Consider the following 230686-nt stretch of genomic DNA (forward strand, 5'->3'; position numbering starts at 1 on the left):
GAGTTTCCCCTGCACATAGCGATTACCTATTTCAATTTGTACTATTTGATGCCTAAATATATTTACACGCAAAAGTATGTGCGCTACGGATTTTTTTTGGCCCTCTCTTTACTCGTGATTTTGCTTGTCAAATACGAGGTGACTTACTTGATCTTGAGCAATGGTTATTGGCCAAATGTGGTTATCGATGTCCTCGATGGTCTCACTTTTAAATATGCCCTGGAAACGGTTATTGGAGAGTTTTACGTGGTTTCTTTTGTGACAGCCTTGAAAATCACTTTGGACTGGATGCGTGAAAATGACAAAATACACATGCTCGAAAAAGAACAACTGACCACCGAGCTCAAGTTCTTACGATCTCAAGTCTCTCCACATTTCTTTTTCAATACCCTGAACAACATTTATTCACTGACCCTTGAAAAATCGGATAAAGCCCCCGCGGTCATCCTCAAACTTTCAGAATTCATGAGGTATTTACTTTATTCGACCAATAAGCCCCGGCAGGATTTAAAAAATGAATTGGATAGTATTCAAAATTATATCGACCTCGAGCGCATCCGTTTTGATGACTCCCTTCAAATAGATGTGGCCATATCGGGTGAATTGGAGCACAAGAAAATCGCCCCCATGCTACTCATTCCTTTAGTTGAAAATTGTTTTAAGCACGGGGCGAATAAAAGTATCGGAAAAGTAGATATTTGTATTGACGCCAAAGTAGTCGATGATTTTTTGTATTTTAAAGTATCGAACACCATTCCTACAAAGGGGGTGTCAAAGCCTGAATTTTTGGAGAATAGTGGCATTGGACTCTCGAATGTCAAAAAAAGATTGGAACTGGGTTACGACCCTAAAGATTACGCCCTTGAAATCTTTGAACAGGAAGATAAGTATCGTGTGAATCTTAAATTGAAAGTATAATGGTATTGAGAGCAATAATAATCGATGACGAACCCTTAGCCATCAATGTACTCAAAAATTACATTGAAAAGGTCGGGGAATTACAGTTGGAAAAAACGTTTTCAAACGCAATAGAAGCACAATCCTATATTCAGAACAATGCTGTTGATATCATATTTTTGGACATCAACATGCCTTTGCTCAGTGGTCTTGATTTTCTAAAGAGCATGACTATCGAACCTCAGGTCATCATCACGACGGCCCATGAAAAATATGCGCTTCAAAGCTACGAACTCGAAGCGATAGACTATTTGATAAAACCCATTCCGTTCCCTCGATTCTTGAAATCGGTGAATCGAATCATAAAACTAAGGAACGTGGGAAACGACGACCTCCAGTCGATGCCTACCAGGGGGCATATTTTTGTAAAAGTAGACAAGAAAAGACTCCAGAAAATATACCTAGATGAAATCATGGTCGTCGAAAGCTTGAAAGACTATATTCGAATTATCACGAGTGCTTCCAAATATATTGTGCATCGAACCCTATGTAGCTTTACCGAAGAACTGCCCTCGGATAAATTTATGCGAATTCATCGATCTTTCACGGTAGCCTTGGATAAGGTAGACGTGATTGAAGGAAATAGTTTAGAGATTGGCGGTATTCGGTATACGATTGGCCGAAGCTATCTGCCAGAAACAAAAGACAGGCTTCTGAACCGTATCATCAAGACCTCATAAACGTTGATTTACTTCAAAGCTCGTTCACAAAAGCCCAGACAATTTCTTACCTCAACTATTGCATCCGAACCTTCGGGCACCTTGTATTCCAATTCAATGGTTGCGGGAAACCCATAGTTGTTGTTTCGCATAACTTGCAGCGCTTGGGCTATGGGTGTATCACCCTGACCCCATGGAAGGTTTCCTTTATTGTGTTCCGGGGTTTGACGGTCCTTCAGGTGCATACTCTTGATACGATCGTGTTTGGTCATGATAATCTCCAATGGTTTTGAATTACCGGCAGCCACATAATGCCCCAAATCAAGGTTCAAGGCATTGTAATCGGATTGTTGCAATGCAGTATCCCACAAGGTGGGGGTTTGCTGCTCATGACCGTGATATCCGATATGGATTCCGTTCTTTTTAGCAAGTCCTCCCAGCCGCATGGTATGAACATCGTCACTGGGGTGCTCAACGGTTACATGACTTGCACCAAGCACCTTTCCTACCTTCATACCCCATTCGATGTCCGCATCGGAATTGTCTTTTCCGAACGTATTCCTCGGTTTGAATGCATAGATAGTGACCCCCGAATCATTGTACATTTTACGAAATTGTCGGAATTTATCCATATCCGCGGTCATACGCCATTGCGACACCTGCTTTTTATATGATTCGAGCTGGGCAGACAGGTCTGCCAACTCCTTCTGCTCCTCGTCCGTGATCGCACCATCTCTTTTCTTGCTGGTCAGGCCCCACATAGCACGCATATCGATCGGGTTATCGGGTCTCCCTGCAAAAACCTCCGCCGGATCCCCAATCAGTTCAATCGCATTAATTCCCGTATCCAAAATATACTTTAAGGTGGCCTCCGCACTTTGATCATCCATACTCCTGAAAGAATAAGTAATCACCCCGATCTGAACACCATTGATTACGGAATAGGGTTTTCGGTAATGCTTCAAAATTGCCGGGGCACTAAAAAGGGAAGAGCCTGACAAAGCCATACCCACAGTTGCTAATGAGGATTTCGAAATGAACTTTCGTCGTCCTGCTTGATCGATAGTATTCTTCATAGGGTATATTTTAAATTGAGGATTATCATCCAATTAATATACAATAGTTTTTCATAGGATTTCCGAGAGTACTGCGTTCCTATTATTTCAAGGGAGTTAACCGAGCATACTGTCCGCTGTGGAACGCTGTACCATTCTACCCGATACAGATTCGATTCCTTAGGCTCGTAAATGATAATCCCACCTTGGTAGCCTAGAATGGGGCATTCAGCTAAAAAAACGCATTAAAAACTTCATTTTTGCGTAAATTCAGGGCATTAATCGGCACTAAAAAAGTCTCTATGTCCTTACGCTTTTATCGCAGTCCATTATTACGGCCGCACATAAAACTAGCCTTGTTTATCGCATTGCTTACGGCAAGCTGTAACACGGACACCCAATCGGGCAGACTGGTCTCAGTAAATGAAAACACGAAAACCCTTCCCGAGGTGGTCGATTTTACCTTTGACGTGAAACCCATCCTCTCCGATCGGTGCTTTAAATGCCACGGCCCTGATAAGAACGCGATTGAAGGTGATTTGTCCCTTTTTACTGCCGAGGATGCATATAAAGCGTTGGGCGAGCAGAAAGACCACTTTGCCATCGTTCCGAAAGATACCGAACAAAGTACCTTGGTCGAGCGCATCTATTCCGAAGATACCAATCTACAAATGCCGCCCCCGGAATCAAACCTGGATCTATCCGACTACGAAAAAGCCCTTTTGACCAAATGGGTGGAACAAGGAGCCGAATTCAAACCGCACTGGGCATTCAGCCCCCCCGTTCTCCCTGAGGTCCCAGAAAAAAAAGACGATTGGGGAACGAATGAAATCGATCATTTCATCTATGCCAAATTACAACAAAATGGTCTTGCGCCTAGCGAAAAGGCCGCTCCTGAAAAGTTACTCAGACGCATTTCCTTTGACCTAACGGGCCTTCCACCAACAGCAGCACAGTTGGAGCATTTCTTAAACGACAATTCGGAGGATGCACTCGAAAAACATATCGATGCCTTATTGGCCAGTACGGACCATGCTGAACATATGGCCGCCGAATGGATGGATATCGCCCGTTACGCCGATACTCATGGGTACCAGGATGACTTTGAACGCATCATGTGGCCGTGGCGTGATTGGGTCATTCATGCCTTTAAGGAAAATTTGCCCTATGACGAGTTCGTTACCTATCAGCTGGCAGGAGATTTATTGCCCAATGCCACTATGGAGCAGATCCTGGCAACTGGTTTCAATCGCAATCATAAAATCACGGGTGAGGCAGGGGTCATTCCCGAAGAATACCGAACGGAATACGTAGCGGACCGTACGAATACCTTAGGCACTGCTTTTTTAGGGCTTACCCTGGAATGTGCACGATGTCACGACCACAAATACGATCCCGTAAGCCAAGAAGAACATTTTGAGCTTTTTAGTTTTTTCAACAACGTTCCGGAAGTTGGTTTGATGCCAAGCCTTGATGCGATACCCGAACCCTATATCACAGTCTCCGAAAAAGATGCGAACGGCATACTGGACTTTATCAACTTTCAAAAAAGTCCCTTAAAGGAAGTGCCGGTCATGGTGATGAAAGAAATGGAAAAGCCCAGACAATCATTTATTTTGGACCGTGGAGCTTATGACCGACCGACCACGGAAGTCTTTCCGAAAACCCCGGAAGCCGTTCTTCCCTATGCTGAGGAACATCCCAAAAATCGCTTGGGTCTTGCACAGTGGCTGTTTGAAAAAGAGCATCCATTGACCGCACGCGTTGCGGTCAATCGCTTGTGGCAGCGCATGTTCGGCACGGGTATCGTAAGCACCTCGAACGACTTTGGTAATCAAGGAGCCTTACCAACACATCCTGATTTATTGGATTATTTGGCGCTCAAATTCCAAAATGAAGGATGGAACATCAACGAAATGCTGAAATATATTGCCCTTTCGGACACTTATCAGCAAAGCACCACTGTAACCCCGGAATTGTTGGAAAAAGATCCCGAAAATAAATTGTTGGCCCGGGCACCCCGGTTGCGCCTTTCCGCTGAGATGATACGGGATCAAGCCTTAGCAGTAAGCGGGCTTTTAAACAAAGAGGTAGGCGGCCCTAGTGTCAAACCCTATCAACCGGAAGGTATTTGGGAAGAAACCACAGGCGGCGGGGGTGGCAGCACGGCTTCATACATTCAAAGTACAGGGGAGGATCTGTATCGAAAAAGTCTTTATACGTTCTGGAAACGCACTGTACCCCCACCCAATATGATGACCTTCGATGCCTCGTCTCGGGATATATGTTCGGTCAAAAGACAAGAGACCAACACCCCATTACAAGCCTTGGTATTATTGAACGATCCGCAGGTCATCGAAGCTTCTCGGGTATTGGCCTTAAACGCCCTTACAACCCAAGAACAATCTATTGAGGCACAGATTACCTATGTTTTTCAACGGGCCACAAGCCGGTTGCCAAGCCCGTCGGAACTGGAAAGTCTTTCGAAGTATTATGATGCAATGCTGGCACAAGTACAAGAAGAGGAAGTGCGCCCTGAAGACTATTTAAAAATCGGAACCTATGAGGTTCCCGAAGCTATAGACAAGAAGGTTCTGGCAGCCCTTTCCTTGACATCACATACCATTTTGAATCTCGACGAAACCATTACAAGAGGATAGCATATGAGCGAAAAGAAAATTATTGAAGATCGATCTCTAATACTGAACCGAAGGGCGTTTTTAGGAAAGTCCGCCTTAGGTATTGGCGGGGTCGCATTGGGATCGTTATTGGGAGTGAGCTGTTATCGGAAGGACAAGAACGGACTCTTAATGGCCGACTCCGGTGCTGGCGGAATACAGGGTATCTTGAACTCGTTACACCACAATGCCAAAGTGAAACGGGTGATATATCTGTTTCAGAGCGGCGGCCCGTCACAGTTAGAACTTTTTGATTATAAACCCACCTTAAACAAAAGAAGAGGCGAAGATTTACCCGAGTCGATTCGCAATGGCCAACGCCTGACCGGAATGACTTCAGGACAGGATAGCTTTCCCTTGGTGGGATCACAGTTCGGATTCAATCAATACGGAAAAAGCGGAGCTTGGATCAGTGATCTTTTGCCTTACACAGCTAAAATGGTCGATGACATTTGTATCATCAAATCCATGTATACCGAAGCGATCAATCATGATCCGGCCGTCACCTTCTTTCAGACAGGTTCGCAGCAGCCGGGCAGACCAAGTATCGGCTCATGGTTGAGTTACGGTCTGGGCAGTGAAAATGAGAACCTACCTGCATTTACGGTATTATTATCCAGGGGATCGGGCAGACCCAATGGCCAACCGCTTTACACCCGACTATGGGGCAACGGTTTTTTACACTCGTTGCACCAAGGGGTACAATTTAGGGCCGCAAAAGACCCGGTATTGTATCTCAATGATCCAGAAGGAACCACCAAACGCACCAAGCGTGCCATGTTGGATCAATTAGCAGAGCTGAACGACCAGCACTACCAAAAATCGGGGGACCCGGAAATTCAAAGTCGAATTGCCCAATATGAAATGGCCTATCGCATGCAAACATCGGTGCCGGAAGTCATGAACACCGAAAAGGAACCGGACTATATCTATAAGATGTATGGCGCCGATGCAAAAATTCCAGGTACGTTTGCGGCCAATTGCCTATTGGCTCGAAGACTGGCGGAGCAAAATGTTCGTTTTATCCAATTGTATCACATGGGATGGGACCAACATGACAACCTCCCGAATGCCATCGAGAAACAGGCGAAGGATGTTGACCAAGCCTCGGCAGCCCTGATTGCCGATCTAAAACAACGGGGCATGTTGGAAGACACCTTGGTCGTATGGGGCGGGGAATTTGGCCGGACCAATTATTCACAAGGGCTACTGACCGACACCGATTACGGACGTGATCACCATCCGAGATGTTTTACAATGTGGATGGCCGGAGGAGGTATCAAACCGGGTATGGTCTATGGTGAAACGGATGAATTCGGTTATAATATCGTTCAAAACCCGGTGCACGTGCATGACTTTCAAGCGACAATGCTACATCAGCTCGGAATAGACCACGAAAAACTCATCTATAAATATCAAGGCAGACGTTTTAGGCTGACTGATGTCGAAGGGCACCTTGTGAAAGACATTTTAGCCTAATTCGCCTCATGTTGATACTGACTATTCAAATAGGACATTTTCATCCGCTTTTGGTGCACTTGCCCATCGGCATCATCCTCTTGGCATTTGCTTTGGAGATCTATGGTCATTTTAAGCCGAAGCTGTCTATCAATGAAATTGTTTCCTTTACACTAGCCACCGCAGCAGTAACCGCATTATTTTCTTTAGGAACCGGATGGCTCTTGGGCGAAGAAGGCGGATTTGACGAAGACCTGCTCTTTTTGCACCGGTGGATGGCTGTGGCGTTTACGGTGACCACTATGGTACTGTTTTTTTTAAAACGGTCTGAGTCGATAGTTGCCCAAAAGCTGTACATACCCGTTTTCGTTATTGTTCTGATTTTAATAGCCGCAACGGGACATTATGGAGGAAATATGACCCATGGTGAGGACTATCTCTTTCGAGATACGGCCCCTGACGACATCATCATCAAAGATGTTGCCGAAGCACAGGTACACGCAGAAATCGTTCAGCCCATTTTGAATGCCAAATGTGTAAGTTGCCATAACAAGGGAAAAATCAAGGGAGGACTCCTTATGACCACTGCACAGGATTTGGAGAAGGGCGGTGATTCAGGAAGCGTGTTCGATTCCATCGACGGAAAACCACTCCTCGTCCATCGCATACACCTACCCGTTGAAGATGAGGAGCATATGCCCCCCAAAGGAAAAGTACAGTTGACCCCTGAAGAGATTACCTTACTCGAATGGTGGATTACCAATGACCATTGTCTGAACTGCAAGACCAAAGACCTGAACACTTCAGAAAAATTGGAGGTGGTTTTAGCAAGCCTAGAGGAAGATGACTCCCCGCGTGCCATGATTGCAAAAGAAGTAGATGCAGTTCCAGAATCATGGCTTGCAGAATTAAAGACCTTTGGCATTACTGCATATCCACTGGAAGAGGGCAATCCTTTGCTAATCGCCAGTCTCTTCGGTGAGAAGGAGGAGCTCGAGGAAAAACTTGAACTTCTTGACACCCATGCCGAAAACATTGTCGAACTGAATTTGGGAAATTCGGCAATGAACGATACCCTTTCTGAATGGATCGGCCGTTTCGAAAATCTGACCAAATTACAACTGCAAAATACAAGAATCACAGACGAGTCAGTAGCAATATTCAAGGAACTTCCATACTTAGAATCGCTAAATCTATATGGAACGGCGATCAGCGATCAAATTTTTGAAATCGCCGAAAAAATGCCCGGTTTGAAATCCCTTTATCTGTACCAAACACAGGTTACCCCTACGACAACGGAAAGATTTCAATCTGATTTTCCCGATATTGCCGTTCAACATATTCCCAAAGATGCATTCAAATCCGTGACCCTATCAGCCCCAACCATAGTAGCCGCTACCACGTTCTTTAAAGATTCACTGCAAATTGCATTGGAAAACACTTTTGAAGAGTCGAAAATATTTTACACCCTTGACGGAACCTTACCGGACAGTACCGCCTTATCGTACAAAGGACCTTTTACCATAAAAGAGTCCACCACCGTAAGTGCGATGGTCTTTAAAGAGGGCTGGAAATCAAGTGAAGTAAATACACAAAGCTTTAAGACTACTGCTGTAGATTATGCCGATGTTTCCTTGAATACCCCACCTAATGAAAAGTACAAAGGTCAATTTGGCAAGACCTTGGTCGATTTAAAAAGGGGGTCCACCAACTTTGTCGATGGAAATTGGCTAGGTTATGAGGGAAGTCATTTCAGTACTACCCTGACCTTAAAGGAACCTAAGGAGATTTCGACCGTCTCAGTAGGTGCACTCTCCGCGCCTACCAGTTGGATTTTCTATCCCGTAGGACTGCAGGTATACGTTTCGGATAACGGAAAACAATTCAAACGAATCAAGAGCCTGCAATTCCCTAAAGAAGAACCGAACAATTCGGTCGCCCTCAAATTCTTTGATATCGAAATCCCCCCTACTCAGGCAAAATATGTCAAAGTTGAAATACGAAGTCCATTAAAAAATCCGTCATGGCACCCGAATCCTGGTGGAAAAAGTTGGATCTTTATCGATGAAATCATTCTCAACTAAAAAATATACCTCATGTCTCATACCTTAGTTCGATCATTGCTCATTTTACTGGTTTTGGTCTTTGCCATGTGCAAACCTGAAGCGGTCGAAAAAGACGTAAAAGGGCCACCCAATGTGGTGTTGATTTTTACGGACGACCAGGGGTATCAAGATGTTGGTGTCTTCGGTGCGCAGGATATTGCCACGCCAAATCTTGACCAAATGGCAGCCGATGGTATCAAGCTGACCAGCTACTATTCTGCCCAAGCGGTGTGTTCCGCTTCAAGGGCAGGAATCTTGACAGGTTGCTACCCCAATCGTATCGGCATTCACAATGCCCTAGGCCCTGACAATACCCATGGGATCAACGCCTCGGAAACTACAATGGCCGAAATGCTGAAGGCCCAAGGATATAAGACCGGCATTTATGGAAAGTGGCATCTCGGCCATCATAAAAAATTCTTGCCCACAAGACATGGTTTTGATGAGTGGTTTGGCATACCCTATTCCAATGATATGTGGCCTTTTCATCCACAACAGGGGCCCATTTTCAACTTTCCCGATCTGCCCTTGTACGAAAATGAGACCATTATCGATACCCTCGTCGAGCAGTCACAACTCACCACTCAAATCACGGAACGAAGTGTCGATTTTATCAATCGGAACAAGAACAACCCGTTTTTTTTGTACGTGCCCCATCCGCAACCTCATGTACCGCTGTTCGTATCGGATAAGTTCAAAGGGAAATCGAACAGGGGGCTATATGGCGATGTCATTATGGAAATCGATTGGTCAGTAGGTCAGATCATCGATGCCTTGAAAAGCAATGGGCTGGAAGAAAACACCATCGTCATCTTTACTTCCGACAATGGTCCTTGGCTCTCTTACGGAAACCATGCCGGGAGTGCTTTCCCCCTAAGGGAAGGAAAAGGCACGGCCTGGGAAGGTGGACAAAGAGAACCTTTCATTATGAAGTACCCGGCACAACTAGAACCCGGTCGCGTTTTGGACACCCCGGTCATGGCAATAGACATGCTACCTACAATTGCCGAAATAACAGAGGCCAAATTACCTGAAAAAACCATTGACGGAAAAAGTGTTTGGCGTGTGCTGAACGGCGAATCGAGCAAAAGTCCACAAGAGGCTTATTTCTTTTACTACCGCGTCAATGAATTGTTCGGAGTGCGATATGGAAAATGGAAACTGTACTTCCCGCATCGTTATCGCACCATGAACGGTCAAGAATTGGGCAAAGATGGGTTGCCTGGTGACTATAGAATGATCGATATGGAAGAAATCGAACTCTATGATGTCGTGAACGATATCAGTGAAACCAAGAACGTCGCTGCGGAAAATCCTAAAATAGTGGACAAGATAAAACTGCTGGCCAATGACATGCGGTCACGCTTGGGGGATTCCCTTCTAGAACTGGAAGGCTCGGAAACACGAGAGCCGGGTCGACTAAATCAATAACCTAAAAAGTCACGCCGAACGGAGTCGAGACGAGGTTAACAAAAATCGTCCTCGCCTACGCTCGAACTAACAGCACAACGCAATTGAGTAAACCCTTCAAATTCAAACAGTTTTCGATTCACCAAGATCGGTGCGCCATGAAAATCGGGACCGATGGGGTATTGCTAGGTGCTTGGGCCAACATAGATCATAAACCGAACGCTATATTGGACATCGGTGCAGGTACCGGGATTCTCTCCTTGATGTTAGCACAACGAAGTACGGCAGAAAATCTGGAAGCAATTGAAATTGACGAAGGGGCTTATGAACAATGTGTCGAGAATTTCGAAGCTTCCCCCTGGGCGGATCGTCTATTCTGTTATCATGCCGGATTGGATGAGTTTTTGGAAGCGCCTGAAGAACCCTATGACCTGATCATTTCCAATCCGCCTTTCTATACAGAAGCCGTTTCCAGCGGAAATGAACCAAGAGATAGGGCGCGACAAAATCGATCTTTACCTTTTGAAGAATTGCTGGAGGGTGCATCAAAACTACTTTCTCCCGAGGGGCTTTTCTCCACGGTCATTCCCTTTAAAGAGGAAGCCGAATTCGTAACCTTAGCTGCTTCTTTCGGTCTTTTTCCCAGCAGCATCCTAAGAGTTAGGGGAAATCCTTCGACGGCACTGAAAAGAAGCCTGTTGGAATTCCGTTTTAAGGAAGGCAAGCTGATGGAAGATGAGCTGACCATTGAAATTAAGCGACATACCTACACCAAGGAATATATCGCACTGACCAAGGCATTTTACTTGAATATGTAGTCTTTTATCTCCGTCGTTTCAGGGGTCTGGTCAGACAGGTTGGGCCGCCACCCCCTTTGACACTGATTTCTTGTCCGCTATAGGTCAATACTTCGCAACCTGCCTTTTCAAGGGCCTTCCGTGTTTTCGGATTGCCTTCGACCATAATACACTTTCTTGGCCCAACGGCCAGTACGTTACAACCCATACTGTCAAATTCATCATCCGGTACTTCGATCAGCTCAAAACCCAGGTCCCACAGGTACGTTCTAAAACGAATCGGCATCAATGGTGAATACACTACTGCCAAATCTTTATCCACTGGACTTAATATCGACATCAAATGAAAAACATCAGTCTCTCCCCTGTAATGGGGCAAGTCGGCCACAATTACCTGAACACCATTTGGGGCAAGCAAGTGCTTCAATTGTCGAATTCCTTCGATGTTCGTGCGGTAAGTATGCCCTACGGCCAAAGTGGTTTCGTTTAACCAAGCTACATCGCCTCCTTCAATGGTTCCTGGGGATTCAATTACTCCTAAAACAGGAATATCATGGGCCATGAAGGTCTTGCGCTGCGCTGCGGGCTCCCCTCTTCTATCGGCCTTTCCCATCGAACAAATGATCATCCCAAAATCTGTAGCAATAGATGCATCCCTACAATACACACTATCCAAAGATAATTGTGCATCGCGTGGAAAATAGCTCACATCGATCCCTTCATTTTTTAATAAGGCCTCAAAAGCACCGTACTCTATCTTCGCCAAGGTCAATTCGGGTTTGCTTAAGTAGTTTAAGGTTTCCCATTCCTCTTGCAATTTATCCTCATCGATAAAGGCATTGGTGACGGTTTTGATATATAGCGAAACCATTTGAAGGTATTCTGAATGATGCGTATGGGGCATGGTCAAATCTCTTAGTTGTTTTTGTTATTTCGGTATTTCATCCAAATATAAAAGGGAATGCCTGCTAGCAATAGTAGAAAGCCCCAGTAAACGGCCTCTTCCCCTGCTCCATAGATGGCCCATAAGGAGAAAAAGAAGGAGAGAATCCCTATTCCTACGGTCGAAATCTTATTTTTCATCTGATACTTTCGTTCTATAAGAATCAGTCCATAGGAAGCTGAAGTAAAAAGATAGGGTACTAAAGTGCACAAGGTGGACAAAAGGATAATGAATTTAAATTGTTCAACAAGTCCGCCGGTATAGTTCATAAGCATCACTATCGAGGAGAGTATACTACCGATAACCAACCCTAGAATGGGTACGCCTTTCTTATTTTCCTTTCTAAAAACCCTTGGAAACAGGTCATCTTGGGCGGTCGCCATTGCGATTTGACTTTGAATCAATATCCACCCGTTCAAACCCCCGAAGGCAGCGATTGCGGCGCCTATTGCAATCATGTCGCGACCCCATTCCCCGGCCATGATCGCCATGGCATCGGCAAAGGGTGCCGGGGAATGGGAGAGCAAATCCGAAGGAATCATTCCCATCACCACTACGGTACTCAACATGTAAATCAAAGTGGTGACAACCGTACCCAGAAGAGTCGCCCTGGGAATTGTTTTTTCTGGGTTTTCAATATTTCCTGCAGGAACTGTTGCACTTTCAACCCCTAAGAAGGCGTACAGGGTCATCGCCGCGGTTATGGCGATAGCGGCCATAGGAGTCTCAGAACTCGGATTGAACGGGGTGAAATTGGCAATATCAAAGAAAAAAAGGCCTCCGATTATGATGACTATTAGGGGAATCAATTTTAAAAGGGTGGTCACCACTTGCAATTTACCCGATTCCCGAACGCCCCTGCTATTGACCCAGGTCAATACCCAAATGGCCCCCAAGCCAACTAAGACGGCATATATGGCATTGGTTTCCAGAATAGGAAACAGCACACTTAGCGCACTGACGAAGGCGATGGCTATTGCCGCATTGGACACCCAGACCGAAATCCAATAGCCCCATGCGACTATAAAGCCTGCGAAATCACCCAGACCTGCCCTAGTATACGCATAAGGCCCGCCATTCTTATGACGTACTAAGACACTGAGTTTTCCAAAAACCTTAGCGAGTAGAAGAGCTCCTATCGCAGAAAAAAGCCATCCAAAAATACTAATACCCCCATAGGGGGCGAGTGCCGCAGGCATCATAAAAACCCCGGCCCCGATCATATTTCCAATCACAAGTGATGTGCTGGTCCATAGCCCTATTTTTTTTACTTCCATGTGCAATACTTTGGTTGGGCTATTTGTTGGATAATTAGTTACATTTGAGTGGCACCTTTTCGAATGTACAAATTAAATGGCAATGGGATATAACTTTGATATTGATCCGGATATTACCAAAGCGGAAACCTTACCAGCGTCGTTTTATCGAGATCCGGAAATCTTTGAGGCGCTCAAAAAGACCGTTTTCTACCGATCATGGCAATGGATCGGCGATACCACCTTGATAAATACCGCTCAAAACGCGTATCCCTTTATCTTGCTAGACGGATTTTTGACCGAACCCATGCTGTTGACCAAAGATGGCGATGAAACCATCCACTGTCTGACCAATGTCTGCACTCATAGGGGCAATTTATTGTTGGATGGGCCTGCAAAAACAAGAAAACTGATCTGTGGATACCATGGAAGGCGTTTTGCATTGGATGGGAACTTTGAACATATGCCGGAGTTCAAAGAGACCAAGGATTTTCCTAGACCTTGTGACAACCTCCACCGATTTCCATTACGAAGATGGGGGCCATTGCTTTTTGCCGGGCTACATACGTCTTTTGACTTTGAATCGGTACTGAATGACATGAACGAACGTGTCGGGTTTTTACCGCTTGATCAATTCAAGTTACATGAAAGTAGAGGCAAAGACTATATCGTCAATGCCCATTGGGCCCTGTACTGTGACAATTACCTTGAGGGCTTTCACATCCCTTTTGTACATGAAGATCTCGATGCCGTTCTAGACTATGGAAGTTATGACACTGTTCTATACAACTACTGCAACCTTCAAATCGGTTATGCCGAGGGCGCTGAAGAAGTTTTCGATCTTCCTGATAATCATCCTGATTTCGGTAAAAAAGTGGCGGCCTATTACTACTGGGTATTTCCGAATATGATGTTCAATTTTTATCCCTGGGGACTCTCCGTCAACCTTGTGCAGCCCATCAGCATGAATCAAACCAAAGTAAGCTTTAGCAGTTATGTTTATGATGTTGCAAAATTGGACAAAGGAGCAGGTTCAGGCCTTGACAAAGTGGAACTGGAGGATGAAGCGGTGGTCGAAGGTGTGCAAAAAGGGGTTCGATCCGAATTCTATAAGGCAGGAAGGTTTTCACCCAATCGAGAAAAAGGGGTACATCATTTTCATCGGCTTCTGGCGGAGTTCTTGAACACGTAGAGTGCTTGCCAAGCACCAATGAAATATAACAATACATCGGCTTATTGTTATATTTTTAATATTTATCTTTGTCAAAAATTGGAATGTATGCGACCCGATCTATTTGAAGCTCCCGACTATTACAACTTGGATGACCTCTTCTCCGAAGAGCATCTTTTGGTGCGTGATGCGGCCCGTCAGTGGGTGAAACGTGATGTTTCCCCTATTATCGAAGAATATGCGCAAAAGGCGGAGTTTCCCAAGCAGATTATCAACGGGCTGGCTGAGATTGGGGCATTCGGACCTTATATTCCCGAGGAATACGGAGGGGCCGGATTGGACCAAATCAGTTATGGGCTTATTATGCAAGAAATTGAACGCGGCGATAGTGGAGTTCGATCTACGGCCTCTGTACAGTCGTCGTTGGTCATGTATCCCATTTTCACCTATGGAAACGAGGCGCAACGTAAAAAATACCTCCCAAAATTGGCTACTGGAGAATGGATGGGCTCGTTTGGATTAACAGAGCCGAACCACGGTTCGAACCCTGGGGGAATGGAAACAAAATTTAAGGATATGGGCGACCACTATCTGTTGAACGGGGCCAAGCTTTGGATTTCGAACTCACCTTTCTGTGATATTGCGGTCGTATGGGCTAAAAATGAAGCGGGCCGTATTCACGGACTTATTGTTGAACGCGACATGGAAGGTTTTTCTACGCCCGAAACGCATAACAAATGGTCATTACGCGCTTCTGCCACCGGAGAGTTGATTTTTGATAACGTCAAGGTACCCAAAGAGAATCTCTTACCGGGCAAAAACGGACTAGGCGCTCCTTTAGGCTGCTTAGACTCCGCCCGTTATGGCATCTCATGGGGCGCTATCGGTGCAGCTATGGATTGCTATGATACCGCTCTTCGCTATGCCAAAGAACGGGTGCAATTCGGAAAACCCATAGCAGCATTTCAATTGCAACAGAAAAAATTGGCCGAAATGATCACCGAGATTACCAAGGCACAGTTACTGGCCTTCCGCTTAGGCCAACTGAAAAACGAAGGCAAGGCCTCTACGGCACAAATTTCAATGGCAAAACGCAACAATGTCGACATGGCCATCAAAATTGCACGTGAAGCAAGGCAAATACTAGGGGGAATGGGAATCACCGGCGAATACAGTATCATGCGTCATATGATGAACCTGGAAAGTGTCATCACGTATGAGGGTACCCATGACATCCATTTGTTGATTACCGGAAGTGATATTACCGGTATTCCTGCTTTTCAGTAGATTTGTAGCATCACATTAAATCCGAACAAAATGGTGAGATCTATAGCGCTTCTAGCGCTTATGTTGGCGTTGGCATGCAAAACCGAAAAGAAAGAGATCCAATCTACAGTTGTTTCTGAAACAGCTACTAGCGAAAGTCCAGAGCTCCAGACCCCCGACCAACTTTTAGGAGAACTTTTTGCGGATGTTCAATTAGCACAAGTTTTTGAAGATGGTAAAACCTTTGTCGATTGCAGGGCGAAGTACCCCTATGAGACCATTCGAACCAATTATGCCGCTCAAAAAACCAATTCCGAGTTTGATTTAAGGGCCTTTGTATTGGCCCACTTTGAAATTCCCCCTTCCATAACGTCCGACTTTAAATCAGACCCGAATCGTTCCGCTGTCGAACATGTGGAGGCCCTCTGGCCCGAACTTCAACGGCAGTCCGATGTCGATCAAAATGGAAGTACTTTGATTACTTTACCCAAACCATATATCGTTCCGGGAGGTCGGTTTCGCGAGGTGTATTATTGGGATAGTTATTTTACGATGCTCGGACTTGCGGAAAGTGGCAAATTTGATCTCATCAGAAATATGTTGGATAATTTTGCCCATCTAATCCAAACGGTAGGGCATATCCCGAATGGAAACCGCAGCTATTACATCACTCGATCCCAACCTCCATTTTTTTCGCAAATGGTGGCCTTGCTGGCCAAATATGAAGGGAATTCGGTTTACAGCACCTATAAGGAAGCGTTACGAACGGAATACGAGTTTTGGATGGATGGTGCTGACTTGACTTCCCAACTCAACACAAAACCTATAAAACACTGTGTCAGTACGCCTTCAGGAGTGATGAACCGTTATTATGATTTAGGAGATACGCCCCGTCAAGAATCTTATAGAGAAGATTATGAATTGGTTCAAGAAATGAACGGGCGAGCAAAAATGTACCGCGATTTACGCTCAGGAGCCGAATCAGGTTGGGATTATACGACCCGATGGTTCGCCGATGGAAAGACCATGGGCACTATTGAAACAACCGATATCATTCCCGTTGACCTCAACGCTTTACTCTTTGGTCTTGAAGAGGTCTTGATTCGATGTTATTCCGATGATGTCGCCTATACCGCCGCTTTAAAGACCAGCATGAAAAGTAGAAAGGACTTCTTGGAGAAGTACTCCTGGAACACGAACGATAAGGTCTTTGAAGACTTTAATTGGGTAAAACAGCAGCAGACCGGCATCAAATCGTTGGCCATGGTATACCCCCTATTCTTCAAGATGGCCACACAAGAACAAGCCGACGGAATCGCGGCATACTTAAGAAAGTATTTTTTAAAACCCGGTGGCCTACCCGCTACCTTGAATTATTCAGGTCAACAATGGGATGCTCCAAACGGTTGGGCACCGCTACAATGGATGGCCATTAAGGGCTTGGATCGGTATGGTCATTCCGACCTGGCAAAAACCATTGCAGAGCGTTGGGTAGCGCTCAACGAAAAAGTCTATGCCAATACCGGTAAGTTCGTCGAGAAATACAATGTGGAGGACATGACCCTTGAAGCCGGTGGAGGGGAATATCCGGTACAAGACGGCTTCGGGTGGAGCAACGGAGTGTACCTCGCCCTCAAGGCGTATGTAAAGGAATAAGCTTACGAAGCGTCTTTGATCAAACGAACACGTATGGATTTACTGATCGGGGTTTTGCTTTTGTCCGCATAATGATTGTAAGGCACCAGCACATTGGTTTCCGGAAAATAGGCCGCTAAATCCCCCTTTGGAATAGCGTAAGGAATCACCTTGAAATTATTCGCCTTTCGCACGATTCCGTCATAGGTACTGGTCATGTGCACCACATCGAATTTTTGTAATTGGGCATCCTTCATGTCTGCAGGGTTCATAAAAAGAACCCTTCGTGCATTGTATATTCCACGGTAACGATCATCCAATCCGTAGATTGTGGTATTGAACTGATCATGGGACCGAATGGTCATCAATAGATATTCATCCGGCGCCAACTGGTGTTCCGGAATTGTATTGATGGTCAATTGCGCCTTACCATTGGGTAGTTTGCTGAAATCCAATTCGCGGACGTTGTTGGGCAAATAATACCCCGCCCCTTTCGAGCGATTTTCAGTATGGTCAAACCCCTTGACAACCAAATCGATTTTTTCGCGAATGTGTTCGTAATTTTCCGCCAGCGATTTCCAATCCATTGAATGCTTACCTTCAAAAAAAGTATCCGCCAATTCCGAGATGATATCGGGTTCGCTTTTGATAGTATCGGAGGCTGGTTGTAATAGTCCTCTAGACTGGCGCACCTGCCCCATACTGTTCTCGACCGTAATATGACGTAACTTCCCGTTCTTCATGTCCTTTTCCGAACGCCCATACGTCGGAAGGATGAGACCTATTTTTCCAGTGACCAAATGGGTACGGTTCAATTTGGTACTGACCTGAACCGTTAGATTACAATTCTGAATGCCTTCTGCCGTATATTCCGTATCGGAAGCTGCCATGAGAAAGTTACCGCCCAAACACATGAAGAATTTTGCCTTTTCTTCATACATCGCCTTCATTGCCCCAACGGTATCGTACCCTTCTTTTGAGGGCGGCACAAACCCCAAGTGCCTTTCTATTCTTTCGTTTAACTCTTCATTGACAAAATGCATGATGCCCACACTTCGGTCACCTTGTACATTACTATGACCTCGTACCGGACAAGTGCCCGCATTAGGCTTGCCAATGGCCCCTTTCAACAACAGGAGATTGACGAACTCACGAATATTCTCGACCCCATTTTTATGTTGTGTCAGACCCATGGCCCAACACACGACTATTTTTGATTTCTTGGCCAATAACTCGACTACCGCATTGATTTTGTCCAACTCGACGCCACACTGTTGGAGTAGTGCTTTTTCATCATAGGTTTTCAAATCGGCCAGTAAAGCTTCGTAACCGTCAACATATCGTTTTATGAAATCATGATCAAAAACCGCATCGCTAATAGCGTCCAAAGCGGCCAACTTGATCAGGATCAATTTCATCAGCGGAATGTCTTGATTGATTCTAACAGGAAGGTGGAAATCCGCAATATCCTCTCCCGAACCGATCCATCCCTTCAAGTGCTGTGGGTTCTTGAAGTTCACTAATCCCGACTCCTTCAACGGATTGATACTAATGACCTTTCCGCCGTTTTGCTTGCACTTTTCAAGAGCGGATAACATACGTGGATGATTGGTGCCGGGGTTTTGGCCTGCAACAATGACCACCTCAGCCCCATACAGATCTTCCAATTTCACAGAACCCTTTCCTATACCCAAAGTTTCACTCAAGGCCACTCCACTTGATTCATGACACATATTGGAGCAATCGGGCATGTTGTTGGTACCCAAAGCACGCGCGAACATTCCATATAAAAAAGCGGCCTCGTTACTCGAACGCCCTGAGGTATAAAAAATAGCTTCGTACGGGGAATTCAATTTTTTGAGCTCGGTGGAAATCAATTGATAGGCTTCTTGCCAACCGATGGGTTCATAGTGAATACTACCTTCGCGTAACACAAGTGGTTCAATGAGCCGTCCGAATTTATTCAACTCATAATCGGTCAACAACGAAAGTGCTTCAACAGAATGTTGTTTAAAAAAGTCCGCACCGATTTGGGAGGTCGTGGCTTCATCGGCCAAGGCCTTTGCCCCGTTCTCACAATACTCTGCTACCTTAGAGGGTTTTTCCGGATCTGGCCAAGCGCAACTTGGGCAACTGAATCCATCTTGTTGGTTCATATCCAACAAGGCCGTCATCGACCTGACCACGCCCATTTCCTTAAAACTATGACGCAAGGCCGCTTGAACCCCTAAAGGTCCTGCAGCCACTCGCATGGGGTCTTTCAATTTAATATCCAAAAACTCTTCATTGCCTCGTATGGAAACGTTTCTTGTAAACTTCTCAGCCATATAGCACTCTTGTGAGCTATAAAGTTAGGTTTTATTTGTTGACGTCCGTAATGAAATAAGTCCTCATGAGGACTTAAAAAACAAAATCATAGCTATTCACCACAACTTTCCCTTGCTACACATCATTTCTTTTCTCGAATCGAGCGCTCCACATATCTTTGGAGGGTAATTAAAGAGTAAATTTTTTCATTTTCATATAGTGTTCTCGTAAAAGAGCTCCGATCGAAAGACGGAGCTCTTTTTAGTTTTATTCCGATTGGGTTACTCTTAAGTTGTCTTTTCAAGCACTACCGATCCAGCTACCAAATCATGGATCGCTTTTTTCTTCTCGTTCCCGGTAACTGTTAAAAGGGAAATCCAACCTAATGAAGCTTTAAAGACAAATCGAAGCAAAGCCGCAAAAAAAGAAATGTTCTTATTTCGATTGCGGTCTTTCTTTACAGAGATACCCGCATAGGAATGCCCTATAGTACCTCCATAAACACTTGTGAAAATAGGGTCATAACATACAAATATCAGCACAAAGGCCGTAATCCTGATGTATTGTGGTACGGTTTCGAACTGTGCGAAAATTTCAGAAATCAGATACACAGCGGCAATTAAGAGTATACTATCGATAACTGCGGCTTTTACCCGGTCGGGGAGTTGAGCGTAATTCTTTTCCTTCATAAGTATTCGAATGTACTAATCCTAAACTATACGGCATAAAAAGCGGCTGATAATGCCATATTAAAACCAAGGTTGTTACATTAACTTTTTTAATTGTCTTCTAAGATAAATCCAAGATTTAGAATAGCGCCTGCTTACGATGGATTTTCCTTAATTGATCCTACCATCCCTTATCAATTTAAAGGCAACCTTGCGCACCCCATGGTCGGTATCCCATTCTTTTGTTTTTTGAAAACCAAACTGCTGGTACAGGTTTTTTGCGGGATGATTGTCCAGGCCTGTTTCCACAGTAAACGATTTAACGTCATGGGTATCAAGAACAAATTGAAGCAAAGCACTGGCCATTCCTTCTCGGAATGAATCAGGATGTACGACCAAACTTTGGATATGAATGGATCGCAACTCCATCTTTAATTCTATTACACCTTTTAAGTTCTGATTTTTGTGGTAGCCGTAAAAGGTGTTCTTACTGTTCAGAAAAGCAGCCAAAGGTCTTTGCAAGGGTGGAAAATCAACGACCTTCAACAACTTGGCCTCAACGGCATAAGCGGCCTGAAAGATTATTCGAATGCGCTTCGACGTTGCGTTCGTGGTATGATCAAGTTGTACTATCATCGTGAACTTCCGATTGCCCGATCTGTTGGTATAGGGCGGCACCTATTTTCCCAACCACACCAACGACTAGGGCGTTGCCCATAAAGAAGGCGCGTTTGGTATCGGTGATTCCCTCTAGTTTCGTGTGATTGTCGGGAAACATGTTCAGGCGTTCCAATTCCACGGGGGTCAATCTTCGAAGACCCTTTTTGGTATGGACTACATGCTTAAAACGCGACGCCGACTTCCCTCCTTCTCCTGTGATAATAGTTCTTGAGGCATTGTCCAACGCATCAGGAAACACCATACTACCCTCGCTATAGTTGTATTCAAACCCGGCCGCTGTTTTTCTGATTTCCTTTTTGGCACCTTTCAAATAACTCCACTTGGGCAGGTCTTCTTCGGCGATAAAAAAATCTTCGGTTACTTCCCCGTTCTGAAGAATATCGCCCAAAACCGTGCGCTTTCCCTCAAAACTAGCCATGGTCTTCAAAGTGTGCACTTTCCCTTGAGACATTAGCCCGGTATTTTGAAAAGGGGATAACTTTCCATCTTTATTGAACGTTTCGGTAATGGAAACCAAATCTCCGTTCAATTCAAAGTCCAGACAATTCGAGACATCGGTTCTTACGGGAAAGGCATTGGCAATGGTTCCCTGCTTTAACAACCAATCTGTCTTATTTGATTTAAGAAGTTTTTTGTAAGCTGAAGTGGACTTATGGTAAGCGATGAAAAAAATTCGTCGTCGCCGTTGCGGCATCCCATATTCGGCCGCATTGATGACGCGCCACTCTACCGCATAGCCCAAATCATCCAAACTTTTGAGCATTACGGCATAATCACGTCCGCGCTGATTCGATGGGGATTTTAACAGCCGATCTACATTCTCTAAAAAAAGGTATTTGGGCTTGTTCTTTTTTTCAGAAAGAATTCTGTGGATGGTCCACCAAAGCACTCCTTTTTTACCGATCAACCCTTTGGAGTTATGTAGTGTTGTCGCCACGGAATAATCTTGACACGGAAACCCACCTACGAGCAAATCATGATCAGGTATTTCAGCACTACCGATCGAAGCAATGTCTTGATTGGAATGATGCTCGCTTCCGAAACGAGCTTCATAAACCCTGGATGCGTGTTGCATCTTTGTCGAAGGTTCCCACTGGTTACTCCAAATCACTTCATAGTTCGGACTTTCAGGTTTCGGAAAACCTTCCAATCCCAGACGAAAGCCCCCTACACCTGCAAAAAGTTCAACAACTTTGATTTTCATTTGAACATTCAGAATTCATAAACGAAACTATTGGTTTTTTCAATACGATCCTAGCGACACAAAAGTTTTAAATACAGAGGTTTTGAACAACTACCCGGACTTGGGCATATTTCGTTCTTTTTCTTGAAAAACCTTTACACTGGTTTTCATATCGGCATATCTCGGATCTTGAATATAATCTTGCTTCTTCATTTTAAGGACCTCAATACTTAAAAACCCAAATTCACTGACCACCTTGCCATAAAAACGGTAAACACCCTTACCCCGAAAATGATACTGCGCGGCCACGGGGGGAAACAATACCGTATCGAAAACCTTACCTTCTTGATCGATCATTGTGGCAAAATGCATTCGCTTTCCACTATGGGTGCTCGTATTCTTGACCGTGACCAAATACCCGTAAATATCGATATGATGGTTCAGAAAATGCTTAAGGTTCCTGACACATCGATTATTCTTGGGGGGATCGGCCAATAGATCAAACGGACTGCACAAGCAGAAGCCCAAAAGCTCCAATTGTGTGAAGGCCATTTCAAGAGCTGTAGTATGTAATTGCGGAATACGAAAATCTTGATGCCGCGGCGGAAACAATTTTGGATGGTCGATTTTTGCGTTCTTGTTCAAAAAGAGATGGGCTTTCCATAACAATTGGTGCTTATTGACGCCCGTAAACCGAAACGCATCGATGCGAATCAAGATACTGATCTGATCAACGGTGATAAAAACCCGATCTAGAAATGCTTCCAGGGAGGTAAAATAACCATTTGCCATTCTTTCCTTTAAAATACGTTCGGCAACCCGGTTCTCCAATTCGCGCAAGTAACCAAATCCCAGAAAGATTTCCTTTCCATAGATTACATTTTTATTGAAGCTTCTATTGATACACGGCGGATGGATCGTGGCCCCCATCATGCGCGCCTCGTGCACATAAAACTCGGAGCGGTAAAATCCGCCACCGTTGTTCAATACAGCTACCATATACTCTAATGGATAGTAGGCACGCAGAAAAAGGGTCTGATAGCTTTCTACGGCATACGATGCCGAATGCCCCTTTGCAAAGGCATAGCCTGCAAAACTGGCAATTTGGTTCCAGATTTCCGAAATAAGACTTTCTTCATAACCCTTGTTTCTACAGTTCGCGAAAAACTTATCCTTTACTTTTTGAAACTCTTCGCGCGACCGGAATTTTCCGCTCATACCCCGACGCAATACATCGGCCTCGCCCAAATCAAGCCCTGCGAACAGGTTGGCTACCTTGATAACATCTTCTTGATATACCATTACCCCATAGGTTTCGGGCATGATATTTAACATAACCGGGTGTGCTTTTTCTTTCTCCCTGCCCGGATTGCGATGTCGCAGAATATATTCCCGCATCATTCCGCTTTTTGCGACACCTGGTCGAATAATCGAACTTGCAGCGACCAAACCCAGATAGTTATCGACCTCCAATTTTTTGAGCAACATGCGCATGGCAGGTGACTCTACATAGAAGCACCCCATGCACTGTGCCGTTTTGACCAGGGCGTTGATCTTAGGGTCTGTGATAAACCGCTTGACATTATGAATATCGAAACTACCTGATTCATCAGGTCGATTGTAGGCAATGATCTCCAAAGACTCCTTAATCTTTGCCAGTCCGCGCTGCCCCAAAATATCGAACTTGTAAAGCCCTACATCTTCCGCAATGACCATATCATATTGTGTGGTAGGAAAGCCTTTAGGAGGAAGATTGGTCGCCGAGAACCAATGCAAGGGCCTTTCACTGATCAATATCCCTCCCGCATGAATACTCAAATAATTGGGCATGCCTTTGATCAAGCGGCCATACTTTAACACCAATAGCGATACCTCATCAAGTTTTGAAGGGTCATACCTTCCCTCGGAAAGGAAATCGATCTCACTTTTCGGAAGCCCGAATACTTTGCCCAATTCACGAATGACCCCTCGATCCTTAAAAGTTACGTAGGTGCCCAGAAGAGCTACATGCTTAAAGCGATCAAAAATATACTGGGTCATCTCAGGCCTATCACGATGGGAAAAATCGATATCAAAATCCGGCGGATTGGCACGGTACAAATTGATGAACCGTTCAAAATACAGATCTAAATCAATGGGATCTACATCGGTAATCCGAAGTAGGTAAGCCACAATACTATTGGCTCCACTACCACGACCTACATAAAAAAAGTCTCTTTTTCGTGCCTCGGAAACAATGTCCCAATTGATCAAAAAATACGAAACAAACCCCTTCTCCTTGATCAGCTGTAATTCTTTCCGTAATCGGTCATAAATATCCTTTCCCGGGTTGTGATAGCGATAGGGCAACCCCTCTTGACAAAGTGCTTCGATCAGTTTTTCATCCTCGTCTCGATTACCTGTGTAAGTAGCAAGGTTTTGTGGCCTACGCTCCTTGGAAAAATCAAAATGAATGGTGCATGAATTTAACAAACGTTCCGTATTCTCTAGAATGAAAGGATATTCGGAAAAGACAGCCGCCAAATTTTCGATCGGAAACATTTTTTCATCTTCATTTCCTTCTTCGGTCTTCTCGAGCTTACTCAGCAGCATATTATTATCAATAGCCCGCAACAATCGGTGTGCATTGAAATCGCGTCTATTGCGAAAAGTAACAGGCTGCTGTACCACCAATTTGTCTTTCAACTTCAATAGTTTGGAAAATGGCAAACGACGTAAATCGGCAATGGAAATCCCAATAAATTCATCTACGGCAAAATCATACTGGTTGTTCAATACTGCCTTTTCAAAAGGATATACCACATAAGCATGTTCAAATTCGGGAGCGATCGAAGCGAACTTTTTTTCATGATGCAGGTGTGCCGAGAGAAAATCGTTCAGTTCTAAATAGCCTTCATTGTTTTTTGCAATACCGATGAAACATTGATCTACCCCATTCCGAAAATCGATCCCTAAAATAGGTTCAATATCATATTTTGGAGCCAAGCGCACGAAATTGAGTCCGGCCGAAGTATTGTTGATATCGGTCAGTACCAGCTTGGCCACATGATTTTTTTGAGCGAGACGCAAGAGTTCCTCTTCGGAAAAGGTTCCAAAGCGAAGGCTGTAGTATGTATGACAGTTTAAATACATTGCATAGTATTGGATTCCAAGCACCAAATTCCAAATCACAAATTCCAGACAACAAAATTGAAATTCGGAATGCTAGACCGTACCTAAGAAGCCTTCGAAATTTAGTTTTACGAACTTGACCTTTTATTGATTATTGATGATAAAATTTTTCTACGCCCAACGGCCTCAATGATTAACTCTCCAGCTTTTGAGCTATAGCCACTATTTAAATCCTTCAGAAGTTTTAGCCAATATTCTGCCTCTTTAGCTTCTTTTCTTGCAATCTTAGCTCTCATCAAAAAATCTTTCTCACCAAGCTTCTCGTTAGCTTCAATATAATTTGCTCCTACTGATCCTGACGCTCTGATAAGTTGCTTTCCATCCTCAATATTATTTAAAGTCTTCGGTAACATTTTTATAAAAAAGCGGCACTCCCTTGCACACAAATATGTTCTCTCCTCTAAATTGTAAATCTTATTTCCCATGTCCTTGATATTTGGAATTTATGATTTGGAATTTCTCTATTGTTTTCGATGCGCCAATACGATCGGGGGTTGCCCGTTAAACGGATTGTGCATTCGCCCTATGGTGTTCTTTCCCATCGCCGAGGCACGTACTACGCTTTTATCACCGTAGCGATTTCTGATAGTATCCATGGCCCGATATAAATTCAAGGCTTCCTCCGTGTCTTCGAACATATTGATCTGATAGTTTCCGCTGACCAAATGACTGAACCGAATACCGATCAACCGTACCAATAACCTTCTGTTATAGAGTACCTTGAACAGTTCTAAAATCTTCGAGATTAAAATATGATCGGCACTGGTGTACGGAATTCGCATTTGCTTTGAGTAGGTATTGAAATCGGAATACCGGATCTTGACCGCAATGCAAGCAGTGAGCTTCTCGCCCCGTCGTAGCTGATAGGCCAGATTTTCGGTCATGGCGATCAAAAGACCCCTTAATTTGACCACATCGATAGTATCTTTATCGAAAGTGCGTTCATTGGAAATCGACTTCCGTTCCCAAAAAGGAATCACGGGGGTATTGTCGATGCCGTTTGCCCGTTTCCAGATGACGGTTCCGTTTTTACCGAGTACGCGTTGCATCACATCCATAGGCATTTCTTGTACGGTACGGATCTGTCGTAATCCTAGGTTACGAAGGGTTTGATAGGTCTTATCACCTACCATGGGTATTTTTTTGATGGAAAGGGGGGCCAAAAAGGTTTTCTCTAGTCCAAAATCGATTTTCAATTGATTGTTAGGTTTGGCTTGCCCTGTAGCTACTTTTGATACTACTTTATTGGCCGATAGGCCAAAGGAAATAGGGAGTCCGGTTTCCTTTATGATCTTTTGTCGCAGTTCAGAGGCGTATTTATATGATCCGAAAAAACGGTCCATGCCAGAGAGATCGGCATAGAACTCATCGATGCTCGATTTCTCGAATAGCGGTACATACTCCTTTATAATTTCAGTCACCAGATCGGAGTGTTTGCTATAGGTACCCGCATTGCCTTTGATCCGTATCGCCTCCGGACATAATTCTTTTGCCATTTTCATAGGCATGCCCGAGTGAATACCATACCCCCTGGTCTCATAGCTACAAGCGGCCACTACGCCACGATCGCTAAGCCCTCCGACGAGTATCGGCTTATCTTTTAAACGACTATCGAGCAGACGTTCCACGGATACAAAAAATGTATCAAGATCAAGATGTAGAATGTTTTTGGTCATCACTATCCTAAAAAGGGATAGCTAATTTATGGAAATATTCCTATTTTATGGAATATTTCCTATTTTTTAAAGAAGAATATAAAAAATAACTTCCGTTCCCCGATTTTCAATACCACATAGCTAATGTTCTCACGTATATCAATAAAAAAGCCTCCAACATAAGTTGAAGGCTCTTCAGCAATGGGGTTCGATTTTCATCACATCAAATTTGGGTTACTAATCAAAAGCAAAGCCGGTAAACATTCTAAATAGCAATGCATATAGTCCGATAGAAATAAGGGCAAAGCAAAACCATGAAAATACTTTCAAATAGTTCTTTAGAATATAATTCCCTAGGTTTCTGAATCCCTCTAAATAAATTTCCTTAATAAGTAATGTCGTCTTCATAATCGTTTCATTTTAATCGTTATACACTACTTAAACAACAAAGGGCGTGCTAACTTGACTGAAAATTCGAAATACTGGTCGAAATGAATCGGAAAAAAGATGAACTACACAAAAACAACTTATTTATACCACGAATTTTTGACCTCATGATAGACTCAAAAAGCACATCTAACAAGTATTCATGATTAATTATTCACAATATTCAAACCTCTTTTCTGTGTTATTTATATATAAATCACATAAAAATCAAGAAATAGATTTTTTTTGATCAAATCTATTCCTATATTCGTTAACGTACACGCATTGTTACGTTAACGTTCACGAGACAACTATCGAAACGATTCACGGTACACTTTCAAAAAACTAACAAAAAAACGCACACCGATCATGATAAGTACCAGCAACAGCCCTTGACTTTTTTTGAAAGAGCGATTGCGTCATATAAGACCATACTGCCTTCTTTCCTTCGAACTTTTCACGTACTAGCTATTCTTCTATATTCTAGTACTACGGATAAACAACTACTTAACTAACTTAAATTAGAGCATGATATGAAAAAATTACACGTAAAGAAACTTAAGCCAAAGGCACGAAGTTTATTGTTATCGGTCCTTCTCTGCATATCGACCGTTTCGCCTCTTGCGGCAAATACAACTAATGCATCCGCCCTACCGGAAGCAATTCAATCTACGATTACCGGTACCATTACTGATGAAAGTGGTATTCCACTATCCGGAGCCAGTGTTGTGGTGAAAGGTACTACTACAGGGGCCGTTGCCGATTTTGATGGAAACTACACCATTAACGCAGCTTCCGATGCTACCTTGGTATTCAGCTATGTCGGGTATGCCGCCTTAGAGGTTGCCGTCAACGGTAGGTCAAGCGTTAATGCTTCCCTAGAACCTGATGCCGCAGCGCTCGACGAAGTGGTACTGGTCGGTTACGGTACTCAAAAAAGAGGTGAAGTAACAGGTTCGATCGAAACCGTTACCGCCGAGCAATTGAGCATTGTTCAGGTGGCGAGCAGTATAGATGCCATTAAAGGTCAAATTGCGGGGGTCGATGTTCAATCACAAGGGGGTCGACCAGGTCAAAACCCAACGGTACGAATTCGTGGGCGACGGTCTATCAGTGCTTCCAACGACCCTTTATATGTAGTCGACGGTATACCACTCATAGACGGACCGAATTCCATGGCGGATATCAATCCGGATGACATTGCATCGATGCAGGTCTTAAAAGATGCCGCAGCAACTGCCGTATATGGCTCCAGGGGCGCGAACGGTGTCATCTTGGTTTCTACAAATCGCGGCAGGGTCGGCAAAACAAAAGTGACCTACAGTAGCCGTTACGGAATCACCTCAGCGGTACGTACGGTAGATATGATGAATGGCGAGGAATTCGCCGCCCTTAAAAGAGAATCGAGAAGAGTAGGTGTCAATGACGGTGACCCGGCTTGGAATGGAGTCATCCCGACCGAAGCGGAGGTTTTCTTAGACCCGGTAGAATTGGAGTCCATTGCCCAAGGGCGATCGACCGACTGGCAAGACTTGGTGCTTGGTGATGGTTGGCAGACCAACCATCAATTGGGTATCAGTGGTGGATCGGAGAATACGACCTTCAGCACTTCTATTGGTTACTTCAAAGAACAGGGGATTATCAGTAATCAGGATTTCGAACGTTTTTCCGGTCGCTTGGCCGTAGACCATAAAATCAACGATATCTTTAAAATAGGTGCTTCATTTCTCTTGGCCAAGACCGAACAAAATTGGGGATCCAACGCTACGGTACAGGAAGCCTTGGCCAATAACCCATTGGGGGTACCTTATGATGAAAATGGCGAATTATTATTTCTACCTACCAATGATGGTATACGAACCAACCCCTTAAGCGAATTAGTGGAAGGTGCCTATATAGATGAACGCACCCAAACCCGGATATTTGCACCAATATACTTTGATGTGAATATTATGGAAGGGCTAAAGTGGACCACTACTTTCGGCCCCGATATTCGAATCGGTAGACGAGGTAGGTTTGCTGGGAGTTTGACCAATACCAACCGTGGAGGACCAGGTTTCGCCGAAATAGAGAACATCAATGATTTTGGATATACACTCGAAAATTTATTGACCTATAATACCGCATTGACCGATCGTCAAAATTTAAAGGTCACATTATTACAAAGTATTCAAAAATCACGAATAGAACGGTCCTTCGGCAATGCTGCCGGTATTCCGTATGAATCACAGTCCTTTTACAATTTGGCATCTGGCACACAAGGTGGTGTTGTCGAATCGAGTTTAACAGAGTGGGCCTTGGCTTCCTTTATGGGAAGGGTCAATTACGATTTCGACGGCAAGTATTTATTTCAAGCTTCCCTAAGAGCGGACGGTTCCTCAAGATTGGCGCCTGGTAATCAATGGAAGTACTTTCCCGGGGTTTCGGCCGGTTGGCGAATCGACCAAGAGGACTTTTTAGCGGATACATCGGTGTCCGAGTTAAAACTTAGAGCTTCTTATGGCGAGGTCGGTAATACTTCTGTCGACCCTTATCAAACAGCTGGAAGACTAGGCAGTACTGTCTATGCCTTTGGGGAGGCACCTGCACTTGGTTTTGGATTGGATGAAATACCTAACGAAGATTTAACGTGGGAGGTTTCAAAAACTTTGGACGTCGGTTTGGATTACGGCCTATTCAACAATCGACTAGTAGGTTCCATTGATTGGTTCCGTACCAATACCGTAGACCTCCTGTTACGAAGAACCTTGCCTACGACATCAGGGTATGAAGAGGTGCTTCAAAATGTCGGAGCCACCCGAACCACAGGTGTAGAATTCAGTGTAAGTGCCGGTATCATCGATAATGATGGTGACGGGTTTAATTGGGACGTGGACTTGAATATTTCCACCTATAAAGAGGAAATCGTAGAACTGGCATTAAAGGATGAAAATGGAAATCCTGTAGACGACACCGGTAATGAATGGTTCATTGGGCAACCCATCAGTGTATTTTTCGACTATGAAAAAATCGGTATTTGGCAAGCCAATGAGGTAGCGGAAGCACTTGCACAAGATAACAAAGTACCCGGTGAAATCAAGTTAAACGACCTCAACGGCGATGGAGTCATCACCCCTGAAGATCGTAAAATATTGGGTACGGATGTACCGGATGTTTATGGTGGTTTCAACAATAAGTTTTCTTATAAAGGTTTTGATTTGGGTGTTTTCTTTGTCTACAGACTCGGGCAAACGGTACAGTCAGGTTTCAACGCCCAGAACAACTCCTTATTTGGACGGTATAATAACTTGGATGTGGATTATTGGACTATCGACAATCCGACAAATGCGAACCCAAGACCGAATGAAAATCAGGAAAGTCCAAGAAATGGGTCAACACTTACCTATTTTGATGGCGGCTTCATCAAGCTTCGGAATATTTCCTTAGGTTATAACCTGCCTGAATCGATAACGACAAAACTAGGCATGGAAAAGTTGCGACTATCCGTTTCCGGACAGAATTTGTTCTTTATCACCGATTTTCCGACCTACGATCCAGAAGTTGGGGAAACCTTTAACGATGATGGTGAGCGTCAAAACGCCGTGAATAGTGGAATCGTACCAAGCAATAAGATGTGGTCATTAACTTTAAATGCCACCTTTTAGGGGATAAAAAATTGTTAGTTTAAATAGTATAATTTAAATATTATGAACAGAAAAATTTATATAATCTTAGTTTCAGCGCTGGTCTTTGGCATGAATTCCTGCGATGATTTTATAGAAGAAGAACTGATAACCGATGTTTCAGCAGCCTCCTATTACACTACTCCAGGTGGTTTACGAGATGCCGTCAAAGCGACCTACGCCAGCCTAAAGCCCTTTTACGGGCAAGAAATCGGTGCTGCCATGACCACCTTCGGTACGGATATTTGGACAAACGGTGCCGATGGGGGACATAAATTCTTTAATTTTTATGATGGTCAACTCAATGGAGAATCAAGTTACATCAACCAATCTTGGACTACGTGGTACCAGGGCATCAACCAAGCGAACGCCGTAGTCAACCGCTCGGCGGATGTGGAAATCGATGATACGGAAAAGACCATACTATTAGGGGAAGTACGCTTTTTAAGAGCATACTATTACTTCCATATCGTCACCACTTTTGGCGACGCCCATTTGAGTTTAGAGGAAACCGAAGGTGTTGAAGTAGAAGCCAATAAAACACCCCAGGCCGAGATTTATAGTCAGGCCATCATACCGGATTTGGAGTTTGCCATTGCAAATTTACAAGATGAACCATTTGATGGGGATTATGGTCGGGTTACCAAGGCCGCGGCTGAATTTCTATTGGCCAAGGTATTGCTAACTCGAAGCTATAAATCATTCGCTGAGAGTACGGATGCTTCAACAGCGGAGACCTTGTTCGGGAATGTTATCAACAATTACAGCTTCTCGCTACTCCCCAACTATGCCGATTTATGGGATATCGATAACCAAGAGAACAGTGAGATGGTGTTCGTGCTTCCCAATTCGAAATCTCAGGTCGATAGCGGCATTGACGAATTTGGACATCGTTGGCACCTTTATTTCTTGCACGAATACGATGTGCGAAGAGGTATGACCAGGGATATTGCCAATGGTCGCCCTTGGAAAAGACACCGGCCAACGGATTTTATGTTGACCCTTTGGGATCGGGATATCGATTCGCGTTATGACGACTCCTTCAAACATGTTTGGTTCGCCAATAAGGAAGAACCAGCCGTTGCAGCAAATCCTGATACGGGTGAACCGGCTCGCGCGGCGCTCGCAGTTGGTGATACGGCTATTTATATTCCCGGCCCCGGCAAGGATATCGACTGGCCCCAATCAAGACAAGATGCCGTACCCTATCTCGTATACACCAATGATGAATATGATGAAAGGCGATTTCCTTCTATGAACAAATGGATCGACCCTACACGGCCAGATCGTCAAAAAACACAAGGACAACGTGATTTCATATTGATGCGCTTGGGTGATGCCTATTTGTTGCGGGCGGAGGCGAAGTTGGCGCAAGGCGATGCCGCAGGCGCTGCCGACGACATCAATGTGATACGCATGCGAGCAGCTGTACCCGGTCAAGAAGCGGCAACACAAATTACCGCAGGTGATGTGGATCTCGACTTTCTCTTAGATGAAAGAGCTCGTGAATTGACAGGTGAAGGACACCGCTGGTGGGATTTGGCGCGAACAGGAAAACTAGTGGAACGTACAAGATTGTACAATCCTTTCGCTTCACCCAACATTCAAGATTACCACACCGTGCGGCCGATACCGCAGAACCAAATAGATCGTACCCAAGGTGGATATGCGCAAAACCCGGGATATCCGCAATAAATAATAGAGTTAGTTTAGTTTGAGTTAGTTTGGTCCTCCCGTTGTTCTATGAATAATGGGAGGATTTTTTTGATTTGTAAGAACGGCCAAGCCGAATCAAAGGGAAGAGAAATGTTCTTTGACCATGATTTCAACCGGAATGTCAAGTTGAAGCTCGGAATCGTCTTGTTTGGTCAAAAAGTTGAATAGGTTTTTGATGGCAACATACCCCTGGTATTTCGGTTGTTGATTGATCAAGAAATGAATCTGGTTGTCTTGTAGATATTCCAAGTTCTTTTTGTTCAAATCAAAACCCATTAGAAACGTGTTGCTGACCTCATATTTTGAAAGTATTTCAGGAATGAGATGCGCTCTTGAATTGGTCACGAAAATACCCTTCAAATCATCGCCCTTGAACCATGATTCCATTTCCGGGGTAACCCTAAACGTATCATTCAACGGGTGGTTTATCGTATTGATAGACACGTCTTCTCCTATCGAATCGAAAAATGCCCGAAAACCATCTTCTCGCTGCTTGTTGTTCACTTGTATCCCACGGTCATTCAAAATATTAACAATGAAGTACTTCCCGGAGCTCCCTACCAGACCGTGTAGTAGTCTACCGGCAACCATTCCGGCAACATGGGAGTTTTGCCGGATAAAATAGGCTTTGTCATTTAGCTCGATCTCGGTGTCAAGAAAGACAACCGGCATGTTCCTTGATTTTGCCTTCTTCAAAAGCGTATTGCACTCCTCTTGAAAGAAGGGCACGGTAATGATGGCATCATAATTTTTTAAAAAAATCACTTCGCTGGCTTTTTTGAACGAAGCCGAAGAACCCGCAAATTGATAATCATCTACTTTAACCCCAAGCTCTTTAAGTTCATCGAGCGCTTTGTAGACTCCTTCTTTGGGTAGCCTCCAATAGCTGTATTCATTATCTGTTTCCGGGGTTAAGACGGCAAATTTTATTTTTTTAACGGAAGCGAGCTTTAATCTACTGGCCGTCATGTTTTTTTGATAGCCCGTTTCCTTAATGATTTTCAGGATTTTCTTTTCCGTTTCTTTCGAGACACCACCTCTCTTATGCAGTACCCGATCAATGGTACCGATAGAGACGTTTGCCAGTTTTGCAATCTGTTTTATACCCATAGCGAGTAATGGTGATTATCTTTAACGGCCCGAAAGGTAACATCTTTACGTTGGAATCTAAAAATTTAATCGGTCAAGGCGATTCTTTATAGTTCAGCAACCGAAATATTCTTGAACTGAATCGACATATCCCTATTCGGGTGGAGCTGGATGCCAATAGGGCCTTCTAAATTAGCATCCTCCAAGGTATACGTCATTACTTCAACCCCATTCAACCATACTTTATAGGTATTGTCTACGGCGACGGCACGTATCGTGTTCCAATCCTGCATTTTTAATAATTCCGCTATTCCTTCGGCTTCTACAGGATATCCTTGTTTTGGCACATATGGCGATCCTGTCATATCCCTTTTGAGCGAACCTGACTCTCCTATTTGTACTTGCGGATTTTTTTCATCGTCACCACGCATAAAAATTCCTGAATCCACAGTGCCTTGACCGAATTTAAAATCCATTTGGACTACAAAATTCCTGTACTTTTTCTTTGTCCACAAAATTGATCCCTTTTTATCGGGATCACTTTTTGCCCACAACGCACCAGAGTCAATGGACCACCAAACATTACCCTCAGGAACTTCCCAATGGTCTAAATCCGTACCATCAAAGATGGTTGTCATTTGGGTTTCAGTCGTTTGCCCTGTGCAATGCATTACAAAACAGATCAAAAAAATGAAATATATAGGTTTCATACGGATTTGTTTAAGTTGTATTATCGATTGAAATCAACGGAATAGCGTTCAATTTCTTCCTTTGAAAGCGATGTGCCATTATGTATGAGCACACGGTATTTGAATGTGGTAGACTCCCCTTCGTTCAGCTTAAAGTTCAATGTTTCCTTTCCGTCGGAGAATATCGCCTGTCCCAAAGGGTTCGCCGCGAAAAGTCCATAACCTCTTGCATGCCAGTATGTAGGGTATCCGATATTTTTGTTATGGTCGATAATGGTTATCGACACCGACTCATCATCCATAGCCCCCTCTAGTTTGACCCATTCATTTCGAGTACCCCAAACATCGCCGCCCGTGAGACCTTCACTACCGAGGTAATCTCCTTTTACCCCATCGTTGTTCAACACCTGTACTTCGGTCACATTGCCTTCGGCGTCGGTATACTCGGCCGGTTTATCTGAAGGCAACTCCAATTCGCGGGTCACACGTATACCGATCATGCCTTCTTTGTTATCTTTGAAAGACACGTCTGCCAACGCCTTGAGGGTCGTACTTCTGTCAATACTCCTGGTATTTTCATTCTCTGTAAAGCTAAACTCGGTAGTTTCTTCCAAAAGATCAACTCCATCAGGAGTTCGCCAGTAAGCCTTGACGGATAGCGTTCCCGTTTCTTCGTCCATTTGTTGAATCTGATCATGATGAATGGTACCGTACTTGTGCTTTTCTTCCTCGGGAATGGCGTATGAATTGTTCCAAAAATCCAAACCATTGACGTCGCCATAATTCAACCAAAGTCCTGCATGATGAGGATGATCTACCCGTTCATTGGGCCTAGGTTCATAAGGAAATCCTCGAGTGACCGTTTTTCCACTTGTAGTCAGTATAGGATACAAGATGGGTTTCGGTGATTGGTCATCGTAAACATAGCTCGTAAATCGTTTGCCCGCTATAGCAACGTCCACCTTATTGTTGGCCTCATCGTGTATGAATTCTACTCCCTTCGAATCGACCACTTCGTTCTTACTTTCAGTCACTTCCTTTTTTTCCTTACAGGCCGCGGATAGCATGACCAGTAGTAAACAACAACATCCTATTTTCGATTTGGTCATCACCTTAATATTGAAAGACGTTACCGCCTGCAAGTACATCTTGGGTGGCTTCATCAAATGTGGCTTTGAGTCCCGTTCTCAGGGCAGCCGTTGTCATGATATTGGCGATCGAATGATTGTATCCCGCCTCGATCGGGCCATTGGTGGTTTCACGGCTACGAACACATTCCATCCAATTCAGCATATGCATGGTGGTCATATTATCGGCGCCTGTATTGGCTGAAGTAACCACTTTGGGAGCGTTTTCGGCCAAATCGAAACCTTCAAGTCTGTTTGGTTCCATGCTCATGGCCTTTGCAAATCGCTCGGTCAATCCACCGTTGTCACTTACCTTATTGGTATCTAGGTTCAATTCACCGGCATTTGAATAATAGATCTCTTTGGTACCTCCGGCCGAATTGGTAAAGCGGGAAGAATAAGTCACCTGAAATCCGGTATCCAGATCGTCTGTTGGACCATAATCGAAGACAGCCGACATGGTATCAAAGTTCTTTCTCCCGTCTTTCCACAAATAAATGCCTCCGTTGGCCGCAACACTTCTCGGATGGTTCAGGCCTGAAAACCAATGTACCGTATCAATCTGATGCGACATCCATTGCCCTGGTATGCCCGAAGAATACGGCCAAAACAGTCGGTACTCCAAATATTTTCGAGGATCCCAAGCCGCTTCAGGGCGATTCATTTGATACCGTTTCCAATCGGTATCCGACTCTCGTATTTCACTGGTCAGTTTAGGCAGACGCCATCGTCCTGGCTGGTTGACGTTCCAAGTCATTTCAACCATCACGATGTCTCCGAACTTTCCTGATTTAATATAATTGTTAGCGGCGTGGTAATTTGCGCCACTTCTTCGCTGAGAGCCTATTTGAAATACGATACCGGCATCCTTTACTGCCTTCATACCAACCCGCGCATCTGCCATGGTTTCGGCAAATGGTTTTTCACAATACACATCTTTTTTTGCGTTGGCCGCCTGTACGGTGTGTAGGGCATGTTGAAAATCCGCTGTGGAAATAATGACCGCATCGATATCATTTTTATCGTACATTTCTTCATTGTTGCGCCAAGAGGTGATTTTGCTACCGGTCACTTCCTTGACCTTGGCCATACCTTCCTCACGTCGCCGGTTCCAAATATCGGATACTCCAATAAGTTCAAAGTTCTGGGCTTTGCTCAGACTATTGAACGCTGGCAATAGCGCCCCTTTAAAGCGATTTGAGAATCCTGAAATCCCCACTCGAACACGGTCATTGGCTCCGATTATTTTCCGATAACTGCTTGCACTCATCGCATTTGCCCCTAAAACGATCCCACCGGAGGCCAATGCGGTCTTTTTGATAAAATTCCGTCTAGTTTTTTTCATAATGTGCCTTTTAATATTCCCTTATTTTGATATTTTTAAATGAAACCTCATCTCCATGATCTTGTAACAGGATCAATCCTTCTGGCAAGCGACCGAAATTATCCCATTTCTCATATTTGCTTTTCTCTACCAAGGCCGCAAAAAGTTGACTGAATCGATCGAACTCGACAACTTTTATTTGATTGAGCCAATGTTCTACATGTCCTCCTTTGACGAGGATACGGGCATTGTTCCACTTCCCTACTCCCTTGAAGTTCTTTCCTCTAGAACTTCCATTGTTCTCAGCTCGTATCAAATCATACAACGAGCCCACGGTTCGATTTCCGTTCTTGCCCTTTTTGGCATCCGGGTGCTTCTCATCGTCCAGTACCTGAAACTCCAACCCAATGGCCGACCCTTCTCCTTTATTTAATTCGGAGTCCACAAAATATTTGATTCCGCTATTGGCGCCTTCCGTAATCTTGAAATCGACACTAAGCTCAAAATCACCAAAGGAATTTACAGTGACGATATCCCCTCCGTTGCGTGATTCCTGTCCTCCAGAAGATAATACCGTAAGAATGCCATCTTTCATGGCCCAACCATTTTCAGGAAAACGGTCCAACTTCGCACCTCGCCAACCTGACGTGGTTTGACCATCCCAAAGTAAACGCCATCCCTTTCTCATTTCGTCTTCCGTCAAGTTATGATGTAGATAACTGATTTCCGGTACATCACTGTCGACCGCTTTACGCGATTTTTCCAAATCGGTAGTCTTTATCTTGATGTTTTTCCAGCGTACTGTTTTCCCCTCTAAACTCTCGTCGTGAATGCTGTGTACCTGAAACGCGATAAACCCTTTTGACGTAGTATTATCTACGAGATTAGCGCATTGTATATCATTCACCCAAGTTCTAATTTGCGAACCAATGGCCTCAATGCGATAATGATTCCATTGCCCTGACACGAATGCCTCCTGCCCTTTTGGATTACGTGAGAGTGGATATAACCAGCCGTTTCGTGCTTCATCATAAACACCACCGGCCCATTTTCGTGAGCTCGTCTCGATTTCACATTGGTACCCGTGCACCCTTCCGTCCATATATTCAGGCTTGCTCAAACTTCGAAATTGCACCCCGGAGTTCAAGCCGTTTTCAACCCAAACGTCAAATTCAAGAATGAAGTCGCCATATTCCTTTTTAGTGGCCATAAAACTATTGGGCGTACCCATTTTCGAAGTTCCGATCAATTCATTGTTCTTGATATCATATTTAGCATCCCCGTTGAGCTGTTGGAAATTCTTTACATCTTTTCCGTTAAATAAAACTTCCCAATTGTCTTGGGCCGAAAGTGTGGCTATCGTCAATAGGTAACTAAAGAAAAAGAGAGTCTTCGTTTTTTTCATATGGAAATCGGTTCTTTTGTTGTGCCTTGTTTCAAAACTATATTCAATAGAAATAAAAGGTTGGCAAAAATAATTTTCGTTAACGTTAACGAATATAAATAATATTTTTAACTTACCACTGAAAACGCTCCGTTTGTCGCCCGTTTAATGCCTAAATGGCATTTATTGTATATTACGGACAAATAAAGAACCTAAATGCACCAACCATCACGATTTATTCACGATAATTTTCTTCTTGAAAATGCATATGCCGAAGAACTTTATCATGAGTATGCTTCTAAAATGCCGATTATTGACTACCACAATCATCTGCCGCCACTACAAATTGCCGAGAACAAGATTTTCGAAAATATTTCACAGATATGGATCAGTGGCGACCACTATAAGTGGCGGGCTATGAGAACACTAGGGATAGATGAGCGCTATATTACCGGATCTGTATCCGATATCGAAAAATTTCGGAAATGGGCCTATACGGTGCCCTATACGATGCGGAATCCGTTGTATCATTGGACACATATGGAATTGGACCGTTACTTTGGAATTACAGATCTACTCAATGCCGAAAATGCCGATACTATTTACCATAAGACCTCCGAAAAATTGCAGACCGAGGCCTTCAGTTGCCAGCAACTGCTCAGCCGAATGAACGTGGAGTCTTTGTGTACGACAGACGACCCTATCGACCCGTTAGAACATCATCGTAAACTGGCGGACAGTGATTTTCAGATCAAGGTCAGTATGGCCTTCAGGCCCGATAAGGCCATTTTCATCGGAATGGATTCCTATATCGCCTATTTGGAGAACCTGGGCGAGGTTTGCGACATTTCAATCGATTCTTTTGATACGCTTTGCGATGCACTCCGAAACCGGGTCGCTTACTTTCATGAAAATGGTTGCCGCCTCTGTGATCATGGTTTCGAACATATGTATGCAGAAGATTTTTCAGAGACCGAAGTGAAAGCCATTTTTCGAAAAAAATACGATGGCCTTACGCTTTCCGAGGAAGAAGTACTTAAATTCCAAAGTGCTATTCTTCAATTCCTCTCCACACTCTATTACGAGTTTGGATGGGTTCAGCAGTTTCATCTCGGTGCTCTGCGCAACAACAACAGTAGAATGCTCGATAAAATAGGTCCTGATACCGGTTGGGATTCCATTGGCGATTTCCAACAAGCCAGCAGTCTCTCCCGATTTCTGAATACCATGGATCGTCAGAACAAACTAACAAAGACCATCATATACAACAATAACCCTACGGACAATAATATGATGGCGTCCATGATCGGGAATTTCAATGACGGCAGTATCAAGGGCAAGGTTCAATTCGGATCGGGCTGGTGGTTTATGGATCAAAAGGAGGGGATGACCGACCAGATGAACGCCCTATCCAACATTGGCCTCATCAGCTCATTTATTGGCATGTTGACCGATTCAAGAAGCTTTCTCTCCTTTCCAAGGCATGAGTATTTCAGGCGCATACTTTGCAACCTTTTCGGGAAGGATATTCAAAATGGTGAACTGCCGAACGACATGACTTGGATCGGTAAATTAATCGAAGACATTTGCTACCACAATGCCAAGGAGTATTTTGATTTTTAATTGAAAAGGTGCCCTCATCCATTACTTTAGGTTCCAACTATTGAAACCTTCTCGATGAAAAGAAAAACGTTGTCTTGGTTAAGGCCGAATGAGAACGGAGTTTTCTATGATTCCTTCTGTCGATACCCAGACCTCAGCGGATGGTGTGATTCTTGAATGGCGCTTAGCGTCTTCTTCGTTGTCCGGAATATTGCATCGCCTCACCTTTACCGAAACCGTAGCTAAACCCGAGCGCAACAAAGCGACCTCGAAGACGACGACTGTAGACCTCGAAATCGGCCTGTGCGATTTGGTTTTCCCTGATTCGTGAAGCGAATAGGTCTCTAACGCTCAGATTAAGTACCGCCTTACCTTTCATTATGTTCTTTCGTAGACCAAGGTCCATAAAAACCTGGTCGCTTACCACGCCTTGTACGGTTCGAAACCTAGACCTATAGTTTCCGGTCATTTCAAGGTCGAAATCAGCAGGGAATTTGATTTTGGTCATCAATTTTGAAGACCATTGGTCTCCACTGAAATCAAAGACCGCTGATTCAAAAACCCCATTACGGTTAAATTGACTATAATTGAAATCACTGTTAAGCGTCAGCCATTTTGCCGGGCTGTATTTTGCGTTGAATTCGATTCCCGTGGTACCATTGGTACCGATATTTTCAGGCCTGACCGTATTCACATTGTTTTCAAAAATGGAAACCCGTTCAATAACATCGTCGGTGTATCGGTAATAAACCCCAAAGTTCAAGGAGGCCTTACCTAGAATATAAATACTGGTAATTTCATACGAATCGGTGAATTCGGGCATCAATGCAGGATTGCCCTGGCGGATACTGAAATTGTTGCGAATGTTGAAGAAAGGGTTCAAGTCCCACATTCTTGGGCGATAGATGCGTTTTGAATACCCTGCCTGTATGGAAACTTTTTCAGTAAACTTGTAGGACGTATGAACACTAGGGAAGAGATTCGTATAGTTCTGGTCATTTGCCTCATTCGTAGTGGCCAATAATGTGCCGACATTTGTCTGTTCTAGTCGAATGCCCCCTTTCACGCCCCATTTTTTCCCTTCAAACGAACCCGTACTATAGAGACCCAGCACGTTTTGATTGAATTCGAAGATATTGGTCAGTCCCGGTACGTTCACAAACGAACCGTTGACCAAATCATTGACCTCAAAATCGTTCGCCACATCGTTTAACACATACTGCACCCCTGTTTCCAAGGTCCATTTATCCGTCAAGGGGTTAGTGTAGTCCAACTTAAAGGTAAAAACGGACTCCTTAAAATCGGTACGGGTCTGTTGTGTGGCGTCGCTATCCTCTCCTGAAACCGTCGTATTGATAAACTCCGACGATTGGTCTTTTCCAAAGAAATTACCCAGAGCACTAAATAATAAAGTGTGGTCATCATCGCTTTCAAAATCCTTTTTGTATTGCAGTTCATATTGGAATTTTGGATTTCGGGCCTCGGTCACCTCAGTTCTTTGCCATTGCGAGGTGACCAGATCATTGGCATCTAGGGAGGTAAAATTGGTGCTCGAAGGTTGGTCCTCGATTTCCATGGAGAAATTTCCCGAAAGCGTCAGGACATTGTTATCATTGATATGATAATCCGTCCCTAAGACAAAATTGTAGTAGTTCTCATTGCGGAATTCCGTTCCTGTGCTCAGCACCTTGGTATTGTTGACCAAATCGACATTTCTGGTCTCAATATCATTGGGAAGATCTCGCAGACCGACACCAAGTTGACTGAAAAGGTTGAATTTTTCAGTACGTCGATTTAGACTTACGCCAACACTATGACCTGCCGGGGTTCCAGTGTTCACCGATATCGATCCATTTAACCCTTTGCGCTCCTCTTTTTTTAAAATGATATTGATGATTCCCGATGTTCCCTCGGCGTCATATTTGGCCGAAGGGTTGGTAATTACTTCAACTTTTTCGATCATATCGGCGGTAATCGTACCGAGCGCGTTACCTTCTTCACTAGCAATGATCGATGGCTTGCCATTAATCAACATTTGTACGCCCTGACTTCCCCTTAAACTAACTTGGCCTTCGATATCTACATTGACGGAAGGCACGTTATTCAACACCTCCAAGGCACTTGCGCCGGTACTACTCAAGTCTTTACCAACATTGAAAACCCGTTTGTCCAATTTGAATTCGGTACGTGAAATTTCACCTTCAACCACCACTTCCTGCAGTTGTTCCGCATCCTCGACGAGTGAAACAATTCCCAAGTCTATGGTTGGGGTAGGATTTGGAGGTCGACCGTAGGTTTTGGTTTGAAATCCTAGAAAACTTATTTCGATATAGAAGTCGGTCGCATCAGTTTCAAAAGCAAAGGTTCCGTCATCTAAAGTGGTCGTACCGGTAATCGGCTCTTTGCTATCGTTATTGGCCACCATAACGGTGGCAAAAGCTATAGGCAGTCCTCCAGACTCCTCTACGACCGTTCCCTTAATGGTTATGGTACTATTTTGCGAAACCATTTCGTTGACACCAAAAATCAAAAAACAGATTCCTAAAAAATGACTCCAATGTTTTGATGGCTTTTTCATGTTTTCTTCAACTATTCATTTGCTATCCAAAAATGAGTAATATGAACCGGTAGTAGCCTTAATTTTCCGCAAACGACAGAAACTTTGTCACAAACGACAAGCAGGCACAAAAATGTCGTTGACCTGTTGAAATCGGTCGATAGGGGATTTTCAAAACGACAACGCTAGCAAATCCGTATTTTTGAAAGATGGGCAGAGCGCTTACATTGAATAAAGATTTCCGAGCGGAAGTATTCTTTCAAGTACTGTTGCACGTGGTACTATTCCTTTTTTTTTCGTTCGACAAGAACCAACCCAGAATACAGACCTACCAGGTCGTGTTTTTCCTAAATTATGCCATTGGGGCCTTGCTCATCAACTACGTGCTAATACCGCGCTTTTTTTATCGAAAAAAGTATCTCCTTTTTTTTCTATTCCTCATTTTGATTGTTTCCGGAATCATACTTGCTGAGGAGTTTGTATTGGAACGCATCTATTTTCCTGATACCCGAGGGAAACATTTTCCAGGAATCATTTTTAGCCTACTTGACGTGATGCCCATGATCATCATCCTTGCCGGATTCAAGTTCGCCTGGGACGCCTCAAAAAAACAGCAGGAACTGGAAACGCTCAACGCCATGATCAAGGAGAGCGAACTGCAATACCTTAAATCGCAGATCAATCCCCATTTTCTGTTCAACAATCTCAATAACCTGTATTCCTATGCTATAGAAAACTCTCCGAAGACCCCTTCCATCATTTTGGAACTCTCGGCTGTGCTGCGCTATATGCTGTATGACTGTAAGGAGAACTTTGTACCCCTCACAAAAGAAATCGAGCACCTAAGGAATTTTACACGATTGAGCGAACTACAGATAGAAAATCGTGGAAAGGTCGAATTCAGGGCAAACACTAGCGGTTCTGGTTATCAAATCGCACCTTTGATATTGAATGTGTTCGTTGAAAACGCATTTAAACACAGCACTGCCAGTCAATCGGAGAATATTTCCATCGCCATCGACATTAAGGTTACTTCAACTGGACTCTTGCAGTTTCAGTGTCTCAACTCTTTTCGCCCTCAAACCAACACTGATAATCTTTCCAAAGGCATCGGCCTTGAAAATGTCAAGAAACGCTTGCAATTGATCTACCCCAATGCACACACCTTATCCATACAAGAAACCGATTCGCTGTATTCGGTGAATCTGACGCTAGCGTTAAAAGAAGGAAGTATATGATTCGTTGTATCATTATAGAGGATCAACCCCCTGCGCAGCGTGTGCTACAAAAATATATTTCGGACTACGGAAATATGGAGTTGCTCGGCACTTTCACCGACGCTCTGCAGGCCATGGATTTCTTGAGAACAGTACCCCTAGATTTAATTTTTCTAGACATTCATTTGCCGAAAATCTCAGGTATTGACTTTTTAAGAACATTGCACCCCAGACCTAACGTTATTCTAACCACCGCCTTTTCGGAATACGCCTTGGAAAGTTATGAATATGATGTAGTCGATTATTTATTAAAACCCTTTTCGTTTGAACGTTTTGTGCAGGCCATGGCAAAATTACATGTCGCAAAAAGCGGCACCCCAGACACAGAAAAGGAAGGCCGGTCACTATCCTTTCCGGAATTCATCTTTATCAAATCGGGTTACGAACATATCAAAATCAATGTCTCGAATATACGGTTCATACAATCGGATGCAGACTATACCGAATTATTTACCACCGAAAAAAAGTACCTCTCACAAGAGCCGCTGCGGTATTGGGAGGAGACCCTAGACCCTCAAAAGTTCAAGCGCATACACAAATCGTACATTCTTAACCTTTCACACATCCAAAAGGTCATTGGCAATCAGATCAGGCTCGATGAGAAAACTACCCTGCCCATCGGCCGGGCCTTTAAGGAAGATTTCATGAAATATATACTACAATGAAATTTGAGTGTATATGGACTTGAGATGTGCTAAATAGTACTGGGAAACCCATAGACAATCCAAAAAAAAGCCTTCCTTAAATCAGGAAGGCTTTTAAAGTACTCGAGGTGGGAATCGAACCCACACTCCAAAGGAACTGGATTTTGAATCCAGCGCGTCTACCAGTTCCGCCACTCGAGCTTTTCTGCCGTTGTGTACGGCATACTAAAACAGGACTGCAAAGCTAAAAAAATATTTCATTTTTAAAATGAAAATAACAACAATTATCCTTTAGCAACACAAATTAATTTTTAAATTTGCACCTCCTTAGAAATCAAGGGTTAAACGAGCGAATCATAGACATGCCATACCAAGTTCCAGAACCAAAAATCTTTGCCTGTTCCAATAGTAGGGATTTAGCGGAAAAAATTGCAAAATCCTACGGTACGGCTTTAGGTAATGTCAATTTGTCCAGATATAGTGATGGGGAATTTCAACCCTCTTTTGAAGAGTCCGTTCGCGGGGCGCGAATTTTCTTGATCGGCTCTACACATCCTAGTTCAGAAAACTTGATGGAAATGTTGTTGATGCTCGATGCGGCCAAAAGAGCCTCCGCCCGACATATTACCGCTGTGATGCCCTACTTTGGTTGGGCAAGACAGGATCGCAAGGACAAACCTAGAGTACCCATTGCCGCTAAGTTAATTGCCAAGATGTTGGAAACAGCAGGGGCGACCCGAATAATCACCATGGATTTGCACGCCGACCAGATTCAAGGGTTTTTCGAAAAGCCGGTCGATCATTTGTTTGCTTCAACCCTGTTTTTGCCTTACTTAAGAGATTTAAACCTTGACAATCTAACGATCGCCTCTCCGGATATGGGAGGTTCGAAAAGAGCATATGCATATTCTAAAGCGCTCGCTTGTGACGTTGTTATCTGTTATAAACAGAGAGCTAAAGCAAATGTTATATCGCACATGGAACTTATTGGGGATGTAACAGGCAAAAATGTTGTCTTAGTCGATGACATGGTCGATACCGCCGGCACATTGACCAAAGCAGCCGATTTGATGATGGAAAGAGGCGCTTTAAGTGTTCGGGCGATTACATCACACGGTTTACTCTCGGGCAACGCTTATGAAAAAATAGAAAAGTCGCAATTGCTTGAATTGATCGTTACGGATTCTATTCCGGTCAAAAAACAAAGTGACAAAGTAAAAGTATTGAGTTGTGATGAGCTTTTTGCCGATGTCATGCATAGAGTTCATAATAATACTTCGATTGCATCGAAGTTTTTAATGTAGCTTCGGCTAACCAATTACGTACGGGTGCCGTTCAAAGAAAGAATACGAATGTGACGCCTGAGCGCAGCCGAAGGCGGAAGAGCAGAATTAATAACAAGTAATATATAATTATATAATGAAGTCAATTACAATTAAAGGATCAGAAAGAGAAAGCGTGGGCAAGAAGGCAACGAAGGCCCTACGTAATGCTGGAAAGGTTCCTTGCGTGGTATACGGAGGGGAAAAACCATTACACTTTTCAGCGGATGAACTAGCGTTCAGAAATTTAGTGTACACCCCTAACGCACACACGGTTGTCATTGAAATGGGCGGCACTAAGGTCGACGCGATTATGCAAGACATACAGTTTCACCCGGTAACGGATAAAATTCTTCATATCGATTTCTATCAACTTTTTGCTGATAAGGAAGTTACGATGAATATTCCTGTTCGACTACAAGGTAATTCACCAGGGGTTAGAAACGGTGGAAGGCTTTTGTTTAGAAAGAGAAAACTAGTAATCAAGGCCTTACCGGACAAATTACCTGACTTTTTCGACATAGACATTTCAAAGTTGAAAATCGGTCAGAATATTTCAGTAGCATCACTTTTGAATGATGACTTTGCCATTCTACACCCAGATAGCACCGTTGTTGTTCAAGTGAAAACCGCGCGAACCGCTATTGCTACTGATGATGATGAGGAAGAAGAAGGAGCGGAAGGTGAAGAAGGAGCTGCTGCTGAAGGAGCAGAAGCACCCGCCGCTGAAGGAGCCGAGAGCTAGGATATCAGTACACTGTAAAATTGAAAAAAGCATCCCACAATTGTGGGATGCTTTTGTATTTTTGGCAAGTAACTAGGCCATAGCATGTTTGAATTTCTTAAATCCCTATTTGGCTTTAAAAAAGCTTATTTTGAAGAAGACGATCCTATGAAAAAGTTCCTTATCGTTGGTTTGGGCAATATTGGCGCTGAATACCTCGAAACCCGACACAATATCGGTTTCAAAGTTCTAGATGCATTGGCAAGTCAAGAGAGTGCCTCATTCGAATCTGCGCGCTTGGGGGATATCGCTACCGTAAAGATCAAAGGAAAGAGCATATTATGCCTAAAACCTTCAACCTATATGAACCTCAGTGGTAAGGCCCTGAAGTATTGGATGGATAAGGAAAAGATACCCTTGCAAAATGTTTTGATCATTACCGATGACATCAATTTACCCTTCGGCACCCTGCGTCTTAAGACCAAGGGCAGTGATGGAGGTCACAATGGACTTAAGGATATCCAAAACGTACTGCAATCCTCAAAATACAATCGATTTCGTTTTGGAGTTGGAGCCGATTTTGGAAAAGGAAGACAAGTGGATTATGTATTGGGAAACTGGAATGAAACGGAACGGGAACAATTAGAAGAACGGCTTCAGAAATCAAGTGAACTTATCCGTTCTTTCGTTTTGGCCGGAGTGAACATTACGATGAACCAATTTAATGGCACCTAAACCCATCAGCGCACTTTGAATTCGAAAACCCCTGAATCAGAGGAATTCCCTTCACCGTCCGTTGTGATGACCTTCCAATAATAGACCCTATCGCTCTCAACGCTCACGTCTCTAGTAGTTGACCCGTTGGTAATGGTGGCATTCAAGGAAGTCGGAGGGTTCTCAGTAGAAAAATAGAGTTCATACGTTTCAATATCGCCATCGATATCGGAACCGGACCAACTCAAAGTAACCTCGTTATTGATGTTCTTAAAGACCGATTCGCCTTGACCGGGAGAAAGTATTTCCGCTGGAAACGGCGCATAGCTCGTTTCAAAACCGGCATTGTAAAAACGCCAAGTCTGACTTGTGGTCTCTTGAAGGACTGCCGCATTCTTCGTGCTCACCAGCCAAGTATACAGCGCGCCCTTCTGTAAGGGTAGCCTAGCCGATAGCGACGCTGTGCTAATGGTTTGGGTGGTATTGGTAGCGACATTTGTTGCCCTAAGCTCATAGGTATCGGTATTGGGTGCTTCTTGCCACCTGAATTCGACCATACTTGTATTCGGCCCCGTATCGGTACCGGTTGTACATTCCGAACTATTTTCAGGAAAGACCAAGGTTGCGCTTCCCGGTGGTTTTGGTGGGTCTTTTTTCTTGCACATACTGCACAACACAGCCAATACGAATAACGCGATATACCTCATCTTTTTAGCAACTTAATGGTTTTTCTCACCTCTTCCCCTTCTAATCTAAGATGGTATAATCCTCCGGGTAGCCTTGATAAATTCAGTTCCATCTCCGAACCATTGATTTCTTGGGTAGTACTTTGGAGCAATCTGCCCTCGGCACTAAAAACATCGGCTCGAACCAAAGTAACTTGGCTTCCAAACGAAATTTTAACAATATCCACAAAAGGATTTGGATGGGCAACGGGCCCTGCGGAAACGAAAAACAATTCTTCATAAATACCCTGACATGCCAGACCTGTGGATACCTTTAAGGTATTGGCACCTTCCCTTAGATCGAGGGAAATTTTGGAGGACTCCGTTTGTGTAAGTATTCCGTTGAGCTCGACGTTATACAATACCGCTCCGCTTAAATCAAGCTCAACCACCTTAGTATCAAGGGAGACCTTCGAACTCACCCCTAAGGCTTCGGGTTCAGATACAACAACGTCAAAACAACGCTCTTCATAAACAATGTCACCATCTGTGGCATTGATACAGACCGAATAGGTTCCTGCTGTTAAATCATTGACCGAATACGTCGTGGTAAAAGTATCACTGACATCCAATCCATTACCCGTCACTTGAACCAGGTAATCCAATGCTTCGTTTGCTTCTACGGTAATCGAACCATCATTGCTCGATCGACAGGCCTCACTTTGCAGTTGTATGGTAAAGGCATCAACAGGAAACAAATATACAGGGCAACCTGTTGAATCTACCGGAGTGCCCTCTGGAGTACCCAAACATAGATCCGGGCCATCGTCAAAAACCCCATCGTTATCATCATCAGGTCTAAACGTACCTTCTGCACATATTTCCAAAGAAAATGCTTCAAGCGCACCTCCATCATCAGCAGTATCATCGGAAATGGTCAATATCCAATCGCCTTGTATCGATTCGCCATTAAAAGACGAAAGTGACCCTATAGGTTCCACAACGCCCTGAACAGCAGGGTTGTTACCACAAACTATAGGAGAACCGTCATCAGAAAAAACCGCATTCAAATCATCTGAACTATCGCAGGATTTGGCAAAAAGCGTTACTACGGTGCCTTCCGGTGAGGTGAGCGTAACGGTCAAATCTTCCAAATACGAATGGTCTATTTCTAGGTTGACCTTCAAATCTACCAAACGTAGGTCTTCAAAAAACGAAATGGTCGAGGTGACTGTTGGCGTACCCACTGCGGAAATGGTCAGCGGCAACTCGTTACTTCCGTTTTCCTGACAATTGACCGCTATGGTCGTAAAACTGAAGGGTGTGGAAAAAGCGCCTTCACCACAACTATTTCTAGGCTTTACCCGCCAAAAATAGACCGCTTCGTTATCAATATCCTGCGGTACATAGGTGGTGGTCGATACATTGTCATTTTCCACGATGTTGGCGAAGGCGATATCCGTTGCTATTTCCACGTCGTAGGAAGTCGCTTGTTGTTGTGCTTCCCATTCCAATGGTGTGCTTTTTGAGGCATCTTGCAATCCGTCGGCGGGAGAGGTCAGTACCAGTTCTGGAAAAACCGTACTAAAAACATTGACCCCAATGGTTATTTCCTTAGACCCGCTCAAAGAAGTCGCTACAACAGTTATCGGATAGTTACCTTCGGTCAAATTTTGTGTGTCCGCAAGGGTAAGGTTGACATTAGTATCAGTGGCCGTAGCCGTGGCAGGGGAAAAAGAAACATTCAATCCTGCGGGTGGTGTATCCACACTAAAGGTAACTTCTTCGGCAAAGCCCAAATAGGCCTCATATACAAAGGGGACCACCAAAGCGTCCGGCTGACAGACCTCATAGGCCAACACGTCAAAATTGAGGACGATTTCCGACGCTTCAATCGTAAAATCGGCATCATTTACGGCAAAAAAGATATTATCACTGGCCTTGACCATAATTCTGCCCTCAGTCGTCGGGTTTCCTGGTATGAGTACCGGATGCTCCCCATCGTTGGTCACATTGTCGGCAAGGATTATCGGATAGGTCAATCCACCATCTATGGACAGTAAAATATCTACTTCCGTAGCGCTTATCGGGGCCGCAAAGGTATTGGCAACATCCCAGGTAATGGTTTCGGTCTCCCCTGCAATCAGGGTACTTGCACTAGCTTGGGAAGACACCACAAAAGGTCCGGCATTATTTACTACAAAAACATTGACCAAATCCGCCGCAACCTGCCCTCCTCCTACCGCATTGTCACGGACGGTCAGGGCGAAATTAAATTCCCGCTCCACCTCCGAAACGGTTTCCCATGGGGTACCAATAGCAGGATTGACCTGTGTCAATCTACCTTGAAGTACGCTGAACAAGCCTGGAAAATAACGAGAGGGGTCTGTCGATGGTTTTCGTGACCTGAAATTGGCCCCTACGATATTCGTGGGCCCAAAATTATCCTGGGTGATCAAACCATCATCGATTTGCTCCCAGGCATAGGTCAACACATCGCCCGAATCGGCATCCGCAGCATTTCCGGTCAATACGAATGCGGTTGATTTCGGAATGGTGAAGCCCCCTATTGGATTGATGACCGGGGGTTCATTGCTCAAATTGATGACTTGGGCACAACTGATCGTATTTAAATAATCCGAAATCTGCGAAATACTGACATAGTGAAAATAGTCTTCCCCGTTTGGGGCCACATTATCATCCCCAGCGATACCCGCATAGCCCATGATAGTGGTCCCGCTACCTGGTTCCACTTGTACTTCTGCGCTAACCGTCGGCTCTTCTTGATAAGACCATGTATGATTTGCCCCGAATTGATGCCCGATTTCATGGGCGACAAAATCCAAATCGAAGATATCCCCTGAAGGAGTTGATCCCGTAGCGTAGGCGCTTCCTTTGATATTATCACGACATACCGTACCAATATCTCCCGCATTCCCATCACTCAAATCGGCCTCGTTGAATAAAATGCCAACATCATAATTACTTGCCCCAATGACGCTGTTCAAGGTACTTTGCACTTTAGGTCCTAAAATACCGCTATAGGGATCGGTTGCTGGGTTTGTATAAATAATATCTTCTGTATTGGCAATCAATTCGAGAGAAACCCCTAAATCGGTTTCAAAAACCTCATTAACACGGGTAATGGTTGCATTGATCGCAGCCAAGGCATCGGCCTTCGTGCCCCCGTGAAACTCGGTATATTCCCCCGAAGCCGAGACCGCAAGTCGAAACTTTCGTAAGACTCTACCGGTAACCGGTCTTCTAGCTGCGATGGCATCCGCGCTGCCTGAATGCTTAGATTCCGTCGTACAGACCAACTCATGGGAAACACTACTATTGGCATCCCGCGTATACAACACATATGTACCCTCATCATCTTTTTGCATGAACACATTCGGCTTGCCACTCGCCGAAACCGTCATACTTTGAATGCCCTTATGCGATACGCTAAACCTGATCCTATCTTTTGAATCGCCGATAGCGTGCCCTACATATGACTTGATCTGTGGATATTTTTTCGATAATTCTGGGGATAATACGGGTGTCTCGGAGACCTTGAAGGCAATTAGTTTCCCATGTTCATTAGGAAAATGAACGATTTGGGAGTTTCCTTTCGCAGAAAGCGCCGTGTTCAACTGTGTTTTGAACCCGGCTTCTTCAAACTTAAAGACCCTACCCTTTTGCACATCAAATTGTTTTGAAAACGCAGGGCTTATTCTATTCTTAGAAGTTTCTTGTGTCCAATACACATCTTGAGCCGTTCCGTAAAAGGAAAAAAATACTATGGTAATTGTAAAAACAAGACGTAATTTTGATACCATCAAGGGGGTTTTATCCAAACTCAAATATAGCTCTTTTATCTTTTATCGTTCGTGACAACAGTCCAAAGCATCAATGAATACGACAAACTGCATGCCACAGTGCTCACTATCGGCACCTTTGACGGCGTACATATCGGTCATCGGAGCATTTTGGAGCGCTTGGTCAAAAGTGCGAACGAAAAAGGCCTCAAATCGGCGGTACTCACGTTTTTCCCACATCCGAGAATGGTCTTGCAAAAAGATGCGGATATCAAACTTTTGAATACCATCGAAGAAAAGGTCAACATACTCGAGCAGTCCGGTCTCGATTATTTGATCGTTCATCCGTTCACCCAAAAATTCTCTCGCCTGTCCGCGACTGAATTTGTGCGTGACCTTTTGGTCAACAACCTCTGTGCCAAAAAGATCATTATCGGATATGACCATCGTTTTGGTCGCAATCGCAATGCCAACATTACCGACCTGATCGCCTTCGGTGCTACCTTCGATTTTGAGGTCGAAGAAATTACCGCCCAAGAAATCGACGATGTTTCGGTGAGTTCCACCAAGATCAGAAAAGCCCTAAACGAGGGTGACGTAGCAACCGCAACCAGATATCTGGGGTATCCCTATATGCTTACCGGAACCATAAAAAGGGGCAAGGGCATCGGGCGTCAATTGAATTTTCCGACAGCAAATCTTCATATTGACGAAACGTATAAATTGATTCCGAAGAGAGGCGCTTATGTGGTACAAAGTGTTATCGACGGGCATACGGTATACGGAATGATGAATATCGGCTTCAATCCTACGGTCAACGATAATACGGATCGCAAACAAAAAGAAAGTCTTGAAATCCATTTCTTCGATTTTGACGAAGACCTCTATGACCATAGCTTGCAAGTTGCCATTATCGAACGTTTACGCGACGAACGAAAATTTGAATCCATAACGGAGTTAAAAGCCCAACTAGCGCGGGATAAAGAAAAGTCACGCTCCATAATAAGCAGGAAATGAGTCTCTTGAACCGTCTTCTATTTACCAAAATAGACAATGCGCCCCTCCTGATTTTTCGTGTGTTCTTTGGTATTCTCGTTGCTTGTGAGTGTTATGGGGCCATACTAACAGGTTGGGTACGTAGAACTTTGGTCGAGCCGCAATTCACTTTCAATTTTATCGGTTTTGATTGGTTACAGCTCTTTCAAGGGAGTGGCATGTACGCCTATTTTTTCGTAATGGGAACCTTGGGACTCGGCATAGCCTTTGGGTATAAATATCGGTTCGCTATCATCTCGTTCACCATACTGTGGACAGGAGCTTACCTCATGCAAAAAACATCATATAACAATCACTACTACTTGCTTATTCTTATTTCGGGCATCATGTGTCTTTTTCCGGCGCAAGCGGATTATTCCTTAGATGCCAAATACAACCCAAGCATACGAACAAATTGGATGTATAGCAATGTCAAATGGATTATTGTCTTGCAATTGTTCATCGTTTATACGTATGCCTCAGTAGCGAAAATCTATGGGGATTGGCTCGATTTCAGCATCATTCGGATCTTGATGTTGAACAAGGCGAACTATCCTATCATCGGTGAGTTGTTGCAAGAGCCTTGGATCCACAAAATCATTGGCGCCTTTGGCATCCTCTTCGATCTCTTGGTAGTACCTGCCCTCTTATGGAAACCTACCCGAAAGTTCGCCTTCATCGCTTCTATATTTTTCCACCTGTTCAATTCCATCGTTTTTCAAATCGGTATTTTCCCGTATTTGTCCCTTGCCTTTACCGTATTCTTCTTTGAACCCGAAACCCTCAGGCGCATCTTCTTTAAAAGCCGGAAGCCCTTTCAATTGAACGAAGTAAACTTACCGCCTTTTAAAAAACCGCTCTTGGTCTTGATGGGCATTTATTTTCTCATACAATTGGTGCTGCCCATCCGGCATCATTTTATTACAGACGATGTGCTATGGACGGAGGAAGGACACCGTATGAGTTGGCGTATGATGCTACGTAGTAGGGGTGGGCGGGGCCAATTCAAGGTCGTGAACCAGACAAGCAATGAGATCACGATTGTAAAACCGGAAGACTATCTGACCAAGAAACAGCGCACTAGAATCATGGGGTATCCTGATTTTATATGGCAGTTTGCCCAATATCTAAAACGTGAATATGCCCAAAAAGGCGAAACGGTCTCTGTATATATTGAGAATTCAAAAGTGAGCATCAATGGCAAACCCTACCGAGCGTTTATCGACCCCAAGGTAGATCTGGCCAACGAAAGTTGGCACCATTTTGCGCATCATGAATGGGTATTACCTTCTTCTAGCGAAGAAGAAATCAAATAGACCTGAGACCTTAAGAGATTTTATTATTCCGAACGATTTCCGTTGTAGGGGCACATATGTGGAAACGTTGAGACGGGAATAAAACATTGACTAGAACTTCACCCTTCGCTCACAAAGCTGTAACGGCAACCCCCAAGGATCTCGTAGCATCACTAAATGACTCCCATCTTGCTTGCGCACTTCTTCTACAAATGTTGCTCCCGCTTGCTGCAATCGATTACTGTCCTCTTGAGCGTTTTCGGATACAAAGGCCACGTGAAACGTCAGTTGATGTTGTTGGGTAAAATCCATCATCATGGCATCGGGTCTTTGGTAGAGTTCCATGATGACCCTACCCCCTGAATCGGCGAGAAAAGTCATAAACGGTAATTCTTTTTGCTGACTTGCTATTTTTAGCTCGAGATGCGATACATACCATTTTACCACAGCGTCCACATTATTCACATTAACGGCAAAGTGCTCAAAAATCATATCATTTTCTTTTTGATGGATATCCTTGTCTAAATATAGTTTTAAAATCATAGGATTAACGTAAATTTATCCCCTTAAAATCAAATGAAATGTTGCGGATACAGGCCATTAGAGACCAGAAAGATGCCATCATCGAAGCGTTGAAAAAGCGTAATATCGATGCAACCCCTCTAATTCAAGAGGTTTTGGAGTTAGACGAGAAACGCCGGGCCACCCAGACAAAATTGGACAATACCCTAGCCGAGGCCAACAAACTATCCAAGGAGATAGGAATGCTGTTCAAAAGCGGAAAAGCACAAGAAGCAACGGCACTCAAAGAGAAAACCGGAGCACTTAAGGAAGAATCGAAACAATTAGGTGATGAATTGAACGCTGCGGCCGATACGCTTCAGACGCTCTTATATCAAATTCCCAATGTTCCGCATGAAAGTGTTCCTGCAGGAAATAGCGAAGAAGATAACGAAGAGGTGTTTGCCGAAGGGGATATTCCCGAGCTGACCTCGAACGCCCTCCCCCATTGGGAACTGGCCAAGAAATACGACATTATCGATTTTGAACTCGGGGTTAAGATCACCGGAGCCGGGTTTCCCGTGTATAAGGGCAAAGGAGCCCGATTGCAACGTGCCTTGATTTCCTATTTTCTAGATAAAAACTCAGAAGCGGGCTATACCGAAATACAAGTGCCGCATTTGGTCAACGAAGCTTCGGGTTATGGAACAGGACAGCTGCCCGATAAGGAGGGACAAATGTATCATGTAACGGAAGATGACCTATATCTCATCCCAACGGCTGAAGTACCGTTGACGAACATGTTCCGGGGTGAAATCGTGAACGAAAAGGATTTCCCCTTTTGTTACACCGCCTATACGCCCTGTTTTCGAAGGGAGGCCGGAAGTTATGGGGCGCATGTACGGGGTTTAAATCGATTGCACCAATTTGACAAGGTCGAAATCGTTCGTGTTGAACGGCCCGATGATTCTTATGCGGCACTTGACGGAATGGTTGAACACGTAAAAACCATTCTCCGCGAATTGAAATTACCCTATCGTATTCTGCGCCTTTGTGGAGGCGATTTGGGCTTCACCTCTGCCTTGACCTATGACTTTGAAGTATTCTCCACCGCTCAAGACCGTTGGCTTGAAATCAGTTCGGTTTCCAATTTCGAGACCTATCAGGCCAATCGTTTGAAATTGCGTTATAAGGATGCCAACGGTAAAAGTCAACTGGCCCATACCTTAAATGGAAGTTCGTTGGCCCTGCCTCGGGTTTTGGCAGGTATTCTTGAAAACTATCAGACCGAAAACGGTATTCAAATACCGGAAGTACTGGTACCCTACTGTGGATTTAGCACGATCGATTAAGAAGCTCTTAACAACCACTTAGGGCATTCTGTGTATCTTTGGGAAAAAGTTTCAGCATTGCGACTTCATTTCATCCTACTTCTTTTCCTCATCGTACAAACTACTTTCGCACAAGAAGATTTCTTGGCGAAACAGTATTTTGCTGACGGTGATTACGATAAGGCCGTCGTCTTCTTTGAAAAACTGGTAGAGCAAAACCCGAGAAGAACGGATTATGCAGAGGGTTTGGTTGCCTGCTACCAGCAATTGGAGCGTTACGTCGAGGCCGAAACCTTTCTTGCCGAAAAGATAAGTTTGGGCAATGCCTATCCGACATTTTATATTGAGCAGGGCTATAACTATGCCCTACAGGATCTACCAGAAAAGGCCAAAGAGCAGTATGATCAAGCCATTTCGATTATCGATACAAATCCCAATTACGGCTATGGTATCGGTTTTCGGTTTCAAAAATACGCACTGCTTGAGTATGCCCTAAAAGCCTATTCCAAGGCTATGGAACTCAATCCCAAGCTCGATTACAATTTTCAGATGGCCAGAATTTATGGGGAACAGGGCGATATCGATAAAATGTACCGCTCGTATATCAAATTGATTATCGATGAAAAATCCTCGATGTCGAACGTGCTTCGAAACTTTGATGATTTTGTGACCCCTGACCCAGAAAATGAGAACAACATCAGGTTAAAGGCCATTCTTCTTGAAGGCGCCCAAAAAACCCCAAATTTGAAGTGGAATGAACTTTTAAGTTGGCTCTTCGTACAGCAAAAGCAATATGGCAGTGCTTTTCGACAAGAAAAGGCCATTTTCAGACGAATGGACGGTAGCTCTACCTACCGTTTGAAAACACTGGGCGAATTGGCCTTGGAAGATTCGGCTACAAGTGTGGCCCAAGAAGTATTCGAATTTATAGTGGAGAATACTAACGATGAGGTCACTAAATTAAATGCGCAGCTGAATCTTATCGATATTCTCTTACTGGAACCCGGAAAAAAAACCTTTACAGAGGTACAATCGCAATATGACGAACTGATGTCGATCCATGGCTATAAGAGCCAGACGCTTCAACTGCAAATCGCATATGCCAACTTTTTGACCTTCAAGAAAGACGATCCGGAGCCGGCCATTGCCATACTCAAAAAGAGTTTGAGCCTACCGCTCAATAAACGGGGTACCGCTTTTGTGAAATCGGCCTTGGGCGATATTCTGGTATTCGATAAAAAATTCAATGAAGCCCTTATTTATTTCTCCCAAATTCAAAAGAGCCTTAAGAACGATGTGCTAGGGCAAGATGCGCGCTTCAAGGTCGCACAGACCAGCTTTTATAAGGGCGATTTCGACTGGGCCTTGACACAATTAAAGGTGTTGCGAAGTTCTACTTCGCAATTGATTGCGAACGATGCCATGCAACTAAGTCTTTTGATTTCCGATAACTCTCTGGAAGATTCTACACAGACGGCCTTAAAGAAATATGCCCGAGCCGATTTACTGGCCTATCAGAATAAGACCAAAGAAGCCATTGCCGAGCTTGACGGAATACTTCAAAATCATAAAGGGGAAAAGATAGAGGATGAAGCGCTGCTCAAACAAGGAGAGCTTCTGGAAAGCACAGAAGATTACGAAGCCGCAAAATTCAATTACCAGAAAATCATCGAGTTCTACGCCAATGGTATTCTGGCCGATGATGCGCATTTTGCACTAGGCGAACTCTACAGAAAAGTGCTGAACGAACCTGAAAAGGCCAAGGCGCAATATGAAAAGATCATTTACAATTACCAAGACAGTTATTTCTTTCCACAAGCGCGTCAACAGTTCAGAAGGCTTAGGGGAGATGCCATTAATTAGTCTCAAATTCAAATCGAATTGGGGCAAAACCCATTGAATTCATGTACATCTATAACGTTACCACGAATATTGAAGAATCCGCTCATGTCGAGTGGCTCACATGGATGAAGGAAATTCATATTCCCGATGTATTGGCCACTGGAAAATTCCTTTCGGCGAAAATGGCCAAGGTCTTGGTTGAAGAGGAACTCGGCGGAACCACGTATTCCGTGCAGTTCATTACGGTAGACAAAGAAACCCTTGAAAAGTATTATCAAGAAGACGCCGATCGCCTGCGACAGGATGCTACCCAGCGCTTTGCGGGCAAATTCGTGTCGTTCAGAACCGAATTGGAAATCGTAAGTGAGCATTGATCATGGGCAAGAAGAAAAGGAAATCGTTCCATACCTGGAAGGATCAAAAACGAACCCATGATAGCCCGGTACAAGCCAAGAAACACTTAGGTCAGCACTTCTTGACCGATGAAACCATCGCCGAAAAAATCGCGGAAACATTGTCTTTTGAGGGCTATGATCATGTCTTGGAAATCGGTCCGGGCACCGGTATATTGACCAAGTACCTATTGCAAAATGATATTCACCTGATCGCCATGGATCTGGATTCGGAATCGATTATTTACCTCAACCAAAGTTTTCCGCTCGAACATCAAAAAGTAGTACAAGGCAAAGGTTCTTTTACGGTCTTGGAAGCCGATTTTCTAAAACAAGATCTTGGTACACTCTTCAAAGGGCAACAGTTTGCCATTACCGGTAATTTCCCTTATAATATTTCCACACAGATCGTTTTTAAAATGCTAGAAGTAAAAGCCCATGTACCCGAATTTTCGGGAATGTTCCAAAAAGAGGTGGCCCAACGTATCTGTGCCAAGGAGGGCAGTAAAATCTATGGCATACTTTCAGTGCTGTGCCAAGTATTCTATAATGCGGAGTATCTCTTTACGGTTCATCCGGAGGTATTCGACCCTCCTCCTAAGGTACAATCGGGGGTGCTTAGATTGACCCGAAAGGCGGATTTCTCATTGCAATGTGATGAAAAACTCCTTTTTAAGGTAGTCAAAACGGCTTTTAATCAGCGTAGAAAGACCTTGCGCAATAGCTTAAAAACATTCGGGCTATCCGATATTCTCAAAGAAGATACTATATTTGACCGTCGCCCAGAACAATTGGCCGTGGCCGAATTCGTAGCATTGACCGAGATGATAGCAAATGACACCCTTTAAACTCACAGAAGAGCTTGTAGCCGAAATCGAACAGTTGATCGAAATCCAAAAAGATTCCGCATTGGAATCACTTTTGGAAGGATTTCACTATGCCGATATCGCCGAGGTCATCAATGAGCTCAATGAAGATGAGGCGACCTATCTGATCAAGCTTTTGGAGAGCGACAAAACCTCCGATGTGCTCACCGAACTTGATGAAGATGTGCGTGAGGCCATTCTCAACAACCTTTCGACCAAAGAGATTGCCGAAGAATTGGAGGAACTCGATACCGATGATGCCGCCGATATCATTGCTGAACTGCCCCAAGAGATCGTTCAAGACGTTATTGCTGAAATAGAGGATAAGGAACATGCCAGGGATATCGTCGATCTATTACGATATGACGAAAACTCGGCGGGTGGATTGATGGCCAAAGAATTGGTCAAGGTCAACCATAACTGGAATGTGCTGACCTGCGTAAAGGAAATGAGAGCCCAAGCTGAAAATGTCACCAGGGTGCATTCGATATATGTGGTCGATGATGATGAGAAACTCATTGGGCGCTTATCGCTCAAAGACTTGTTGACCACCTCGACCACAGTACCGATTCGAGATGTTTACATCGCCAAAAAGGTCGATTCGGTCAATGTGAACGAAAAGCCGGAAGAGGTGGCTAAAATCATGTCGAAATATGATTTAGAAGCGATTCCCGTAATAGATGAAATTGGTCGACTGGTCGGTCGGATCACTATCGATGATATTGTAGATGTCATTCGTGAGGAGGCGGATAAAGACTATCAAATGGCGGCAGGTATCTCTCAGGATGTAGAGGCCGATGATAGTATTTGGGAACTTACCCGGGCCCGTTTACCTTGGCTTATCCTAGGATTGTTCGGTGGTCTTGGCGCTGCCGCGATTATGGGAGGATTCGAGGAAATGATCGCCAAGCATGCCATTCTTTTCTTTTTCACCCCGTTGATTGCCGCTATGGCGGGTAACGTCGGCGTACAGTCGAGTGCCATCATTGTGCAAGGTTTGGCAAATGATGACCTAAAGGGAAGTATTGGCAACCGACTCATCAAGGAAATTATGCTGGCCACACTCAATGGGCTCATTCTCGCAGCCATCCTACTCTTGTTCACCTGGTTTTGGAAAGGGCACTTTTTAACCGCTTTGGCGATATCGATTTCCCTTATTGCGGTAATTATCGTTGCCGGGTTTATCGGCACTTTTACTCCTTTGTTCTTAGATAAAAGAGGGATAGACCCTGCAATTGCAACAGGTCCGTTCATTACCACAAGCAATGACATTTTCGGTATCCTGATTTATTTTCTGATTGCCAAAATGGTCTTGGGAATTTAATGCCCCATACCTAAACTGCATAAATCAATTGATATGAAACCCATCAATCTTAAAGAAAAACATTCCCTTTTCACCAAACACTGGCACCCGCACCAAATTGCGATGGTCGATGACATGCAAGTGATCTTGGCAAAAATCAAAGGAGAGTTCGTCTGGCATTCGCATGCTGAGGAAGATGAACTTTTTCAAGTGCTAAAAGGAACACTGTACATGAAATTTCGAGACCGCACCGAAATTGTCAAAGAGGGGGAGTTAATTGTCGTACCCAAAGGAGTCGAACATTGTCCCTCGACCAAGGATGAGGAAGAAGTACATCTACTCCTCTTTGAAAAATTAGAGACGGCACATACCGGAGAAGTGGAGCATGAACTCACACAAACCCATTATCCCAAAATCTGAATTTTATCTTTATGCGCGTATTACATCTAGACCAAAACCACCCCTTGATCATTGAGCAATTTTCGGAATTGGGATTTCAGAATGAAGAAGATTACACCTCATCAAAAGAAGAAGTACTTCAAAAAATACATCTATATGATGGCCTGATTATTCGAAGTCGTTTTTCATTGGACCAAGATTTCTTGGAAAAGGCCACCCGATTAAAGTTTATTGGTCGTTTGGGCGCGGGCCTAGAGAATATCGATACCGAATACGCAAGATCAAACGATGTATTTCTTGCCGCGGCACCAGAAGGCAATAGAAATGCGGTTGGGGAACATACCTTGGGCATGCTGCTCTCGCTGTTCAATAAGCTTCAGAAAGCGGATAAAGAAGTTCGATCCGGAACCTGGGACCGAGAAGGAAACCGTGGTGTTGAATTGGACGGAAAAACCGTTGGCATCATTGGCTACGGAAATATGGGAAAAGCATTTGCCAAGAAACTGCGCGGTTTTGATGTAGAAGTAATTTGCTATGATATTATGGGTGGTGTAGGTAACGACGATTGCCGACAAGTCGGTATTTTAGAATTGCAACAGCGTAGTGACATTATCAGTTTGCATGTACCCCAAACACCCGATACCATAGGGATGATCCACTCGGGATTCATCCATAAGTTTCACAAACCGTTTTGGTTGTTGAATACGGCCCGCGGTAAGTGTGTCATTACAGAAGACCTGGTCGAGGCATTGAAGTCAGGTAAAATTTTAGGCGCAGGTTTGGATGTGTTAGAGTATGAAAAATCTTCCTTTGAAGATATGTTCACGAATCGCCAAATACCCGCTCCCTTCACCCATTTGATAGCAGCCCAAAATGTGGTATTGAGTCCCCATGTGGCCGGTTGGACGGTAGAAAGCAAAATAAAGCTTGCACAAACCGTGGTCGATAAGATAAAAGAGAAGTTTTGCTAATTTTATTGGGTGAAGAAGACCATACTCATCTTTGGCTCGCTCATTTTAGCGCTGCTTTTATTATTTCAAATTAGCACGTATTCCCTTATACTGGGGAGCACTTCAATCGAGGTGGTCATTGCCGTAATAGCCCTCGTATTTTTCTTCACGGGCATCTATCTCAATAAAAAGAGCCTTCACAAACCTCCGCAAACCGAAATACGAATAGATGAAAAAAAATTGGCCGAGCTTCAATTGAGCAAGCGTGAATACGAGGTGTTACAAGAAGTCGCCCTAGGGTTATCCAACAAAGAGATTGCCGATAAACTATTCCTGACCGAAAGTACCATCAAGACGCACGTCTCCAATGTGCTGATCAAACTCGACGCCAAAAGAAGAACACAGGCCATTCAAATCGCCAAAGAGCTCAACATTCTGTAAAAATCTGTTCATTTCTTACATATAAACTGAATTTGGTACTTTAGTATGAGTGCTTCTCTGCATGCAAATACTAGCTTGTACCTCATAATTCAAAACGATTTGACCTATGAAAAACACGGTTATTAAATTTGGGAGCTATGGTCTCCTGCTCGGTTTCGGACTCTTCTTGATCGGACTTTTGTTCATGAAAGACATTGACATGTCTACCGGAGAGATCATTGGATATGCTACCATGATCGCCTCTCTGTCGTTTATCTTTTTCGGTATCAAACATTATAGGGACAACATAAACAATGGTGCCGTCTCTTTGGGCAAGGCAATTGGCATAGGACTATTAATAGCGCTTTTTCCGGCTGTGGGTATTGCTATCGCCGATTATATATACACGGCCTTTATCAACCCTGATTTCTTTAAGGAATATGTTGCCATGATGGAAGCAAAAGGAAATACAGAGCCCATACCGGAATGGGGAAGCGGTATGATGGCGCTGATCATGTTCTTGACCGTTATGATCCTTGGTTTGATTATCTCCCTGATCAGTGCTTTCATACTCCAACGTAAAACCGATTAATATGAATTACAAAGCGAACTCCGCAGAAGAGTACATTACCAAGCTTCCTGAAGAAAGACAACCCGTTGTTTCTAAATTGCGGCAACTCATCTCAAAAAACCTTCCTGAAGGATTCAAAGAACAGATGAGCTATGGCATGCTCGGATGGGTGGTGCCCCACACGCTCTATCCCGATGGGTATCACTGTGACCCTAAACTGCCCTTACCATTTATCAATTTGGCCTCGCAGAAGAATTTTATCGCCTTGTACCATTCCGGTATTTATGCCAACCCTGAATTGCACGATTGGTTCGTTGGCGAATATCCGAAATATGTAAAGACCAAGCTCGATATGGGCAAGAGCTGTATTCGCTTCAAAAAGATGGAAACCATTCCGTACCCACTTATAGAGGAGCTCTGCGGTAAAATGACCATGCAACAGTGGATCGACCTCTACGAAAAGAATGTGAAATTAAAATAGAACGCAATTTTAAAATAATCTTGTTCTTGGAACAGGACCACTAAAAAATTCAATGTATGGAAAAAAGAGTAACGGGCCTTGGGGGATTTTTTTTCAAGACTCAAAATCCCGATGAAATCAAAAAATGGTACAAAGAACGGTTGGGTATTCCGACCGATAGGTATGGGTGGACCTTCTGGTGGAAAGACAAGGAGGGCAATGATTGTTCTACCCAGTGGAGCCCTATGAATGAGGATACGAAGTACTTCGAACCTAGCCAAAAACAGTTCATGATGAACTTCAGGGTAGCGAATCTTGTGGAACTCTTAAAGGTCCTAAAAGAGGAAGGGGTAACGATTGTTGGTGAGATCGAGGAATACGACTATGGTAAGTTCGGTTGGATATTAGATCCGGAGGGCAATAAACTGGAGCTTTGGGAGCCCATTGACAAGGCGTTTCTCTAGTAAGGGATTATTTGTTACATTTAGACCTATCTAATCACCAAAAACAAGCAACATGTCTGAAGAAAATAAAAACCTTGATGACATGGCGGATGAAGCCATGGACAACGCTAAAGAAGGAGCAGAAAACCTTGCCGACAAGGCCGAAGGAGCTTTGGAGGACGCCAAAGAAAAGGCGAGTGAGCTAGGAGAAAAAGCAAGCGAGAAATTCGACGAAGCCAAAGAAGCGACAAAAGAATTTGCCGAAGAGGCCAAAGAGGCCACGAAGGAATTCGCCGAAGACGCCAAAGAAGCTGCAAATGATTTTGCCGAAGACGTAAAAGAGACGTTTAGTTCAGATAATCCGGATAGTGGAAAAACTGTCGCTATTATTGCACACATTACCCTCATCGGATGGATTATCGCATTGGTCATGAATAATGGCAACAAGACTGAAATCGGATCTTTTTATATTCGACAAGTGCTGGGCATTATGCTCCTAGGGTTCGTTTTGGGTATTATTCCCGTTGTAAATCTAATCGCTTGGATCGTACCTTTTGTCTTATGGATCATCAGTTTAGTCGGTGCTTTTGGAGGAAAACAAAAGCCTGTACTTCTTGTAGGCGACTATTTTCAAGACTGGTTCAAAAGCCTTTAAATACTATCGAAAGCCAGGTTTTTTAAACTCTGGCTTTTTTAATTCGTTTTATTATCGTAATATTGCAATATATAAATACGTAATGGGCACCACCAAAACACAAATATTCAACAAAAGGCAAAACCAACTGGCCGTGATATTCAAGGTACTGGCCAATCCTGCGCGTATAGCCATATTGCAGTACATCAGTAGTCAAAAGGCATGTATTTGCAATGATATCGTTGACGAAATAGGTTTGGCCCAACCCACGATTTCACAGCATCTGAAGGAACTGAAGAGCATAGGCTTAATCGCCGGTGAAATAGAAGGAAAGAAGGTCTGTTACTGTATCGATCTAAAAAAATGGAAAGAAGTTCAATCCCTATTGAATTCCTTCTTCGATAAAACCAAGTTTAATTGTTGTTAAAACAAATACCATGAAAACAAATGAATTTTTAGCGCTTTTAAAAGAACACGCGAACAAAAGCCTCCTTTTTGAGTATACGTCCGGACAGTTTGTCGGCGCCAATTACCACATCACAGAAATCAAAAATATCACGGTTGATTCGGTAGACTGTGGCGCCGGAACCGATTTCTGGAAAGAAACGGTGATACAACTATGGGAAAGTCCTGATGAACAGGAAACATTGGAATATATGTCGGCCCACAAGGCGTTAGGCATTCTAAACAAGGTGGATCGAATTAAACCGATGGAAAAAGAGGTAGAAGTGAAGTTCGAGTACAGCAACGCCACATTTCATACGGCCCAATTATTCGTCAATGACTTCACGGTTAATGGAAACAAGCTCATTATGAAATTAGCCATTGAAAAAACCGATTGTAAGGCTAGGGAAACTTGTGGTATTCAGGCCCCTGCCGAGGCCAAGGAGGAAGCTTGCTGCACTCCCGGAGGAGGATGCTGTTAACCCCAATCTGCATATAACTGTATGGAAATTCTGTTCATATTAGCAACGATCAACCTTTTGCTGTTCATGGTGTTGGCCACCTATGATGGTTTTTACCTGCATCTATTCAAATACGCTCTTTTCAACCGTGAGGAGAGCCTCTTTGAACACAAGACGCACACCATTCGAGCGATTCTTTTCCCCTTGATTATTTGGGCCCTGTTCATCAATGAAACCAATTTTTTATTCTTTTTGATCGGGCTAATAGTGGTACTTATTGATGTGCTGGTTTTGGCTGTTGATGCTTATTCCGAAAAGGAAAGTCGAAGTTTTATGGGCGGGCTTCCCCAATGGGAATACATCATACACCTTTTCTCGAACGCATTTCACTTCTCGGCCATCGCGATCGTCTTGGCTTTACGATTGGAAATCGTGGAAAACACGGTAGTATTCGTGAACACCATAGCTCCTTCAAGTGCCCATGATCTCTTCCAGTTCGTTGCCATTAATGTGATACCCGGAGCCATTATTCTAGCCCTCTTACACTTCATTTTGATGCTAGAAAAACCCAAAACCCTATGGATAAACTATCGTTCAAAAATTACCTGTTGTTGATATGAGAGACCAACTTACCCTAAGACCAATGGAGGCTTCTGACTGGGAAGCCGTTGCCCGAATCTATAAAGAAGGAATAGCCACCGGCTTTGCTACCTTTGAAACTGACGTCCCGACCTATGATTCCTGGGATCAGGCCCATATGAACTCTTGTAGATTAGTTGTTACGGAAAACAATCGCGTTTTAGGTTGGGCAGCATTATCGCCTGTTTCCAGTCGTTGCGTCTATGGCGGAATCGGAGAAGTAAGTGTTTATGTGGCGCATGACAGTCGTGGCAAAGGTGTGGGCAGACTCTTGCTGCAAGCACTAGTACACGAAAGTGAGTCTGAAGGTCTATGGACCATTCAATCGGGAATTTTTCCGGAAAACAAAGGCAGTATCGAACTTCATAAGAAAATGGGATTCCGCTATATCGGGAAACGGGAAAAGGTCGGAAAACTACATGGGGTTTGGAAAGACAATCTCCTATTTGAACGAAGAAGTACAACAGTAGGCATTTAAAAATACTATGATGGAAAAGGCCATGTTTGAAAAAATAAAAGAAACTATCGATTCGCTCCCTATCGATTCGATTTCCGAGGAGCGAAAGCAGGTTTTAGACCCCTTGGTCAGCTATATTCAACGTAAAATCAGCGACGGTCGGTCCATAGCCCTTAATTTCATTTGCACCCATAATTCAAGACGAAGCCACCTGTCACAAATTTGGGCGCAAACCTTGGCCCACTACGTTGGTTTGAAAAATGTCAGTTGCTATTCTGGTGGAACCGAAGCTACAGCCCTTTTTCCTATGGTTGCCAAGACGTTGAAGACAAATGGGTTTCAGGTTGCAATGCTATCCGATTCCGACAACCCGGTGTATAGCATCAAGTATGCCCCCAACAACCATCCGATTATCGGTTTTTCCAAGACCTTCGACCATTCCTTTAACCCCAAGACAGATTTCGGTGCGATTATGACCTGTTCCTCAGCTGATAAGGGCTGCCCATTTGTGGGTGGTTCAGATGGTCGCTTTCCGATAACCTTTGAAGATCCGAAAGCCTTTGATGCGACCCCTCAACAAGAAGAAAAATATATGGAGCGAAGTCTGCAAATTGCTACCGAGCTTCTCTACGTCATGCAGGGGGTTGTGATGGCCTGAAATGTTTTGTTCAGGCATGCCCATTTTGATGGGCCTCCATAAACTTACGTTCCAATTCAGCTTGAAACTCTTCCATCACAGGCTTTACGGTGCTTTCAGGGAGATCGGCGATTTTGATATACATCAAACCGTCTACCGAATTATTGAATAAGGGATCGACATTAAAGGCGATCACCTTGGCGTTCTGTTTGATGTATTTTTTAATCAGCACAGGTAGTCGCAAGCTGCCTGGTTCGACCTCATCGATCAGTTTATCGAATTTATTGAGATCCGCCTGGGTCTCATCGAAGATGAACTCTTTGTCCGCATCCTTGAGTTTGACCTTAAATTCCTTTTTTGGGCGAATGTACTGCGCTACGTAGGGATCCCAATAATTACTCTTCATGAACTCAATCATCAGAGATTTCGAAAAGTTCGAAAACTGATTGCTAATGCTTACGCCACCAATTAAATATTTATGCTCGGGATGTCGCAGCGTGGTATGTACGATACCCTTCCATAGCAAAAATAAAGGCATGGGCTTTTGCTGATATTCTTTGATAATATAGGCCCGGCCCATCTCAATGGATGTGCTCATCATATCAAAAAGTTCAGGTTCAAATCGAAAGAGGTCTTGCAAGTAAAATCCATCGATTCCGTATTTGGCGAAAATCTCTGAACCGAGTCCCATGCGATAAGCCCCCGCGATAACCTTGGCTTCGCTATCCCATAAAAACATATGGTGATAATACTCATCAAAACGGTCGATATCGGTCGAGTTATTGGTGCCTTCACCAATAGCACGAAAGGTTACTTCACGCTGTCTTCCAATCTCCTTTAAGGTAAATGGCATTTCTTGCGCCGGAGCCAAAAAGACCTCGTAGTTCTTACTTTGTAGCAAACGTCTGTCTTTCTCGATCAATTTTTCGATTTCGCCCTCGATGACTTCCGTCCGTACCGCGGAAGCTATCTTTTTTGGTGATTTTGGCAGTTTTATCGAAGAAGGCAGTTGATCGATAAGCCGTTCTTTCTCGTAGGCATTGGCCAAAATATAGGTCTTCTTCCGCAGTAGGTCCGTATAATCTTCCAGTGTCTCCTGCTCCTGCTGCGCCTTGACCGTAATGGGTTGTCCTATCCTTATTTTAATGGGTCTATTGCGTTGGGTATAGACCTCGGAGGGGATTTTGGCCGTTCTAAAAATTCCACTGATTTTCGCCAGTCGATAGAAAAGCTTACTATTTCTTGCATGAAAATAAATGGGCACGACGGGCACCTCGGCTTTACGGATCAACTTGAGCGCCGCTTCCTCCCACGGTTTATCGACGATGAGTTTGCCGTCTTTATACGTAGACACCTCACCTGCCGGAAATATCCCTAAAGGGTGACCATCCCTGAGATGAGACAAAGCCATTTTAAATCCGCTGATACTACTTTTAACACCTTTATGCCCTTCAAATGGGTTTACCGGAACAATATAGGGATCCATGGGTACCATTCGTTGTAAAAGAAAATTAGTCATGATTTTGTAATCAGGACGTTTTTCTACCATTAATTTGAAAAGCAATATGCCGTCAATAGCACCAAGCGGGTGATTTGATATGGTAATATAAGGGCCTTGTTTCGGCAGCCTTTTGAAATCTTCCTCGGGAATCTCATAATCGATCTCATAATGCCGTAAAATGGCATCGGCATACGCCGCACCTTGCAGGTGCTTTATGGAATCGTAAAATTTGTTGATACTTGAAATTCTAGTGATTTTCAGAAGAAACCAACCTATAAAAGTGCCTAAAAAACCGTATTTATCGATATTGATTGCTTTGGCTATCTCTTTAGCGGTCACTAGGCCCATTCATTCGCATTTTTAGGTAATGGTAAATATAGGAAAATCCCAATTCGAGTATAACTAAAGACAACGAAAAATGCAGATTGTTGCACCTAACTAGAAAAGGCGGTTTTATTTCATGACCAGTTGAATGGTCTCTACGCCGCGTTGTTCCAACAGTACCTCATGCCCGTTCACCAAAGAATCAATGGCCTTCGCATCAAAATGACGCACCGTGTAAAGGGATACCCCTTCATGATAGCTCACTTTAAATCTGCTTTTCAACAGGTTCAAGAGTTCATCAAGGCGACCGAACTTATTGTCGACACAGACCGAAAAACTAATAGCGGAATTCTGTATGAGATCGACTTTCATCTTGTATTCATGAAATAGTTTAAAAAGTTCACTGATACTTTCCTCTACGATGAAAGAGAAGTCCAGAGAGGATAACTTCATGAGTACCTGATCTTTTTTTATGATGTAACAGGGCACTTCAGGCTCGATACCGATACCCTTACCAACGGTGGTTCCCGCATTTTTTGGCTCAAGAAACGATTTTACATGCAACGGAATTTCTTTACCTTGAAGGGGCTGAAGTGTTTTCGGGTGAATGACCGAAGCCCCATAAAAGGCCAATTCAATGGCCTCGCGGTATGAGACTCTATTAAGTAATTGAGTTTCCTTAAAATGTCTTGGGTCAGCATTCAAAACCCCAGGAACATCTTTCCAGATCGTAACTGAACTTGCATTTAAACAATAGGCCAAGATGGCAGCCGTATAATCGGACCCTTCCCTACCCAAGGTGGTCGTAAAATTATTATCATCACTTCCCAGAAAACCTTGGGTGATATTCAATATTTTTTGATCGATCTTTTCCGTCACGTTCTTTTGGGTACGCTTCCAATTGACGACAGGGTCTCTATAGCTATTATCGGTTTTTATGAAATCACGTACATCAAGCCAGTTATTTTGAACACCGATTTCGTTCAAATAGCAACTGATAATCGTTGTAGAAGCCAGCTCACCATAACCGACTACCTGATCATAAACGAAGTTATAATTTGGTGATTTATTCCAAACCAAAAAACCACGTACCTCATCGAAAAGCACTTTTACCTTCTGAAAAACCGGATGTTGTCTATTTTTAAAGAGGGCGTTCAAAATACCGTTATGATAATCGATAACTTCTTGAATGGCCAACGGCAAGGTCTCTTTATCTTCAAAATAGGCGTTGACAATCGCCTCCATGGCATTTGTGGTCTTGCCCATGGCAGAGACCACCACCAAGGTATTCTCGTGACCGACCTCTTTCAGCACTTTGACCACATTTTCAACGCCCTCGGCATCCTTCACCGACGCCCCACCGAACTTAAATACACGCATAAATCTCTTTATTTTCTAGTCTCCTCAAAGGTCAGACTTTACTTTAGCAATTCGTTAAGTAGTTCGCTATCCCTTGTTCATCGAGTTGTACGACATCCCAATCACGCATCACCCTTGCTCCCTTACTTTCATAAAATTCAATAGCTGGTTCATTCCAATCAATGACCTCCCAGTTGATACGCTTGGCCCCTCTGGCATGTCCGTATTTCACCACTTCGTTGAGCAATGCCGTTCCGAGTCCGCTACCTCTCATTTTTTCGGTAACGATTAAATCCTCCAGGTGAATGATCGCCCCTTTCCAAGTAGAATATCGGGGATAGATTAGGGCCATGCCCACAATGGCATCCTCCGATTCAGCGACAAAGCAATGAAACAGCTTCGTGCTTCCAAATCCATCTTCGACCAACTCCTGCACGGTAACTTCGACCGCATCTTCTTCTTTTTCAAAAGAAGCCAATTCCTGTATCAATTTCAGCACTTGTGGCATATCGTCCGCAGTGGCATCTCGAATGGTATAGTTCATATTGTTACAAATAAAACACAAAGTTAAATATTTAAACAATGAATGAAAGGTTTAGACGTTGTAGTTTCACAAAATAGCTGATCTTTGCATCAAAACAAACAAAGCCTCCAATGCTCAACAAAAAGAACAAAACGTTAGGGGAATTTATCATTGAAAATCAATCTTCTTTTCAATATTCTTCAGGGGAACTTTCAAAATTGATCAATGCCATTCGTCTTGCCGCCAAAGTAGTCAATCATGAGGTCAATAAGGCCGGATTGGTAGATGTATTAGGAGCTGCAGGCGATACGAACATACAAGGCGAGGACCAACAAAAATTGGATGTTCTGGCCAATGATAAGTTCATCCAGACCTTAAAGAACCGGGAAATCGTCTGTGGAATAGCATCCGAAGAGGAAGATGATTTCATTAGTATCAACAGTAACGACGAACAGCATCGGAATAAATATGTGGTCTTGATCGACCCTTTGGATGGATCGTCCAATATTGATGTAAACGTATCCGTAGGAACCATTTTTTCCATCTATCGAAGGATTACTCCGGTCGGAACACCCGTGACCTTAGAAGACTTTTTACAACCGGGCAAGAATCAAGTAGCAGCAGGTTATGTGGTATATGGTACCTCGACCATGCTTGTCTATACTACAGGTGATGGCGTAAACGGCTTCACCCTGAACCCGGCTATCGGTACGTTTTATTTATCGCACCCGAACATGGAATTTCCCGAATCAGGGAAGATCTATTCGGTGAACGAGGGTAATTACGTCCACTTTCACCAAGGCGTAAAGGACTATATCAAATACTGTCAGGAAGAGGAGGACGACCGACCTTATACATCGCGTTATATCGGTTCTTTGGTTTCCGATTTTCATCGCAATATGATAAAAGGGGGAATTTATATGTACCCCAAGAGCAGTGTAACCGAAAGTGGGAAATTACGCCTCTTATACGAATGTAATCCCATGGCGTTTATTGCCGAACAGGCCAATGGTATAGCAATTGGCGGCAAGAACCGTATCATGGATATTGAACCGGAAGAATTGCATCAAAGAGTACCTTTTTTCTGCGGAAGCCGTAAAATGGTAGAAAAACTTCAGGAATTTTTAAATAAATACCATTAAAAAAGAGAGGCGGCGCCTCTCTTTTGTTGAAAAATCGTTCGATTCTTATCGATTCATATTCTTGATCTCCTCGATGAAGTTTTCTTTATCCACTCCGGCATTGACTAGCTTTAAAGCCTTATCCACCACATAAGCTATATTTCCAGTCGAAAACCCTAGACCGACGCCTAGTCTTTCGAGCATCCCTTGCTGCTTTTCGCCCAAAACATGATCCGCATATACCATTCTGGCCAAATCGTATAATCGCTCAAGTCGCACATCATAACTTGTCGGGGGATTGATAGGATGGGTCTTGTAATCCTTCAAAATGGTTTTGTATTCCTCTTCGGTAATGTCGAGCCTAGCCGCCAGACGATGCAGAAAAGTTCGCTCATCATCGGTAATGATACCATCGCTCATCGCCACGCGAACTATAGCCGCAAAATGATCTTGGTTGCGCTTTTTAAAGCTGCTATCAAACATATCTAATATGGACATACGTATACTATTTAGGCGACAAATATAATTTTTTTAGAGGTCATTATTTCGCTATACCCTAAATTATTTTCTGACCGATATTCGTACCTTCACAATGCTATGGGGAAACCGCTTTTAGAGTTTACGGACAAAGGGATCTACTGTCATGAAGCAAAGGTGTATATCGACCCTTGGAAACCGGTAGACAAGGCCATTATTACCCATGGGCACGCCGACCATAGTCGATGGGGACATCAACAGTATATCACCCATCATAGAAATATTCCGATTATCTCACATCGTCTGGGAAAGATCAATGTTATAGGAAAGGAATGGGGTGAGGTTTTTACCATCAACAACGTTCAATTTAGCTTACACCCTGCCGGACATATCATCGGCTCATCTCAAGTCAGGGTAACGCATAAAGGCGAAATTTGGGTTTTTACCGGAGATTATAAGGACGAAGATGATGGGGTTTCCACACCTTTTGAACCCATCAAATGCCATACGTTTATCACGGAATGCACCTTTGGACTACCTGCCTTTAAATGGACTCCCCAAAAACAAGTCTTCGCGGACATCAACCAATGGTGGACCCAAAATAAAGCAGAAGGAAAGACTTCAGTGCTGTTTGGCTATTCCCTTGGAAAAGCGCAGCGCTTGCTAAAATATCTCGATACCGATATCGGAAACATATTTACGCACGGGGCCATTGAAAATATGACCGAAGTCTTGCGCCCAATAGTAGACTTTCCAGAAACCAAATTGATCACCAAAGAGACGAAGAAGAATGAATTATTGGGCCATATCGTACTGGCCCCACCAAGTGCCCATGGCAGTACTTGGATCCGAAAGATGGTTCCGTATGTTACCGCTTCCGCAAGTGGATGGATGACCTTTCGCGGAGCAAGACGGAGACGCGCCATAGACAAGGGCTTCGTACTTAGTGATCACTGCGATTGGCAAGGGCTATTGAACAGTATTAAGGCAACGGGTGCCGAAAAAATCATCTGTACCCATGGATATACCGAAATATTTTCGCGATACCTTAGGGAGTTGGGCTACGACGCACGCACCGAAGAGACCCAGTATGAGGGTGAATTGGGCGAGCTGAACCCCACCTCAAAAGAAGAAGTTATACCATGAAAAATTTCGCTTCACTCATAAAAACCTTGGACAGTACCAACAAGACCACTATTAAAGTACAGGCCTTGACCGATTACTTTTTGGTGGCCAATGACACCGACCGGGTTTGGACTATAGCGATTCTTTCCCATAGGCGTCCACCCCGCCCCGTCAACACGACCCTGTTGCGTCAATGGGCTTCTGAACTGGCGAAGATTCCCTTATGGCTCTTTGAGGAAAGTTATCATATCGTCGGCGATTTGGCCGAAACTATTGCCTTGGTAATTCCGTCATCAAAATCATCGACCGACAAGACACTTACGCAATTCCTAGATGAAATGATCGCCCTTAAAAAGAGGACGGAGGATGAAAAAAGAAACTACCTTTTTGAAAATTGGACGGTATTGGATTACTATGAGCGTTTCGTCTTCACTAAACTGATTACGGGCGGATTCAGAATCGGGGTCAGCCAAAAACTCATGACCCGAGCCCTAGCTAAGGCCACAGCAATCGACGAAGATATTCTAGCGTATAAGTTAATGGGGAATTGGAACCCCAGTGTAATCACTTTTCAAGAACTGATACTAGAAGAAAATGAAAGTGACTACCTCTCTAAACCCTATCCATTTTATCTTGCCTATGCCATAGAGGACGAGGTAGCAGATTTGGGCAATGTTACAGAATGGTCGGCAGAACACAAATGGGACGGAATTCGCTCGCAAACCATTATCAGGAACGATGAGTTATTTGTTTGGAGTCGGGGCGAAGAATTGGTCACCGACAAATATCCCGAGTTTCAAGACTTTATCGGAACCATTCCGAACGGAACGGTCATCGACGGAGAAATCTTGCCATTTCCGAATGGCCAGATAGGAAGTTTTAACGATTTGCAGACCCGAATCGGCCGAAAGACCGTTTCAAAATCATTACTATCGAAAGTCCCTGTTATTTTAAAGGCCTATGATTTATTGGAATGGAGAAGCGAAGACATTCGAACCAAACCCTTCATCCAGAGAAGAAAATTGCTAGAGCACTTGATTCAGGAGGTAGATCATAAGCGCAAGGAACAAACAGAAAAGATAGCGAAAGCTGCAATGCCCCTCTATCTTTCCGAAACCATGCACTTCAACTCTTGGAAAGCCGTTGCCGACGAACGGGAACGGTCTCGTGAAGTCCGTAGCGAAGGACTGATGTTGAAGCGCAAAGATTCTCCCTATTTGGTCGGACGAAAAAAAGGGGATTGGTGGAAATGGAAAGTAGATCCTTTGACCATCGATGCGGTCTTGACCTATGCCATGCGCGGTCATGGCAGGCGAAGTAACTTGTTTACCGATTATACCTTTGCGTTATGGCAAGAAAACGAAGAAGGTGAAAGAGAATTGGTCACCTTTGCGAAGGCTTATTCAGGCCTGACCGATGCCGAGTTTCGACAGGTCGATGCATGGATCAAAAAAAATACCCTAGAACGATTTGGGCCTGTGCGCTCGGTGAAACCTCATCATGTCTTTGAAATTGCTTTCGAAGGTATAGCCCTATCCAAGCGGCATAAAAGTGGGGTGGCTACGAGATTTCCAAGAATAGTACGATGGAGACAAGATAAGACCATTCATGAAGCCAACCATCTTGAGGACTTGAAAGCATTAATTCCGAATTAATATCCATGCAGTAAAGGAATCCGTCGATGTAGAACAGATTGGAAATATGAACAGAGAACAGCTTTACAACATAGCCGAATCATGGTTTCAGGAACAAAACTGGAAACCGTTCAAGTTCCAAAAAGATACGTGGCGGGCTTTTCTCCAAGGCAAACATGGGCTGCTGAATGCCCCAACTGGAAGTGGCAAGACCTATGCGCTTTGGTTTCCTATTGTACTACAGTATATCAAGACCAATCCACAGTACAGAACCAAACACAAAAAAGGACTAAAAGCTGTTTGGATTACCCCCTTACGTGCTCTTTCAGAGGAAATCAGGCAATCCGCAGAACGGGTTTCCTCCGATCTAGGAACACAGATGACGGTCGGCATCCGTACCGGGGACACCTCTACAAAGGCCCGGGCCTCCATGAAAAAACAGATGCCCGATCTGCTGATTACGACACCCGAAAGTCTACAGTTACTTTTAGCCTCGAAAGGATATGACAAGGTGTTCAAGAATTGTTCGGCCATAGTGGTCGACGAATGGCATGAGTTGCTTGGTACCAAACGAGGGGTACAGATGGAACTGGCCCTTTCGCGTTTAAGATCTGTTTCTAAACAATTGCGTATCTGGGGGATTTCAGCAACTATAGGCAATTTGGAACAGGCCAGGGACGTGCTCTTAGGCCCGACTTCAGACGCCTTGGAAAATTCCATCATGATCAGGGCAAATCTCAAAAAGAAAATTACGGTCAGGAGTATTATTCCTAAAGAAATGGAGACTTTTCCGTGGCGCGGACATCTGGGTATTCGCTTGTTGGAAGACGTGGTGCCTATCATCAACAATAGTAAGACGACTTTACTCTTTACCAATACGCGGAGCCAATGCGAAATATGGTTTCAAAAAATCCTTGAGAAACACCCCGAATTTGCCGGGGAAATCGCCATGCATCACGGCAGCATTAACAAAGAGACCCGTAACTGGGTCGAGCAGGCGATACGCAATGAAAGCCTGAAGGCCGTTGTCTGTACGTCAAGCCTCGATTTGGGGGTAGATTTTGCACCTGTTGAGACCGTAGTTCAAATCGGTGGACCCAAAGGCGTTGCGCGCTTTCTACAACGTGCAGGCCGTAGCGGACACCGACCGGGTAAGGAGAGTGTCATCTATTTTATGCCTACCCACGCTATCGAACTGATAGAAGCTTCCGCCCTGCAACAAGCCGTCAAACAGCATACTGTAGAAGATCGTATGCCCTATCTCAACAGCTACGACGTGCTGTTGCAGTACCTGACTACTTTGGCCATTTCCGATGGGTTCTATCCCGATGAAATCTTTAACGAAATACGTCAAACCTTCTGCTACCAAACCTTGACCGAAGACCAATGGCGGTGGCTTTTGAACTTTCTGGTTATGGGCAGCCAAAGTCTACAATCGTATGACGAATACAAAAAAGTGGAGGTTGCCGAAGATGGAAAATTCATAGTCACCGATCGAGGTGTCGCCATGCGCCATCGGTTTCAAATTGGCACTATTGTCGGGGATGTAAATTTGACCGTACGTTATCAAAAAGGAGGATATATCGGTTCGATTGAAGAGTACTTCATCTCAAAACTGAACAAGGGCGATGTCTTTACCTTTGCCGGTCGTAATCTAGAATTCATACGAATTAAGGGAATGCAGGTGCATGTGCGAAACTCAAAGAAAAAAACGAACAGGATTTCCAGCTGGATGGGCAGTCGGTTAACCCTTTCCGCACAAATGTCAAAACTGTTGCGCGAAGAATTGTATTCCTCATATGAAGCGCCGAAAAATCAGTCTCCCGAAATACGGTCATTGGCCCATATCTTTGAACAACAACGTAAAGAAAGCATCGTACCCAAACCCGATGAATTTCTTATTGAGACCTTTCAGACCCGCGATGGGCATCACCATATCTTCTATCCGTTCGAGGGCCGTTTTGTGGACGAGGCCATGGGAAGTCTTTTAGGATATCGGATCAGTCTACTCGCTCCTATCACTTTTTCCTTGGCCTTCAATGACTACGGATTTGAATTGCTCTCGGATAAGCCTATAGATATGCAGCAGGTACTCGATAATGATCTGTTCACTACCGATTACCTATTGGACGACCTCCAAAAAAGTTTGAACGCCACGGAAATGGCCCGAAGAAAATTTCGGGATATTGCCATTATTAGTGGGATGGTCTTTACAGGGTATCCCAATAAAGGCATTAAAATGAAGCATTTGCAAAGCAATTCACAGTTATTGTTCGAGGTCTTTCGCGATTATGAACCTGAAAACCTGTTGTTTCAACAGGCCTTTACGGAAACCTTTCAGCATCAGTTGGAAGAAGGCCGTTTACGACTTTCCATGGAACGTATTGCCACCCAGGAAATCATTTGGAAAAAGTGTGAAAAAGCGACTCCTTTTGCTTTTCCATTGATTACCGACAGATTGAGCCGAGAAAGACTGTCCAGTGAAAAATGGGAAGACAGGGTCAAGCGAATGGCGGCACTATTAATGAAGAAATAACCTGGAAGCTCATCTTTTCTTGATGCCAAATCCGATAATCAGCGCTTGGCTCAACGCGCTGCAATCACCAGTCCAAGCCCCACAATATATAATAACAACATACCGTTCAACATACCGCTCACTCCTTTGGGAGCTCCCTTGAATTCTTTCCAAACATAAATACCCCATAGAGCCGCGACAACGGTAGCCCCTTGTCCGAGTCCATAGGAAATTGCCGGACCGGCCTTGTCCGATGCCAATATGCTAAATGACATTCCGACACACCAAATGACACCACCTAAAATACCCATTAGATGACTCTTGCCCGTACCTGAAAAATAGTCTTTGAAGCTAACCGCCTCCCCTTCAAATGGCTTGCGCATCAAAACGGTATTAAAAACAAAATTGCTCGCCAGAATGCCCAAAGCGAATAAGAACACCGCCGTATACGGACTTAACTTCCCGTCAATTGGGTTCTGAAAATCAGGAAACATTGAATTGGCAACGTATTTATAGAACAAGCCCATCAACAAACCGGCGACAACGGCCAAGATCAATCCTTTTGTGGGTACTTTTTGCTGTTGTGCGGAAAGTTTTCGATAGGCGTTAGCATTTAATAGAATGGCGACCACAATAAGCGCCACCCCTCCAAAAAGCAAGCTAGAGTTGCCTACTGGGGCATCAATGTAATTAACGATGACCCCGATGACCAAAGCCAAACCGATACCTACTGGAAAAGCCACCGACATTCCCGCTAAGGTGATGGCAGCTACCAATAGAATATTCGCCGCATTGAACAAGATGCCCCCTAGGACGGCCGACCACATATTATCATTACTTGCCTGTGCCAAATCTCCCATAAAAGGCCTTCCCCCTTCACCCATGCTGCCTGCGGTCAGTGCAAAAAACAAGGCAAACAGTACGATACCGATGACATAGTCCCAATAGAATAATTCAAAACGCCAATTTTTAGAGGCCAATTTCTGTGTGTTAGCCCAAGAACCCCAAGCGAACATGGTTATCACACAAAAAATGACCGCTAGGGTATAAGTTTCAATAATGAACATATTAGTTGAATTTGTTGATTTCCTCTTTAAAAGGTGCCGACCCCTGTGCTCCCATCTTAGTGACGGATAGGGCTGCGGCCTTATTAGCGTAGGCGATGCTTTCTTGCCAACCCATCTCTTGAGACAGGCATACGGTCAACACCCCATTGAAAACGTCACCTGCCGCAGTTGTATCCATTGCCTTTACCTTATTGGATGCTACAAGAAACTTTTCCTTGTGATCCATAAAAAAAGCACCACGACTCCCCAACGTAATAATGACATGCTGAACACCCTTGTTCAGTAAGCTCTGGGCGGCGCGTTCCATTGACGCGTCATCTTCTATCGCTACTCCGGTGAGAATTTTTGCTTCCGTCTCGTTGGGGGTGACCAAGAAAAGCCCGTCTAAAATGGCATCCGATAATTCCTGGGCGGGCGCCGGATTGATAATCAAGGGCCGATTGGTGTTTCTACAATACTGGGCCAAATATGCTATGGTAGCTATGGGAGTCTCCAATTGGGTCAGAAACATGCTGGCATCCCCTCGGTTCTCAACCACCTTAGAAACGTAATCCGCTGAAAGCAACGCATTGGTACCGGAAGCTACAACAATCTCATTTTCGCCTTCTCCGTTCACTGTGATCAAAGCTACTCCAGAAGCCTTCCCATTGAGGACCAAGGCTGAATCAACAGCAATACCCTCGTCACGATATCCTTTCAAGGCATTCTGCCCGAAAACGTCATCACCGACCGCGCAAACAAAGCGGACCTCTCCCCCGGCCCTAGCGGCCGCCACTGCTTGATTGGCGCCCTTACCGCCGGGAAACATGAAAAAATCACCTCCAAGAATAGTTTCTCCTGGCTCAGGAAATCTACTGGTCTTCACGACCATGTCGGTATTGGAACTTCCGATAACGATAATTTTGGCCATATGCGCTGCGTATTCGATTGCTCCGTACAAAGTAGGCATTCACCATTATAAATGCAAACCTTCATTTACTACCTTTGACCCCAATGAACACCGAGACCATTCAGATTAAAGATCAGCAGTTTATCATGCATCCGCTGGGGGTGCTGTTTTGGCAAGAAAAGTCAATGCTCTTGATCAGTGATGTACATCTGGGCAAGGTCTCCCACTTTCGAAAATATGGAGCGGCCGTACCGCATAAGGCCATTCAAAAAAACTTTGAACTGCTTGATGAAGTACTTGAATTTTTTGCCCCCAACACCATCGTTTTTATGGGGGATCTCTTTCACTCTTCCTTGAATAAAGAGTGGGAGTTATTCAAGACATGGACATCTAAGGTCACTGCAACAATGATTTTGGTCGTGGGAAACCACGATATTATTTCACCTGAAAACTACGAAGATTTAGGGGTTCAGGTTGTACCTGAAATTCAAGAAACCGGGTTTTTGCTGACCCACCATCCTGACTTACGCGAAGGGTTTTTCAATTTTTGTGGTCATATTCACCCTGCCATTCGTTTGGCCGGAATGGGTAGGCAATCGGTTCGATTGCGTTGCTTTTTTAAATCCAAAGCGCAATTGCTATTGCCTGCCTTCGGGGAGTTCACTGGTTCACACACCATGGAGCCAGAAGAAAACTGCGAAGTTTTTGCCCTATTGGGCGACACGGTACTGCCCGTTCCGATAAAATCCGTTCGACGTCGCAAAAAACGTTTTTAAAATAGTAGGGGTCGTTAAAAGCAGATAGCAATTTTAAATCCGTATTTTTAGGGATTCATCAAATTCTGGAATCTTGATTTCTAGGCCTTACTTTTTGACGTACCGGAAGAACCCAAAAAGGATAGGAAAATGAGGCACACCATCAAAACGTTCCAATTGATTGACCGCTATGAAGAAAAGACTTTCTATACTCAATCTGGTATCGATACTACTGGTAATCGTCGTGAATTACGTCTCGCAAGCTATTCGAATAAACGAAACGACTATTGGCGAAGTTAGCAACAAGTATTTCAATCTGTTTACCCCGGCCTCTTACGCATTCGCCATTTGGGGACTGATTTTCCTCGCACTTATTGCCTATGGAAGCTATCAGGTTAAATTAGCCTTCTTTAGCCAAAAACCAAGTTCGTTCATTGAAGAAACCGGATATTGGTTTGCGTTGGCCAACCTATTGAATTGTATTTGGGTATTTGTGTTTGCTTATGAATACACCGGACTATCGGTTTTGGTCATGCTTGGTATTTTATACACGTTGCTACGGGTGATCTTGAATACCAATATGGCCAAGCAGTCGGTCTCTAGGTCTACCTACATTTTGGGATGGCTACCCATTGGTATCTATGCCGGATGGATTACCGTCGCTACAGTCGCCAATGTATCTGCCTATTTGGCCAAATTGAATTGGTCGGGCGGGTTTCTTTCCCCATCGGCCTGGACCATCACAATGATTATTGTCGCAACCTTGGTGTACCTCATTATGATTTTTAGACGTCGTACCATTGGGTTTACGGCTGTCGGCATCTGGGCCCTTGTTGCTATATACATCCGACATCAAAATGAATATGCTTCCATCGCCTACACTGCGCTCATTTGCGTTGGAATTATTCTGGTTGCGATTTTATGGGCCGTACTCAAAATTCGTACTTCGGGAATCATTTCTAGTTCCAAATAAAAATCAGCACCAGCACTACTTTTTGTTCCTTTTGAATTGGATTGAACTGCGCGAACTAGGTATCTTTGCATTTCAAACTATAGCGGTTGACCCAAACGAGCATCCAACAACTGTTTTTACAGTCTCCGAAAACCCGGAAACTGCGGGATGCTATTGCCAATTCTCAAGAACATACCTTTTTAGGAGGATTGACCGGATCGTCGCTTTCCTTTGTGGTATCCGAAGCCTTCAAGGATTCGGGAAAACCTTTTCTCCTCATTTTCGATGATAAGGAAGAGGCTGCCTATTACCTTAACGACTTAGAGCAATTACTGGGCGCAAAGGATGTGCTTTTCTATCCTGGAAGTTACCGTAGGCCGTATCAAATTGAAGAAACCGACAATGCCAATGTGCTGCTGCGGGCAGAGGTGCTGAACCGTATCAATTCTCGAAAAAAACCCGCGGTCATCGTATCCTATCCTGATGCTCTTTTTGAAAAGGTCGTGACACGCAGGCAATTAGAGAAGAATACCCTCAAAATAAAATTAGACGATACCCTTTCGCTTGATTTTCTAAATGAGGTCTTGTTCGAATATCGATTCAAACGTGTAGATTTCGTCACTGAACCAGGAGAGTTTTCGGTACGTGGTGGTATCGTCGACGTTTTTTCCTTCTCTCATGACGAACCCTATCGCATCGAGTTTTTTGGCGATGAAGTAGATAGCATTCGAACTTTTGACGTAGAAACACAGTTGTCCACTGAAAAAGTAAAGAAAATTAGTATCATCCCGAATGTCGCCAACAAGTTCATGGAGGAGACCAGGGAGAGTTTCTTGAAATATATTGCTTCAGAAACTGTGGTATACCTAAAAAATACGGGCCTTCTTTTGGGTAAACTGAATGCCTTCTTTGAAAAGGCGGAAGTAGCTTTTGCAGCGCTTTCCGAAGACATCAAACATGCGAGACCCGACGCGCTTTTCTTAAACGGTCCGGCCTTTAAAAAACACTTGAATGGTTTTTCGGTCATCGAATCAACAACTGCGGCGCCCCGAACCGATCAAGCGATTGTTTTTAGCACAAGACCACAACCTTCGTTCAACAAAAAGTTCGACCTGCTCATCGAAAACTTGAACGAATTCAAAGCCAAAGGCTATACCAATTATATTTTCTGTGCTAGCGAGCAACAAGCCAAGCGCTTTCACGCCATTTTTGACGATGTTGACCAAGACGTCCATTATGAAACATTGGTATTTCCTTTATATCAGGGCTTCATTAACGATGATTTGAAACTTGTTTGCTATACCGATCATCAAATTTTTGAGCGTTATCATAAATTCTACCTAAAAAACGGATATGCGAAAAAACAGGCCATCACCCTCAAAGAGCTTAACAAGCTTGAGATCGGCGATTATGTTACCCATATCGATCATGGTATCGGCAAGTTCGGTGGGCTCCAAAAAATAGATGTAGAGGGAAAAAAACAGGAGGCCATTAAATTGATGTACGGAGATCGTGACACGCTATACGTCAGCATTCACTCGTTGCACAAAATCTCTAAATTCAATGGCAAGGACGGGGCAGTACCTAAAATCTACAAATTAGGTTCCGCCGCTTGGAAAAAGCTCAAGCAAAAGACCAAATCGAGAGTTAAGAAAATCGCTTTCGATTTAATAAAAGTCTATGCCAAACGTCGTTTGGAAAAAGGGTTTCAATACGGTCCTGATAGCTATTTACAAAATGAATTGGAAGCCTCTTTTATTTATGAGGATACCCCGGATCAAAGTAAGTCCACCGAAGATGTCAAACGCGATATGGAAAGTGAGCGCCCGATGGATCGGTTGATTTGTGGGGATGTCGGTTTCGGGAAAACCGAAGTGGCCATTCGCGCCGCTTTTAAGGCCGTTGATAATGGTAAACAGGTTGCCGTTTTGGTACCCACGACCATTTTGGCCTTTCAGCATCATCGTACCTTTACCGAACGACTGAAAGAAATGCCGGTAACCGTTGATTATCTGAACCGCTTTCGTACAACTAAAGAACGGCGGGAGACGCTTGAAAAATTAGAAGCTGGAAAAGTCGACATCATCATCGGCACCCATCAATTGGTCAATAAAAATGTGAAGTTCAAAGACCTGGGACTGCTCATTGTTGATGAAGAGCAGAAATTCGGGGTTTCCGTGAAGGATAAATTGAAGTCTATTAAAGAAAACGTAGATGTATTGACCTTGACGGCAACACCAATTCCTCGCACACTACAGTTCAGTTTGATGGCGGCACGTGATCTGTCGGTAATCAATACCCCTCCTCCCAATCGCTACCCTATTGAAAGTAGGGTCATCCGATTTACGGAAGAGACTATCCGTGATGCCATCAGCTATGAGATCCAAAGGGGCGGACAGGCCTTTTTCATCCATAACCGCATTGAGAATATCAAGGAGGTCGCCGGAATGATCCAACGTTTGGTGCCCGATGCCAAAGTAGGTATTGGCCATGGACAAATGGACGGTAAGAAATTAGAACGTTTGATGCTGGCCTTTATGAACGGTGAATTCGATGTACTCGTTTCGACGACCATTGTCGAAAGCGGACTCGATGTGACCAATGCCAATACCATATTCATCAATAACGCCAACAACTTTGGTCTAAGCGATCTACATCAAATGCGCGGCCGCGTGGGAAGAAGCAATAAAAAGGCCTTTTGTTTCTTCATTACCCCGCCCTACGATGTGATGACCCCTGACGCCCGAAAACGAATCGAGGCCCTGGAACAATTTACCGAATTGGGCAGTGGTTTTAATATCGCTATGAAAGATCTTGAGATTCGCGGGGCAGGCGACCTGTTAGGGGGAGAGCAAAGTGGATTCATTAATGAGATCGGCTTTGAAACGTATCAAAAAATCCTATCCGAAGCCATTGAAGAGCTCAAAGAAACCGAATTCAAATCATTGTATGAAGAGGTCGAAGGCCACAAGGAAAAAGTGTTCGTAAAGGAGACTCAAATCGATTCGGATTTTCAGTTACAGTTTCCTGATGATTATATCAACAATATCACCGAGCGACTCAACCTATACACAGAGCTGAATACAGTAAAGGATGAAAATGCCCTCCGAAATTTTGAGTCACAATTGGTAGACCGATTTGGCGAACTTCCGTCGCAAGCGGAAGATTTATTGAATTCGGTTCGAATGAAATGGATCGCCAATAGCATGGGACTTGAAAAGGTGGTATTGAAAAAAGGGAAGTTGATCGGTTATTTTATTAGTGATCAACAATCGGCGTTTTATCAAACCGATGCCTTTACACGCGTGCTTCATTTTGTCCAGTCAAATCCTCAGCATTGCAAAATGAAAGAAAAACAGACTCGAAACGGGCTTCGTCTTCTGCTAGTTTTCGAAGGAATTTCATCCATTGAAAAAGCTTTACACGCCCTTGAACCTCTAATCTGAACATCGCATATTGCGATGAATGCGAGTCGAAATCAGAATCCGTTCATCTACAAAAATCAACGGATACTGTTAATAATTCCTTAATGCAGGAAATCCTTCCAGTCGTTTTTTTGTGTATCTTACCGCCTTTCTAACCCCACACTTAGAAATTATGAATATCCAACGTCCCCTATTCACAATTGCTGAGAAACTCGCTTTAGTGAATGCTATTGACTCCGTGATTGTAGCGGATAAGCTCATACATCAGGCAGAACTTGCGGTGATGAATCAGCTGATGGCCCGAATCGATTTCGATAGTAATTTTATAGCACAAGCCCGTATTATTTCAGATGAGCAGCGTCTTTTAATCGTAAAGGACATGTCCGAAAACAAAAAAAGAAGGCTAGCGGCAATTCTAGATGAGGTTGCTAAGGCAGATGGCTATGTGCACAAAAAAGAAGCGGAATTGATTTCGAATATTTGTGCCGCCATGGGCATCTGCACAGAGGCGGCCTAGAAATCACATCATCAAAAGAATTACAACTTGTAAGAATATTCTGTCTTTTTCTGCGTTTACTCCAATATGGAATTCAATCTTGCGGAAAAACTGGCAATCATCAGAATAATCGATTCGGTCATCATCGTCGATGATGTTATCCATGAAGGAGAAATCAGCTTGTTCAAGCAATTGATTCACTATATTGGCTTTGAAGATAACTTTCTATTTCATGCCAAAAATCTAGATTTTCAAGAAGCATTATTGATGTTGAAGGAAATGTGCCCGGAGAAAAAGAAGGCTCTGGGTGAGATTTTACAAGAGGTCTCCGAAGCTGACGGATTTGTGCATCAAAAGGAAATCTTGCTCATAGAAAATATCATGTCCTCCATCGGGGTTTAAGCTACCTCCTAAAAACACTACACCAAATACTCTGATTTCCCTGCACTAGTTGTATTTAAGTAATTGCACCGTGAAACGGTTTCCCATTATGAATACGACAACAGGCACCAAAGACGTCATTGCGTAAACCCATTGGAAAATGGTAATTTTGGTGTGGTTATTGCCCAATACAACGATATGAGAAGCTTTCTATTGATCCTAGTTCTGTCAATCAGCGCCACGCTAGGGGCGCAACATACCATTTCAGGTACCTTTTCCCCCGCCGAAGACTACACTTGGTTGATTGCATACCATTTAAAACCGGGTGCTCAAGACTATGTTGCGGATGGACCTATAAAGGAGGGCAAATTTGAATTGAGCTTTGCCGAGAATAGTCCGGCAGGCACCTACCGCCTGGTTTACGCAATTCCGCAAGAGGAATACAATTTTGATGTTTTTTTTACAGGAAAAGAGGATGTGGCACTCCATTTTGACTCTGACAAGGGCCTTACATTTACGGCTTCAAACGAAAACATAGTGTTCAACAACTATTTAAGTAGAATCCAGGAAGCGGAGCATCGCCTGATTTCGTATTATACCAGTGGTTCTGTAGAAAAGGACGAATTCGAGACCATTGTCGAGGACCTTCACACGGTTCAAAATTCGTTTGTGGAAAAATCCGCTAATTTGAATGTCAGTACGTTCATAAAAGCCAACCGACCCTATATTCCCTCGGAATACGAAACGGCCAATCAATACGTGAACAACAGAAAGGCCCATTACTTCGACGCTTTGAACCTTGCCGATCCCGCTCTTCAGGCTTCTGGGTTTTTGACGGAAAAACTGCTCAATTACGTTTTTACCGCGCTACCTCCAGAACCTATGAAACCCGAGGAGAGCGAAGCCCTTATGATGGAGAATCTGAAAACCATTATTCAAAAATTGGAAGGTGTTTCCAATGCCTATCAATTCAATTTGCTCTACAGCATATGGAGCGAGGCATCCGCCAAGAATCTTCCGTTACTTTCAGATTATGTGTATCAAGACTATTTAAAATCGATCGCAAGCACCTCGGCGCATCAAGAATTGGTTGCGGCCATTGAACTAGAGAAAAGAATACAGCTAGGAGCAACGGCTCCTGAAATCGTTTGGAAAAAAGATGGAACACTCCAAAGTTTAAGTGAACTCGAAGGTTATGACAATTATGTACTCGTTTTTTGGAGTAGCACTTGCGGCCACTGCCTCAACGAATTACCGGCCTTGCACAAGCGTTTGAAGAAACATACCAATGTTAAAGTATTGGCTGTAGGACTTGAAGACGATGACAAGACGTGGAAAACGGAATCTGCAAAACTCAACAACTTCGATCATGCCATTGCGCTCGGCAAATGGGATAGCGAATATGCGCTCACCTATGGCATAAACGGCACACCCACCTATTTCATCTTGGATCAGGAAAAACGAATACTCGCCAAACCGGAAAACGACAAGGGTGTTGTTGAGTTTTTAGAGAAAGCCCACTAAGCCCAGCTACTACAAGGTCTTCAAATCCTTGATGGTCTTAAACGCGATATCTACCTGATCATCATTGACCAGAATGGTAAATTCATTGGTAGTTGAAATCACTTCGTACAAAACGATACCTTCCCAAGCCAAGCGCTGGAAAATAAAGTAATATATCCCAGGTACCGATACATTTTCTGCAGGTAATTTGACGGTAATCGAAGAAAGTTCTTCCGCCTTCTGGGTACACTTCTCCGCCTTGAACAATCCTTCTACCGTATCATCCATAATATTCGAGATCACGATATTGATTTCATTTACACCTCGAGAAGAAGTGTAAAACACGTCTTGGTTCTGATTGACCTCTTCCAACAGTTTGGCCTGCTGTGATAGTATCGTATCAGAAGCCAAAAATGTATAATCGGTCAATGAAGATCGTACGGTAATCTCTCCGATATTCTTTAAGACCTTGATAATCTTATGGGTCGCCCGAAACTCCAGGTCATCGGAAAGACGTTTTAGGGCCATCACAATGGCACCATTGCGAATATCTTTCCCGAGCTCGTCCTCGATTTCAGATTTAACGATTCTTGATAATGACGTAAGGTTGATGATGCCTTGTGCCAACGCGCTTTGTAAAAACGGCTTTTTTTTGATGTACTGCTCTACAACAGAAGAAATAGTTTTCATGATTGGTTGATTGATTAAATGCTAAAATAACAATTTGTTACAAATAAAACAAATTGTACTAAAAATACATTCCACTGGTATGGCGCCACACGACTCAGAAATGGTAAAAAGCGCTTTCCAAGTGTTCTATTTTAAAGATTTTCTTGTTCTTCAATATCGTAATGATATCAAAGCGCACCTCCACATCAAGTTCATTGGAAGTGACATACGCATCGGCCCCCATCACCAAGAGCTTGATTTTTTTCGGTGTTATGGTATCCGCTATTGGAATTATTTGGTCGTTACTTCGCGCACGAACCTCAACAATTGCCAAGATATTATCCTTTTCGGCAATGATATCGATTTCGGATTTCAGATAGCGATAATTTCTATTCAAGATGACATAGCCCTTTTGAATCAAAAAGTCGACTGCAAGCTGCTCTCCTTCCTTTCCGAATTCGTTATGTTTTGCCATTATTAAAATCTTAAATATTCAGAAAAAGTGCATTTCATCGAAAATACACGTCGTTAAACGTCTGATTTAACAGTATTACCGTACATTTTTAGGTAGTACAACGAATATATACATATTTCAATACTACCAACCAATCTGAGCACGTTATTAAATTTAACCACGTGAATAGTCGCCCCAAGCACTGTGAACGAAAACTTACTAACGCCCCTTTTGCTTATGGAATATTTCGTTAATTGTAATACTTCTACTCTTGCGCCTTACGCCAATGCTTTGTCAAAAGAACAAGTGGAACACCTTTATCGTAGGTTAGGTTTTAGCGCATCGGTTCAACTTGTAAACAGTCAAATTGGTCAAAATGCCGGCCAATTGGTAGACAGCCTGATCAATCAGGCCCAAAATTTACCACCCATTGCTGCACCGGTTTGGGCAACATGGAACAACAGCAACTATCCTGAGGATGAAGACGCTAGAAGAACTTTGATGAGAACCCAGCGTTCGGAATTCAGTTTGACGTACACCAACTCTATGTTGAACAATACACTTCGAGATCGGTTGAGCTTCTTCTGGAGCAATCATTTTGTGACCGAATTGGATGTTTATGAATGTAATGCCTTTCTGTACGAGTACATTAACTGTTTACAACGTAACGCGCTCGGAAACTTTAGAACCTTCGTCAGCGAAATCGGGTTGACCAATGCAATGCTCTATTATCTAGATGGCGTATTCAACAATGGGAACAATCCAAATGAGAACTATAGTCGAGAGCTATACGAACTCTTTACTTTAGGTGATGAAAATGGCTATACGGAAGAAGATATCATTGAAGCGGCAAAGGCTCTGACCGGGTACGTCGAACGCGGTGAACTGGGTTGCGAAGCTGTACAGTTCAACCCCGAACGCCATGACGCGGGTAGCAAGACCATCATGGGCCAAACCGGTAATTGGGGGTATGATGATGTTATCGATATCCTTTTTACGCAGCGCTCGAACGAAATTGCTGAATTCATTTCGCGAAAACTCTATGAATTCTTTGTACACCCTGATTCAAAAGAAGACTTCATTAACAATACGATTATTTCGGGTATGGCTGCAACCTTGGTCGCCAATAACTTTGAAATCGCCCCAGTATTGGCGCAGTTATTCAAGAGTGAACACTTTTTCGATGACGACGCCATCGGCGTTATTATAAAGAGTCCGTTCGATCTGTATTTCAACTTTATTAAGGAGACCAATTTCTCTTATACGGATACCACTATTGAAACCGCTGTCAACTACAGCGATTTATTGGGGCAGACATTGTTCGACCCTGTCGATGTAGCCGGTTGGCAAAGAGACCGACAATGGATCAATACGAATTTTATCATTGGACGATGGTTGACCCTACTAGATGTTATCGATGGGTTCTATCAGGCTGATGAGGAGCAATTCAGAACATTTGCCATGGATGCCGTTGGAGCCGCCAACAGCAATACAAGTAACCCTGAAACGGTAGTACGGGCCATTGTAGAAAAGATAACTCCTAAAGGAATGTATACCGAGGAAGAATTCAATAACTGTATGTCGGCCTTCAAGATAGATGATATCCCCGAAATCTATTACGGCCCCGATTATATAGATGGCGGACAATCTTTGTGGGTGTTAAGCATCACCCCTTCAGTACCCAATCAGGTACAGTTGCTTTTAAAGCACCTTTCAAGACAACCAGAATTTCAACTCAAATAAAACCTACTACTATGTGCGATTACCATAACGACGATTTATCACCTTATAAAGGCCTTGAACATGAAGGCCACGATACCGAACACAAGCAATGGAGCCGACGATCTTTTATGCAGGCCCTAGGTATAGCGGGATCAGGTTCTATGATGTTGGGCAGCAATATGCTGACTGCTTCAGCTGCGTCTCCACTTACAAGTGCTATAGCTGCGGCGGAGACCGATAATATCTTGATTCTTATAAGACTATCTGGCGGTAATGACGGTCTAAGTACCGTTATACCCATTGAGCAATACGATTCATATGCCAATGCCCGGCCCAATATCTATATTCCCGAAAGTAAGATACTGAAACTCACTGATGAGTTTGGGATACCTTCTTATATGAACGCGGTACAGCCGATGTGGGCGGAAGGCCAATTCAAAGCGGTACATGGCGTTGGTTACGAAGGGCAGAGTCTTTCGCACTTTACAGGTTCCGATATTTTTGCCAATACCGATTTGGAAACCACGGGGTTTTCCGGTTTGAACACCGGATGGATGGGTCGTCACTTCGAGCATCTATATCCTGATTATTTATCAGATTTTCCAGGAAGCCGCCCTGAAGGGCCTGCTGCCATTCAAATAGGAAACTACGGTAGTCTAGTTTTTGAAGGGGAAGAAACCAATTATGCCTTTGTCACTAACAACGTAGACCAATTGGAGCAGATTGCCGAAACAGGCCTTCAATATTCGGTAGATGAAGTAGATGACACTTGTATGTACGGTGATCAGATCAAGTTTCTTCGAGGAGTTTCGAACGTGACCAACGAGTATGCCGGAAAAATTCATGAAGCCTATATGAGAGGCTCGAATCAAGTAGAATATCAAGACAACTATTTTGCCCGTCAAATGGCCCTTTTGGCCCGTTTGATCAAAGGTAATCTAGGCACAAAGGTGTATATGATTTCAATGGGCGGTTTTGACACACATGGAAACCAGCCTTTGAATCATGCCCGATTGATGACAAATTTGTCTGTTGCCATCGATAATTTTTACGATGATGTTGCCTTCACACAACAAGATGATAAAATATTGAGTATGACCTTTTCGGAATTCGGAAGACGTATCTTCGAGAATGGATCCAACGGTACGGATCATGGTAAGGCCGCTCCGACCTTATTCTTTGGTTCAGGACTGAACGGAAGTGCTTTTGTAGGTGAACATCCTACCTTGGACAATCCTGATGGGAGAGGAAATCTTGAATATACCATGGATTTCCGTGACCTCTATGCCACAGTCTTGGCAGAATGGTTATGTGTTGATATTCCTTTGGTGGAACAGCATTTACTAGATCATCCGTATGCTCCGGTAAACCTAGGGTTCAATTGTAGTGGAATCGACTTCCCCGACATTGTATATAGCGACGGGGAACCGACTATACCCGGTTCAGAAGACCCGGTAGACCCTACACCTTATGACCCTTCCTTATTGGACGCTATCGTACACAAGCCCTTTTATCCAACGGATCAAGCACCTCATATTTACTTGGAGATGCCGTTTAGCGCTCATGTCGATATTAAATTGTTCAATATTCTAGGACAACAGGTAGGTACGGTCTACAATGAGATGATGATGGAAGGTTCGGTCGAACTGAACATTCGAGAACGTATGCCGCAGCACTTATCCGCAGGTAAATACATTTATCGCATCGACGTACAAAACCAAAAAATGGCCAAATCGGTCATGGTGGCCTAAGCCACCTGTTTAAGAGTTAAGATTTATAAGGCTTTTGTCCCCTAAATCTAACCCCCACTCTAGTAAAGCCTTCGCACTCGTGCCCCGAGTAATAGCGGAGGCTTTCTTTTTTAGGTATTTCGGAATGCCTCCCCATAAAAATCTTTATTTTTGAGCCCAAATTTGCTCTCAATGGCCCAACATTCGAATTCTCCGGCACGCTATACCATTACCGCGGCCCTACCCTACACCAACGGACCCATTCATATCGGTCATCTGGCAGGTGTATATGTACCTGCGGATATCTATGCCCGCTATCTGCGAATGAGAGGAAAAGACGTCGCTTTCGTTTGCGGAAGCGATGAACATGGTGTCGCCATTTCCATGAAAGCTAAAAAAGAAGGGGTAACACCTAAAGCGATTATCGATAAATACGACGGAATCATTCGACAGTCTTTTCAAGATTTCGGAATAACTTTCGATAATTATTCGCGTACTTCACGAGAAATCCATCATAAAACAGCCGGTGACTTTTTTAAAAGATTGAACGATCAAGGTGATTTTATCGAAGAGATCACGGCCCAATTATATGATGAAGAAGCCCAACAGTTTTTGGCAGACCGATTTGTAATCGGTACTTGTCCGAATTGTGGACATGAAGAAGCCTACGGAGATCAATGTGAAAACTGCGGGACTTCTTTAAACGCCACGGACCTCATCAATCCGAAATCGACCATTACCGGTACCAAACCCACCACAAAAGAAACCAAGCACTGGTTTTTACCTTTGGACAAACACGAAGATTTCCTAAAGGAATGGATTTTGGAAGGACATAAATCGGACTGGAAACCCAATGTTTACGGACAATGCAAAAGTTGGATCGACGACGGATTGAGACCACGTGCCGTAACCCGTGATTTGGACTGGGGTATTCCAGTTCCTGTTAAAGGCGGTGAAGGGAAAGTATTGTACGTATGGTTTGATGCTCCGATAGGCTATATCTCATCCACCAAGGAATGGGCCGAACGCGAAGGCAAGGACTGGGAACCGTACTGGAAATCGGATGACACCAAACTGGTCCATTTTATCGGCAAAGACAATATCGTATTCCATTGTATCATTTTCCCTTCGATTCTCAAGGCCCATGGAGATTATATCCTCCCTGAAAATGTGCCGGCAAATGAATTTCTGAATTTGGAAGGCAACAAACTCTCCACCTCGAAAAATTGGGCAGTTTGGCTACATGAATATCTTGAGGAATTTCCAGACATGCAAGATGTCTTACGGTATACCTTGACCGCGAATGCGCCAGAGACCAAGGACAACGATTTCACCTGGAAGGACTTTCAGGCCAGAAACAACAACGAACTGGTCGCGATCTTCGGAAACTTCATCAATAGGGTCGTCGTACTGACCAATAAATATTATGATGGAGTTGTTCCAAGTCCTTTGCCATTCTCCTCAATCGATACGGAAACACTTGAGCAACTACAAAAATATCCCGAAATCATATCCCGTTCCATAGAACGCTATCGTTTCAGGGAAGCTGGGCAAGAGCTCATGAACCTGGCTCGTTTAGGCAATAAGTACCTGGCCGATGAAGAACCTTGGAAAGTTATCAAGCAAGATGAAGAACGCGTGAAGACCATTATGTTCGTCGCACTTCAAATCGCCACGGGATTAGCGGTTTTGAGCGAACCTTTTTTACCCTTTACAAGTACGAAGCTCAAATCAATTCTAAATGTCGCGCTAAGCGAAGTCGAAGGGCTTGGCTGGAATGATGTTGAAGAGAAGGAAACCCTCCTATCATCAGGTCATCAAATCAACAAAGGGGAATTGCTCTTTAGAAAAATAGAAGACAAAGAAATACAGGCGCAACTGGATAAATTAGAGGCCACCAAGAAAATCAACGAAAACGCAAACAAAGCACTGATGCCACAAAAAGATACGATTACCTTTGACGACTTCACCAAATTGGATATGCGCGTAGGCACTATAGTCGAAGCGGAAAAAATGGCCAAGACCAAAAAACTCATGGTCTTAAAAGTGGACACGGGTCTTGATGTCAGAACCATAGTTTCCGGTATTGCAGAGAGTTTTTCCGCAGCGGAAATTATTGGCAAAAAAGTAACCGTGCTCATCAATCTTGCACCTAGGGCCTTGCGTGGTGTTGAAAGCGAGGGCATGATCTTGATGACCGAGAATACCGATGGCAAGTTGGTTTTTGTGAATCCTGATGAAGATGCCGTTGGCAATGGGGAGGGCATAAACTAGTTTTCCACTGTACTTTTGTACTAATAGTGTCCTGAGTTCTATTAAAACTCACGACATGATAAGGCGTGTACCCCGCTCCCTAGGATAAAATCATACGACAGAATGACTATCATCCCATATATTGTAAAGCATACCAGTCTCCCCGAGACAAGTATTAGAAACACGGTAGCGCTTCTGGACCAAGACTGCACCGTACCCTTTATTTCACGGTACCGTAAAGAAAAAACAGGTGGTCTTGACGAAGTACAAATTGGTGCGATCGTACAATTCAAAGCTGAATTCGAAGCTTTGGAAAAACGAAAGGTCAGTATTTCAAAGGTGATTGAAGAACAGGGTTCGCTTACCGCCGAATTACAACAAAAAATTCAAGGGGCCGAAAACTTGACCGTACTTGAAGATCTCTATCTTCCCTTCAAGAAAAAGAGAAAGACCAAGGCAGAGACTGCCAGGAAAAACGGATTGGAACCCTTGGCTAAAATAATCATGGCACAAAACCATACCGACATCGATCTTGCCGCGTCTCGATATGTTACGCATCAGGTGAAGAATGAAGAGGAAGCCTTGGAAGGTGCACGCCATATTATTGCCGAATGGCTCAACGAGCGGATTTCAATACGCAATCAAATTCGAAAGCAGCTCGAACGCTCGGCAATGCTGACCACCAAGGTTGTCAGCAAAATGAAAGACGAGGAGAAAGCCCAGAAGTTTCGTGACTATTTTGATTGGAACGAGGCTTTAAAACGCTGTCCCTCGCACCGCTTTTTGGCGATTCTAAGAGCAGAAAAAGAAGGGTTTATACGCCTTAAGATCGAAATCGATGATACGTATACCTTATCGACTATTGCCGACCGGGTCATCAAATCTGACAATTCTTGCACGCCACACATTCAATTGGCCTTGGAGGATGCATACAAACGGCTACTCTTTCCATCTTTATCCAATGAAGTATTGAAATCCGCAAAGGAAAGGGCCGATGAAGAAGCCATCAAGGTCTTCTCCAAAAATTTGAAACAACTCTTGCTCGGAGCTCCCTTGGGCGAAAAACGCATCCTCGCTATTGACCCGGGGTTTCGAACTGGGTGTAAAGTGGTCTGTTTAAGTGCACAGGGCGAATTGCAACACAATGAAACTATTTACCCGCATGCACCACAAAACAAAAGTTCAGAGGCCATCAAAAAAATAAGCTCCCTGTGCGATGCGTATCGCATAGAGGCTATCGCTATCGGAAATGGTACCGCCTCACGGGAAACGGAACGTCTGGTGAAACGCATTCATTTCAAGAACCCGGTCGAAGTGTTCGTAGTCAGTGAAGCCGGTGCTTCCATTTATTCCGCCTCCAAAATCGCCCGTGAAGAATTCCCGAACTATGATGTGACCGTTCGTGGATCTGTTTCTATCGGTCGCCGGTTGGCCGACCCCTTAGCGGAATTGGTGAAAATCGACCCCAAGTCAATCGGCGTGGGCCAGTACCAACATGATGTGGATCAACAAAAACTACAAACTTCATTGGATAATGTAGTGTCGAGCTGTGTCAATGCCGTGGGAGTAAATATCAATACCGCCAGTGTTCCGTTATTAAGTTATGTATCCGGTATTGGTCCCAAATTGGCCGAAAACATCGTTACCTATCGCACCGAAAAAGGAGCTTTTCCCGATAGGGCGAGTATTAAAAAAGTGCCCCGTCTGGGCGGTAAAGCCTTTGAACAAGGCGCCGGTTTTCTTCGGATCAAGGGTGGAAAAAATCCGTTGGACGATTCCGCCGTACACCCTGAAAGCTATTCCGTAGTGCAACAAATGGCCAAAGACAGCGGAAAACAGTTATCTGATTTGATCGGAAATCAAAGCGAATTGCAACAAATCGATCTATCAAACTACTGTACCGAAACAATGGGTTTACCCACACTTAAGGACATCGTAGAAGAACTCGAGAAACCCGGACTTGATCGTAGGGAAAAAGCCAAGATCTTCACCTTTGACCAGAACATTCGTAGTATTACCGATTTACGTGATGGGCAATTGGTGCCAGGTATCGTCAATAACATTACCAATTTTGGTTGTTTTGTAGACATTGGCATCAAGGAAAGCGGATTGATTCATATTTCAAATCTATCCGATACTTTCGTAAAGGATGTCAATGCGCACGTTCAACTCAATGAGCAGCTCATTGTCAAAGTCTTGTCAGTTGACATTCCTAGAAAACGAATACAATTGGCGCTTCATCAGAAAATAGGATAAGACGATGCTTAAAATCGCGTACCACCCCATTTACAAACACCCCTTACCGGAAGGGCACCGGTTTCCGATGTTAAAGTATGACCTGCTTCCCAAGCAATTATGCTATGAAGGGACTTGCGAGAAAAATAACTTTTTCGAACCGGAAATACCCAATGACAAATATATCGTTGCGGTTCATGACCCAGAATATTTCTATGACCTCTTGAATATCAAGATTCCCCCAAGAGAGGCTCGAAAAATTGGTTTTCCCCTTACGGAGGATCTTGTAGAACGTGAACGTATTATTGCCGATGGAACAATCAAAGGTTGTGAATTCGCCCTAGAATTCGGAATTGCCATGAATATCGCCGGAGGCACCCACCACGCCTACACAAATCGCGGGGAAGCCTTTTGCATGCTGAACGATCAGGCCATCGGAGCGCGCTATCTGCAGGCTAGGGGGTTGGCCAAAAAGATTCTCATTGTCGATCTAGATGTTCACCAAGGAAATGGCACGGCTGAAATCTTCCAAAATGACGCTTCGGTGTTTACGTTTTCGATGCACGGTGCTGGTAACTATCCCTTTAAAAAAGAGCAATCCGATTTGGATATTGCCCTTGAAAAAGAGACGGATGACGCCACCTATTTATTCATTTTAAGAGATACCCTGCCCCAACTGATAGACCAGCAGAGACCTGACTTCGTATTTTACCTCTGTGGTGTCGACGTTGTGGCCTCCGATAAATTAGGTACTTTAGGCATGACCATTGAAGGCTGTAGAGCCCGAGACGAATTTGTGCTGGACATTTGCCACAAAAGAGGTATCCCGGTACAATGCAGTATGGGCGGTGGGTATTCACCGGATATCAAAACCATTGTAGATGCGCATGCGAACACCTTTCGACTTGCGCAACAAATATTCTTCTGAATTCAGGAAATTCAATAATCACATCCATCTTACGTTACATACTCATTAAACATTCTCTTATGAAATTCCGACTAACTGTTCTTTTTCCAGTCTTGTTTTCCTCCATCTGTTCCTTCAGCCAGCAAGAGTTGATATCAAGTGCAATGCAACTCAAGGAGTTTGAATCAACTACAATGTTACCCGTAGTCGACAAAAAAGATAATATTCATCTTTTCTCGATATCCAAGAGTATTTTAGACGAATCCATTATCAATGAAATCGTTTATAACCCCACAACTAATACCCTTCTGCGCAAAAAGCATTCGAAGCCAGATGCCATTTCGCTTAAAGATATCAGTGGACTGGAGATAACGGACAACAACTTGATCGGCATCTATTTTCACAGTAAGGGCAAGGGAATCTTTAATCGCATCACAATCGGTAGCGAAAAAGGATCAATACATCAAACGTTCGAATTGAAGTTAAAGAAAGAGAAGGTAATTCAGTACATCAGCCATAAAGGAAAGTTCACTATGCTGACGGTTCAAAGAAATGGCTCTACGATAAACTGCTACTCTTTTGATGGGGTTTCCTATGATAAAAAGTCCTTTGATTTTAATGGTGAACGATTCTATGATAAGGAAAACAAACTGACCAATTTGGATCAAATTTTGAATAAAAACTTTATGTCGACCATCACTACGAAAACCTATAATGAGCCCATGCGCTACTCGCGATACACAAAAGTATTCCCTGATGAGAATGGTTTTACAATTACGTTAAATCATAGAAAAAACGGTACGCGAACATTATACCTAGACTTAAAAAACAATTTGAGAACAGCGGATTACTATAACATTCCCACTGCAGGTTTTTCGAGCGGCGACCGTCTAAAAGCCAACTCTTTTTTGCATCAAGATATCCTTTATTCAATGATAACCTCTAAATCAGAAATGGTTATCACACTGAATAAATGGAACACCAAGGAGAAATTAAAAGAATTCAGGTTCAATTCAGATGACGAACAGGCTTTTACGCTTACCGAAATCTTAGATGGAGAAGACAAAAGTTCACAAATGGTAAATGCCGATAGGCAGCAAGCCGAATCAAGTCGCTCGAAAAAGGAAATGAGCATGAAAAAATTCCTAAAACTTTTGATCAACACGCCCTTTAGCGGACTATCAGCGAGTTCAGAAGCTGATGCGATTTTACTTGCCGTGGGTGGTTTTATGCCACCCCAACAGAGCAGCGCTCCTATGATGATGCATGGTGCACCTAGTATTATCAATACACCGGCGGGTATGATAACAATTCAAAATTTCACCCCTCCAATTGCAATCAACGGCTTTAAGTTCGGCGCATTTAGCTATGAGCGCAAACTTTTGCTCTCTAAAAACAACCTAGAACTATCTCCAAAGAAACCAACTATTTCAGCCCAGGATAAAATTTCATATTATTTGGGCAATTTAAAGCGCGTCGGACTCGAAACATCCTTTCAATATCATGACGACTTCATGTTGGGGTATTATGACAAAAAAGAGAAAACGTACCATTTGGTTCAGTTCACCGATTGATTGTTCGAATCAATTCATCTTGTAGTATTCTAGAAACGAACGCTATTAAAACAATTGATGATACAGGTACACAAACCTTAGGTCTTCACGACAATTTTCTTCCAATAGTCACTATTTTTCGTATTTTTCAGTGATACGAATTCCCTAAAAACGTTGTGCATGAAATCGTTCCCATTGTTATTGATCTCACTTATCGTTTTAAGCTCCTGCAAGGAAACCCCGAAAAGAAGTTCAAAAGAGGTCCTGGAAAAGACAGTGGAAAATGAGCGTTCTAAAATCAAACTGATTTTCGATACCGATGCGAACAACGAATTGGACGATCAACATGCATTGGCTTACCTACTATTGAACGGTGATGTATTCGATGTAAAAGGCATAACCGTAAACGCAACGGTCAACGGAAAAGGAATACAGGGCCATTATGATGAGGCAGAACGCGTGATGCAGTTGTGTAATCTAAAAGACTCCTTACCCTTATTAAATGGAGCTGAAGGAAATTTCGCGGGGATTTCAAAAAATTTCAATCCAGACGCGTATGATGGAAAGGACGGTGTTGATTTTATGCTCAATGAAACAAAAGAGGATTCGGTGATTATCGTGGCGGTAGGAAAGCTGACCAATATTGCCTTAGCCCTTAAAAAAGACCCTTCGTTTGCAGAACGCACCCGTATTGTTTGGCTGGGAAGCAACTATCCCGAACCGGGAGAATACAATCAAGACAATGACACCATTGCCATGAACTATGTATTGAACTCGAAAATTCCATTTGAAATGGTGACCGTGCGTTACGGAAAACCCTCGGGCACAGATGCCGTTGCGGTTACCCAAGATGAAATCGCACATAAAATGACGGGCATCGGACCCAAAGCGACCGAACCGATTACGGGAAGACATGGAGGCACTTTTGAGACTTTCGGTGACTATTCGGTGAACCTGTTTACCCACATCTTTGATGAAGCCCATATTCAAGCCAACGAGACCAAATCGCGACCGTTGTTCGATATGGTGGCCCTAGCCATTTTAAAGAATCCTGATTGGGCCGAGACACAAACAATTCCCGCTCCGATACTCATTGACAATTCATGGGTCGAGCGACCTAATAATCCCAGACAGATGCTGCTTTGGGAGAATTTTGACCGAGAAAACATATTGAACGACTTTTACGAGACTATCGAATTTCCTAATTATGTCAAGGGATCGGATTAACGGTTCATTGTCTTCATTTGTCAATTGCTAAACTAAGTCAATAAACCCGCTTATTGAGTACAACCATTCAAACCTTCCTATGAAAAAACTTAGTATACTTCTAGTCATTTCCTTCGGCATATTTGTTCATGGTCAAGATACTGCATTTGACACCGCAGAATCGCGTTGGAGCATGTTCAAATATGACATGAAGAATGTTTTCGGAGGAATGGGCCATGCCTATTCAAGACCTTTTCATTGGAAAGGAGATCAATGGGGTGATTTCGGGGTGACCATGATCGGTACAGGAGTGGCTTACTTTTTTGACGACCCGGTCTACAATTATGCAGATGGAATTAAAGAAGATATTCCTCAAATCATTCGCGATTATGGTTTTGAATATGGTAGTCCGGCCAACAACTATATGATTACCGGAGGGGTATATGCCGTGGGGTTGATCGCGAAAAACAAAAAGCTTAGACGAACGGGGGTTCTATTGATTTCGTCGGCCTCGACCGCAGGGCTGTTGCAACAAATCATGAAATCGGCCTTTGGTCGGGCCCGACCATTATCGGGTCGGTCTAAAGACACCTTCAATCCGCTCTGGGCCGGAGACAAGGATTTTCATTCCTTTCCATCAGGGCATGCCATTCTTGCCATGACCAATGCCCACGCCATCGCCAAGCAATTTAGAAATGGTTGGGTAAAAGGTGGAATCTATACCTTGGGGGCCATCCCTGCAATTTCAAGGCTCTGGGAAGGCAAACACTGGCTTTCGGACGTGGTATTGAGCGTTGCCATTAGTTTCTTTACGGTGGAATCCATTGATCGTTATCTCGATAAAAAGTATGATGAGAAATACAACGCTTCCCAAAAAAGGGTTAGCTGGAACCTCAACTTCGGCCCTGGTACGGTGGGGTTACAAATGCAATTTTAGGTTTTTACCTTATGCCGTGCCTCAGAAAATCAAATAGGTACTCAGCACCATGGCGGTAATAATAGCCCCTGCCAACCAAGCGTATTTCCAAGGTGTAGTATCGATAACGTCGGTTACTTTGGGCACATACACATCGGTTTTGGGTTTTACCGCACCAACGATAAGCATGATGATGATGTTCACCACAAACAATATACCCATAATATGGAGGTAGTGTGGATACGCTTCGGCCTCTATCAATGCCAATTGCGCCGCATCGGTGACACCATTGGCCTCAGCCTCGGCCAAAGCCGAATTAACCATAACGGGACCTAGGCCCAAAAGGCTGATCAAATACATAATCACACCACCGATCAAAACTATTTTAGCACCTAATGCGGGTACTTTTTTGGTTAAAATCCCCATCAAAACTACTGCCAAAATCGGCACACTTAAACTCCCCAATGTCTGTTGAATATAAGAAAATAGCCCATCAGGAGCATTTCGAATAAATGGAGCTATTGTCATTGAAACCACGGCCAGACCAAGCCCAAATCGCTTCCCGGCCGTAACCGTTTGCATTTCGGTCGCCTCGCGGTTAAAAAACTTTCGGTACAGATCAAAACCGAACAAGGTAGCACTACTATTCAATAAACTATTGAAAGAACTTAAAATAGCTCCAAACAAAACCGCCGCAAAAAATCCCAATAAACTACCTGGTAATACTCTTCGAACCAATTCAGGGTACGAAGCATCGGCATCGTTCAATTCAGACCCGAACATGTTATAGGCGATAATGCCCGGTAAGACCACGATAATGGGTATCAAGAACTTGACCAAGGCGGCCAACATCACCCCTTTCTGGCCTTCCTTTAGACTCTTGGCACCAAAGACCCTTTGTAAAATCGATTGATTGGTACCCCAATAATACACTTGCGCAATCATCATACCCGTGAAGATGGTTCCTACCGGTATCGATGAGGTCACATCCCCCGTGACATCGAATTTATCTCGATTCTCCGCCCATAATTTCGCCAGTCCACCACCAATACTACCGTCATCACTAATCATGGTCAAACCGAAATACGGAATCAATATTCCCCCGACTAGCAATCCAATGGCATTGACCAGGTCGGAAACGGCCACCGCTTTTAGCCCTCCATATATGGCGTAAATAATACCGATGATACCTATGCACCAGACACAGATCCAATAAGCTGCCGTTTCCGACACCCCCAAAGTTTCAGGTAGCTCGAACATGGTTATAAATGCCTTGGAACCTGCATATAAAATAGTAGGCAAGAGTACAATACCAAAGGCTATCAGGAACAGCATCGACAAAATAGCTTTGGTATTCTCATCAAAACGACCTTCAATAAATTCAGGAATTGTGGTAATCCCCTTCTTCATATATTTTGGCAAAAACCAAATGGCTGTAAATATGAGCGCAATAGCAGCCAAGGTTTCCCAAGCCATGACCAGAATACCCTCTGTAAACGATTGCCCATTAAGACCGACTATTTGTTCGGCCGAAAGATTGGTCAACAACAGGGATCCGGCAATGGTAATGGCACCTAAACTACGACCACCAAGATAATAGCCATCAGCTGACTTTTCATCGGTTTTACGGGTTGCATACCAGGCGATAAAAGCCACTAATAGGGTAAAACCGACGAAGGAGACAATTGATAGCATAAAGTTGGGTTGTATGAGTTAGTTGGTTTCAATTTACGAATTATCTATAGGTTTGAGCACTTTGCACGGATTACCTACGGCCACAACATCGGGAGGAATATCCTTGACCACCACACTGCCAGCTCCGATGACGGAATTATTTCCGATGGTCACCCCTGGATTAATGATAGCCCCGCCACCGATCCAGACATTATCCCCTATTTTTATTGGTTTCGCAAACTCGATTCCTGAATTTCGGGCCTTGTATTCCAGAGGATGGGTAGCCGTAAAAATTTTGACACTCGGTGCCATCATCACATTTGCGCCGATGTATACCGGTGCAGCGTCCAAGATAGTACATCCGAAGTTAGCATAAGAATTTTCGCCCCAATGAATATTATAGCCGTAATCGCAGATAAATGGATTTTCAATATAAAATCGCCCAGCAGTACTACCCAAGAGCTCCTTGAAAAGATGCCTTCTCTGTCGTTCTTTATCCATGGGTATTTCAGCGATTTCCTTGACCAGCCTACGCGCATTCAACCTACCGGCAATGAGTTCCTTGTCAAGAGGATCATACGGTAGGCCCTGGATCATTTTCTCCTTTTCGGTCATGATGTCGCTATCCGTTCGAATTGTATCATTCCACAGGCAGGCACCTCCAAACGGTGCAATCCTTTTGAAAGGATAACCTCACTTTCTAGATGAATGCGTCCCTGGCAATCAAAGACGCTAGCTCTAAATTCTCCAAAATCATCCGAACATCGCAAAACTATTTCCGAAGCCAATTGCGCGTTTAAAACATGAATATGATCGGTACTTGAACTTATGGGAACGACATAATCGTCATGCACGCCAATAATCGTATAACGGTCCGTCACCACTTGTTGTAGCGGATAGTTCGCCAGAGGTCTTGTAGCCTTAAACTGGCCTTTGGTCAAGACATCGGAATGACGGTTCCAATAATGGGTATAAAAACGAATCATATTTAACTCGTCTTCTCGGCAATCTTGCAGAGTTACCGAAAGTTGAGGCACCCCGAACATGATATTCGTTAATTGAAGTGCAGCCACCTCAACCGACTCGGAAGGATGCCATGTGATCATATCGGCATGAATCGCCGTGTTACCACAATACATTCGTAAATCCGCAATTCTTATGCGATTCATGACCGCATCACCAGGGCAATCGAATGCCCTGAACATATTGCCGTACTTCCGCATGGCAGGACCAGTATATTTTTGACGAAACTCAATAAAGGCCGTTGGGTTAATCTGTTGCAATTCAAGCATCACATCGCTCAATAAGCGGTCTACCGCTTGATTGATCGAAGCATAGTCACGTCCATCTTTTGCCCCCATAGGAGTATCTTCATACAGTCGAAAGTCATCGATGAAATCAAGTTTGAATCCGTCAAGGTTCCATTCGCGCATTGCATTGGTATATAGGCCGATCAAGTGATCGCGCACCTCAGGATAGCGTGGATCGAAGACCGGGGCCCAACGATGGTCCTCGGTCAGAAATTTTCCCTTGAACTTTTGGTATGCCTTTGACTTTACACCGCAAAACGGCACGGAATACCAAATGGCCACTTGCATTCCCAATGAGTGTATCTTCTCTACAAAAGATGCCATATCGTCGATACGATCGGGCTGCCAGTCTCCAGTAAAATCATATCCCCGATTTGAATCGATGGTCTGCCAACCATCATCGATGATGATCGAACAATAGCCCAGTTCAGCAGCAATGCGACACTCATTCAATAAGGTCTCTTGATCTAAATTCTGATGGAACTGGTACCATGTTGAATAAACAGGTCTTCTAGCAATATCAGGAACCGCTATTGGGCGCAGTTCCTCAAATGTTTCCCACCAAGGACTTACATCCTGTAAACTCCTAGAAAAATGCACATCCCTAAAATCAAGATGTATTTGAAGGTCATACGCGGTTATCGCTCGTTCCGGCTTAGAAAAAATAACGATTTCACAATAGATATGATTATCCTCTTCCCGCAATACGGCATCAAGTTTCAGGGTATTGATGGCATCATTACAGGCAATGGTCAATACGTTGACGTCATCGTGTCCGAAAACACTCAGGATCGGTGCATCTACCGAAATTCTAGATTCCATCGGTTTCAACTCCCAATCCGCCTGAATCCGTTTTGAAAAGTCCGTGGAAGGCTTCCATACGCCCTTCACGTTCTTTCCCGGAAACTTCCATCGTAACGAAATCGGCTTCGGAAATTTTGGGGCCTCACATCGTACTTGAAAATCATAAACTATAAGGTCATCCGCATCACTGATTGTCGTTAGACTCGTTTTTACATCACGCTCTTGACAATCGACATGGACAGGGCAATGGGTATAGGAAGTTAAATTGGTGGTCATTACGGTCATGTTTATGAATTGCAATCATACAAAATCTTCTGATAAATCTAATGACTTCGAAGTTGGTATCCCCATAAATTCGCTAAAAGCCAAGTGATGCGGTATCTCTTGGCTTTTTCAATAACTCAAAAATTGTTAAACTAACAGCGTAAACAGTACTATGATATACTATGCTACAAGTCAAATATATAACAATTGTTTCAATATTCATAAGCATGGTTTCAAATAACAGCTATTTTAAAAATTTAAGCTCATTTACTTCAAAAAAACATACTTATCGGGAAAATCCATTTTTTATCTGAATAAAGACAATGAATGCTACACATATTTTGTGATCGATTAAAGGGCATAAAAAATACATTTTCACCAAATTAATAGCATCATTTTTTGTATTTGTGCTGATTTTGACATCATTTTTATCGAATTATTCAATTTTTATTCTAAATTTGTTTTTGTAGCATAGAGTATCATAGAACATGCATGAACGATGTAGCCATTTTACGGTTTTTTTTGAGCAAAACCCAAAAGGTCATTATTACTTAACTAACTTAAACTATTGATTATGAAACAAAATTTGACAGAGCAGAACAAGGCGTGGACCTATGGTCTCCTATTTGTTTTGATGTTGCTATGTGGAGCTTTTTCCATTCAGGCGCAGACCGTAACCGGAAATGTGGCTGACGATGTCGGGCCCTTGTCAGGAGCCAGCGTTGTGGTCAAAGGAACAACAGTAGGTGCTGTCGCCGACTTTGACGGCAACTACACTATTGACGTGCCAGAAGGTTCGAACACCCTGGTATTTTCTTATGTGGGTTACTCCGCGCAGGAAATCGCCATTGACGGAAGGACGACTATCAATGTTGTAATGCAAGAAGATGCAGAGGCACTGAGCGAGGTTGTAGTTGTCGGATATGGTACGCAAAGAAAGGCAGACCTTACCGGAGCAGTTGGCTCCATTGACGCAATAGAGATCGTAAAACAACCCATTGTCAGTCCCGATCAGGTCTTGGCAGGTACCATCTCGGGTGTGAACATCACCAACCGTAGTGGTGACCCTGGAGCACCGATAAGTGTGAACATTAGGGGTGTGGGCACCTTGAGTGCCGATGCCAACCCGCTATATGTGGTTGATGGGGTACCCCTTGTAGGAACCAATAACATTACGGTAAATACTTCGTCGACAACCGACTCTAACCCGCTCGCTAGTATCAACCCAAGTGATATTGCATCGATAGATGTTCTTAAAGATGCGGCATCAGCAGCCATTTATGGTGCTCGAGGTGCTAACGGTGTTATCATTATCACCACTAAAAAAGGAAACCGAGGTGACCCAAAAGTCACCTACGACGGCTATACCTCCCTAGCCACGGCACGTGAAACCATTGATGTGCTCAATGTGCAACAATACATCGCTATTCAACAGGAGCTGGGAAGAGACTTTTCCGCTTTCAGTGGACAGCCCAACACGGACTGGCAAGATGCCATTTTCAGGGATGGCTTTGTTCAAAACCACAATGTTGGCGTGAGCGGTGGAGGCGAAAATGGCACCTACTATATCTCTGGTTCCTATCTTGACAATGAAGGTATTCAACAAGCACAGAACTTTACCAGATACTCCCTTAGGGCAAATTCGGAAATCAAGATCGGAGAACGCTTGAAGTTTGGCGAATCATTACAAATCAGCCAATCTGATAGACTGACCCAAAGTGAAGGCGCTTTGAATGCCGGGTTCAATGCAGCACTAAACGCCCCATTTTTCCAGATTTTCGGTGATGGACCATTTGGATACAATTTATCGAATCCTGATACTAGGGGAAACGCCACAGGCAATAACCTAGTGCTACTTACCGACGAGCGGATCAATAGAACAACCATACAGAACAGAAAGGTTCTTGGTCATTTCTACGGGGAATGGGAAATCATCGACAACCTTAAGTTGCGCCCTTCCATAGGTATCGACTACAATGTTGGTTCAGGAGACTTCTTTCAAGCAGCCACTACACTGGATGGTAATTCAGACAGGCAATCGTTGCTAGTGCAATCAAGACCGATAGAATTAACAGTGACCACTGGGGCCACACTATCGTATGACAAGACCTTCGGAGATCACAATTTCGGGGCCCTACTCGGTTTTGAACAAACGAAATTCCGATTCAATAAAGTAAGACTCCAAGGTAGAAACCTATTCAATGATAATTTTGCGGCCAGCGGGACGGCAGTTGCAGGCGCCAACGAAGCCGATTTATTTACCCTTCAAGGTATCATCGGACGTTTGACCTATAACTACAAGGGCAAATACCTGGCTACCATAAATGTTAGAAGAGATGCAACATCCAAATTCGGAGAAGACTTCAGAGATGGCGTTTTCCCATCAATTTCAGTGGGTTGGAGAATCTCACAAGAAGATTTCTTTAACGTCGATGCTTTTGATGATCTAAAGTTAAGAATTGGATATGGAGAACTGGGCAACCAAAATCTTGGAGACGGAACAGCAAATACCTTTCCCTTCTTAACAACACTCAATAATAATATCTTTTATGTAATCGGCGATGGGCAAGGAACTGTAGTAGGACCCGCTCCAACGACCTTTGCTAACCAATCCATCGGATGGGAAACTTCGAAACAAATCGATATAGGTCTTGATTTCAGTTTGTTTAAAGGTAAAGTAACCGGGGTTTTCGATTATTTCAAAAAGACAAACGACAATGCCTTGGTTCAACTGCCACTACCGTTTGCCAGTGGCTTCTTTTTACCGGCGCCTACCAATGCGGGTAAAATCACCAACTCAGGTATTGAATTGGCATTGAATTACAAGAACAAAGTAGGCGAGGATTTCGAATACGGCATAGGTGTCAATCTAACCACCATTAAAAACACGGTTCAAAGTTTGGGTCAAGTAGATCAAATCATCGCCGGTGTTGGTGGTGCTCAGAGCCATCGAACTATAGTTGGAGAAAGCCTAGGACATTTCTTCGGTTACAAGACCAATGGCCTCTACCAAAATGCAGCAGAGGTTGCAGCTGCCGTACCCGATGCTAACGGCACCCCCTCTCCAGGTGATGTCCGGTTTGTGGATGTCAATGGGGATGGCGTAGTAGACGCAGGCGATAGAACTTTCTTAGGAAGTCCATATCCTGGTTATTTTTATGGGGTCAACTTGCAGGCCAAGTATAAAGGATTTGATTTTTCAATGCTCCTAAGAGGAGTAGGAGACCGACAAATTTACAACTCCTCAAGAGTAACCCTAGAAGGGATGACGGGCACAAACAACTTTAGCACTCAGGTCTTGAACAGATGGAATGGAGAAGGCTCTACGAATTCCAGTTCAAACCCGAGATTGGCCATCGGAGACCCCAATGGAAACAATAGAATCTCTGATCGATTCATTGAAGATGCGGATTACTTGAGAATCCAAAATGTACAATTGGGTTATAACCTATCACAAGAAAAACTGGAGCGCTGGACGAAAGGTTTCATATCGAACATGAGGTTTTTTGTCAGTGCTCAAAACTTGGCCACGTTTACAGGTTACACCGGGTTTGACCCCGAAGTAGGCCGAGCGCAGAGTTTCCAGAAAGGAAACAACCCATTGGCGACCGGACAAGATGACGGTCAGGCCCCATTACCAAGGGTAGTTCAATTAGGATGGTCCGTTAGTTTCAAATAAAATTGTTATAATAAAAGATAGAATAATTATGAAAACAAAAGTTTTAATCCTAGTAGGAATCTTTGCCCTTACGATGTTTTCGTGCAGTGATGAGCTAGATCTGAAGCCTTTAGATAGTGTGACTATCGATGGATTCTACAACACGAGGGGTGATTTTGACGGAGCGATATTCGCCGCCTATTCTTCCATTCAAGATTTTTGGGGCACCAGTACTGAGACACTTTCAGAACGCGGTGAATACTGGAAATTGTCAATGGTCATTACCGATGATGTGTCGGCCGATCCGGTCACCGCAGCTGGAGATCAGATTTCGATAGATATCGACAATCTACAATTAAGAGCAGCGGATGTACCCTATGCCGCTGTTTACACACAAATTTATGAGGGAATCTACCGCACCAATCTGGTTTTGGAAAATCTGGAAGGAGAAAATGAGCTGTCTGCAGCAGACAAGACGGTTTTAGAAGCAGAAGCAAAGTTTCTTAGAGCGTGGTTCCATTTTCAAGCCTTAAAGATGTGGGGGACACCTCCAATATCCGACAAGGTGTTGACTGACATTAATAACTTGGCCTTGCCGAATGCTACCCAAGATGCGCTGTATACTTTTATATTGGCCGATTTTGCCACCGCTGCCGCAGGTTTGCCTGATTCATGGGATGCAAGCAATACCGGACGTGCTACGGCCTGGGCCGCAAAATCCTTTATAGGAAAAGTAAATGTCTTCAAAGAAGATTGGCCCACAGCGATAACCGCTTTGGCCGATGTTGTCGATAATGGACCTTATAGCTTGGTACCCAATTATGAGGATGTATTTTCCTTTACGAACGAAAATAATTCAGAGTCCATTTTTGAAGTTCAGTATGGCGGTCCTCAATCCGATGACAACCTTTGGGTATTCGATGATACACATTCCGAAAATTTCAAGGCCTCACAGGGAACAGGAAGAGGTTGGTACTGGGATGCCGGTAATGGTGCTCCGGGAGGCAAACTTGGGTGGTGGGCACCCACGCAAGATTTAGTCGATTCTTTTGAAGATGGCGACACCAGAAAACAGACCATACTGTATGAAGACGGTGACATGTACTTTACTACCTTCACCTCTTTACCCTATGACACCGAATGGTCTTCCACCAACTTCACGCTCAAAAAATACAGGGGAGAGGTCAATACCGTTCCTGGCAACCATGCCCCCAACCAACAAGCCGATTTCAACAATGAGCGTTGGTTTAGATTCGCGGAGTTGAAATTGCTATATGCCGAGGCTCTAATTAGAGGTAGCGGCGATCTTAGCGTGGCCAGAATGCAAATCGATGACATCAGAACAAGAGCAGGCCTTGCTGCTACTACGGCAGCTGACGGAGATCTTTTAAATGCAATGATCCAAGAGAAAAGGGTTGAATTGGCTTTAGAACCCCATCGCTGGTTCGACATCGTTCGTTGGGATTTAGGTCCAACCGTTTTTGGCGGTGCCTGGGAAGACCGATTCAGTGTTTTTCCATTTCCACAGTCTGAAGTGGATCGTTCCGGCGGTATGTTAGATCAAAACACTGGTTACTAATATACAGAACACCACGATTCGATAGCTTCAAGGGAATCCAATCTGTTTTAGGAGATTGGATTCCTTTTTTTACTTCTTTGTATTTATATTCGTTAGATGCTCCTAGCTCAAAAAACAAAGCGATTCTCACTACTACCCACGATCTTGGTTTTCCTAGTATTATTGGGTTGTGCCGAGCATGAGAACACCTTATTTACCGAATTGGGCGCGACCCGAACAGGTATTGCTTTCAACAATGCTTTGGTCATTGGAGGGGAGCCAAGCGTACTGGAATTCGAATATATGTATAACGGCGCCGGAGTTGCCGTGGCGGACTTTGACAAAGATGGCCTGCAAGACCTCTATTTCACCGGAAATATGGTGAGCAATAGACTGTATCGAAATCTGGGTGACTTTAAGTTTGAAGATATTACGGAATCTTCCAATACCGGCACAACACATTGGTCGAACGGGGTTTCCGTGGTGGATATCAATCAAGATGGCCATCCAGATATTTATGTCTGCCGTGGTGGTCCGAGAGGGTCGACAGGGTCGGAAAGAGCAAATCTCTTATTTATCAACAAGGGGCTTGAAAATGGAAAGGTGGTTTTCACCGAAGAAGCAGACCATTGGGGTTTGGCCGATGAAAGCTATTCGGTACAGGCAAATTTTTTCGACTATGATGGCGATGGCGATTTGGACATGTACCTATTGAGTAATGCGCTAGTCGATTTCAATAGAAATACCTCAAGACCTAAAGACCGAACCGGAAAAGCCCCCTCCGCCGACAAGCTTTTTCGCAACAATGGAGACGCAACCTTTACCGATGTTTCCAAAGAAGCGAACATTTTGATCGAAGGTTTTGGTTTAGGTGTCGAAGTGTGCGATATGAACCGCGATGGATGGCCCGACATCTATGTCTCCAATGATTTTCTTACCGATGATTTTCTGTATATCAACCAAAAGGATGGTACGTTCGAAAACGAAATTGCCTCCTACATGCAGCACCTCACCTTTAATGGAATGGGCAACGATATTGCCGACATCAATAATGACGGTCTGATGGACGTTGTCGTACTTGATATGCTACCCCCGGATAACAAACGATGGAAACTGACCATGATGGGCAACAACTACGATGAGTTTCAAAATGCCCGCGACAATGGTTATCAACCGCAGTATATACGCAATACGCTACAACTGAACAACGGTAATGGCTCGTTTAGTGAAATAGGCCAAAGTGCAGGAATGGCGGCAACGGAATGGAGCTGGAGCGCGCTGTTAGCTGATTATGACCATGATGGACTAAAAGATCTTTTTATCACCAATGGGTACCGACAAGATATCACCAACCTTGATTTTATGGTATATGGCAACAATATACTGACCATGGGCACTGAAGAGGCCAATCGTGAACAACGTTTAGAAGCGCTCAACAAATTATCAGGTATAAAATTGCCCAACTATCTTTACAAAAACACGGGCGAACTTCGTTTTGAGGATATTTCTACCGCTTCGGGTTTCACCAAACCCACCTATTCCAACGGTTCGGCCTATGCCGATCTTGATAATGACGGCGATTTGGATTTGGTAATAAACAACATTGACGACCCTGCAGGAATCTTTAAAAACAATACGAAAATAGATAGCTCCAATACCTTTATTAAATTCCGTTTTCAGGGTAACGCACCAAATCGAGAGGGAATCGGAAGTCAAGTTGAAATTCATTATCAAGGGCAATTGCAAAAACAATATCTTACTCCATTTAGGGGTTATTTATCGACCGTTGAGAATGCCTTGCATTTCGGCCTGGGAGATGTAGCCATGATCGACAGTGTAAGAGTCACTTGGCCCAACGGAAAGCAACAACTCCTTACCACACTTACGACCAATCAAGAAATTACCCTGCGAGAGAAAGATGCCATCTTACATGATTCAGGAAAGACCAGTTCACCCCGCCAATTGTTCCAAAATGCGGATAGTCTCGATTTAGAATTTACACATCGTGAAAATGAGTTCGTCGATTACAAAATTCAACCCCTGCTACCTCATATGCATTCAAAAAACGGTCCTGGCATGGCAGTCGGTGATATCAATCAAGATGGCCTGGAAGACCTCTATATGGGTGGTGCTTCCGGACAAGCAGGAGTCATAAAGGTTCAACAAGTGGACGGTACTTTTCAAGACATAACCTTCACCGATGCCGCTTATGAAGATATGGGCGCCCTCTTCTTTGATGCCGATGGTGACGGTGATCAGGACCTTTACGTAGTAAGTGGTGGATCATCATATGAAATTGACAACTCACTGTATCAAGATCGTATGTATGAAAACAATGAGGGTATGTTTACCAAAATTGAAGCCCTACCACAGGTAAAAGTGAGCGGTTCAACTGTAAATGGTGCGGATTACGACAAAGACGGCGACCTGGATCTTTTTGTCGGAGGCCGCGTTAGACCGGGAGAATACCCCATGGCACCCGAAAGCATGTTGTTGAAGAATGAAAGCACACCTGAAGGTATTGTGTTCCGAAAAGACCCTGACGCCATAGGTAATGTTCTCTTCGATATCGGCATGGTCACCTCTGCCCTATGGACCGATTTCAATAATGATACCTGGCCAGATCTCATTGTTGTCGGTGAATTTATGTCCATTCGGTTTTTTCAGAACGATTCGGGCAGATTAAAGGAGATTACCGAAAACACCGGACTCGAAAATACCCATGGCTGGTGGAATAGCATTACCTCCGGCGATTTTGACAATGATGGGGATAGTGATTACCTGTTGGGCAACCTAGGCCTTAATAGTAGGTACAAAGCAAGCGCAAAAGAACCCCTGTGCATCTATGCGAACGATTACGACAAGAACGGACAAATTGATCCCGTGATGTGTTATTACATCGATGGGGAAAACTACATCGCCCACTCAAGAAATGACCTTATCGATCAGATCAATGCCATGCGGGTTCGTTTTCGTACCTACTCCGATTATGCCAATACCACATTTGAAGAATCATTTACCAAAGAAGAAATCGATAATGCACATGTCGTTAAGAGTGAAACGTTTGCCAACAGCTATCTTGAAAATCTGGGCGGAGGCAAATTTAGGTTGACCGCATTAGAACAAAAAGCACAGATTGCGCCTATGTATGGAATGACGACCGACGATTACGATAACGATGGAAATCTGGATGCATTGATTGTTGGTAATTTTTTCAGTGGGGAAGTATTTACCGGGCGTTACGACGCCGCAATCGGATGGTTCTTAAAAGGCGATGGCACCGGCAACTTCAGTATCGTTGATGTCAACGAAAGTGGATTCTTCGTTCGGGGCGACGCCAAGAGCCAAGTAACAACGTTCACCGAAAACGAACGTCTTATCGTTTCAGCTATAAACAACGGAGCGATTAAAAAACATACGTGTTCAACAAAGGGAGTGAAAGTCCATAACCCGAAACAAGACGATGTCACCCTACGGATCCACTATAAAAACGGTACGGTTCAAACAAGGGAATTACATCACGGCTCAGGTTATCTCTCTCAAGACAGTAGGAAGTTCACGATTCCCGAAAAAGCAGTTTCCGCATACCTTATTGACAGCAATGGAAACGAATTGGAAATCAAAAACATACAATGAAAAAGCTGGTATGCATAGCGGGTCTTTGTATCGTTCTGATTGCCTGTCAATCAAAACAAACAGAACGGTTTCACTTATTGGATGCCTCCCAAACGGGAATAGACTTTAGTAATGAAATCGTTGAAAACGACAGCGTCAATGTGTTCCAGTACATGAACGTATATACGGGGGCTGGCGTGGCCGTAGGCGACATCAATAACGACGGCCTCACCGATATCTACTTTAGTGGGAACATGGTTTCGGGCAGACTATACTTGAACCGCGGCAATTTGAAGTTTGAAGATATCACCGAGCGGGCAGGCCTCTTAAATAATAGTTGGGGTACCGGGGCAACTATGATCGATATTGATCAAGATGGGTTCTTAGACCTCTATATTGCCGTTTCAGGAGGCGCTCCGCAGTCACAACGTGCCAACTTGCTCTATGTCAACAACGGTGATATGACCTTCTCGGAAAAGGCTCTTGAATACGGATTGGCAGACACACGTCAATCCATGCATTCCGCCTTCTTTGACTATGATAAAGACGGTGATTTGGATATGTATTTGTTAGTAAATCCTGCCGCGTACGAACATCAAGTGAACTCAAGCAATCCGAGAAAATTAGACGGTTCTTCCATTAGCAACGACCGTCTCTATCGCAATGATGGTGGAAAATTCACCGATGTATCACTAGAGACAGGTATCCTAGTAGAAGGCTACGGATTGGGTGTCGGAATCGCGGATATCAACGACGATACCTGGCCCGATATTTACATTTCCAACGACTTTATCGGTAACGACATTCTCTATATCAACCAAGGTGACGGTACGTTCAAAGATGAAATCACCTCCTATATTGGCCACACCTCCTATGCCGGTATGGGTAATGCTATTACGGATATAGATAATAATGGAAAGCCGGATATTATGGTGCTTGATATGCGCCCGGAAGATAATCTACGCCAAAAAATGATTATTTCCTCAACAGGTTATGATCGGTTTCAAATGATGTTGAAAGCAGGCTATCAGCCCCAATACAGCAGAAACACCCTACAGCTTAACCTTGGGCAGGGAAAATTTGCAGAGATCGGAAACATGGCCGGTATCAGCAGTACGGATTGGAGCTGGAGTTCCCTCTTCGGTGATTATGACAATGACGGATACAAGGATCTCTATGTCACCAATGGTTTTCTTAGGGATTTAGGAGACCTTGATTACATTCACTATCAGGGTATTTATGACAATCCGCTTGGTGAACGCGAGGTGAAAAAGACACAGAAACTCAATTCCATCAAAGAATTGCCCCCGGCCAAACTGAACAATTACCTCTACAAAAACAAAGGTGATTCCACTTTTGAAAAAGTTTCCGAAAGCTGGGGCATCAACCATTTAAGCTGTTCCAATGGCGCCGCATATGCTGATTTAGACAACGATGGGGATTTGGACCTGATCGTAAACAATGTGAATCAACCCGCATTTATATACGAGAACACACCCCTTGAGGGACAACCCAATCACTATCTACAAATCAACTTGGTAGGAACAAAAGGAAATCGACAGGCAATCGGAACAAAAATCAAGTTAACTACCCAACAGGGAACACAGCATGAACAACATTTTTTGAGTAGAGGGTACGAATCAAGTGTAGACCCCATACTCCACTTTGGGCTGGGTCAAGAAACTGAGGTAAAACGCATCGATATCCAATGGCCCGACGGTCAACATCAGTTTCTTGAAGGCGTTAAGGCAGATCAGCGCATTACTATTGGACCTGAAGGCGCCGGAAATCATACCCCTATACATGAAGCCGATAGTAGCCCCCTATTGTCAGCAACTCAAAATGCTATTGATTCGATTTTTCAACATAGCGAAGACAATGTAGTCGACTTTAAGTTACAGCCGATTCTACCCCATATGCATTCCAGAAATGGACCAGGCATTGCCGTAGCAGACGTCAATGGCGACCAGTTGGAAGACTTTTATGTAGGTGGTGCAGCCGGGCAATCAGGGGCGCTATATATTCAAAAAGAAACTGGAGACTTCCAGAGGTCTGAATGGCAAACCGACACACAATATGAAGATATGGGCAGCGTATTCTTTGACGCGAATAACGATGGTCACCCAGATTTGTACATTGTGAGCGGAGGAATTCAGCTCTCTCAACCTGGCGTCTACCAAGATCGCCTGTACCTCAACGATGGGAAAGGTACTTTTTCGAGATCGGATGCGCTTCCAGAAATGAAAGCAAGTGGTTCCACAGTAAATGCCGCTGATTTTGATCATGACGGCGACCTTGACCTGTTCGTAGGGGGAAGGGTCGACCCAGGAAACTACCCCATGCCAGCCAAAAGTTATCTTTTGGAGAACCTGGCCAATGAGAATGCGGAAAACCTAATTTTTAGGGATATCAGTGATCAGGTAACAGATTGGGACACCTTGTCTATGGTTACCTCCGCGCTGTGGTCGGATTACGATTCGGATGGCTGGGTAGACCTTATCGTAGTAGGTGAATTTATGCAAGTAGAGTTCTTTCACAATGAAAGGGGAAAATTAGTGCGCTCAACGAGTACGACTGGATTGCAAAAAACCGAAGGCTGGTGGAATAGTATCAATGGAGCTGATTTTGATGGGGACGGCGACACCGACTACATTGTAGGAAACTTGGGTAAAAACCACAAGTATCACGCTTCGGCAGACCAACCCCTTTGTATTTATGCCAATGACTTCGACAAGGATGGCAATGTTGATCCTGTGATGTGCTTTTATAATGGTGATGAAAACTACATTGCCCATTCACGCGATGAGCTCATAAGCCAGATAAATGCAATGAGATCTCGTTTTAAAACCTATAGATCATATGCGGAAACACCATTTAGAAAGTCATTTTTGCCCGAAGAACTTGAAAATGCCTATGTGGTTAAAAGTCATAAATTTGCCAGTAGTTATATCGAAAATCTAGGGGACGGAACATTCGAAATCAGTGACCTGCCCATAGATGCCCAGATGGGTCCTATTGAGGGCATTATCGTTCGGGACCTTGATCATGATGGTTTTGAAGATCTGATTTTGACCGGTAATTCATATGCCACCGAAGTGGCCACAGGAAGATATGATGCACTAAAAGGACTAGTACTCATCGGAAACGGAAGTGGTAATTTTGAAACAATCCCTTTAGAAAAAAGCGGATTCATCAATGATCATGATGCCAGCGGCCTTGCCCTTGTTGAAAGCGACGATAGATATCAAATCATCGTAGCCAACAACAATGGCCCCCTAGCTGTTTTTACCGAAAACCCTCGAGGAGATGCGGTACATATGGTATATGCGGGAAAAGAGACGCAATTTGCCGATATTTATTTGAAAAATGGAACACGCATTAGAAAAGAATTCTATTTCGGTTCGGGGTACCTATCCCATAGTTCGAGAGCTATTCCCATTTATGGGGCCACCAAAGAAATCAAATTCACCGATGTAGCAGGACAAACGAAAACCGTTTATAAGAAAAATGAACTCGAATAGCCTTTTACTTTTTATATGTATTGTCTTTGCCTCTTGTGCACCTAAACATGATCAGGAGAAGCTGGACACTTATTTTGAAGGTAGTATCAGCGCGTACAATCGCAAACTCACCGACGTAATCGTCGCCGATATATTTACACCTCCGGTGGCTAGCAGAATCTATGCCTATTCCAATATCGCGGCTTATGAAGGTATTCGTCTAATGGCACCCGATAAGCCTTCACTAAGTGGACAGTTACATGAATTGGGCAACCTAAGTACTCCAGACCCTAGCAAGAAGTATTACCATCCCCTTACCGCGTTGGTGGCTTTTACGGAAACGGCTAAGCCGTTAGTGTTTGATTTGGAGCGAATTGAAAAGATGCAACAAACCCTGTTGCAAGAAGTTCAAGAGATCGGTATCGATAAAGAGATGTATGACAACTCGGTCGTTTTGGGAAAGACCCTGGCCGAGGAGATTTTGGCCCGGGCCGCGAAAGACGGCTATTTAAGACGCACCGCCCTACCCCGATTTAGTGTTAGCGATGACCCCGGCAGATGGCGCCCTACCCCTCCAGATTATATGGAGGCCATTGAACCCCATTGGCGAACCATTACACCATTTGTTCTTGACTCTGCCGGTCAATTCGACCCGGGTTTACCAACACCATTCGATAGCACTGAAACATCTCAATTTTATAAGGAGGCCAAAGAGGTCTACGAAACCGTAAAAAACCTGGACACCACACAGCTCAATATCGCCAAATTCTGGGATTGCAATCCGAATATATCGACTACCAAAGGCCATGTGATGTATTTCCAGCAACAGATTTCACCGGGTGGGCACTGGGTGCATATTACGGCCCAAGTATTAGATGAGGAAAAATCATCTTTGGTCGATTCTGCCACTGCCCTGGCACAAGTAAGCATCGCTATAGCGGATGCATTTATCAGTTGTTGGGACCAAAAATATAAAAGCAGCCTTACCCGACCGGAGACCTTTATCAACACTTACATCGATCCTGATTGGTCACCCGTATTGCAAACCCCTGCCTTTCCAGAACATACCTCGGGCCATAGTGTTGCTTCATCAGCGGCCGCAACTGTTTTGACCCATATTTTTGGGGACAGCTATGCATTCGTCGACGCCACCGAAATTCCGTACGGGCTTCCTGTGAGGAGTTATCGGTCCTTCGATCAAGCTGCGCAGGAAGCTGCGATTAGCCGCTTGTACGGCGGTATCCACTATAAGCCGGCAATTGAATTAGGGGTCTCGCAGGGAAAGCAAGTTGGACAACATGTATTGCGAAACATTTCTATGGACTAATAGTACTCAAAGCGAGTTGCGGATCATCAAATTCAAGGGCATGATCTCCTGCGTTTTTTCACCATTCTTTATGTGATTTGCCGCCTTCCGGGCCATTTCCTTGAAATCCGTTGAAATTGTGGTAATCCCACCAAAAACGATCTCTTTGACCACATGGTCATTATGGGAAATAATTCCGACATCCTCGCCAGGAACATACCCGTTGTCTTGGCAGTCTCGCAATACCTCCCACAAATAGGTATCGCTGATAAAGAAATAAAGCCTTCCTTTTTTGACTGTTCCAGGAATATATTCCTCGGCAACCTGTGTCGTGATTTCATAATCGGAAACAAATCGCCTGAACGCCTTTAAAATACCCGGCGGGTAGTCCAAGTTATCCGAAAAGAACAAGATGAACTCTTCGTATTTTCGTATTCTAGGAAGAAGCTCAACAAGCTTGTTGAAAGTGGCCTCTTCAAACTCCTGTGCGATATAGGAGTAGTCTTCGGGCATAGCCAAATAACGATCAATAATCAACAACTTCTGGGGATCAATACTGGCCAAAAGCGGTTGAATGCTACCGTCAGGTATAGGTGCAACCACGTACATACCATACTTGCCCCGAATATTATTGAAAATAGATTCAAAAATGGAACCGTTATTATGGTGAAAAAAAACATCGATTTGAAAGCGCTTGCCCAACTCTTTCCGGAACGTATTGTAGAATTCCTCTTGAAAACGTTGAAAGCTAAACAAAAGCAAAGCCACCTTTAAGGTGACGTTCGTCTCTTGGCTGATAATGAAATAGCCCTTCAATTTCTTTGATTCAACAAGACCGCGGTGCTTTAATTCTTCATAGGCCTTGACAATGGTCTTTCTCGCGAAACCCATGTCCTTTACCATCTGATTGATTGATGGCAACTGATCCCCTACGACCAAAATACCAGAATCAATAGCCTCAATGATACCATGCACCAATTGCTCGTGCTTGGAAAGTGTATTAATACTGGCAAGGCTTTTTATCTTGTCTATTAAAGACATGTTGGAGGTTTTACTCGAAATGGTCGGTTTCATGTTCAGTTGAACAGGCGTGAATTTACAAAATTATTAGAGAACGAGGCCCAAGCAGGGATCATACGACCCTTCATCCGAAATTTTCATACATTTAACGTCAATTGAACTTTCAACTATCCATGAAAAAAATATACATCCTTTTCGTATTTCTTGCTTTCGGTAGTGGCTTTGCCCAGGATCGGGCCACTGCTCCGCCGGTACTCCAACCAGGTATTGCTCAAGAACAGGGCATGTCAGATGAGCGCTTAGCGCGTATTGATTACATGCTTAAAAATGCGGTGGACTCGAACCAAGTGCCCGGTGTAGTCGCCCTCATTACCAGAAACGGAAAAATCATATATCAAAAAGCCTACGGAAAAGCGGACGAAAAAGGCAAACCCCTGAAGACCAACACCATTTTCCGTATCGCTTCCCAAACTAAGGCGATTACGTCTACCGCCGTGATGATGCTTTGGGAAGAAGGAAAATTTCAATTGGACGACCCCATTTCAAAGTACATTCCTGAATTCAAGAATCCGCGTATTTTGGACACGTTCAATACTTCGGATGGCACCTATACCAGTACTCCGGCCGAACATGAAATTACGATCAGACACTTGCTCACGCATACCTCAGGACTCGGATATGGAGTCATCGATGGCGATAAGCGTTTTCAAAGAATATATAAGGACGCTGGAATTACCGATTTATACACTACCGAAAATATTTCCATAGCGGAAAGTGTCAAGAAACTGGCAAAATTACCCCTACACCATGACCCCGGAACGGCATTTGTATACAGCGAAGGATTGGATGTCTTGGGTTATTTCATTGAAATTGTTTCAGGTATGCCCTTCGACGAATTTTTAAGAACACGTATCTTCGACCCGTTGGGCATGAACGACACCTGGTTTTATCTTCCCAAAGAAAAGCACGATCGCCTGGTGAACATTCAACAAAAAACCGATGGAGTTTGGAAAGACTATCCGGTGACTTTCTATGACCCCGACTATCCTAAAAAAGGAGCGAAACGTTTTTTTTCAGGCGGAGCCGGACTTTCAAGTACCGCTGAAGATTATGCAACTTTTCTACAAATGTATTTGAACCAAGGCCACTACAACGGCACTCGAATCTTAAGCAGGACCACCGTACAAAGCATCATGGGCAACCAAACCGGGCAATTATTCGGCGCGGCCGGAAAAGAATATGGTCTCGCCTTTGGCTTGGTAACTACGGATGGTCAAGACTTAGGAGGCCAAGGAAGTAAAGGTACTTTTGATTGGGGCGGATACTTTAACACCCAATACTTTGCCGACCCTAAAGAACAGGTCATTGGCATCTTGATGAAACAAACCCGGGATACACCAGGGGATGAAACCGGTTGGAAATTTCGTCAAATGGTTTTTGCGGCAATAGACGATTAGACCTCTGTTTTCAAAAAGTTAACGCAGTGGAAGACCGATAAATGTCTAGTTTTTTTTATATTCACAGACTGTTTTTACCACAATGACCAAACCACTTCTATATTCATTATTTCTGCTTTTCGGGCTGGCTATTCAAGCCCAACAATTCGAAGTAGTTGACGGTTCAATCGAAAATATTACCGGTATTCAACGATATAACGTGGTTTTTGAATATGCCCCGGACCTGCAGATCTCTAAAAATGATTCGGAACAGGCCTTTTTACAAAAGCAATACGAAAAACGCGAACAGAAAGCATTGGGGTCTGGTGAAAAATTCAAAAAACTCTGGTTTGAAAATAGGGCACGTCTTTACGAACCGACTTTCATTCAAGAATTTAATAGTTTCCGAATAGACGATCATCAAGTGACCGCAGCCAAAAACATTTCAAGTACGGCCTATACCATGAACATCAAAACGATTTCTACTGCTGATGGCTATGATGATTTGTTCTATGTGGAGGAAGGCAAAATCGGTGTTTTGCTATCCATCTACGAAACCAATGCTCCCGAAACCATTCTTTACGCCATACAGACCGAGGTTCGAGGAGATGCCAATGCTGATGAATTTGAACGGATACGCACGGCCTATGGCAATTTAGGAGAAGCGGCATCAAAACATCTTAGCAGAAAGGCCTTGTTGAAGCGGTAGATAAATCGTTCTACCCTACCGTCTCGTTTTCCATATCGGTCAAATGTGCCAATGCCTTCACCAAACGATGATGGTTTTTCACAAACGGATTGCTTTGATCCCACACATAGCCTGCCAACACTGCGCAAATCTGACTCTTTATTTCTTGATTCTGTGTTTTATTAAAGAATATCTTTTGAAGATTTCCGGTATACCATTCTTGCACATAGGTAGAAAACACTGTGACGCCCTCCAATATGTATTGCGTATAGTCAACATCCCAATTCACCGGTTCATTTTGAAGCTCTTTGTGAATAAGTTGGGCGGCCAAATGCGCAGACTCAGTCGCAAATGTTACGCCCGAAGAAAAAACCGGATCCAAAAATTCAGCACTGTTTCCTGTAAGTACGAACCCCTTTCCGTATAGCTTTTTGACCGACTTAGCAATATTTTTGATCATGCGCGGTTCAAACTCGTACGGCAGATCCTTAAAACGATCTACATAATAGGTCGAAAGTTCCATGAGTTTGCGCAGGCGTTCCTCGTTCGAGCCTTCAAAAGACTCCAAATATTCCGTCGGTCCTACATATCCTATACTGGTTACACCGTTTGAAAACGGAATCACCCACAGCCAAGTCGAAGTACTTACAATATCGAATGTAATTCGATGCCCGTCCCATCCTTCAGGGCGTCTAACGTCCTTAACATGGGTAAAAATGGAAGAGTGCTTAGGTATGTCAGAAGGTTTATCCAAATCCAGCAATCTGGGTAAGACCCTACCGAATCCGCTTGAGTCAATGATGTATTGGGCCGAGATTCGGGTGACTTCCCCTTCGGGACTTCGAGCGGTCGTGATCGATCGACCGTCTTCATCAAACTCGACGGCGATGACTTCACTTTCAAAAGCGATGTCTACTCCTCTACCCTCCAGTTCGTCGGTCAGGGCTTTATCAAAATCGGCCCGGGGTACTTGCCATGTCCAATTCCATCCTTCCGTATATTTTTTACTGAAGTCGAATTCACAGACCACATCACCTTGCATGAAACGGGCCCCTTCTTTGATCTCGAAATTCTTTTCCTTCAGACAACTTACAAGGCCCACAGCCTCAAAATGCTCCATACATCGTGGTATAAGACTTTCCCCGATTACAAATCGTGGAAATTTGTTCTTCTCAACCACCTTAATGGAGTATCCCTTATCATGAAGATATGCGGCCGCAACACTTCCGGAAGGTCCCGCACCGATTATAAGAATATCAACAATTTCGTTATTCATCACTTAAATCAAATATTGATCCGCGAATTATTATAAATTTGCAAACCAAATTACCTATTTTAGTTAAAAGTATCACTTATAGCCCACAGAACCAACCGTAGATGCCAGAAATAAAAGGAAAGTTAGGGATATCCGATTTTTACAGTATCATCTTTGAAGAGCAACCGATTTCAGTTGACCCAGCGGTTTACGACAAGGTTCAAGAGAGTTTCGATTTCTTAAAGGAATTTTCTAAAAACAAGATAATTTACGGGGTAAATACGGGTTTCGGCCCAATGGCCCAGTACAAGATCAAAGATGCGGAAACCCTTCAATTACAATATAACCTAATACGAAGTCACGCTTCCGGTACTGGTAATCCAATTCCCCCTAAATATGTGAAAGCAGCTATGCTGGCTCGATTGAACACCCTTAGTCTTGGGCATTCAGGGGTACATAAATCGGTCATCGAGGTAATGACCAAGCTTATCAACAAGAATGTTATCCCGCTTATTTATGAACACGGCGGTGTTGGGGCAAGTGGAGACTTGGTGCAGTTGGCCCATTTGGCATTGGTGCTTATTGGAGAAGGTGAAGTATTCTTGAATGAAGAACGCCGACCGACCAAGGAAGTTTTTGAAGAGCTAGGTATTGAACCTATTGCCGTTGAATTGCGCGAAGGTTTGGCCCTCATCAATGGAACTTCGGTAATGACTGGTATCGGAGTAGTAAATACGATATATACCCGAAGATTACTTGAGTGGATGATTGCCTGCTCGTCGGCCATCAATGAAATTGTCGAGGCCTATGACGACCACTTGTCTTTTGAGCTCAACCTGACCAAAAAACACCAGGGACAACGTGAAATAGCGCGATCTATGCGCAGCCATCTCAGCGACAGTACCTTGACCAGAAAGCGAGAACATCATCTATATAACAATAATAACGATGTAAGCGTTTTCGAGGAGAAGGTACAAGAGTACTACTCCCTGCGTTGTGTGCCACAAATTTTAGGACCTATTCTGGACACCCTGAACGACGTGGAACGTATCATGATAGAGGAAGTCAATTCTGCCAATGACAACCCCATTGTAGACGTCAAAAAGAAGCACGTGTACCACGGTGGCAACTTTCATGGGGACTACGTCTCCCTGGAAATGGACAAACTTAAAATCGTCGTGACAAAAATGAGTATGCTGGCCGAGAGGCAACTGAACTATCTCATGAATTCGAAGCTGAACGATATTCTTCCACCTTTTGTAAATTTAGGTACCTTAGGGTTGAATTTTGGAATGCAGGGCGTGCAGTTTACGGCCACTTCGACCACCGCGGAAAATCAAATGCTTTCCAATCCGATGTATGTCCATAGTATTCCCAATAACAATGACAACCAAGATATTGTCAGCATGGGTACCAACGCGGCTTTGATTACCAAGAAGGTCATTGAGAATACCTTTGAGGTGATGGCCATAGAAATGATTACCATCGTTCAAGCCATTGAATACCTTGAAATGAAAGACAAGGTCTCTTCGAAAACGAGAAAAATGTACGATGCCGTCCGTAAAATAGTTCCCCCGTTCAAAGAGGATCCCGTTATGTATCCTTATGTAAACACAGTAAAGAACTATATTATAAACCATCAAAATAAAAAATCATGAAAAGACTATCAGTTTCACTTTTGATTTTGTTTTTAACCGTTTTTTCAATTTCAGCTCAAGAACTGGCCCTTGTTAGAGAAGGGAAACAGTTCGGGTACATCGACAAAAGCGGTGCTTATGTTATAGAACCACAGTTTTCAAAGGCCAAAAGTTTTTCGGAAGGTAGGGCCGCGGTCCTAGAGGGCAAAAAATGGGGCTTTATCGACACTTCTGGCAAGTGGGCCATTCAGCCGGAATACGACAAGGCAAAATATTTCGATTCGGGCTACGCGCTTGTCTTGAAGGATGATCAATGGCAGTATATCGATACCTCAGGAAAGGTACTGGAAACTCCTACTACCGATAAATATTTCGATTTTCAGGATGGAGTGGCCTTTATTCGTCAAGGAGAGAAAATTGGGCTCATCGGAACGGACGGGAAAGTGCTTCTTGAACCTACTTTTGACGCCATCAAAAAATTCAGAAATGGACACGCCAAGGTAAGACAGGGTGAACAATGGGGCATGATCGATAAGACCGGAAAATTGATCATTCCAGCGGAGTATGAAGAAATAGGAAATAGCTATAATGCCTCGGGGGTTTTCGGAATGAAAGGGGGATCCTTTGGTATTATTCACAATGGCAGTTTTAATATAATCGATGGGGCGGACAAAGTCTGGAATTTCAATGGTACTTCAGGACTGACTTATGCCCGAAAGGGGAAAAAGACGGGCTTTGTGAACTCAAAAGGGGAGTGGGTCATTGAACCTAAATACGACAAAGCAAGAGCATTCTCAAATGGATTGGCCCCGGTTTCAAACGACAAACAATGGGGGTTCATCAACGACAAAGGTGAACTTGTAATTGAAATGCAATACCGTGATGCGGAAGTCTTCGCGGCCAACGGCCTCGCCCCTATCAAAGAAAAACAATGGGGCTTTATCGACACCTCGGGCAAGATGGTTATTCCCGCCGAATACGATATCACCGCCGGACTAGCATTTTTGGCAGGAAATAACCAAAAAGGGTTTGTTGGGGATCTAGCCCGACTGAAGTCTAAAAAAGGCTGGGGGTTCTTTAATGAAAAAGGAGAGCTACTAGGCGACAAATGGTTTGAAAACGCGGAACCCTTTGTAAAGAATTAGAAGTCTACCAGACTCACGTTACATGTCAGAAACAAAAAAAATCAAGAAGTGTGCACTCGTCACCGGTGGCTCTAGGGGCATTGGAAGGGCCGTATGTGTTCAACTGGCCCAAGATCACGACTATCATCTTTTGATCAACTACAATAGCAATGAAGAAGCTGCTGTAGAGACCTTACGACAAGTGAAAGAAGCCGGTGGCTCTGGAGAGATCATCCAATTTAATGTGGTTGATGCCCCAGGTGTAAAAAATGCCCTTAGCCAATGGGAAGACCATAATGAACATGCCATGGTCGAAGTGATCATTAACAATGCGGGCATTACTAAAGATGGTCTGTTTATGTGGATGAAACCCGAAGATTGGTCCGATGTCATCAACACGAGCCTCAATGGGTTTTTCAATGTCACCAATCATTTCATTCAAAAATTGTTGGTGAACAAATACGGTCGTATTGTCAATATGGTTTCCGTATCCGGTTTAAAAGGCACACCTGGCCAAACGAATTATTCTGCGGCCAAAGGTGCTGTCATTGCAGCGACCAAAGCCCTGGCACAAGAAGTAGCCAAAAGAAACGTGACCGTAAATGCCGTGGCCCCGGGGTTCATCAAAACAGACATGACCAGTGCATTGGACGAAAAGGAATTGAAAAGAATGATTCCTGCAAATCGATTTGGGGAAGCGGAAGAAGTCGCACATGTCGTTTCGTTTTTAGTCTCCAGAAAATCATCTTATATTACCGGTGAAACCATTAACATCAATGGTGGTATTTATTCGTAAAGAATAAACGAGGAGCATGAAAAGAGTAGTTATCACAGGTATTGGCATATATTCTTGCATAGGCAAAAACCTAGAAGAAGTAAGAACCTCACTCTACAACGGAACGTCTGGAATTGTCTATGACGAGGAACGGGCGGAGGCAGGTTTTCGTTCCCCATTAACGGGCATGGTCGAAGAACCCGATCTAAAGAAATTACTTTCAAGACGCCAGCGCATGAGTTTGGGGCAAGAAGGCACTTATGCTTATGTCGCCACTTTAGAGGCGCTTAAAAATGCCATGATAGACAGTGATTTCTTCACCGCGAAAGAAGTAGGTATCATTTACGGAAACGATAGTACTGCCAAGGCTGTAATTGAATCCAATGATAAAATTCGGGAAAAGAAAGACACTACCTTGGTAGGCTCAGGTGCCATTTTTAAGGCGATGAACTCTACCATCACTATGAACCTTTCGACCATCTTTAAATTACGGGGAATCAATTTGACCATCAGTGCCGCTTGTGCGAGCGGGTCCCACTCTATAGGAATGGCATATCATCTCATTAAAAGTGGTTTACAAGATTGCATTATTGCAGGGGGTGCCCAAGAGATCAATCATTTGGCGATGGGTAGTTTTGACGGTCTTGGGGTTTTTGCTATGCATACCGATGCTCCTGAAAAAGCTTCCCGTCCTTTCGATGCCGCGCGTAACGGCTTAGTGCCTAGCGGAGGTGGTGCCACATTGGTTCTTGAAAGTTATGAGGCCGCAGTTGAACGAGGGGCTCCGATATTGGCCGAAATCATCGGGTATGGCTTTTCATCCAATGGCGACCATATATCGACACCGAATGTAGAGGGGCCGTCTCGGGCCATGCACCGCGCGTTGGAAGATGCGGGAATCGATGCCGGTTCGGTAGATTATGTCAATGCCCATGCCACCTCGACCCCTGTAGGTGATGCCAATGAAGCGAAGGCAATACACAAGGTATTCGGAAAAACCAACCCTCCCGTAAGTTCTACCAAATCAATGACCGGCCATGAATGCTGGATGGCAGGGGCAAGTGAGGTCATCTACTCGATTTTAATGATGCAACATTCCTTTGTCGCGCCTAATATCAATCTTGAAAATCCCGATGAGGACTCCGAAAAGCTAAACTTGGTCAAGGAAACATTAAATAAAAAAATTGATGTATTTTTGTCGAATTCATTCGGTTTTGGGGGTACCAATTCCGCTCTAATCGTTAAAAAGCCAGCCAACGAAAGTGATGATGACTAAAGAGGTTATTATAGAAAAAGTCGATGATTTTCTTATCGATGAATTCGAAGTCGAAGAAGATGCTATCGCTCCCGGAGCCAATCTTAAGGATACATTGGGTCTTGACAGCCTCGATTTTGTGGATCTAGTGGTGGCTGTCGAGAGTAATTTCGGGGTCAAATTGGTTGGAGAGGATTTTGTTAATGTAATCACTCTCAAAGATTTCTATGACCTCATAGAAAGAAAACTTGGCTAACTCACGATTAAAATCCTAAGATGGCAGCGGAATGGGAAGGAAAATCCAGAGGTACGCTTTTAGGATATAAAATATATATATTCTTCCTCCGAACATTTGGTATTTCAGCGGCTTATTTTTTGCTTCGAATCGTCATTTGCTATTACGTGCTGTTTTCCCCGAAAAGCAATAGGGACACCTATACCTACTTTAGAAAAAGACAAGGGTATTCCAGTTGGAAAAGTATAGTGAACGTTTACAAGAGCTATTTCACATTTGGAAAAACACTGACGGATAAGGTGGCCATTTCAACAGGCTTACGAGATAGATTTACGTATACTCATGACGGTATTGAGCATATTGACCGATTGCTCAAGGAAAATCAGGGTGGAATTTTAATCAGTGGACATGTGGGCAATTTTGAAATTTCCCACTATTTTCTTGAAGACCGCTATTCCATATCCAATATTAGTATGGTGACTACCATGGCCGAACATCAGAACATCCAAGAGTATATGGAAGGTATTTCAGAAGAGGCACATTTGAAGTTCATTGTGGTCAAAGAAGATATGTCGCACATATTTGAAATACATAAAGCCATTGACGAAGGTGGTTTGGTGGTTTTTACCGGTGACAGATATATGCCCGGAAGCAAAACCCTATCGGAAAATTTTATGGGAAAAGAAGCTCAATTTCCTATGGGTCCGTATCTTTTGGCATCACGCCTGAACATGCCCGTGCTCTTTGTATACTTCATGAAAGGCCCCAAGAGGCATTACAATCTTTACGCGCGCACCGCACAGTTCAAAGCACGCGATGCACAAGGGCTATTGAAAGAATATACCCAAAGTATGGAATGGATTTTAAAAAAATATCCATTTCAATGGTTTAATTATTTCGATTTTTGGGACGATAGAAAAGAGGCATGAAAGAAGTTTTAGTCATTTACTACACCCAAAGTGGGCAATTGTTCGATATTCTTGAAAACATTGGCACGACCCTCGGCGAAGGACCGGTCAATATAACGCATCACAAAATTGAACTTGAGAAGCCTTTCCCCTTTCCATGGACCAAAGATCGGTTTTACGATGCTTTTCCTGAATCTTTTCTTCAGGTACCCATTGGAATATATCCTCCCAAAGACGAAATTCTTAGCAAAAAATACGACTTGATTGTATTGGGCTACCAAGTTTGGTTCTTGACACCCTCTCCCCCGATCAACGCATTCCTGAAGTCTGAAGCAGGAAAAAGATTGGTTGAAAATACCCCGGTCGTCACGGTGGTCGCCTGTAGAAATATGTGGATTCAGGCCCAAGAGAAAACGAAGCGATTATTAGCGGACCCCAAGGCCAAATTAGTGGGTCATATCGCGTTGGTCGATCGCCACATCAATCATATCAGTGTACTGACCATTGAACACTGGATGTTCTCAGGAAAAAAGACGCGATTGTGGGGTATTTTTCCGAAGCCCGGTGTTTCCGATTCCGATATCGCCAAAGCATCCAGATTTGGCAAACCCATCCGCGAAGCCCTGCTGAGCGATGATTTTTCAAAGCTTCAAGATGAATTGCTCATGCTTGACGCGGTAAAAATCAACCCATATTTGATTAAGACCGACGAAAGGGGTAACATTGTCTTCTCTAAATGGGCAAATCTATTACGGAAGAAAGGAGAACCCGGCGATTCAGCACGTTTGAAATGGATCGGATTCTTCAAATTTTATTTGAAATTTGCCATATGGGTCATCGCACCGATAGTTTTTATTGTATTTTTGCTGACTTATTTGCCCATGACCCGCAAAAGAAAAAAGGATAAGGAATATTATTCCAATGTGCTTTTAAAGGAGGAATAGTAATGAAGGACGTATATATTACCAGAATATCGAAGTTCATGCCCAATGAACCCGTTTCCAACGACGAAATGGAAGAAAAACTGGGTATTATCAATGGGCAGGTTTCTAAAGCACGTCGAATTGTTCTTCGTAACAATCAAATCAAGAATCGACATTATGCCATAGATAAAAATGGCAATGTGACCCACAATAATGCGCAGTTGACCACTGAAGCCGTTCTCGGATTGTGCGATTCCGATTTCACCAAAAACGACATCGAACTATTGTCATGTGGCACCTCTAGTCCGGATCAGATTTTACCGTCTCACGCAGCCATGGTACACGGCTTTTTGAAAAACGGAAACATCGAGATCAACTCCCCTTCGGGCGCCTGTTGTTCGGGTATGAATGCTTTAAAGTACGGGTATCTTTCCGTTATGACCGGACAAGTCAAAAATGCGGCCTGTGCGGGTTCTGAACGCACCTCATCATGGATGAAATCCGATGTCTTTTCGAACGAGATAGACCATTTAAAAGAATTGGAAACCAGTCCTATTCTGGCGTTCAACAAAGAGTTTTTACGCTGGATGCTCTCAGATGGTGCTGGAGCCGTACTTCTAGAGAGTGAGCCCAATGGAGACCTTCCCCTGAAAATAGAATGGATGGATGGCTATTCGTACGCCCATGAAATGGAAACGTGCATGTATGCTGGGGCCGATAAAGAAGAAAATGGTCACCTGACCCCATGGAGCGAATTTCCATCGGAAGTCTGGGGGAAAAAATCACTCTTCGCCATGAAACAGGACACCCGCCTTCTTGGAGAGAACATTTTGGTCAAAGGAGTGGATAGCCTCAAGCAGACGTATGAAAAGCACGGTATTGGCCCTGAGGACGTAGATTATTACCTGCCTCATATCTCCTCCTATTATTTCAAACAAGGCCTATACGAGGAGATGAAAAAGCAAAACATTGAAATGCCTTGGGAGAAATGGTTTTTAAACCTAGAACATATCGGTAATATCGGTGCCGCTTCCATCTATGTGATGCTCGAGGAATTGGTCTCTTCTGGGCGGTTGAAAAAAGGAGACAGAATTCTATGTCATGTTCCTGAAAGTGCGCGTTTTTCTTATATGTATGCCTATATAACCGTTTGCTAAATGAATCTTCTGGATACTGAAATCACCGACGAATCTTTTTTGTTAGGCCTGATTCCGCAGCGTCCTCCATTCGTCATGATAGACCGGTTGATCCATTATTCCGAGAAGCGGATCATCTCAGGGTTCACTATCCCAAAAGGAAACATTCTAGCCACAGAAAGTCATTTTTCAGCTGCAGGCCTTATCGAAAATATGGCCCAAACGATCGCCCTGCATACCGGATATAAATATTACCTCGCCAATAAACCGGCACCTACAGGATACATCGGGGCCATTAAGAGTGCCGAGGTTTTGGCCATTCCGGAAGTCGACCAAGAACTGACCACTACCATTGAAATCATTCATGATATCATGAACGTAACATTGGTAGAAGCCCAAGTAACATGCCAAGGGCAACTCATCGCGCAAAGCCAAATGAAAACTGCCTTGGCATCCTGACAAATCTAGACTTCATGCGTAAACCGCGCCATAATATTGAAATCGAGAATTTCCTTCCGCATCGACCACCAATGCTGATGAAGTGTAAAACACCCTATCTCGATGGCGAATCGGTAGAAACGCATTTTGAAGTGACCTCAGATAATCTATTTACGAATTCAAAGGGCCAATTTACCGAAGGAGGACTCATCGAACTTTCAGCACAAACCTGTTCGGCGATTACCGGGCAAGATTTCTTTGAGGACGACGATTTGCAAGGTTTGGGCAATAAAGTAGTGGGCTATATCAGCGCCATTAAAAAAGTGGACATCCAAATGTTGCCGAAAATAGGCGACATCCTCATTACCAAAGCTACCTTGATCAACAGATTCGACACAGGAGAAATGAGTATGTGCACCATTACCTCGACCACTTTTAGAAATGATGATTTAATCGTAGATTGTACATTCAATTTCCTAATTCATGAAGTACCACGATGAAAAAAAGTGAAGTACCCCAAGACGAGAGCAAACTGGAGAAAGCCAATATTCGTGAAATGTGCTATGCGGTTGATGAAAACGGGGAATATACCACGGAACTGAGCACTGGATGGGATCCAAAGACCATTGCTCTCGATAATGCCATCAAACAGATCGAAGAGCGTGTCGCCGCGGTAAAACGAAAAGTGGCACAAAACGAGAGCAGTCCTCTAGAGTACTACATGGAACTGAATAAAATGGATTTGCCGATTCTCGCCAGTTACGTCGGTATTTGGAAATGGCGCGTAAAACGTCATTTCAAACCTTCCGTTTTCAAGAAACTATCCCAAAAAACACTGGAGAAATATGCAGCGGTCTTTGATATTTCCGTTGACGAATTGCAAACAATCAAGGAATAAACATGCAGATAGATTTCAAACACAACCAATCGGCCCACTGTGAAAACGGGGTTGTTTCCAACCTCATGAAACACAATGGATTTGAGGTTAGCGAGCCTATGGTTTTCGGTATCGGTTCAGGACTTTTGTTCAGTTACCTTCCTTTTATAAAGGTAGACCATGCGCCCGTGTTTACCTATCGCGTACTTCCTGGACTCATTTTCAATCGTTTTGCGAAACGGGTAGGTGTCAAGGTAAAAAGGGAGAAGTTCAAGAACCCCAAAGTCGCCCAAGAACGATTAGATGAAAATTTAAAAAAAAATAACCCCGTGGGGTTGCAGGTAGGCGTCTACAATCTCATCTATTTTCCCGATGAGTACCGTTTTCATTTCAATGCCCATAATATGGTCGTCTATGGAAAAGATAAGGATACCTACCTCATCAGTGACCCTGTAATGGAGCATACCACCACTCTAACTACCAAACAGTTGGAAAAAGTCAGGTTTGCCAAAGGCGCATTCGCCCCTAAGGGACATATTTACTACCCTGTTGCATTTCCCGAGAAGTTACAATTGGAAAAGGCCATAGTCAAGGGCATCAAACATACCTGTCGCGACATGACCGCGCCTGTGCCGATAGTCGGTGTAAAAGCGATGAAATGGGTAGCGAACAATATTCGTAAATGGCCTAAGAAATTAGGAGCTAAACATACAAACCATTATCTCGGACAAATTGTTCGAATGCAAGAGGAAATCGGTACCGGTGGCGGTGGTTTCCGGTACATTTATGCAGCATTTCTGCAAGAGGCAGGCAAGCTATTGAACAATGATGAGCTTTTGGTGCTTTCAAAGCAAATGACAGAAATCGGAGATCAGTGGCGTGATTTTGCGGTGGACGCCTCTCGAATTTATAAGAACAGAAGTGCTGAAAATGACGGATACAATAAAATCGCCGATCAACTCGATAATATTGCTAAAAGGGAAGAGCTCTTTTTCAAAACCCTGAAGAAGGCTGTTTGACCCTCAGCAAAATAGAACCGCCTGAGCAGGACAACGGACATATGATTCAAATCGAACGACTTTCGAAAAAGTACAAAGGAGCCGACTTTTTTTCGGTATCCGATTTGAATTTAACCATCGCCCGAGGCGAGATTTTTGGCTTATTAGGTCCCAATGGAGCCGGAAAGACCACCTTGATTTCAATGTTGAGTTCATTGCTGAAACCAAGTTCGGGAGCTTTTAGCATCAATGGCCTAAATTATAAAGAGAACCAAAGACAACTCAAACAAACCATTGGTACCGTTCCCCAGGAATACGCCCTATACCCAACCTTGACCGCTGCTGAAAACCTGATGTATTTCGGCAGTATGTACGGTATTCCGAAGTACGAATTGAAAAAAAGCATCCAAGACCATCTCGAGACCTTGGGACTCTCGCAATTCGCGAACAAAAAAATCAACACCTTCTCCGGAGGGATGAAACGCCGTATCAATCTTATTGCCGGAATTCTTCATCAGCCCGAAGTGCTCTTTCTTGATGAGCCCACGGTCGGGGTTGATGTACAATCGCGAAATGCGATTATCGATTACCTCAAGCAAATCAATGCACAAGGCACCACCATTATCTACACTTCGCATCACTTGAACGAAGCTGAGGAATTCTGTACGCGCGTTGCGATCATCGATCAAGGAACGATCGTTTGCGAGGGACAACCAGAAGAATTGATCGCACAGCACACAAATGCACGTCATTTAGAAGATGTCTTTTTAGAGAAAACTGGTAAAGCCCTTCGTGATTATGCGTAAACTTACGGCAAGTGCATATAAGGAGGTAGTACTACTCACCCGCGACTTGGGTGGTTTAGCGGTTTTGTTTCTCATGCCTCTACTTTTGGTCATTACCATCACCTTGATTCAAGATAGCAGCTTCAAGACCATCAAACAAAACAAGATCCCGATTGTTCTTGTCGACAATGACCGTGGTGAAGTTTCACAAACCATCCTTGAAAACCTGAGATCTTCCAAAATGTTCAAGCTTGCGGAAAGCACAGATGAGCAAGAAGTACAGCAACAGGTACAAAACGGCCAGTACCAGCTGGCGATTGTCATTCCAAAAAACCTTTCCAGTGACCTGAATCAAAAAGTTTCAGACAATGTCAATGGCATTTTGGCACAGTTCGGAGCCATTGAAGATTCCATTCCTACGACAATCAAGACAGTCGAATCAAAGGAAGTCAAACTCTATTTTGACCCAGCCACGCAGTTTTCCTTTCGGAACTCCATAAAAAGCGGTATCGATCAAATGGTCTCCAAGATTGAGACCCAATCGATATACAAGGCTTTTCAAGAACAGATCACTGATGATCCCACGGAAAAGATATTCGACACCGAACCCTTCATCACTTTTACGGAAATCGTACCCAATGCGGAGGAAGATGCATTGATTCCGAACTCGACTCAGCACAACATTCCAGCTTGGACCCTTTTTGCCATTTTTTTCATTATCCTGCCCTTATCCATCAATATGGTCAACGAAAAGAACCAAGGTACCTTTGTACGTTTGCGCACGCATCCCGTTTCCTATGCTATTGTATTAGGGGGGAAAGCTCTCGTATTTCTGGTCGTTTCACTTATTCAGTTCACCTTGATGCTCTTGGTCGGCATCTATTTGTTCCCGCTTCTCGGATTGCCACAACTCGATATTTCCGATAGGCTACCCTTATTGTTTCTTGTAGCCTTTTTTGTAGGCTTGGCGGCAGTAGGTTTAGGGCTCCTGGTGGGTACCATCGCCAAAAGCCAAGAACAATCCGCCCCTTTTGGAGCTACCCTTGTGGTTATTTTAGCTGCTATCGGTGGTGTATGGGTACCGGTTTTTGCCATGCCGAAATTCATGCAGACGCTTTCAGGGCTGTCTCCGATGAACTGGGGCTTGAGCGCATTTTATGATGTTTTCCTCAGAAATGTTCCGTTGAAGGAACTTGTTCCTGAGATTACATTGTTACTTTTGTTTTTTGTAGTGACGACTGCCTTGGCCATAGCCTACTACAACAAAAAAAATGCGGTTTAGATGAAAAAAGAAATCAGTTTCACCAGCGATGTACGCGTTCGGTTTACAGAGTGTGATCCCTTGGGCATCGTCTGGCACGGAAACTACATCCAGTATTTTGAAGACGGGCGAGAGGCTTTCGGTCGACATCACGGTATTTCGTATCTCGATCAAAAAACGCATAATTTCAGTACGCCTATCGTAAAATCCTCATGCGAGCATAAATTACCATTACGATATGGTGATGTGGCCAAGATCAAAACCACTTATGTAGATTCGGCTGCTGCGAAAATGGTATTCAAATATGAGATTTTGAATCCTGAAGGTAAGGTGGTCTGTACCGGTGAAACCGTACAGGTTTTTGTAGAACTGTTTGGAGAGCTTTCCTTGGAATTCCCTAAATTCTTTAAGGATTGGAAAATAAAAGTAGGGCTTCTGGATGATGAGCAATAGCTATCTCTCACATAATACTATTGTTTCGGCCTATGGTTTTGATAGTGCAAACGCCATTCATCAAATCAGTAATGAAGTTTCCGGTTTGCAATTGACCGAGGACCCTACCATTTTACCACAGCCATTTTTTTCGTCAAGAGTATCAGGCGAAGCGCTTGAAGAAAAGTACGACTTACTGAATCCTCAAGAAAGACACACTCGACTTGAAAAAATGCTCTTGGTTTCCTTGAGCAAGACTATATCGGCTTCGAATATGGAATTGACTGATCGGGTCGGTCTCCTAATTTCAACTACTAAAGGTAATATCGACGTATTGGAACAAAAGAGTCCGTTTCCTGAAGAAAGGGCCTACCTGAGTGCTTTAGGTGCAACGATACAGCGTCATTTCGGTTTCCAAAATCAGGCCATTGTACTTTCAAATGCTTGTGTTTCCGGGGTTCTGGCCATAGCTGTTGCCAAAAGATATATTTCTGAAGGCCGATTTGACCACGTTTTTGTAGTTGGTGGTGATTTGGTCACACAATTCATTTTATCTGGTTTCAATGCGTTTCAAGCCTTAAGTGATACGCCCTGCCGACCGTATTGCAAGACACGCTCGGGCATCAACATTGGTGAAGTGGCGGCAAGTGTTCTGGTCACTAACGATACATCGAATCTAGTTGCGGAATCGGTAAAGGTTTTGGGCGAGGCTTCTTGTAATGATGCGAATCATATCTCCGGACCTTCACGAACTGGCGAAGGACTATTCAGAAGTGCAACCAATGCTCTGCACCAAGCACATTTGCAGGCCGACGAAATCGATTACATCTCCGCTCACGGTACGGCGACTTTGTTCAACGATGAAATGGAGGCCATCGCCTTTAACCGTGCCGGCCTTCAAGAAACACCTTTGAACAGTCTAAAGGGGTATTTCGGTCATACCTTGGGGGCTTCAGGGCTTTTGGAAACCATCATCGGAATGCATAGCTTGCATCAAAACACCCTTTTTGCTTCTAAGGGTTTTCAAGAACTTGGTGTCTCTCGACCGCTGAATATCATTGAACGTACGACAAAAAAACCGATCAAAACTTTTTTGAAGACCGCTTCGGGTTTTGGAGGGTGTAATACCGCCGCCATTTTTCAAAAAGTTGGAGATTAGACCTAAATAACGACCCATTGTTCTTAAATTCGCATGCTTAAAATTACAGTAAACCAAGGAATTACCGATGTCTAAAAAAACCATGAAAGCTTTTGATGCTTTGCAAGAGGCTCAAAAAATAGCCTTTGCCCCATTTGTTTTTCAGGCGACCGTTTCATTGAGAAATCTAGGCATACTAGATTTTATTTTCGACCATAGTGCCGAAGGTGGTGCGACCATTGCCGAAATTTCAAAAAAACTGAATATCAGCGAATATGGTTTGAGCGTTTTGTTGGAAATAGCGGAATCTTCAACCATTGTTGAAAAGCATGAATCAGGAAAATACGAGCTGACTAAAATTGGCTATTTCCTGAACTATAACCAAATGACGTCGGCAAATATCAATTTCACGCAAGACATTTGCTACCAAGGGCTCTATCATCTGCAAGACGCTATAGAAACAGGAACCCCTTCAGGATTAAAGGAATTGGGAGATTGGCCTACCATCTACGAGGGGCTTTCAAAACTGACACCAAAAGAACAAAAATCATGGTTCGCCTTCGACCATTACTATTCCGATGAGATTTTTGGAGAGGCTCTAGAAACGGTTTTTGAGAAAAAGCCCAAGCTACTTTTCGACATTGGCGGCAATACAGGTAAATTTGCGATTCTATGCTGTTCACATTCCGAAGATATCAATGTCAAGATTTTTGACTTACCGGGCCAATTGAACAAAGCACTGGCACATGCGGAAAAAAACGGATTCGAGAATCGTATAACCGGTCAAGAAATCGATTGGTTATCTGAAAATCCGGTTATCCCAAAAGGGGCGGATACTATTTGGATGAGTCAGTTTTTAGACTGTTTTTCAAAAGAAGAGATTCTCAAAATATTGAAGGTGGCCGTCAACGCGATGGATGCGGATACGGAACTGATCATTATCGAAACCTATACCGACAGGCAACAGTATGGAAGCGCGAAACTGACTTTGGAAGCAACATCGCTATATTTTACGGCATTGGCCAATGGAAATAGCAAGATGTATACTTCTGATGAATTCAAGGATCTGGTCCATTCGGCCGGTTTGAATTTGGTAGCCGATAAGAAGGTAGGGGATTTTCATACGATGTTTGTCTGCAAAAAAAAGCAATAACCCTTTGGATTCCTCATTTCAAATAGAGCGTTTTTGTCATATTCGAAACCATCGGATTTCGGTGAACGGAGAAATGCTATTTGAGACCCCCGAAACGGATTTTGCTGCTTTTATCAAGGCAAGTTACAAGTCCCTTGGACTGAGTTACTCCAAGTTTTTTAAGATGGACAACTTGAGCAAGCTGGCGTTCATTGCTGCGGACATAATGCTCAAAAACGAAACGGAAAAAAAAATAGCCCTGGTATTTTCGAACAAGGGCTCAAGTCTTGATACGGACAGGAAGCACCAAGAATCCATAGAAAATACCGCTGATTTTTATCCGAGTCCTGCTGTATTTGTCTATACCCTTCCGAATATATGCTTGGGGGAAATCAGCATAAAACACGAACTACATTCAGAGAATGCCTTTTTCATCTTTGAAAGCTTCAACCCATCGGAGCTACAGGCATATTGCAGTAGCCTGCTGCGGACCTCGAATTCTGAAAAGGTTTTATGTGGATGGGTAGATTTCGATAAGGGAAAATATGATGCATTTTTGTACGTTGTTGCCAAGAACGGTATTTTTGCACATACATCAGAAGAATTAACACGATTATATCAGACCATATGAGTGATTTGAAACTAGAATTAAAAGAGAAAATCATTGAGCAATTGAATCTTGAAGATGTCGCTGTCGAAGAGATTGCCGATACCGACCCTCTTTTTGGTGAGGGGTTGGGGCTTGACTCAATTGACGCGTTGGAATTAATCGTAATGCTAGACAAAGACTACGGTATCAAGCTAGCCGATCCAAAAGAGGGGAGGAAGATTTTTGAATCCATCGATACTATGGCCGGGTATATTGCCGAGCACAGAAGTCGATAACACCTTTCCTTCGGCTATTTTCTTTCGGCACACCCATTAAAATTTCTACGATAAACCCGTTGGTTTCGTATTTTTACGAACGGAACAAATCCAGTCCTAACGCATTATGAGTAAAGGCATAGCAATCACGGGTATGGGCATCATTTCAGCCATTGGCGGAAATGTACAGGAGAATTACGCTTCGCTTATTAGCGGACAAAGGGGTATTTCGAGCATCACCCAAATAGACACCATTCACAAAGACGAAATCATGGTAGGTGAAGTGAAAGCCACCAACTCGGAATTGGAGGACATGCTCGGCCTATCTAAAAACACCCATTCACGTTCGCCAATGCTTGGTATCATGGCCGCAAAGGAAGCCATAGACCAAGCCGGTATAGTTGACATCAACGATTGTAAAACAGGCCTGATTTCAAGTACTACTGTCGGAGGTATGGATAAATCTGAACAGTACTTCTTTGAATATTTTGAAAGCGATAAGCACCACCAACATATCGATGGCCTACATGCGGGCGATTCCACACAGAAAATCGCCGCTTACCTAGGGTTAGAGGCCAGTTTTATGACTACGATCAGTACTGCTTGTTCTTCGGCGGCCAATGCGATTATGTTAGGGGCACGGATGATCAAGTCAGGGCGTTTGGATCGTGCTATCGTCGGGGGAACAGACGCGCTTTCAAAGTTTACGATCAATGGGTTCAAGACCTTAATGATTCTTTCCGATACCTATAATAGCCCATTTGATAACGATAGAAAAGGACTTAATCTGGGTGAAGCAGGTGCTTTTTTGGTATTGGAATCGGAAGAGATCGTTCAAAAAGAAAATAGAGCTGTACTGGCCTATGTTACGGGATATGGTAACGCCAATGACGCCTTTCACCAAACAGCGTCTTCAGAGAATGGTGATGGGGCCGTTATGGCAATGAAAAAAGCGTTAAAAGTCGCAGGTTTAACACCAGAGGACATAGACTATGTAAATGCACATGGCACGGCAACCCCTAACAATGACCTATCGGAAGGTCGGGCAATGCTACGGTTGTTCGGCGAAGGCAAGGTGCCCGAATTTAGTTCGACCAAGGCGTTCACTGGCCATACCTTGGCAGTCGCAGGAGGCGTTGAGGCCGTGTATTCCATTTTGGCACTCCAGCATAACCGTATCTATCCGAACCTCAATTTTCAAACACCCATGAGCGAATTCGATCTGCTTCCGGAGACCGAATCCAAAGAAAAAGAATTGCGTCATGTGCTTTCCAACTCTTTTGGTTTTGGTGGCAATTGCTCCACTCTAATACTCTCTAAAGAAGCGTGAAAAAATCGGTATACATCAATAGCGTGGGTTCTGTTTCCGCTCAAAAAACTTTTGACAACTCCGAGTTTTTAGAGGAAATCACTGACTATGAGGCTACCGAACTCAAGGTAGTATCACCGAACTATAAAGCATACATCCCACCTGCCGCAGCGCGACGGATGGCGAAGGGTATTAAAATGAGTACGGTAAGTTCACAAACCGCACTCAAAGAAGCTGGCTTAGAGAATATCGATGCGATAATCGTCGGTACCGGTTTGGGTTGCTTGGATGATTCGTCCAAATTTGTAAGTGATATTATCAAGAACGAGGAACAGTTCTTGACTCCCACACGTTTTATTCAATCGTCACATAATACCGTGGCCGGGCAAATCGCTTTGGGCCTGGGATGTAAAGGATACAATTTCACCTATGTCAACTCGGCCGTATCCTTTGAATCAAGTTTGTTGGATGCCCAGTTGCAGCTTGAAAATGATGAAGCCACCCATATTTTGGTTGGTGGTGTAGACGAAATGGTGGAACACCATGTACGCACACATCAATTGATCGATCATTTCAAGAATCAGCCAGTGACCATGAAGACCCTGTTGAGTTCCAAGACCGAGGGGGCGGTCATGTCGGAAGGTTCCCATTTCTTTGTCCTCTCTAATGAGAAACAAGATTCTACATACGCCGAACTATTAGGTCTTGAAATATATAATGAACTGGCACAGGAGCAACTCCCTGACCAAGTCCGATCTTTTTTAAAGTATCACGATCATTCCATTGAAGATATCGATCTTGTGGTTTTGGGAAATAATGGGGATATCAATTTCGACGGATACTACCAGGTTTTAAGTGCTGGGCTTTTTGCGAATACCCCCCAAGCGTATTTCAAACACCTTTCCGGAGAGTTTGATACCGCTTCCGCATTCGCCTTTTGGTTATCCTCGAAAATCATCAAAACAGCATCGGTTCCTGATATCGTTAAACTCAATGCACTGCATTCTTCAGCGAAGACGGTCTTGATCTATAACCAATACAGAGGGAAAAATCACAGCCTTGTGCTGCTCAAAAAATGTTAAGACGTAAACCTGTAAGCGTTCTTGTCCTACTGCTTTTTGGGATACTGTTACTACTCGACAGGTATTCTGAAATACCTAGTTGGACCTTTGCGATCCTTTTTTTGCTCTTTTTAGTGATTACGGTCTGCGGGTCTTTTCTTATCCAGTGGAATTACCATTTGACCTCTTTACATGCCAACAAAGCCACAAAAAATAACGAAATCGCCCTGACCTTTGACGACGGACCCCATCCGGAGTATACACCCCAAACGCTCGAACTATTGAAGAAACATGATGCAAAGGCTACTTTTTTCTGCACTGGAAAAGCGATAGAGCAGCATCCTGAACTTTTCAAAAAGATTTTGGCCGAAGGACATACCGTCGGAAACCATACCTACTCCCATTCCAAATCTTTTGGTTTTTTTGGCACCGAAAAGGTAATCGAAGAACTCCATAAGACGGCGGATGTGGTAAAAAACCTGACCGGAAAACAGCTGAAGTTATATCGACCGGCCTTTGGGGTGACCAACCCAATGATAGAAAAAGCGGTTGCACAATTGAAAGTGCAAAGTATCGGCTGGAATGTACGTTCATTGGATACGACCTCGAGGAATGAAGCTGCAGTTTTAGAACGCATTACGGATAAAGTTTCAAAGGGCGATATCGTTTTACTTCATGACACCAGTCAAAAAACCATTCACGTGTTGGAACGGTTATTGCTATTTTTGGACGATAATGGTTTGAAGTCGGTCACGGTAGACCAACTTCTGAATATTGAAGCCTATGATTCATAGAGAGCAGTACAACACCTTGAAGATAGGCATCAGCCTAATACTTCTCCTTCTTTTTGGGATACATACAGCACTATCTCAAGTACCGATGACCACATCAGAAGCAGATGCGTTGAAAGAGAAGGTCAAGGCCTTATCTCGAACCACCAAAACCATTTCCAGTGACTTTGTACAGTACAAGCATCTTGACTTTTTATCCAACGATATCGAATCCAAAGGAAAATTGGTCTTCAAAACCCCCGATAAGATAAGGTGGGAATATGTGAGCCCCTTTGCCTATGTGGTCATCTTCAAAGATGAGAGCTTATACATCAATGACAACGGGAACAAAAGTTCAATGGATATGGGCTCAAATGCCATTTTCAAGCAATTGAACCAACTCATTACGGCAAGCATCAAAGGCAACTTGTTCGAAGCGTCGGAATTTAAGGCGACTTATCTGAAAATAAAGGAAAAGAGCGAGGTACATTTCGAACCTACCGACCCACAATTTAGAGAGTTCATAAAGTCATTCCAAATCATTTTCAATGACACTGGTGAAGTTCAAGAAGTGAAAATGATCGAGCCCTCTGAAGACTATACCCAAATTGTTTTTGACAATCGTACTACAAACCAAACCATTTCCGATGCGGTTTTTGATCAGTAGCCTTTTATGGGCAACCCTAATTTCTTGTACTTCCTATCCGAAAAAAAAGGGGTTTACACCCACCTCACCGACTGCAGATCATAGCGCTAACCCTTACTTTTCCGATCAGACCAAAGATTACGTATACAAGGCCAATATCAAGGCTTTCAATCGTTCTTTCGGAGGTATTTTTATCGTTAAAAAGGTAGGGGCAAACCATCATCGAATTGTTTTTACCACAGAACTGGGCAATAAAATTTTTGATTTCACATTTAAAGAAGACCTATTCGAAGTAAATCATGTTGCAAAAGAGTTAAATCGAAAGCCGCTACTTAAAATTTTAAAAAATGACTTTAGGGTGTTAGTGACGGAAACTGCCCTCGTGGAAAAATCCTTTACAGGCAACGAAACAATCCTTAATCAAGCGAGGGTCGGGAAGCAAAAACACTTCTATTTCAATAATATAGGAGGATTGCAAAAAATAATTAAGGTCAAAAACGAGAAAGGCAAGGTAGAATTTATATTCTCGGAAATTTCCGATGATTTTGCGAAGCACATTCAGATTTTACACCAAAATCTCGATTTGGACATTACTTTAAAAGCCATCTAAATGAAAAAGTTATTATTCATATCTTGCCTTGTTTGCATCGGGAACTTTGTTTTCTTGCACGGTCAAGTCAGACCGGGAATAAAACTGGGGCTCAACAATTCAAACCTAAGCAACACAAGGTTAGAGAATAAATCTGATTTTTACCTCGGTGGATTAATTGATATTTCCCTTGGTGACTATTATGCCTTGCAGCCCGAAATCATATATTCGCGTCAAGGAGGGAAATCGAATTCAACGGAATTCGGAGATGTCCATATCGACTATATCGCCATAACAGCGGCGAACAAGTTCTTTGTGGGGCCTAAAAAAGGGTTTCATTTCAATGTGGGGCTTGGCTTCGACTTTAATGTCGGTGGTAACTGGACCCCCTTATTCGGTTCGGGGGATGATGAATTTGACATTAGCCCGATTGATATGACTTTTAGTGGGGGAATTGGATATGAATTCGGTTTCGGACTTACCCTTGAAGCCCGTTATAAACAAGGGGCCCTTAGTACGGACTTCTTAGGAAGTCGCGATTTGTTCGAAGAAAACGGCAGCCAATTGAACTCTGTTTATCAGGTAGGGCTGGCTTATATATTTAAAACCAAATAGATGCTTATAGAAGGATTATATACTGTTCAAACTATAGAAAAAAACGAACAGGGTGTGAAGGCCAAAGTCAAAATTCATAAAGAACACGAGGTGTTCAAAGGTCATTTTCCGGATAGCCCGGTGATGCCCGGAGTTTGTATGATTCAAATGATCAAGGAACTCACGGAACAAAATTTGAACCAAAAACTATTCTTGAACAAGGCCTCGAATGTCAAGTTTATGGCCATTATCAATCCTGAGGTCAATGCGCTTATTGATCTGGCTTTGACCATCTCTGAGGAGGATGGAATCATAAAAGTCAAGAATGTAACCTCGTATGATGACACTGTGGCACTAAAGTTGAACGCTACTTTCAAAAAACAGCATTAGATGCGTCTTGTACTTCTTTTTGTAATATTACTTCCCTTAGGACTAGCTTGTCAGGAGTTAAAAGTACTCCGGCTGGAATATCCGACCGCCACTATTGACATGCATACCGCAGAAGCCTTGTCAAAATCGCTCTCCGAAGTTTCGGAAGAAGATGATGCGACTCTTATTGCCTATAAAGGAGCACTTTTGACGTTAAAGGCAAAATTTACCAGAGCCATAAGGGATAAGAAAAAGTACTTTAAAGAAGGCGCTACCCTTCTGGAACACGCCATATCCAAAGCCCCGGAAAGCATCGAAATCAGATGCCTTCGCATGGGCGTTCAGGAAAACGCACCAAAACTCTTGAGGTACAAGGGCGATCTTGACGAAGACAAACAATTTATCCTGAATCGATATCCCTTGCTCAAAGATGAGGGCATCAAAGCCTTCATACAAGGATACGTCTCACATTCCAAGCAGTTCAGCACCGCGGAAAAGCAATTGTTTTAGATATCGAGTTCATTATCTTTGCGATGCAATGAGCCTGAAAATCAACTAAGGCATTGAAGAAAATCACCAGTGGCAGCCACCCTCACCATTCAGGAAACCATGCATCAGTTGAACTGCTGTGTAATGGTACCCACCTATAACAACCACAAGACCTTAAAAAAAGTACTGGATGGCATTCTCGTGTACACCAACAATATTATTGTAGTCAATGACGGGTCTACGGATACTACGGCCGAAATTTTAGAACCGTATTCCCAATTACATCAAATTCACCTCGATGAAAATAAGGGAAAGGGCAATGCTCTAAAAATAGGCTTTGCAGAGGCGTTGACACTAGGTTATGAATTTACGATTACCATAGATTCCGACGGGCAACATTTTCCGGAGGATATCCCTGTTTTTTTGGAAGCACTTCAAAAAGAACCTTCCCAAAATGTAATATTCATCGGAGCGCGCAATATGGATCAAGCGGATGTGCCGGGATCCAGTAGCTTTGGGAACAAATTTTCCAATTTTTGGTTTTGGTTTGAGACCGGTATCCGGTTACAGGATACGCAAAGCGGTTACCGTCTGTATCCCTTGAAATTCCTGGAAAAACTCAAGTTGTACACACCTAAGTTCGAATTTGAAATCGAGGTAATCGTCAAAGCCGCATGGAACGGAACCTTGGTCAAAAATATTCCGATACAGGTCTCGTATGATGAAGAAGAACGCGTTTCGCATTTTAGAAAAGTACCCGATTTCGCCCGTATCAGTGTTTTGAATACCTGGTTTGTGTTGGTCGCCCTTTTTTGGATCAAACCAAGAGACCTGTACCGAAAATTCAGAAAAAAGGGATTTCGAAAGTTTGTAAAAGAAGATCTTTTATACAGCAGTGATTCTCCCCGAAAAAAAGCGCTTTCCATCGCTTTGGGCGTATTTATCGGCCTATGCCCCTTATGGGGGTTTCATACGGTCATTGTCTTGTTCCTGGCCGTATTACTTAAATTGAATAAAGTCATTGCCTTTGCTTTTTCGAATATTAGTCTAGCACCTTTTATTCCTTTTGTACTCTATGTCAGCTTACGAATGGGGACACTTATGACAGGAGAAGAATTGACGTACTCTTTTGATAGCATCGTAACTAACTTTGAGTTTATTACCCATTTAAAGACCTATATCATCGGTAGCTTGACCTTATCCGTTTTAGGGGGGCTACTGTTCGGTTCAGTGGGGTATCTTTTACTGACTCTTTTCAATAGAAAAAAAATAGCCGTCGAGAATGGGTAATTTTTTCCATAAGGCGTATCAACTGATTTCCCAAAAGAAAGGGCTGAGCTTTTTCGCTCTCCTATTGATCGCATCTCTGCTAGCGGGCATCATTTCAAGAATCGCATTCGACGATGATATCAGCTCATTGATTCCCGAAAGCGAGGAGTCGAAAAGGACGCAGGAAATTCTAAAATCGATTGCCTTCACCGATAAGGTAATCGTCAATATTCACCGCGACGACGATACCTCGGTAGAGGAACTTACACAATACGCCACCGATTTCTTGGATACCCTTCAGAACGAAGGTGCGCCTTATATTAAAAGAATTCAGGGAAAATTACATGAAGAAGACCTGCCCAACACCTTGAATTTGGTCTACAAAAACCTTCCCCTTTATCTAGAGGAAGCCGATTATGAGGCTCTTGCACAACAACTATCGGCAGATAGCATTGCCCAACTAACCCAGCAGCATTACCGTACCTTGATCTCGCCATCCGGAATCATCGCTTCGAAAACCATTCGAAAAGACCCCCTCGGACTTTCATTCATAGCCCTAAAAAAATTGCAGCAACTCGGTATTGCCGAGGATTTTCACCTGAAGGATGGGTTTGTCATCGATCAAGAAGAAAAAAACATCCTGTTGTTCATCACCCCGGTCTTCGCCTCTGGTGAAACCGATAAGAACACCCCTTTTGTTTCGCAGCTGTACGACCTAAAAGCCCAACTTCAGAAAACCTATGGAGACCAAGTTTCGGTAGACTATTTCGGGGCGGCCCTAGTAGCGGTAGCCAACGCAAAACAGATTAAAAAGGATGTACAAATTACGGCTTCGATCGCCCTGATCGTACTCTTCATCCTTTTGATCCTTTTTTATCGCAAATTGAGCCTTCCGTTGATCCTGTTCTTGCCCACCGTTTTCGGAGGATTGTTATCTGTTGCTATCTTGGTCTTGTTACGAGAAAAAATATCGGCAATCTCACTGGGCATTGGATCGGTGTTGTTGGGAGTCACCTTGGATTATTCATTGCACATTCTCACCCATATTCGAAACGGCAAATCGCTCAAAAGTCTTTTCCATGAAGTGACGCCGTCTATTCTCATGAGCAGTCTCACTACGGCTTCTGCCTTTTTATGTCTGCTTTTCTTGAAATCACAGGCGTTACAAGATTTGGGGATTTTCGCCGCTATCAGTGTGTTGGGAGCTTCCGTCTTTGCCCTTCTGTTCATTCCTCAGGCATACCGCCTCCACCCAAAGCATGCGAACAAAAGAACGCTGTTGGACCGCTTGGCCGAATATAAACTGCACCAAAACAAATGGGTTATCGCCGGTTTGGCCATCCTATCGATCACAAGCATGCTCACCTACAAAAACATCACGTTCAACAAAGATATTGCTAAGTTGAACTATGAATCAGAGGTCTTGATACAGGCGCGGGAAAGATTAGAGGCACTTACCGATATCGAATCCAAATCAGTGTACTTGGCCACCTATGGATCGGAGCAAGAAAACGTTTTAAGGCAAAATGATGCCTTATATGAAAAGCTTAAATCGCTGAAAAGCACCGGAGAAATCATCAGTTACACCTCAATTGGCGGCCTTTTGCCTTCCCAAGAGCGCCAAACCGAAAAAATTGCACTTTGGAACGACTTCTGGAGCACCGATAAAATCGAAACCGTCAAAAAAAACTTTGTTGAAAGTGGTACAACCCTCGGATTTAAGGAAAATACCTTTGCTCCGTTCTACGCACTATTGAATTCAGAATTCAATCCAATACACCAAACTGACGTGAGTGAATTAGCGTCTTTTGCTATCGAAGATTTTCTCGTTTCCGACACTAGCAATACGACCATCACCTCCCTTATCAAAGTGGATGACGCCAAATTGGAGCGCGTAAGAGCCTCTTTTGAAAATGTTTCGCAAACCCTGTTAATAGATAGAAAACAGGTGAATGAAACCTTTTTAGGAAGCCTCAAAAATGACTTTAATCGTCTGATTTGGTACTCGCTTATCGCCGTCGTACTATTGTTGACTTTATTTTACCGTAGCACTTCCTTGCTATTGATAACGGCCATACCCCTGTTTTTAAGTTGGTTTTTAACCATCGGGGTCTTAGCTTTTTTTAAGATCGAATTCAACATTTTCAATAGCATCGTTTCCAGTTTTATTTTTGGACTAGGGGTCGATTACAGTATTTTCATCACAAATGGATTACTAGCAGAGTACCGAACAGGAGAAAAAACCTTGGCCACTCACAAGACCTCGATTATCCTTTCCGTGCTCACCACGCTTCTAGGAATTGGAGTGCTGGTTTTCGCCAAACATCCAGCACTGTATTCCGTATCCATAGTGTGTATCATCGGTATTCTATCGGCGGCCTTGGTCTCCTTTACCATACAGCCTTTACTCTTTCATCTTTTTATAGGAAATACGAACAAAAGACCGATTCGCCCTCGGGTTCTTGCCCATTCCCTGGTATCGTTTGGCTATTTTGATTTAGGAGGCATACTACTTTCGGCATATGCTTGGATTATCATGAAAATCAATCCGAAAGCCCATTTGAAAAAGCAGATGGGACTACATCAGGTGGTTTCGAAATTTATGAAATCGGTCTTGTACACCAATCCTTTTCTCTCCAAAAAAGTAGTCAACGAACACGGAGAAACGTTCAAAAAACCAGCGATGTTCATTGCCAACCACACCTCGTTTCTAGATATTCTGGCGATGGGCATGCTGACTCCGAAACTCATTTATCTGGTCAAAGATCATGTGTACAACTCCCCCACTGTAGGCAGTGCTGCCAAGCTTCATGGAGCGTATCCTGTTTCGGGCGGTGTCGAAAACGGCGAAGAATTTCTTCAACATAAAGTTACCCAAGGGTTTTCAATCGTTGCTTTTCCGGAAGGCGCACGCTCTTCTACCAATAAAGTACATCGTTTTCATAAAGGAGCCTTTTACCTTGCCGAGCGGTTAGGGTTGGATATTGTTCCGGTAATGATCCATGGCGGGGCGGAAGTATCCCCCAAGGGAAGCTTTGTCATTCGGGATGGGAGTTTTACCGTAGAGATCCTACCGCGAATCAAAGCTGGTGATACTACCTTCGGCGGCAGCTATCGCGAACGTCCGAAGCTTTTTGGTCGATACTTTCGAGATGCGTTTCGAAAGATGCGCAATCGGCTGGAAGGGAAAACCTACTGGCATCAGCTTATATTGCAAAATTATAGGCATAAAGGCAATTTGTTTTACAAGGGGGTCAAACAAGACCTGAAAGTGAATGGGGATACCTACAAAACACTGCTCACGTATTTGGGAGAAAAAGAAACGATAATCCATATCTCGGCCGATTGGGGTCAATTCGATTTGCTAATGGCCCTGGACTCCATAGATCGAAGAATCCATTGCTTTTTGGCAGACCGAGAAGCACAGGCCATCTTAAAGAACAATTACCTCACTCATCAATATAGTAAAATCAAGGTATTCGACAACATCCCCGAAGTGATGGCACAAAAAGCCAATGTGCTCATCATTGATACAACAGCATTTGACTTAGGTGACCTCCTCAATGGAGAATTGGATGAAATTACTATCTTGATACTTCTTAAGAGGGCCAAGGAAAGTAGTTTGGAAGCTGCAGTGAACCTAGGGTTCGTGCCACAAGAAATGCACGATTCCTTCGCGCTATTAAAACGAATATAAGCCTCATATGAAGACATATTACGACGTTGTAATCATTGGTAGTGGCATGGGGGGCTTGGTAGCGGCGAATATCCTTGCACGTGAAGGGCGCAGCGTATGTGTACTTGAAAAGAACAATCAATTCGGCGGAAACCTGCAGACCTTTGTACGGGAACGAACTATTTTCGACACAGGGGTACATTATATCGGCGGCCTATCGGAAGGCCAAAACCTATATCGCTATTTCGACTACCTTGGTATTTTAGAGGGGTTGGAATTCAAACAGCTCAATACCGATGGTTTCGATATTATCACTTTTGACAATGACCCCATGGAGTATCCACATGCTCAGGGCTACGATAATTTCAGAAAGCAATTGGTCGAAAGGTTTCCCGATGAGGAAAAGGCCATTCAGACCTATTGTGACAAACTTCAAGAAATCTGTACAAAGTTTCCGCTTTATAACGTCGAAAACGGAAAACCGTATAGCAACGATCCCGATATTTTTCAGCAGTCCGCAAAAGACTTCATCGACTCGATTACGGATAATGAAAAACTCCGCGCTGTATTAGGTGGGTCAAACTTGTTATATGCCGGGGAACCGGACAGAACCCCGATTTATGTGCATGCACTTTCGTGCAACTCCTATATCGAAAGTGCCTACCGCTGTGCCGATGGCGGGAGTCAAATTACCAAACTGCTCATCAGAAAATTGAAAGAACACGGGGGCGAGGCCTTTAAGCACAGTGAGGTAGTCGATATTGAATGTGTTGACAAACAAATCGTTTCGGTAAAGACGGCAAAAGGCGATGTGGTTTTAGGTGAACATTTCATTTCGAACATCGAACCAAAGCACACCTTAACATTGGTGGGGGAAGAGCACTTTAGAAAAGCGTATACGAGGCGCATCCAAGAGTTAGAGAGTACCATTTCGGCTTTTAGCATTCACATTGTATTGAAACCCGAGACCTTCAAATACCTCAACAAGAATTACTATCATTTCAAGGATCATCGAAGCATCTGGAAAGCGCATGAGTATACAGAGGATAGCTGGCCCGAAACCTATATGCTCTCCATGGGCGCTCGTAAAAACCAAGGCGAATGGGGCGACCAACTAACGGCCATTACGTACATGCGCTATGAAGAAGTAGCACAATGGGAAGATACCTTCAATACGGTAGCCCATAAAAACAGTCGGGGCCAAACCTATGAGCAATTCAAGCTGGAAAAAGCGGAGTTGTTTGTTCAGGAATTGGAAAAGAAGTTTCCGAATATCAGGGCTTGTATACAAAGTGTTCACACGTCCACTCCACTTTCCTATCGCGATTATATCGGATGCAATCAAGGGTCGATGTACGGGTATGTGAAAGACGTGAACAATCCATTAAAAGCCTTTATTTCGGCAAGAACCAAAATCCCCAATCTCTATTTTACCGGACAGAGCTTAAATATGCATGGTATTTTAGGAGTCACCATAAGTGGGGTCGTGACCTGTTCGGAAATACTGGGCAGTGAATATATTATCAATAAGATAAATACCAGAGAGAAGAAACAAAAAGCAATAGTGTAATGGGACAATTTGCAGTCGCCCCGATACGGCGAGTCGAAAACATCTCGAAACAAGACTTTATCGAGCACTACTACAAACCTCAAAAACCAGTGCTTATTTCGGGCCTGACCAAGAACTGGCCGGCCTACGAAAAATGGACACTCGACTATATTCAAGAAAGGGCAGGCGACCAAATCGTTCCCCTATACAACAATGAACCGGCCAAGGGAAATGAAAGCGTCTACGCCCCTAAAAAAGAAATGAAGCTGGCGGATTATATCGAAATCCTGAAAACCCAACCGACCGACCTCCGAATTTTCTTTTATGAAATACTGAAAAAAATGCCCGAACTTTTGAATGATTTCGAGTATCCCGATATCGGTTTGAAGTTCTTCAAAAAGTTGCCGGCACTTTTTTTTGGAGGAGGGGAATCGAAAGTGTTCATGCACTATGATATTGATTTACCCGACAGTATGCACTTTCATTTTGATGGGCATAAGCGTGTGACCCTATTCTCCCCTGAACAGACCAAATTTCTGTACCGGGTGCCGTTCGCTATCCATAATCTGGAATCCATCGATATGGACAATCCTGATTTTGACACCTACCCCGCTCTGAAATATGCCAAGGGAATCCAAGCTGAAATGAAGCATGGAGATGCGCTATACATGCCCAGCGGATATTGGCATTATATCAAATATCTTGATGGGGGCTTTTCCATGACCTTACGGGCCTTGCCCCGCAGTCCGAAACGTTTCCTAAATATGCTGTCAAATGTGCTTATCATGAGGAATTTCGATAATTTTACACGGAAGTATCGGGGTCAAAAATGGCTGGACTATAAAGATGAACTCGCCATTAAACGAACGGAGCGGAATTTAAAACGTCTTTAGATACGCTCAAGATTTGATGAACCTAGCGGTAAATGTATTTCGACCTCACCATTCGGTGAAAGCACGACACATGATCATAAAAAAAATTACTAAAACGGTTTTTGTAGGTTCGGGACTATTCCTGATGTTAAATGCATGTGGAATTTCAAAGGGGCTCGAAAACAGACCGAATATTGCGGCTTATGATACGACACTTCCAGAGCGCGAGCAACTTTCGGATTCCTCCTTCACGATAGGACCTAATTTTATCACCAAGAACGAACGAGGGCTTTGGGAAATGTATGTCAAGGGTAACCCCATGCAATTGGGCTTACGCCAAGGTGCTTTGAGTCAAGAGCTGTTCAACCAGCAGGAGGCGGTTTTCCTAAAAAAAATCGATGAGCTCGTTCCTTCAAAAGGCTATCAAAACATACTTCGCAAATTTCTGGCCTGGTTCAATCGCAAGGTTTACCTGCACATCGATGAACAATACAAGACCGAAATTTATGGCATCTCCAAATACGCTTCTCCCGACTATGATTATATCGCGGAAGAGTACCCGCGGGTACTCTACTTTCACGGAGCGCATGATATCGGACACGCCTTGCAAGATTTGGCACTGGTCGGCTGTTCCTCTTTTGCCTCTTGGGGAGAACATACTAAGGATGGCAAATTGCTGATTGGTCGAAACTTTGATTTCTATGCTGGGGATGCCTTTGCCAAAAACAAGATTGTCGCTTTTATCGAGCCTGAAGACGGATACAACTTCATGTCGGTCACTTGGGGCGGTATGATCGGTGTCGTATCGGGAATGAACGATCAGGGGCTAACGGTCACCATCAATGCCGGAAAATCACAGTTCCCACTCGTCGCGAAGACTCCGGTATCGCTCGTGACCCGTGAAATATTACAATATGCTTCCACTATCGAAGAGGCGATTGCCATTGCCCGAAAACGGGAAGTCTTTGTCTCGGAATCCATTTTTGTGGGAAGTGCAAAGGATAAAAAAGCAGCCGTCATTGAAGTAGCCCCGAAAAATTTCGGCGTATATGAGGTACCGAACGCAAACCAGCAGTTGATATGCTCCAATCATTTTCAAAGCGAAGCCTATGCCGATGACAAGAAGAATCAGCGGCATATTTTAGAAAGTCATTCTCAATACCGGTATGAACGTATGGAAGAACTGCTCGAAGAAGCCGAAAAGGTTACTCCTGAGACCGTGGTCTCCATTCTCCGAAACCGAGAGGGACTGGCCGAAAAGGAAATCGGATATGGCAATGAAAAGGCCCTCAATCAAATGCTGGCACATCATGGCATTGTATTTCAGCCTGAGGATTTATTGGTCTGGGTATCGAGCAACCCCTACCAAATGGGGGAATTTGTGGCCTATGACCTAAAGGAAGTCTTTTCCAAACGTACGGGAGTCCATAAATCAGTTGCCAAGACAGAGTTGAATATTGCAGAGGATCCTTTTTTGCATACGGAAACCTATCGCAACTATGAGCGCTATCGCGCACTTCGAAATGAAATCGAACAGGCAATTGCAAACGAAGCGCATCTGGCACAAGACCTCCTTTCCGAATTTACGGCCTTAAACCCCGAGTATTGGGAAGCGCATTACCTTGTGGGCACCTATAATTTGGAAAAGGGATACGACAGGGTCGCCTTAGACGCATTTTTGGAAGCCAAATCGAAAGAAATCACTACTTTGCCAGACCGTGAACGCGTAGAAAAGCAGATTCGAAAATTGAGCAGAAGACTGAAGTAATGATTCCAGAAATAGAAAAGGCAACCCCTCAAGAAATCCAAGCTTTTCAAGAAGGTAAATTGAAAGAACTTATCGCGTATCTTTCCGAAAACTCTCCCTATTATCGTCGTGTTTTTCGAAACCATAAAATCAGTACATCGGATATCAATACCCTATCGGATTTGACTAAAATCCCGGTAACGACCAAAGAACAACTACAACACCACAACGACGATTTCTTCTGTGTGACCAAATCAAAGATCATTGATTTCGTGACTACCTCCGGAACCTTAGGAGAGCCTGTCACCGTGGGTTTAACGGATAAAGACTTAGATCGTCTGGCGTATAATGAGGCCATCTCATTTGCCTGTGCGGGAATTCAAGAAGATGATATTCTACAACTGACGACGACGATAGATCGTAGGTTCATGGCCGGACTCGCTTACTTTTTAGGAGTGCGTAAGCTAGGCGCGGGTATCGTCCGTGTTGGGGCAGGTATTCCTGAACTGCAGTGGGACAGCATCCAAAAATTTAAGCCTACCTATCTCATCGTAGTCCCATCGTTTCTTTTAAAATTGATCCAATATGCAGAAGCGCATGGCATAGCGCTTGACACCTCCGGAATCAAAGGAGCGATCTGCATAGGGGAGTCCCTCAGAAATCAAGACTTTTCGTTGAATGTACTGGCCGAAAAGATTCGATCCAAATGGAATATCGAATTGTACTCCACCTATGCCTCCACCGAAATGAGCACGGCCTTTACCGAATGTTCCGAACAGCGTGGGGGGCATCATCATCCTGAATTGATCATCACGGAAATCTTGGATGAGCACGATCGGCCTGTTCCTCCAGGCGAGGAAGGGGAATTGGTCATTACCACCTTAGGGGTCGAGGCCATGCCTTTATTACGTTTCAAAACGGGAGATATTGTAGCGGCCCACCATACGCCATGTGGCTGCGGAAGGAATACATTGCGTTTGGGTCCGGTGGTGGGCCGTAAAAAGCAAATGATCAAGTACAAGGGCACTACTCTTTATCCTCCTGCGATGGGTAATCTGTTGAATGACTTTAGTGAAGTGAAGAGCCATGTCGTAGAAATTTACCACAATGCCATCGGTACGGATGAAATCCTGATAAAGATATGCGCTCCGAAAGCCTCGGATACACTTCTTGCTCAAATCAGAGATCATTTCCGCTCTAAATTAAGGGTTAGTCCGACTATCGAACTCTGTTCTCGAGAGGAAATCCAACAACTGCAGTTGTCTAAATTGGGGCGCAAACCGATAGGAGTAATTGATAGAAGGTAAAAGTACTACTGCGAAATCCTTCGACTGCGCTCAGGATGACATAGTGACCAAATTTGACTATTTCGAAATGTCAGTCTGAGCGCAGTCGAAGACCTTTATTGATTATCCGTTAAATACAAGCCAATCTTGATTTTCCAATAGGGCATCTTTTCCTCAAAAAATTCGAAGTAGGCTTTCAAACCGTCAGCATCCGGCAGGGCGGTTTTAGCCGCTACTATCTGTTCAAGTTCCTTTGAGGTCACCAATTCTTCAAGAACGACTTCCGCACCCTGGGCATGCACTTTTAACAAATGGCTGTAAATCGTATTCTCGGTCAATCCTCGTTGCATTGCAATTTCGGCGGGAGATAATCCTTCTTGAAACAAGGCATAAGTCTGTTCATGGGTAGGGGTTTTGGGCTTTACTGTATCAACATGCTTCGCTATTTCGGCCAAGAAGACATCGGCATATTTGGCCAATTTCGTTTCCCCGACTCCAGATACTTTGGCAAACTCGGCATGGTTCAACGGTTGTTTAACCTCCATATCCTTTAGGCTTGCATCTCCAAAAACGACATAGGCGGGCACCCCTTCCTCTTGAGCGAGTTGCAATCGTAAGACACGTAGTTTTTCAAAGAGTCCTTTTTTGCTGGTACTTGAGCTGGTTTTTTGGGTTACCGATTCTTCGACCTGCTGTAGTATAGCGAGCTGCACCTGTTTTTTGGCATATAGAATATCTTTTGCCAGAGGGGTTAATGCAATTCGGCTGTTTTCGCGGAAATTGATTTCCAAAACCCCTTGATTGAGCAATTGAATCACATACTGCTGTAGATCTTGCCACGAAATATCCTTTACCGTGCCGTAGGTCTTGATATGTTGATGTCCTTTTTCATAGACCTGTGCGTTCTGGGCACCACGGAGTACATCGATTAACACGCCCATAGATTCCTGCTCTTTCATACGAACCACTGCAGAACATATTTTTTGTGCCAAAATGGTCGCATCGAAGTAAGTCGGGGGACTTTTACAAATATCACAGTTTCCACAGCCCTCGGTAATATGTTCCCCAAAATAATTCAGCAAGGCAATACGCCGGCAACTCAGGGCTTCCGCATACTGTTGCATACGCTCCAATTTGGCATATTGCACTTGTGCATTCTCACTAGCGGCGATGAACTTTCGCAGCTGTACTACATCGGCATAGCTATAGAACAGCAGCGTATGTGCAGGCAATCCATCTCGACCAGATCGACCGATTTCCTGATAATAGCCTTCCAGGTTTTTGGACAGGTTATAATGGATGACCCAGCGCACATTGCTCTTGTCAATTCCCATTCCAAAGGCGATGGTCGCACAGATAATGGGAGTTCTGTCATTGATAAAATCTTCTTGAACCGTAGTTCTTTCAGCAGCGTTCATTCCCGCATGGTATGCTTTTGCCGCGAAGCCCGCACTTTGTAGTTTTTCGGCCAGCTTCTCTGTATTCTTTCGGCTCAAACAGTAAATGATTCCGCTTTCATCGAGGCGACCTTCCAAAAAATCAAGGATCTGTTTTACCCTGTTCTGTCCTGGCCGAACGTCTAAATATAGATTGGGTCGATTGAAGGAAGCCAAATGCCTAGAGGCATTTTCCAGCGAAAGTTGCTCTACAATATCATCTTGTGTAGCCTTATCGGCGGTAGCGGTCAAGGCCATGATAGGAACCTCCGGAAATCTAGATTTCAAACTCCCCAATTGCGTATAGGCCGGTCTAAAATCGTGTCCCCAAGAGGAGATACAATGCGCTTCATCAATAGCGAATAAGCTAATGGCAATTTCCTCGAAAACAGCATCAAAATGGGCAATACTCTCTGGAGCGACATAGAGTAACTTCAACGCTCCGTCTTTGAGTTGTTGCCAGGTTTCTTGTTGCACCTCACTAGGTTGGGAACTGTTATAATATGCAGCCGCAATCCCATTGGCACGAAGTACATCTACTTGATCTTTCATTAGAGCAATCAATGGAGAGACGACAATAGCGGTACCCTCTAAGGCCAAAGCCGGCAATTGAAAGCAGAGTGATTTACCTCCACCTGTCGGCATGATCGCCAACACATCTTTTTTGGAAAGTACATCCGTCATCACTTCTAACTGATTTGGTCGAAAGGAATCATACCCAAAATGTGTTTTAAGAAGTGGTAAAAGCTGTTGTTGCGAGTCTATGGTAAGCATGGGTAAAGTTATGGAATGTTCGTTGATTTCTTACTGGTTTTCTTTTCGCTATGAGCTATTTTCATGGGGCCACCCCGAATCATAATTTGAAGAAGGCAACCACTGAAGGGGCGACTATGGCCCCTTCAATCGTTTCCATTGGTAGGGTTTACTTCCCTAACATTAAGAGTTCATTACATTTAATTTCGGTGATATATCTTTTTTCACCTTCTTTGGTTTCATACGATCGATGAATCAGTTTGCCTTCAACGGCCACTTGTTTTCCTTTGACCAGGTAGTTTTCTACGATCTCGGCCGTTTTACCCCATGCGACGATAGTATGCCATTGGGTATCCTCTACTTTTTCACCTTTGGCGTTTCGGTAACTATCGCTCGTGGCGACTGAAAATTTCGCGAGTTTGTTCCCGCTGTCCAAGTTTACGATTTCTGGGTCTTGACCCAAGTGTCCAATCAACTGTACTGAATTTTTAAGTGCGTTCATCATACTAATTTTTAAGGGTTAACAATTGATACTATCGAGTTCTTATGTTTCGACACTGCAAACCTAGCGCACATCAAAATCAGTATTCGTATGTTAAACATTTGTATACGTTTACATACGAATGTAAATGTTTAAAAACTTTTATAGCCTTATTAATCAGATATTTAAAATTTTATTTGCTAAACTATCTAGAATAGAATACTTCTATTTGGAAGGCTCCATTAAGCTAAAATGAACTATATTTAACTGTTGGCAACTATACGAATGAAAACAGGAATATTCATTGACGATACAGGAACACCATCCCAAAAATCTAAAAGTAAATACGATACTGGAGATTGGAAAACTTGGGTTGCAGTCATATTGAATCCAAATGATAGAAAAGAAATAGAAACTATTTTAAATGAATTATGTGAAGCTTTAGAAAATGAATTAAAAATTAAAGAATTTCATTTCACTCATATTTTTTCAGGCAAAGGGGTTTTTCGGAAAATTGAACTTGAAAAAAGACTTCAAATATTTTCTTTATTTGGAGAGATTTATAAAAAATTCAATTCACCTATCATTGTTCAATCATTAACTTCCGATGATATTATTAGAAATAAAATGCAGTTTCTAAAATATTTTAAATCCGATGGATTCAATTTCGAAAAGAATTCGGATTTGGCGTTATGGTTCTTATTAGAAAAATGTGCGAAATTTTTAAAAGAGAATAGTTTACCACTACCTGCCGAATTTTTCGTTGATTCGGGTAGACAAAAACCAAACACAACTCAAATTGTAAATATTGTAAAAGAAGTAACAGAAAATTCTATTATAACATATGCATCATCAGAACAAAATCCAATAATTCAATTTATAGATTTCATTGCATTTAGCATAAACCGAATGAGATGGATATTAATGAATGAAAAGAAGTCTGAACTAGATTTAGCATTATTAAACTTAATTTCAGAAATTGATTTTAATTTAACCAATTTGACAAAGGTTGCTATTAATCCAACTGATTTTAAAGTAAGTGAGTATGATAAAAGTTTGCGAAAAAAATATGATGAAAATGGAAATTTGAGTGATGAACTTGTTGAAAAAATTAGAATTGAGAAGAAATAAACACAGTTGCCAACAATGTATAACCGCAATTACGGCGGATTTGACTACGTCCGAATCCACTCGGAATTCCTAACGTCAGTGATAAACCGAAAATTAACGCATATAAACCCGTAACTGACGGTTATACGAGACCGTTAGCAACAACCTAAAAAAAGAAAGTGCCAAAAACCAAAAATCTCAATGGACTTCCAAATAATTTGGCTTCAAGCTATCTAAGTACACTCGGATATTACGATGGCGGATATATGGCGGATTGGATTAACTTCATTGCACGGGACAAAAATGTGAAAAACATTTCAGTAGATATCTTAAACAAGAGAATTGAACCAAAAGTTGCTGAAATAAAACCCCTTTTAGCATATTTGGACAAGCTTAAAGGAATCGTAAATAAAGAATTGGAAAGCAACGGATTTGAAAAGGACTTCATAAAAAAGGCAATCTTAGATTTTGAAATACCAATTGAATCCAAAGTGCGAACAATTACTTGTTATCCAAAACTGACTGACGAAAATGGTAAAATATATAATGTAAAAAACGGAATTGTAGAAACCGCCTACGAAGTGGATTTTAATCCTGTCCAAAAACTAAGTAAAGTGAATTTTATCAAGCGGATTAAATCCTTGTTCGGATAAAAAGGCAGTTGCTAACAATGCCTAAACGTAATGCAGACTTTGGGGCCAAAACTAAAAGGTCTGTGTATATTTATAAAGTCGCTAAATCTTATGGATTTAGCTTTGGACAAATAAAACTAAACCAATAATGGGATTAGATTCAGTCGAATTAGTGATGTCAATTGAGGATAAATTTGGGATACAAATTGAGGATTCCGAAGCGGAAAAAATTTATACGGTCCAGGATTTCGCTGATATTGTTTTCAGTAGAATTATTACAAGTCCAACAGATAAATGTTTGACTCAAATAGTGTTTTATAGAATCAGAAAAGCGTTAAGGAATTTGACTTCAAATGAAAAGGAAATAAGACCTGATATGAAAATATCGGAATTGTTTACTCAATCGGAACTGAAAGCAAAGTGGAGTCAATTAAAAAAGGAAGTTGGACTTGAATTACCTGATTTAGTAGCATTAGACTTTAATCCAGAATTAGGTTCTCACGTCAAAATTTTCGGAATCAAAACGATTAAACGGACAACACCTGTTTCAAAAGGAACATTAGGACAATTGGTCGATTGGACAATATCTTTAAACCGAGACAAACTAATCGACATTGAAAAAATATCAAGCAAATACGAAGTTGAGCGAATTATTTGCGGAATAACAGAAGATAGAATTGGTGTGCCAATAAGCGAAATCGAATTACATCACTCCTTCACAAATGATTTGGGAATTGACTAAAAAAACGTTTTACAACAATGTAACCACAATTACGGCGGATTCGACTACCCTTCGACTGCGCTCAGGACTGGCTGAATCCACTCGGAATTGCTAACGTCTATGCTAACCTGCCTGCCGGCAGGCAAGACCGAAAATCAACGCATATTAATCCGTAACTGACGGATGTACGAGACCGTTACGTCTCATAAACCCAAACCGAAAACCAATGGGATATAAAAAGAAATGGACCGACCAAGCTGACGGAAAGTTACTTGCACTCTATGAGGAAATCGGTGAAATCATAAATCCTTTGTTTATCAAGAACGGTGAAGTAGATTTATCTAAACTCCATAAGAAAGGTAATTTGGAGTACTTACTTGCACTATTATTAAACTCCAAATTTGTATCAAGTGAAAATAAAAATGTACGGAGTTTTGGTGCCGATGACGTTATCGCTCTCAAATTAGAAGTCGAAAAAAACTCGGTATTAAAATATTGGGGTAAAATAAATTGGCTTTCAAAACCGAATGGCCATAAATGCTTTAGATGGTACCAGGACCCGTTTTATGGATTGTTCAAACTTGAAAACAATAAATTGAAATTGGTCAAGGGCATGTTTGGTGACTATGACAAAAACGATTTAGACGGACAATACTGGATAGCATCCGAAATGAATTGGATGTATGACCTGTAGGGATAATCGTTCGGACTAACCTTTTCCCGAAAAGGTGTATCCCCCTTAAAGCGGCACCATTCCCTTTTCAACTAGCAGAACACATTCAAATTTATGTTCTCCTAGTGAACTAAATGCAATAGCCCATCCTGCTCTCGAATAGATTTATAAAGAACTAAAAGACAAGAAAACTAGGTCTTGCAAAGTCGTGGTATTCTATTTGGTACGTTCGGTAATCTTAAAAAGATCACAGAATTTATGGAAGGAAAAGACTTTCCAAGCTACTGGACGTTAGTAAGAAAAGATGAAAATCCGATTTCCTTCAATGAATACAACATTTACAAGGTGAAACACTATTAGTTGATAACTATTGATAACTACTAGACTACCAATCTTGTTTTGTAAGATTATTCTGATCAACTTTGGTGTGTTCAAAAATAGTTATGTCATTAATTGATTTAGAAAGTCTAAAGAAGGAGCGAAACAGGCTTATGAAAAAGCTTGAACTGGTCGATGGGCTTATTGACGAATATTCCAATATAGACCCTGAACTGGATTTCAAACTTTATAAAACTTTTGATTCAAAGGGTTTCGGTCAATTCGCTTTATTTGGTAATGTAAAAGACGCCTTCCCAAAAGACAAAACATGGTTAAAGCAAATCCAATACATTTTAGATACGCACGAAAGATTTTTAGGAAATACAGAAATGGCGGAACTGTTGTTGCCTTATTATCCAGATAAAAACGTAGACAGGCTTAAAAGAAAAGTTTCCGTGGTTATTTCAGATGCTTTTAAAAATAAAAAAGTTAGGGGCTTGATTAAGCTAAAAATTTCTAGCCTGCCACAAGGTTTTGTTTGGGGTTATAAAAAATGGCTAGATTCAAAAGGTGATATTAGAGAAAAATTCAAGCCTTTCATAAATATAAAAAGCCCCACTAGGTGAGGCTTAAAATACGGTTGTGCTAAGGAGATAGGCCCGAACTAACGTTCGTACATTGCTCAAAGCACTTCAACAGACGAGAAAATTAAAGTGTGCCGTCTCTCATTAGGATAGGGCTTTAAAAAATTACCGTCGGAAAAGGGGTAATCTTCGCGGTGAGCCCCTTTTTTCATTGTCCAAATGTAGGGAATTCAATGTCCGGATCAAAATTTTCAACCTATTATTCGCTGAACTACCTTGTCAACAGATTGATTTATTTGCTGACGACGGAGGATTTTTCTTCAGTCAATATATCCTAGATATTTCGATAGTGCACCCACCATGACAACAGTGTTTGTCGTTAGTCAGGTTTTGAGGGTTCATCATCGAATAAACTTAGGGTCTCAGATGTAAGTACACATAATTAATTATTTTAGATTTCATAAGTAGTTAATCATCAATGATACTATTCATTTGTTGGAAATAAACATATCCTAATATAAATTACTTCTTCTTTTAATGGCGGTAACTTTCAGTTCAATTGCTCAATTTAGTGAACCATTTAGGTCTTCTAAAATAGTTCTCAAGACAGGCGACACTTTGACCGGAATGGGAAAAACAAGAAACAAAGGTTTTAAATATAAACCTGATTCAAATACAAAACCTTACTTCATTGAATTTTCTGAAATAGCATATCTTGAACAAAAATATTCATATAACGAAGTAAAGGTTTTTAGATTTTTTCAACTGACAAATAATTATCAATTCATTCGTGTTGAGGAATTTAACATCGGTGGAGCTTTGGAGTTGTATGGAATACCTAGACAAGGCGACATCACGATAGCAGGGGGAAGTTCGGTTCCTACGGCTTGGGTAAACTTTTGTTTAAAGAAAAAGAATGATGAAAAATTAACTGAGATTGGTTTTTATGATCCTTTTAGTGATTATAAAGATAAAGTCAAAAACTATTTTTCCGATTGTCCGAAACTTATTGAACAAATTGAAAATAAAAGCCTGAGATTAAGAAATGGGTTGGAACCAATGGTGGAGTATTACAATAATAATTGTGGGCTTGAATAAAAAATTACGCCCCATAGCTTATTATCCTAAAATTTGTCTGATTCCATAATGACCTACTTTATTATTTGTAGGAAAATAAAATAACAAGGAATTTCCCATATTTTGATAACCTAAAATTTATCAGGAACTTACACAGCTTTGTATGTCTGTAAAAGCATCCTTTGGTCAGTGTGCTTTTTTATGGCCTAAAATCAAACTCGCCCGCATTGTATATAGATGCCGAAATGTGTATTTATTACTATTAGTAGGACCAATTGTTAAAGTGGTTTTTGAGTAGCTTTGATGATGTGGTGGTCCGTAATCTTCTTTGTTTTTCTTATCATTTTCCTTGTAGTAGCCGAGTATGCTGACAATAAGGCCATGGAGAACCCTGATAAGGACGAGGATAAAGAACAAAAATAGCGGCGCTTGTCCGCATCGTATATGGACACCAAAGTCTCCCCATGTTGATGTCATTACAGATTGGACTTAAACATAATTTTAAAAAACCCTTCCCGTGTTGTATATTACGTCAGATTTGAGACCACCGGATTGCTGTCCCTAGAAACATGGTGTGGTCGGACAACAAAATTCTTGTTCCGACTTGAGCGTGTATTTGATTTCTAGATATCCGGTCCTATTTTTTAATAACCGCCCCCATCGAACTTATCATGTTGATAAAAATCGCCATTGTGCTTGCCGGTGTCATATTTATGGCCCTAGCTTTCTATGTAAACGGTTTAGACAACAAAGAAAAAGAAGATTGAGTTTCCGCCCGCATCATGTCTAGATGCCTATAGCACAGTAAGAACTATATTATAGCATCGATTGTTCACGTTAAAGAAAACAAGGAACCGTATCGTACTATTTTGACCCCTGACATTATCTGACATAGCCTCCATTTACCTTTGTATCAAATCACAAACATCATGGAACATGCAAACTGTACAAATCACTCCCTTTCAGATCATCGGAATAACCGTCAGAACCAGCAACGAAAACGACCAAGCAGCCTCGGACATTGGTTTACTCTGGGAAAGATTTATGACCGAAGGCATTTCACAAAAAATAAGCAACAAAACAAGTGATGAGATCTTTGCGATCTACACCAATTATGAAAGTGACCATACCCGACCCTATGACACTCTCATCGGCTGTAAGGTAGACTCCCTCGATACGATTCCTGATGGTATGGTAGGCCAAGCTTTCGAAGGGGGCACCTTCGCAAAGTTCACTGCAAAAGGGGACGTCACAAAAGGTGCCGTATACCAGGCTTGGGTAGCTATTTGGAATACTGATTTGGACCGACGTTACACAGCCGACTTTGAGGTATATGGGGAGAAAGCCACAGAAATCACCAACGCGGAGGTCGATATTTTCGTTGCGATAGAACCCTAGTTTTTATGGAATAACCGAACACCGCATCTGATTTTTTGCTACATTAAAGGACACTAATGAATACTAAACATTAACTAAAACTTTAATCATGAAAAAATTAGTAGCAGAATGCATCGGAACCCTTTGGTTGGTTCTTGGTGGATGTGGTAGTGCGGTCTTGGCCGCAGGTTTCCCTGAGATGGGAATTGGTTTTGTCGGGGTGTCCCTCGCTTTTGGTTTGACCGTGGTCACCATGGCCTATGCCATAGGCCATATTTCGGGTTGTCATTTGAATCCTGCCGTATCGATTGGCCTATGGGTGGGTGGGCGTTTCGACGCTAAAGATCTCCTTCCCTATATCATTGCCCAAGTATTGGGCGCTATCGCAGGAGCGGGAATACTCTACCTGATTGTCAGCAATCAAGCCGGTTTTGAAGGAGTAGGCGGCTTTGCGGCCAATGGCTTTGGAGAACATTCCCCAGGGGGATTTAATATGACCGCCGCCCTAATCACCGAAATCGTTATGACCTTTGTATTTCTTTTTGTCATCTTGGGCAGCACCCATTCCAAGGCACCGAAATATTTGGCCGGGTTGGCCATCGGACTCTGTTTGACCCTGATCCATTTGATCAGTATTCCCGTGACCAATACGTCAGTGAACCCTGCCAGAAGTACCAGTCAGGCCATTTTTGCCGATGGCGGATGGGCTACAGGGCAACTGTGGCTCTTTTGGGTAGCCCCTATAATCGGTGCCGTTATAGCCGGATTACTCTATAAAAACCTTTCCCCGGAAAAATAGCGGATCACCATAGTATACATCTTATAAAACATCCCAATTTGATTGGGATGTTTTTGTTTACCTCCATCCTCATTTTGTTCCTTGTGGAGGCAGTTCAAGTCTAGCATTATTCCCTATATTTATGTTCTTAAAACCGACCTATGCCTCTTATTATCGTTATTGGTGGAATACTGCTCTTGTTTCTATTGATAGCCCAATTTAAACTCAACGCTTTTATTTCCTTTATCATCGTCTCCCTACTTGTTGGAGTAGCGGAAGGCATGGAAGTCCTTAAAGTGGTCGACTCCATTCAAACCGGGTTGGGAAAAACCTTGGGTAGTCTTATCATGATTTTGGGTTTGGGAGCCATGCTGGGAAAATTAGTGGCCGACAGCGGGGCCGCCCAGCGCATCACGACCAAATTGGTCGATAAATTCGGAAAGAAGAACATTCAATGGGCTGTGGTCTTGACCGGTTTTATTGTCGGTATTCCGATGTTCTATACGGTAGGCTTCGTGATTTTGGTTCCATTGGTGTTTACGGTGGCGGCAGCGACGGGTTTACCCCTAATTTACGTAGGTCTTCCGATGTTGGCCTCACTCTCGGTAACACATGGTTACCTTCCGCCCCACCCAGCCCCTACTGGTATCGCAGTCATGTTCGATGCGGATTTAGGGAAGACCTTACTCTATGGCATTATCGTGGCGATCCCAGCCATTATTGTTGCGGGACCCTTGTTTTCTAGAACTATCAAGAATATCGAAGCTACACCCTTAAAAGAGTTTTTAAATCCGAAAGTATTGCAGGAGGATGAAATGCCCAGTACAATGACCAGTATTTTGACCGCACTACTTCCGGTTATCCTAATTGGTATTGCGGCGTTACTGGATTTTTTACTTCCGGAAGCAAATGGGTTTAGAAAAATAGTGGCCATTGCAGGAAATCCCGTGATCGCCATGCTGATTTCGGTATTGGTCGCTATCTACACCCTAGGTCTGGCAAGAGGACGGAAAATGACCGAAATTATGAGTTCCGTTTCCAATGCGGTTGCCGGTATCACTATGGTTTTATTAATTATTGCAGGTGCAGGTGCCTTGAAGGAAGTGCTGATCGATAGCGGCGTTAGTGACTATATCGGTAACATGCTCAAAGGCTCTTCGATTTCCCCTCTGATTTTGGCCTGGTTGATTGCGACCGTCATTCGTATATGCGTTGGTTCGGCTACCGTTGCCGGTTTGACGGCAGCGGGTATTGCATTACCGCTGTTATCCGGTACCGATGTCAGTCCTGAATTGATGGTCTTGGCCATCGGCTCTGGTAGCTTGATGCTATCACATGTCAACGATGGCGGCTTTTGGCTGTACAAGGAGTATTTTAATCTCTCCGTAAAGGACACCTTGAAAACGTGGACAGTAATGGAAACCACGGTTGGCGTTATGGGCCTTGTCGGAGTTCTAATTTTAGATATATTCATTTAAAACAATACTATGGAAACACCTTCGGAACGAATAAAAGCATTAGGATTGCAATTACCCCCCGCACCGCCACCAGCAGGATTGTACAAGCCCGTTTTGGTCGTGGATAATTTTCTCTATATATCCGGACAAGGATGTATGCGCACCGATGGCACCTTGATTGTTGGCCGGGTAGGTGACACCCTTACTTTAGAGGAAGGAAAAGCAGCAGCACGACAAACAGCATTGACCATGCTGGCGACCATCACCACCCATTTCGGTGATGTCGATCGTATCAAACGGTTGGTCAAAACCTTGGGAATGGTGAATTGCACCCCTGATTTTGGAGATCAACCCCTGGTTATCAATGGGTATAGTGAATTAATGGCCGATGTTTTTGGCCCCGATTATGGCGTTGGTGTGCGCAGTGCAGTAGGCATGATGCTCCCAGGCGGTATTGCCGTGGAAATCGAGGCGATGTTTGAACTTCATCAATAAACTAAGCTGTCATGTCTGATTTAAACTGGTTCGAGGTTTCGGACACCTCCCATCTCATCTCCCCATCATTGTTGGTCTATCCCGATCTAATTGAACAAAACATTGCCGAAATGAAATCGGTAGTCGGCGATGTTAGTCGACTACGACCGCATATCAAAACGCATAAGACCGCCGAAATCATTCAACTTCAACTACGGGAAGGTATTCGAAAGTTCAAATGTGCGACCATCGCGGAAGCCGAGCTGCTGGGAAGTTGCGGCGGCGATGAAATCTTGTTGGCGATGCCCTTGGTAGGGGCCAATATCCTGCGTTTTGTAGCCTTGACACAACAGTTTCCCGAATCGAATTTTTCGACCTTGGTCGACAATTCCGGAACTCTAGAGGAAATCACCACCATAGCCTTGGAAAAAAACATTAGGTTGCAACTGTGGATGGATATCAATGTGGGGATGAACCGCACAGGGATCGTCCCCGATGGGAAGGCCGTAGCACTTTTTCGTGAGATTGACGAACATCCTCAACTTGAAGCGATGGGTTTCCATGTCTATGACGGACATATTCGCGAAACCGATTTTGATCGACAAAAGGAGGTCGTCGATACCGCTTACCTCAGCGTCGTCCAATTAAAAGAAACGATAGAACAACAAGGCATCACAGTGAAGCATATCGTTGCTGGGGGATCACCCTCCTTTCCGGTTCATGCCCAAAGGGCGAATGTCGATGTTGCACCGGGCACAACACTCTTATGGGATGCCCGTTATGGAGAACTTTTTCCTCATATGAATTTCCAGCCGGCCGCCATATTGTTTACACGGATCATTAGCAAACCAGCTCCGAATATCCTTTGCTTTGATCTCGGTCATAAGTCGATCGCACCTGAGATGAATTTTCCACGCGTACGGTTTTTGAACCTTCCGGACAGTGAACAAATCGGACAAAGCGAAGAACATTTAGTGGTCAAAGTAGCCGATGGCAGCAGCTATGAAGTCGGTCAAGGATTTTATGCGCTTCCTATGCATGTGTGCCCTACAGTAGCTAAATATGAAACCCTGCAAGTGGTAAAAGATGGAAGCATTATCAATCAATGGCAGGTCGCTGCGCGGAATCAAAAAATAACAATTTAAGCATGTTCATATTCGATGCCCATCTAGATTTATCCATGAACGCTTTGGAATGGAACCGTGATTTGCGGTGGCCCATTTCTGAAATTCGGGAAAGTGAAGTCGGCATGACCGACAAACCCGATCGGGGGAAAAATACCGTTTCCTTCGATGCGATGCGAAAAGGCAATATCGGACTCTGCGTCGCCACTCAGATCGCACGCTATGTACACCAGGACAATCCACTGCCTGGCTGGAACTCACCCCATCAAGCTTGGGCGCAAACACAAGGGCAACTCGCTTGGTACAGAGCGATGGAAGAGGCAGGCGAATTGGTTCAAATCACGAACCTAGAGCAGTTAAATGCCCATCTGGAACAATGGAACACTTCGACCGATGAACACAAACCCATCGGATATATTCTGAGTTTGGAAGGTGCTGATTCCATTATTTCCATTGAACATTTGCAACGCTCTTATGAACAGGGGCTACGCGCTATCGGTCCGGCTCATTACGGCCCTGGAACCTATGCCTATGGCACGGATTCGGTCGGGGGAATCGGTACCAAAGGAAAAGAATTGCTCAAGGAAGTAGCCCGTCTGAACATGATTTTGGATGCCACCCATTTATGTGACCAGAGCTTTTGGGAAGCCATGGATGTTTACCAAGGCGCCGTTTGGGCAAGTCATAACAATTGTAGAAAATTAGTCGATCACAATCGACAGTTTTCAGATGAACAACTTCAGGAACTGATCAATAGAAATGCGGTCATCGGGATGGTATTGGACGCCTGGATGATGGTTCCCAATTGGATTCGCGGTCAATCGACTCCGCAAGAAATGGGAGCCAGCTTGCAACAGATGGCCGACAACATCGACCATATCTGCCAAATGGCAGGTAATACGCTACATGTAGGAATCGGAACCGACCTCGATGGCGGTTTTGGCAAAGAACAATCCCCTGCGGATTTGGACACCATAGCCGACTTAAAACAAGTGCCTGAATTACTGACGGGTAGAGGGTACACCCAAACCGATATCGAAAATATCATGCATGGCAACTTTCTACGCTTTCTAAAAACACATTGGAAATGAACAGGAGAAAGTTTACAAAACTAACTTCTTTAGGCGCTCTAGGAGCGTTGCTACCCCAATGTGAGGATTTCGAATCCTTTCCATTTCAAAAAAATCAGGTCATCGGTTGTTTTGGGGATAGTGTCACCTATGGCGGTAAGAACGGATATGTTGAAAAGCTCCAACAGTTATCCGACACCTTAAGGCCCGATCTCAACCTGACCTTTCACAATTGGGGCAAAAGCAGTGAAACCGTTACCGGACTTACCGAAATCGGGCATCCGGGTCCTCGCCCCTATCTTTTTGAACGTCTGGACGAGGATTTGGCCAGCACCAAAATCGATGTGGCCTTTTTCTGTTATGGCATTAATTGTGGGATTTACGGGCGGCCCTCCGAAAAATTATTCGACAGCTTCAAAATAGGCGTGCTTTCCTTTTTGGAAAAACTAAAGCAAAAGGAAATCTCCGCCGTGTTACTCACTCCGCCTCCGCTCGCACTAAACACCGTACCAGTCGCTACGGACCTACAAAAACCCTTCACTTGGCAAAACCCATATCCGAACTATGAGGAAGAGGTGCTACAAAAGTTCAAGCGTATCATTTTGGATACAAAACACCCTTCGGTATTGGCCACAATAGACATTCATCAAGTGTTGTTGGACCATCAAAAGCAGTGTTATGATTCCGATCCGATCCACCCAAATTTGACCGGTCATCGATTGATTGCAGAGACAATCGTCGAAAACTTAGGGTTTTAACAGCCTTTTAAGTCCGTCTGGCAGGGTATTTGTTATTTTTGAGGTAACAAATCGACTTATACTATCGATGAATTCCAAGATTACATTTTTGGTACTGTTATGCCTCCCGCTGTTCGGACGGGCCCAATCGGATATTCCCACAGCCAAACCTCTGAAAATAGAGGCTGCGAACAAACTGGATGAAAAGGGAAAGACGGATAAAGGTACAGCGCTTCGCATTCCAGATGTGATCAAAGACAAGCCCAATATCAACTTCAAGGATTCCCTAATGGGAAGAAAACCTGTGAAAATGCTTCCCGACAAAAAATTGTTACAGGCAGGGCATAATATGAAAATAGACCCAAAGGTAGGTCCTAGAACAGCTAAAGAAGGCTCTAAAGACCATTTTCCAGATCAAAATCTAGGCGAAATCAAAAGCAATGGCAAGTTTGTAGGAATCGTTTGCCGGGATCATGAATATGTGGATGGAGATCGGGTAAAGATTTACGTCAATGGAAAAGTGGCCGATCCCAATATTTTATTGACTGGTGCCTTTAAAGGTGTGAATGCCGATTTGGAGAAAGGTTTTAATCAGCTGGTCTTTGAAGCGTTGAACGAGGGATCCTCATCCCCGAATACAGCTCAAATCGATGTCTATGATGATCAGGGGCAAATGATCTATTCGAACAAGTGGTTGCTCTCGGCAGGCTCTAAAGCAAGTTTGATCATTACCAAAGAGTAGCCCAATTTTACCAAGTACAGGTCATACCCCCCTTGTAAACAAGTAAAACAACCCATCACCCATTTCGAGATACTCTATTTATCTTTTACCCGGCACATAAGTTTCTTTGGCCCGTTTCAATACATCCTCCTTATAATATGGCACTTCTTTCCATTGGACATCGGCATACATTTGGATCTGATCATCGAAATGAGGCGAAGCAGGATTACCACTTTGCCCGCCCGCCAAAATACTCTTGGCCTTAACACGATCTCCAAATTCAACGGCGGCCACAAAACTATTCCCTCGCGTACCATACAGTTTTTTGGCATTCTCGCTACCATAGCGCGCGCCGTAGGCAGCCAAAGCCCCCCAACGCCCCGAAGCAAAACCAATAGGAATACTGGGTTTGCTATCGTCGAAAGGCTGACGGATATCCCCATTCAAACGTTGGTACCGATTCACCGCTCCCCAAGGCATATTCCAAGTTCCGAAATCAGTCATTAGTTGATCGATGACAGATTCGAAAATCCGAAGTTTTTCCGTATTTGGAGAGGTACTACCCCATAATTTGACGCGTTCCATGGGAATCATTCCTTCGGGGTATTTTCCTTCTCGATAATACGCTGTGCCATAAAAATGAGCCAAAGTCATGGCAACCGACTCTTTTGAAGTCCTAAAATCCCAATCGGCCAATACATCCACGGCACCCTGTAATTTGGGGTTTCTGTCGTGGTGTTCATAATAGGCTTTGACCAAACCGGGAATCAAAGCCTCGAATGCCGGCAAATAAGGGTCATGGGCCAATTGAATCAAACTATCCAAGGTATACCCCTTACGATCTTCCAATAGGGCGATAGCGTGTACCCCCCTGAAATTCTCGCGATCGATGGACATGTAGTTTGGGTAATCGGATTTCTTCGGACTAAATTCCAAAGCCGCGGTATAAGGCGTAGAGTTGCAGTTTTGCAACCATCCGTTTTCTGGGTTGAGCAAAAGAATATTCTCCGATTCAGGGTGAAGCCCTTGCCAATCCGTTTTGGGGTTGTTCCCTTCCACAGGTCTCGTGTAATCGAAAGAAGTGTCTCTTTTGGGAACAAAATTGCCATGAAAGTAAGCGATATTGCCTTCGGCATCGGCGTATACGGTATTGTTCGAAGAATTGGCGCGAATGTCCATCATCTCGCGAAAACCGGCATACCCATCTTGTTTGGTGCGGATAAAGGACTGCTCCAGGGCATTAACGGGTTCCCACATCATCGCGGACGCCGTCCATTGACCGTCTGTCAAATGTGTGATAGGGCCATGATGGGTGCGGTACATGGGAAATGTTCTTTCCTTGAAATCGGCCCCATTCTTATAGGTCAAGGTGACCTCGGTAGTGGTCACTGGCCTCAATTCTTCCCCATACTGATAAAATAACTCCTCTTCGTTTTTTACTACCGTTTCCTTGAACTCATCAATGACATCGGTATCACCAGAGGTGTGCATCCAACCGGTTTTTTCATTAAACCCTTGATAAACGAAAAATTGTCCCCAAGTCACCGCACCATAGGCATTCAGACCTTCATCACTGACTACATGCACCTCGCCACGAAAATAGAAGGACGTATGCGGATTGATCAATAACAGTGCATCACCGGATTGAGTCAACTCACCGGAAATAGCGATACCGTTAGAACCTTGAGGTTCGGCCTCCATCTCGATTTTTTCCAACTCTTCCAATTCCATTTTCGGTACCTCCATCCCACTCTCATAAAAGGCTTTGATACGATTGGTACGAATCCGTTCGATATCACCTCCAATAGAACCTTCACTAAAATACATGGGCATCCAAGGTTCAAAATGTGTCAGTAATCTGGGTTGTACCTCAGGATGGGTTTCCAAATAGTAATTGATGCCATCCGCAAAGGCATCACATAGCTTCTTCAACCAATCAGGACTCTTTTCATAGTTCGCTTTTGCTTCTTCTTCGGTCATAAAAAGTTTTGCTCTTAGGTCACTATAAAGAGCTGCTTCACCTTCGACCTCGGCCAATCTTCCTGTGGCCCAAATATAATTTTGCTCAACGCGATTGAAATCATCCTCGCATTGGGCATATAATAAGCCGAACACGGCATCGGCATCGGTTTTTCCATAGATATGCGGCACTCCAAAATCATCGCGGATAATCGTCACATTTTCGGCCTTTTGTGCCAAACTAGATGCTGTTGTTTCTGAGTTCGTATCCGTTTTGCAGGAAAGCAGGGCCAGGGCAATTAGTAGCAGTAGATTTCGCATTTTCAAAAAATTAACGGTTCAGTGGTGTTAAATTAATCGACTTACCGCTTAAAAACTAATTTTAGAACCCAAAATAAACCATCGCGGAATACTTGCTTTTTAGGTATCTTGCAGATTCTTCAATAGCGACTATGTCAGAAAAAAAAGTAAGCATACTTACCGCGTTCAAAACCATCATTTGGCCCAGACGGAATTTGGTATTCATCGGCCTGTTACTTATCGTCATCAGTAAGGCGGCAAGTTTTGTCACCCCTATAGCCTCAAAATATTTGATCGATGATGTCATCGCCAAAAAAGACCTGCCCCTGTTGAAACTCTTAGTGGCCGGGGTAATCTTGGCTATTTTCGTGCAGGCAACAACCTCTTTTCTCTTGACCAAGATCTTAAGCGTACAGGCCCAATTTTTGATTTCCGAGCTGCGGGCCCAAGTACAGAAAAAGGTACTGTCATTACCCATTCGTTTTTTCGATAATACCAAATCAGGGGCATTGGTCTCAAGGATTATGTCTGATGTTGAAGGAGTTCGAAATCTCATCGGTACCGGTCTGGTACAATTGGTTGGTGGAACCATTACCGCCATCGTTTCTTTGATTCTATTATTGGGAATAAGCCCTACCATGACCCTATTCACCTTTATTCCCTTGGCCATATTCGCGGTCATCGCTTTGAAAGCCTTTAAGATCATTCGCCCCATTTTTCGCAAACGGGGGAAAATCAACGCGGATGTCAAAGGAAGACTGACCGAAACTTTAGGTGGTATTCGTGTTATCAAAGGCTTTAATGCCGAAGCCCAAGAACATAAGATTTTCGAGGAAGGAGTCGATGAGTTATTTCAAAACGTTAAAAAGAGTCTGACCACTACAGCTTTTATGACCAGTTCAGCAACTTTTCTGATCGGTATTGCAACAACCGGAGTTATGGGTTTAGGTGGCTACAAGATCATTCAAGGTGAATTGACCATAGGTGACTTGTTGATGTTCACAGTCCTATTAGGCACTATGGTCGCCCCTATCGTGCAAATGAGCAATATTGGCAGTCAGCTTACGGAGGCCTTAGCAGGACTTGACCGTACCGAGGAACTCATGAACATCACTGCGGAGTCAGAGGAAACCGACCGGACCATTGCCCTCGACAAAATACAGGGAAATATGGTTTTTGAACAGGTCTCATTTGCATATGAAGAAGACAAAGAAGTAGTGCATGACGTGAGTTTTGAAGCGAGATCCGGGGAGGTTATCGCCCTCGTGGGTAGTTCCGGTTCCGGGAAGACCACCATTGCTGGATTGGCAGCAAGCTTTTTGAATCCGCTCTCTGGAAAAATAACGATTGATGGGGAAGACCTTTCCAAAGTGAAACTCGATAGTTTTAGACAGTACTTGGGCGTCGTACTCCAAGATGACTTTTTGTTCGAGGGAACCATTCGCGAGAATATCCTTTTCCCGCGGCCGAATGCGACTGAAAGAGAACTACAGCAGGCCGTTAAGGCTGCCTATGTGGACGAATTCACCGACCGTTTCGAAGACGGCCTGGACACCCTGATCGGAGAGCGTGGCATCAAACTTTCTGGCGGACAACGTCAACGAATCGCTATTGCCAGAGCGGTTTTGGCAGACCCTAAAATCTTGATCTTGGACGAAGCCACTTCAAATCTCGATACGGAAAGTGAGGCATTGATTCAAAAGAGTTTGGCCGAGTTGACCAAGGGTAGAACCACTTTTGTTATCGCGCATCGTTTGAGCACGATTCGCAAAGCCGATAAAATACTGGTTATCGAGGAAGGGCGTATTGCCGAGCGGGGAACTCATGATGAGTTGATTGCACAAGAAGGACGCTATCATAACTTATTCACGTATCAGGCCAGAATCTAGCTCTCAGGAGCGAGTTCTACCTCAAGCCCGTCAAGGTCTTCGGTCATACGGATCTGACAACCTAAACGAGAATTGTCCTCCACATAAAAAGCTTCGGCCAACATAGCGTCTTCATCATCGGACATTTCCGGAAGGGCATGCGCTGACTTCACATAACACTGACAAGATGCGCACATGGCCATACCGCCACAAACTCCAATAGTGCCCTCTGGTGCCAATTCATAGGAACGTACGACCTCCATCAAATTCATATTCATGTCAGTAGGTGCATCTACTTCGTGCTGTACACCCTCTCTATCGGTAATTTTAATCTTGATATCCATGGCAGGGTTTAGGAGTTAGGGTTTTAGGGTTTAGTATTCATTGATTGAATTAGTCTATAAAGCATCCTAGAAATTTCATTTGACTTATCTATTAATTCTTTTTATTTGTCCTCGTTTACATATTCCAATCTTTTTGACAAATATAACATAGAACGAACTTCACTGTTTGAACTTGATGCTATGTATAAAAATCTTATAAAATCTGGATTTGTTTTTCGATCAAATCCTTCAGCTATATTATTTGAAATAGATACGGAAGCCCGGATAATTTGATCTTTAAAATGATAATCTTTGAGGTTAGAGAAGTTTTTGTAAATCGAAACGGAAAAATCCTGAGCCTTTTGCCAAACAATTAAGTCCTCGAATTTTTTTACTGCCATATACTATTACTGAATCATTAGTTCCTTGCTCCTAACCCCTTGCTCCTAGCTACAGCCATCATTCAATGGCCTTGACTACCGCTTTTGGCGCCTCCTTCTTGCTGCCATCAAAACCGGTAACTCCACCCACAGTGGTGTATTTCATCACATACTTCTTTTCAGGGAAGATTCGCTGATAGGCACTTTGGCACATTAAAGTGGCTTCATGAAACCCGCAAAGAATCAATTTTAGCTTTCCGGGATAGGTATTGACATCACCAATAGCATATATACCAGGAATATTGGTTTGATAGTCGAGGGTATTATCTACCTTAATTGCGTTTTTTTCGATTTCAAGGCCCCAATCGGCAATAGGCCCCAACTTAGGGGAAAGCCCAAATAGGGGTATAAAGTTATCCACTTCCAATACCCTATCACCTTCCGTATCACCGACTTTCCGTATGACGACCGACTCCAGTTGGTCCGTTCCATTGAGCCCAACGATTTCTGCGGGAGTAATCAAATTGACTCTTCCCTGATTTTTCAACTGTTGCACTTTCTCTACGGAATCCAATGCCCCACGAAACTCATTTCTACGATGCACTAAAGTTACTTCTGCAGCTACATCGGCCAAGAAGATACTCCAGTCCAATGCCGAATCCCCGCCTCCGGCGATAACCACTTTTTTATCTCTGTATACTTCGGGGTCCTTTATGATATAAGCGATGCCTTTATCCTCGAAAGCACCGATATTTTCAAGTAGTGGTTTTCGAGGCTCAAAACTACCCAGACCCCCTGCGATAGCTACAATTGGTGCATGGTGTTCAGTGCCTTTGTTCGTTGTTACCACAAAGGAGCCATCTTCAAGTTTCTTGATGGTCTCCGCGCGTTCACCCAATGTAAAGCCAGGTTGAAAGGGTTTGATCTGTTCCATCAGATTGTCGACAAGATCCCCAGCCAATACTTCTGGAAATCCCGGAATATCATAGATGGGCTTTTTGGGATAAATTTCGGAGCATTGTCCGCCAGCCTGCGGTAACGCGTCGATTAAATGGCATTTGAGTTGTAAAAGTCCTGCCTCAAAAACAGCAAAAAGACCCGTAGGGCCTGCTCCAATTATCAGTATGTCCGTTTTGATCATTAAAATTTAAATTAAAAAAGCAGGGCAAAAATATACTATTGCCACGCTTCTTTTTATGATTTTTGTCAGCTTAAATTGATCACCTCCTGAATTTGGGGAGCGTATTTTTTTATGGTCATCTCCACTCCGCTTTTGAGTGTCATCTGATTGACCGAACAACCAACGCAAGCCCCTTCCAATTTCACTTTAACGGAACTATCGCCATCGATGGAAACCAATGAAATATCACCACCATCACTCTGCAGGAAAGGTCGGATTTCATCAAGCGCTTTTTCAATATTCGCTTTCAGTTGTTCGGGAGTCATTGTTGTCATAATTACTTCTTTTTAACAGCGGAACACCCAGCCATTGTCGTTATTTTGATAGCCTCGGTAGGAGGTAGACTCTTATTTCTGAGCACCACTTCTTGCACTACGTTCTTGGTCAATTCTTCAAAAGCAGCTTCTATAGGCGTAGCGGTCTGTAAAGCGGCTGGCCTACCCACATCGCCTGCCTCGCGAATACTCTGCACCAGGGGAATTTCCCCTAAAAAAGGCACTTTTAGATCTTCGGACAAGCGTTGGGCGCCCTCTTTACCGAATATATAATATTTGTTTTCCGGCAATTCAGCCGGGGTAAAGTACGCCATATTCTCTGCAATACCCAGAACCGGAACATTGATGGAATCTTGTTGAAACATCGCAACTCCTTTTTTTGCATCCGCCAAGGCGACCTCCTGCGGAGTGCTCACGATAACTGCTCCTGTTACCGGCATCGCCTGCATGATACTTAAATGAATATCACCGGTACCTGGTGGCAGGTCTAACAACATGAAATCGAGTTCGCCCCAATGAGCATCGAAAATCATTTGGTTCAAAGCCTTTGAGGCCATAGGACCTCTCCAAATCACGGCTTGGTTCGGTTGGGTGAAAAACCCGATGGAAAGCATTTTGACGCCATAACTTTCAACAGGTTTCATCTTTGATTTTCCGCCGACATTAACGGCCAATGGTTTTTCATGAACCACATCGAACATAATCGGCATGGACGGCCCATAGATATCGGCATCCAAGAGCCCTACTTTGAATCCCATTTTTGCCAAGGTCACCGCTAAATTAGCAGTTACGGTAGATTTACCAACACCGCCTTTTCCGGAAGCGACCGCAATAATATTTTGAATACCGGGTATGGCTTTCCCTTTTATCTCGTTGGCTTTGGGTTTGGCACTGGATGCTTCGACCTTGAGATTGATCTTTATCTTGGCCTTCTGATATACCTCCGCATGAATGACTTTCAAGATTTCAACCTCGGTCTTTTTTCGTGCCTGGAGACTAGGGTTATTGATGGTCACATCAATCTCTACTTCGTCACCAAAAATCTGTACGTTTTTCACCGCACCACTCTCTACCATATTCTGTCCCTCCCCGGGCACTGTAATCTGTTCGAGTGCCTTAAGAACTTCCTTCTTATCTATCTTCATTATATAAAATGATTCTAAACAACAAAGATAGCCTTTGAGAGCGAGATTCGGAAGGCATGGGATTGAAAAGTAACATGCTGTGATAGAGTGATACTATGGGTTTTGAGAAGCCTAAAAATCGACAGGTGGGCAAAGAAGTCTTAACAAATGAAATGAATCATTCCGGTTTTGACGGAATTGACATTCCCATTTACCCAAGCTCCTTAAAAGGATCCCAGAAATGCTTCTCCAAATCTTGGATTTGGTTGTCGATGACCACAATACCTTCACTTTCCAACAATTGCTGCATTAAATTAGTGCCTTCAAAATGATGCTTTCCTGTGAGGAGGCCGGCCTTGTTGACAACCCGATGTGCAGGAACATTTTCCATCCCTCCGGCACCGTTCATGGCCCAGCCTACCATACGCGCACTTCGTGCGGCACCTAGATATTTGGCAATGGACCCATAGGAAGTTACGCGACCATACGGAATCTGTTCGGCGACTTCGTATACTTTTTGGAAAAAATTCTTGTTTTCTGGTTTCATTTACTCACAAATAGCTTAAAAAGGGTTATCGAAAAAAGAACCACCATTAACCCGCTAAGAATATAGTTCGCATTTTTTGAAAATCGGTTGGTCCGCTGCTCCATACGGTCAAAATAGAATACGTACAGGTACATGGCCAAAAAAGTTCCGCATCCGGCAGAAAAAATAAAAATAATTTCATCGACAACGGTGTAGTTCATGAAACCTTGGCTATGAAAAAAAGTATTCATACCGGCATAATAAGGAATGGTCAATAAATTCAGGGCCGCCAGAAACATTCCTTTCGTAAAACTTCCCCGTTTTTTACTCTTATCATAGGTAATGGTGTCTTTAGGCTGTTTTTTACCCTTGAACCAAAAGAAAATCGCTAGCGTCCCAAAAATGACCAAAGCGGCCTGCATCAGTATTTCGATTACCTGTGGATTCTGGGTCAAGAACTTTGAGATTCGGACAGCGAGATACGCCTGAAACATGACGACCACTCCTACTCCGAGGCCAAAAACAATTCCATTTTTTTTACCTTTTTCAACACTGGTCTTTGCGGCATTCATATTCAACAGTCCAGGAGGTAACGAGGCAACAAAGGCGGCCGTCAATGTAGAAACTCCCAATAGTAATAACTGTTGCATCTGTTTTGTTTTCTGCTAATGGACCTTAAACTGTAGGTAGGTAATAGGCTTCCCTCTTTCAAGGTACTGATTTTCGTAGAAAGTCTGAATCTCCAAAACATCTATAGGGCTTCCTTCATTCTTATATACATCGTGGTTGGCGTAAATTATTTCCAAATCTAGACCGTGTAAGAGCCCCAGGGTATAGCCGTGCATAAATTCACTATCCGTCTTCAAATGAACGACCCCATCGGCTTTTAAAACCTGTTGATATTTTTTAAGGAAGTCTCTATTGGTCATTCGGTGTTTGGTGCGCTTGTATTTGATTTGAGGGTCAGGAAAAGTTATCCATATTTCCGAAACTTCACCTTTATCGAACAATTGATCAATCAATTCGATTTGAGTACGAAGAAAGGCTACATTTTCTAAATTCCCTTCCAACCCGATTTTCGCTCCCCGCCATAATCGTGCCCCTTTAATATCAATTCCGATATAATTTTTCTGAGGATTTTTTTTCGCTAAACCTATAGTATATTCGCCTTTGCCACAACCCAGCTCCAACACAATAGGTTTGTCGTTTCCAAAATGGGATTTCCAATTCCCTTTTAACGAAAAACCCCTTTGGATCTCTTCGCGTTGGGGTTGAATGACATTTTTGAAGGTCTCATTATCCTTGAACCGTTTCAGCTTGTTTTTACTTCCCACCGGATTACATTTTTCATCGGCACAAAGCTAGTGAAAACTAGGTTGAAGCAGTAGAAGTTTCCGTGGGTATTGCAACCGTTACCTTTTCTAGGGTAAACGAGAATTCAGAACCTACATCTGGCACGCTCTCCACATAAATTCGCTCTTCATGGGCCTCAATGATGTGCTTGACAATGGCCAATCCAAGTCCAGACCCCCCTTCTTTTCTACTACCGCTTTTATCAACACGATAAAAACGTTCGAATAATCTCGGAATGTGATTCTCGGGTATTCCTTCGCCATTATCAGTGACCCTAACGATTACCTTATTTTGAATAAGGTTTTCAACACTCACCTCGGTGGTACCATTTTCATTCCCATATTTGATTGAATTCACTAGTAGATTTGTGACTACTTGTCTAATTTTTTCACTGTCGCCCCTTACCCAAATAGGTTCAGCATACTCCATATCAAAGGTGAGTGATATTTTCTTCTTGGCCGCCTTCATTTCAAGAAGCTCAAAAGCGGTTTTAATTAACTCGATAATATCAAATTCTTCCCAGATTACATTCATATCACCGGCCTCCAGTTTGGTAATCAGATCAAGGTCCTTTACAATGTAAATCAAACGATCAACTGCCTTATTGGCCCTTTGCAGGTATTTTTTGCGTACATTTTTATCATCGATGGCTCCGTCTAATAGGGTTTCTAAATACCCTTGCACTGTGAAAAGAGGTGTTTTCAGTTCGTGGGAAACATTTCCTAGAAATTCTTTTCGATACTCTTCTCGGATCTTTAAGGTGTCGATCTCAATTTTCTTGTCCTGCGCAAATTTTTCAATTTCCTCGGTCAAGGTGCTCATATTGGTCGTAATGGTTCGAGATGTCAAGGTGCTTGACTCTAAGAGGGAAACATCATCATATATTCGTTTGATCCGACGGTAGATGAACTTTTCAATACGAAGCTGAACAATGAGAAAGGATATCAGGAAAGTCAACGCGATAAAAATCGCCAAAAAGGCCCAGTTTTCAATTTCCGTGAACCGCATTAATGACCAAAGTAATACGGTAAGTACTACAGAAATAAAAAAAGCGGTGCGAAAGGCGAATTTATATGATCTCTTTAAACGTATGGCCATTGCACCAATTTAGCAAAAAAAAGGTACTATAACACAAATTTATAACCTACGCCCTTTATGGTCTTGAAATGCCCTTCGCCGATCTTTTCACGAAGTTTTCTAATGTGAACATCAATAGTTCGGCCACCAACGACTACTTCATTTCCCCAAACACGATCCAAGATGACCTCTCGTTTAAAAACCTTACCAGGTTTTGAGGTGAGTAGTGACAAAAGTTCGAATTCCTTTCTGGGCAGCACCAACTCATTGCCGTCATTTATGATTTTGTACTCTTCGCGATTGATTACAATATTACCGACTGTTACGATATCTTCAGAAGCGGACTCCTCTTCTTTCAATCGACGCAAGAGCGCTTTCACTTTACTAATGAGCACCTTCGGTTTGATCGGTTTTGTGATGTAATCGTCAGCTCCGGCATCAAAGCCGGCCACTTGGGAATAATCTTCCCCTCTTGCGGTAAGAAATGTAATGATCGTATTTTCCAAGCCTTTGGTGTTCCTGATAATCTCACAGGCCTCAATACCATCCATTTCGGGCATCATAACGTCTAGAACGATGAGATGTGGTTGCTTTTTCTTTGCTTTTGAAACACCATCTACACCGTTCTTGGCCGTGTAGACTTGATATCCTTCCGCTGAGAGATTATAACTTAAAATTTCCAGGATGTCCGGTTCATCATCAACGAGCAGAATTCTGATATCTTTCTTTTTCATTGGCTCTTTTGAATTGGTCTTTCATCAAAAATAAAGATAAAAGTCTTACCTCTTCTACTCTTAACCTTGATTTAATCCTAGTAACGTTTAGATAACATTGGGGGTTTAATGGCATTCATTTGGGTTGAGGATGATGTGACTGTTTTATCGGAAACCATGCATTTCATCGATCTTTTGCCATTATACTTAGATCTATGTGCGTATTGGAAACCTAGAATTCTTATATTTGTGGTATGTTATTTGCTGAATAACCCATATGAAGCACCTTTACCTATTGTTCTTCTTTCTATTCGTTGCTGTTTGCTCTGGCCAAGAAGCCAAAGCCAATGGTGATATTGATGGGTTTAAACTCTATCCTAATCCGGTGACTACCGGTCAGGTATATATAAATACCGCTCAAAATGCGCCGAAACAAGTTCTGATTTTCGATGTGCTGGGTACGCAAGTTATGGAAACGACCATTTTAGGACCTGAATTGAATGTGTCCGATTTGGATGCAGGTGTCTATGTCCTTCGTGTTTATGAAAAGGACAAAGTGGCCACCAGAAAATTGATTATCAAGTAAATTACTTTCCAATAAAGAGAAAATACCGGACTCCCAGATTCGACGATTTGCACAATTAATCGATGAACGGCACGCCGTGTTTTATTTACCTACAATTTATCGAATTTCACAACATAATTGAGGTCAAGGTAGTCCGTTTCATTATCTTTACTTTGTTGATCCCAAATCAATAACCTATGAAAAAATGCTACTTCGGTCTGTTGTTGCTTTTTGCCGTGTCATCCTATGCGCAGGAAGCATCTAATACCAACGACCCTTTTACAGTTAAGAAATCTACCTTTCAGCTCTATCCCAATCCGGCGGTAAACGATATGGTATATATCACGACAGCCACCAATGGGAAGAAAGAAATCGCTGTTTACGATGTTTTCGGCGAAGTTGTGCTAACCGATCGCATCGCGTCAAAAACATTGAACATTTCCCGTTTGGTGGCTGGCGTGTATGTGCTACAGGTGACGGAAAACGGTGATACCATGACAAGAAAGCTTGTGGTAAAATAGAACGAATTCGTTTTCGAATACTACCCCGTCTATACCGACAGGGTTTTTTTGTTTCATTCTCCTAATGGATCTGTATTTTTACCGTACGAATCCATGCCCATGTACCACCTGCCCATATTCGATATCAAAACTCCAGCTGAATTCGAATTGCAAGCATTGAACGTCTATCGGTTTCAATATCATAACAACGAAGTATACCACACCTATTGTGGCTATTTGGATAAAGATCCCGAAACGGTGAAACGCGTTGCGGACATTCCGTTTTTACCCATTGGGTTTTTTAAGTCAAAACGCATATCTAGTGGAAATAGAGACCCTGAAGTCATTTTTTCGAGTAGCGGCACTACAGGCAGCACTACGAGCAAGCATTATGTAGCCTCTCTAGCTGTATATCAAAAGAGTTATCGTAAAGCCTTTGAGCAATTTTATGGGAAGATAGAAGAGTATTGCATATTAGCCTTACTACCTTCATATCTTGAACGCAAAGGTTCTTCCCTTATTTATATGGTGGACGATCTCATTCAAAAAAGCGGACATCAAGACAGTGGATTTTACCTTGATGATCTTTCATCACTTTATGAAAAAATACGACAATTGGACTCTAATGGGCAAAAAACCTTATTAATCGGGGTTTCTTTTGCATTACTGGACTTTGTAGAACACTTTCCAATGAAACTCACCAATACGGTCATTATGGAAACCGGTGGTATGAAGGGAAGACGGAAGGAATTGATCCGCGCCGAACTACATCAACAGTTATCCAAAGGCTTTGGAGTGCCGACCATACATTCGGAATATGGAATGACCGAATTGCTTTCGCAAGCCTACTCCAGTGGCAACGGTATTTTCAAGACACCCCCATGGATGAAAATCCTTATTCGGGATACCGAAGACCCCTTAAGTCTTCAAAAAGCGGGAAAAACAGGCGGATTAAATGTCATTGATTTGGCCAATATCCATTCTTGTTCCTTTATTGCCACACAAGATTTGGGCAAGAAACATCAAGATGGAAGTTTTGAAATTCTCGGGCGATTCGATAATTCAGATATCCGGGGATGTAACCTTATGGTCATTTAAGGTCTCTAGAACGATTCTGGCTACAATTTGGAATATACCAAGGAAATCTCGTCGTCCGCCAGCTGCGGATCGTCAATGAATGTCAAAATCAAAATCGTTCCGTCAATTTGGTAGGTATAGGCAATACGCTCCTTGATGACGATACTATCATTTTGAATGGTAAAAGGGTATGTTCCACTACCCGTCACGAAATTAGTCCCTTCTGAATTGTCGACCCGAACCTCATTTGCCATGGTATCAAACTCCAGTTGATGAACCGAGAAGTCAAAATCGTCGGGGAAAAAGCAAAAACAACGTACGCTCTGAAGCGCCCATTTTCCATCGAGGTCTGACGTCATGGAAGGTTCACTCACCTTATCCAATTTTTCACAAGACATAAATAAAGTGAAGATCAATAGACAAAAGGCAACATATCTCATGATTCCTATTTTTAATACAACAATCTTGAAATTAAAAACCCTAATCAGAAAACCAACGTTACTTCACTACCAAAACAAAATAGCTTCGTCGCCCTCGTTGAAGTAAGACGAACCTGCCATTTATTAAATCGGCTTCGGTTATTTTATAGTCGTCCTTTACTTTTGCCTTATTTACAGAAATCGAATTCTGTTTTAATTCACGTCGGGCCTCGCCATTTGAACCTAAAAACCCGGTCTTGGCTGCTAGGGCGCCGATCATATCAAGTCCATCATCAAGTTCCGACTTGGCAATCTCGGCTTGTGGCACGCCATCGAAAACGTCTAAAAACGTTTTCTCGTCCAACCGTTTCAAATCTTCCGAAGTCGATTTTCCAAAGAGGATACTACTGGCCGCAATGGCATTCTCCAAATCTTCTTTCGAATGCACCATGGTCGTAATCTGCTCGGCAAGGCTTTTCTGCAAAATCCGCATATGAGGAGCCTCAGCATGTTCCTGTACCAAGGCATCTATTTCGTTCTTGGGCAAAAAGGTAAAAATCTTAATATATTTTTCTGCATCCGTATCTGAGGTATTCAGCCAATACTGGTAAAATTTATAGGGGGAGGTTCTATTGGCATCCAACCAAACATTTCCACTTTCTGTCTTCCCAAACTTGGTGCCATCGGCCTTTGTTATCAATGGGCAGGTCAAGGCATACCCTTTTCCTCCGCCAATCCTTCGAATCAGTTCAGTGCCTGTTGTGATATTTCCCCATTGGTCGCTTCCACCCATCTGCACGGTACAGTTATGGTTTTGATACAAGTATAGAAAATCATATCCTTGAACCAGTTGGTAGGTAAACTCAGTGAAAGACATGCCATCCTTGGCCTCTGCGGATAGTCTTTTTTTAACCGAGTCTTTGGCCATCATATAGTTAACGGTTATGTGCTTCCCCACATCTCGAATGAAATCGAGAAAGGAAAAGTCCTTCATCCAATCATAATTGTTCACTAAGATTGCGGCGTTCTCGCCATCACTGCTGAAATCCAAAAATCGCCCGAGTTGTTCTTTAAGGGCATTCTGATTATGCCGAAGCGTCGTTTCATCCAGAAGATTGCGTTCGGCCGACTTGCCCGAAGGGTCTCCGATCATGCCTGTCGCTCCCCCAATGAGCGCAAATGGCTTATGCCCTGCAAGTTGAAAATGACGTAACATCATGACACCGACCAAGTGCCCGATATGTAATGAATCAGCTGTAGGGTCAATACCCAAATAGGCACACTGCATACCGGTCATCAAATGTTCTTCGGTACCAGGCATCGCATCATGCAACATTCCGCGCCATTTCAGCTCTTCAACAAAATTCGAGGTCATATTTTTGATTTTCGACGATTAAAGTGCAAATATAAATGGAAATACAGCGCTTTTAACCCGAATTATAAAGGAAATTATCGCAAGTGATTGCCTAACTTTGACCTATGGTTCTAGTTACGGGAGGCACGGGTTTGGTTGGCGCACATCTACTATGGCACTTGGTACAAAACCAGGGTGTTGTTCGTGCCATTCACCGAAAGGGAAGCCAACTACAACAGGTGGAGAAGGTTTTCTCCTATTACACACCGAATGCAACCGAGTTCTTTCAAAAAATAGAATGGGTTCTCGCTGATATCACCGATATTCCCGCCCTTGAACGTGCATTTGCCGGAATCGAATACGTCTATCACGCCGCTGCAATGATTTCTTTTGACCCTAACGACTTCCGGTCACTGATGAAAATAAATGCAGAGGGCACCACCAATATCGTCAACTTATCCATTGCGCATTCCGTAAAGAAGTTGTGTTATGTAAGCACTATCGGCACCATAGGAAGGTCACCAAACGGCGAGGCGTCGAATGAAGAAAGTGAATGGAACACTGATCATATAAACGTGTACGCACAGTCAAAATATGCGGCTGAAATGGAGGTTTGGCGTGGCTCGCAAGAAGGTCTGGCGGTGGTCATGGTAAATCCCGGAGTAATTCTGGGGCCAGGTTTTTGGAATACAGGAACGGGCGCCCTTTTTAGAACAGCCTACAAAGGCTACCGATTTTACCCGCCAGGAGGAACCGGATTTGTATCGGTTCACGATGTCGTTAGCATGATGACCCATTTAATGAATTCCAACCTCATTAATGAAAGGTATATCGCGGTCGCCGAAAATTTGACGTTTCAAGAAATTCTTTCGCGTATGTGTCCCTTGCTCGGACAGTCGCCCCCTTCAAAAAAACTGAAGTTCTGGCAATTGGAACTCGGGAGAGTGGTCGATCTCTTTTGGAATTTCATCACCCGATCAGGCAGAAAAATTACGCGCGCCGCCATACATTCCATGAAACATCGAGATGACTACTCCAATACAAAAGCAAAGGAAGCGCTTGATTTTGAGTTTGAATCACTTGACCCCGTCATCGCGTTTTCGTGTGCACGTTTTATGGAAGAGTATCCTTAGTCCGTTTCGCTGCTCTTTTCGCTTCACGCTCTATTGTCTGCAGGCTATCATTCACCCTTTTTCGCTCTTCAACTTCTTCTTTTTCACTTTCTAACAGGGTCTCCACATCGGCATAAATCCGCTCATATTCTTCCGGTAGCGAGGCATAATAGCGGTCGCTCTTGGAAAATTGAGCACTATCAATACCATACTTTGAGTATAGGTACAACATAGGCTCTACATTGTTTTTTTGTAAAATGCCCATATTCGTCGTTCGTCCTGCATTGAGCATCGCTAAATCTCTCAGGATTTTGACCATTTCTTCCCTTGGAATGAGGTTTTCAGGCCGTTCCATGAGCTTCTCCGCGCAGGAAAAAAACAATATTGATACGATAAATAAAGTAATCCGTTTCATGCTTATCTATCAAAGGTGAGTCTTCTAGCATGTCTTTCCGGTGAAAATTCACCCTGATCATAGGCCAGGTGACCGTTTACGAACGTCTGCGTTACCTTAGCATTAAAAGTATACCCATCAAAAGGCGACCATTCACATTTATATAAGGTGTTTGCCTTGGTGGCGGTCCAAGGTGCATTCAGGTCGACCAAGACCAAGTCGGCGAAATAGCCTTCACGAACAAAACCCCGTTTTTCAATATCGAACAGCTTCGCCGGGTTGTGACACATTTTCTCGACTACTTTTTCCAATGGAATTATTCCTTGATGATACTTCTCCAACATAGCAGGTAAAGCATGTTGCACCAACGGGCCACCCGATGGGGCCTTCGTATACACATTATCTTTTTCGGATAGAAGATGTGGTGCGTGATCGGTGGCAATGACATCAATTCGATCATCAAGTAGGGCCTCCCATAAGGCCGAACGATCGGCAGCGGTTTTTACCGCTGGGTTCCATTTGATCAAGGTTCCTTTGTCGTCATAGTCACTATCGGAAAACCAAAGATGATGGATACAGACCTCAGCCGTAATCTTCTTCTGTTCAAGGGGGATGTCATTTTCAAACAAACTCATTTCCTTTCCGGTAGAAAGGTGAAAAACGTGTAATCGCGCTCCTGTTTTTTTGGCCAAGGCTATGGCTTTGGAGGAGGACAAAAAACAAGCTTCCTCACTCCGTATCAAATGATGGTATTTTACAGGAATATCGTCTCCATACTGCTCCTTATACTTTGCCAGGTTGGCTTTTATGGTACCCTCATCCTCACAATGGGCCGAAATGACCATCTCGGTATTCTTAAAGATCTCTTCGATTACCCGTTCGTCATCGACTAACATATTACCGGTGGACGAGCCTAAAAACAACTTCACTCCAGAGCAAGCGTGTTTGTCAAGCCGTTTGAGCTCTTCCAGATTGTCGTTCGTTCCTCCAAAGAGAAAAGAGTAGTTCGCATATGACGAAGCCCGTCCCATTTCAAACTTCTCTTCCAGCTTCTCAATGGTCGTGGTCTGCGGATTGGTATTTGGCTGTTCCATAAAGGTGGTTATGCCCCCCGCTACGGCCGCCCGGCTTTCTGTAGCAATGTTTCCTTTATGGGTCAGACCGGGTTCTCGAAAATGCACTTGATCATCAATTACACCTGGCAAGATGTATTTTCCTTTCGCGTCGATTACCTGGGCCGCACCGTCTGAAATATCCTGACCAATTTTTGTAATGAACTCATCTTGGAGCAGCACGTCGCCTTCGAAAATAGCACCTTCATTGACAATCGTTGCATTCTTAATAAGAACCTTTCCCATTTTAAAATCTATTTTTTTGAAAAATGCTTCGTAATTTCATTTTCAACACCCCGAAAATCGCCTCGTTGACTATTGACGAACTCATTTTGGATTTACCTTTTACCCGATCCCTAAAAATAATAGAGACTTCCTCTATTTTGTAGTTCAACAAATAGGCCCTAAACTTCATCTCTATCTGAAAGGCATAGCCTATAAAGCGAATCGAGTCAAGATTCACATGTTCGAGTACATGCTTTTTGTAACAAACGAACCCCGCCGTAGGATCCTGAACCCGCATGCCCGTTATTATTTTTACGTAAAAAGAGGCGCCATAAGACAATAATACCCTGTACAAAGGCCAATTCACTACATTCACCCCTTTTTTATAACGTGAACCTACTGCGACATCGGCACCGTTTTTACAAGCCTTGTGCAGTCGTAGTAAATCGGAAGGGTTATGCGAAAAATCGGCATCCATCTCAAAAATGTATTCGTAATTTCTTTCAATCGCCCATTTAAACCCGTGAATATACGCCGTACCAAGACCTGATTTTTCTTTCCGAACCTCTAGATGCAACCCTTCGGGGAATTCCTTTTGAAGTTTGATGACCGCTTCGGCGGTGCCATCTGGTGAATTATCATCGACAATGAGTACATGAAAATCCGTCTTTAGGTCGAAAACCGCTCTTATGATAGCCTCGATGTTCTCAATCTCATTATATGTAGGGATGATGACTAGGCTATCAGACATTGACTAAGGTGTATTCGGACAAAAATAGTGTTTTATACCATCTTGAAAAATGGCTGCACTGGTTTTATCATTTTTTTAAACACCACAATAATGGCTAGAATTTGTAGTTTTGAAAGGAATTAACCTTGAAAAATGCGCTTCAATCTGCCTAAGCTATTTTTATACCTGTTAGGTGCCGTTCTTATTCTAAACTTGTTGCAAGCCAACTTCACCAATTTAATATTTGATGAAGCCTATTATTGGTACTACGCCAAGACTATGGATTGGGGCTATTTTGATCATCCGCCCATGGTGGCTTGGATAATTCAAATCGGTAGTTTTTTCTTTGATGGCGAGCTTGGAGTCCGCTTTGTGAGCATCTTGTTATCCATAGGTACCCCATTACTTCTTTGGGCGGCTATAGACCACCCGAAGAAAAACGACTATGCACTTCATTTTTTGGTGTTGGTTTTTTCCATGCCCCTGCTGCATGCGTACGGGTTCTTCACCTTACCGGACACACCCTTACTGTTTTTCACTGCCCTATTTCTTTTATTTTACAAGAAGTTTCTAAAAGACCCAAATGCGCTATTTGCGGTAGGCTTGGGTCTGGCCATGGCCGGCCTAATGTACAGCAAGTACAATGCGGCCATTATCATACTTTTTGTATTGTTCTCTAACCTAAAATTGGTATTCAATAAAACAGCATGGCTCGCAGTGGGTATAGCACTTTTGTGCTATGTTCCACATTTTATTTGGTTATACGACAATGATTTTATTTCCATACAGTACCATTTAACGGAACGCCCCAACCAAGCCTATGACTTCCTCAAATTTACTGGTGGGTTTTTTGTGAACTTAATCGCATTGTTCGGCTTTACATTTCCTATTGTATACTGGTCGCTCTACAAAACGGTTTCCAAAGATAAATTTACCAAAGCATTGCTTTACTTGACTTACGGAATCATTTTGTTCTTCTTTGCTTCCAGCTTTCAGAGACGCGTACAAACCCAATGGCTTATCGCTATTTGCATTCCCATGGTGCTGTTGACATTCGATTATCTTGCAGCCAATAAGGTGACTGCCAAATGGCTTTTACGGATAGGGTCGTTGAATATCGCAATTTTGCTTTTTGCTCGAATAGGCCTTATCTATGAACCTTTGTTTCCGGTAACCTATGAGACCCATGGCAACAAGAAGTGGATAAAGGAAATCGAAAATGCGGCAACAGGATCACCCATTGTATTCGAAAATTCGTATCGAGATGCGCCCATGTACGAGTTTTACTCGGACAAACCCGCTATTTCATTCAACAATATTAGATACCGACAAAATCAGTATTCCATAGATGGGGCCGAAGCCAGTGTTCAGGGTAAAGAAGTCTACTATCTTTCGAAGTACAGAAAAAAGGCAGGCCGTTCTTTTCCAATGGGCGATGGCCGACATACACTTTACGGTTCGTTCATCCCCAATTTTGAATCCTTCAGAAAACTAAAATGCTTGATCCGCTCTGAAGAAATCACTTTCAATACCGAAAAGACACAGACGATGCAGGTGTACAATCCGTATAAAGAAGATATTCCCATAGAAAAACTGCGCTTCGGTATTGCCTACATGAATGATTATAAGGAAGTACGCGATGTGCTGAAGATGAAAGCGAACCCTAGCGATTCCGAGGTTTTACTATTAAAATCAAATGATACGGTAAATTTTACGTTTAAACTACCGCAGACCGATATGAAGCGTCCTGCTTATTTCAAGATAGGGATTTCTGAAAATGGTCTTCCCTTGGGACTAAACGGAAAAAATATTAAACTGAAGTGATTTGGAGCCAATTCTAAGAACTATACAACACGTTGATTGGATTACCCTTCTTCTTTTCGGGAGTTTGATTATGGTGGTTTTGGCGAAAAGCACCTTTTACAATCGATTCTTGAATTTTATCATCTTGCCCTTCAACAACAAATACGTTTTCATGTATAATAAGAAGGAGAAGTTATTGAACTGGTTTCATATTTTCTTTACTATTTTTCAGGTTATCAATTTCTCCCTTTTCATTTACCTTGCATTGCAAGTGTTATTTAAAGACACTTCGTTCGCCCTGTTCGATTCTTATGGGTATCCTATCATTTTGGCAGCGGTATTGCTTTTCCTTTTGGTCAAAGTGTCGTTACAATTGGGCAATGGGTTTATCTTTAATTCAAACAGAACTATCAGCGAACTCATTTTCAAGAAACTATCGTACCTGAATTACAGCGGATTGGTCATGTTCGCCGCCAATATTATCTTATGTTATGTATTCAAGGACTCAGTAATGGTGGTTTATGTAGCATTTGCCTTGATTCTTTTGATAAATGCCATAGGATGGGTCACTCTTTTGAAGAATCATCAAAACTTTCTCGCTGGTAATTTTTTCTATTTTATTTTGTACCTTTGCGCACTCGAAATTGCACCCTTTGTAATCATCGGAAGTTATCTAAACGATTGAGCTATATGAAAGTAAAGACGATTTTGGTATCGCAGCCAGAACCGAAAATGGAAAACTCCCCCTATTCGAGGTTGATTGAGAAAGAGAAGGTCAAAGTCGATTTTCGGCCTTTCATTCATGTTGAAGGTGTTGATGCCAAAAACGTGCGTCAGCAAAAAATCGACCTTAAAAATTACACTGCCATCATTCTAACGAGTAGAAATGCTGTTGATCACTTTTTTAGAATTGCTGAAGAAATGCGATTCAAGGTTCCAGATAGCATGAAGTACTTCTGTCAATCAGAGGCCGTTGCTTATTACCTACAGAAATATGTGGTGTATAGAAAACGTAAAATTTACGTAGGCAAGATGAACTTTGCCGATTTAGAGGTTTTATTCAAAAAATACAAGGGCGAAACATTTCTTTTGCCTTCTTCGGACACACTCAAGGCAATAGTACCGGAAACACTCGACAAAATAGGAATTAACTGGACAAGGGGTATTTTTTACCGAACCGTAATCAGTGATCTCTCCGATTTGCGTAATGTGTATTATGATGTTTTGGTCTTCTTTAGTCCATCAGGCATCGAATCACTTTTGAAGAATTTTCCTGACTTTGAGCAAAATGATACGAGAATCGCTGTATTTGGAAATAGCACGGTAAAAGCGGCAACAAATGCCGGACTTCGAATCGACATCAAGGCCCCAACTCCTGAAACGCCCTCAATGACCATGGCACTTCAGCGTTATATTAACGAGGCCAACAAGAAATAGTCAAATCACTTTTTTACGGATTCGGATTTCCATACATGGTATCCGGTCACTATCCAGCCCAGTATAAGCAATAGCCCGCCAATGGGGGTCACAAAGCCAATGGTTTTAAAATCGAAACCGGTCAAGGTATTGGTGGCCAAAAAATAGATGGAAAAGGAGAATAAAAAAATACCGGCCAAGATTAAATAGAACGGGAGTCGTTTCTTTTTACTTGGCAACAGCCCCGTTCCCCCTAAGACCAGGAGAAAAATAGCATGGTACATCTGATACTTCACCCCGGTTTCAAAGGTTCGTAGCGCATCTGCATCCAAGAGGTTTTCAAGTCCATGCGCTCCAAAAGCCCCCAAGATGATCCCCAAAACCCCGATGAGCATACCTGTACTGAAAATTGTTCTGTTCATAACTTAATGAAGTCCTTTTTTTATAAATGTAACAATTTGATACCTTAGTATCTTGTTATCACCTGAACAAAGTTACGGCTTGAAAATACGATACGAAGCATGTCTAGAAAAATACTAGTTGTTGGAGCTGGCAAATCCACATCTTACCTCATCGATTACTTTTTGGAAAAATCGGAATCGGAAAAATTACATTTGACGATAGGGGACATCAATCCAGATGCGATTCCGGAGCACATCGTGAACCACACGAATTGTTCGGTTATCCCACTTGATATTTTTGACACTGAAAATCGCCAAATAGCCATTGAACAAAGTGATATTGTCGTATCGATGCTTCCTGCCCGAATGCACATGGAAGTCGCTCGAGACTGTATCACTTTTGAAAAGCATTTAGTGACCGCCTCCTATGTCTCAAAGGAAATCAAAACACTTGATACCGAGGCCAAGAAAAAAGGCTTGGTCTTTATGAATGAAATTGGACTAGATCCCGGTATCGATCATATGAGCGCCATGCAGGTCATAGACCGTATTCGAGACCAAGGAGGGCAAATGATTCTTTTCGAGTCTTTTACCGGGGGCTTGGTGGCTCCGGAGAGCGACGACAACCTTTGGAATTACAAGTTCACTTGGAACCCGAGAAACGTGGTCGTCGCAGGTCAGGGCGGAGCTGCTAAATTTCTTCAGGAAGGAACATATAAGTACATTCCATACCACAAACTCTTTCGTCGAACGGAGTTTTTTGAAATCGAAGGCTATGGTCGCTTTGAAGGGTATGCCAATCGCGATTCGCTCGATTACCGTGAGGCTTATGGCTTACATGACGTACTCACGCTATATCGCGGTACGATGCGCCGTGTTGGTTTCTCAAAGGCCTGGAATATGTTTATCGAATTGGGAATGACCGACGATAGCTATACTATTGAAAATTCGAAGGGGATGTCGTTCCGCGAGTTTACCAACTCCTTTTTGCCCTATTCCCCTACGGATAGTGTTGAGCTGAAGCTGCGCCACTACCTTAAAATAGAGCAAGATGATATCATGTGGGAAAAGTTTTTGGAATTGAATCTATTCGATTCGAACAAGATCATTCCATTAGAACAAGGGACACCGGCTCAAATCTTGCAATACATCTTAGAGGATAGCTGGACGTTGAAAGAGAATGAAAAAGACATGGTAGTGATGTACCACAAGTTCGGCTATGAACTGAGCGGCAAAACATTTCAAATAGATGCGAATATGGTCGTTATCGGGGAAAATAGAACCCACACAGCCATGGCAAAAACAGTGGGACTTCCAGTTGCCATTGCGACACTTGCCATTTTGAACAGGAAAATCACTACTCCGGGGGTTCAGATTCCCATCAAAAAAGAAGTGTACGAACCTATTCTAGAGGAGCTAAAGGCCTATGGTGTCATTTTCAAGGAGTACGATGTGCCCTATTTGGGGTACAACCCTGAATCGGTCTATGACAAATAGGTTTTTCACATTTCGTGCCTCTCAAGAAGCGCACCCTACACTTTTCGTTGTTTATATTTCGTAGTGATTACGTACTTTTACTAGACATTTGAAACTGTATCGATGAAATCCAATACCAAAAATGTCAAAATAGACGGGATAGACAAAAAAATCCTAAGGTTCTTAATGTCCGATGCTCGGACTCCAGTTCTTGAAATTGCGCGTAGCATCGGTATCTCCGGAGCGGCCATTCACCAGCGCTTACGCAAATTGGAAGCTTCTGGACTGTTAGCAGGTTCAAAATTCATCATCAACCCCAAAGTGATGGGCTATACCACGATGGCCTATATCGGAATCTTTTTAGATAAGGCAATGAGCAATCCTGTTGCGGTGAAGCAGTTGAAGGAAATCGATGAGGTATTGGAATGTCACTACACCACAGGTAATTGGTCTATCCTCATCAAGGTGCTCTGCAAGGATAATGAGCACTTGATGCACGTGTTGAACAAGGAGATCCAACAAATCGAAGGGGTTTCCCGTACGGAAACCTTTATTTCCCTTCAGCAACAGATCGATCGGCAAATCACTATTTAGACCCTATTTTTTGCTACTCACTAAACTCAAATAAGATAAAAGGGTCGTCATCGGGTACTCCTCCGGCGCCCATATAGCATTTTTGAGCGGCCGTATTCGACGTTTCAGTCCCTACCCAAGCATCTTTACAACCCAAGGTTTTGGCATAGGTCCAGATTTCCTTCACCAAGATCTTACCGATTCCTTGCTTCTGATATTCTTCCAGTACGCTTACCTCATTGATGAATAAGGAAGGATCCTTATCAGGATGCACATAGTGAACACCAGACGCCATTCCTACCACTTTTGAACCATCTAAAGCCAAAAACAGGTGGTGTCTTGAATCGTTTAAAAACTCTATCGCCCTATCTCGCTTTATGGAATAATCGAAAAGGGCGTCACCTACCTTTTCCAAGGCGTTCAGGTCATGTATCGTTGCCTGTCGTATGTCAATCGTATTTTCCATCGTATTGATGTTCACGAAAAAAACCTGTCCAGCAATACGAACAGGTTCTATTAGTAGTTGCGGTCAAATTAATCCCTACTTGCGACACGCATCGCAAAGTAAAGTAGGGTCGCTAAGGCACCAATAGCCGCCACTAGATACGTTCTAGCCGCCCATTTCAAGGCATCTTCAGCGCCGGCATACTCTTCTTGGCTGACCATATTCTTATTCTTTAGCCAGGCCAGCGCACGATTACTAGCATCGTATTCCACGGGCAAGGTGACAAAACTGAATAGGGTTCCTATCCCATAAAGTCCAACACCGACCCAAGCGATAGTTCCGCCAATAGCCGTGGTCTGCATTAAGGCCAAGCCCCCAAAAATGACCCACATTGAAAAACGTGAAGTGACATTTAAAATAGGCACCAGCTTTGAACGCATGCCCAACCACTCGTAGGCCGTTGCGTGTTGCACCGCATGCCCTACCTCGTGAGCAGCCACCGCTGCCGCTGAGGCATTGCGTTGCGCATAGACCCCTTCGCTAAGGTTAACGGTTTTATTCGCGGGATTATAGTGATCTGTCAACATGCCGGGGGTTGAAATCACCTTCACATCGCGTATACCATGATCGGCCAACATTTTTTCCGCAATCTCCGCCCCGCTCATTCCATTCCGCAAATGCACTTGAGAATACTTTTTAAATTTACTTTTTAGTCGACTACTTACCAACATGCTGAATAGCCCGAAGACCCCTGCGATGATGATATAGCCCATATCAAATCCAAACATAATTTTATTTTTTGTTAGTGTGTATTAAAATTACAACATAAAAAGCAAAAACCCCGCCATAGTCTGACGGGGTCTATTAACTGACAAAATGTACTACTATACCACTTCGGCCTCCCAACCAAAGGCCTCGATAATTTCTTTATACACGACCTCACCCTTGACGATATTCAATCCTTTTTGAAGTGCCTTATCCGTTTGTGTAGCTTTCTCCCATCCCAAGGCGGCCAACTTCGCCACATAAGGCAGGGTCACATTAGTCAGCGCCACCGTAGAAGTGTAGGGTACCGCTCCCGGCATATTCGCTACCGAGTAATGCACCACATCATCAATGATATATATAGGGTCTTCATGGGTGGTCGGTCTTGTGGTTTCTACGCATCCGCCTTGATCCACGGCAACATCAACGATAACCGTGCCCGGTCGCATGTCACGCAACATATCGCGAGTGATCAGGTTTGGTGCTTTGGCCCCTTTTAATAATACGCCACCAATGATCAAATCATGGGTTTTGATGTGTTTTCGAATATTGAATTCGTTTGAAAATTCGGTCACCACATGCGGTGGCATTACATCGTTCACATAGCGCAGGCGTTTCATATTGATATCCATAATCGTTACATGTGCTCCTAATCCTGCTGCCATTTTAGCAGCTTGAATACCTACGACTCCAGCGCCAAGCACCAATACCTTGCCGGGCTGTACTCCGGGAACTCCACCCAATAACACGCCTCTGCCCTTCACAGGCTTCTCCAAATATTTTGCTCCCTGTTGAATCGCCATTCTACCGGCTACTTCTGACATTGGTGTCAACAAGGGGAGGGTACCTTCGTCGTCTTCCACGGTTTCATAGGCAATACAAACCGATTGGCTTGCCAACATGGCTTTGGTCAACGGCTCGCTCGACGCAAAATGAAAGTACGTAAATACAATCTGATCTTTTTGCACCAATTCATATTCTTCAGCAATGGGTTCTTTGACCTTAACGATCATTTCACTCGCAGCATAGATTTGCCCAATGGTATCTAAAATGATGGCACCAGCGTTTTTGTAATCCATGTCAAAGAAACCACTGCCTTCACCGGCAGCGGATTGTATATAAACAGTATGACCATTCTTTACCAGTTCGAATACGCCTGCCGGGGTCATACCGACACGACTTTCATTGTTCTTGATTTCTTTAGGCACTCCTACTACCATTGTTATGCAATTTAGAATTCAGAACAAAAATGTGACAATTCTAACTTAAATGGAAATAAAATCGATTAAATGAGGGGGTCAATAGCTGAAAATTGACTTTTTTGGAAGCATACCCCTATAAAAATAGGGGTATATTATAAAATAAAATACATTTGCCTGCCTCTCTACTACACCTTCAGTGAGGCTATCCTACGATATTGACAATCTTACCGGGTACTACAATGACCTTTTTAGGGGTACGCCCTTGCAATTGCTGTTGTGTTTTTTCATGGGCCATTACCGCAGTCTCAATTTCCTCTTTTGACAGGTCCAATGACAGCGGCATGGTAAACTTCATTTTACCATTAAAGGAAATGGGATACTCCTTGCTGCTTTCCGCTAAGTGCCTTTCATCAAAAACGGGAAAAGCGACCTTGGAGATCGAGGTGTTGTCATGCCCTAATTTCTCCCAAAGTTCCTCGGCAATATGGGGTGCGTACGGAGAGACCAAAATGGCCAAGGGCTCTAAAATGGCCCGGCTCTTACATTTTTGTGCGGTCAATTCATTCACACAGATCATAAAAGTGGATACCGAAGTATTAAAACTGAAATTTTCGATATCCTCTTCCACTTTTTTGATGGTCTTGTGTAGTGTTTTTAGGTTTTCAGGGGAGGGCTCCACTTCGGCTCCGCTCTGAGAAATATATAGTTTCCACAGTTTCTTTAAAAAGGAATGTACCCCCGTGATGCCAGCCGTATTCCAAGGTTTTGATTGCTCTAACGGGCCCAAGAACATTTCATAAAGGCGAAGACTATCGGCGCCGTATTCCGTAACGATATCATCTGGATTGACAACGTTATACCAGCGTTTGGACATTTTTTCTACCTCCCTGCCTACGATGTAGTTGCCTTCTTCCAAAACAAACGCTGCATCGGCAAAATCAGGTTGCCACTTTTTGAGTTCTTCGATATCTAGCTCATTGGAAGAATTTACTAAAGACACATCTACATGTAATGGGGTTACGTTCAAATTACCGATCAAACCCTTTGAAATCAACTGCCCATTTTCTTCATTGCGATAGACCAAGGCACTTGTACCTGTGATCATTCCCTGATTGATCAGTTTTTTGGCAAATTCTTCTTTGGACACGTACCCTCGATCGAACATGAACTTCTGCCAAAAACGGGCATAGAGCAAATGCCCTGTGGCATGTTCGCTACCCCCAATATACAGATCTACATCTTGCCAGTAATCAATAGCTTCCTTCGAGAAAATAGCATCATCATTATGCGGGTCCATATAACGGTTGAAGTATTGCGAGCTTCCTGCCCAACCGGGCATGGTGTTGAGTTCTAGTGGGTAAACACCATTGTCTTCTTGCCCTTCGACTCCGCTCAGGCCAATGTTCTCGTTAGAGACTACGGCATTCTTTTGAGTATCCCAGGCCCAAACCGTGGCGTTGCCCAAGGGAGGCTCACCGGTTTCGGTGGGCAAATACTTTTCGACCTCGGGCAGCTCGATCGGCAAATGCTCTGAAGCAATCATTTGTGGCATACCATCCACATAGTACACCGGAAAGGGTTCGCCCCAATACCGCTGTCGGCTGAAGACCGCATCGCGTAATCTATAATTGACCTTACCTTTACCCTGACCTAATTTTTCCAACTCGTAAATAGCAGTTTTAACGGCCTTTTTATAGGGCAGTCCATTCAAGAAATCGGAATTGGCGATTATCGTCTTTTCCTTATCGGCAAAAGCTTCTTCAGAGATATCGACGCCCTCGAAAATATTTGGTATCGAAATGTCAAAGTGCTTTGCAAAGTCGTAATCCCGCTGATCGCCGCAAGGTACTGACATCACTGCTCCGGTACCATAACCCGCCAACACATAATCACCGATCCAAATCGGAATGGGCTGTTTGGTAAACGGATGTTCGGCATAGGCCCCTGTAAAGGCCCCTGATATGGCCTTTACATCGGCCATACGGTCACGTTCCGAGCGTTTGGCCGTAGCCGCTACATAAGCTTCCACTTCTGCCTTTTGTTCGGGAGTCGTAATCTGGCCTACCAATTCATGTTCGGGCGCCAAGGTCATAAAACTTGCACCGAAGATGGTATCTGGTCTGGTGGTAAAGACCGGAATACCGAGTTCTGAATTCTGAATTCTGAATTCCACCTCTGCCCCTTGTGATCGTCCAATCCAATTCGTTTGGGAATCTTTCAAGGGTTGTGGCCAATCAATGGTATCCAATCCGTCAAGGAGGCGTTGTGCATAAGCCGTGATACGCATACTCCATTGTGTCATCTTTTTGCGGATTACCGGATGTCCTCCACGCTCTGAAACCCCATTGACAATTTCATCGTTCGCCAGGACGGTTCCTAAGGCAGGGCACCAATTTACCTCGGTATCCGCCAAATAGGTCAATCGGTACTTCAAGAGGATTTTTTGCTGTTCTTTGCTTGAAAAGGCATTCCAATCCGAGGCCGTAAATTCTGGTGTATCTTCATCGCAAACCGCATTCACCTGGATGTTTCCATTCGAAGAAAACTCCAAAATCAAGGTTTCGATATCCTCGGCCTTGTCTGCGTCTTTGTTGTACCAAGAATTGAACAGCTGGATAAAAATCCATTGCGTCCATTTGTAATATTTCGGATCGGATGTACGTACTTCTCGGCTCCAATCGAATGAAAACCCGATCTGATCGAGTTGTCGGCGGTACGTCTTTATATTTTCGGCTGTGGTAATCGCCGGATGTTGCCCTGTTTGTATGGCATATTGTTCGGCAGGCAGACCGAAGGAGTCATATCCCTGGGGATGCAATACGTTGAACCCCTTATGCCTTTTGTAGCGCGCATAGATGTCGCTGGCGATGTACCCTAAAGGATGACCGACATGTAGTCCGGCTCCCGAGGGATAAGGAAACATATCCAACACATAGAATTTTTCCTTATCGGTATTGTTTTCGGCCTTAAAGGTTTGGTTCTCGGCCCAATACTTCTGCCATTTGGCTTCAATTTCGTTGAAATTGTATTGCATGATTTTCTTTGCTTTGCTACAGGTGGCAAAAATAGGTTTATTCTCGGAAAAGCAGAAAGGAATGATGGGCGAATCCCTTTTTCAAACTACAAGCAATTTCCCTGTATACAACACCCAAATCATGGTCAGAATTGCGGAAAGATTAATTGCATATCCAAACAATTTCATTTGCCAAAGCGTATAGGGCCGATCCTTAAAAAAGATAAGGACATCGAATACCAACCATAGGGCGAATATCAGTAAGAACAGGGCCAAGACCATATCTCGAAACCAATGCCATACCAGGAACGATTCTAAAAGTAGAAGTGCTAGCATTACCAACTTTGACCGCTTTCGCCCCAAAAGGGTGGCCGTGGTTCGCTTGCCCGACTCCAAATCGGGTTCAATATCCATAATCTCGCCCGCAATATGCGCCTGAAAGGCAAAAAGGGTCAAATAGACCAACGTTTGCCATGGCAAAATGTCTAGATTATTCAATTCGGTAGCAAAAAAAGCGGTGGTCACGTACCCCATTTGAATCACGATTTCAAAGGGTGGTCGTTCCTTTATGCGGAATGGTCTAAAATTATAGAGTATGTTCACCACGACCATAAACAGCAATAACAGCAACATCTTAAACCCAGCGAGATAGCTAAAAAGAATGATGAAAGGCAACATCATCATGGCAATCTTTTTTGGAAGTCCATCCAAAAAAACCCTTGGGGCCCGAGCTCCGAACAAGAAGTTTCCTTTTCGTGTATTTACAGCATCCGCTTTGTCATCATTGTAGTCATTTAACCCGTACACTAGGTAATTTAAGGGAAACGTCACAAAGATAAGGCCCAACCAAAACACCCATGATTTCCAAAAACCATCTTGATTACCAAAGGGCACCAAGTAAATCCAAATGGTGGGAAACCACAATCCCGGTCTGGAAATCTTTATGTCTAATAGGCTCATAACGGCAAAGGTTCTATAATCAAACGATTCTATTACTGAAATATTAGAAACCGACCCTCTTAGTCATCCGATTCAATTTACTTTCCTAACTTTACCTGAGCAAGACCTACTATGAGCCAGTCTTTTGAACAATACCAAAAAAGAAAACTGATTTCTTCGTACTTCTCGGTAGTACTTAGTATCGGTTTGGTGCTCTTTCTTTTGGGCATATTGGGGCTATTGGTGCTGAACACCAAAAAAATGGCGGATCATTTCAAAGAGCAGATTACCATATCCGTATTTTTAAAGGAAACCGCGAAAGAGGTCGAAATCGACCAGCTACAGAAAAGTTTATCGATGGCTGAATATACCAAAACGGCGACTTTTGTCTCCAAAGAGGAAGCGGCCGAGAAGCACAGCGCTGAAATCGGAGAGAATTTTATGGATTTTCTCGGATATAATCCATTGAAGAACTCGATTGATGTGAATTTGAACGCGGATTTCGTCTCCCCTGAAAAAATTGAGGAAATCGCCTTTGAAATATCGGCGAAAAGTTATGTTGACGAGGTAAGTTACGATGAGCCTTTGGTGGGATTATTAAGTGACAACGTAAAACGCATTGGTTTCTGGATTCTAGTAGCTAGTGGAATCTTTACCTTCATCGCCGTCTTGCTTATCAATAGCTCAATTCGTTTATCGATCTATTCCAAACGTTTTATCATCAAGACTATGCAGATGGTAGGGGCGACCAAAAGCTTCATTCGAAGACCTTTTATCTGGACCAATATCAAGTTGGGTATGCTAGGTTCCATTTTGGCCTTACTGGCCCTAGCCGGCTTACTTTATTATTTAAACCGCAACTTTCCTGACCTAGGCCTCTTACAAGACCCGACTATTTTGATTGTTCTTTTTGTCGGTGTATTTTTATTAGGGTTTTTGATTTCGTTGATCAGTACGTACTTTGCGACACAACGTTTTCTCAATTTGAGAACCGATGAATTATATTATTAACTTTGTCACATGAGTAAAAAGCAAAAGTACGCTAGCGAACAGCAGCCAAAACAAGAGTTTATCTTCCAGAAAAAGAACTATATGTTCATGTTCATTGGTATTGCCTTTATTGCCCTAGGGTTCATTTTGATGAGCGGCGGGGGCAGTGACGACCCCAATGTTTTCAATCCGGATATCTACAACTTTAGAAGAATCCGTTTAGCACCGACCTTAGTTCTTATAGGTTTGGGCATCGAGGTATATGCCATTTTGTTGAATCCACACAAGAAAAAAAGCTAATTGGACACTTTAGATGCTATCATTCTCGGTATCATTCAAGGATTGACCGAGTTTTTGCCTGTTTCCTCCAGTGGACATTTAGAACTAGGGAAAGCTATTTTGGGGGACAATTCCATCCCTGAGGAAAGTCTTTTGTTTACGGTCGTGCTTCATTTTGCAACCGCCCTCAGTACGATCGTGGTATTTCGAAAGGATGTTTGGGAAATCATTCGCGGTCTTTTTAGTTTTCAATGGAACGAGGAGACACAGTTTTCCTTGAAAATCATTGTATCCATGTTACCGGCGGTATGTGTAGGCCTTTTTTTCGAAGAGCAGCTGGAAGCCTTTTTCGGAGGCAACATTCGTTTTGTAGGATTTATGTTATTGATAACGGCCGTGTTGCTCTATTTTGCAGACAAGGCCAAGGACACGGATAAGAAAGTAAGTTTTCCAAATGCGTTTATCGTGGGTATTTCACAGGCCATAGCCATGTTGCCCGGAATATCACGAAGCGGTGCAACGATTTCCACTTCGGTCTTATTGGGGGTCGACAAGACCAAAGCGGCACGGTTTTCATTTTTGATGGTCGTACCCTTGATCTTTGGGAAAATCGGCAAGGATGTGCTCAGCGGAGACCTCACCTTCAATGGCGACAACAATATGGCAATGATCGCCGGTTTTGTCGCTGCATTCGTCGCAGGATTGGCGGCTTGCACTTGGATGATCCAATTGGTCAAGAAAAGTAAATTATCGTATTTCGCGGTGTATTGCCTCATCGTCGGTTTGATTGCCATTGCCTATGGTTTCTGGGCCGGTTAATTTGAGGGGACTAATTTATTCTTCAACATGGACACGCGCACAAAAGAAGATTTCCTAAACGGACAACTCCTACTGATTGATAAACCCCTGGGGTGGTCATCTTTTCAGGCCGTTAACAAATTAAAATGGGCCATTCGGAAAAAGTTCGGTTTAAAAAGAATAAAAATCGGGCATGCTGGCACCCTTGACCCTTTAGCCACAGGTCTTTTGCTCATTTGTACAGGCAAGTTTACGAAGAGCATCAATACCCTTCAAGGCCAAATCAAAGAATATACGGGTACGATAACCCTAGGGGCTACCACCCCATCATATGACCTTGAGACCGAGGTAAACGCAACTTTTTCCCTTGAACATATTAGCGATGAAAAAATAAGGGCCGCTACACATCAGTTCATAGGTACTATACAGCAGGTACCACCCCTGTTCTCGGCCTTAAAGAAAGATGGAAAACGTTTGTATGAATATGCCCGTGATGGCATAGAAGTTGAAGTTAAAAAGAGGGAAATAACCATTTCCGAATTCGAAATCACCGGCATACGAATGCCGGAAATCGATTTTAGAACGGTATGTAGCAAGGGCACCTATATTCGTTCTTTGGCCGATGATTTTGGGAAGGCATTGGAATCAGGAGCACATTTATCGGCCCTGCGGAGAACCAAAATAGGGGAATACAACGTAAATAATGCTCTTGCCCCATTAGAATTTGAACAGAATTTACTCGGAAAATCGGAAGATTCTTAATTTTTGAATCATTTAACTTCCGGTTCAACGAATAATTCAAATATTTTTTTAAAATTGAGGTTATAGCAGTATGAACCTGAATCGCAAACAATTATCGTTTTTGATTACCTTTTTTTCCATGTCTATCGTGGTGCTTGGGCTGTATAATATACACTTGGGTCAAGTCGGCAGTCAGGAAGACGAGTACATTGTTGAGATGATGCTTGCCGAAGAGGACATTGAAGAACTTCTGGAAGAGAAAGAGCGATTGGAGCAGATGCAGGAAGCCGAACCCATTAAAAGCCATATGGCCTTTAACGAAACGGCCAAACCTAGTTACGGTGAGCCAGAGCCCTTAAAGACCTTAGAGGAACTTATGGCCGAAAGAGCCGAAGCCGGGGAGTCGGGAGATCCTTCTGATTTAATGTCGGACTCCGAATATGCGGCAAAAGTTAAGGAATTGGCCAAGCAACGTGAAGAGAAGAAAAAATTACTTGGGGAAAAAGAGGCACAAAAAAAGGAATTTACCAACAATCTGGCCGCCAGAAGAACTTCGGTTTCGTATTCTTTGGTAGATAGGAACAATTATAAGCTTCCCCCTCCCATTTATACCTGTATCGAGGGCGGTAAAGTCGTCATCAATATCGAAGTAGATGCTAATGGTAATGTGACGGATGCCCATTTCAATGAAAAAAGCTCTGGCACCTCAAATGGTTGCTTGGTCGATAATGCCATTACATACGCCTTAAAAGCCAAATTCAACGCGGCGACCAAAGCTTCTCAAAAAGGTACGATTACCTATTTATTTCAGCAAAAGGCACGTTAGATCTTTCAAAACACTTTGCCCCTTATCCTTATTGTACCAAACCTGTAGGTCTTCTTTAAACGATGCGGTCAATTGCCCATGTTCCGCCTTCTGGTCCTCTACCAACTTCGTGGCCGTTTCTGATCTAGGGCCCCAATCGCCGACAACCTCATCGGTTTCCCCGTCAACAGCAATTAATTTGGGAATGGACATGCCACCATTGGTCAAGAACCGATTCATCAAATCGACATGTTCATCACGCAAAATGATCTTCAACGAGATATTCGGATTCAATTCGGAGATTTTATGCATTACGGGGAGTGCAGGACTCGCATCACCGCACCAACTCTCGGTCAAAACCAACCAAGTAACTTTTTTCTCAATGGCTAAGATGGCTTCTACCGCCTTTTCGTCAAACTTTAGTGTCTTGTCCCATCGTTTCATTCTACGATCATTCAGTTGGGTGTAGTTGGTCAAGGCCGCTGTCTGCTCAGGACCCGTGGATCTGCCTTCTTTGGCCAATTGTGCTACCAGGGTTCTATACTCATCGTATGACATTGCCGTTGCAACACCTTCGGCAATCAATTCCCTTGTTGTCTTTTCCATAGTGGGTATACTAATCGTTTTCATCTGTTATCACTTAGGGTGTAAACGTACTACCAAAAATTTACTATTTTGGCAACCTAGGTTGCATTAGTAGTAAGTGACAGGCAAACCTTACGAAACAATAAACGGAGTGCGTTTCACATAACAGCACCCCGTTTAAAAGTTTATAATCGACTGGTATATCTACAACAAGTCTTCTTCTACTTCGATGTATTCTATATCTCGTAATTCAAGTTTCATGCCTTCATAGGCATTAAAATTTGAAGGCAAGTAAAAATAGGGGTCGAACCCTAAGTCTAACTCTTCACAGTCTTCGACGTACTCAATAGTATTGAGCATTTTTCGTTCTACGACAGTATCCAGATCTTCGGAAACAGCTGCACTTGGTTTTTCGGTCAGGGCGAACGAAGATAGAAGTAAGGCAGTAGCACTTAACATGGCGAATCTTGATATTTTTCTCATAATTGTATAGTTAAAAGTTCATTGAAATTTGAGCTCATTGGCATCTAGAGCTTTATCTATATTGGCAAATAATTTTTTGATATCGGTCAAAAAGTCCTTTCCGTCCTTTCGATGTAGTACGGCGATCTTATCGCCAGTTCGCATCCGTAAGATACTGATGATTCGTACGGTAAAGCCTTCGACTTTCAACAACCGCTGTAAATCTTGAAGGCGATGCGCGTTGTGATTCATTGAATGATAAATATGCTCGTAGTATCGTTTTGAAGGCTTTCCAATCCGCAAGAGCCTACCCACTTGAGCTTCCCTTTTCATCGGTATTTCGGGGTCTTGAGGAAAGTAGATAATCGGTTCTTTTTTCATGTTGCGTATTAATGATTTAAACGAATACAAAGATAAATCCGAAAAAACGATATTAAAAGTAATGCTACGTTAAATGAAGGTTAAACTATCTTTATATAATAGCATTACTATTAATTTGAGATGTGTATCTAGAAGTCACTACTAGAAAGAATAATGAAAAAGGGGGTTAGATCGAACGTTTCTTTATCATGCCGCCACGCGTATCGTTGATCTTATTCATCACCACAAAGGCCTTTGGGTCTATTTTGGAAATCTCGATATTCAATCTACGAATTTCAAGACGGGTGATGACAGTAAACAATACGTCATATTCATTATGTACCCCATGTTTGCCATAGCCTCCCTTTGCCGGGTATATGGTCACACCGCGCCCCAATACACCAATGATCATGCTCCGAATCTCATCACTGTAGTCCGAAATAATGGTGACGCCAGTGTATTCCTCTATTCCTTCAATCACAAAATCGAGCGTTCTGGAAGCGGCCAAATAAGTTAGCATGGAATACAAAGCGGTCTCTATGGATAGGAAATAAGCGGCCGCAATGAAAACCAAAATATTGATGAGAATGATAATATCGCCTATGGTAGTACCCAATTTACGACTCAGAAATATGGCCAGTACCTCCGTACCGTCCAAGACCCCTCCTCCGCGGACGGAAAGTCCGATACCCGCTCCAAGAAAAAACCCGCCAAAAACGGCTACAAGAAGCTTGTCTTGAGTAATTTCAGGAAAGCTGACCGTTGCCAAGACTATAGCCAATCCTAAAATGGCAATAGTTGCCTTAATGGCAAAAGAGCGACCGATAACCCGAAAGCCCAAAACCAAAAACGGAATATTGACCAGAACGATCAAAACGAAAAGAGGCCAATCGGAAACCTCGGCCACCAAGAGCGATATACCCGTCGCACCCCCATCGATAAATCGATTTGGAAAGAGAAAACTCTCTAATCCAAAAGCCGCTGAAAAAATCCCTGAAATAATGAAAAACCCATCTTTTAGCGCCAATTTAATGGTGCTTTTGAAACTTTCGTTAACGGCAGCTTCCTCATTTATCGTCATATGAATGGACTTTTACAGGTTTTCCGGATTGACCGCAAGGCTATTAAATAGTTTTGCTTTTGCGGTATAGAACTTATTCTGCACTTCGATTAATTTCAATTCGGAATCGATCAGTTTGCTTTCCCTTGAATTGATCAAGAAAAGTGAGCTTTCACCAAAACTGAATTTTCGTTCCTCTGCACTTAAAAGGGTGCCGTAATTCATGACGATTTCGTCGATTAAAACATTCTGGGTCTCAAACGATTCCAGTTCACGATACAGGGCAACGATTTTGTTTTTCAATTCTATTTCCGCATTGTCCAGGTCGAACTGTGCGTCTCTCAACTTGAACTTCGCCAACTTCAGATCGCCACGCTCCTTGCGCAAGAACAAGGGCAATCTAAACGTTAGCCCACCTTTATATTCTTGTGTCTCGAATGAGTTGATGAACTCGGGTGTCTCCGTCAAAAAATTATACTCCAAGTCTATTTTTGGAAGTAATTTATTGGCCTTCAAGTTTTTTTCAACTCGCAATCCATCAATTTTATATCCTAACGACAAGAGCTTGGGATGATTTTCAAGCGTAAAGCTATCCAAAGGTCTTCCCGAAATCTCCAAGGTCGTATCGATTTCCCCATCGATATCGGTATCGGGAATCACATTTGGTTGTAGCTCAACAGGGATATTATCGTTCATCCATAGAAAATTGGACAGCTCAAGGGAGCGTTTCATCAATTTTACCTTGGCCTGTTCTAAACTCAGCGCCCTGGTTTGCATGGCAATTTTGGCCTCCACGGTATCAATAGCGGCAATATCGCCTGATTCGGCCCTTCTCTTGATTCCCTCGAACCGAATGTCGGCATTCCTTAGAAAGTTCTGATAGATGGAGGCCTCATTATAAGCGCGTAGCCAGTCGAAATAGGCCAAAGCCGCATCATACAAAATCTGGTTCACCAACAGGTCGCGGTCGGCCTTGCTTTGCTCTCTGAAATATTTGGCCTGCTTTAGGGTAGCCATACGATCATTGATCCATAAGCCTTGCCCTAATGACACAGAAACCCCAGCACTATATAATCCATCCGAGGGAACGGAGTCCGCTGGATTTAAAAAATCTCCATCGTTCTGTTCAAAAGTTCCTTTCAGTTCAACACCATACCATGTCGGTATCTTAAAGGCGGCGTTAAGCCGGTCATAGTATTCACTACCCTTAAATTCCTTTCGGTCGTAATCGACCTCGATTTTCGGGTCAAAACCGCCACGGGCTTTCATCAGGTTGGCCTGGCCGATACTGAGGGTAAGCTCCGCCTGCTTTGCAATAGGGTGGTACTTTTTGACATACCCCAGATACTCGTTGAACTTGAGCACAAGGGAGTCTTGCACCTGAGCGGTCATCGCAAAAGTGAACAACATCAATATAAGGGTACTATACTTCCGCATACTATTTTTTTACTGGTTTTGCTTGTGCACCCTCTGGTTGGTAATAATTGGGTGGGAAACCATTCAACTGTCGCCATAGTTCGTACCAAATCGGCACGTCTTCCAATAACGCTATGGTTTCCGCACCTGAACCTACTCGCAGGTCCTTGGGCCATTCGTGATCATCAGGATCCGGAGCAAGCAACACGCGGTACTTGCCGTTGTCACTAATGAATGTTTCTATGGCTACTACCTCTCCTCCATAGGTGCCATATGACACGTTGGGCCATCCGCTGAAGACGATTACCGGCCATCCGTCAAACTGAATACGCACCTTTTCACCCAAATGAATCAACGGAAGATCAAGAGGCTCGACAAATGTCTCTACAGCCATATCGATATCGGCTGGCATAATACCCAATAGCGCCTCACCCTCTTTAAAGGTTTGCCCAATGCCCCCTTGTAGCGCCTTATTGATAAAACCGTTTTGGGGAGCACGTATGTAGTACATGTCATTCCGCATGGAATAGTTGGTAAATTCATTCTCCAATTTGGTAACTTGGGCCTCCGAATCAAACTGGCTGGACTGTGCCGTGAACATATCGCTTTCGGCCTTGGAGATTTTATTGGTATACTCATTCCGCACCCGATTGATTTCAACTTGGGCATTGATCACCTCGTTTTTGGCCGCGAGCAACTTGTTTTCCTGTGAGATCAACTTGGCTTGCGTTTCTTGAAGTTTCAGACGTTTTTCTTCCAGATCGGTAACCGCTTTTAAACCCTCTGACTCCAACTGAACCACACGATCGTATTGCCGCTCTGCAATACGGATGTTGGTTTTTGCGGCTTCCAAGTCAATACTATCGCTTTGCACCTTGAGCCTTGACTGCAATAACTTATTCTGAGCCTGCTCAAGCTTTAATCTACGTTCGTTGGACAAGGCGGCCATCTGGTTCTGCAATGCATTCACCTTTCCTTCATACGAATTTACAGAGGCCGTTTTAGCCTTGATCTGCTGTCCCGTACGCTCCACAAGATCAGGGTCGAAATACTCGTTCTTGACTTCTGAAATGAATAATATGGTATCTCCCTTTTTTACGTAATCTCCTTCTTGCACATACCATTTTTCAATGCGCCCAGGAATAGGCGATTGTAAGGTCTGCGGTCTTTGGTCCGGTTTCAAAGTGGTCAAAAACCCATTACCATTGATATTTTGGGTCCAGGGTAAAAAGAGGATCAAAAAACCGACGATAGCAAAAACCAATAAAAAGCGATTGAAGTGTTTGTAATCACGCTCATGAAAGACCCTTTGGGCCGACTTGAATCGGTTCAAACTCACTTTTTTGTTCAATTGATTATGTGAAATATTCAGCATAGTTATTTCTCGTTAATGATTCTACCATTTTCCATGGTGACGATTCGACTACATTTGTCAGCCCATCTCAGGTTAGCGCTCACTACCAATAAGGCCCAATCGTTGACTGGGTCACTTAGAAAACTCATGATCTCATTGGCCTCATCTTCCCTAAATTGATCTAAGGGATCCTTCAATATCAGAAGCTTAGGCTTTCTCACGATACTTCTTGCCAATACGATTTTCTTTGCCACCGTTGATGGAATTTGCTTTCCTTCAGGATATAGTATGGTTTGAAGTCCTTGTGGTTGTTCTTTCACAAACTGGGTGAGACCTACATTATCCAATGCCCAGTAAATGTCTTCTTGAGAAATGGACGCATCACCAAAAGTGATATTGTTCAGGATGGTGCCTTCAAACGGTGATTCTTCCGGCAACGATTGCCCGATGTATGATCGATAGTAGTTCAAGTTCATTCCTTTTAAGGAAACATCGTTGATGTAAATACCCCCGGCATCAGGCTCTAAAATACCCGCAATGATCCGGAGCAAGGTCGATTTACCAGATCCGCTGGCCCCGCTCAAGAGAATGGTACATGTCGGCGTAATAGTTAAGCTGACATCATCGATGATCTTCTTTTCCCTGTCCGGAACATTATAGGAGACTCCATCCAATTGAATCGTGAACCCTTCATTCTCAGCAAAAGGTTTCTCCCCTTCTTGCGGCTCTAAATCTTTATCGACAACCTGCCCCAACTTCTCCAAGGAGGTGAGTAGATCATAAAAGGTTTCCAGACCGGTAATCAACTTTTCGACCGAGCTGATGACCAGAAGAATAATGATCTCAGCGGCAACAAACTGACCGATATTCATCTCTTGGTTCAGCACCAAAAGCCCTCCTATTAAAAGTAGTCCTGCAGTGACCAACACCTTAAAGCCGATCATTTGAATGAACTGAAGGACCAAGACACGGAAATGGCTCTCACGTGCTTCCAGATACTCTGCTACCAGCTCGTCGTTCTTATCCAACGCATGAGAGGTCTTACCCGATAATTTGAAACTGACGATAGAACGGGCCACCTCTTGCAACCAATGTGCGACCTTATACTTATGTTTCGACTCGGAAAGACTTGTATCCAGCCCTTTCTGAGCCGTAAATTTAAAGACCACGTAAATCAACAACAAGAGCAATATGCCGTAAATAATAAAGAACGGATGATAAAATGAAAGTAGTAGGAGTCCAAAAATTATCTGTAGTAAAGCGGCTGGAAAGTCAATCAGTATTTTTGAAAGCCCTTTCTGCACGGTAAGGGTATCAAAGAACCTATTCGCCAATTCAGGGGGATAATAGTTGACCAACTGACTCATTTTTATCTTTGGGAACCGATAGGCGAACTCAAACGAAGAACGCGTAAAAATTTTCTGCTGTAGATTCTCAATGATGCGTATCTGCATCAATTGCAAAACACCCCCGAAAGCTACTCCGAGTGTTACCAAAACAACCAGAACGATCCATGAAGTACTGATTTGCGCACCTTGTATTAGATTAATGATCGCCTGTATGCCCAGTGGCAAGGACAAGGTCACTATACCCGCGAAAATCGCATAATAAAAAACTTGAAAAACATCCCTTTTGTCAAGGCGTAGCAATCCCATTAGCCGCTGCCAAGCGGTCAAAATATTTTTAGCCATGTTGTCTTATGATTTGAGTATGGTGAACACTAAATGAAGAAAATATTGGGTCGGGTCGTTATCTTCATGGCAATCGGTCAGCGAACTAAAATGATCTCGAAGAAAGTGCTGGTGCAACGACCCTTCTAATATGGTGCTTGCCAAACTACTTGGGTACTCATAATCGACAGCTACGTTCGTGATCATTTTACTGATCCTATTGACCAATCTTTTGTAAATACCGAAATACCCCTCCTTATTCTCTGCGTCAACCTCTTTAGTCAAATAGGACTTAGAGTATTCGTTGATTACTATCTTATTCAATAGCGGTTCATTAATGTGCGAAAAAGCCGAGTCTTCGACCGTGTTCTTCGTCACAATCTCGATTGCCTTCTCAAGCTTCAATTTCGCATCGGCAATACTGTTCGTAGAAAACACCAAGCGGTACTCGATCCAACCCCAGTACCAAGAGGTCAAGTACAGCAACAACTTGTGCTTATTTTCAAAATACCTATAAATGGAACTTTCATTAGAACCTATTTTAGTACCTAATTTTTTAAACGTAAAACTCTCAAAGCCCATCTCGCTAATCATCAAGATACTTTCTTGTACAATTCGTTTTCCCAAATCGGATGACTCTGGGTCTTTTACATAGATTTTCTCATTGATTCCGATTTTGACGGATTGTAGCAGCTCCTCCATAATAGTTTATTTATAATAACAACGCAAAAATAATAGTATTACTATCATATCATAATAGTTTAACTAATTTTTAACGGAAGTATTACTTCTCATAGAGTATATTAGTACTGTTAAATTTCTGCCGATATATAGAAACAATAGATTTAAATCTTTCACTATGGAACTAAGAAAAAGTATCGCAATGACCGTCTTATTACTAGTTTCTTACCTTGGGTATAGTCAAAGCCAATTTTTGTTGGTTTTTGATGACTATCAGGTAGTGGAAGACCCTAATACCTCACTTCAAAACCAAATGCGTTTTCCTATTATGAGTTCGGTAGTCGTAATGGGAGGGCTTAATGACCTTGATGGAATGGGCAATTATTTCAATGTTTTCGGAAGTAAACTCTTGGTTGATTCCAAAAAACCCATCCAAAATGGACAGCACGCCTTAATCTTAAGACGAGAGGATGGGCGTAACTTTTTCGACCTTTTCCCAACGATAAGTGCAAAACTGATCCCCACTTCACATCAAAAAACAACGGATTATTAGCAACTTAAAAACGAGTCATTATGAAAAAAACGGTTCTTATTATGACGTTCCTATTTTGTACAGTCGGTCTAACCGCACAAATAGACAATTATGACCTTAAGGAAGGTGATATCGTGGAATTGGGAGAAACCTCCGGTTCGCACTATCGGAATATTGAATTTCCCAGGAAGAATATTATCATAAAGCGGGGTGCAATTGCCGATTTTAAGAGTCTTGTTGGCAAGAAACTCAGAATTGAAAAATTAGAAACTAACAAAAATAATGAAGCCATTGCCACGTTAAAACGCACCGATGGTCTTAACTTTTTTAGGTTTTACCCTCAGGTGAAGGCCAATATATCCAAGGCTCTCACATCAGGTGAACTCAAATTGGTTGATGACAACAAACAAGGCGCCATAGCCCAAAAATAGAGTTAAGTGTTTATTTTGTTCTCAGAAGCATCAGCCTGATTCGTAAGTTCTCGCTAGTCAATACAGAATCATTTTTGGCTGATGCTTTTCTAAACCGATTCCATGATCCTGGCCCACATTATCTCCAAAAACAAAAAGCAGGCCCTCAAGATCATAGCGATTCTGTTAGAGAAAAAGTTGTTGCTCCATGCGGCCATATCAAAGAAGACCGTATATCAATACAACAAGGACCAATTAAGGGTGGAAAAACAAAAGCACACGTTGATTATCGGAAAAACAAAAGCCTTGCTCTTCAATACCATCAATAAAGAACTCAAAGACCACTTTTCGGAAAACATGCCCATGCTATATGCGGTACCTATTGTTTATATGGATGAAGAACTCGCTACAATCTTGAGAAAAAGTACAGCCAAGGTCTAGTCGGCACATTGCTTTTCGAGTCGTTGTCGTTCTCAGAAACCTGAAAGTTATAGACAACCGTGTTTCGTCTTTTCAAAATCTATCCTCAATCTTGATCAAAGCATTTCGATTGCCTAAAACCACTTTATTCATTGACTTCTCTAGGGGTTTCAGAAATTATTAATCATATAATTTATTTATGTAAATCATAATTAATATAAATAAAAATATATGTTTTTTCCGTTGTAACTTAGAGGTAGTCTCAGGGAAAAATCCCTTTAAATCCAAAGCGCTATGAAAAAGTTATCTCTTCTGTTCTTATTACCATTAATGGTCTTCGGACAACCTAAACAAGACCTTGAAATCAATTACGTTTCCTTGGAGTTCAGAATGGAAATCAACACGGCCTTTGTGTTCGAAGATGAACGCCATATGGAGAGGACCAGACATCAGGAGATCGACCTTTTGGTGAGTTTGAGAGTCCCTTTAGAGTATATCGATCCCTACTCTAGGCCAAAAATTCAACCTAAGGACAACATCCCGGTCCATTTGACTACTTTTTCTTTGTCCTCACCCGCTTTGTTAAACGGGGCGACCGAGGCACCTCAAGAACGACTTGATCGGTTGCTCGCCATGAACGACCCTGAATTTCCTAAAGAAAATACGTTGTTTAAAAATCTAAATGCGGTTCGCTATTCAAATTCAAGCCTTAACGGTATCGAGACTATGCAAGAATGGTTTGGGCCAAAAATCAACCTATAAGAAGATAGGTATCCTTCTCGAAAACTACTTGAGAATTAAAAATAGTCAATGATATAACCCGAAATCGATACAATCATCTAGAAATAACCTTATTATGTTCAGGTCAAAAAACAGGTTCAAGACTTTCATAAGTATATTGTACGCTCTTACCTTCTTGGTATTCATTTTATTGTATACAAGCGATACCGGTATTGGGTGGGCCTATTTGGTATTGTTCAGCTGTCTAGTAACTTCTGGTCTGCTTCAGAAGTATGTTTCCTACTGAAATGAGGGTAATTTAGCAATGCGGCCGTGAAACTGGTCAAAATCAATACGGTTCGAACCAATCGAAACTACTCTTGATAATTTCTTCTTTTTGATCTCTCAAATGCTCTAAAAAGGCGTTGGCAGCGGGTGAAAGCTTTTTCTCTTTAAGCCAAATCAGATGCCAAGTAGTGCTTATGGGCAACCCTTTGACCGGAATGATCTGCAAATCGTTGTTCAATAATTCGTTTTTGATTCCGATCAAGGGCATAATCGAAAACCCAAGACCGGCAATTACGGCCTGCTTGACCGCCTCGTTGGAGGTCAATTCGATTTTCTTGGGAGAAGGCAATTTATTGCTGCGTATGTAACCTTCCATGGCCATTCTAGTAGCCGACCCCTGCTCTCTATAAATAAGAGGGAGCTTTTCAAAAAAATTATGAAGTTTTCTACTGTTCCCAACTTTGTGCTTGGTACCCCCAACGAGATACAATTTATTCTCCATCAGTTCTACCTTATGCACTTTTAATTGCTTGGGCAACACCGAAACCATTGCAAAATCTACTTCGTTGGCTTCCAATGTTTGCACTACCTTGGCTTTATTGGTAACGTCCATGGCCAGTTCGACGCCTTCATTGTCTCGAATAAAATCAGCCAAAAAAAAGGGCATTACATACTTTGCGGTCGATACAATGGAAATTTTCAGTTTTCCAGTAAGGCTTCCGGCATACAAAAGCGACTTGTAGTTTATCGCATGCACTTCATTCAAAATGTTTTGTGCGGCACCCGCGATTTCCTTTCCAAAATCGGTAACATAAAGTTTTCTGCCTACCACCTCGGTCAATGGAATCGAAAACTGATCTTGAAAATTTCTCAGCTGTATTGATACCGCGGGTTGGGTCAAAAACAACTCTTCCGCAGCCTTTGTAATACTCTGTTTTTCAGATACCTTAAGAAAAACCTGTAGCTGATGTAACGTATAGTTCATAAAATTAATTAATGTTTTCAATAATAAATATAAATAAAATTTAATGAACAATTCGTCTAATCTTTGCAGTGCAATTAAGATTCAATGTTTCATTTAAAACAACAGTTATGAAAGCAGCAGTTCAAAACGTGGGGGCAGACACCACACAGAAGATTCAATTGGTAGACGGGGTATTTACCGTCTCAGAAGCTTCCGACGTCGTTCTATCCCTTCTTAATGAGAAAATCAATTTCCACAAACTACAGCGGTTGTCTCTTTGCGAAGGACATCAGCATGCGAACACCAAATTTCCTGATGAACGAATTACGGAGCTGGAACACGAAAAATCGGTAGCGAAAGAATTTTTCGCTCAGGCCCGTTCTAAAGGAAATACAATTAAAATAGACGGCATTCTAAAAATTTCAATCAATGAGTAAGATATATCAAGCCCTTGAAGCCCTGAGTCAGGGCTTCAAACCTAGAAAAGAAACGATGACACAGCGAAAATCCATTCTAACCTTGGCCCTCGGATTGTGCGGCATAGCCTCTCTACTTATGGTTTCCTATTTGAACAACAGTCTGTTCTTAGGGCAATTATTGGCAGTTTCGGCCATCATCACCTGTGTGCTCTTTGTAAAAACGGTAGGCGATAGCTAAACTGACTACTAAGAGACCAAACCATAATTGACCACACCGAATGGATCTAAGCCTTTTATTAGACAACCTGACCAACCCTGCTTTACTTTTTTTCTTTCTTGGTATCATCGCCGTTCAACTGAAGAGTGACCTCGAGATACCCCCGAATTCGGCCAAATTCATTTCGCTGTATCTTATGTTCTCCATTGGATTCAAAGGCGGGCTTGAGCTCTCTCATAGTGAATTGGACATGGAGATTTTGTGGTCACTGCTCTTTGGCGTATTTCTGGCGCTTTTCGTACCCATCTATACCTACTTTATACTCCGTAGAAAATTCAGTGTCGAAAACTCCGGGGCCATTGCGGCCGCCTACGGATCGGTAAGCGCGGTCACCTTTGTAACCGCCGTTTCGTTTCTCGAAATCGAACAAATCGATTTCGGTGGCCATATGGTTGCCGTCATGGCATTGATGGAAGCTCCTTCGATAATCATCGGGGTACTATTGATGGCTTACTTTCAGAAAGAAAAGAAAACCAAGGTGAACTTAGGGAACATTCTACACCATTCGTTGACCAACGGCAGTGTGCTGCTGATCATGGGAAGTTTGATTATAGGATTTTTAGCTAGTGATCAACAGGCTCGGGGCATTGAACCTTTCACTACCGATATTTTCAAAGGCTTCTTGGCGGTATTCCTTTTAGATATGGGCATTACCAGTGGCAAGAAATTAGGTGACTTCCTAAAAAAAGGTTGGTTCGCTTTTTTGTTTGCCATTATCATTCCGCTAATCAACGGATGCACCGTGGCCCTAGTAAGTTCTGTATTCACCAATAGCATAGGCAATCGCTTTTTGTTCGCAATCTTGGCGGCAAGTGCTTCGTACATTGCGGTACCGGCTGCGATGCGACTAGCAGCCCCCAAAGCAAACCCGAGCCTTTATTTGCCGATGGCCTTGGCTATAACGTTTCCTTTCAATATTACCTTGGGTATGCCCCTTTATTTATGTGTAATTCAGGTCTTTTAATGGATTAGCCATATCTTTAGTGTCCTAAAAATTAGGACTATGAGCAAACATCGATGTGGCTGGTGTGTGGGTGATGATCTTTATGAATCGTATCATGATAAGGAATGGGGCGTACCTGTAAAAGACGACGATACCCTGTTCGAATTTCTCATTCTTGAAACCTTTCAAGCTGGATTAAGTTGGATAACCGTTCTTAAGAAAAGGGATAATTTCCGAAAGGCCTTTGACCATTTCGACTATAAAAAAATAGCGAAATACGATGAGGAGAAAATCGGATCTTTGTTACAGAACGAGGGAATTATCAGAAATAAACTCAAGGTGCGCGCGACGATATCCAATGCTATGGCGTTTATGAAGGTCCAGGAGGAGTTCGGTAGCTTTAGCAATTATATTTGGGGGTTTGTAGATGGTATGCCCGTCAAAAACAAATTCAAAAACTACAAAGAGGCCCCGGCCAACACCGCTCTTTCCGATACTATAAGCAAAGACCTCAAAAAAAGAGGGTTCAAGTTTGTGGGCAGCACCGTAGTATACGCGCATATGCAAGCCACAGGAATGGTCAATGATCATGAAATCAATTGCTTTCGTTATGAAGAAGTTTAAGTTAATCGCTCTTTTATGGCTTTTAGGCAGCGGAGCCCTATTAGCTCAAAATAAGTACGAGCGTGAGTATCGCATTCGAAAATCGCAGTTTCCTGAAAAGGCATTGCACTATATCTCCGAAAAGCTGGAGGATGCCAAACGGATTCGATTTTATAAAGAAACCGATAGTGCCAAAACCAGCTATGAGGCAAAATTCAAAAAAGATCGACTTTGGTATAGTGTTGAGTTTAGCGAAAAAGGGGCTTTGGAGGACATAGAAATACTGATCAAACCCGTAGATATCCCCAATGAGTCCTTTTCCAGAATAGAGACCTATTTGACCCGCAGCTTTTTGAAATATCGTATCCGGAGGTTGCAACAGCAATATCCGATTACGAGCGAGGAGCCGGCCGAAACCACTGTTAAAAACGCTTTTCAAAATCTGATGTTACCCTCTATCAATTACGAATTGATCGTTTCGGGAAAGAAGGAAAAAGCATTTGAGCAGTTTGAGATCTTATTCGATGCCGATGGCAATTTCATCGCTATCCGAAAGTCGCTTCCTCCGAATTATGATCATGTGCTCTATTAGATCTACGCTCTGTATTTTGTGTTTTTGCTGTTGGAGTGGTATAGCGGCCCAACAGGATTTTACGACCTATTTTCAACCACAAATAGCGCTTAACTATAAGGTTAGTACTGGTTATTCGCATAATTTTTCAATTGGGCAACGAAATTATGTGTACGATGAGAGCGACCTTCAATTCAAGACCCGACAAATAGATTTAGTGCATTTCTCAAAACTCAAAATACAGGATAACCAAAGTTTGGCCCTAGGTATTCAATACCGTATCAGGGAGAACTTTGAACCAGGCAATGGCAATGAGCTTCGGCTCACCCAACAGTACAATATTACTTCAAAGCCCCGTGTTGCCAGACTAGGCCACCGGGTGCGCTCAGAACAGCGGATAACCAGCGCATTGACCATTCATAGATTCAGATATCGATTTGCAGTTGATTTTCCATTGAATGGCGAACAACTTGACATTGGCGAAGCCTATGTCGTTACCTCAACGGAAAGCCTTTTAAGTGTAGCCAATGGTCAAGGCCCTGAATTCGATCAAAGAATCACAGGCAATATCGGCTGGTTGCTAAGGGAAAAGACCAAGATGCAGTTCGGTCTTGAATATCGGGCAGAAAACTATGGTCAACGCACCCAGAAGATTCTATTTCTGAATGCTAATTTAGTGCTCAGTTTATAATCTCAAAAGAAATGAACGCGTATTTGGAAACATTACGATTGGAGTTTGAGGCGAATGCCGATACGAACATCGCCATGCAGCAAAAGGCCTATTTGAAAGGCCTCTTTTCTTGCTATGGCATGAAAACCCCATTACGAAGAAAAGTACAACAGCCTTTTCTGGAACAAGAGCACCTACCCCCAAAGGAAACTATGGAGCATTTGGTTCGGGTACTGTGGAACCTACCTGAACGCGAATACCACTATTTTGCCCAAGAACTGGCACTCAAATACAAGAAATACCTCGCTTTAGAGGACATTTCACTCTTCGAATTCATGATTACCCATAATTCTTGGTGGGACACAGTAGATTTCATCGCCACTAAATTAATCAAGGCCTATTTCCATAAATTCCCAGAACAACGAAATGTTTATATCAAGAAGTGGCTTTCTTCCGGTAATATTTGGTTACAGCGTAGCTGCCTGCTTTTTCAGTTACTTGAAAAAGAGAAAACGGATGTACCGTTGTTAAAACGGATCATTACTTCACTTCTGGGTTCCAAAGAGTTCTTTATCAACAAAGCGATTGGTTGGGCACTCCGAGACTATAGTAGAACCGACCCTGATTGGGTGAGCCATTTTGTAGAAACCCACGGTTTACATCCCTTGAGTAGACGTGAGGCACTTAAATTGATCACATAGAGTTATGACAACAATTTGATGAACTCGTTTCTCGGAATCTCTTCGGCACCCAGACTTTCTAGATGTTTGGTATGCAATTGACAATCGATGACGCGGTAGTTTTTGCTTTCCAATTCTTGGGCCAAGTGAATAAATGCGAATTTTGATGCGTTACTTACCGCACTGAACATACTCTCTCCACAAAACACATGACCTAGGTCTACCCCGTAGAGACCACCGACCAAAACACCTTTTTGCCAGACTTCATATGATTTTGCCAAGCCCGTTTCGTGTAGTTCCAGATAGGCTTTTTTCATGTCTTCGGTAATCCAGGTGCCTTGTTGACCAAGTCGTTTTACGGTCGCACACTGCAGCAACACTTCTTCAAAACAAGTGTTCTTCGTCAGTGTGAATTGACCGCTTGCGAGCACCTTTTTCATACTTTTCGAAATTCTGATCTTGTTCGGAAAAAGTACCATTCTAGGGTCTGGGCTCCACCATAAGATCAAAGAATCTTCATTAAACCAAGGAAAAATCCCATTCTGGTAGGCCAACAACAATCTCTCGGGTGACAAATCACCGCCCACAGCCAGTAGACCTTCGGAATTCGCGGTTTCAATAGGTGGAAATTCAAGGCGCTCACTTAGAAAGAAGAGCGGGTTATATTCTCTGTCTTTTTTCAAAGCTGATTTTTACCTCAAAGTTACGCTTTCGTCTATAAAAAGACTAATCCTAATAGGTAGATGAGACCTCCTGCGAACATAAAAATAAGGGTGTAGGGCAAAATCTGTTTTGCCTTTAATTTGGTAATACCCAATAACGGAAGCGCCCAAAAGGGTTGCAACATATTGGTAATCTGATCCCCATATGCCAAAGCCATGACCGCCTTTGGCAAGGGCACATTCAAACGTAAGGCCGACTCCAGAACAAGTGGGCCTTGAACAGCCCATTGCCCCCCACCGCTAGGCACAAAAACATTGACCAGACCTGCGCTGAAAAAAGTGAAGATCGGCATGGTAGTGGTGGTAGAAACGGAAACAAAAAAGTCGGAAATGCCATTGACCATGCCACTACCGGCCATGATACCCATAATGCCGAAATACATGGGGAATTGAATCAAGATGCCTGAAGTGTCGCCAATAGCATTCTCAACGGCACTCAAGAAACTCTTGATACTTCCGTGCATCAATATGGCCATACCGAACATGAAGAAATTCAACATATTGGGAGTAATGTTCATTGTTCGTAACATGCCCGAGTACTGTATGGCAAAAGCTATAAGAATCAATGCCCCGAAACCAAACGCAAAGAACTTGGAGTGATCAAGTCGATCCGCCCCTCCACTTGCCTTTTTTTCTTCGGATTCAAAGCGATAGGTATTCAACCCGAATGAAGTTGCGGGTGCAGTTTTGCCCAATCGGTACGCCAGGAAAGAAATGACGAGCAATACCGCACTAAAAATAATCAGGTTCGACCCACTAAAAACCGTTGATGAACTTGCTATCGCTCGTGGCAGGCCTTGCAAATCTTCAGTGCCCAACACGTTTTTCATCAGACCCTGCAAGTGCCCAGACTCGGCTACTTTTAACGGTGCGGAACCACTGATACCCCCGTGCCATACCATTAACCCGGCATATCCGGCAGCCCCGATGAGCGGGTAATTTATTGGAATATTATGCTCTTGGGCATACTCCCCCACTTTACGGGCCAAAATCGCTCCAAAGATCAACCCTAAACCCCAATTAAAAAATGCGACCAACATGGTCGAAAGTGCCACCAATAATGCAGCGTTTGCACCGTTCTTGACCAGTTTTACCAAACGCAATATGAGTCTTGAAACCGGTGTACTGAGTACCAACACATGACCCAAAACCAAGACCAACATCATTTGGTAACCAAAGACCAACAAATCATTGTTCCAGATGCCACTTTCCCAATAGGTGAGTATTTCTAGAAAATGATTTTTGTCCGAACTACTTTCGGTAAACACCAAGGCCAATACCATGGTCAACAAGGTCAATAAAACGGCAATCGTAAATGGCGTTGGCAAATAGCGCTTAAAGAGGTCGGTAATCAACGAAGTGAGCTTCATATGGACAAGGTAATCGAAAGAAAACAAATAAAAAACCCTACTTGACGTTCCGCTGGAAGTCAAGTAGGGTTCTGAAAAAACTTTCGCCCTATCACATAGGCCTTTTTGGATTACACCTCCTAAAACGGCAGGTCATCATGCTCTTCCTCGTTCAACTCATCTGCAGGTGCAAAAGCTTCTGCAGGTGGCACTGGAGGCATTCCGCCACTTTCAGCCTGTGCCGGTTGTAGGCTTTCGACACGCCATCCTTGAATGGAGTTGAAGTATTTTACTTCTCCCTGCGGATTTGTCCATTCGCGGCCTCTTAGATTGATGCTCACTTTAACATCTTGACCCACAGAATAGTTATTGAGCAGGTCGGACTTATCTTGTACGAACTCTATCATTATATGTTGTGGATATTGCTCTTCAGTGGTAACCACCAATTCCCTTTTTCTAAAACCGTTACTCCCGAACGTTTGGGTTTCCCCGATCAGCTTGATCTTTCCTTGTACTTCCATGACTATGAATTATATGTTAACTAAAATTAAATTGAACCCATTCGTACGAATTCGATGGATAAAAGTAGCAGTAATCATAAGACCTACCTAACAAAAAACAAACAAGTTATGAGCGGTAATAAACAGCCTAGGGTTGAAACTCAATTTTTAGGATATCCAACTAAGTAGGTCCCCGCATTTTTACCGTTTCCTTTTTTGGCAAAGCCTTTCTCCCAATAAAAATCAGGGGTTTCCAAACCCTGTAACAATTCATCCAAATCATCAAAAGAATAGATACGGGGCATCGAAGCCTGACCATCCCAAGCATAACAAATCGGAATTATAGGAATCAGGTAGGTAAACACCAACTGACGCCAAGTCAAGGGTTTCACAAAAGGCGTCATAAAGAGGGTCATTAGCATCAAGATAACAAGTCCGAAAGGAAGAAACAAGGCCCAAATAATCGTTGGCAGCTTGTTCTCCGCCATTTCATAAATCAATATGGGTTGTTTACTTTGTACCGCGGATTCCAGTATTTTTCGGGCCGCTTCTGGGGGCATATGGTGAAAACTGTTCACCATGGTCTTTAGTCCCATAGGTGCGGAGTGAAGCTCGGTGGCGTTCACCGGCGTTTCCAAGTACGAAATTTTGTCTTCGGAATTTTCGTTAAATCTCTTGGCTACCTCCATATTCGGATACAAGTCCGTCATCACCAGTTCAACCTGCTGTAACCCATCGATCTTATGCAAGGCTTTTAACACCTCTGGCATCGCACCTCCGGAACCCGAACCGAGATCAACGATTTTTGAGAGCCCTTTTTCCTGTAGCACCCTCGCAATCAAATAGGCCAACACTTCACTTAGGCCCATCATACGGTGCAGCACCATAATCAGATTGGTCATGCAGGTGCGTAACCAAGAGGGAAACCATTTATAATCTTCGAACTCAAACAACTGTATGCGCTTCATCTTCATTTATTTATGGAGAATCGATTATGGGCCAACAAACCGTTACCATGAAATTCTCCTCGTGCCATAACTATACTTTCGCCAGTAAAACTTTCCAGGCCGAAAGCACCTCTTTTTCTTTCAAAAGCGCTTTCGCCTTCAACTCGATTTCCTCGCGCTTCCCACTACCTATTAGTATCCGGATCTCCGTTCGTGCCTCTACAAATTCCGATACCTCTTTAGCGGACGGTATCTGCTCAACATTACCCAACATGCCCAGGTCGTTTCCGGAAAGCACCTCACTATTACGAATATGCAACGGAATACGATCTACTCCGATACCCAAACCAGAAAGGGGCTTGGGCACTTCGAACATCCCTAGATTTGCACGAGAGTACCAATTACCACCCATACGGGCGACCAGGTCGATCTTATGTTGATCAATACTACCCTCCTCACTTAAAATCGCTTCGTTGATGTGTAATTTGACCACCTCCGAAAAAATCAGATTTCCCGCCCCTCCATCTTTTCCCAAGGCCTCCACCTTGGTCACCTTACATTCAAACTGTACAGGCGATTCGGCTACGCGAAAGGGCCTTACGATTTCCGATGGTAAGGCAGTCAGGCCCGATTTCTCAAATTCATTTACTCCAGCGCCATACTCTGTACTGGACAAAGACATCTGCTGTACCATGTCATAACTCACCATATTGATGACGACTTCATTAGTGGCCAGCACATTTTCCAAGGTATGTTTAATGGTGTTATTTCGAACCCGTCTGGCCGGCGAAAAAATCAATACAGGCGGATTGGCACTAAAAACATTGAAGAAACTGTATGGAGAAAGGTTAGGGTTCCCTTTTTCATCGACCGTACTAGCAAATGCAATGGGTCGCGGACCAATGGCACCTAACAGATAACCGTGTAATTTTGGTGTGGGCACCTCTTTTGGATCAATTGAAATCATGGTGTTCATTGTACGTATAAAGGTATGAATTTTACCCCTATTCGATAGTAGGCCGGAAGGGCTTTTCATATGAATTCGTACAATTTGCGTTATCTTTGACGTTAGAGCATCTCCTCATGAAATTCAATCCTAAGAACAAAACTTCAAACGCGGTTTTATTATTCTCGGCGTTTGTAATCGTCAGCTTGATCTTATGGAACACCAATAGCTTTTTTAAAAAATTCAAAGAAGAAGAGCGTCAGAAAATGGAAATTTGGGCCACGGCCCATTCAGAATTGTTGCAAGCTTCATTAGATGATGATCCCGGAGACCTCCCGCTTAAGGTCTTTCAGAACAACAAAAGCACGCCGATGATTCTGGTCAATAAGGATGGGTCGGTCAAGACCAACAATATTCCCAAAGAAAAAGCCGCCGATTCCAATTACATCAAAGACCGAATCGTTACGTTCAAAAGTGAAAATACCCCCATAGAAATTGACCAACAGGGCGAGCATTTGGCCACGTTGTATTACGGCAATTCTGAGGTACTCAACAAACTGAAATACTACCCTATAGCCTTATTGTTGATCATTTTTCTTTTCGGAGCCGTCATTTTCTTCTTTTTCAAGACCAATAAGGCCTCTGAACAGAATAAGCTGTGGGCCGGCATGGCCAAGGAAACCGCTCATCAAATCGGCACTCCCTTATCGTCGCTTTTAGGTTGGAACGAATTATTGAAGGCAGAGAAAATCAACCCCGAGATTACCCGTGAAATAGAAAAAGATATTTCTCGATTGGAAATGATCACCGAACGTTTTTCTAAAATCGGTTCATTGCCGAAACTCGATGAGCATGATATCGTCAAAGAAACGAAGGACGCTTTTGAGTATTTAAAATTAAGAAGTTCAAAGCTGATCCATTTTACCTTTGATTCAAAAGTAGAGCGGCAAGCGGTGATGCTCAATCATTCACTGTATAATTGGACGATAGAAAATCTGGTAAAGAACGGCATCGATGCCATGAAAGGAAGGGGTAGTATCGGCATTGAAATCCTACGCGAAGGCAGTTATGTGAATATTTTGGTCTCGGACACGGGCCATGGGATCCCTAAAAGCGACTACAAGACCATTTTTAACCCCGGAGTGACCTCTAAGAAAAGGGGATGGGGTCTTGGTCTTTCTTTGGTAAAACGGATCGTGGAAGAGTACCACAGCGGAAAAATAAAGGTCCTTTCTTCTAGTAAGGAAGGAACCATCATGCAAATATCCCTTAAAGCAAATACATGACCATGGCAATCGAAAAACTAGTACTGATCAAAGAGGCGGAACTGACCAATAACTGTCCGGAATGTTTCAACCAAGATCTGAAACTTACCTTTTACCAGAAACATCGTTTTGCAAAACTCTACCATCGCATAACCAATGAAGTGACCCATCAGATTATCTGCAATAAATGCGGTTCGGATATTTACCCCGCCAAATGGACCGATGACATCGAGCGTATTTTTGAATACTATCAAAAAATGATGCAACCCGAGAAGTCTTCCTTGAAACTAAAGCCCTTGTTCTATCTCTTAGTGCTGTTTTTTATCGCTATTATAGGCATTGGGGGCTACCTCTTCTCGACAGGCCTTATTCAATTTTAGATTTAATCCGCTCGGCTACGCCCCTAAATTCCTCTTCGGTCAGACTGACTTTATGTTGAAAGGTCGCATCTCTCATTCCTCCCAATGGGATTAGATGCACATGTACGTGGGGCACCTCAAGACCGATAACGGTCATACCTACTCTTTGGCAGTCCATTGCCGCTTCAATAGCCTTTCCGATTGTTCTTGAAAACGCCATAAGCCCCATATAGGTAGCTTCGTCTAAATCCATAATCTTGTCCACTTCCTTTTTGGGAATGCACAGCGTATGTCCTTTCGCATTCGGATTGATATCCAAAAAGGCGAAGAAATCTTCATCTTCAGCTATTTTGTAACAGGGTATTTCACCCTTGATGATTTTGGTAAAGATAGTTGGCATAATCAGGTTTCGTGTTTGACACCTCTACTCAGTTCAAAGCACTATAAGTCAAGTGTTGAACTAAAAAATCCTATCAGTGTTCTTGATAGGACTAAATATAAAGATTAAAAACGTTTTTACTCTCGGGTGATCTCCAAAATATCGAATTTCAGGGTTCCGTTAGGCACGGTTATCTCTGCTGTATCACCTACTTCCTTACCCAACAACCCTTTTCCGATTGGAGAATTAACGGATATTTTACCTGTCTTAATATCGGCTTCACTCTCCGCGACCAAGGTATACTTCATCTCCATACCGTTATTTTGGTTTTTCAATTTAACGGTAGACAAGACCAATACCTTCGAGGTGTCTAACTGAGATTCATCAATAAGACGCGCATTGGCCAAGGTTTCTTCCATTTTAGAAATGCGCATCTCCAATAATCCTTGTGCTTCTTTTGCGGCATCGTATTCAGCGTTCTCCGAAAGATCGCCTTTGTCTCGAGCCTCGGCAATAGCTTGTGATGCCTTGGGCCGCTCAATATCACGAAGGTGATTCAACTCTTCTTTTAATTTTTTTAGTCCTTCTGCGGTATAATAAGATACGTTACTCATGATATCCTCGTTTAATAAATAAGAAAATCCTCTGCACATGCCGCAACGCCACGGCTTTTTAAGAGAGGATTGGGGCAAAGATACATTTTTTTTGCTCAATTTTGTCGAAGCGCTCGTTTTTGAAATGCCATAATTGCGCTCTGACAGCCTGTTTTTCCGTTATATTTTCGTTAAAACAGACGATAGGGATGCAGCGGTCATTTTGCGAAACGATCTCTTGGTTTTTAAATGGACACTAGCTTATGAAAAGAACTTTTGGCTTTATTTTATTTGTTTTTTTGCTCTCTTGTGATAAACAACAGACAAACAGGAACCCTTTTCTTCAAGAAATCGGTTTTGCCTTTGATTTGAATTTGAACTTACCGTTGTACAGTCCGTTGACCAATATTGGTAGTTCCGTCTACGTCGGAAACCAGCAGGTAGGTACCAAGGGTGTCTTTGTTACCAATACCGGTTTTGATGTCTTCAGGGCCTTTGAAGCCAGCTGCCCGAATCATGCGCCAAATAGTTGCTCTACAATGACCATGAGTGGTCAAGTGGCCACTTGTTCGTGTGAGGACTACGAGTATAGCCTTTTTACCGGGCAAATGCTGAACCGCCCGGATGATGGGCGTCGGTATTACGACATGTTAGAGTACCGTGCTTCCTTTAGCGGGAATACGGTAATCGTTTCAAATTGACCCTTCGTTCACAACTACCCGAACAAACCTCCCCTTCGGTTGAAGCAGGATGTATTGGGTCACGAAAAAGCAATTACGCTATACCAACCCCTCAAATACCAAGCTATCGAAACCGAGCTTTTGTGGTTCTAAACCTGTGCGGCGCAACCAATTCAAATAGGCCCCGACCTTCTCTTTTTCAAGAACACCCCAATTGTCAACAGTACCGTAATAGGGAGCCGTGAACTCTTGGCTTTGAAGTAGGTCAATATCCCTGTCCTGCTCCGACACATAAGGTGTGATCACATCAACTGCCTCCTTAAGATTTCCTTGGGCAAACAGATAGCCTTTTTTCGTAGCCCTTAGAAAATTTGAATAGTCGATCGTGTTTTCCGCTACCGCCTTTCTACTGGTCATAACTACAGGGGAATAGCCATAGGGAATTCCGTAATCGGCCAGTCTAAATTCATTCAGCGATACGCCTCGGTTTTTTGCCTGAATACCTTCCCAATTCATGAATATCCATGTGGCATCATACTTCTTGGTCACGATGGTTTCCCAAATACCCAGTTTTTTTGGATAGACGATTTCAAATACCCCGTTTCCCCCATCATTCTTGATCATATGTCGAACGATTTCATCTTCATAACGTGCTTGATACGATGCATATATCGCCCCATCCAAATCACTCGGTCGTTTCAACTGACTGTCACCCAAAGTGACAATTGCACTTAAATCTTCCCTGAAAATAGCCGCAATAGCAACCGCATCAAAAACATCTTTCTTGGTACGATAACTAACAATACTCTCAAACGGACATAATGCGCAATCGGCCTCTCCCAGCTCAACCCTTTTTGCGGGGGTTAGGCTATACTCATCCACGTCGGGAGTCAACAATTCTACTTCAAGGCCTATTTCATGATAATACCCTTTCTCTCTTGCCACAAAAAATCCCGTGTGGTTTGTATTGGCTGTCCAATCAAGGGCCACCTTAAATAGTTTCATATGTTTAAAAATTTATTGTTGCACCCACTAGGAAATTGATTCCTGCTTGCGGGTAGTACCCTGCTCCCTCAACCGTCGTAATGGTACCCGGATTTGAAAAGTCATCATCGAAAGTGAAAAAATAACCATTGGTGACATTCAATTCATCAAAGATGTTATTGACCAAGCCCGAAAATGTGATGCTCTTGAAAAATGAGTCGACTTCCCAAGTATATTGGAAATTCAAATCCGTTTGCGAATAGGCGTCCAGCACAGAACCTTCGGAGTCGATATTCCCCATGTATTGCTTGCCTACATATTTTGTCAAAGCAGTAATTTGAACGTGTTCGACTGGACTATAGCTGAACGAATTACCCAAAACCAGATTCGGTGAAAAGGCGATATTCGTATCTCCAAGATTCTGTAGCACGCCGTCCCTTTCAAAAACAAAGTCCCTATTTTTATTTGTACTCAGAGCTACGTTCGGGCTCCAATTGAATGTATCGCCCAATGCTACGTTTGCATCGACTTCCAAACCCAATCGGTAACTATCCCCCACATTTTCGCGTAACGGTGCCCCAACATCATTGAGCTCTCCCGTAAGCACCAACTGGTTCTCATAGTTCATGAAATACATATTCGTGCTCACCTGTACCGTTGGTGTAACATAGCGCCATCCCAATTCCCAATCATTCAACCGTTCCGGTTCGGGATTTCCATTTTCATAATCGTTTCTGTTGGGCTCGCGATTGGCGACGGCAAAAGAGAGGTAAAAGTTATTATTTTGATTCATATCATAGGTTATCCCGGCCTTCGGGTTAAAGAAATCGAAGGTATCATCGACGAGGCCGGTTTCCACACCGTTGGCTTGATAGCCTACTGCCCGGTATTGCACGTCACCAAAAAGACTCCACTGGGCGTTCAAACTATAATTGGCCTTCGTATATAGGTTGAAATCGGTCTTCACGGAAGTATCATCATAATAACGCTCTCGAATATTGGTGCTGCCAAAGCGGGACCAAATCACCTCTCCAAAATGGTCGCCCTCATATTTGTTATAGCCTCCGCCAACAATAAGGTTGAGTTGATCTTTTCGATAATTGGCTGAAAAAACGGTCCCGTAAAAATCATTGTCAAGCCAACGGCGACGAATCACGTCCGTTGTGTTGACGGCTTCCCCATCAACTGTGATTGGTGCAAACCTATAGGTAGCGAAATCATCATCCTCGCGGTATTGTTCAAAGTACCCTCGACCTCTTGTATAATGTAAGGCGATATTAGTGCTCCAATTTTCATTCAATTGCTCGTTCCAGAGTAATTGGGCGTGATCTTGTTTGTAGTTATCCTCTTCTTTGTCATAGAATTGGGTATTGCCATTTTCATCGGTATATATTCCTGCAGGATTAAAAGTGCGATCACTTTCCAGTGTTGCATCATCGATGCCGAACCACGATTGATACGTGATTTCATGACCTCCAAAAAGCAACGCCTTTATCAAGGTGTTGTCATCTTTATACGCCCCTTGTAAGAAGTAAGACTCCAGTTCAGAAGAGGCCCGATCGATATAACCATCTGAAGTGATCCGAGATAGTCTACCTGAAATCTCTACATGCTCATTGAGCATTCCGGTACTGAATTTCAAATTATTGCGTAGGGTATTAAAGCTACCTATAGAAGAGGAAATTTGACCATAGGCTTCCTCCGAGAAACCATCGGTCAACAAATTCAAACTGGCACCAAAGGCGCCGGCACCGTTCGTGGAGGTCCCTACTCCTCGTTGTAGTTGCAAGCTTTCGGTCGATGAAGCGAAATCAGGCATATTCACCCAAAAAGTACCCTGTGATTCTGCATCATTATACGGAATTCCGTTAATCGTCACATTGACGCGGGTTGCATCACTCCCACGAACACGTATTCCCGTATAGCCCACCCCTGCGCCGGCATCTGACGTAGTGACTACCGATGGCAAAAAGTTCATCAGAATAGGAATGTCTTGACCTAGATTTCGAGGTTTTATCTCTTCTTTGGTCAAATTGGAATAGGTTACCGGTGTTTCATTGGTCACCCGGATAGCCGAGACGAAAACCTCATCTAAGACTTCAACCTTTTTGCCTTCTAAAGAATCGGAAGGCGTTTCTTGGGATTTCGCCCCTGCCACACCTAAAAAGGTGGCGAACAGGGCAAAAACCTTGGTCTTGACGCGATGGCTCTTGTGGTTCTTTACTAATCGCTTTGCACCGCTTAATTGTCGAGCGGCTTTCGGAATACTAATGGAATAGAGCAGTTTCATTCGTAAAAAGTTTTACGAATAAAAGGGGCTATTATTCTTATGTTAATAATGATTTTTGTTGCCTTCTG

213 protein-coding genes and 1 tRNA gene (1 of these 214 only partly in view) are annotated in these 230686 nt (G+C 43.3%); 138 read left to right on the top strand and 76 right to left on the bottom strand.

Annotated features, from left to right (window positions below; genetic code table 11):
• A protein-coding gene (locus ACKWCA_RS02205) for a sensor histidine kinase (protein ID WP_413976499.1) crosses the window boundary here: on the top strand, positions 1 to 918 show its 3' portion. 162 nt of this gene lie to the left of the window's left edge; only the last 918 of its 1080 coding nucleotides appear in the window; the start codon falls outside the window, past its left edge; its stop codon occupies positions 916 to 918.
• Complete coding sequence (locus ACKWCA_RS02210) at positions 918 to 1637, top strand: LytR/AlgR family response regulator transcription factor (RefSeq protein WP_413976500.1); 720 nt, start codon at positions 918 to 920, stop codon at positions 1635 to 1637. Before ACKWCA_RS02205 ends, ACKWCA_RS02210 begins: the two co-directional genes overlap by 1 nt.
• 8 nt (positions 1638 to 1645) lie before the next feature.
• Here the strand turns inward: ACKWCA_RS02210 and ACKWCA_RS02215 are convergent, their stop codons facing one another.
• A complete protein-coding gene (locus ACKWCA_RS02215) occupies positions 1646 to 2692 on the bottom strand; it encodes a sugar phosphate isomerase/epimerase family protein (protein ID WP_413976501.1) in 1047 nt (348 codons plus the stop codon).
• 281 nt (positions 2693 to 2973) lie between these two features.
• On the opposite strand from ACKWCA_RS02215, the gene ACKWCA_RS02220 reads away from it, so the two are divergent.
• The 5 genes from ACKWCA_RS02220 to ACKWCA_RS02240 all read left to right on the top strand — a co-directional run bounded on the left by ACKWCA_RS02220 (position 2974) and on the right by ACKWCA_RS02240 (position 11140).
• Entirely contained in the window at positions 2974 to 5331 is a 2358-nt protein-coding gene (locus tag ACKWCA_RS02220; protein WP_413976502.1) for a PSD1 and planctomycete cytochrome C domain-containing protein, read from the top strand.
• Positions 5332 to 5334: 3 nt separating this feature from the next.
• Positions 5335 to 6828, top strand: a complete 1494-nt coding sequence (locus ACKWCA_RS02225) for a DUF1501 domain-containing protein (RefSeq protein ID WP_413976503.1) — start codon at positions 5335 to 5337, stop codon at positions 6826 to 6828.
• 8 nt (positions 6829 to 6836) lie between these two features.
• The gene (locus ACKWCA_RS02230) at positions 6837 to 8891 is read left to right on the top strand and encodes an FN3 associated domain-containing protein (protein ID WP_413976504.1); all 2055 of its coding nucleotides are present in this window, start codon (positions 6837 to 6839) and stop codon (positions 8889 to 8891) included.
• Between the two features lie 12 nt (positions 8892 to 8903).
• Positions 8904 to 10343: a sulfatase family protein gene (locus ACKWCA_RS02235; RefSeq protein ID WP_413976505.1), complete on the top strand. Its 1440-nt coding sequence runs from the start codon at positions 8904 to 8906 to the stop codon at positions 10341 to 10343.
• Between the two features lie 137 nt (positions 10344 to 10480).
• Positions 10481 to 11140, top strand: coding sequence for a tRNA1(Val) (adenine(37)-N6)-methyltransferase (locus tag ACKWCA_RS02240; RefSeq protein ID WP_413976506.1), 660 nt, complete (start codon positions 10481 to 10483; stop codon positions 11138 to 11140).
• A 4-nt stretch (positions 11141 to 11144) separates the two neighbouring features.
• Here ACKWCA_RS02240 and ACKWCA_RS02245 read toward each other — a convergent pair whose 3' ends face one another.
• Positions 11145 to 12023, bottom strand: coding sequence for a dimethylarginine dimethylaminohydrolase family protein (locus tag ACKWCA_RS02245; protein WP_413976507.1), 879 nt, complete (start codon positions 12021 to 12023; stop codon positions 11145 to 11147).
• An 11-nt stretch (positions 12024 to 12034) separates the two neighbouring features.
• The gene (locus tag ACKWCA_RS02250; protein ID WP_413976508.1) at positions 12035 to 13339 is read right to left on the bottom strand and encodes an amino acid permease; all 1305 of its coding nucleotides are present in this window, start codon (positions 13337 to 13339) and stop codon (positions 12035 to 12037) included.
• A gap of 82 nt (positions 13340 to 13421) precedes the next feature.
• Between ACKWCA_RS02250 and ACKWCA_RS02255 the strand changes: the two genes are divergently transcribed.
• The 3 genes from ACKWCA_RS02255 (at position 13422) to treF (ending at position 17411) form a co-directional block, all read left to right on the top strand.
• The gene (locus ACKWCA_RS02255) at positions 13422 to 14510 is read left to right on the top strand and encodes an SRPBCC family protein (protein ID WP_413976509.1); all 1089 of its coding nucleotides are present in this window, start codon (positions 13422 to 13424) and stop codon (positions 14508 to 14510) included.
• Positions 14511 to 14597: 87 nt separating this feature from the next.
• Positions 14598 to 15776, top strand: coding sequence for an acyl-CoA dehydrogenase family protein (locus ACKWCA_RS02260; protein ID WP_413976510.1), 1179 nt, complete (start codon positions 14598 to 14600; stop codon positions 15774 to 15776).
• A gap of 30 nt (positions 15777 to 15806) precedes the next feature.
• Complete coding sequence (gene treF / locus ACKWCA_RS02265; RefSeq protein ID WP_413976511.1) at positions 15807 to 17411, top strand: alpha,alpha-trehalase TreF; 1605 nt, start codon at positions 15807 to 15809, stop codon at positions 17409 to 17411.
• 2 nt (positions 17412 to 17413) lie between these two features.
• Here the strand turns inward: treF and ACKWCA_RS02270 are convergent, their stop codons facing one another.
• The 8 genes from ACKWCA_RS02270 to ACKWCA_RS02305 all read right to left on the bottom strand — a co-directional run bounded on the left by ACKWCA_RS02270 (position 17414) and on the right by ACKWCA_RS02305 (position 27463).
• Complete coding sequence (locus tag ACKWCA_RS02270; RefSeq protein WP_413976512.1) at positions 17414 to 19717, bottom strand: FdhF/YdeP family oxidoreductase; 2304 nt, start codon at positions 19715 to 19717, stop codon at positions 17414 to 17416.
• A gap of 267 nt (positions 19718 to 19984) precedes the next feature.
• Complete coding sequence (locus tag ACKWCA_RS02275; protein ID WP_413976513.1) at positions 19985 to 20386, bottom strand: RDD family protein; 402 nt, start codon at positions 20384 to 20386, stop codon at positions 19985 to 19987.
• Positions 20387 to 20536: 150 nt separating this feature from the next.
• Entirely contained in the window at positions 20537 to 21001 is a 465-nt protein-coding gene (locus ACKWCA_RS02280; protein WP_413976514.1) for a GNAT family N-acetyltransferase, read from the bottom strand.
• Positions 20985 to 22250, bottom strand: coding sequence for a DNA (cytosine-5-)-methyltransferase (gene dcm / locus ACKWCA_RS02285; protein ID WP_413976515.1), 1266 nt, complete (start codon positions 22248 to 22250; stop codon positions 20985 to 20987). The genes ACKWCA_RS02280 and dcm overlap by 17 nt, the downstream gene beginning before the upstream one ends.
• Before the next feature lie 90 nt (positions 22251 to 22340).
• Complete coding sequence (locus ACKWCA_RS02290) at positions 22341 to 25361, bottom strand: DNA polymerase III subunit alpha (RefSeq protein ID WP_413976516.1); 3021 nt, start codon at positions 25359 to 25361, stop codon at positions 22341 to 22343.
• 107 nt (positions 25362 to 25468) lie between these two features.
• Entirely contained in the window at positions 25469 to 25825 is a 357-nt protein-coding gene (locus tag ACKWCA_RS02295) for a four helix bundle protein (RefSeq protein WP_413976517.1), read from the bottom strand.
• Between the two features lie 36 nt (positions 25826 to 25861).
• A complete protein-coding gene (gene dinB, locus ACKWCA_RS02300) occupies positions 25862 to 27076 on the bottom strand; it encodes a DNA polymerase IV (protein ID WP_413976518.1) in 1215 nt (404 codons plus the stop codon).
• Between the two features lie 216 nt (positions 27077 to 27292).
• Positions 27293 to 27463: a DUF6747 family protein gene (locus ACKWCA_RS02305; protein WP_413976519.1), complete on the bottom strand. Its 171-nt coding sequence runs from the start codon at positions 27461 to 27463 to the stop codon at positions 27293 to 27295.
• A gap of 551 nt (positions 27464 to 28014) precedes the next feature.
• On the opposite strand from ACKWCA_RS02305, the gene ACKWCA_RS02310 reads away from it, so the two are divergent.
• The gene (locus ACKWCA_RS02310) at positions 28015 to 31125 is read left to right on the top strand and encodes a SusC/RagA family TonB-linked outer membrane protein (RefSeq protein ID WP_413976520.1); all 3111 of its coding nucleotides are present in this window, start codon (positions 28015 to 28017) and stop codon (positions 31123 to 31125) included.
• A 42-nt stretch (positions 31126 to 31167) separates the two neighbouring features.
• On the top strand, positions 31168 to 32838 hold the full coding sequence (locus tag ACKWCA_RS02315; protein WP_413976521.1) for a RagB/SusD family nutrient uptake outer membrane protein: 1671 nt from the start codon (positions 31168 to 31170) through the stop codon (positions 32836 to 32838).
• A gap of 96 nt (positions 32839 to 32934) precedes the next feature.
• Here ACKWCA_RS02315 and ACKWCA_RS02320 read toward each other — a convergent pair whose 3' ends face one another.
• From ACKWCA_RS02320 to ACKWCA_RS02340, 5 genes are all read right to left on the bottom strand, one after another.
• The gene (locus ACKWCA_RS02320; RefSeq protein ID WP_413976522.1) at positions 32935 to 33969 is read right to left on the bottom strand and encodes a substrate-binding domain-containing protein; all 1035 of its coding nucleotides are present in this window, start codon (positions 33967 to 33969) and stop codon (positions 32935 to 32937) included.
• An 86-nt stretch (positions 33970 to 34055) separates the two neighbouring features.
• Positions 34056 to 34586, bottom strand: coding sequence for a 3-keto-disaccharide hydrolase (locus ACKWCA_RS02325; RefSeq protein WP_413976523.1), 531 nt, complete (start codon positions 34584 to 34586; stop codon positions 34056 to 34058).
• Positions 34587 to 34678: 92 nt separating this feature from the next.
• Entirely contained in the window at positions 34679 to 35800 is a 1122-nt protein-coding gene (locus ACKWCA_RS02330) for a DUF6807 domain-containing protein (protein ID WP_413976524.1), read from the bottom strand.
• Complete coding sequence (locus tag ACKWCA_RS02335) at positions 35751 to 37109, bottom strand: Gfo/Idh/MocA family protein (protein WP_413976525.1); 1359 nt, start codon at positions 37107 to 37109, stop codon at positions 35751 to 35753. The genes ACKWCA_RS02330 and ACKWCA_RS02335 overlap by 50 nt, the downstream gene beginning before the upstream one ends.
• A 10-nt stretch (positions 37110 to 37119) precedes the next feature.
• A complete protein-coding gene (locus tag ACKWCA_RS02340) occupies positions 37120 to 38493 on the bottom strand; it encodes a 3-keto-disaccharide hydrolase (RefSeq protein ID WP_413976526.1) in 1374 nt (457 codons plus the stop codon).
• A gap of 195 nt (positions 38494 to 38688) precedes the next feature.
• Here ACKWCA_RS02340 and uxaC point away from each other — a divergent pair, with 195 nt between their 5' ends.
• Positions 38689 to 40095, top strand: coding sequence for a glucuronate isomerase (uxaC, locus tag ACKWCA_RS02345; RefSeq protein ID WP_413976527.1), 1407 nt, complete (start codon positions 38689 to 38691; stop codon positions 40093 to 40095).
• A 163-nt stretch (positions 40096 to 40258) separates the two neighbouring features.
• Here the strand turns inward: uxaC and ACKWCA_RS02350 are convergent, their stop codons facing one another.
• Positions 40259 to 42652 (bottom strand): TonB-dependent receptor, encoded by a 2394-nt coding sequence (locus ACKWCA_RS02350; protein ID WP_413976528.1) that lies wholly within the window; start codon positions 42650 to 42652, stop codon positions 40259 to 40261.
• A 188-nt stretch (positions 42653 to 42840) separates the two neighbouring features.
• On the opposite strand from ACKWCA_RS02350, the gene ACKWCA_RS02355 reads away from it, so the two are divergent.
• Entirely contained in the window at positions 42841 to 43869 is a 1029-nt protein-coding gene (locus ACKWCA_RS02355) for a sensor histidine kinase (protein WP_413976529.1), read from the top strand.
• Positions 43866 to 44573 carry a LytR/AlgR family response regulator transcription factor gene (locus ACKWCA_RS02360; RefSeq protein WP_413976530.1) on the top strand — a complete coding sequence of 236 codons (708 nt, stop codon included), beginning with the start codon at positions 43866 to 43868 and terminating at the stop codon, positions 44571 to 44573. Before ACKWCA_RS02355 ends, ACKWCA_RS02360 begins: the two co-directional genes overlap by 4 nt.
• 99 nt (positions 44574 to 44672) lie before the next feature.
• Here the strand turns inward: ACKWCA_RS02360 and ACKWCA_RS02365 are convergent.
• A tRNA-Leu gene (locus tag ACKWCA_RS02365) sits at positions 44673 to 44753 on the bottom strand.
• Positions 44754 to 44914: 161 nt separating this feature from the next.
• On the opposite strand from ACKWCA_RS02365, the gene ACKWCA_RS02370 reads away from it, so the two are divergent.
• From ACKWCA_RS02370 to pth, 3 genes are all read left to right on the top strand, one after another.
• A complete protein-coding gene (locus ACKWCA_RS02370) occupies positions 44915 to 45856 on the top strand; it encodes a ribose-phosphate pyrophosphokinase (RefSeq protein WP_413976531.1) in 942 nt (313 codons plus the stop codon).
• 115 nt (positions 45857 to 45971) lie between these two features.
• Positions 45972 to 46619 (top strand): 50S ribosomal protein L25/general stress protein Ctc, encoded by a 648-nt coding sequence (locus tag ACKWCA_RS02375; protein ID WP_413976532.1) that lies wholly within the window; start codon positions 45972 to 45974, stop codon positions 46617 to 46619.
• 84 nt (positions 46620 to 46703) lie between these two features.
• Positions 46704 to 47333 (top strand): aminoacyl-tRNA hydrolase, encoded by a 630-nt coding sequence (gene pth, locus ACKWCA_RS02380; protein ID WP_413976533.1) that lies wholly within the window; start codon positions 46704 to 46706, stop codon positions 47331 to 47333.
• Between the two features lie 5 nt (positions 47334 to 47338).
• Here the strand turns inward: pth and ACKWCA_RS02385 are convergent, their stop codons facing one another.
• Both ACKWCA_RS02385 and ACKWCA_RS02390 read right to left on the bottom strand, forming a co-directional pair.
• Complete coding sequence (locus tag ACKWCA_RS02385) at positions 47339 to 48019, bottom strand: hypothetical protein (protein ID WP_413976534.1); 681 nt, start codon at positions 48017 to 48019, stop codon at positions 47339 to 47341.
• On the bottom strand, positions 48016 to 51801 hold the full coding sequence (locus ACKWCA_RS02390; protein WP_413976535.1) for a reprolysin-like metallopeptidase: 3786 nt from the start codon (positions 51799 to 51801) through the stop codon (positions 48016 to 48018). Before ACKWCA_RS02390 ends, ACKWCA_RS02385 begins: the two co-directional genes overlap by 4 nt.
• A gap of 51 nt (positions 51802 to 51852) precedes the next feature.
• On the opposite strand from ACKWCA_RS02390, the gene ACKWCA_RS02395 reads away from it, so the two are divergent.
• Positions 51853 to 52797, top strand: coding sequence for a bifunctional riboflavin kinase/FAD synthetase (locus ACKWCA_RS02395; protein ID WP_413976536.1), 945 nt, complete (start codon positions 51853 to 51855; stop codon positions 52795 to 52797).
• Positions 52794 to 54131, top strand: a complete 1338-nt coding sequence (locus ACKWCA_RS02400) for an HTTM domain-containing protein (protein WP_413976537.1) — start codon at positions 52794 to 52796, stop codon at positions 54129 to 54131. The genes ACKWCA_RS02395 and ACKWCA_RS02400 overlap by 4 nt, the downstream gene beginning before the upstream one ends.
• Before the next feature lie 90 nt (positions 54132 to 54221).
• On the opposite strand, the gene ACKWCA_RS02405 is transcribed toward ACKWCA_RS02400, so the two are convergent.
• Positions 54222 to 54653: a VOC family protein gene (locus tag ACKWCA_RS02405; protein ID WP_413976538.1), complete on the bottom strand. Its 432-nt coding sequence runs from the start codon at positions 54651 to 54653 to the stop codon at positions 54222 to 54224.
• A gap of 38 nt (positions 54654 to 54691) precedes the next feature.
• On the opposite strand from ACKWCA_RS02405, the gene serS reads away from it, so the two are divergent.
• The 17 genes from serS to ACKWCA_RS02490 all read left to right on the top strand — a co-directional run bounded on the left by serS (position 54692) and on the right by ACKWCA_RS02490 (position 66881).
• Positions 54692 to 55963: a serine--tRNA ligase gene (gene serS / locus ACKWCA_RS02410; RefSeq protein WP_413976539.1), complete on the top strand. Its 1272-nt coding sequence runs from the start codon at positions 54692 to 54694 to the stop codon at positions 55961 to 55963.
• Between the two features lie 57 nt (positions 55964 to 56020).
• The gene (locus ACKWCA_RS02415) at positions 56021 to 57805 is read left to right on the top strand and encodes a tetratricopeptide repeat protein (RefSeq protein WP_413976540.1); all 1785 of its coding nucleotides are present in this window, start codon (positions 56021 to 56023) and stop codon (positions 57803 to 57805) included.
• Between the two features lie 41 nt (positions 57806 to 57846).
• Complete coding sequence (locus tag ACKWCA_RS02420; protein WP_413976541.1) at positions 57847 to 58158, top strand: DUF4286 family protein; 312 nt, start codon at positions 57847 to 57849, stop codon at positions 58156 to 58158.
• A gap of 2 nt (positions 58159 to 58160) precedes the next feature.
• Positions 58161 to 59024, top strand: coding sequence for a 16S rRNA (adenine(1518)-N(6)/adenine(1519)-N(6))-dimethyltransferase RsmA (gene rsmA / locus ACKWCA_RS02425; RefSeq protein WP_413976542.1), 864 nt, complete (start codon positions 58161 to 58163; stop codon positions 59022 to 59024).
• Positions 59011 to 60366 (top strand): magnesium transporter, encoded by a 1356-nt coding sequence (gene mgtE / locus ACKWCA_RS02430; RefSeq protein ID WP_413976543.1) that lies wholly within the window; start codon positions 59011 to 59013, stop codon positions 60364 to 60366. The genes rsmA and mgtE overlap by 14 nt, the downstream gene beginning before the upstream one ends.
• A gap of 33 nt (positions 60367 to 60399) precedes the next feature.
• Positions 60400 to 60765: a cupin domain-containing protein gene (locus tag ACKWCA_RS02435; protein ID WP_413976544.1), complete on the top strand. Its 366-nt coding sequence runs from the start codon at positions 60400 to 60402 to the stop codon at positions 60763 to 60765.
• An 11-nt stretch (positions 60766 to 60776) separates the two neighbouring features.
• Positions 60777 to 61715, top strand: a complete 939-nt coding sequence (locus ACKWCA_RS02440; protein WP_413976545.1) for a 2-hydroxyacid dehydrogenase — start codon at positions 60777 to 60779, stop codon at positions 61713 to 61715.
• Between the two features lie 9 nt (positions 61716 to 61724).
• The gene (locus tag ACKWCA_RS02445; protein WP_413976546.1) at positions 61725 to 62135 is read left to right on the top strand and encodes a response regulator transcription factor; all 411 of its coding nucleotides are present in this window, start codon (positions 61725 to 61727) and stop codon (positions 62133 to 62135) included.
• 106 nt (positions 62136 to 62241) lie between these two features.
• Entirely contained in the window at positions 62242 to 62706 is a 465-nt protein-coding gene (locus ACKWCA_RS02450) for a DUF4199 domain-containing protein (protein WP_413976547.1), read from the top strand.
• 1 nt (position 62707) lies between these two features.
• On the top strand, positions 62708 to 63166 hold the full coding sequence (locus ACKWCA_RS02455; protein WP_413976548.1) for a DUF1801 domain-containing protein: 459 nt from the start codon (positions 62708 to 62710) through the stop codon (positions 63164 to 63166).
• Positions 63167 to 63222: 56 nt separating this feature from the next.
• Positions 63223 to 63609 carry a VOC family protein gene (locus ACKWCA_RS02460; RefSeq protein ID WP_413976549.1) on the top strand — a complete coding sequence of 129 codons (387 nt, stop codon included), beginning with the start codon at positions 63223 to 63225 and terminating at the stop codon, positions 63607 to 63609.
• 52 nt (positions 63610 to 63661) lie between these two features.
• The gene (locus ACKWCA_RS02465; protein ID WP_413976550.1) at positions 63662 to 64243 is read left to right on the top strand and encodes a YtxH domain-containing protein; all 582 of its coding nucleotides are present in this window, start codon (positions 63662 to 63664) and stop codon (positions 64241 to 64243) included.
• An 82-nt stretch (positions 64244 to 64325) separates the two neighbouring features.
• The gene (locus tag ACKWCA_RS02470; RefSeq protein ID WP_413976551.1) at positions 64326 to 64649 is read left to right on the top strand and encodes an ArsR/SmtB family transcription factor; all 324 of its coding nucleotides are present in this window, start codon (positions 64326 to 64328) and stop codon (positions 64647 to 64649) included.
• A 10-nt stretch (positions 64650 to 64659) separates the two neighbouring features.
• A complete protein-coding gene (locus ACKWCA_RS02475; RefSeq protein ID WP_413976552.1) occupies positions 64660 to 65148 on the top strand; it encodes a DUF6428 family protein in 489 nt (162 codons plus the stop codon).
• A 21-nt stretch (positions 65149 to 65169) separates the two neighbouring features.
• Positions 65170 to 65742: a hypothetical protein gene (locus tag ACKWCA_RS02480; protein ID WP_413976553.1), complete on the top strand. Its 573-nt coding sequence runs from the start codon at positions 65170 to 65172 to the stop codon at positions 65740 to 65742.
• Position 65743: 1 nt separating this feature from the next.
• On the top strand, positions 65744 to 66244 hold the full coding sequence (locus ACKWCA_RS02485; RefSeq protein WP_413976554.1) for a GNAT family N-acetyltransferase: 501 nt from the start codon (positions 65744 to 65746) through the stop codon (positions 66242 to 66244).
• Between the two features lie 10 nt (positions 66245 to 66254).
• Positions 66255 to 66881: an arsenate-mycothiol transferase ArsC gene (locus tag ACKWCA_RS02490; protein ID WP_413976555.1), complete on the top strand. Its 627-nt coding sequence runs from the start codon at positions 66255 to 66257 to the stop codon at positions 66879 to 66881.
• Positions 66882 to 66891: 10 nt separating this feature from the next.
• Here ACKWCA_RS02490 and ACKWCA_RS02495 read toward each other — a convergent pair whose 3' ends face one another.
• From ACKWCA_RS02495 to ACKWCA_RS02505, 3 genes are all read right to left on the bottom strand, one after another.
• Entirely contained in the window at positions 66892 to 68709 is a 1818-nt protein-coding gene (locus ACKWCA_RS02495) for a GNAT family N-acyltransferase (RefSeq protein WP_413976556.1), read from the bottom strand.
• A 105-nt stretch (positions 68710 to 68814) separates the two neighbouring features.
• The gene (locus ACKWCA_RS02500) at positions 68815 to 70065 is read right to left on the bottom strand and encodes an aspartate kinase (RefSeq protein WP_413976557.1); all 1251 of its coding nucleotides are present in this window, start codon (positions 70063 to 70065) and stop codon (positions 68815 to 68817) included.
• Between the two features lie 43 nt (positions 70066 to 70108).
• Entirely contained in the window at positions 70109 to 70588 is a 480-nt protein-coding gene (locus ACKWCA_RS02505; protein ID WP_413976558.1) for a GNAT family N-acetyltransferase, read from the bottom strand.
• 110 nt (positions 70589 to 70698) lie between these two features.
• On the opposite strand from ACKWCA_RS02505, the gene fbp reads away from it, so the two are divergent.
• Positions 70699 to 71709 carry a class 1 fructose-bisphosphatase gene (gene fbp / locus ACKWCA_RS02510; RefSeq protein ID WP_413976559.1) on the top strand — a complete coding sequence of 337 codons (1011 nt, stop codon included), beginning with the start codon at positions 70699 to 70701 and terminating at the stop codon, positions 71707 to 71709.
• 45 nt (positions 71710 to 71754) lie between these two features.
• Here the strand turns inward: fbp and ACKWCA_RS02515 are convergent, their stop codons facing one another.
• Complete coding sequence (locus ACKWCA_RS02515; protein ID WP_413976560.1) at positions 71755 to 72186, bottom strand: tellurite resistance TerB family protein; 432 nt, start codon at positions 72184 to 72186, stop codon at positions 71755 to 71757.
• Positions 72187 to 72285: 99 nt separating this feature from the next.
• Here ACKWCA_RS02515 and ACKWCA_RS02520 point away from each other — a divergent pair, with 99 nt between their 5' ends.
• Genes ACKWCA_RS02520 through ACKWCA_RS02530 form a run of 3 tightly spaced genes read left to right on the top strand, consistent with a single transcriptional unit; the run spans position 72286 to position 77460 of the window.
• Positions 72286 to 73311, top strand: coding sequence for a ligase-associated DNA damage response exonuclease (locus tag ACKWCA_RS02520; RefSeq protein ID WP_413976561.1), 1026 nt, complete (start codon positions 72286 to 72288; stop codon positions 73309 to 73311).
• Complete coding sequence (locus tag ACKWCA_RS02525) at positions 73308 to 74945, top strand: ATP-dependent DNA ligase (RefSeq protein WP_413976562.1); 1638 nt, start codon at positions 73308 to 73310, stop codon at positions 74943 to 74945. The genes ACKWCA_RS02520 and ACKWCA_RS02525 overlap by 4 nt, the downstream gene beginning before the upstream one ends.
• A gap of 46 nt (positions 74946 to 74991) precedes the next feature.
• The gene (locus ACKWCA_RS02530) at positions 74992 to 77460 is read left to right on the top strand and encodes a ligase-associated DNA damage response DEXH box helicase (protein WP_413976563.1); all 2469 of its coding nucleotides are present in this window, start codon (positions 74992 to 74994) and stop codon (positions 77458 to 77460) included.
• A 50-nt stretch (positions 77461 to 77510) separates the two neighbouring features.
• Here the strand turns inward: ACKWCA_RS02530 and ACKWCA_RS02535 are convergent, their stop codons facing one another.
• Both ACKWCA_RS02535 and rbsK read right to left on the bottom strand, forming a co-directional pair.
• Positions 77511 to 78506 carry a GRP family sugar transporter gene (locus ACKWCA_RS02535; protein WP_413976564.1) on the bottom strand — a complete coding sequence of 332 codons (996 nt, stop codon included), beginning with the start codon at positions 78504 to 78506 and terminating at the stop codon, positions 77511 to 77513.
• Position 78507: 1 nt separating this feature from the next.
• Positions 78508 to 79455 (bottom strand): ribokinase, encoded by a 948-nt coding sequence (rbsK, locus tag ACKWCA_RS02540; RefSeq protein WP_413976565.1) that lies wholly within the window; start codon positions 79453 to 79455, stop codon positions 78508 to 78510.
• A 44-nt stretch (positions 79456 to 79499) separates the two neighbouring features.
• Between rbsK and pdeM the strand changes: the two genes are divergently transcribed.
• From pdeM to ACKWCA_RS02570, 6 genes are all read left to right on the top strand, one after another.
• Positions 79500 to 80171 (top strand): ligase-associated DNA damage response endonuclease PdeM, encoded by a 672-nt coding sequence (gene pdeM / locus ACKWCA_RS02545; RefSeq protein ID WP_413976566.1) that lies wholly within the window; start codon positions 79500 to 79502, stop codon positions 80169 to 80171.
• A gap of 169 nt (positions 80172 to 80340) precedes the next feature.
• On the top strand, positions 80341 to 81123 hold the full coding sequence (locus tag ACKWCA_RS02550; RefSeq protein ID WP_413976567.1) for a tryptophan-rich sensory protein: 783 nt from the start codon (positions 80341 to 80343) through the stop codon (positions 81121 to 81123).
• Positions 81124 to 81209: 86 nt separating this feature from the next.
• Positions 81210 to 84548, top strand: coding sequence for a transcription-repair coupling factor (gene mfd / locus ACKWCA_RS02555; RefSeq protein ID WP_413976568.1), 3339 nt, complete (start codon positions 81210 to 81212; stop codon positions 84546 to 84548).
• 151 nt (positions 84549 to 84699) lie between these two features.
• Complete coding sequence (locus ACKWCA_RS02560) at positions 84700 to 85044, top strand: TerB family tellurite resistance protein (RefSeq protein ID WP_413976569.1); 345 nt, start codon at positions 84700 to 84702, stop codon at positions 85042 to 85044.
• 66 nt (positions 85045 to 85110) lie between these two features.
• Positions 85111 to 85425, top strand: a complete 315-nt coding sequence (locus ACKWCA_RS02565; RefSeq protein WP_413976570.1) for a hypothetical protein — start codon at positions 85111 to 85113, stop codon at positions 85423 to 85425.
• Positions 85426 to 85602: 177 nt separating this feature from the next.
• Positions 85603 to 86928, top strand: a complete 1326-nt coding sequence (locus ACKWCA_RS02570; protein ID WP_413976571.1) for a TlpA family protein disulfide reductase — start codon at positions 85603 to 85605, stop codon at positions 86926 to 86928.
• Positions 86929 to 86937: 9 nt separating this feature from the next.
• Here ACKWCA_RS02570 and ACKWCA_RS02575 read toward each other — a convergent pair whose 3' ends face one another.
• Complete coding sequence (locus tag ACKWCA_RS02575; RefSeq protein ID WP_413976572.1) at positions 86938 to 87597, bottom strand: aspartate kinase; 660 nt, start codon at positions 87595 to 87597, stop codon at positions 86938 to 86940.
• 94 nt (positions 87598 to 87691) lie between these two features.
• Positions 87692 to 88051 carry a YraN family protein gene (locus tag ACKWCA_RS02580; protein ID WP_413976573.1) on the bottom strand — a complete coding sequence of 120 codons (360 nt, stop codon included), beginning with the start codon at positions 88049 to 88051 and terminating at the stop codon, positions 87692 to 87694.
• Between the two features lie 216 nt (positions 88052 to 88267).
• Here ACKWCA_RS02580 and ACKWCA_RS02585 point away from each other — a divergent pair, with 216 nt between their 5' ends.
• The 8 genes from ACKWCA_RS02585 (at position 88268) to ACKWCA_RS02620 (ending at position 100573) form a co-directional block, all read left to right on the top strand.
• Entirely contained in the window at positions 88268 to 89773 is a 1506-nt protein-coding gene (locus ACKWCA_RS02585; protein ID WP_413976574.1) for a DUF1800 domain-containing protein, read from the top strand.
• Positions 89774 to 89784: 11 nt separating this feature from the next.
• Complete coding sequence (locus ACKWCA_RS02590; RefSeq protein WP_413976575.1) at positions 89785 to 91503, top strand: DUF1501 domain-containing protein; 1719 nt, start codon at positions 89785 to 89787, stop codon at positions 91501 to 91503.
• Between the two features lie 171 nt (positions 91504 to 91674).
• On the top strand, positions 91675 to 93756 hold the full coding sequence (gene metG / locus ACKWCA_RS02595) for a methionine--tRNA ligase (RefSeq protein WP_413976576.1): 2082 nt from the start codon (positions 91675 to 91677) through the stop codon (positions 93754 to 93756).
• A gap of 102 nt (positions 93757 to 93858) precedes the next feature.
• Positions 93859 to 95991 carry a Tex family protein gene (locus ACKWCA_RS02600; protein ID WP_413976577.1) on the top strand — a complete coding sequence of 711 codons (2133 nt, stop codon included), beginning with the start codon at positions 93859 to 93861 and terminating at the stop codon, positions 95989 to 95991.
• 4 nt (positions 95992 to 95995) lie between these two features.
• Positions 95996 to 96898 carry a histone deacetylase family protein gene (locus ACKWCA_RS02605; protein ID WP_413976578.1) on the top strand — a complete coding sequence of 301 codons (903 nt, stop codon included), beginning with the start codon at positions 95996 to 95998 and terminating at the stop codon, positions 96896 to 96898.
• Positions 96899 to 96957: 59 nt separating this feature from the next.
• On the top strand, positions 96958 to 98451 hold the full coding sequence (locus tag ACKWCA_RS02610) for a hypothetical protein (RefSeq protein WP_413976579.1): 1494 nt from the start codon (positions 96958 to 96960) through the stop codon (positions 98449 to 98451).
• Positions 98452 to 98610: 159 nt separating this feature from the next.
• Positions 98611 to 99657, top strand: coding sequence for a nucleoside hydrolase (locus ACKWCA_RS02615; protein WP_413976580.1), 1047 nt, complete (start codon positions 98611 to 98613; stop codon positions 99655 to 99657).
• Positions 99658 to 99736: 79 nt separating this feature from the next.
• Positions 99737 to 100573 carry a phosphatase PAP2 family protein gene (locus tag ACKWCA_RS02620; protein ID WP_413976581.1) on the top strand — a complete coding sequence of 279 codons (837 nt, stop codon included), beginning with the start codon at positions 99737 to 99739 and terminating at the stop codon, positions 100571 to 100573.
• A gap of 21 nt (positions 100574 to 100594) precedes the next feature.
• Here ACKWCA_RS02620 and ACKWCA_RS02625 read toward each other — a convergent pair whose 3' ends face one another.
• The 3 genes from ACKWCA_RS02625 to ACKWCA_RS02635 are packed head-to-tail and all read right to left on the bottom strand — an operon-like array spanning position 100595 to position 104616.
• The gene (locus ACKWCA_RS02625) at positions 100595 to 102247 is read right to left on the bottom strand and encodes a solute:sodium symporter family transporter (protein ID WP_413976582.1); all 1653 of its coding nucleotides are present in this window, start codon (positions 102245 to 102247) and stop codon (positions 100595 to 100597) included.
• Between the two features lie 33 nt (positions 102248 to 102280).
• Entirely contained in the window at positions 102281 to 102841 is a 561-nt protein-coding gene (locus tag ACKWCA_RS02630; RefSeq protein ID WP_413976583.1) for a sugar O-acetyltransferase, read from the bottom strand.
• Positions 102838 to 104616, bottom strand: coding sequence for a glycoside hydrolase family 36 protein (locus ACKWCA_RS02635; RefSeq protein ID WP_413976584.1), 1779 nt, complete (start codon positions 104614 to 104616; stop codon positions 102838 to 102840). The genes ACKWCA_RS02630 and ACKWCA_RS02635 overlap by 4 nt, the downstream gene beginning before the upstream one ends.
• 562 nt (positions 104617 to 105178) lie before the next feature.
• Between ACKWCA_RS02635 and ACKWCA_RS02640 the strand changes: the two genes are divergently transcribed.
• From ACKWCA_RS02640 to ACKWCA_RS02660, 5 genes are all read left to right on the top strand, one after another.
• On the top strand, positions 105179 to 108283 hold the full coding sequence (locus ACKWCA_RS02640; protein ID WP_413976585.1) for a SusC/RagA family TonB-linked outer membrane protein: 3105 nt from the start codon (positions 105179 to 105181) through the stop codon (positions 108281 to 108283).
• Between the two features lie 28 nt (positions 108284 to 108311).
• Positions 108312 to 109841 (top strand): RagB/SusD family nutrient uptake outer membrane protein, encoded by a 1530-nt coding sequence (locus ACKWCA_RS02645; RefSeq protein WP_413976586.1) that lies wholly within the window; start codon positions 108312 to 108314, stop codon positions 109839 to 109841.
• 96 nt (positions 109842 to 109937) lie between these two features.
• A complete protein-coding gene (locus tag ACKWCA_RS02650; RefSeq protein ID WP_413976587.1) occupies positions 109938 to 113456 on the top strand; it encodes a VCBS repeat-containing protein in 3519 nt (1172 codons plus the stop codon).
• Positions 113453 to 116956: a VCBS repeat-containing protein gene (locus ACKWCA_RS02655; protein WP_413976588.1), complete on the top strand. Its 3504-nt coding sequence runs from the start codon at positions 113453 to 113455 to the stop codon at positions 116954 to 116956. The genes ACKWCA_RS02650 and ACKWCA_RS02655 overlap by 4 nt, the downstream gene beginning before the upstream one ends.
• Positions 116943 to 118262, top strand: a complete 1320-nt coding sequence (locus tag ACKWCA_RS02660; RefSeq protein WP_413976589.1) for a vanadium-dependent haloperoxidase — start codon at positions 116943 to 116945, stop codon at positions 118260 to 118262. Before ACKWCA_RS02655 ends, ACKWCA_RS02660 begins: the two co-directional genes overlap by 14 nt.
• Positions 118263 to 118268: 6 nt before the next feature.
• Here the strand turns inward: ACKWCA_RS02660 and ACKWCA_RS02665 are convergent, their stop codons facing one another.
• Entirely contained in the window at positions 118269 to 119282 is a 1014-nt protein-coding gene (locus ACKWCA_RS02665; protein WP_413976590.1) for a GntR family transcriptional regulator, read from the bottom strand.
• A gap of 152 nt (positions 119283 to 119434) precedes the next feature.
• On the opposite strand from ACKWCA_RS02665, the gene ACKWCA_RS02670 reads away from it, so the two are divergent.
• Together ACKWCA_RS02670 and ACKWCA_RS02675 are read left to right on the top strand one after the other, a co-directional pair.
• Entirely contained in the window at positions 119435 to 120718 is a 1284-nt protein-coding gene (locus ACKWCA_RS02670) for a serine hydrolase domain-containing protein (RefSeq protein WP_413976591.1), read from the top strand.
• Between the two features lie 82 nt (positions 120719 to 120800).
• Positions 120801 to 121406: a hypothetical protein gene (locus tag ACKWCA_RS02675; RefSeq protein WP_413976592.1), complete on the top strand. Its 606-nt coding sequence runs from the start codon at positions 120801 to 120803 to the stop codon at positions 121404 to 121406.
• Positions 121407 to 121416: 10 nt separating this feature from the next.
• Here the strand turns inward: ACKWCA_RS02675 and ACKWCA_RS02680 are convergent, their stop codons facing one another.
• Positions 121417 to 122661: an NAD(P)/FAD-dependent oxidoreductase gene (locus ACKWCA_RS02680; RefSeq protein WP_413976593.1), complete on the bottom strand. Its 1245-nt coding sequence runs from the start codon at positions 122659 to 122661 to the stop codon at positions 121417 to 121419.
• A 101-nt stretch (positions 122662 to 122762) separates the two neighbouring features.
• Here ACKWCA_RS02680 and flxA point away from each other — a divergent pair, with 101 nt between their 5' ends.
• The 33 genes from flxA (at position 122763) to flxY (ending at position 154805) form a co-directional block, all read left to right on the top strand.
• A complete protein-coding gene (gene flxA, locus ACKWCA_RS02685; protein WP_413976594.1) occupies positions 122763 to 124298 on the top strand; it encodes a flexirubin biosynthesis tyrosine ammonia-lyase FlxA in 1536 nt (511 codons plus the stop codon).
• On the top strand, positions 124295 to 125422 hold the full coding sequence (locus ACKWCA_RS02690; protein ID WP_413976595.1) for a WG repeat-containing protein: 1128 nt from the start codon (positions 124295 to 124297) through the stop codon (positions 125420 to 125422). Before flxA ends, ACKWCA_RS02690 begins: the two co-directional genes overlap by 4 nt.
• Before the next feature lie 22 nt (positions 125423 to 125444).
• A complete protein-coding gene (gene flxB / locus ACKWCA_RS02695) occupies positions 125445 to 126197 on the top strand; it encodes a flexirubin biosynthesis SDR family reductase FlxB (protein ID WP_413976596.1) in 753 nt (250 codons plus the stop codon).
• 16 nt (positions 126198 to 126213) lie between these two features.
• The gene (locus ACKWCA_RS02700; protein WP_413976597.1) at positions 126214 to 127452 is read left to right on the top strand and encodes a beta-ketoacyl-[acyl-carrier-protein] synthase family protein; all 1239 of its coding nucleotides are present in this window, start codon (positions 126214 to 126216) and stop codon (positions 127450 to 127452) included.
• Entirely contained in the window at positions 127445 to 127687 is a 243-nt protein-coding gene (locus ACKWCA_RS02705) for an acyl carrier protein (RefSeq protein ID WP_413977111.1), read from the top strand. Before ACKWCA_RS02700 ends, ACKWCA_RS02705 begins: the two co-directional genes overlap by 8 nt.
• 20 nt (positions 127688 to 127707) lie before the next feature.
• A complete protein-coding gene (locus ACKWCA_RS02710; RefSeq protein WP_413976598.1) occupies positions 127708 to 128595 on the top strand; it encodes an LpxL/LpxP family acyltransferase in 888 nt (295 codons plus the stop codon).
• Complete coding sequence (locus ACKWCA_RS02715) at positions 128592 to 129518, top strand: dialkylrecorsinol condensing enzyme DarA (RefSeq protein WP_413976599.1); 927 nt, start codon at positions 128592 to 128594, stop codon at positions 129516 to 129518. Before ACKWCA_RS02710 ends, ACKWCA_RS02715 begins: the two co-directional genes overlap by 4 nt.
• A 2-nt stretch (positions 129519 to 129520) precedes the next feature.
• Positions 129521 to 130654, top strand: a complete 1134-nt coding sequence (gene darB / locus ACKWCA_RS02720) for a dialkylresorcinol biosynthesis protein DarB (RefSeq protein ID WP_413976600.1) — start codon at positions 129521 to 129523, stop codon at positions 130652 to 130654.
• Complete coding sequence (locus ACKWCA_RS02725; protein ID WP_413976601.1) at positions 130655 to 131092, top strand: hypothetical protein; 438 nt, start codon at positions 130655 to 130657, stop codon at positions 131090 to 131092. It begins immediately after the preceding gene.
• Between the two features lie 14 nt (positions 131093 to 131106).
• Positions 131107 to 131571 (top strand): ABC transporter permease, encoded by a 465-nt coding sequence (locus ACKWCA_RS02730; protein ID WP_413976602.1) that lies wholly within the window; start codon positions 131107 to 131109, stop codon positions 131569 to 131571.
• Positions 131568 to 131969, top strand: a complete 402-nt coding sequence (DarG, locus tag ACKWCA_RS02735; RefSeq protein WP_413976603.1) for a flexirubin biosynthesis protein DarG — start codon at positions 131568 to 131570, stop codon at positions 131967 to 131969. The genes ACKWCA_RS02730 and DarG overlap by 4 nt, the downstream gene beginning before the upstream one ends.
• 2 nt (positions 131970 to 131971) lie before the next feature.
• On the top strand, positions 131972 to 132967 hold the full coding sequence (darH, locus tag ACKWCA_RS02740) for a BtrH-related acyltransferase DarH (protein ID WP_413976604.1): 996 nt from the start codon (positions 131972 to 131974) through the stop codon (positions 132965 to 132967).
• Positions 132968 to 133008: 41 nt separating this feature from the next.
• Complete coding sequence (locus tag ACKWCA_RS02745; RefSeq protein WP_413977112.1) at positions 133009 to 133752, top strand: ABC transporter ATP-binding protein; 744 nt, start codon at positions 133009 to 133011, stop codon at positions 133750 to 133752.
• Positions 133745 to 135013 (top strand): ABC transporter permease, encoded by a 1269-nt coding sequence (locus ACKWCA_RS02750; protein ID WP_413976605.1) that lies wholly within the window; start codon positions 133745 to 133747, stop codon positions 135011 to 135013. Before ACKWCA_RS02745 ends, ACKWCA_RS02750 begins: the two co-directional genes overlap by 8 nt.
• Positions 135014 to 135445, top strand: coding sequence for an acyl-CoA thioesterase (locus ACKWCA_RS02755; protein WP_413976606.1), 432 nt, complete (start codon positions 135014 to 135016; stop codon positions 135443 to 135445).
• Positions 135432 to 136583, top strand: a complete 1152-nt coding sequence (locus tag ACKWCA_RS02760; RefSeq protein WP_413976607.1) for a beta-ketoacyl-[acyl-carrier-protein] synthase family protein — start codon at positions 135432 to 135434, stop codon at positions 136581 to 136583. Before ACKWCA_RS02755 ends, ACKWCA_RS02760 begins: the two co-directional genes overlap by 14 nt.
• A 67-nt stretch (positions 136584 to 136650) precedes the next feature.
• The gene (locus ACKWCA_RS02765; RefSeq protein ID WP_413976608.1) at positions 136651 to 137715 is read left to right on the top strand and encodes a methyltransferase; all 1065 of its coding nucleotides are present in this window, start codon (positions 136651 to 136653) and stop codon (positions 137713 to 137715) included.
• A gap of 4 nt (positions 137716 to 137719) precedes the next feature.
• Positions 137720 to 138325, top strand: a complete 606-nt coding sequence (locus tag ACKWCA_RS02770; RefSeq protein WP_413976609.1) for a 3-oxoacyl-ACP synthase — start codon at positions 137720 to 137722, stop codon at positions 138323 to 138325.
• Complete coding sequence (locus tag ACKWCA_RS02775; protein ID WP_413976610.1) at positions 138322 to 138579, top strand: phosphopantetheine-binding protein; 258 nt, start codon at positions 138322 to 138324, stop codon at positions 138577 to 138579. The genes ACKWCA_RS02770 and ACKWCA_RS02775 overlap by 4 nt, the downstream gene beginning before the upstream one ends.
• A 106-nt stretch (positions 138580 to 138685) precedes the next feature.
• Positions 138686 to 139888 carry a beta-ketoacyl-[acyl-carrier-protein] synthase family protein gene (locus tag ACKWCA_RS02780; RefSeq protein WP_413976611.1) on the top strand — a complete coding sequence of 401 codons (1203 nt, stop codon included), beginning with the start codon at positions 138686 to 138688 and terminating at the stop codon, positions 139886 to 139888.
• Entirely contained in the window at positions 139885 to 140949 is a 1065-nt protein-coding gene (locus tag ACKWCA_RS02785) for a beta-ketoacyl synthase N-terminal-like domain-containing protein (RefSeq protein ID WP_413976612.1), read from the top strand. The genes ACKWCA_RS02780 and ACKWCA_RS02785 overlap by 4 nt, the downstream gene beginning before the upstream one ends.
• Positions 140943 to 141722 (top strand): polysaccharide deacetylase family protein, encoded by a 780-nt coding sequence (locus ACKWCA_RS02790; protein ID WP_413976613.1) that lies wholly within the window; start codon positions 140943 to 140945, stop codon positions 141720 to 141722. The genes ACKWCA_RS02785 and ACKWCA_RS02790 overlap by 7 nt, the downstream gene beginning before the upstream one ends.
• Positions 141712 to 142365, top strand: a complete 654-nt coding sequence (gene lolA2 / locus ACKWCA_RS02795; RefSeq protein ID WP_413976614.1) for a flexirubin biosynthesis/transport protein LolA2 — start codon at positions 141712 to 141714, stop codon at positions 142363 to 142365. Before ACKWCA_RS02790 ends, lolA2 begins: the two co-directional genes overlap by 11 nt.
• A complete protein-coding gene (lolB2, locus tag ACKWCA_RS02800) occupies positions 142346 to 142954 on the top strand; it encodes a flexirubin biosynthesis protein LolB2 (protein ID WP_413976615.1) in 609 nt (202 codons plus the stop codon). Before lolA2 ends, lolB2 begins: the two co-directional genes overlap by 20 nt.
• Positions 142955 to 143548, top strand: a complete 594-nt coding sequence (locus ACKWCA_RS02805) for a porin family protein (protein WP_413976616.1) — start codon at positions 142955 to 142957, stop codon at positions 143546 to 143548.
• A complete protein-coding gene (locus ACKWCA_RS02810; RefSeq protein WP_413976617.1) occupies positions 143549 to 143917 on the top strand; it encodes a hotdog family protein in 369 nt (122 codons plus the stop codon).
• A complete protein-coding gene (locus tag ACKWCA_RS02815) occupies positions 143918 to 144406 on the top strand; it encodes a hypothetical protein (protein WP_413976618.1) in 489 nt (162 codons plus the stop codon).
• 123 nt (positions 144407 to 144529) lie between these two features.
• Positions 144530 to 145675 (top strand): DUF2062 domain-containing protein, encoded by a 1146-nt coding sequence (locus tag ACKWCA_RS02820; RefSeq protein WP_413977113.1) that lies wholly within the window; start codon positions 144530 to 144532, stop codon positions 145673 to 145675.
• The gene (locus ACKWCA_RS02825; protein WP_413976619.1) at positions 145668 to 149351 is read left to right on the top strand and encodes an MMPL family transporter; all 3684 of its coding nucleotides are present in this window, start codon (positions 145668 to 145670) and stop codon (positions 149349 to 149351) included. The genes ACKWCA_RS02820 and ACKWCA_RS02825 overlap by 8 nt, the downstream gene beginning before the upstream one ends.
• A 7-nt stretch (positions 149352 to 149358) precedes the next feature.
• The gene (locus ACKWCA_RS02830; protein ID WP_413976620.1) at positions 149359 to 150900 is read left to right on the top strand and encodes a phytoene desaturase family protein; all 1542 of its coding nucleotides are present in this window, start codon (positions 149359 to 149361) and stop codon (positions 150898 to 150900) included.
• Entirely contained in the window at positions 150900 to 151772 is an 873-nt protein-coding gene (locus ACKWCA_RS02835; protein WP_413976621.1) for a cupin-like domain-containing protein, read from the top strand. Before ACKWCA_RS02830 ends, ACKWCA_RS02835 begins: the two co-directional genes overlap by 1 nt.
• Before the next feature lie 70 nt (positions 151773 to 151842).
• A complete protein-coding gene (locus ACKWCA_RS02840) occupies positions 151843 to 153519 on the top strand; it encodes a C45 family autoproteolytic acyltransferase/hydolase (RefSeq protein WP_413976622.1) in 1677 nt (558 codons plus the stop codon).
• Positions 153519 to 154805: a flexirubin biosynthesis putative acyl-CoA ligase FlxY gene (gene flxY, locus ACKWCA_RS02845; protein WP_413976623.1), complete on the top strand. Its 1287-nt coding sequence runs from the start codon at positions 153519 to 153521 to the stop codon at positions 154803 to 154805. The genes ACKWCA_RS02840 and flxY overlap by 1 nt, the downstream gene beginning before the upstream one ends.
• Before the next feature lie 95 nt (positions 154806 to 154900).
• On the opposite strand, the gene recQ is transcribed toward flxY, so the two are convergent.
• The gene (gene recQ / locus ACKWCA_RS02850) at positions 154901 to 156994 is read right to left on the bottom strand and encodes a DNA helicase RecQ (RefSeq protein ID WP_413976624.1); all 2094 of its coding nucleotides are present in this window, start codon (positions 156992 to 156994) and stop codon (positions 154901 to 154903) included.
• Positions 156995 to 157142: 148 nt separating this feature from the next.
• Positions 157143 to 157475 (bottom strand): single-stranded DNA-binding protein, encoded by a 333-nt coding sequence (locus ACKWCA_RS02855; RefSeq protein ID WP_413977114.1) that lies wholly within the window; start codon positions 157473 to 157475, stop codon positions 157143 to 157145.
• Between the two features lie 264 nt (positions 157476 to 157739).
• Between ACKWCA_RS02855 and ACKWCA_RS02860 the strand changes: the two genes are divergently transcribed.
• From ACKWCA_RS02860 to ACKWCA_RS02925, 14 genes are all read left to right on the top strand, one after another.
• Positions 157740 to 158585 carry a DUF3800 domain-containing protein gene (locus ACKWCA_RS02860; protein WP_413976625.1) on the top strand — a complete coding sequence of 282 codons (846 nt, stop codon included), beginning with the start codon at positions 157740 to 157742 and terminating at the stop codon, positions 158583 to 158585.
• Positions 158586 to 158743: 158 nt separating this feature from the next.
• Positions 158744 to 159217 (top strand): hypothetical protein, encoded by a 474-nt coding sequence (locus tag ACKWCA_RS02865; RefSeq protein WP_413976626.1) that lies wholly within the window; start codon positions 158744 to 158746, stop codon positions 159215 to 159217.
• 127 nt (positions 159218 to 159344) lie between these two features.
• Positions 159345 to 159938: an acyl carrier protein gene (locus ACKWCA_RS02870; protein WP_413976627.1), complete on the top strand. Its 594-nt coding sequence runs from the start codon at positions 159345 to 159347 to the stop codon at positions 159936 to 159938.
• A 205-nt stretch (positions 159939 to 160143) separates the two neighbouring features.
• Positions 160144 to 160611, top strand: coding sequence for a hypothetical protein (locus tag ACKWCA_RS02875; protein ID WP_413976628.1), 468 nt, complete (start codon positions 160144 to 160146; stop codon positions 160609 to 160611).
• A gap of 422 nt (positions 160612 to 161033) precedes the next feature.
• Entirely contained in the window at positions 161034 to 161534 is a 501-nt protein-coding gene (locus ACKWCA_RS02880; RefSeq protein ID WP_413976629.1) for a hypothetical protein, read from the top strand.
• A gap of 495 nt (positions 161535 to 162029) precedes the next feature.
• Positions 162030 to 162590, top strand: coding sequence for a hypothetical protein (locus ACKWCA_RS02885; protein ID WP_413976630.1), 561 nt, complete (start codon positions 162030 to 162032; stop codon positions 162588 to 162590).
• 915 nt (positions 162591 to 163505) lie between these two features.
• Positions 163506 to 163967: a GyrI-like domain-containing protein gene (locus tag ACKWCA_RS02890; RefSeq protein ID WP_413976631.1), complete on the top strand. Its 462-nt coding sequence runs from the start codon at positions 163506 to 163508 to the stop codon at positions 163965 to 163967.
• Between the two features lie 85 nt (positions 163968 to 164052).
• Positions 164053 to 164745 (top strand): aquaporin Z, encoded by a 693-nt coding sequence (gene aqpZ, locus ACKWCA_RS02895; protein WP_413977115.1) that lies wholly within the window; start codon positions 164053 to 164055, stop codon positions 164743 to 164745.
• Positions 164746 to 164885: 140 nt separating this feature from the next.
• A complete protein-coding gene (locus tag ACKWCA_RS02900; protein WP_413976632.1) occupies positions 164886 to 166202 on the top strand; it encodes a gluconate:H+ symporter in 1317 nt (438 codons plus the stop codon).
• Positions 166203 to 166211: 9 nt separating this feature from the next.
• Positions 166212 to 166676 carry a RidA family protein gene (locus ACKWCA_RS02905; protein WP_413976633.1) on the top strand — a complete coding sequence of 155 codons (465 nt, stop codon included), beginning with the start codon at positions 166212 to 166214 and terminating at the stop codon, positions 166674 to 166676.
• A gap of 11 nt (positions 166677 to 166687) precedes the next feature.
• Positions 166688 to 167800, top strand: coding sequence for a D-TA family PLP-dependent enzyme (locus tag ACKWCA_RS02910; protein WP_413976634.1), 1113 nt, complete (start codon positions 166688 to 166690; stop codon positions 167798 to 167800).
• 2 nt (positions 167801 to 167802) lie between these two features.
• Positions 167803 to 168870: a dipeptidase gene (locus tag ACKWCA_RS02915; RefSeq protein WP_413976635.1), complete on the top strand. Its 1068-nt coding sequence runs from the start codon at positions 167803 to 167805 to the stop codon at positions 168868 to 168870.
• Entirely contained in the window at positions 168867 to 169607 is a 741-nt protein-coding gene (locus ACKWCA_RS02920) for a GDSL-type esterase/lipase family protein (protein WP_413976636.1), read from the top strand. The genes ACKWCA_RS02915 and ACKWCA_RS02920 overlap by 4 nt, the downstream gene beginning before the upstream one ends.
• Before the next feature lie 67 nt (positions 169608 to 169674).
• Positions 169675 to 170328: a hypothetical protein gene (locus tag ACKWCA_RS02925; RefSeq protein WP_413976637.1), complete on the top strand. Its 654-nt coding sequence runs from the start codon at positions 169675 to 169677 to the stop codon at positions 170326 to 170328.
• 78 nt (positions 170329 to 170406) lie between these two features.
• Here the strand turns inward: ACKWCA_RS02925 and ACKWCA_RS02930 are convergent, their stop codons facing one another.
• Positions 170407 to 172587, bottom strand: a complete 2181-nt coding sequence (locus ACKWCA_RS02930; protein WP_413976638.1) for an acylase — start codon at positions 172585 to 172587, stop codon at positions 170407 to 170409.
• Between the two features lie 131 nt (positions 172588 to 172718).
• On the opposite strand from ACKWCA_RS02930, the gene ACKWCA_RS02935 reads away from it, so the two are divergent.
• A complete protein-coding gene (locus tag ACKWCA_RS02935) occupies positions 172719 to 174455 on the top strand; it encodes an ABC transporter ATP-binding protein (RefSeq protein ID WP_413976639.1) in 1737 nt (578 codons plus the stop codon).
• On the opposite strand, the gene ACKWCA_RS02940 is transcribed toward ACKWCA_RS02935, so the two are convergent.
• The 10 genes from ACKWCA_RS02940 to ACKWCA_RS02985 all read right to left on the bottom strand — a co-directional run bounded on the left by ACKWCA_RS02940 (position 174452) and on the right by ACKWCA_RS02985 (position 181406).
• Entirely contained in the window at positions 174452 to 174778 is a 327-nt protein-coding gene (locus ACKWCA_RS02940; protein WP_413976640.1) for a 2Fe-2S iron-sulfur cluster-binding protein, read from the bottom strand. The genes ACKWCA_RS02935 and ACKWCA_RS02940 overlap by 4 nt on opposite strands.
• Before the next feature lie 101 nt (positions 174779 to 174879).
• The gene (locus ACKWCA_RS02945; protein WP_413976641.1) at positions 174880 to 175158 is read right to left on the bottom strand and encodes a four helix bundle protein; all 279 of its coding nucleotides are present in this window, start codon (positions 175156 to 175158) and stop codon (positions 174880 to 174882) included.
• 58 nt (positions 175159 to 175216) lie between these two features.
• Positions 175217 to 176278: an NAD(P)/FAD-dependent oxidoreductase gene (locus tag ACKWCA_RS02950; RefSeq protein ID WP_413976642.1), complete on the bottom strand. Its 1062-nt coding sequence runs from the start codon at positions 176276 to 176278 to the stop codon at positions 175217 to 175219.
• 65 nt (positions 176279 to 176343) lie between these two features.
• Positions 176344 to 176583 (bottom strand): NifU family protein, encoded by a 240-nt coding sequence (locus ACKWCA_RS02955; protein ID WP_413977116.1) that lies wholly within the window; start codon positions 176581 to 176583, stop codon positions 176344 to 176346.
• 11 nt (positions 176584 to 176594) lie between these two features.
• Positions 176595 to 177737 (bottom strand): Mrp/NBP35 family ATP-binding protein, encoded by a 1143-nt coding sequence (locus ACKWCA_RS02960; protein ID WP_413976643.1) that lies wholly within the window; start codon positions 177735 to 177737, stop codon positions 176595 to 176597.
• A gap of 190 nt (positions 177738 to 177927) precedes the next feature.
• On the bottom strand, positions 177928 to 178263 hold the full coding sequence (locus ACKWCA_RS02965; protein ID WP_413976644.1) for an MGMT family protein: 336 nt from the start codon (positions 178261 to 178263) through the stop codon (positions 177928 to 177930).
• Positions 178260 to 178892 carry a LysE family transporter gene (locus ACKWCA_RS02970; protein ID WP_413976645.1) on the bottom strand — a complete coding sequence of 211 codons (633 nt, stop codon included), beginning with the start codon at positions 178890 to 178892 and terminating at the stop codon, positions 178260 to 178262. Before ACKWCA_RS02970 ends, ACKWCA_RS02965 begins: the two co-directional genes overlap by 4 nt.
• A 15-nt stretch (positions 178893 to 178907) precedes the next feature.
• A complete protein-coding gene (gene trmB / locus ACKWCA_RS02975; protein ID WP_413976646.1) occupies positions 178908 to 179576 on the bottom strand; it encodes a tRNA (guanosine(46)-N7)-methyltransferase TrmB in 669 nt (222 codons plus the stop codon).
• Positions 179577 to 179613: 37 nt separating this feature from the next.
• Positions 179614 to 180693 (bottom strand): sensor histidine kinase, encoded by a 1080-nt coding sequence (locus ACKWCA_RS02980; protein ID WP_413976647.1) that lies wholly within the window; start codon positions 180691 to 180693, stop codon positions 179614 to 179616.
• Positions 180694 to 180719: 26 nt separating this feature from the next.
• Positions 180720 to 181406, bottom strand: coding sequence for a response regulator transcription factor (locus ACKWCA_RS02985; RefSeq protein ID WP_413976648.1), 687 nt, complete (start codon positions 181404 to 181406; stop codon positions 180720 to 180722).
• Between the two features lie 256 nt (positions 181407 to 181662).
• On the opposite strand from ACKWCA_RS02985, the gene ACKWCA_RS02990 reads away from it, so the two are divergent.
• The 3 genes from ACKWCA_RS02990 to ACKWCA_RS03000 all read left to right on the top strand — a co-directional run bounded on the left by ACKWCA_RS02990 (position 181663) and on the right by ACKWCA_RS03000 (position 183548).
• On the top strand, positions 181663 to 181971 hold the full coding sequence (locus ACKWCA_RS02990) for a T9SS type A sorting domain-containing protein (RefSeq protein ID WP_413976649.1): 309 nt from the start codon (positions 181663 to 181665) through the stop codon (positions 181969 to 181971).
• Between the two features lie 176 nt (positions 181972 to 182147).
• Positions 182148 to 182471: a T9SS type A sorting domain-containing protein gene (locus tag ACKWCA_RS02995; protein WP_413976650.1), complete on the top strand. Its 324-nt coding sequence runs from the start codon at positions 182148 to 182150 to the stop codon at positions 182469 to 182471.
• Between the two features lie 99 nt (positions 182472 to 182570).
• A complete protein-coding gene (locus ACKWCA_RS03000) occupies positions 182571 to 183548 on the top strand; it encodes a LuxE/PaaK family acyltransferase (protein ID WP_413977117.1) in 978 nt (325 codons plus the stop codon).
• Positions 183549 to 183568: 20 nt separating this feature from the next.
• Here ACKWCA_RS03000 and ACKWCA_RS03005 read toward each other — a convergent pair whose 3' ends face one another.
• A complete protein-coding gene (locus ACKWCA_RS03005) occupies positions 183569 to 183967 on the bottom strand; it encodes a hypothetical protein (RefSeq protein ID WP_413976651.1) in 399 nt (132 codons plus the stop codon).
• A gap of 58 nt (positions 183968 to 184025) precedes the next feature.
• Positions 184026 to 185321: a tyrosine--tRNA ligase gene (gene tyrS / locus ACKWCA_RS03010; protein ID WP_413976652.1), complete on the bottom strand. Its 1296-nt coding sequence runs from the start codon at positions 185319 to 185321 to the stop codon at positions 184026 to 184028.
• 104 nt (positions 185322 to 185425) lie between these two features.
• Here tyrS and ACKWCA_RS03015 point away from each other — a divergent pair, with 104 nt between their 5' ends.
• Positions 185426 to 186433: an NAD-dependent epimerase/dehydratase family protein gene (locus ACKWCA_RS03015; RefSeq protein ID WP_413976653.1), complete on the top strand. Its 1008-nt coding sequence runs from the start codon at positions 185426 to 185428 to the stop codon at positions 186431 to 186433.
• Here the strand turns inward: ACKWCA_RS03015 and ACKWCA_RS03020 are convergent.
• From ACKWCA_RS03020 to ACKWCA_RS03030, 3 genes are read right to left on the bottom strand one after another with little or no spacing between them, the layout of a single operon-like run.
• A complete protein-coding gene (locus ACKWCA_RS03020) occupies positions 186414 to 186827 on the bottom strand; it encodes a DUF4296 domain-containing protein (RefSeq protein ID WP_413976654.1) in 414 nt (137 codons plus the stop codon). The genes ACKWCA_RS03015 and ACKWCA_RS03020 overlap by 20 nt on opposite strands.
• A gap of 2 nt (positions 186828 to 186829) precedes the next feature.
• Positions 186830 to 188164, bottom strand: coding sequence for a dihydroorotase (locus tag ACKWCA_RS03025; RefSeq protein WP_413976655.1), 1335 nt, complete (start codon positions 188162 to 188164; stop codon positions 186830 to 186832).
• 1 nt (position 188165) lies between these two features.
• Entirely contained in the window at positions 188166 to 188894 is a 729-nt protein-coding gene (locus tag ACKWCA_RS03030) for a polyprenol monophosphomannose synthase (protein WP_413976656.1), read from the bottom strand.
• Positions 188895 to 189026: 132 nt separating this feature from the next.
• On the opposite strand from ACKWCA_RS03030, the gene ACKWCA_RS03035 reads away from it, so the two are divergent.
• From ACKWCA_RS03035 to ACKWCA_RS03045, 3 genes are read left to right on the top strand one after another with little or no spacing between them, the layout of a single operon-like run.
• The gene (locus ACKWCA_RS03035; RefSeq protein ID WP_413976657.1) at positions 189027 to 190697 is read left to right on the top strand and encodes an ArnT family glycosyltransferase; all 1671 of its coding nucleotides are present in this window, start codon (positions 189027 to 189029) and stop codon (positions 190695 to 190697) included.
• 1 nt (position 190698) lies between these two features.
• Positions 190699 to 191361, top strand: coding sequence for a DUF4271 domain-containing protein (locus ACKWCA_RS03040; RefSeq protein WP_413976658.1), 663 nt, complete (start codon positions 190699 to 190701; stop codon positions 191359 to 191361).
• A gap of 5 nt (positions 191362 to 191366) precedes the next feature.
• Entirely contained in the window at positions 191367 to 192113 is a 747-nt protein-coding gene (locus ACKWCA_RS03045; RefSeq protein ID WP_413976659.1) for a uroporphyrinogen-III synthase, read from the top strand.
• A gap of 5 nt (positions 192114 to 192118) precedes the next feature.
• On the opposite strand, the gene ACKWCA_RS03050 is transcribed toward ACKWCA_RS03045, so the two are convergent.
• Positions 192119 to 192514 carry a DUF423 domain-containing protein gene (locus ACKWCA_RS03050; RefSeq protein WP_413976660.1) on the bottom strand — a complete coding sequence of 132 codons (396 nt, stop codon included), beginning with the start codon at positions 192512 to 192514 and terminating at the stop codon, positions 192119 to 192121.
• Positions 192515 to 192613: 99 nt separating this feature from the next.
• Here ACKWCA_RS03050 and ACKWCA_RS03055 point away from each other — a divergent pair, with 99 nt between their 5' ends.
• Together ACKWCA_RS03055 and ACKWCA_RS03060 are read left to right on the top strand one after the other, a co-directional pair.
• Complete coding sequence (locus ACKWCA_RS03055; protein ID WP_413976661.1) at positions 192614 to 193990, top strand: saccharopine dehydrogenase family protein; 1377 nt, start codon at positions 192614 to 192616, stop codon at positions 193988 to 193990.
• Positions 193991 to 194092: 102 nt separating this feature from the next.
• Positions 194093 to 194563 (top strand): Lrp/AsnC ligand binding domain-containing protein, encoded by a 471-nt coding sequence (locus tag ACKWCA_RS03060; RefSeq protein WP_413976662.1) that lies wholly within the window; start codon positions 194093 to 194095, stop codon positions 194561 to 194563.
• Positions 194564 to 194576: 13 nt separating this feature from the next.
• Here ACKWCA_RS03060 and ACKWCA_RS03065 read toward each other — a convergent pair whose 3' ends face one another.
• The 5 genes from ACKWCA_RS03065 to ACKWCA_RS03085 form a co-directional block, all read right to left on the bottom strand.
• The gene (locus tag ACKWCA_RS03065; RefSeq protein ID WP_413976663.1) at positions 194577 to 195008 is read right to left on the bottom strand and encodes a GNAT family N-acetyltransferase; all 432 of its coding nucleotides are present in this window, start codon (positions 195006 to 195008) and stop codon (positions 194577 to 194579) included.
• 68 nt (positions 195009 to 195076) lie between these two features.
• A complete protein-coding gene (locus ACKWCA_RS03070) occupies positions 195077 to 195775 on the bottom strand; it encodes a zinc metallopeptidase (protein WP_413976664.1) in 699 nt (232 codons plus the stop codon).
• A 96-nt stretch (positions 195776 to 195871) separates the two neighbouring features.
• Positions 195872 to 196972: an alanine dehydrogenase gene (ald, locus tag ACKWCA_RS03075; protein ID WP_413976665.1), complete on the bottom strand. Its 1101-nt coding sequence runs from the start codon at positions 196970 to 196972 to the stop codon at positions 195872 to 195874.
• A gap of 184 nt (positions 196973 to 197156) precedes the next feature.
• Entirely contained in the window at positions 197157 to 199988 is a 2832-nt protein-coding gene (gene leuS / locus ACKWCA_RS03080) for a leucine--tRNA ligase (protein ID WP_413976666.1), read from the bottom strand.
• A gap of 81 nt (positions 199989 to 200069) precedes the next feature.
• Positions 200070 to 200927, bottom strand: a complete 858-nt coding sequence (locus ACKWCA_RS03085) for a UbiA family prenyltransferase (protein WP_413976667.1) — start codon at positions 200925 to 200927, stop codon at positions 200070 to 200072.
• A gap of 111 nt (positions 200928 to 201038) precedes the next feature.
• Here ACKWCA_RS03085 and ACKWCA_RS03090 point away from each other — a divergent pair, with 111 nt between their 5' ends.
• The 5 genes from ACKWCA_RS03090 to ACKWCA_RS03110 all read left to right on the top strand — a co-directional run bounded on the left by ACKWCA_RS03090 (position 201039) and on the right by ACKWCA_RS03110 (position 204540).
• On the top strand, positions 201039 to 201917 hold the full coding sequence (locus ACKWCA_RS03090; protein WP_413976668.1) for a cell division protein FtsX: 879 nt from the start codon (positions 201039 to 201041) through the stop codon (positions 201915 to 201917).
• 9 nt (positions 201918 to 201926) lie between these two features.
• Positions 201927 to 202196, top strand: coding sequence for a DUF3098 domain-containing protein (locus ACKWCA_RS03095; protein WP_413976669.1), 270 nt, complete (start codon positions 201927 to 201929; stop codon positions 202194 to 202196).
• Complete coding sequence (locus tag ACKWCA_RS03100; protein ID WP_413976670.1) at positions 202197 to 202994, top strand: undecaprenyl-diphosphate phosphatase; 798 nt, start codon at positions 202197 to 202199, stop codon at positions 202992 to 202994.
• 27 nt (positions 202995 to 203021) lie between these two features.
• Positions 203022 to 203735 (top strand): tRNA pseudouridine(55) synthase TruB, encoded by a 714-nt coding sequence (gene truB, locus ACKWCA_RS03105; RefSeq protein ID WP_413976671.1) that lies wholly within the window; start codon positions 203022 to 203024, stop codon positions 203733 to 203735.
• Positions 203736 to 203805: 70 nt separating this feature from the next.
• Positions 203806 to 204540, top strand: a complete 735-nt coding sequence (locus ACKWCA_RS03110) for an energy transducer TonB family protein (RefSeq protein ID WP_413976672.1) — start codon at positions 203806 to 203808, stop codon at positions 204538 to 204540.
• Here ACKWCA_RS03110 and ACKWCA_RS03115 read toward each other — a convergent pair.
• The 8 genes from ACKWCA_RS03115 to ACKWCA_RS03150 all read right to left on the bottom strand — a co-directional run bounded on the left by ACKWCA_RS03115 (position 204517) and on the right by ACKWCA_RS03150 (position 212128).
• Positions 204517 to 205149 carry a thioredoxin family protein gene (locus ACKWCA_RS03115; RefSeq protein ID WP_413976673.1) on the bottom strand — a complete coding sequence of 211 codons (633 nt, stop codon included), beginning with the start codon at positions 205147 to 205149 and terminating at the stop codon, positions 204517 to 204519. The genes ACKWCA_RS03110 and ACKWCA_RS03115 overlap by 24 nt on opposite strands.
• A gap of 159 nt (positions 205150 to 205308) precedes the next feature.
• Positions 205309 to 205587 (bottom strand): hypothetical protein, encoded by a 279-nt coding sequence (locus ACKWCA_RS03120; protein WP_413976674.1) that lies wholly within the window; start codon positions 205585 to 205587, stop codon positions 205309 to 205311.
• A gap of 18 nt (positions 205588 to 205605) precedes the next feature.
• Entirely contained in the window at positions 205606 to 205947 is a 342-nt protein-coding gene (locus ACKWCA_RS03125; RefSeq protein WP_413976675.1) for a hypothetical protein, read from the bottom strand.
• A 166-nt stretch (positions 205948 to 206113) separates the two neighbouring features.
• Positions 206114 to 207007 (bottom strand): YitT family protein, encoded by an 894-nt coding sequence (locus ACKWCA_RS03130; protein ID WP_413976676.1) that lies wholly within the window; start codon positions 207005 to 207007, stop codon positions 206114 to 206116.
• Between the two features lie 12 nt (positions 207008 to 207019).
• On the bottom strand, positions 207020 to 208423 hold the full coding sequence (locus tag ACKWCA_RS03135) for a TolC family protein (protein ID WP_413976677.1): 1404 nt from the start codon (positions 208421 to 208423) through the stop codon (positions 207020 to 207022).
• Between the two features lies 1 nt (position 208424).
• Positions 208425 to 209777 (bottom strand): HlyD family secretion protein, encoded by a 1353-nt coding sequence (locus ACKWCA_RS03140; RefSeq protein WP_413976678.1) that lies wholly within the window; start codon positions 209775 to 209777, stop codon positions 208425 to 208427.
• A gap of 2 nt (positions 209778 to 209779) precedes the next feature.
• On the bottom strand, positions 209780 to 211447 hold the full coding sequence (locus ACKWCA_RS03145; protein WP_413976679.1) for a peptidase domain-containing ABC transporter: 1668 nt from the start codon (positions 211445 to 211447) through the stop codon (positions 209780 to 209782).
• Positions 211448 to 211453: 6 nt separating this feature from the next.
• The gene (locus tag ACKWCA_RS03150; RefSeq protein WP_413976680.1) at positions 211454 to 212128 is read right to left on the bottom strand and encodes a TetR/AcrR family transcriptional regulator; all 675 of its coding nucleotides are present in this window, start codon (positions 212126 to 212128) and stop codon (positions 211454 to 211456) included.
• A 157-nt stretch (positions 212129 to 212285) separates the two neighbouring features.
• Here ACKWCA_RS03150 and ACKWCA_RS03155 point away from each other — a divergent pair, with 157 nt between their 5' ends.
• The 4 genes from ACKWCA_RS03155 to ACKWCA_RS03170 all read left to right on the top strand — a co-directional run bounded on the left by ACKWCA_RS03155 (position 212286) and on the right by ACKWCA_RS03170 (position 214231).
• Positions 212286 to 212660, top strand: a complete 375-nt coding sequence (locus tag ACKWCA_RS03155) for a hypothetical protein (RefSeq protein ID WP_413976681.1) — start codon at positions 212286 to 212288, stop codon at positions 212658 to 212660.
• A 20-nt stretch (positions 212661 to 212680) separates the two neighbouring features.
• Entirely contained in the window at positions 212681 to 213070 is a 390-nt protein-coding gene (locus tag ACKWCA_RS03160) for a hypothetical protein (protein WP_413976682.1), read from the top strand.
• Positions 213071 to 213172: 102 nt separating this feature from the next.
• A complete protein-coding gene (gene cutA / locus ACKWCA_RS03165; protein ID WP_413976683.1) occupies positions 213173 to 213490 on the top strand; it encodes a divalent cation tolerance protein CutA in 318 nt (105 codons plus the stop codon).
• A 273-nt stretch (positions 213491 to 213763) separates the two neighbouring features.
• Positions 213764 to 214231: a hypothetical protein gene (locus ACKWCA_RS03170; RefSeq protein WP_413976684.1), complete on the top strand. Its 468-nt coding sequence runs from the start codon at positions 213764 to 213766 to the stop codon at positions 214229 to 214231.
• Positions 214232 to 214538: 307 nt separating this feature from the next.
• On the opposite strand, the gene ACKWCA_RS03175 is transcribed toward ACKWCA_RS03170, so the two are convergent.
• Positions 214539 to 215462 carry a LysR family transcriptional regulator gene (locus ACKWCA_RS03175; RefSeq protein ID WP_413976685.1) on the bottom strand — a complete coding sequence of 308 codons (924 nt, stop codon included), beginning with the start codon at positions 215460 to 215462 and terminating at the stop codon, positions 214539 to 214541.
• 107 nt (positions 215463 to 215569) lie between these two features.
• Here ACKWCA_RS03175 and ACKWCA_RS03180 point away from each other — a divergent pair, with 107 nt between their 5' ends.
• From ACKWCA_RS03180 to ACKWCA_RS03210, 7 genes are read left to right on the top strand one after another with little or no spacing between them, the layout of a single operon-like run.
• Complete coding sequence (locus ACKWCA_RS03180) at positions 215570 to 215878, top strand: hypothetical protein (protein WP_413976686.1); 309 nt, start codon at positions 215570 to 215572, stop codon at positions 215876 to 215878.
• The gene (locus tag ACKWCA_RS03185) at positions 215871 to 216098 is read left to right on the top strand and encodes a hypothetical protein (protein ID WP_413976687.1); all 228 of its coding nucleotides are present in this window, start codon (positions 215871 to 215873) and stop codon (positions 216096 to 216098) included. Before ACKWCA_RS03180 ends, ACKWCA_RS03185 begins: the two co-directional genes overlap by 8 nt.
• 40 nt (positions 216099 to 216138) lie before the next feature.
• A complete protein-coding gene (locus tag ACKWCA_RS03190; RefSeq protein WP_413976688.1) occupies positions 216139 to 217101 on the top strand; it encodes a sodium-dependent bicarbonate transport family permease in 963 nt (320 codons plus the stop codon).
• 39 nt (positions 217102 to 217140) lie between these two features.
• A complete protein-coding gene (locus tag ACKWCA_RS03195) occupies positions 217141 to 217704 on the top strand; it encodes a DNA-3-methyladenine glycosylase I (RefSeq protein WP_413976689.1) in 564 nt (187 codons plus the stop codon).
• Positions 217691 to 218275 carry a hypothetical protein gene (locus tag ACKWCA_RS03200; protein WP_413976690.1) on the top strand — a complete coding sequence of 195 codons (585 nt, stop codon included), beginning with the start codon at positions 217691 to 217693 and terminating at the stop codon, positions 218273 to 218275. The genes ACKWCA_RS03195 and ACKWCA_RS03200 overlap by 14 nt, the downstream gene beginning before the upstream one ends.
• On the top strand, positions 218262 to 218945 hold the full coding sequence (locus ACKWCA_RS03205) for a DUF2490 domain-containing protein (RefSeq protein ID WP_413976691.1): 684 nt from the start codon (positions 218262 to 218264) through the stop codon (positions 218943 to 218945). Before ACKWCA_RS03200 ends, ACKWCA_RS03205 begins: the two co-directional genes overlap by 14 nt.
• Positions 218946 to 218956: 11 nt before the next feature.
• Entirely contained in the window at positions 218957 to 219625 is a 669-nt protein-coding gene (locus ACKWCA_RS03210; protein WP_413976692.1) for a DNA alkylation repair protein, read from the top strand.
• 2 nt (positions 219626 to 219627) lie between these two features.
• Here the strand turns inward: ACKWCA_RS03210 and aat are convergent, their stop codons facing one another.
• From aat to ACKWCA_RS03235, 5 genes are all read right to left on the bottom strand, one after another.
• Positions 219628 to 220287: a leucyl/phenylalanyl-tRNA--protein transferase gene (aat, locus tag ACKWCA_RS03215; protein ID WP_413976693.1), complete on the bottom strand. Its 660-nt coding sequence runs from the start codon at positions 220285 to 220287 to the stop codon at positions 219628 to 219630.
• Between the two features lie 32 nt (positions 220288 to 220319).
• Complete coding sequence (locus ACKWCA_RS03220; protein ID WP_413976694.1) at positions 220320 to 221696, bottom strand: short-chain fatty acid transporter; 1377 nt, start codon at positions 221694 to 221696, stop codon at positions 220320 to 220322.
• A gap of 119 nt (positions 221697 to 221815) precedes the next feature.
• Positions 221816 to 222196, bottom strand: a complete 381-nt coding sequence (locus ACKWCA_RS03225) for a DUF3127 domain-containing protein (RefSeq protein WP_413976695.1) — start codon at positions 222194 to 222196, stop codon at positions 221816 to 221818.
• A 140-nt stretch (positions 222197 to 222336) separates the two neighbouring features.
• Positions 222337 to 223143, bottom strand: coding sequence for a class I SAM-dependent methyltransferase (locus ACKWCA_RS03230; RefSeq protein ID WP_413976696.1), 807 nt, complete (start codon positions 223141 to 223143; stop codon positions 222337 to 222339).
• Positions 223144 to 223213: 70 nt separating this feature from the next.
• Positions 223214 to 224089: a flavin reductase family protein gene (locus tag ACKWCA_RS03235; RefSeq protein ID WP_413977118.1), complete on the bottom strand. Its 876-nt coding sequence runs from the start codon at positions 224087 to 224089 to the stop codon at positions 223214 to 223216.
• Between the two features lie 116 nt (positions 224090 to 224205).
• On the opposite strand from ACKWCA_RS03235, the gene ACKWCA_RS03240 reads away from it, so the two are divergent.
• Both ACKWCA_RS03240 and ACKWCA_RS03245 read left to right on the top strand, forming a co-directional pair.
• A complete protein-coding gene (locus tag ACKWCA_RS03240) occupies positions 224206 to 225354 on the top strand; it encodes a sensor histidine kinase (RefSeq protein ID WP_413976697.1) in 1149 nt (382 codons plus the stop codon).
• A gap of 2 nt (positions 225355 to 225356) precedes the next feature.
• Positions 225357 to 225713, top strand: coding sequence for a hypothetical protein (locus ACKWCA_RS03245; RefSeq protein ID WP_413976698.1), 357 nt, complete (start codon positions 225357 to 225359; stop codon positions 225711 to 225713).
• On the opposite strand, the gene ACKWCA_RS03250 is transcribed toward ACKWCA_RS03245, so the two are convergent.
• Both ACKWCA_RS03250 and greA read right to left on the bottom strand, forming a co-directional pair.
• Positions 225700 to 226092 (bottom strand): HIT family protein, encoded by a 393-nt coding sequence (locus ACKWCA_RS03250; RefSeq protein ID WP_413976699.1) that lies wholly within the window; start codon positions 226090 to 226092, stop codon positions 225700 to 225702. The genes ACKWCA_RS03245 and ACKWCA_RS03250 overlap by 14 nt on opposite strands.
• A gap of 116 nt (positions 226093 to 226208) precedes the next feature.
• Entirely contained in the window at positions 226209 to 226685 is a 477-nt protein-coding gene (gene greA / locus ACKWCA_RS03255; protein WP_413976700.1) for a transcription elongation factor GreA, read from the bottom strand.
• 242 nt (positions 226686 to 226927) lie between these two features.
• Here greA and ACKWCA_RS03260 point away from each other — a divergent pair, with 242 nt between their 5' ends.
• Positions 226928 to 227365, top strand: coding sequence for a Rieske (2Fe-2S) protein (locus ACKWCA_RS03260; protein WP_413976701.1), 438 nt, complete (start codon positions 226928 to 226930; stop codon positions 227363 to 227365).
• Positions 227366 to 227443: 78 nt separating this feature from the next.
• Here ACKWCA_RS03260 and ACKWCA_RS03265 read toward each other — a convergent pair whose 3' ends face one another.
• Positions 227444 to 228349, bottom strand: coding sequence for an ABC transporter substrate-binding protein (locus tag ACKWCA_RS03265; RefSeq protein ID WP_413976702.1), 906 nt, complete (start codon positions 228347 to 228349; stop codon positions 227444 to 227446).
• A gap of 4 nt (positions 228350 to 228353) precedes the next feature.
• Positions 228354 to 230618 (bottom strand): TonB-dependent receptor, encoded by a 2265-nt coding sequence (locus ACKWCA_RS03270; RefSeq protein WP_413976703.1) that lies wholly within the window; start codon positions 230616 to 230618, stop codon positions 228354 to 228356.
• Between the last annotated feature and the right edge of the window lie 68 nt (positions 230619 to 230686).

The sequence above is a fragment of the Maribacter corallii genome (genome assembly GCF_047345415.1).
Lineage (GTDB): Bacteria > Bacteroidota > Bacteroidia > Flavobacteriales > Flavobacteriaceae > Maribacter_C.

Coding starts and splice junctions, on each gene's coding strand:
- ACKWCA_RS02210 (WP_413976500.1), top strand. CDS start 918: ATGGTATTGAGAGCAATAATAATCGATGACGAACCCTTAGCCATCAAT.
- ACKWCA_RS02215 (WP_413976501.1), bottom strand. CDS start 2,692: ATGAAGAATACTATCGATCAAGCAGGACGACGAAAGTTCATTTCGAAA.
- ACKWCA_RS02220 (WP_413976502.1), top strand. CDS start 2,974: ATGTCCTTACGCTTTTATCGCAGTCCATTATTACGGCCGCACATAAAA.
- ACKWCA_RS02225 (WP_413976503.1), top strand. CDS start 5,335: ATGAGCGAAAAGAAAATTATTGAAGATCGATCTCTAATACTGAACCGA.
- ACKWCA_RS02230 (WP_413976504.1), top strand. CDS start 6,837: ATGTTGATACTGACTATTCAAATAGGACATTTTCATCCGCTTTTGGTG.
- ACKWCA_RS02235 (WP_413976505.1), top strand. CDS start 8,904: ATGTCTCATACCTTAGTTCGATCATTGCTCATTTTACTGGTTTTGGTC.
- ACKWCA_RS02240 (WP_413976506.1), top strand. CDS start 10,481: ATGAAAATCGGGACCGATGGGGTATTGCTAGGTGCTTGGGCCAACATA.
- ACKWCA_RS02245 (WP_413976507.1), bottom strand. CDS start 12,023: ATGCCCCATACGCATCATTCAGAATACCTTCAAATGGTTTCGCTATAT.
- ACKWCA_RS02250 (WP_413976508.1), bottom strand. CDS start 13,339: ATGGAAGTAAAAAAAATAGGGCTATGGACCAGCACATCACTTGTGATT.
- ACKWCA_RS02255 (WP_413976509.1), top strand. CDS start 13,422: ATGGGATATAACTTTGATATTGATCCGGATATTACCAAAGCGGAAACC.
- ACKWCA_RS02260 (WP_413976510.1), top strand. CDS start 14,598: ATGCGACCCGATCTATTTGAAGCTCCCGACTATTACAACTTGGATGAC.
- treF (WP_413976511.1), top strand. CDS start 15,807: ATGGTGAGATCTATAGCGCTTCTAGCGCTTATGTTGGCGTTGGCATGC.
- ACKWCA_RS02270 (WP_413976512.1), bottom strand. CDS start 19,717: ATGGCTGAGAAGTTTACAAGAAACGTTTCCATACGAGGCAATGAAGAG.
- ACKWCA_RS02275 (WP_413976513.1), bottom strand. CDS start 20,386: ATGAAGGAAAAGAATTACGCTCAACTCCCCGACCGGGTAAAAGCCGCA.
- ACKWCA_RS02280 (WP_413976514.1), bottom strand. CDS start 21,001: ATGATAGTACAACTTGATCATACCACGAACGCAACGTCGAAGCGCATT.
- dcm (WP_413976515.1), bottom strand. CDS start 22,250: ATGAAAATCAAAGTTGTTGAACTTTTTGCAGGTGTAGGGGGCTTTCGT.
- ACKWCA_RS02290 (WP_413976516.1), bottom strand. CDS start 25,361: ATGTATTTAAACTGTCATACATACTACAGCCTTCGCTTTGGAACCTTT.
- ACKWCA_RS02295 (WP_413976517.1), bottom strand. CDS start 25,825: ATGGGAAATAAGATTTACAATTTAGAGGAGAGAACATATTTGTGTGCA.
- dinB (WP_413976518.1), bottom strand. CDS start 27,076: ATGACCAAAAACATTCTACATCTTGATCTTGATACATTTTTTGTATCC.
- ACKWCA_RS02305 (WP_413976519.1), bottom strand. CDS start 27,463: ATGAAGACGACATTACTTATTAAGGAAATTTATTTAGAGGGATTCAGA.
- ACKWCA_RS02310 (WP_413976520.1), top strand. CDS start 28,015: ATGAAAAAATTACACGTAAAGAAACTTAAGCCAAAGGCACGAAGTTTA.
- ACKWCA_RS02315 (WP_413976521.1), top strand. CDS start 31,168: ATGAACAGAAAAATTTATATAATCTTAGTTTCAGCGCTGGTCTTTGGC.
- ACKWCA_RS02320 (WP_413976522.1), bottom strand. CDS start 33,969: ATGGGTATAAAACAGATTGCAAAACTGGCAAACGTCTCTATCGGTACC.
- ACKWCA_RS02325 (WP_413976523.1), bottom strand. CDS start 34,586: ATGACAACCATCTTTGATGGTACGGATTTAGACCATTGGGAAGTTCCT.
- ACKWCA_RS02330 (WP_413976524.1), bottom strand. CDS start 35,800: ATGAAGCCACCCAAGATGTACTTGCAGGCGGTAACGTCTTTCAATATT.
- ACKWCA_RS02335 (WP_413976525.1), bottom strand. CDS start 37,109: ATGAAAAAAACTAGACGGAATTTTATCAAAAAGACCGCATTGGCCTCC.
- ACKWCA_RS02340 (WP_413976526.1), bottom strand. CDS start 38,493: ATGAAAAAAACGAAGACTCTCTTTTTCTTTAGTTACCTATTGACGATA.
- uxaC (WP_413976527.1), top strand. CDS start 38,689: ATGCACCAACCATCACGATTTATTCACGATAATTTTCTTCTTGAAAAT.
- ACKWCA_RS02350 (WP_413976528.1), bottom strand. CDS start 42,652: ATGAAAAAGCCATCAAAACATTGGAGTCATTTTTTAGGAATCTGTTTT.
- ACKWCA_RS02355 (WP_413976529.1), top strand. CDS start 42,841: ATGGGCAGAGCGCTTACATTGAATAAAGATTTCCGAGCGGAAGTATTC.
- ACKWCA_RS02360 (WP_413976530.1), top strand. CDS start 43,866: ATGATTCGTTGTATCATTATAGAGGATCAACCCCCTGCGCAGCGTGTG.
- ACKWCA_RS02370 (WP_413976531.1), top strand. CDS start 44,915: ATGCCATACCAAGTTCCAGAACCAAAAATCTTTGCCTGTTCCAATAGT.
- ACKWCA_RS02375 (WP_413976532.1), top strand. CDS start 45,972: ATGAAGTCAATTACAATTAAAGGATCAGAAAGAGAAAGCGTGGGCAAG.
- pth (WP_413976533.1), top strand. CDS start 46,704: ATGTTTGAATTTCTTAAATCCCTATTTGGCTTTAAAAAAGCTTATTTT.
- ACKWCA_RS02385 (WP_413976534.1), bottom strand. CDS start 48,019: ATGAGGTATATCGCGTTATTCGTATTGGCTGTGTTGTGCAGTATGTGC.
- ACKWCA_RS02390 (WP_413976535.1), bottom strand. CDS start 51,801: ATGGTATCAAAATTACGTCTTGTTTTTACAATTACCATAGTATTTTTT.
- ACKWCA_RS02400 (WP_413976537.1), top strand. CDS start 52,794: ATGAGTCTCTTGAACCGTCTTCTATTTACCAAAATAGACAATGCGCCC.
- ACKWCA_RS02405 (WP_413976538.1), bottom strand. CDS start 54,653: ATGATTTTAAAACTATATTTAGACAAGGATATCCATCAAAAAGAAAAT.
- serS (WP_413976539.1), top strand. CDS start 54,692: ATGTTGCGGATACAGGCCATTAGAGACCAGAAAGATGCCATCATCGAA.
- ACKWCA_RS02420 (WP_413976541.1), top strand. CDS start 57,847: ATGTACATCTATAACGTTACCACGAATATTGAAGAATCCGCTCATGTC.
- rsmA (WP_413976542.1), top strand. CDS start 58,161: ATGGGCAAGAAGAAAAGGAAATCGTTCCATACCTGGAAGGATCAAAAA.
- mgtE (WP_413976543.1), top strand. CDS start 59,011: ATGACACCCTTTAAACTCACAGAAGAGCTTGTAGCCGAAATCGAACAG.
- ACKWCA_RS02435 (WP_413976544.1), top strand. CDS start 60,400: ATGAAACCCATCAATCTTAAAGAAAAACATTCCCTTTTCACCAAACAC.
- ACKWCA_RS02440 (WP_413976545.1), top strand. CDS start 60,777: ATGCGCGTATTACATCTAGACCAAAACCACCCCTTGATCATTGAGCAA.
- ACKWCA_RS02450 (WP_413976547.1), top strand. CDS start 62,242: ATGAAAAACACGGTTATTAAATTTGGGAGCTATGGTCTCCTGCTCGGT.
- ACKWCA_RS02455 (WP_413976548.1), top strand. CDS start 62,708: ATGAATTACAAAGCGAACTCCGCAGAAGAGTACATTACCAAGCTTCCT.
- ACKWCA_RS02460 (WP_413976549.1), top strand. CDS start 63,223: ATGGAAAAAAGAGTAACGGGCCTTGGGGGATTTTTTTTCAAGACTCAA.
- ACKWCA_RS02465 (WP_413976550.1), top strand. CDS start 63,662: ATGTCTGAAGAAAATAAAAACCTTGATGACATGGCGGATGAAGCCATG.
- ACKWCA_RS02470 (WP_413976551.1), top strand. CDS start 64,326: ATGGGCACCACCAAAACACAAATATTCAACAAAAGGCAAAACCAACTG.
- ACKWCA_RS02475 (WP_413976552.1), top strand. CDS start 64,660: ATGAAAACAAATGAATTTTTAGCGCTTTTAAAAGAACACGCGAACAAA.
- ACKWCA_RS02480 (WP_413976553.1), top strand. CDS start 65,170: ATGGAAATTCTGTTCATATTAGCAACGATCAACCTTTTGCTGTTCATG.
- ACKWCA_RS02485 (WP_413976554.1), top strand. CDS start 65,744: ATGAGAGACCAACTTACCCTAAGACCAATGGAGGCTTCTGACTGGGAA.
- ACKWCA_RS02490 (WP_413976555.1), top strand. CDS start 66,255: ATGGAAAAGGCCATGTTTGAAAAAATAAAAGAAACTATCGATTCGCTC.
- ACKWCA_RS02495 (WP_413976556.1), bottom strand. CDS start 68,709: ATGGGCCTAGTGACCGCTAAAGAGATAGCCAAAGCAATCAATATCGAT.
- ACKWCA_RS02500 (WP_413976557.1), bottom strand. CDS start 70,065: ATGCGTGTATTTAAGTTCGGTGGGGCGTCGGTGAAGGATGCCGAGGGC.
- ACKWCA_RS02505 (WP_413976558.1), bottom strand. CDS start 70,588: ATGAACTATACCATTCGAGATGCCACTGCGGACGATATGCCACAAGTG.
- fbp (WP_413976559.1), top strand. CDS start 70,699: ATGCTCAACAAAAAGAACAAAACGTTAGGGGAATTTATCATTGAAAAT.
- ACKWCA_RS02515 (WP_413976560.1), bottom strand. CDS start 72,186: ATGTCCATATTAGATATGTTTGATAGCAGCTTTAAAAAGCGCAACCAA.
- ACKWCA_RS02520 (WP_413976561.1), top strand. CDS start 72,286: ATGGGGAAACCGCTTTTAGAGTTTACGGACAAAGGGATCTACTGTCAT.
- ACKWCA_RS02525 (WP_413976562.1), top strand. CDS start 73,308: ATGAAAAATTTCGCTTCACTCATAAAAACCTTGGACAGTACCAACAAG.
- ACKWCA_RS02530 (WP_413976563.1), top strand. CDS start 74,992: ATGAACAGAGAACAGCTTTACAACATAGCCGAATCATGGTTTCAGGAA.
- ACKWCA_RS02535 (WP_413976564.1), bottom strand. CDS start 78,506: ATGTTCATTATTGAAACTTATACCCTAGCGGTCATTTTTTGTGTGATA.
- rbsK (WP_413976565.1), bottom strand. CDS start 79,455: ATGCCTACTTTGTACGGAGCAATCGAATACGCAGCGCATATGGCCAAA.
- pdeM (WP_413976566.1), top strand. CDS start 79,500: ATGAACACCGAGACCATTCAGATTAAAGATCAGCAGTTTATCATGCAT.
- ACKWCA_RS02550 (WP_413976567.1), top strand. CDS start 80,341: ATGAAGAAAAGACTTTCTATACTCAATCTGGTATCGATACTACTGGTA.
- ACKWCA_RS02560 (WP_413976569.1), top strand. CDS start 84,700: ATGAATATCCAACGTCCCCTATTCACAATTGCTGAGAAACTCGCTTTA.
- ACKWCA_RS02565 (WP_413976570.1), top strand. CDS start 85,111: ATGGAATTCAATCTTGCGGAAAAACTGGCAATCATCAGAATAATCGAT.
- ACKWCA_RS02570 (WP_413976571.1), top strand. CDS start 85,603: ATGAGAAGCTTTCTATTGATCCTAGTTCTGTCAATCAGCGCCACGCTA.
- ACKWCA_RS02575 (WP_413976572.1), bottom strand. CDS start 87,597: ATGAAAACTATTTCTTCTGTTGTAGAGCAGTACATCAAAAAAAAGCCG.
- ACKWCA_RS02580 (WP_413976573.1), bottom strand. CDS start 88,051: ATGGCAAAACATAACGAATTCGGAAAGGAAGGAGAGCAGCTTGCAGTC.
- ACKWCA_RS02585 (WP_413976574.1), top strand. CDS start 88,268: ATGGAATATTTCGTTAATTGTAATACTTCTACTCTTGCGCCTTACGCC.
- ACKWCA_RS02590 (WP_413976575.1), top strand. CDS start 89,785: ATGTGCGATTACCATAACGACGATTTATCACCTTATAAAGGCCTTGAA.
- metG (WP_413976576.1), top strand. CDS start 91,675: ATGGCCCAACATTCGAATTCTCCGGCACGCTATACCATTACCGCGGCC.
- ACKWCA_RS02600 (WP_413976577.1), top strand. CDS start 93,859: ATGACTATCATCCCATATATTGTAAAGCATACCAGTCTCCCCGAGACA.
- ACKWCA_RS02605 (WP_413976578.1), top strand. CDS start 95,996: ATGCTTAAAATCGCGTACCACCCCATTTACAAACACCCCTTACCGGAA.
- ACKWCA_RS02610 (WP_413976579.1), top strand. CDS start 96,958: ATGAAATTCCGACTAACTGTTCTTTTTCCAGTCTTGTTTTCCTCCATC.
- ACKWCA_RS02615 (WP_413976580.1), top strand. CDS start 98,611: ATGAAATCGTTCCCATTGTTATTGATCTCACTTATCGTTTTAAGCTCC.
- ACKWCA_RS02620 (WP_413976581.1), top strand. CDS start 99,737: ATGAAAAAACTTAGTATACTTCTAGTCATTTCCTTCGGCATATTTGTT.
- ACKWCA_RS02625 (WP_413976582.1), bottom strand. CDS start 102,247: ATGCTATCAATTGTCTCCTTCGTCGGTTTTACCCTATTAGTGGCTTTT.
- ACKWCA_RS02630 (WP_413976583.1), bottom strand. CDS start 102,841: ATGACCGAAAAGGAGAAAATGATCCAGGGCCTACCGTATGATCCTCTT.
- ACKWCA_RS02635 (WP_413976584.1), bottom strand. CDS start 104,616: ATGACCACCAATTTAACTTCCTATACCCATTGCCCTGTCCATGTCGAT.
- ACKWCA_RS02640 (WP_413976585.1), top strand. CDS start 105,179: ATGAAACAAAATTTGACAGAGCAGAACAAGGCGTGGACCTATGGTCTC.
- ACKWCA_RS02645 (WP_413976586.1), top strand. CDS start 108,312: ATGAAAACAAAAGTTTTAATCCTAGTAGGAATCTTTGCCCTTACGATG.
- ACKWCA_RS02650 (WP_413976587.1), top strand. CDS start 109,938: ATGCTCCTAGCTCAAAAAACAAAGCGATTCTCACTACTACCCACGATC.
- ACKWCA_RS02655 (WP_413976588.1), top strand. CDS start 113,453: ATGAAAAAGCTGGTATGCATAGCGGGTCTTTGTATCGTTCTGATTGCC.
- ACKWCA_RS02660 (WP_413976589.1), top strand. CDS start 116,943: ATGAACTCGAATAGCCTTTTACTTTTTATATGTATTGTCTTTGCCTCT.
- ACKWCA_RS02665 (WP_413976590.1), bottom strand. CDS start 119,282: ATGTCTTTAATAGACAAGATAAAAAGCCTTGCCAGTATTAATACACTT.
- ACKWCA_RS02670 (WP_413976591.1), top strand. CDS start 119,435: ATGAAAAAAATATACATCCTTTTCGTATTTCTTGCTTTCGGTAGTGGC.
- ACKWCA_RS02675 (WP_413976592.1), top strand. CDS start 120,801: ATGACCAAACCACTTCTATATTCATTATTTCTGCTTTTCGGGCTGGCT.
- ACKWCA_RS02680 (WP_413976593.1), bottom strand. CDS start 122,661: ATGAATAACGAAATTGTTGATATTCTTATAATCGGTGCGGGACCTTCC.
- flxA (WP_413976594.1), top strand. CDS start 122,763: ATGCCAGAAATAAAAGGAAAGTTAGGGATATCCGATTTTTACAGTATC.
- ACKWCA_RS02690 (WP_413976595.1), top strand. CDS start 124,295: ATGAAAAGACTATCAGTTTCACTTTTGATTTTGTTTTTAACCGTTTTT.
- flxB (WP_413976596.1), top strand. CDS start 125,445: ATGTCAGAAACAAAAAAAATCAAGAAGTGTGCACTCGTCACCGGTGGC.
- ACKWCA_RS02700 (WP_413976597.1), top strand. CDS start 126,214: ATGAAAAGAGTAGTTATCACAGGTATTGGCATATATTCTTGCATAGGC.
- ACKWCA_RS02705 (WP_413977111.1), top strand. CDS start 127,445: ATGACTAAAGAGGTTATTATAGAAAAAGTCGATGATTTTCTTATCGAT.
- ACKWCA_RS02710 (WP_413976598.1), top strand. CDS start 127,708: ATGGCAGCGGAATGGGAAGGAAAATCCAGAGGTACGCTTTTAGGATAT.
- ACKWCA_RS02715 (WP_413976599.1), top strand. CDS start 128,592: ATGAAAGAAGTTTTAGTCATTTACTACACCCAAAGTGGGCAATTGTTC.
- darB (WP_413976600.1), top strand. CDS start 129,521: ATGAAGGACGTATATATTACCAGAATATCGAAGTTCATGCCCAATGAA.
- ACKWCA_RS02725 (WP_413976601.1), top strand. CDS start 130,655: ATGAATCTTCTGGATACTGAAATCACCGACGAATCTTTTTTGTTAGGC.
- ACKWCA_RS02730 (WP_413976602.1), top strand. CDS start 131,107: ATGCGTAAACCGCGCCATAATATTGAAATCGAGAATTTCCTTCCGCAT.
- DarG (WP_413976603.1), top strand. CDS start 131,568: ATGAAAAAAAGTGAAGTACCCCAAGACGAGAGCAAACTGGAGAAAGCC.
- darH (WP_413976604.1), top strand. CDS start 131,972: ATGCAGATAGATTTCAAACACAACCAATCGGCCCACTGTGAAAACGGG.
- ACKWCA_RS02745 (WP_413977112.1), top strand. CDS start 133,009: ATGATTCAAATCGAACGACTTTCGAAAAAGTACAAAGGAGCCGACTTT.
- ACKWCA_RS02750 (WP_413976605.1), top strand. CDS start 133,745: ATGCGTAAACTTACGGCAAGTGCATATAAGGAGGTAGTACTACTCACC.
- ACKWCA_RS02755 (WP_413976606.1), top strand. CDS start 135,014: ATGAAAAAAGAAATCAGTTTCACCAGCGATGTACGCGTTCGGTTTACA.
- ACKWCA_RS02760 (WP_413976607.1), top strand. CDS start 135,432: ATGATGAGCAATAGCTATCTCTCACATAATACTATTGTTTCGGCCTAT.
- ACKWCA_RS02765 (WP_413976608.1), top strand. CDS start 136,651: ATGTCTAAAAAAACCATGAAAGCTTTTGATGCTTTGCAAGAGGCTCAA.
- ACKWCA_RS02775 (WP_413976610.1), top strand. CDS start 138,322: ATGAGTGATTTGAAACTAGAATTAAAAGAGAAAATCATTGAGCAATTG.
- ACKWCA_RS02780 (WP_413976611.1), top strand. CDS start 138,686: ATGAGTAAAGGCATAGCAATCACGGGTATGGGCATCATTTCAGCCATT.
- ACKWCA_RS02790 (WP_413976613.1), top strand. CDS start 140,943: ATGTTAAGACGTAAACCTGTAAGCGTTCTTGTCCTACTGCTTTTTGGG.
- lolA2 (WP_413976614.1), top strand. CDS start 141,712: ATGATTCATAGAGAGCAGTACAACACCTTGAAGATAGGCATCAGCCTA.
- lolB2 (WP_413976615.1), top strand. CDS start 142,346: ATGCGGTTTTTGATCAGTAGCCTTTTATGGGCAACCCTAATTTCTTGT.
- ACKWCA_RS02805 (WP_413976616.1), top strand. CDS start 142,955: ATGAAAAAGTTATTATTCATATCTTGCCTTGTTTGCATCGGGAACTTT.
- ACKWCA_RS02810 (WP_413976617.1), top strand. CDS start 143,549: ATGCTTATAGAAGGATTATATACTGTTCAAACTATAGAAAAAAACGAA.
- ACKWCA_RS02815 (WP_413976618.1), top strand. CDS start 143,918: ATGCGTCTTGTACTTCTTTTTGTAATATTACTTCCCTTAGGACTAGCT.
- ACKWCA_RS02820 (WP_413977113.1), top strand. CDS start 144,530: ATGGTACCCACCTATAACAACCACAAGACCTTAAAAAAAGTACTGGAT.
- ACKWCA_RS02825 (WP_413976619.1), top strand. CDS start 145,668: ATGGGTAATTTTTTCCATAAGGCGTATCAACTGATTTCCCAAAAGAAA.
- ACKWCA_RS02830 (WP_413976620.1), top strand. CDS start 149,359: ATGAAGACATATTACGACGTTGTAATCATTGGTAGTGGCATGGGGGGC.
- ACKWCA_RS02835 (WP_413976621.1), top strand. CDS start 150,900: ATGGGACAATTTGCAGTCGCCCCGATACGGCGAGTCGAAAACATCTCG.
- ACKWCA_RS02840 (WP_413976622.1), top strand. CDS start 151,843: ATGATCATAAAAAAAATTACTAAAACGGTTTTTGTAGGTTCGGGACTA.
- flxY (WP_413976623.1), top strand. CDS start 153,519: ATGATTCCAGAAATAGAAAAGGCAACCCCTCAAGAAATCCAAGCTTTT.
- recQ (WP_413976624.1), bottom strand. CDS start 156,994: ATGCTTACCATAGACTCGCAACAACAGCTTTTACCACTTCTTAAAACA.
- ACKWCA_RS02855 (WP_413977114.1), bottom strand. CDS start 157,475: ATGAACGCACTTAAAAATTCAGTACAGTTGATTGGACACTTGGGTCAA.
- ACKWCA_RS02860 (WP_413976625.1), top strand. CDS start 157,740: ATGAAAACAGGAATATTCATTGACGATACAGGAACACCATCCCAAAAA.
- ACKWCA_RS02870 (WP_413976627.1), top strand. CDS start 159,345: ATGGGATTAGATTCAGTCGAATTAGTGATGTCAATTGAGGATAAATTT.
- ACKWCA_RS02875 (WP_413976628.1), top strand. CDS start 160,144: ATGGGATATAAAAAGAAATGGACCGACCAAGCTGACGGAAAGTTACTT.
- ACKWCA_RS02880 (WP_413976629.1), top strand. CDS start 161,034: ATGTCATTAATTGATTTAGAAAGTCTAAAGAAGGAGCGAAACAGGCTT.
- ACKWCA_RS02885 (WP_413976630.1), top strand. CDS start 162,030: ATGGCGGTAACTTTCAGTTCAATTGCTCAATTTAGTGAACCATTTAGG.
- ACKWCA_RS02890 (WP_413976631.1), top strand. CDS start 163,506: ATGCAAACTGTACAAATCACTCCCTTTCAGATCATCGGAATAACCGTC.
- ACKWCA_RS02900 (WP_413976632.1), top strand. CDS start 164,886: ATGCCTCTTATTATCGTTATTGGTGGAATACTGCTCTTGTTTCTATTG.
- ACKWCA_RS02905 (WP_413976633.1), top strand. CDS start 166,212: ATGGAAACACCTTCGGAACGAATAAAAGCATTAGGATTGCAATTACCC.
- ACKWCA_RS02910 (WP_413976634.1), top strand. CDS start 166,688: ATGTCTGATTTAAACTGGTTCGAGGTTTCGGACACCTCCCATCTCATC.
- ACKWCA_RS02915 (WP_413976635.1), top strand. CDS start 167,803: ATGTTCATATTCGATGCCCATCTAGATTTATCCATGAACGCTTTGGAA.
- ACKWCA_RS02920 (WP_413976636.1), top strand. CDS start 168,867: ATGAACAGGAGAAAGTTTACAAAACTAACTTCTTTAGGCGCTCTAGGA.
- ACKWCA_RS02925 (WP_413976637.1), top strand. CDS start 169,675: ATGAATTCCAAGATTACATTTTTGGTACTGTTATGCCTCCCGCTGTTC.
- ACKWCA_RS02930 (WP_413976638.1), bottom strand. CDS start 172,587: ATGCGAAATCTACTGCTACTAATTGCCCTGGCCCTGCTTTCCTGCAAA.
- ACKWCA_RS02935 (WP_413976639.1), top strand. CDS start 172,719: ATGTCAGAAAAAAAAGTAAGCATACTTACCGCGTTCAAAACCATCATT.
- ACKWCA_RS02940 (WP_413976640.1), bottom strand. CDS start 174,778: ATGGATATCAAGATTAAAATTACCGATAGAGAGGGTGTACAGCACGAA.
- ACKWCA_RS02945 (WP_413976641.1), bottom strand. CDS start 175,158: ATGGCAGTAAAAAAATTCGAGGACTTAATTGTTTGGCAAAAGGCTCAG.
- ACKWCA_RS02950 (WP_413976642.1), bottom strand. CDS start 176,278: ATGATCAAAACGGACATACTGATAATTGGAGCAGGCCCTACGGGTCTT.
- ACKWCA_RS02955 (WP_413977116.1), bottom strand. CDS start 176,583: ATGACTCCCGAACAACTGAAAGCGAATATTGAAAAAGCGCTTGATGAA.
- ACKWCA_RS02960 (WP_413976643.1), bottom strand. CDS start 177,737: ATGAAGATAGATAAGAAGGAAGTTCTTAAGGCACTCGAACAGATTACA.
- ACKWCA_RS02965 (WP_413976644.1), bottom strand. CDS start 178,263: ATGAAACCAGAAAACAAGAATTTTTTCCAAAAAGTATACGAAGTCGCC.
- ACKWCA_RS02970 (WP_413976645.1), bottom strand. CDS start 178,892: ATGCAACAGTTATTACTATTGGGAGTTTCTACATTGACGGCCGCCTTT.
- ACKWCA_RS02980 (WP_413976647.1), bottom strand. CDS start 180,693: ATGGCCATACGTTTAAAGAGATCATATAAATTCGCCTTTCGCACCGCT.
- ACKWCA_RS02985 (WP_413976648.1), bottom strand. CDS start 181,406: ATGAAAAAGAAAGATATCAGAATTCTGCTCGTTGATGATGAACCGGAC.
- ACKWCA_RS02990 (WP_413976649.1), top strand. CDS start 181,663: ATGAAGCACCTTTACCTATTGTTCTTCTTTCTATTCGTTGCTGTTTGC.
- ACKWCA_RS02995 (WP_413976650.1), top strand. CDS start 182,148: ATGAAAAAATGCTACTTCGGTCTGTTGTTGCTTTTTGCCGTGTCATCC.
- ACKWCA_RS03000 (WP_413977117.1), top strand. CDS start 182,571: ATGTACCACCTGCCCATATTCGATATCAAAACTCCAGCTGAATTCGAA.
- ACKWCA_RS03005 (WP_413976651.1), bottom strand. CDS start 183,967: ATGAGATATGTTGCCTTTTGTCTATTGATCTTCACTTTATTTATGTCT.
- tyrS (WP_413976652.1), bottom strand. CDS start 185,321: ATGACCTCGAATTTTGTTGAAGAGCTGAAATGGCGCGGAATGTTGCAT.
- ACKWCA_RS03015 (WP_413976653.1), top strand. CDS start 185,426: ATGGTTCTAGTTACGGGAGGCACGGGTTTGGTTGGCGCACATCTACTA.
- ACKWCA_RS03020 (WP_413976654.1), bottom strand. CDS start 186,827: ATGAAACGGATTACTTTATTTATCGTATCAATATTGTTTTTTTCCTGC.
- ACKWCA_RS03025 (WP_413976655.1), bottom strand. CDS start 188,164: ATGGGAAAGGTTCTTATTAAGAATGCAACGATTGTCAATGAAGGTGCT.
- ACKWCA_RS03030 (WP_413976656.1), bottom strand. CDS start 188,894: ATGTCTGATAGCCTAGTCATCATCCCTACATATAATGAGATTGAGAAC.
- ACKWCA_RS03035 (WP_413976657.1), top strand. CDS start 189,027: ATGCGCTTCAATCTGCCTAAGCTATTTTTATACCTGTTAGGTGCCGTT.
- ACKWCA_RS03045 (WP_413976659.1), top strand. CDS start 191,367: ATGAAAGTAAAGACGATTTTGGTATCGCAGCCAGAACCGAAAATGGAA.
- ACKWCA_RS03050 (WP_413976660.1), bottom strand. CDS start 192,514: ATGAACAGAACAATTTTCAGTACAGGTATGCTCATCGGGGTTTTGGGG.
- ACKWCA_RS03055 (WP_413976661.1), top strand. CDS start 192,614: ATGTCTAGAAAAATACTAGTTGTTGGAGCTGGCAAATCCACATCTTAC.
- ACKWCA_RS03060 (WP_413976662.1), top strand. CDS start 194,093: ATGAAATCCAATACCAAAAATGTCAAAATAGACGGGATAGACAAAAAA.
- ACKWCA_RS03065 (WP_413976663.1), bottom strand. CDS start 195,008: ATGGAAAATACGATTGACATACGACAGGCAACGATACATGACCTGAAC.
- ACKWCA_RS03070 (WP_413976664.1), bottom strand. CDS start 195,775: ATGTTTGGATTTGATATGGGCTATATCATCATCGCAGGGGTCTTCGGG.
- ald (WP_413976665.1), bottom strand. CDS start 196,972: ATGGTAGTAGGAGTGCCTAAAGAAATCAAGAACAATGAAAGTCGTGTC.
- leuS (WP_413976666.1), bottom strand. CDS start 199,988: ATGCAATACAATTTCAACGAAATTGAAGCCAAATGGCAGAAGTATTGG.
- ACKWCA_RS03085 (WP_413976667.1), bottom strand. CDS start 200,927: ATGAGCCTATTAGACATAAAGATTTCCAGACCGGGATTGTGGTTTCCC.
- ACKWCA_RS03090 (WP_413976668.1), top strand. CDS start 201,039: ATGAGCCAGTCTTTTGAACAATACCAAAAAAGAAAACTGATTTCTTCG.
- ACKWCA_RS03095 (WP_413976669.1), top strand. CDS start 201,927: ATGAGTAAAAAGCAAAAGTACGCTAGCGAACAGCAGCCAAAACAAGAG.
- truB (WP_413976671.1), top strand. CDS start 203,022: ATGGACACGCGCACAAAAGAAGATTTCCTAAACGGACAACTCCTACTG.
- ACKWCA_RS03110 (WP_413976672.1), top strand. CDS start 203,806: ATGAACCTGAATCGCAAACAATTATCGTTTTTGATTACCTTTTTTTCC.
- ACKWCA_RS03115 (WP_413976673.1), bottom strand. CDS start 205,149: ATGAAAACGATTAGTATACCCACTATGGAAAAGACAACAAGGGAATTG.
- ACKWCA_RS03120 (WP_413976674.1), bottom strand. CDS start 205,587: ATGAGAAAAATATCAAGATTCGCCATGTTAAGTGCTACTGCCTTACTT.
- ACKWCA_RS03125 (WP_413976675.1), bottom strand. CDS start 205,947: ATGAAAAAAGAACCGATTATCTACTTTCCTCAAGACCCCGAAATACCG.
- ACKWCA_RS03130 (WP_413976676.1), bottom strand. CDS start 207,007: ATGACGATAAATGAGGAAGCTGCCGTTAACGAAAGTTTCAAAAGCACC.
- ACKWCA_RS03135 (WP_413976677.1), bottom strand. CDS start 208,423: ATGCGGAAGTATAGTACCCTTATATTGATGTTGTTCACTTTTGCGATG.
- ACKWCA_RS03140 (WP_413976678.1), bottom strand. CDS start 209,777: ATGCTGAATATTTCACATAATCAATTGAACAAAAAAGTGAGTTTGAAC.
- ACKWCA_RS03145 (WP_413976679.1), bottom strand. CDS start 211,447: ATGGCTAAAAATATTTTGACCGCTTGGCAGCGGCTAATGGGATTGCTA.
- ACKWCA_RS03150 (WP_413976680.1), bottom strand. CDS start 212,128: ATGGAGGAGCTGCTACAATCCGTCAAAATCGGAATCAATGAGAAAATC.
- ACKWCA_RS03155 (WP_413976681.1), top strand. CDS start 212,286: ATGGAACTAAGAAAAAGTATCGCAATGACCGTCTTATTACTAGTTTCT.
- ACKWCA_RS03160 (WP_413976682.1), top strand. CDS start 212,681: ATGAAAAAAACGGTTCTTATTATGACGTTCCTATTTTGTACAGTCGGT.
- cutA (WP_413976683.1), top strand. CDS start 213,173: ATGATCCTGGCCCACATTATCTCCAAAAACAAAAAGCAGGCCCTCAAG.
- ACKWCA_RS03170 (WP_413976684.1), top strand. CDS start 213,764: ATGAAAAAGTTATCTCTTCTGTTCTTATTACCATTAATGGTCTTCGGA.
- ACKWCA_RS03175 (WP_413976685.1), bottom strand. CDS start 215,462: ATGAACTATACGTTACATCAGCTACAGGTTTTTCTTAAGGTATCTGAA.
- ACKWCA_RS03180 (WP_413976686.1), top strand. CDS start 215,570: ATGAAAGCAGCAGTTCAAAACGTGGGGGCAGACACCACACAGAAGATT.
- ACKWCA_RS03185 (WP_413976687.1), top strand. CDS start 215,871: ATGAGTAAGATATATCAAGCCCTTGAAGCCCTGAGTCAGGGCTTCAAA.
- ACKWCA_RS03190 (WP_413976688.1), top strand. CDS start 216,139: ATGGATCTAAGCCTTTTATTAGACAACCTGACCAACCCTGCTTTACTT.
- ACKWCA_RS03195 (WP_413976689.1), top strand. CDS start 217,141: ATGAGCAAACATCGATGTGGCTGGTGTGTGGGTGATGATCTTTATGAA.
- ACKWCA_RS03200 (WP_413976690.1), top strand. CDS start 217,691: ATGAAGAAGTTTAAGTTAATCGCTCTTTTATGGCTTTTAGGCAGCGGA.
- ACKWCA_RS03205 (WP_413976691.1), top strand. CDS start 218,262: ATGTGCTCTATTAGATCTACGCTCTGTATTTTGTGTTTTTGCTGTTGG.
- ACKWCA_RS03210 (WP_413976692.1), top strand. CDS start 218,957: ATGAACGCGTATTTGGAAACATTACGATTGGAGTTTGAGGCGAATGCC.
- ACKWCA_RS03220 (WP_413976694.1), bottom strand. CDS start 221,696: ATGAAGCTCACTTCGTTGATTACCGACCTCTTTAAGCGCTATTTGCCA.
- ACKWCA_RS03225 (WP_413976695.1), bottom strand. CDS start 222,196: ATGGAAGTACAAGGAAAGATCAAGCTGATCGGGGAAACCCAAACGTTC.
- ACKWCA_RS03230 (WP_413976696.1), bottom strand. CDS start 223,143: ATGAAGCGCATACAGTTGTTTGAGTTCGAAGATTATAAATGGTTTCCC.
- ACKWCA_RS03235 (WP_413977118.1), bottom strand. CDS start 224,089: ATGATTTCAATTGATCCAAAAGAGGTGCCCACACCAAAATTACACGGT.
- ACKWCA_RS03240 (WP_413976697.1), top strand. CDS start 224,206: ATGAAATTCAATCCTAAGAACAAAACTTCAAACGCGGTTTTATTATTC.
- ACKWCA_RS03245 (WP_413976698.1), top strand. CDS start 225,357: ATGGCAATCGAAAAACTAGTACTGATCAAAGAGGCGGAACTGACCAAT.
- ACKWCA_RS03250 (WP_413976699.1), bottom strand. CDS start 226,092: ATGCCAACTATCTTTACCAAAATCATCAAGGGTGAAATACCCTGTTAC.
- greA (WP_413976700.1), bottom strand. CDS start 226,685: ATGAGTAACGTATCTTATTATACCGCAGAAGGACTAAAAAAATTAAAA.
- ACKWCA_RS03260 (WP_413976701.1), top strand. CDS start 226,928: ATGAAAAGAACTTTTGGCTTTATTTTATTTGTTTTTTTGCTCTCTTGT.
- ACKWCA_RS03265 (WP_413976702.1), bottom strand. CDS start 228,349: ATGAAACTATTTAAGGTGGCCCTTGATTGGACAGCCAATACAAACCAC.
- ACKWCA_RS03270 (WP_413976703.1), bottom strand. CDS start 230,618: ATGAAACTGCTCTATTCCATTAGTATTCCGAAAGCCGCTCGACAATTA.